Below are 230686 nucleotides of genomic sequence, written 5' to 3'. Positions count from 1 at the left end.
TAAACCATCCACAATAGAAATTGATTCAATATCATATGTAGGCTTTGATACAATAGCAACTACACCTTGTCCATTTACGGTATTATCTACTTTATCAAACACTGGATCTTGTGCGATATATTTAGGTACAGATTGAACAGTATCTAAGTCTAATAAATCTAATATATTTTTATCTTGCGCTTTAGATTCACGTATAACGATTGTTTTTACTGCACCCATAGCTGCAATATCTCGAATAGAGCGAATGCCTTCAACGATGTACTCTCCATTTTTTTGGCGATTTTTACGTTGCCTTAATGAGATAATTCGCTTAATCGTTTTATTATCTTTAGATTGGATAAATTCCATACTAACTCCCACTGTGTTGATTATTCCATAGATTATAAAAGGCCCCTTTTAAGTTGATAAGCTCATTAAAAGATCCTTTTTCTATTATTTTACCATATTCCATATACACTATTTTATTGGCATCTTCTACTGTTGAAAGACGATGAGCAATACTTACGATTGTTTTACTACCTCGAATATTTTCAATACTTGCTTGAATTTGCTTCTCCGTATGACTATCGATATTAGCCGTTGCTTCATCTAGCAATAGAATTGGTGTTTTTTTAATCAAGGTACGGCCAAAAGCCAATAATTGTTTTTGCCCATCAGATAATAAGGAGCCTAAATAACCAACCGGTGTATCATACCCTTCCGGAAGTTGTTCAATCATAGAATCCAAATTAACTTGTTTTACTGCATTGATCATTTCCTCATTAGAAATTGATGTATCAAAAAGTGTTAAGTTATCTCTAATGGAACCCTTAAATAGATAAGCTTGCTGAAAAACATATCCCATTAAATGACGAAGCACAGAACTATCATATTGGGCAATATTTATACCGTTAATATAGATAGCCCCTCTTGTTGGTTTGTAGATTCCCATCAACAATGATAAAAGTGTTGATTTACCACTACCAGAAGGACCTACAATACCTATGAATTCTCCAGCTTTAATAGTGAATGTAAAGTCCTCTAGCGCATAAACGTCGTTATTTTCATAGGAAAACCATACATGCTCGAATTCAATAGTCTCTATATGTTTAAATTCATCAGGAACTTCATTAGCCATCTGACGCTCTTCTTCCTCTAATAAGGGAACTAATCTTTCAGCACCAGCTAATGCGCTTTGTAGAGAGTTATATTTATCTGCAATTTCCTTTAATGGTTGGAAGAATCGGTCCATATATTGTATAAAGGCAAATACTGTACCAGCATCAGCTACGGAGTCTATTAAATTCGTAGTTGTAAAAATAACAATTAGCGCAACAAAGAATAGACCATCTACGAGCGGTCTAAAAATAGAAAATGTGGTAACCTCAAAAAGACCTGCTTCTAAGAAACCTTTATTAACAGTATTATAACGTTCCTCAATTGCTCTTTCGCCACCATAGGATTTTACGATTACAATATAATTTAACAGTTCCTTGATGCTTGCATTAGAAGCAGCTACAGAACGTCTTACCTGACGGAATGCTTTGCGAGAAAACTTTTGAAACACCCAAATAATTCCACCCATTATAGGTAGTAAAATTGTCATGATTATTGCTAAAGGTACATTAATGGCATACATAAATCCTAATATACCAATAATCATTAAACCGCTACTTGCCAAATTCAGAATTACATCTGTATATAATGTACGTAATGACTCTACATCATTAGTAATGCGAGTTACCCAATTCCCAATTGGCAACTTATAAAATTCATCATGTGGTTTATTAAGAATCTTTTGGAATATAATACTACGAATATTATAGATAATTTTTTGACCAAAACTTTTTAAAAAGTAATTCTCTACAAAAATAAATAAAACACTACCAATGATAGTAAGGCCATACATTAGAGCATAATATTCAATAACAGCGATATCATTAGTGGCAAATCCAAGATCGATAACTTGCTTAGTTAAATATGGGCGTAAAAGTAATAGTACTAAATTTCCTGCGAGCGCAACCGTTGCTAAAAATAGAATACCTAAATAAGGCTTAATGTAGCCAGTTATATAGGAGAATAGAGCCCAGTCATTTCTTAGATCACGCTTCTTCATGATGGCCCCCTCCATTCTGCGCTTCATATAAGGTACGGTATAAACCATTGTTACCTAATAATTCTTCATGAGTACCTTCTTCTACGATACGCCCCTCATCAAATACTAGTATTTTATCTGCTTTCTCTACAACCTCTAATCGTTGTGAAATACATAGAATCGTCTGATCTTTTACATTATGTAATGAATTTAATATGGTTGTAACTGTTACTGCATCTAAAGCGGAAAAACAATCATCTAGTAATACATATGGCGCATTTTTATAAAAGCCGCGAGCCATATTGATTCGCTGCTTCTGTCCACCTGATAAATCATGACCTTCTTCAGCAAGCTCATGTAAATCATCGTTTAACAAATCGCCTAAATCTCTATATAAGTCTGCCTTTTGTGCTGCCAACTCTACAGTTTCATGCATGGATAAAGCTTTACCAAATTTAATATTATCAGCAATGGTCGTACTTAATAGGTAAGATTGTGTCGGCACATAAGCAATTGAGTTTCTAAGCTTTGATAAAGAAACAGTAGCTAAATCTTGACTGCCAAAATAAATAGATTTTTCCGGACACTCTTGTAATCCAATAAGCAATTTAAACAATGTACTTTTGCCAGAACCGGGTTTACCAACTAAACCAATAAAAGAACCTTTTGGTATTGTCGTTGTCAACTGAGATAATGCATGCCCTTTAGAGTTTTCATAAGTAAAATCTAAGTATCGAATATGAATATCCTCAAGCGGCAGTACTTCATCGGTATCATCTATTGTTTCTGTAGGCAAATGTAAGAAGTCCATGATACGATCTAAAGAAGCAAGACCTTTTTGTACAATAGAAATAAGGCCACCAAACCCTATTAAAGGTCCCACAATTAACATTATGAATGAATTAATAGTAACAAATTCGCCTATAGTCATTTTGCCTTCTACAGCTAAATGTCCACAAATAAAAATACTAATACTGATACAAATAAAGGGTGCAATTCTTGTCAACGGTGTTAATATTGCATCTAGTAGTGCAACATCCATATTCTTCTTATAATTAAGTTTATTTATTTTTTCAAAAGAATTAGAGATAATGCTTTCACGATTAAAAGCGCGAATAACATCCATCCCTTGAAATAACTCTTGTCCAAACTCTGTTAAATCGCTATAAGTAGCTTGTGCACTACGTTGTTTAATACGTAGCTTTCTGCCTAGTACAAATATAGCCACAATAATTAAGAATACAGGTGTCATAATTTTAAAAGCTAATACAGTATTAATCTTTTGAATTAAAATTATGGAACCCACAATGGAATAGAAAATAATATCCACTATAATCATTACACCTAGACCAAGGGCAACACGTAGCGATGTTACATCGTTAGTCATGAGCGCCATAACCTTACCAGGTCCATTAGCCTCATAGTACGTTGTTTTTACTTGTAATGCTTTACTACACAAAATCTCACGAAAAAGATACTCCATGCGACGAATAGAGCCTAATAGGGTTCTGCGTGAGATAACTTTTAAAATAGTGATAATAATAAATAATAAAATGAAATAAAAAATATAAGTGACTAACCCTTTCTTATTATTGCTCAACGTATCTATAGCATTACCAATAAATTGAGGAACAAATAAAAAAGCCACATCAATTGCCATCAACATAGTTAAGCCAATGGCATAGATCCAGCCTTCACGCCGGAAAAACTGCATAAATAAATCTATTGGTTTCATAGGTCCTCTCTAACATATCCTATTAAGTCTAATCAAAATCATTGCCTATATAATTACTAGTATCATTATATTGTAAATGAATTTAAATCAATACTGTAAAAGCTAAATCAACAAATTTTATTACGTTAACTTTTCTCTTTATAGTATACACATTTTTTATGATACATTAATACACCTATACGTATAACAGTTAGATTAAATATTTTATTACAGTAGTAGTTCTATTTCATCAATATTAATATTAGTTAAATGGCCTCTTTAAATTTTTACAGTAATCAATCGTAACGATCTTTTTAATTAATACTATATCGAATTTTTTAGTTTACTTATGGTAATGTAAATGTTATACTATGCATATAAAGAAATTATATTTTACATAATTAGAATTAAAACTCTTAGGAGGAATACAACATGGAAAAACGTACTGGCGTAGTAACATTTGCAGGTGGCCCTATCACATTAGTTGGCCCAGAAATTAAAGTAGGTCAACAAGCTCCAGACTTCACTGTATTGAGCAATGACTTGCAAGCTAAAACTTTAAAAGACTTCGAAGGTAAAGTAAAAGTTATCTCCGTTGTTCCTTCCCTTGATACAGGTGTTTGTGATGCTCAAACTCGTTGGTTCAACCAAGATGCAACAGCACTTTCCGAAGATGTAGTCGTATTGACAATTTCTATGGACTTACCATTCGCTCAAAAACGTTGGTGTGGTGCTGCAGGCGTAGATAAAGTTATTACTTTGTCTGACCACAAAGATGCTTCCTTCGGTGAAAACTATGGTTTCTTGATTGAAGAGCTTCGTCTTTTAACTCGTGGCGTTGTAGTAATCAACAAAGATAACAAAGTAACTTATGTTGAATATGTACCTGAAGTAACTCAAGCAGTTAACTTCGATGCTGCATTAGAAGCTATTAAAGTTGATATCTAATCTTAAGATTTTTGCTAATAGCTTAATATAAAGGTAAAAAGACCGTACGGTGTACGGTCTTTTTATATGTCCTATAGTAATTTATTATTTTAATTGGAGCATGTATGTGGATTCGTATTTCTCAGCTTATATTAACCATTAAAAATATTGCACTTATTGGTGTTGGCATTGGTTTATGCATTGCTTTAATCAATAGTCTAGTAAATTTTGGTTTTATTGCATGGGCCAATATTCAAGGCTATAGTACTTATTCTTTATTGATTGAAGAGATAATTACCTTCTTTCTTTACTTTGAATTTATTGCACTCATAATTAAGTACTTTAAGAATAATTTCCATTTTCCTCTTGATTTCTTCTTATATATTGGTATTACCGCCATTGTTCGTTTACTAATTATCGATCATGAATCAGCTTTGAACATGTTATTATGGTCTATTTCCATTTTAGTTCTAGTTTGTTGTTTAGTACTAGTAGAAACATTTCTTAATAACAAATCCTAATAGCATAAAAGAGACCCTACATATCAGTAGAGTCTCTTTTATTTTAAAACTTTTACGTTTTAACACTATCAACTAGCATCTTAGAAGATATTTTTAGCGTAGTTAGCGTATTTAGCTTCTAATTCTTCCATTTTATCATTCATTTCGATTTGTAATTGGGATGCTAAATCATATTCACCATCATTAAGTGCATCAATTAAACGAGTGAATAAGGATTTACGATCATCACTATCTTTAGCAAGGTAGAAACGTAAGTCATTAACTTCTGCAAAGCGTTTATCATCTACACTATTTCGGCTGTCAGTATGAATTGCAACCATGCTACGAACTGTATCCAAATTGTTTGGGATTAAGCGGTTGGCCAATACTAGTTTCCAGCGTTTAAGAATGGACGCAATAAAAGAGTCCATTAAATCTCTAGCAAATGCATTGCCTTGAGCCAATGTTTCTACTAATTCAGGATTATTTTGGTAACCCTTTATATTTTCCCATACAGTAGCTGGAGCAACACCAAACATTTGATTACGTTCTTCTTGTGTGAAATCATCAAACACATCTTTTTCAGTACGGTATGCACGATTTGTAGCAAGATAATCAGATGTTTCACCTACTTCTTTGGAAAGCTCTGCTTCCAATTGAGCTTGTGTTTTACCAGATGTAATGGCATATTTCATACCATCAAATGCAGAGATAAAGATCAATGCTAAAGCAGTATATGTATTGGTGTAAGGATTTGGAGAACGCAATTCATAACGTGTCGCCATAGGATTATCGATATCTCGAATTAAACCGCAAAGGATTGTACGGTTACGGCTAGGTTCAGATGGATCAGTACCTAAAGATGTAACAATACATACTGGCGCTTCAAACCCAGGTTTTAAACGGTTTAAAGAATCTGTTGTAGAGCTGATGAATGGATTAATGGCTTCATAGTGTTTTAAAAGTCCCATAATTGCACCAATGCCTAAAGAGCTAGCAGATTCTTTACGCATATCTTCTGGGCTAAATAAGTTAACAACTTTACCAGATTTTAATTTAGCCATAACACCAAAATGAGTATGTTCACCAGAACCAGCTACACCAATTATTGGTTTTGCATTAAATGTTACATCAAGACCATTTTCACGGAATACTTCACGAACAATGATACGAGCTTGTAATTCATTATCTGCTGTTTGTAATGGATTATTTGAGAATTTCCAGTCGATTTCTAATTGTTCTAATACAACTGCTTCATGACCATCTTCATCAAGTTTAGCTTTAACGCCACCTACTTCTTTATGACCCATTTCAGCAACCATACCATATCTATCAAGACGTTCAACAGCTTGTTCTAATGCAGTGCGAACTGTACCATGAGTACGTTGCCAGTATTGTTCTTGTAATTTTTGGGATACGGATAATTCTTTTTTTGTAACTGTTCTAGATGGAGTTTTTACCCAGAATTCTAGTTCTGTTGCAGATGTGAAAATGATATCTACAACTTCATCAGCTTTCACATGCGGCATACCAGGTAAGCCATGTTCTTTAATCAAAGCCAATAATTCAGCACGAACATAGTCGCAGCTGCGTTTTAAAATAGAACGAGAATCTACATAGCGATAGTTATGCATCAAGAATGCAGGAATACGAAGTGTACCAGTTGGTAAGCCTGTAACAGGATCAATATTTTCGTAGTTGTAATCAACAAACCAGTTTACACTTGGATCGCCCCACATATCTACACGAGCATTATTTAATGTAGCAATATTTGTAAGTACTACAGAGGAACCATCTGTTTGAACAGCACGACCTTCAAAGAAAGATTCGTAGTCATCGAAGAATGCTGACATAGGAATCTTTTCATCAGTATCATTACCTGCTAAGTCAATACCTACAAGAGATACGAACTTGATTTCAGGATGTTGTTCTAATAATGCAAGAACGCCTTCTTTCCCATATTGACCCGCCGGAATGTAATATAATAATTCGTTAGTTGTCGACATATTTGTTCCTCCTAAAAGAAAAAGACTCCAACAAATAAATATATAAATCTATATATCTAAAGTGGAGTCTTCGTTGACCAATTATTTTATTGAGTTCATATTATCATATGTTGAAAATATATGTCAATAACTTTCTATAGAATTTCATTATTCTTTTAAAGTTACATCTAACACATCCAATACTATCAACTTTAATCAATAACTGTATATAGAATGGTCGTTGATATTACTATATATTATCCAAGTAATTCTTTAACAATATTATTGACGACCTTACCATCTGCACGCCCTTTTGTTTTTGGCATTACATGTTTCATAACATTGCCCATATTTACATTATCACCACATGCAACAATGGCTTCTTGTACAATTGTACGAATTTCATCTTCTTTCAATTGCTCTGGTAAGTATTTTTGCAATACAGCCATTTCTTCTTTTACATGACTAATTAAGTCCTCACGTCCCGCTTTTTCAAATTCTGTTAAGGAATCTTGACGAGTTTTCATTTCCTTAGCTAAAATGCCAAGAATGCCAGCATCATCTAACTCAATTTTGTCATTGATTTCTGTATTTTTTATGGCACTATTGACCATACGAATTACAGATAACGCTGTTTTACCTTCTTCACGAGCTTTCATAGCTGCTTTCATATCTTCCTTTAATTGATCTTTTAAACTCATATTTCCTCCTTATGTATATAATAAAGAAACCCTAATTCTGGATTTCATAAAGCCATGAAAAGGCAGAATTAGGGTAATCATCTTATGCTCTGAATTTGCGTTTTCTTGCTGCTTCAGATTTTTTCTTTCTTTTTACGCTTGGTTTTTCATAGTGTTCGCGTTTTCTTACTTCAGACAAAACACCCGCTTTTTGGCAGGAGCGTTTGAATCGACGAAGAGCACTTTCAAGCGTTTCGTTTTTACCGACTTTGATTTCAGACATCTATATCCCTCCCTCCAAAAATAATCTCGGGAAGTGCTGATAATTTACATACGCACATATAATATTATATGTATAGGTATAGATGTTGTCAATATTTTCAAGTATATTTTATAGGTTTTTTAATGAGTATTATAAAAAGAATGCATAATACTCAAAATTAGGCTTCTGGCCAGCCCATTTCTTCTCCACCTAAAAGGTGTGCATGCATATGGAATACAGTTTGGCCTGCTTTTTCACCAGTATTAAAAATTAAACGATATCCATCTTTAGAGATACCAAGCTCTTTTGCTACATCACGAACAAATGGCAGTAACCCTTCAACATAATCTGCATTCTTTTCATTAAGATGTGCAATATTAGACACGTGATTTTTAGGTACGATTAATACATGAACTTTTTTTACAGGTTGAATATCATAAAAAGCATAGAATTTATCATTTTCTAACACTTTTTTAGACGGAATTTCACCATTGATAATTTTGCAAAAAATGCAGTCACTCATAATCTAACTCCTTACTCAATAATTAAATAATTATCTTCTAAACCTACAACAGTTCCACCAACGAGATCACCAATTTTACGTGTCCCATCAGACTTAACTTTACCATTTATATATTCATTTGTTAAGCCCATGTAGTATCCATTCTCTTCCTTTTCGATGAGAATCTCACCAGGCTTACCAATGCGAGATTTTGCGTATCTTTCATAACCAGATTGGCTAAGACCATTTAAAAGTGCTACACGAGTCTTCTTAACAGCTTCTGGTACTTGATCCGCCATGGTGGCTGCAGGTGTACCCTCACGAATGGAGTATGGGAAGGCATGAATGTGCGTAAATCCAATTTCACGTACTGTATTCAATGTTTCTTCGAAGTCTTCATCAGTTTCTTGAGGGAAACCAGCAATAATATCAGTTGTAATCGATAAATCTTTAATACGAGAACGTAAACTTGTAATTAAATCTTTATATTCTTGTAATGTATAATGGCGTTTCATCAACTTTAATACATGGTCAGAACCTGCTTGTAACGGTAAATGTAAATGTGGACAAACACGTTTATTCGTAGCCATTAATTCTACTAACTCATCAGAAACCTCTACGGATTCAATGGACCCGAAACGTATGCGGTATAAATTAGGAATCTCTAATAAGGCTTTTACCACATCAGCTAATGTTGGACGACCTGGTAATTCGACACCGTAATTACCCAAATGTATACCAGTTAATACGATTTCATGAAATCCATGATCTACTAAACGTTTTGCCTCTTGTACAATATCATCAACTTTACGAGATTTTAATTTTCCTCGAGTATAAGGAATGATACAAAAGGCGCAATAGTTATTACAACCTTCTTGAATTTTCATGAACGCACGAGCTTTGTCAGATTCATTACCATATAACGGCATCTCCTCGAAGTTAGATTCCTTCATGATATCCCGAACAGCATTAATTTGTCGTTCTGTAGATTCTAATTGCTCTACTAATTCAACAATTTTGGATCGATTATTGGTACCAATAACGAGATTAACACCATCTATAGCGGCAATCGCATCTGGATCAAGCTGAGCATAACAACCAGTTACAATAACATAGGCATCTTCATTTTGACGTTTCGCCTTGCGGATTAATTGACGGGATTTCTTTTCCCCCATATTCGTTACAGAACAGGTATTAATTACATATATATCAGCTTTTTCATCGAAGTCTACCGCTTCGTAATTATTTTGTAAAAATAAACCTTTCATGGCATCTGTATCATATTGGTTTACGCGACACCCTAAGGTTGTAAAAGCAACGGTTTTCATTGCACCTCTCTATTCTTATTTAATTTATAATTCTAATTCATATTGAATCATCGCTAACGATCCAATAGCAGCAGTTTCAGCCCGCAAAATTGTATTTCCCAGCGATACTGATTTTCCACTATATTTTATAATAGCATTGATTTCCTTCTCTTGATAGCCCCCTTCAGGACCTATACAAATTAAAACATCAGTTACAGACTTATCGGAATGCAAAGTTTTAAGTACATCTTTGATAGTCTGCCCTGCTTCATTTTCATAGGCTACCAATTTCAACGCCTCAGATTCAATGTCTAATGCTTGTAAAAGCGTCTCTCCTACTACTAGTGTAGGCAAGTGATTTCGTCCACATTGTTGAGCTGCTTCTAGCATTATTTTTTCCCAACGATTTACTTTTGATTGAAGCTTTTTTTTATCATATTTAGCTACGCAGTTAGCTGTGGGCACAAGATAAATTGTATCCACATTTAACTCCGTCGCCTTTTGTAACACCCATTCTAGCTTTTCACCTTTTAATAATGATTGAACTAGAATAGTACGATACGATGCTAGATTTGCATCTACATATTCAATCAGTTTTGCTTGAGCTTTACCGTCTACTTCTGCTGTAATTTGATATGTACCACAACGATTGTCGCTGCCGGTTACAGTTATAGGCTTCTCCATATTATGGCGAAATACATGTAGTACATGATGGGTCACATCTTTTGGTAATTCTATTATTTCATCTAATGGTGTAGGAATAAAAATCTTTTTCATCGTTTTTCTAGCGCAAACGTATGCCAAGGCCCTGCAACGCGCTCCTCAATAATATGCCAATGAGCCTCAATATATGGCATGATTTCATCATAACGATCATCAATAATGCCACTAATAATCAAAATGCCCCTATCATCCAGTTTCTTACCAATTTGAGGTAATAGTATTTTAAGGGGATCCACTGTTAGATTAGCTAAAATTAATTGGGCAGTACCATTGAAATCACTATCCAAATTACCACAAATGATTTCAGCAGATACATGATTATTCTCACAGTTAATTCTAGCTTGATTTGCAGCATACTCTTCTATATCTATACCAACTAAATTTTTAATACCTAAATGGGCTGCTACTAATAAAAGAATACCTGTGCCAGTACCAATATCCAAACAAGTAACTGTATCAAGATCCATAGATTTACTATAGGATTTTAATAACTCTGCACAAGTCCGTGTCGTCTCATGAGACCCGGTACCAAAGGAAATATCTGAATCAATTTCAATAATAATTTTATTATCTACATTATTGTATTCCTGCCATGCTGGTTTAATGATTAAGTTAGGTAAAATTTCTGTAGGTTCAATATACTGTTGCCAAGAGTTTAACCAAGTTGACTCATCAAGAATATCTGTATCTATTGATATAACCTTGATATTGGCCTCAGTAAGCCGTTTTACTAAATCCGCCTTAATCATATTCATATCGAGTGATATATCAGCATACATAGTTAATTTTATTAAATTAGGCTGATTTTCAACATCTTCTTCTATAATTCCATTGTCTGCATAATCGTCAAAAAGAGTAGTCACCTCATCGGTGGCTACTCTTTCACAGACAATGGATACTTCTATCCATTGCATATATGCTCCTTTATAGGGAATGTGATGGAACAAACCATTCCTTCACATGAGCTGTTCATTTAGTCAAACAGTCCTTGATTTTTTCAAAGAGACTTTTGCTCACTTGTAAGTTATTTACATCTTCATTACTTTCATTTGCAAAGCGTAACAATAGCTCACGTTGAGTGTCTGTCAACTTCTTAGGCGTTTGGACGGTTACCACAATGTGTTGGTCACCCCTTTGGTTAGGGTTACGCAAATATGGTATACCTTTGCCCTTTACGCGGAATGCCGTTCCCGTTTGAGTACCTTCCGGAATCTTTAACTCTACTTTACCATCTAAAGTGTTAACTTGTATAGTCGCACCAAGAGCAGCTTGAGCAAAGCTAATATTTACACGGCTAATAACGTCATTACCATTTCGTTCAAATTCCTTGTGAGGACGAACAAAGATATATACATAGAGATCCCCTTTAGGACCGCCTAAAATACCAGGTTCCCCTTCATTGGCTACACGTAAACGAGATCCGCTATCTACACCAGCTGGAATTTTAATGGAAATCTTCCGTTTAGCCAACATTTCGCCAGTACCACGGCATTTAGAGCAAGGTTTTTCAATGCTTTTACCCGTACCATGACAGCGGGAACAAGTGCGAACGGACTGCATACGTCCAAATGGAGTATTTTGAATAACCGCTTCTTGACCAGAACCATGACAGTTTGGACAAGTATCGACACGAGAGCCTGGTTCACCACCAGTACCATGACAGTGATCACATTCTTCATGACGATGCACTTCAATTTCCATAGATTTACCAAAGGCTGCATCTTCAAAGGAAATATCGATATCTTCACGCAAGTCATTACCTTTTTGAGGGCCTTGTTGTTGGCGTCCACCACCAAACATGCCACCAAAAATGTCGCCAAAGATATCACTAAAGCCTCCAGCTTGACCACCAAAACCGCCAAAGCCACCTTGGAAACCACCGGCACCAGCGCCGCCTCCTTGTTTGAAGGCGTCGTGGCCGAATTGGTCATATTGAGCTTTTTTAGTTTCATCAGACAATACTTCGTAAGCTTCGTTAGCTTCTTTAAACTTTGCTTCCGCTTCCTTTGGATTATCTTTATTTACATCTGGATGGTATTGGCGTGCCTTTTTACGGAAGGCTTTTTTGATTTCATCTTGAGAGGCATTTTTACTAACCCCTAGGATGTCATAATAATCTCGTGCCATTCGTTACCAACCCTTCTTATTTCTTGTCATCATCCACTACTGTGTAATCAGCATCAACAACATTGTCATCAGCTTTTGTTTGTTGTTGACCTTGTTCAGCACCGCCAGCTGCTTGTTGAGCTTGTTGAGCTGCTGCATACATTTGTTCTGCTAATTTATGTAATGGTTGTTCCAAAGCTTCACTATCTTTTTTGATATCTTCGATATTGCCAGCTTCAATAGATTTTTTCAATTTATCTTTCGCTTCTTCTACTTCTTTCATCAAAGCAGCGTCGCCTTTACCTTCAAAGTCTTTCAATGCTTTCTCAGCTTGATATACTAGGGAGTCCGCATTATTTTTAATATCTAATTCTTCTTTTCTAGCTTTATCTTCCGCTGCATGAGCTTCAGCTTCTTTAACCATGCGATCAATTTCTTCTTCTTTCAAGCCGCTAGAAGAAGTAATGGTAATCTTTTGTTCCTTTTGAGTACCTAAATCTTTAGCTTTTACATGTACGATACCATTAGCATCGATGTCAAATGTTACTTCGATTTGAGGAACCCCACGAGGAGCAGCTGGGATACCATCCAAGTTGAAACGACCCAATGTTTTATTATCTGCTGCGAACTCACGTTCACCTTGCAATACATGGATATCTACAGATGGTTGGTTATCTGCGGCAGTGGAGAATACTTGAGATTTAGATGTAGGGATTGTAGTGTTACGATCGATAATACGTGTGAATACGCCACCCATTGTTTCGATACCAAGGGACAATGGCGTTACGTCAAGTAACAATACGTCTTTAACTTCACCTACTAATACGCCACCTTGAATAGCAGCACCAATAGCTACACATTCATCAGGGTTAACGTTTTTAGTTGGTTCTTTATCCAATACTTTTTTGATTGCTTCTTGTACAGCTGGGATACGGCTAGAACCACCAACTAACAATACTTTATCGATATCGGATGCAGATAAGCCAGCATCACTCATAGCTTTACGAGTAGGTTCTATAGTAGCTTGTACCAAATCAGCAGTTAATTCTTCAAATTTAGCACGAGTCAATGTTACATCCAAATGTTTAGGACCAGTAGCATCAGCTGTGATAAATGGCAAGTTGATATTTGTGCTAGCTACGCCAGACAACTCAATTTTTGCTTTTTCAGCAGCTTCTTTTAAACGTTGATCAGCTAATTTATCATTGGATAAATCGATACCAGTTTCTTTTTTGAATTCTTCGATAAGGTAGTTCATAATGCGTTGGTCGAAGTCATCCCCACCAAGGTGGTTATTACCAGATGTTGCCAATACTTCAAATACACCATCACCAAGTTCAAGGATAGATACGTCGAATGTACCACCACCAAGGTCAAATACAAGAACTTTACCATCTTCATCTTTATCTACACCATATGCAAGAGCAGCTGCTGTAGGTTCGTTGATGATACGAAGTACTTCAAGACCTGCAATGGCACCAGCGTCTTTTGTAGCTTGACGTTGAGCATCTGTAAAGTATGCTGGAACAGTAATAACAGCTTGTTTTACAGGTTCGCCCAAGTAAGCTTCTGCATCAGCTTTGATTTTTTGAAGAATCATTGCAGAAATTTCTTGAGGAGTATAAGATTTACCCTCTACAGTTACTTTGTAGTCTGTACCCATGTGACGTTTAATAGAAATGATTGTATTTTCTGGGTTGGATACAGCTTGACGTTTAGCCAATTGACCAACTAAACGTTCTCCATTTTTTGCAAACCCAACAACGGAAGGAGTTGTACGTGCACCTTCTTGATTTGTAATAACCGTAGGTTCGCCGCCTTCCATAACAGCAACACAAGAGTTTGTTGTCCCTAAATCAATACCAATTACCTTTGCCATAATATATACCTCCTAAAACTTTATAATCTATTCAACAACTTTTACCATTGCTGGACGTATACAACGACCATCAACAGTATAGCCAGTTTGCAAAACTTCACACACCGTATCGGATTCATATTCATCTGACGGTACACGCATAATCGCTTGATGGAAATTTGGATCAAATGGTTGACCCACAGCTTCAATAACAGCTAAACCATGTTTAGATAACATAGCCATCAAATTTTGATGAATCATAATGAATCCATCGAGGAATACTTTTGCTTCCCCTTCTGCAGGACTTTGAACGGCCCGTTCAAAGTTATCCAATACAGGAAGAAGGTCCGTTAATACATCCCCTTTTACATATCCAGCAAGTTGCTCTTTTTCTTGGTTAGTACGACGTTTGAAGTTTTCAAAGTCCGCTTGTAACCGTTTATATCGATTATCAAAGTCGGCTTTAAGTTCTTCTAACACTTGAGCAGCATCAGCCACAGCTTCTTCAGTTTTTTCAACAGTTAGTTCCTCTACATTCGTAGTATCCTCTGTTTCCTCCACTGTTTCTTGTTTAATGTCTTGTTCTTCAGCCATTATTTGCCCTTTCTGTTTTGTTCTTTTACCATAGTTTCCATTATATGTTTCATATGGGACAACATGCCGATGATACGTCCGTATTCCATCCGCGTTGGACCAAGAATAGCAAGAGTTCCGATAGGCTGATCTTGATTCGTAAAATCAGCTTGTACCACACTCATTGAATGTAGCGCTTCAGTTTCATTCTCAATACCAATCTTGACCTTAACAGGTGTTGGAGAATCATCTTTTAATAACTGTCCTAATTGATTTTGTTCTTCCACTAAGGAAAGCAAGGGTTGTACCTTCTCAACAGACTTAAACTCTGGTTGATTTAACAACTCTGTGGTACCTACCGAATAGAACAACTTACGTTTATTAATAGCTCGTAATAATGTCTCCGAAAGGATTAATAAAATTCCCTGCGGTCCTTCCATATGGACCAATATAGATCCTAAGGCCTCAGCCGTTACATGACCAATACTTACATTCTGTAGTGCATTGCTAAATTGTATGGCTAGACTTTGTAAAAGCTCTGGTGAAACACTTTCACCAAGGTACATCAACTCATTATCGAGTGCTCCTGTTTCAGTAATAACTACCATAATGGCTTGATGACTATCTAGCGGTAATACATGAATGTATTTGATTAATGCTCTATCATGGGCTGGTGCTAAGAATAAACTCATGCTATGACTTACCTGTGAAAGTAGTTTAGCCATATTTAGAAAGAGTTCACTCGTTGATCCATTGGAACGTTTCCATAACATTTCAATTTTTTCAGCATCCTGTAATGGAACAGGTTGTCGACTCAGCATAGAATCAACATATAAGCGATAGCCCTTAGCTGAAGGAATACGCCCAGCCGATGTATGAGGTTGCTCTAAATAGCCTAATTCCTCTAAATCGGACATTTCGTTCCGCACCGTAGCAGGACTGATGCCAAGATCATAATTTTTAGCAATCGTTCGAGATCCTACAGGTTCTGCGGACTTAACATAGTCTTCAATTATGGCTCGCAAGATGCGCTGTTTTCTTTCATCCATAATGACACCTCTTGTTAGCACTCATTAACTTTGAGTGCTAATCGCATGTATAATATTATCATATTCAAAAAAAATGTCAAGCAGAAAAATCCTTAAAAAGTCAAATAATATCTATTTAGTCAAAAAGACAATTCAATATTTTTAATTAATTGGTCAAAAAATCAAAGTGTAACAATAAGAAAACACTTATACTATCTACGTTTATGTCATATCCTAAAATTTAAATATTAGAATATATTGGTCTAATAAAATTTATATTATTAAAACCTGAAATAGTATAAGTGTTTATATTTGTAATAATTTTATTGTAATTCTATTGTTAATGGACTCTTAGTTAGAATACTTTTTGGGCCCTAACTATTTACAGACTAAAATCATAAATCAATAAGTACTAGAAATATAATAATTTATAGTTCTACACCTTCTAATGGATTACCAAGTCGTTCTAACAATTGTCCCATACGTTCACGAGGTTCCCCATGTTCCGCATACCAATCAATCAAAATGTCTACAGCTTTTTTAGATTGCTCAATAGTTAGTTTTCTTGCTAAAATTTTTCCTGCTTCTGGTCTCATGCCTGTATTACCGCCAACAGCCAACATAAAACCTTGCGATGTACCAATAAAAGCAATATCTTTCACCATCGCATCAGGGCAGTTACGTCCACATCCACTGATGCCAATCTTGCACTTATGAGATGTTTTTCGGCCGTAGTGTTTTCTCTCTACATAATCAGCCAATTCTTTAGTTTCCATTTGTCCATTTTTACAATGGCCTTTACCTACACAGGCAATTAAGGAATTAACACCTCTATGAATAACAGTTGTCACGCCATCAGGCAATTCAGAAATTAGCTGTTCCTTATCATCTTTTTCAATACCTGTAATTTGTATACCTGTTACAACATGGCGAAAGGATCCGCCATATTTTTCAGCAAGTTCTATGCATGCTTTCATTTGATCTAAAGTAAATTCATTATGTAAACCGTGTAATATTACAGATGTCTTCATCGTTCCTCCTCAAATCTAGCATGCTTATTCATCATCATCCTATTTATACTAACATATTAGATTTTGAGAAACTGTGAGAAATTACTCACGAATAAATTGACTAAATACATAGTTTCCATGCTTGGCACCTTCAGCGGTTAAATGATAACTTCCACTTTGATATTCTAATAGATCTTTACTAACTAAATCCTCTAAAGTAGTACCAAATAAATTATGGACAGATACGCCAAATTTATCTTCAAATTTTCGCTCATCAAGGCCCCATTTAGTGCGAAGAGCTAAAAAGCAAAAATCCTCTTGAGCTCGCTCTAAAGTAATCGTCTCCGTATCAATAGTAGGCATAATATATCTGTCAACAGATTGTATATAGGGCATTACATTACGATTATTACTACGGCGTACTCCGTCATAGAAGGAATGAGCACCAGCACCAAAGCCTAAATAATCTATATAGTGCCAATATTTTAAATTATGACGACTATAGGAATTAGCCTTGGCGAAATTTGAAATCTCATATCGTTCAAAGCCTAAATCTTTTAATCCTTCCATCATCGTATCATACATGGATTCATCAATGGTTTCACTAGGAATAGAAATAAGGTTCTTTTGTACTAAATGATATAGATACGTTCCTACCTCAACTTGAAGTCCATACGTTGAAATATGATTAATCGGTAAATCTTTTACAATATCTAAATTATGTTGAATATCCTCTAATGTTTGTCGTGGTAAACCATAAATCAAATCAATATTGATATCGGTAAAGCCCGCCTCTTTAGCATCATAAACGGCTTGTTTTGCCTGTTCCCCGTTGTGACTGCGATGAAGCAATGTAAGCGCCTTATCATCAAATGTTTGAACACCAAAGCTTATACGATTAAATCCTAGTTTAACAAGTTTCGTTAAATACGATAGATCTACTTCCCCAGGATTTGATTCAATAGTCATATGACAATCGTCAGAAATTGTAAAAGTATTTTTGATTTTATCAAGAATCATCTGTAGTTGTTGAATCGATAATTCTGTAGGCGTACCTCCACCAAAATAAATTGTATCAATAGCTTTAGATGTAGACTCTGGATGTTCAAAGACCCATAAATCGATTTCTTGAACTAAAGCATATACATAGGTTTCGTAATAATCTTGTAAATTTTGATAAGCAGGAAAATCACAATACATACATTTCTGTTTACAAAAAGGGATATGGACATACAGCCCCATATCCCTCAGCGTAGACAGATTCAGAATATCAGAATCTGTTTTCATTTTATTAGTCCTCAACCTTGAGAATCGCCATGAATGCTTCTTGCGGGATCTCTACGGAACCGACGGACTTCATGCGTTTCTTACCGGCTTTTTGTTTTTCAAGTAATTTACGCTTACGAGAAATATCACCACCGTAACATTTTGCCAAAACATCCTTACGCCAAGCTTTTACAGTTTCACGAGCCACAATTTTTGTACCTACCGCCGCTTGAATAGGAATTTCAAACATTTGACGAGGAATCAATTCTTTCAATTTCTCAGCTAATGCACGACCACGTGTAGCTGCACGGTCTTTGTGTACAATAATGGATAATGCATCTACAGGATCTCCATTTAAGAGAATATCCATCTTAACCATTGGAGATTGTTTATATCCAATCAATTCGTAGTCAAGAGATGCATATCCCTTTGTAGCGGATTTTAATTTATCAAAGTAATCATAAATGATTTCACTCAATGGCAAGTGATAAACGACAGATACGCGTGTTTCATCCAAATATTCCATAGATTGATATTCACCGCGTTTATCTTGAGATAATTCCATGATAGTACCAACAAAATCTTTAGGTACAATTGTTGTAGCCTTTACATAAGGCTCTTCGATATAGTCAATTTCCGTTGGAGGTGGTAATTTAGCAGGATTATCGACTTCGAGCATTTCCCCATTTGTTTTGTACACTTTGTAATTTACAGATGGAGCCGTCGTAATAAGCGTCAAGTTATATTCACGTTCTAAACGTTCTTGAATTACGTCCATATGCAAAAGACCGAGAAACCCACAACGGAAACCAAAACCCAATGCCAATGATGTTTCTGCTTCATATTCTAAGGCAGCATCATTAAGCTGTAACTTTTCTAATGCATCCCGAAGGTTTTCATAATCTTTAGATTCTGTTGGATAAAGGCCACAGTACACCATAGATACAGCCTTACGATAACCAGGCAATGGTTCTGATGCAGGATTATTAGCTAATGTTACAGTATCGCCTACATGGCAATCTTTTACATTTTTGATGCTAGCTGCAATACAACCTACTGAGCCACATGGTAATTCTTGCACAGGTACAAGATTGGGAGTAAAAATACCGAGTTCTGTAACATCAAAGTCCTTTTTATCATGCATCATGCGAATTGTATCTTTTGCTTTTATAGACCCTTCTTTTACGCGGACATAAGCAATAGCACCTTTATACGCATCAAAACGGCTATCAAAAATCAAGGCTCTTGTTGGCTTATCAGATTTATCTGGTGGTGCAGGAACTTTATTTACAATAGCTTCTAAAATATCAGGAATACCGATACCTGATTTGGCAGAGCATAATACAGCATCAGAAGCGTCTAAACCAATAATATCTTCAATTTCTTGTTTAACGCGATCAGGATCTGCTGACGGCAAATCAATCTTGTTAATAACAGGAATGATTTCAAGATCATGTTCTAAAGCGAGATATACATTTGCCAACGTTTGTGCTTCCACACCTTGTGCAGCATCGACTACGAGTAATGCCCCTTCACAAGCTGCAAGAGAACGAGATACTTCATAGCTGAAATCGACGTGGCCCGGAGTATCGATGAGATTCAAAATATATTCTTCACCGTCTTGAGCTTTATACAAAATACGAACAGATTGCGCTTTAATAGTAATGCCGCGTTCACGTTCAAGGTCCATGGAGTCCAAAACTTGAGCCTCCATTTCACGTTTTTGTAATGTACCAGTATATTCAATTAATCTATCAGCGATGGTTGATTTACCATGGTCGATATGAGCTATAATACAGAAGTTTCGAATCTTTTTCGTTGACATACTATGTAAACAAGTTCAAAGAACTTGTATTCTCCTTTCTAACATACGCGATCGATAACAGCACCTCCCAATAATTGAGTGCCATTATAAAAGGCTACAGACTGACCTGGGGTAATAGCCCGTTGTGGTTCTTCAAAAATAACCTCCATTGTATCGTCATCTAAAATACGTGCTATGCAAGGAGAAGGGTTAGCTGCATAGCGAATTTTTCCTTCTGCCTTCAATTCCTTATGAATTGTATCATCTAAGAAGTTATAGAACTTACAAATCATGCGATTTGTAAAGAGACGTTCGTTAGGACCCACGATGACCTCATTACGATCCCCATTAAATCCAATAACATATAAAGGGTGTTTATATGCAATACCAAGACCTTTACGTTGACCAATCGTATAATTAAATAAGCCGTTGTGCTTACCTAATACCTCACCATCTTCGGTAACGATATTACCAGACTCTGGTTTACCCTTCATTTCTTCGACCACTAGCTTTTGATAGTTCCCATGAGGCAAGAAACAAATATCCACGCTATCTGGTTTTTTAGCGACTGGCAAATCATATTCAGCAGCTAATTTACGTGTTTCAGTCTTACATTGACCACCTAATGGGAACATAAGATGACTCAAAATACGTTGGTTCATATTGTACATAACATAACTTTGATCTTTTGTAGGATCAACACCTTTATGTAACTCATATAGACCTGTTTCTTCATTATAATTTACTTGTGCATAATGACCAGTTACCATATGTGTGGCACCTAATTCAAGAGCACGATTGAGCATCAAGTCAAACTTGATGTTCTTGTTACAAAATACACAAGGATTTGGCGTACGACCATAGGCATATTCTTTTACAAAGTAATCTACTACGTTTTCGTAGAATACATCACGAACATCGATAACATGATGCTCGATACCAAGAAAATCACACATCTTCTTAGCATCAGTTACGGCAAGAGGCACCTCATCATAGGGCGTACCACTCACCCATAACCATAGGGTAATACCAAATACTTTATAGCCTTGTTTTAATAGCATTGCAGCAGTTAAAGAACTGTCTACGCCGCCACTCATAGCTACAGCGATAACTTTTTCCATACTTTCTCCTTTTAATGATCTCTTGATCATAAAACTAATCAGGGTGAAAGCCTGACGTGTAAAACACTAGTTCGGTGTAAAAGTCCGAGTAGTATTGCTATAAAATTATAGCAACTTATATTATAGCCTAGAAATAGGTATATTGAAAAGATTTGAAATAAAAAGAATCCCTTTCACAAAAGAAAGAGATTCTAAATATTATCTATGTTTTAATAGTTCTTCAGCAGCTCCTAAAATACCAAGCATGGAATGTTCAAATACTAGGCCACCCTGCATGAAAATTGTATATGGTGGACGTATAGGACCATCGGCACTGAGTTCAATAGAGGAACCTTGTACAAAGGTACCACCAGCCATGATGATTTTATCTTCGTACCCAGGCATATCCCCAGGAATAGGATGTACGTGAGCATCTACAGGAGAATAGGCTTGCATACCTACACAGAAATGCTCCATTTCTTCCCCATTTTTCAGATTAATGGCTTGAATCAAATCATAGCGATCAGCATTTACCTTAGGGAATACATCATAGCCTAGTAACTCACCTACAGCAGCCGTATATACAGCACCTTTAAGAGCTTGTAATACTACGTGAGGTGCCATAAATAAACCTTGGAAGAACAAGCGATAACCAGGAGCATATGAACCCATATGATCGCCAAGTCCAGGAGCTGTCAATTGATACGCTGCATTCTCTACAAGGTTTTCTCTACCAACAATATAACCACCAGTTGGTGCTAAACCGCCGCCTGCATTTTTAATGAGAGAGCCAGCCATAATATCAGCACCAGCTTCTAATGGTTCTTGCAGCTCTGTAAATTCACCGTAACAATTATCTACGAAACAAATCGTTTTAGAATTTTTAGCTTTTACAGCATCTACAATAATCTTAATATCTGCAATAGATAAAGGTTCACGTGTGCTATAGCCTCGAGACCGTTGAATCACTACTACCCGCGTATTATCGTTAACAGCGTTAGCAATAGCTTCAACATCATAAGTATTATCTTTCAATGGTACCTCAGTATAGGTAAAACCTTTTTCTACTAAAGAACCACGTACTTCACGAGCGGCACCGATAACGGATTGCATCGTATCATAAGGAGCCCCTACGGCATAGATAAACTCTGTCCCTTTAGAGCCATTTCCCATCAAAGAAATTAATGTAGTAGCTAACGCATGTGTACCAGAAACAAAATGAGGACGAACGATAGCCTTTTCACCTTTAAATACATAGGCAAATACTTCATCTAATTTTTCACGCCCTACGTCGTTATATCCATAACCAGTAGTACCAGTGAAATGATAATCAGATACTTGGCATTCCTTAAAGGCTTCTAATACTTTTTTTGTATTGGCCAATGCAATAGGTTCAAATTTCTTAAATTCTGGTTCAGCCATTTCTAGGGCTTTACTGCGTATTTCTTCTAATGTCATGCTAATCCTTCTCTACGGATTAAATCCATAGCTTTATTAAATATAAAATCTTTAGATGTATTGCTATCAATATGTATCCATTCTATATATGGCATACGTTTATACCATGTAATTTGGCGCTTAGCAAAGTGACGTGTATTCTTCTTAATTAAGTCACGACACTCATCTAATGTTATATTGTCATTTATATAGTCTACAACCTCTTTATAGCCAATACCTTTAAAAGCTTGGCAATCTGGATTCACTCCAGATTTTATGAGTTGTTCCACCTCTTCAATCAAACCTGCATCAAACATCATATCAACGCGTAAATTGATGCGTTCATATAATTTATCACGATCTCTCATGAGACCGATAACAGAACCTTTATAGGATACACCATCTTTTGTCTGATTTCGCAACGAATCTACATCACCATGATGCAATATCTCAATAGCTCGATACAAACGATGTTTGTCGCTATATTGTATCTCTATATTATGCTCTTTACCTAATGTGAAAGCATAGTCTCGTAAGCCTTCAATACCTTTTGTACTATAGAGCTCATCGAGTTCTGCTCGCAAATATTCGTCAGGTTTAACATCATTAAAGTTGTAGTTCTCCAATAATGATTGGACATACAGTCCTGTACCACCAGACAGAATAGGAAGAATATTTCTATCTTTTAATCTTGCAATTATTTCTTTAGCTTGATCTTGAAAAATAGATACCGAATATGAATCATTTGGATCCAGTATATCGATGAGATGATGTTTCACCCGATTAAGTTCATCCACCGATGGTTTAGCGGTACCAATATTGAGTTGTTTATAAACCTGATAAGCATCACCAGAAATAACCTCAGCATGCAGATGTTCTGCTAAGTCCAAGGTAAGATCTGTTTTGCCTACCGCAGTAGGTCCAACGATGGTAATTAAGGGATTCACAATAACTCCTTCATATATACTCCATAACCTATACGGCTATATTTTCCCCCTACCCATTGGTGAGGTGGATATTTCTGAAAGACAGAACTAAATGGTCGTTCTTTAATAATAACACCATAAGAGGCAACACGCATAGCTTCCTCCATAATTTTATCATCAATACGACTTTCCACAGTATGTCCACGAAGTGGTTTAAATTGAGGACTATCCTCTACAGGGACCTCAAACATAGGATCAAAATAAATAATATCTATACTTTCATCTGGTAGATTAGGTACATAGTTTTCAAAGGTATCATAACTTACCTCAATACGACGTAATGCGTCCGTCACACTTTTCACATTATGCGAATAATGAGCTAAACCATAAGATGTGGCAAGCCATATAGATAGAGAACCTTCTAGACCTTTTATTTTAGCCTGAGGAAAAGCATAGCTCATGACGATACTGTCACTACCAAGACCAATTGTACAATCAAGAAACGAAAATTCTTCTTTATCAGTTATTTTATTAGTACTTAGTATTGTCTGAACAGCATTAATTAAATGATCTCCTTCTCCACGTTGCAAACGTAGTATACGTAATTGAGCCATGGATAAATGAAAGCTATGTTGCTGATTATCAGGAAAATGAATAGTTAAGCCATTACCAGAAAGAACAGCAATAAAATCACATGGATGAGCATTAAATAATGCTGGTATAGATAATTTTCCTCTTTTTATATAGGCCATATGCATAGAGGAAGCCAAAGCTTTGGCTTCCTCTTGAATGGCCTCATTAGATTTTTGAGCTGTAGTTAATATATTCATATTAAGACCGTAAGAATAATTTACCTAATTCATCAGGTGTAAATTTGATAATCGTAGGACGACCATGAGGACATACATATGGTTTTTCGGTACTAAATAAGTCCTCAATTAAGGTAGTCATTTGATACATATTTAAATTATGACCTGCCTTGATGGCCCCTCTACAAGATGCATAAGCTAACATTTCATGTCGTAATTGGGCCTTAGTAGGCTGTTGATGATCATGTAAGTAAGAGAATATATATTGCAGAATTTCAAATGCTTTTGACTCTACTAAATCTACTGGAGCCCCTACTAATTTTATCTTAGTAGGACCACCTAACTCTACATCAAAGCCAAGATCAAGTAATGTTTCTCGTTCTTCCTCTACTAAATTCATTTCATCATTTGTGGCCTCACTATACTGAGGAACCAAAATAGATTGCATAGGAATCGATTCAGAAGACTTACACAACTTATCATAACGCACACGCTCATGTGCAGCATGTTGATCTATGATATATAGATCATCACCTTTTTTAGCTAATATATAACAAGATGCAACTTGACCCATTGGTAAAAAGCCCGAGTTTTGAATTGTACGTTCTTCTATCTCTTCGTTACGAATATCGTGAGACAAGGATTTAAACTTCTCTACATCTTCCGAAGTATAACTAGTGTATGCAGTAGGAACAGCTTCAAAACTTTCATCTACAAAAGAGGATTGTTCATAAGTAGCCTTAGGTGCAGGTGGTGTATACCCCTTTGTTTTAAGATTTTCCACAAACTGCGAAGTTTCACCGCGCATGACTTCATAGCCTTTTGTACGGCGTCCACCAAAAACCTTATCATAATCTATAGCTGTTGCTATATGTTCAGCTGACTGCATCGAATCGTGTACAACAGTAGGTGCTTGATAAGAATCATAAGTAGTATTACCAGCTAAGAATGTACTATTAGAACTAAAATTCTTAATATCACTATTACTATTACTAGCAATATCATTACCATATTTATCGGATATGTTAGCAACTGTACCAGTCATATAAGATGATGACTCTCGTTCGTATCTCTCATGGAGTGGATTATTTAAAGCATTTAAGATACCGTGATATACGGCTTTAAATATAATCTTATCATCTGAGAATTTAACTTCACTCTTGCGAGGATGTACGTTTATATCAACCATTCTCGCAGGCACAGTAATATTTAGTACCACTAAAGGATGACCATTTTTCGGCAATAGTGCATGGTATGCATTATCGATAGCCTTCATTATGGTTTTATCAGAAATCACGCGATTATTGACGATAATGGTCTGCCATATCCTTGTACTTTTAAGAAGTGTGGGCTTACTCACTACGCCATCGATATAGATAGAATCACTTTCATAAGCAACAGTAAAAATATCATCTTTGGTTTTATATCCATATAGCGCAGCTACAGTATCACTAATATCGCCATTTCCTGGTGTGATAATAGCTACCCGATCATCTATGATAAGCTTAAAAGAAATATGTGGATTACTTAGAGCTAATTTCCCTACAATATCTTGAATTTTAGAGGCTTCTGTACGCTCCGTTTTTAAGAATTTACGACGAGCCGGCGTATTATAAAATAAATCTTTAATTTCGATAGTTGTACCAGGTGCCGCACCATAAGGAATGCAATCGGTAAAAGTGCCGCCATCAACAGTAATACGAGTCCCCAAATCAGAGTCTGCTTTACGAGTAGTCAAAGAGAAATGAGATACAGAGGCAATACTAGCCAAAGCCTCCCCACGGAAGCCTAGGGACGCAATATCAAAGAGGTCCTCTACTTGTTGAATTTTAGAGGTTGCATGACGTAGAATCGCCAAGCGAGCATCTTCCTCCGTCATACCGATACCATTATCAGTAATCCGCATATAGGCCACACCGCCTTCACCAATTTCAACCTCAATATTAGTGGCAGACGCATCAATAGAGTTTTCAATGAGCTCTTTAATAACTGATGCGGGACGTTCAACGACTTCACCGGCAGCTATCTTATTGATTGTCGTTTCATCCAATACGTGAATGGTTGCCATTATTTCCCGCCTCCTTTACGAGCCTCCTCTTGTAGTTCATATAATTTATTTAATGCTTCAATTGGAGTCATGCTCATTACATCGACTTCCAGTAAGCTATCTACTACGGAATGGGTAAATAAATTGCCTAGTGGAGAATCACTAACTTGCTTAACCGCTGGTTTTGCCACATTAGTAAGTTGAGCACCCATAACTCGATTATTTAAGTCACTTGCATCATGACTTTGATCTTCCAAGGATTCTAAAATCACTTCAGCTCGTTTTAATACAGAGTTAGGTAGGCCCGCCAGTCTGGCAACATGGATACCATAACTGCGATCTGCACCACCTTTAATGATACGACGCAAGAAAGCAACATCTTTCCCTTTTTCTTTAACTGCAACGGTATAATTTTTTAATTTACTATAGCTTTCTTCTAAGCAAATCAATTCATGGTAGTGCGTTGCAAATAAAGTCTTGCTATGAATGTGCTTACAAATATGTTCCACTACTGCTTGTGCGATACTCAAACCATCAAAGGTACTCGTACCCCGACCAATTTCATCGAGAATAATTAAACTATTATGAGTAGCATTTTCTAAAATATACGCTACCTCTTTCATTTCTACCATGAACGTGCTTTGACCAGTAGAAATATCGTCACTAGCACCGACACGTGTAAAAATACGATCCACAGGTGAGATAGACGCTTCACAAGCAGGGATAAAGGAACCAATCTGTGCCATAATCATTAGGATAGCCGCTTGACGCATGTAAGTAGATTTACCTGCCATATTAGGGCCTGTAATGAGTAAGAATTCCTCATCATCATGATTTAGAACGATATCATTTGGTACAAATACCTCTCGTTTTAAAAACTTTTCAATAACTGGATGACGACCATCACGAATATTGATTTGACCATTCATCACAATAGTTGGACAAATATAGTTTTCTTCGTATCCAACTAATGCTAATGAGCATAATACATCAAGGTCTGCAAGAGCACGAGCCGTTTCTTGCACATCTTTGATAACGAGTTTAATATCATTACGCAATTGTTGATATAGTTCGTGCTCTAAAGCAATGATTTTATCTTTTGCGCTGAGAATTTTAATTTCAAATTCTTTTAACTCAGGCGTAATATAGCGTTCAGCATTAGCCAAGGTTTGTTTTCGTATGAAATAGTCTGGTACTTGTTCTGATTTACTATGGGATACCTCGAAATAGTAGCCAAACACTTTATTGTAACCAGTCTTAATTTTTGAAAGCCCTGTAGCTTCTTTAATATCCGCTTCCATCTTAGCAAGCCATTGCTCGCTATTAGTCGCTAAAGAACGTAGCTCATCTAAATCAGCATTAAATCCATCTTTAATAACACGACCGTCTTTTAATGTCAACGCTGGTTGCTCTGCAATAGCTCGACATAATAAGTCATAAATATCTTTATGATCTTGCATGCGCTCATTAATAGATGTTAAAGCTAGACTTGAACATGTACCTAATACATTCTTAATATCAGGTAGAACTGCTAATGACTCACGAAGAGCCGTTAAATCTCTGGGAGACACAGATCCAGTTTCAACACGACCAACGATGCGTTCAAAATCGTAAATACAATCTAAAAAGTTACGAATATGAGAACGTTCAGCACCGCGTGTTATAAGTTCTGAAACGGCTGCTTGACGACGTTGTATTTGATTTATATCAGTTAATGGACTTTCAAGCCATTGTTTTAAAAGGCGTGCCCCCATTGGTGTCAACGTACGATCTAGTACATCCAGTAAAGTACCTTTTTGTCCACCATCGCGTAAATTATGTGTAATTTCAAGGTGACGCAAAGAAGATGTATCAAGAATAAGGCGATTACCTACACTTAATTGATGTACATAGTTGATATGAGAAATTTCAGACTTAATTATATCCTCTAAATATAAAAGCATATAACCTAAAGCTTCCCATACATCCTCTTCCATAAGGCCTAAATCACCGAAATGAGTTACAGCTTTTTCAGCTACTTCACGTTGTGTATAGTATGTAGAAAAAGGAGAAAATACGACATTACTAAATTGATTTTCAATAAAATCCTGAATATCTTGCGGTAATATCGTTCCTTCAGGCAATATGATTTCACTTGGTCTATACATGCTGAGTGCATCGTACATATCACTGCGTTTTTCACAATCAGTAATGCGGTGCCAAATAACTTCCCCTGTAGATACATCAGAAAACACAAGAATCCACGTATCTTTTACCATATAAAATAATGATAAAAAGTTATTTGACCTTGCATCGTTACCATTTTCTGTCATCACTGTACCAGGAGTAACAACTTTAATGACATCGCGCTTAACAATGCCTTTAACTGCTTTAGGATCTTCTAGTTGTTCACAGATAGCAACTTTATACCCTTTTTTTACAAGCGTTTCTATGTAGCTTTCAGCCGCATGAAAAGGAACGCCACACATGGGTGTGCGTTCCTCATCTCCTGTAGGACGACCTGTTAAGGTAATATTAAGTTCACGTGATGCGACTAAAGCATCCTCATTAAATAATTCATAAAAATCACCTAATCGAAAGAACAATAATTCTTCAGAGTATCTAGATTTAATATCTAAATACTGCTCCATCATAGGTGTTTGCTTTTTACTCATATTCACCTCATATATTATGAGTCATATCACAAATTCCGCTTATATTCGTATATTCCCATACGGTTATTAAACAAATATATAAACGGGTATAATAATTTATAAACAATAGGTGCTAAGGACAACATGCTTCCTGTAAAATTAATCAGTCCAGTCTGTTTAAGCTTAGGATTCATAACTACAATTTCATGACCGTCCTTAGTTCCCCACTGAAAAGAAACATTCATTTTACTAAGCATATCATGTTGTTTAGTGCGTTTCGCCACATATGGAGAAATCATATCAAGATATAACGTAAACTCTTCAAAAGAATCAGTCAGCAAGCCTAAAAACTGCTTCATTTCATCCAATGTAAGATACATAACTACACCTTCACTAACAAGCAGTAGTTTTCGTCCATTTATCTCAATATTTTTAGTCCACAATTCATCAGTTATAGAACTCACTAAATTATGGACTCGTTCATGAGGCTCAAAAAATTGTGTACGTGCTTCAATCACTCCGGCAAAATCGATATTATACCAATCAATATAACCGTTGTCGACTCGATAAAACATAGTATCTAAACCGGCACCTAATGATACGACGATACAATCTGGATATAGAGATATAAAGTTTCGTATCTCTTCATCGATTACTTTTGCTCGTCCTAAAATTCCATAATAAGACATCTTAACATCTTTAAATTGATCAAAATCATAATCAATATGCTTTAAAATATCCCAGGATTTCTGATCCTTTAATACAGATTGATCTGACTCATAATCTTTCGCTCTTGCATATAGTGTCAATAATGCCGTTTCGCCTACAGCGTTTAAATCAAGTTTCATAGTTACACCTTCTTTGTAAAAATACAAAATGTAAATGGTGTTCATACCTATGAATGTCTTCAATATACAACTTTTATATTATTTTATTATTATAACACATATGATTTCTAATCAGCATCTATGGTAAAAAAGAACATCGCCACCACATGTTTAGCAAACTAATTTTAGATAAAAATTCTAACCTTAGAGTTAACATAATAGTGACGAGTTCTTTTTGATTCTAATAGTTTATTTTACAATACTACCATAACAAACCCATGTTTGAGCTTTATCGATATGAGCTGGTACAGTTTGACCAATTGATAGGGAGTCATCCTTAGGGAATAAAACCATTTTATTACCAGATGTACGACCGAACCACATGTCTTCATCACGAGGACTTGGTCCCTCTACAATAATATCAAATACTTGTCCTTCCATAGGTTTATTTAATTCATAAGAGATTTCATTTTGTACATCCATCAATGTTTGTAAGCGAACGCGCTTAATCTCTTCTGGAATTTGATCATCCATAGTTGCTGCTGGCGTTCCAGATCGCTTAGAGTAGATAAACGTATACGCCATGTCATAGCGCACATCTTTTAATAATTGTAATGTAGCTTGAAAATCTTCCTCAGTTTCTCCTGGGAAACCTACAATAATATCCGTAGTCACAACCACATCTTTTATTTTTTCACGGCAATAAGAAAGTAATTCTTTATAATGCTCTACCGTGTAATGACGATTCATTTTCTTTAAAATACGATTGGAACCAGATTGAATAGGTAAATGTAAATGCGTCACAATATTGGATGACCTACCAAGAGCATCAATCATAGACTTACTCATATCTTGAGGATGACTTGTCATATAGCGAATACGTTCTATACCAGGAATACCATCAAGAGCATCAATTAATGTACCAAAATCTGTACCATCTTTAAAATCTAGGCCATAAGAGTTTACATTTTGCCCCAATAAAGTGATCTCTTTAAATCCTTTAACCCCTAGGTCTGTAACCTCTTTAACAATGGCCTCTACAGGACGGCTAATCTCTCTACCACGTACATGGGGAACAATACAATAGGTGCAAAATTTATTACAGCCATTCATAATAGGTACCCATGCATAAAAAGAGCCATTTGGTTTTGCCTCTAATTCAGGCAATACAGAGTTATCCATATCTACGCTGATTTGATGCGTATGTCCATGTTGTACTTCTTCAATCATCTCGTTAATATGTTGAATATTATGAGTACCCAATACAATATCAATATGAGGAGCTCGTTTAAACATTTCTGCTTGATTTTTTTGAGCCATACATCCTGTGACGGCGATAATCAAGTTTTTATTATTACGTTTTAGTCTTTTTAGCTCACCTATACGCCCATAAACTTTAGTTTCTGCATTTTCACGCACTGCACAAGTATTTAGCAGAATTAAATCTGCAGTTTCAACATTCTCTGTTGGTATATACCCAACAGATTCCAGCTGATGCGATAATCGCTCAGAGTCGGCGGTATTCATTTGACAACCATAGGTGTAAATATAATAAGACTTCATTCTAACTCCTACACTTTAACAATCTTACGTTTTGTTTCAATAATATTCTTAACTTTAATGGACATGCGTTCAATAGACATGCCGGTAATATATTCAATTTCATTGCGAACAGATTTTTGTACCTGTTGCATCAACGGTTTAACAGGATATCCATGTTCAATAACTACAGCCATATCAACAACAAGACCGTTTTGACCTTTGTCGCTTTTTTTAAAAGAAATTATACTGGTCTCATCGACACCAGCTACTTTTTTTAACCCATTTCTAATCAATTTAATAATTACTTCATCGTCAAAAGTGAGTCGACCATAGTAGCTAAAAGCAGGCCGTACAACAGAACGTTCAAATCCTTCAGAACCAATTTGACCTAAGGTATCTTGATCTTGTTTTTTCAAAGTCCTGCGGCGCCACATGGTTTTGATTGGATCAATCAAATACCCCCTAAAGTGTGGCTTTAATTCCATAGTCGGCACAGGAATTATATGTTTACCCTCTTTAAGACGTGCATGTTGTGCCTTTTCAATTTCCTTAGGTGTTGCAACATCTTCTATACGAATATATCGATCAGGTTCTTGTAAGCCTAAAGCTTTAGTAATCTTCTTAACCATATTATCAGAAGTGCCGATAATCATAAGCTTATTAGGTTTAATCTTATCTAATTGTTCTCGTACGGATTTAACTTGTACTTCGTCTTGAAAAATAGCACGACGAACAGCTTTTAAACGACTAGACTCTTTTTTTGCAGAAAAGCCAGCTACAATTTTATTATCATGAATCAAAATACCATCATCGATGATACATTCAATTTTATTTTCATGAGCAACTACGAGGGCACGATGACTTTTACCTGTGCCACTACTACCTACAAAAGCAACGACTTCCATAGCCTACCTCGTCATTTATAACAAACTAATAAATTCTGATACATCCTTACCAGATACTAAGTAATCACCAAATCTATCAGGTTTCTTGCCTACAATACCATGGTAATCAGAACCACCAGTAATAAATAGCTTATGCTTTTTAGCGAATTCTTTATATCGCTCCACATCATCATCATTATGCTTTGAGTGATATACCTCCATACCATCAAAATCATAATTTAACATTTCCAACACATATTCATCACTAGTAACCAATTTAGGATGAGCCATAACAGCAAGTCCTCCAGCTTTATGTATAATATCAATAATATAAGGAACCTCTACTTTTACCTTAGGAACATAGCAAGGACTATCTTTTCGAAGAATACCTTTAAATACATCATTAATATCCTTGGCATAACCACCATCAATTAAAAGTTTACCAATATGTGGGCGACCATAAGCTTTAGTATTAGGAAATTGTTTAATGAGCTCTTCTTTTGTAATATAATATCCTTCATTGTTACAACGACGGATAATTTCATCGATACGTTCTTCACGTTTTCCTTTAAAAAACGTAATAAAATCGATTAAATCTTTATTATTTTCATCAAAACAATATCCTAAAATATGAATTGACTTATCTTTATAATCAGCACTAAATTCACAGCCATTTACGATTTTAATAGAATCATTAGGATCTAACTCTTTTTGAGCAACACGCAATGCTTGAATACCGTCTATTTCATCATGATCGGTTAAAGCCATCATAGATACATTACAGTCTATGGCATGTTGCAATAGATCTTTAGGTGTTTCAACACCATCTGAAAAGATGGAATGCATATGAAAATCTACAAGCATATAGCACCTCCATTCCAAATATTCTATCATTTAATTATGACTTATTTAATCTATTAATTCAAGTTTAGAAAGAAAAATTGCGACCCTAATGAACATTCACTAGAATCGCAATTCTATTATAAGTTTTGAAGCAATTCTGTTACTTTATCAGCTACAGAATCAATAGCACATGGAAGAGCTTCTCCAGACTTGCGGATTTGAATCTCTACTTCGTTATTCTCAAGAGTATTTTTACTTACTGTAATGCGAAGTGGATAACCAATCAAATCAGCATCTTTGAACTTAACACCTGCACGATCTTTACGATCATCTAACAATACATCTACACCAGCATTTTGTAATGCAGTATAAATAGTTTGACTAGTAGACATTAATGCTTCGTCTTTTGCATTAATTGGAACAATAACTGCTTCAAAAGGAGCGATAGAACGTGGCCAAATAATACCATTTTCATCGTGATATTGCTCAATAGCAGCAGCTAGTGTACGAGATACACCGATACCATAGCACCCCATAATCATTGGATTAGGACGACCATTTTGATCTAAGAATGTAGCTTGTAATGCTTCAGAATATTTTGTACCCAATTTAAATACTTGACCTACTTCGATGCCTTTAGCATGTTCTAAAGCACCACCACATTTAGGACACACATCGTCCTTCGTGATCAAACGAATTGGAGCAACAATAATGTCTTCTACATTAAAGTCCCGTTTTGGATTAATATTAACGTAGTGAGCATCTTTTTTATTAGCGCCACCACAAACATTGTAAGTTTCCATAACAGATTCATCAACAACAATAGCAAATTCTTCTGTTTGTTTTAAACCAATAGGACTGATGAAACCAGCTGTTAAACCTACTTTTTCTAATTCTTCAGGGGTAGCCATCTCAGGCTCTACAGAGCCAAGAACGGCATGTTGTACAGCGACTTCATTTACTTCATGGTCACCACGAACAATGGCTAATACCACTTTACCATCAATAGAAAATACTACCGCTTTAATAGTTTTATGTAATGGTAAATTTAACATGTCTGCCACAGCTTCAATAGAACTTGCATTTGGTGTATCCACAACAGATAACTCTTGAAGAACTTCTTCGTCTTGCTTCATGATACCAGGCTTGCCGATTTCAATGTTAGCTGCATAATCACACTTGGTACAATATACGATATCAGCTTCACCAGCTTCGGCAATGGCCATGAACTCATGCGTACCACTACCACCTATTGCACCACTATCAGCCTCTACTGGGCGGAATGTAAGACCACAACGTGTAAAAATACGTGTATATGCATCGTACATAGATTTATAGGATTCATCTAAACCGGCTTCATCTACATCAAAAGAATAAGCATCTTTCATAATGAATTCTCGGCTACGCATCAAGCCATAACGTGGACGACGCTCATCACGGAATTTACTTTGAATTTGATATAAGTTGACTGGTAATTGACGATATGAGTTAATCTCATTTTTAACGAGGGTTGTAATCATCTCTTCATGTGTTGGTCCTAGACAGAATTCATTATCATGACGATCATTGATACGCATCATTTCTGCGCCATATGCGTTCCAACGGCCAGACTCTTTCCAAATTTCTGCAGGCTGTAAAATTGGCATCATAATTTCTTGAGCACTAGCACGATCCATTTCTTCACGTACAATAGCTTCAATCTTTTTGATACTTCTCCAACCCAATGGTAAAAAACTATATAAACCATTTGCAGTTTTACGCATAAAACCAGCGCGAAGCATAAGCTGTTGGCTTACTACATCAGCGTCAGATGGAACCTCACGCAATGTAGGTGCATATAATTTAGTGGCTAACATAAAGACTCCTCATCTAAATTTTCTAAATATTGGTCAATTTCTCTAAACAATGTATCTACTAATTCGGCTTCTGGTACAGTCTTAATAACTTTCCCTTTACGGAAAATAATACCTTGACCATCACCACCAGCAATACCAAAGTCGGCCTCACGCGCTTCCCCTGGACCATTTACAACACACCCCATAACGGCAACCTTAATAGGCGCTTTTATATCTGCTAGACGTTCTTCTACAATACCAGCCATATCAAATAAATTTACTTGGCAACGGCCACATGTAGGACAAGATATCATAGTGGCCCCAAAATTTCTTAATCCTAAACTACTTAAAATACTTCTACCTACTTCAATTTCGTGAATTGGATCTCCAGTTAAGGATACCCGTAATGTATCACCAATGCCATCGAGCAATAATGCACCAATCCCCATAGCAGATTTAATAGTGCCTTGTTTAATAGTACCAGCTTCTGTTACACCTAAATGTAACGGATAAGGAATCTTATCAGATAACTTACGATATGCTTCCACCATTAGAGGTACTTCCGTTGCTTTAATAGATAATTTCATTTGACGATAATCGAGTTTTTCTAAAATTCTTACGTGTTCTAAAGCTGTTTCAACCATACCATCCGCTGTAGGATGTCCTCCATGAGCATCGAGAATATGCTTTGGTAAAGAGCCTGCATTAACACCAATGCGAATTGGGATTTGTTTAGGTTTTGCCTTTTCAATAACGGCTAAAACCTTATCTTCACCACCAATATTTCCTGGATTAATGCGCAATCCATCAACATTATTTTCAATAGCTTCTAAAGCTAATCTATAATCAAAGTGAATATCGGCGATCAAAGGAATTGAAATGCCCGCTCTAACAGCCTTTAAAGCCTTTGCAGATGCCATTGTAGGAACGGCGACACGAACCAGTTCACAACCAGCCTCTGCTAAATGATTAATTTCTGCAATTGCCTTCTCTGTATGTACTGGATCCGTAGTAATCATAGATTGAATACTTACCGGTGCATAATCGCCGATTTTAACTGTACCTACATAGATACCATTTGTTGGTTTACGTACAATCATTGTAATCTCCCATCTGTCTTATAGTAAACGGAAAATATCCTGCGTTGTTACATATAAGAATAATGCTACCATTAAGGCAACCCCAACCATTTGTATATACATAAGAGCTTTAGCAGGTAATCTACGACCTGTTATAGCTTCCGCCAAGATAATAATCAAGTGACCACCATCTAAAACAGGTAATGGTAAAAGATTAATAACCCCTAAGTTAATACTAAGGAATGCAGCAAAACTTAATAGTGGTGCAAATCCTGATTGTGCAATAGTACCTGCCATTTGGGAAATTCCTACTGGACCAGATAATTCGGCTGCTTGTGTGCCACGAATCATATCATAAATCCCACTGACCATAGCAACAATAGTTTGCCCCGTCCGACTAACAGCAAGGCTCAAAGATTCACCAATACTATAAGTTTCACGAGTAAAGCTAGGATAGATGCCAATCTTAGGACTATCTTGTTCCATTTTAGGTATTACTGTAGTCTCTATAGTTTGTCCTTCACGCTCTACAACAACAGTTACACCATGGTTTGCTGTGCCTTGTAAGCTAGGACGAATATCATCCCAAGTACTAATTTTTTTACCATCAATCGTAATAATTCTATCGTTAGCTTCTAAATGAGCCTGTTCTGCAGAACTACCCACAATAATGTTACCAATTACAGGTTCATTTGTATATCTAAGATTTCCTACAGTCACATTTAGGCCAAAGAAAAGTACAATGGCTAATATAAAGTTAAATACAGCCCCTGCAGAAATAACAATAAATTTTTTCCACGCAGGTTTATTATAAAAGGAGCGCTCATTAAGAGGCTCGTCAGGTGTCATACCAGCAATACGATTAAATCCTCCAAGAGGAATTATACGAATAGAATATAAAGTTTCCCCTTTTTGTACTTTAAATATGGCTGGACCAAAACCTATAGCAAATTCATCAACTTGCATACCTGACATCTTAGCTGTAATAAAATGGCCTAATTCATGAATAAACACGATTAAACCAAACACAAATATTGTGGCTAATGCCGTAATCATATATTCTCCTATAACATCAACGATGTTGCCTTTTCACGGGCCCATCTATCGATGGATAATAAATTATCTAATGTAAAATCATCTTCTGGTCCCATAGATTCAAGAACAGAAGTAACGACTTTATAAATATCACCAAAGGCGATTTTATCTTCTAAAAAGGCATATACTGCCGTTTCATTAGCTGCATTAAATACAGCAGGTTTAAATCCACTAGCACGTCCCACCTCATACGCAAGTCGAAGTGCAGGAAAATCGTCATACCGTGGAGGTAAAAACTCCAATTGTAGTGCTTGACTAAAATCAAGATGATTCATACTTAAAACTTCACGTTTTGGATACGTCAAAGCATATTGAATGGGCTCACGCATATCTGGATTCCCCATTTGCGCTAATATCGCACCATCCTTCATACGAATCATAGAATGAACGATACTTTGAGGATGTACTACTACATCAATATGATCAAAATCGAAACCAAATAACCAGTGAGCTTCTATTACCTCTAATCCTTTATTAAATAAGGATGCAGAGTCTATAGTTATTTTATTACCCATATTCCAGGTAGGATGTCGCAAACAATCTGCAGCAGTTGCAGTTTGAATTTTACTAGAATCCCATGTGCGTAAAGGACCACCAGAAGCAGTGACAATTAAAGAATCAACATTGTCACGTTTCTGTCCTTCTAAGCACTGAAATATAGCACTATGTTCACTATCGATAGGTAAGATTTGCACGCCATGTTCTTTAGCTAAAGCCGTAATTAATGGACCTCCAGCAACAAGAGTTTCTTTATTAGCAAGACCTATAGTCTTACCTTGTTTTATAGCTTCCACTGTAGGCTCAATGCCCGCAGCACCTACAATAGCAGTAACAATCATTGTTGCCTCTTGAATTGTAGCTGCTGCAATGAGGGCTTCCTTACCACCTATCAATTTTGTAGGACCTGTATAGCGTGCTTGTAATTCTTTAAAAGCACCTTCATCTACAAGACCCGCCACCAAAGGTTTATATTCTTTAATCTGATGTTCTAAGAGGTCAATATTATGATGTGCCACTAAGGCAACCACCTTGAATTGATCTGGATGTTGAGACACCACATCAAGCGTCTGTGTACCGATTGAGCCAGTACTGCCGATAATACTTAGGTATTTCATAAGTGTACCTCTATGAAATTAGTACGAAAATAGTAATATATATATTAATGTAATAGGAGCCGCAAATAATAAACTATCAAAGCGATCCAATACACCGCCATGACCTGGTAATAATGTACCAGAATCTTTTACATTACATAGTCGTTTAATCTTTGATTCAAACAAATCACCTAATGGTGCTAATATACCGCTAATCATACCTACATGGATTCCCATCCACCAAGGAATGCCAACGATATACGAAAATACTGCACCTGTAAGGATACAGCCGATAAATCCACCAATAAAACCTTCTAGTGTTTTATTAGGACTAATGGATGGTACTATTTTACGTTTACCAAAAGCTCGACCTGAAAAGTATGCAAAGGTATCGCTAGCCCAAGTAGTAAACAATAATAACCAAAGTGTAATAGTGCCCCAGTTATATAGTTCAAAAGGCATTGATAAATTCATGTAAATTGAATCATGACGAATCAAGAGCAATGAAGTCATACCCATACCAATATATAATAAACCAAATACACTAAAGGATACACTAGACATCGAGTACTTAGTTTCACCAAATGTACACAACATATAATTGGCAAATAAACTTAATACTAAAATAGCTATAGCTATAATATACTGATGACATGCAAGAGCAATCATTAGCAATAAAATGCTAATATATCCCCATATAATGGATATCCAAACACGTTTAGCTTTACCAAGTAATACAAACTCACGCCACCCTAATAAAGCTAAAAGTGTAATTAGCACATCATACACTAATCCACCAAATGTAATGGCCCCTAAGGCAATAATAAAACCAATAACAGCGGTAATAACACGTGTTTTTAACATTTTTTATTCCTCATCACATAAGCCACCAAATCGGCGTTCTCGTTTCTGATATGCCGCCACAGCTTCAAGTAAAGTTTCCTTAGTAAAATCTGGCCAATGCAAATCGGTAAACCAAAATTCAGCATACGCTAGTTGCCATAACAAAAAATTACTAATTCTAAAATCACTACTAGGACGAATTAATAAATCTACATCACTAAACTCTTTAGTGAATAATTGAGAACTTACATATTCTTCAGTAATTTTGTCCATTGTAATAACGCCATTCGCAACGGATTTTACAATGTCGCGGATAGTTCTAATTATTTCATCACGCCCACCATAGTTAATCGCTAACTGTAATGTGAGGCCTGTATTATTCTGAGTTAATAATTCTGCATCTTGAATGATTTTTTGTAGGTCTTCTGAAAGCCCTCCAATAAAACCAATAAATCGAATGCGTACATTATGTTCATGCATATACTTAACATTATTATTTAAGTATTCTTTTATGAGAGACATAAGTAAAGAAACTTCCTGTTCAGGACGTTTCCAGTTCTCCGTGGAGAAACCATATACCGTAAGAGCTCTAATTCCGATCTCATCTGCGGCCATAACAATTTCTTTTAACACCTCTGCACCAGCACGATGCCCCATGGAGCGCGGCATGCCTCTGCGTTTAGCCCATCGTCCATTACCATCCATAATAATAGCAACATGTTGTGGAATTATATTACGATCAATGACAGGCGTATCAGAACGTTTACGGTTAAATAATTTCTTTAGCATAGTCTACCTCGATAGAATTTCCGAAGTCGCTGGCAATCATTGGTCTATATAGTAGTATATGTAAGCACTCATCAACCTTTGTAATACGTGCCACATAAAATCCTTTATCTGAAATTTCAAAGAAGCGATTAAAGGATCCACCAATCATTACCTTAAAAGGAATATGGGCAGCCTGCAAACGAGACTTTGCAAGCTGCCATGGTATTCCAATAAGGCTATTAGAATCAAACATTATACTTCTAATACGTCCTTTTCTTTTACTGCTTTTAACTCATCGATTTGCTTAACTTTAGCATCGGTAAGCTTTTGGATTTGATCTAAACCGTCTTTAGCATCATCTTCAGTAATCGTTTTAGCTTTCTCTTCTTTTTTTAATGCTTCATTTACATCGCGACGAATGTTGCGCACTGCAACTTTTGCATCTTCAGCCTTTTTATGAACTACTTTAACGATTTCTTTACGACGTTCCTCAGTTAATTGAGGAATACTTAAACGAATTTGTGCACCATCATTACCAGGGTTCAAACCTAAATCAGATTGTAAAATTGCTTTTTCAATAGCACCAATCATTGTTTTATCCCAAGGTGCAATCACAATCATGCGAGGTTCAGGCACGGAGATATTCGCAACTTGATTAATGGGTGATGGACTTCCATAATAATCAACCATTACTTTATCAAGTAGTGCTACACTAGCACGGCCTGTACGAATAGATGCGAATTCATGTTTTAAAGCCTCAATAGACTTATTCATGCGGTCTTCTGCTTGTTGTAACAATTCTTTAATTTCCATATGAATTATTCTCCTCGAACAATGGTCCCTATCTCTTCACCTTTAGCAGCTTTTGTAATATTACCAGGAATATCCATGCTAAATACAATAATAGGAATATTGTTATCTTTACATAAAGTTGTGGATGTAGCATCCATTACTTTTAATTCTTTTGTGATAATCTCGTTATATGTTAATTCGTCAAATTTAACGGCATTAGGATTTGTCTTAGGGTCAGAATCATATACGCCATCAGCAAATTTCTTTGCCATTAAAATAGCATCGGCTTCAATTTCAGCGGCCCGTAATGCAGCTGTTGTATCTGTAGAGAAGTAAGGTTTACCAAGGCCAGCACCGAAGATGACGATACGTTTTTTTTCTAAATGACGAATAGCACGACGGCGAATATAAGGTTCTGCAATTTCTTGCATTTCGATAGCCGTTTGTACACGTGTATCTACACCAGCTTGTTCTAATGCATCTTGCAATGCTAAGGAGTTCATCACTGTTGCAAGCATCCCCATATAGTCAGCAGTAGCACGATCCATACCTTGATTGCTACCAGCTAAACCTCTCCATAGGTTACCACCACCAACAACAATTGCGATTTCTAAATCAGTGGATTTTGCTAAAGCAGCAATTTCTTTTGCAAATTCTTCGACAACATCAGGATTAATACCAAAACCTTGTTCACCTGCTAATGCTTCACCACTCAACTTTAAAACAATACGTCGAAAGTTTCTTTTTGCCATATTTTTACTCCTCTATTGCAAAATAAGAGAACACTGTACGGTGTTCTCTTATTGTTTATTAATTATTTACCAACAGATGCCATTACTTCTGCTACGAAGTCATCTTGGCGTTTTTCAATGCCTTCACCTAAACCATAGCGAACAAAACGACGTACGTTGATGTTTTCACCGATTTTTGCAATACTTTCATTAATAATGTCTGTAACAGTTTTATCACCATCTTTAATGAATACTTGTTCTAATAGGCAATTTTCTTTATAGAATTTTTCGATACGGCCAGCAACCATTTTTTCTAAAACAGCTTCAGGTTTTGGTTTACGACCAGCTTTAACGTCTTCTTCAGCTTCTACTTTAGCTTGTTCCAATAATACTTGTTTTTCGTGTTCAATAACTTCAGTAGGAACTTCTTCACGGTTCAAGTATGTAGGATTTACAGCCGCAATTTGCATTGCGATATCGCGTGCTAAATTTTGGAAATCATCAGTTTTTGCAACAAAGTCAGTTTCACAGTTAACTTCCACTAAAACACCGATACGACCACCAGCATGAATGTAGGATTGTACTACACCTTCAGCTGCAATACGACCAGCTTTTTTAGCTGCCGCAGCCAAACCTTTTTCACGAAGAAGGTCAACCGCTTTATCGATATTACCGTCAGTTTCAACCAATGCTTTTTTAGCGTCCATCATACCTGCGCCAGTCATGTCGCGCAATTCTTTTACCAAAGCAGCAGTAATTGCCATTATTTTGTTCCTCCTAGTATTAATTAAGGTAAGGATATAGTCCTTACCCCAATTATATATGTTATAGATTTATCTTTCAAATGCTAATACGACAACGATTAAGCTTTACCGTCTCGAACCATTTCAGCAGAGTCAGCTACCATGTTATCTAATGCTTCTTCGAAGGATTCGCCTTGACGACCTTCAAGAACAGCGTCAGCCATTTTACCAGCCAACAATTTAACAGCACGGATAGCGTCGTCATTTGCTGGAATTGGGAAATCAACTTCATCTGGGTCACAGTTAGTGTCAACTGTTGCAACCACTGGAATGCCCAATTTTTTAGCTTCCGCAATAGCAATTTTTTCTTTTTTAGGATCTACTACGAAAAGAGCACCTGGCATTTTAGGCATATCTTTGATACCACCAAGGTATTTTTCCAATTTATCCATTTCATGACGAAGACCGATAACTTCTTTTTTAGGCAATACTTCGAAAGTACCGTCTTCTGCCATAGCTTCCAATTGTTTTAAACGTTTAATACGAGTTTCAATTGTTTTGAAGTTAGTCAACATACCGCCCAACCAACGTTCGTTAACGAAGAACATGTTAGCACGGATAGCTTCTTCTTTAATAGCTTCTTGAGCTTGTTTTTTAGTACCTACGAACAAGATTACTTCGCCTTGGGAAGCAACTTCACGCAAGAAATTGTAAGCTTCTTCTACTTTTTTAACTGTTTTAGACAAATCAATGATATAAATACCATTGCGTTCAGTGAAGATGAATTTCGCCATTTTAGGGTTCCATCTTCTAGTCTGATGACCAAAGTGTACACCAGCCTCTAATAATTGTTTCATTGATACTACTGCCATTGTGGCACCTCCTGTTAATTAACCTCCGCCGCTTCATCCTTCGGGTCACCCAAAATTAGGCACAGTACCGAAGTCCACTGACGTGCATATTTTTCATACCTAATAATTCTAACAAAAAATCATAGCAAAAGCAAGCAAGGAGTGAGGAATTCTTTAAGTATTCCTCACTCCTTATTTTAAATACATTCTCTTTCTTATTGATGTACGATCTTATGTTCAAATTTGAATTATAGAATATTATGAAACTATTTATTCAATTATTGCGAATGGAGTCAATCATACTTGCACGATTTTCTGCTCCAAACACTGCAGAACCAGCAACTAAAACTGTAGCCCCCGCTCTTTTAATCGGTACACAAGTAATATCGTTAATACCACCGTCCACCTCAATGACTGCCGTTGAATTGTCTACTTCTTCTAACAATATCTTAGCTTGTTTAACTTTTTTTATGGCATTCTTAATAAAAGATTGTCCTCCAAATCCTGGATTCACAGACATAATTAAAATCATATCTAAATCTGCAGCTACATCTTCTAGTAGAGATACAGGTGTACTAGGATTCAATGCTACACCAGCCTTCATCCCACACTGCTTGATATGTTGAATCAAACGATGCATATGAGGTACAGTTTCTTGATGAAAAGTAAAATATTCTACACCAATTTTTGCAAATTCTTCTACATAATCACCAGGATTAGTAACCATCAAATGCACATCAAATGGTAATTTTGTATATGGACGAATGGCTTTCACAATGGGAGCACCAAAGGTTAGATTCGGAACAAAGTGTCCATCCATGATGTCGATATGTAATAAATCAGCCCCCGCTGCTTCAATAGATTTTAATTCTTCGCTTAACACCGCAAAATTTGCGGAAAGCATAGATGGTGCAATTTTTATCATATTAAAACCTCTTTCGTTGACTTTCTATATCATTACGTATAGACATATAAGCATCATATCGTCCTTGATGAATATGACCAGCTTCTAGAGCAGCTTTAATCCCACAAATGGGTTCATGTTCATGATAGCAAGGATTAAATTTACAAGTATCAACATATTCACCAAATTCTGGGAATAATGTAGGCAATCTTTCAAGGGAAACATCATTAAATTCAATAGCACTAAATCCAGGTGTATCCATGATAAAAGAATCTGCATCTAAACTATATAAAGAAGCGTGACGAGTAGTATGTTTACCACGTTTAATCTTATCACTTACCTCCCCAGTCTGGAAGGCAAATTTGGGGTCTACCGCATTTAAAAGACTACTTTTACCAACACCAGATGGTCCTGCAAAAGCCGTTACCTTATGTTGAAGCACATGACGCAAATCATCAATGCCTGTCATATTATATGTGGATGTCATCAAAACCTCATAGCCGATTGATTTATAAAGATCAACCATAGCTTTCGTCTCTGAATCCATCAAGTCACATTTATTGATACATAGTACGATAGGTATATCCGCATGTTCAATCATAACGAGCATTTTATTGAGTAATAACTCATTAATATCTGGTTCATGGGCAGCCACAACTAATACAACTTGGTCAATATTAGCTACTGCAGGGCGAACCATCGAATTATGACGTTCATGGATGGATTCAACGAACCCATCCTCCGAAATCGTAACGCGGTCCCCTACAAGTAAACTATAGCGTCCTTGCTTAAGTCTGCCACGAACCTTACATTCATGAATGGTACCTGTATCATCTTGTACATAAAAGTACCCATTCATATTTTTGACAACAATGCCTGTAATCATAGTACCTCTTATAATGCAGTTTCTTGCACTAATGCACCATTGAGGTACACCTCAATACGTACATTACCTACACCAGACACTTTTTTAACAACACGATCTCCAGGTTTATTCGTATCATCATAGATTACGGCAGAACCTTCATCATCTTTTACGACAATTTTAAGTTCTTGATTTTTAGAACCAGCTGGTACAGTAACATCTATAGTACCAGTTGTTTTATTACCACTGTTTCCTTCTTTTTTATCGGATTTCTTTTTATCATCTTTGAACTCAGTCGTAAGATTTAATGTGGAACCTTCGTCAATTTCGTCGCCAGCTTTAATGCTTTGCTCTATAACCACAGATTTTTCTTCCACAGATCCAGATACTTGGTTTACACCTAGTTGAATATTACTCAATGTATCACGAGCATCTTTTAATGTCATACCAACAAGATTAGGTACTTTGACTTTCTTAGCCTTCGCTTTATTTACTACGAGATCAATTGTTGTCCCTTTAGACACTTTAGAATCTCCTGAAGGACTCTGAGCAATAATTACACCATCTTTTTTACCATCTACAGATTGTTGTGTTATTTTCCCCACAACTAAACCTAAATCTTTAAGTCGTTGACGGGCTTGATCGACAGTTAAATCAGTTAAATCTGGCACCGTAATATCGCCTACACCTTTAGAAACTACAAGGTGAATTGTCCGTTGCTCTTTAACCTTTTCTCCAGCCCCAGGTGTTTGAGAAATAACTTGACCAGCTGGCACATCAGGATTCGTAACTTCACTTGTAGACACACGCAAATGTTTATCTTCTAAGATATTTTTTGCTACAGAAACTTGTTTGCCTACCACATTAGGTACATCTACTGTTGTATTACTCCAGAAATTTCCGTAGCTTAAGAAAGCACCTAAAAATGCTACTAAAAAAATGACAGCAGCACCTAGAACGATGTATTTTTGTGGAATCGATGCAATTTTACTTAACATACTCTTCTTTTTACCCTCGTCTTTACGTTCTTCTTGAATAGCACTTAGATCTTCAAGTGCTTCAGGATCAACCGCAGGAATCATTTGTGTAGCAAAATCATATGGTTCATGACGTTGTGTTTTCCCCATTGTAAAACCTTGAGATAACCGCAAATCACTGATCATATCAGAGATAGAATCAAAGCGATCTGCAGGATTTTTAGATAATGCCTTCATAACAACAGCTTCTAAAAGCGGAGGGATTGATGGATTATATCGAGTTGGAGGTTCTACCTTCTCACGAACGTGTTTTAATGCTACTGCAATTGGCGTTTCCCCTTCAAATGGTACACGACCTGTAAGCATTTCATACAATACAACACCCAATGAATAGATATCTGTATTTCCATCTACTGGTTTACCACTAGCTTGCTCTGGTGATAAATAGTGTGCAGAACCCAAAATCGAATTCGTATACATAACTGTGTTAGTTGCATTTATTGCACGAGCAATACCAAAGTCAGTTACTTTAACGCGCCCCGTATTGGTAATAATAACATTATGTGGTTTTATATCACAATGAACAATACCCATTGTATGAGCGTGTTCTAAGCCTTCAGCTATGGCAATAGTAAATTTAACAGCCTCATCTATAGACAATCTTCCATGACGAGTTATATATTTTTTTAAGGTTTCACCATCTACATATTCCATAACAATGTAATGTAAATTTTGGTCAAAACCTACATCATACATATTTACAATATTGGGATGATTTAATTTACCTGCCGCTTGTGCTTCTCGTTTAAATCGAGTCACAAATTCATCATCATTTGCAAAATTAGCATGCAATACTTTTATTGCTACTTGTCTACCTAGTAAGGTATCTTCTCCAAGGTATACATCAGCCATTCCACCAACGCCAATTTTATCAACAATACGGTAGCGGTTATCTAGAAGTATGCCTTTTATATTCATAGTACTCATTATTTCTCCATTTCTAGATTAGATTGTTCCCACCACAATGGTCACATTATCTCCTGCTCCGACTTCATATACAGCTTCCATCAATGATTCAATAACCAACATATCATCATCCGTTGATTGTAATGCAGAGGCAATTACATCATCAGATACATAGCCACTTAATCCATCAGTGCAAAGTAAAATACGATCACCGGGAAGAATAGACTCTACACCACTATCAACCTCTAAGATTTCATCAACACCGACTGCACGGGTTAATAAATTACGTTGAGGGTGATTTAGCATTTCATCCTTTGTAATCTCTCCAGCTGTTAATAATTCTTGTACCATAGAATGATCCGTAGTAATTTGTCGTAAATGACCATCTCTATATACATACAAACGACTATCACCAACACTTGCCCAGTAAAGTTGATTACCATTTATAGCTGTAACTACAGCGGTAGTACCCATACCAGCAAGTCGTTCTTCACAAGCAACGCGATTTACAATACGTTGATTAGCGTGAATGATAGCATCACATAAGTCTTGTTGACCTATCGTTTCAAGGGAGGACAAATATTCTTTTATTTCATCTACAGCATAGGTACTTGCAATTTCACCACCGCTATAACCACCCATGCCATCAGTAACAGCACAAATATGGCCATCAATGAAAAAACGGTCCTCGTTACGCTGGCGTACAAGCCCAATTTTACTTAAACCAACAAAATTATTCATGATTCTCCTTTTTCCGACCATGAGCAGCCTTTAACTGTCCACATGCGGCTTGGATTGCATCGCCCATTTCCTTTCGTACCGTTACTGATACGCCATAGGAACTAACGATGTCTTTAAATGTATTCATATTCGTAATAGATGGTTTATATAATTCAATATGTTCATTGCCATTAACTGGGATCAAGTTAACATGACAATTTGGGAAATCTTTACAGATTTTCCCCAAAGCATGAGCATCATCTATAGATGCATTTACAGAATCTATAAGAATATACTCAAAGGTAACACGACGCTGTGTCGTATTATAATAGTATTTTACCGCATCTAAGACTTCCGTCAATTCATAACGTGCCCCAACGGGCATAATACTACGACGAACTTCATTATTTGTAGCATGTAATGAAAGTGCTAAGGTTATTGGCAAACCTTCATCAGCTAATTTATAAATATTAGGAACCCAACCACAAGTGGAAATCGTCATCTTACGATAACTAATATTACAAATCATAGGATCATGTAGTAGTTGTAATGCTTGTAATACATTATCATAATTTTGTAACGGCTCCCCAGCGCCCATAACGACAACAGAGTGTATTTCCTCTTTAGTAAGAGCCCCAAATATGACAACTTGTCCAATAATCTCAGCGACTGTTAAATCTCTGTATAAGCCACCTTGTGTAGAAGCACAGAATACACATCCCATAGCACACCCCACTTGAGAGGAAACACATACAGAATACCCATAGTGTTGCTCCATCAAAACTGCTTCCACACGACTTTGATCTGACATCTCTACAAGTATTTTGCGAGTCTTTCCATCAGGGGCAATAGACTCTGTAATTAATGTAGGTAAAGAAATAACACAATTATCACCTAGCCATTGACGCAAGTCTTTCGGAAATTGTGTCATGTCTTCAAAATCAAAAATATATCTATGATAGATATAGTCAATTAACTGTTTCGCTCGAAACTTTTGTATATTATGGGTCTTAAAGATAGATTGTAATTCTTCTAAAGACTTACCCAATAATTCTATCATGGTGCTCCATTTCTTATATTATGATAAGCGTTTCATGCGAGCCATAAAGAAACCATCCATATGATCTCGCGGTGGATAGGTTGTAATCATACCATCTATAGCTTGTGGTGCCCCTTTATATGATACAGGATCAATGATAAAGTTCTTATGAATTGCCAAGAATTTATTTAGAACAGCTTCATTTTCACCACTATTCATAGTACATGTGGAATATACTAAATATCCATTAACCTTAACCATTTCAGAAGCTTTTTCTAATATTTCAAGTTGTAACGGCGGCAACTCAATAAGTAAAGACTCTGTTTTACGCCAACGCATGTCTAATTTCTTTTGTAATATACCTAGACCAGAACAAGGAGCATCAACTAAGACGCGATCAAATTGTTCTTTCCAATTATCAGGAAGATAACGACCATCTTGAAGCTTAGTAGAAATAATAGATACACCTAATCGCTCAGCATTTTGATTAATCAGTTCTAATTTATGGTCGTAAATATCACAACTCATAATAGCTCCTGTATTATTCATAAGACTTGCCATATGCATAGACTTGCCACCTGGTGCAGCACAACAGTCTAAGATAAGCTCTCCTGGTTGAGGATCTACCACATGGGCTACTAACATAGATGCTTTATCCATAAAAGTAATATGACCTTCTAAAACAGGTTTAGCTTTTTCTAAATGACCTTGATGTCCATCAATATAAACTACTTCAGGAATATATGTATCCTGTTCTACAATCCAATCTAAATCTTCTAATTCTTTTAAACAATCCTCAATAGATACTTTCACTGTATTTATGCGAGCCGTCAAACGAGGTTGTTCATTAAACCAAGAACAAAGATCTACGGTCTTATCTTTTCCCATTTCTTTTATCCATAAGTTGACAAGCCATAATGGTTGATTGTAGATAAAGGAAATTTCTTCAGCTTCGGACTTAGCTAGTTCACCGATAGAAATGCTATCACTTTCACGTAAAACCGAACGCAAAACAGCATTTACAAAACCAGATAAACCTCTAGTTAGCTTTTTGGCGAGTTTAACAGATTCGTTAACAGCCGCACTTTCAGGAACCTTATCCATATAGATAATTTGATAAATACCAAGTCTAAGGATTTCCACAACCATAGAAGATAGTTTCTTTAAGGGTCGCTTTGCAAAGTGAACAATAATAGCATCCAAGTAATTTTTTCTACGAATGACCCCATACACAAGTTCAGTAAAGAATCTTCGATCTAAATCGGATAGATGATATTTCTGTAAATACTCTTGCAACTTTATATTTGCATAAGCACCATTGCGATTAATTTCACTCAATGCTTTTACAGCGAGCAATCGAATATTTTGTTGTTGATTAGTCTTTACCTCTATCATTACTATTCCTACCAATCAATTGTTCTACTACTGCTCGAACACGTTCAGAATCGACTGTTGTATTACAACATGGCCCATTAGGACGTTCATTTAATACCCCAATAACTGGGATGGGAAATACATCAGCCATTCCACTTGCTAAATCTCGTTCGCAAGCTATTGCTACAATAGCTTTTGGGCGTGCTTCCTTTACCTTCATCCGCGCTAAGGTGCCTCCAGTGACAACTATAAATTGACAACCATAGTCCTTAGCCACTTGCAACAAATTACCAACCTGGCATCGCCCACACTGCTTACAATTATATACATCATGTGTAACCTTATGAACACACGAACTTTCTTGTAAACAGTGAGGAGTTAATAATAATATACGTTCTGGATCTACCGTATACATATCTAGCATTACTAAATGATTGATTAAATCAATCATAGACTGGCGGAGTTGATCCTTAGTAACCCCTCTCACCTTACCAATCGCCAAAGTTAATGGAAATAATCCATAAATAAACTGATTGGCTAATCTTAAAACAATAGGATGTAACCTTATAATACCTGTGCTAGCAACAATTAAAGATAAGCACAAAATCCATATAATAGCAATAAGTATAGATATAACTACACTACTTATAATTGATGCAAATGGATGCAATTGTAAAAGTCCTGGTTCTAATATATACATTAGAAAGGCTAGTACTGCTGTGAGCAAAGCACATGTAATAGTTGATAAAATCAAGTATAACGGATACGTTTCGTACTGCTTATATTGAGTCCCCAAAAACGATACCTTCCTTTATTTGATGACCATTTATAAAATCAATTGCAGAAATGCGTTTTTTATTTTCTGGTTGGACTTCTGTTAATAGAATTATATTTCCATCACCACAAAATACACCTAAACCGGCTATTTTAGATACGATTGTACCAGGCACAGTTGTGGCTGATATAGCAATTGGTACATGTTTACCATGGACATCTATCAAACAGTGAGTCGTATCACTGGGAACCACTTCTCCAGACCATACTTTTAAACGTTTTCCATCGAGATATGTATAACATCCAGGTGCTGGATTAAGTCCTCTAATGAGATTTGCAATTTCATTAGCCGGCTTAGACCAGTCGATCTGCCCCATTTCCTTTGTAATCTTAGTAGTATGTGTAGCCATTGAATCATCTTGTGGTGTAGCCACAATTTCTCCATTAACCCAACGAGTTAATACAGGCACTATAGTTTCACCCCCCAGTACAGCTATACGTTCAAATAACTGTCCTGTCGTTTCACCGGGTAAAATATCTATCTCCACAATGTCAATGATATCACCTGTATCAAGGCCATCATCCATATGCATTATGGTAACACCCGTTTTAGAGTCTCCATTAAGAATTGCATAATGAATTGGCGCAGCGCCTCTATAACTAGGTAAAATAGAGGCATGAACATTAATACAACCATATTGCGGCAATCGAATAAGCCAAGGAGGTAATATTTTACCATACGCAATAACAATCACTACATCTGGTTGTAATGCTTCTAATTCGGCTCTCACTTGTTCATCACGCAAAGTGACTGGTTGATATACAGGCAAGTCATGCTCTAAAGCAGCTACTTTTACAGGGGGCATTTGAACTTGTTTACCACGCCCTTTTTGTTTATCAGGCTGGCAATACACACCGACAATAGAATGACCAGCTTGAATCAAAGCCTCTAAGGTAGGCACAGAAAAGTCTGGTGTCCCCATAAAAACGATGCGTAATTGTTTATTATCAGACAATTTCTTTCTCCTCTGGATGATCAGTAATTAATCGTAAGTTAGTTGCTTTTTCAATAAACAAATGACCTTCCAAGTGATCAATTTCATGTTGGAAAATACGCGCCAAAAAACCTTCAGCTTTTATAGTTACCTTCTTATTATGTGGATCAATACCTTTAACAGTGACTTTATTAAATCGTTCCACATCTCCGAAATATCCTGGCACACTTAAGCATCCTTCAGGTCCAACTTGAGAACCTTCAGCATGAGTGATTTCAGGGTTAATTAGCGCAATAAGACCACTACCAGATTGGTCATCTACAACGATAATACGTTTAGCTACAGCCACTTGAGGTGCTGCAAGACCAACCCCTTCAGTCTTATACATAGTTTCAGCCATATCATCGATAAGGGCTCTAAGTTTTTTATTAACATGTTCTACAGGTTCCGCCACTTGTTTTAAAACGGGATGACCTGCTTTCACAACATCTAATACAGCCATTGATACTCCTACACTACACGGGATCCACGTCAATCAGCAGTCCTTCTTGCGTGAAAATCCATGAGTTATATATATATTCTTTCAAATTCGTTAAATCTGTACCGCGAATCATAATAGCTAAACGATACATATCGCGCACTTTTTTTATAGGCGCTTCATAAGGACCATTAATCAAAATATCCTGATTTCCTTTATAAGACTCCAAGTCATCGACAATACGATTTGCTATAGACTCTAATGTTTTCATATCTTGATGACGCACAACCATATGAATCATTTCGCGAAATGGAGGATATCCTAAAGCTTTACGGTTTTGAATTTCTTCATTGTAAAAGCCTATATAATCATGAGCCTTACTCTTTATTATAGCATAATTTAAAGGATTATATGTTTGTATTACAACGCTACCCGGTTTTTCACCCCTACCGGCACGTCCAGACGTTTGAGTAAGTAAATCAAAAGTTCGTTCTGAAGCTGTATAAACAGGAATATTCAAAACTGAATCGGCTGTTAAAATACCAACAGCTGTTACATCTTTAAAGTCATGACCTTTAGATACCATTTGTGTTCCCAACAAAATATCATATTTATGAGCTCCAAAGTCATGTAAAATATCTTCTGCTAATTGCTTATTTTTTGTCACATCTTGATCAAGACGAGCAATGCGAGCCGATTTAAAGTGACGACGTAACTCTTCCTCTACCTTTTGTGTGCCTGAACCAAAAAACTTAATCCTCTTACTATTACATTTGGGACAAACAGTTGGAATTGGTTCATGATGTTCACAATAATGACAACGCAATTCTTCACCAGCTTGGTGATAAACCATAGCTACATCACAATGAGGACACATAATAGTTTCCCCACAATCCCGGCACATAACAAAAGTATTATAACCACGTCTATTTAACAGAATAATCATTTGATTATGCTCATCTAATGTATGTTGAATTAAGCGACTCATGGCATCAGAAAAAACGGAGTAATTTCCATGAAGAATTTCTTCCTTCATATCTACTATAGTAACCTTCGGCATAGATTGCTCAAAAATGCGATTTGGCAACTCTAGTAAATGATACTCCCCTTGCTTAGCTTTATAGTACGAAGTAACAGATGGTGTAGCAGAACCTAAAATAACGGGACAACCATGTGCCTCAGCACGCCACAATGCCACGTTACGTGCATGATATCGAACCATATCCTCTTGTTTATAAGATGGATCATGTTCTTCATCGACCACAATAAGGCCGATATCCTCAGCTGGCGCAAATACGGCAGAACGAGCGCCAATAATAATGTGACTATCCTTACGGCGCAAACGCTCCCAATTATTGTTCCGTTGTTGTACCGTCAATTTACTATGAAATACTACGACTTCGTCACCAAAAGTTTCTACAAATCGTTTCACAATTTGATCAGTCAATATAATTTCAGGTACTAAAATAATAGCCGTCTTATCCTGACTAATACATCTTGCTGTAGCACGTAAATATAATTGAGTCTTACCACTACCAGTGACACCATGAAGTAAAAAGGTTTTATGTTCATGGCTATTCATTGCATCTTGTATTGGTCCATATACAGCTTGTTGAGCTTCAGTAAGAGGAATATTAACTTCTTCTGTTAAAAGCTCATCAAATGTTGTTTTTGTGGCTTTAAAACGAGCTTCAACGACAATACCTTTAGCTTCACTCACTTGTTTAATGACCATACGAGAATAGCCTTTAGCTAGTAGTAATGCCTTAGATGCTCCGCCCACTTCAAGTAAGTATTTTGCTAATTCTCGTTGCTTCTTTTTTCGTTCACTAAATTGTGCCACCGAAAATTCTGGCATGACTACTAACCATTCTTCCTTTGGTGCCTCGTAAGATTTTAATGTCTTATTCACTGTAAACAATCGCAATGCATCGCCATAAGAGAATAAATAATACTCATTTAGACGGCGGGCCGTATCCATCATTTCCGGTGTAAACCAAGGTTCGCTATCTAATACTTGCACAATATTTCGTAAAGTGAACTCTGGTGGCTCAACTAACTCGTCGTAACCAATAAGAATGCCTTCTTCACGACTATGTCCTAAAGGAATGAGTACGCGCGTACCAGGTAAGACATTACCAAACTTTTCAGGCATTAAATAGCTCAAAGGTTTATGAAGTTGTTTGGCCGGTCTGTTAATTATAACTTGTGCTACGCGCATACATTTTTTCCTTTCGTTTATTATAAAAGGTCTCAGTAGAAATTCTACCAAGACCTTTTGTATTATAAGCCAGCTTCTTCTTTTAGAATTTGTGCTTTATCTGTACGTTCCCAAGGTAAATCCACATCAGTTCTACCAAAGTGACCATACGCTGCAGTTTTGCGATAATGAGGCTTTAACAAATCAAGCATTTCAATGATTCCTGCTGGACGAAGGTCGAAATGTTTTTTAACAAGCTCTTGAATTTTTGTTTCCTCTATGCGACCTGTACCAAAAGTATCAACTAAAATAGATACAGGATGAGCAACCCCAATTGCATAAGCAACTTGCACTTCACATTTATCAGCAAGACCTGCTGCTACAACATTTTTAGCTACATAACGCGCTGCGTATGCTGCAGAACGGTCCACCTTAGATGGATCCTTACCAGAAAATGCACCGCCACCATGACGGGCCATACCACCGTATGTATCTACAATAATTTTACGGCCAGTTAAACCAGCATCTCCATGAGGTCCTCCAATTACGAAACGACCAGTTGGATTGATGAAGTATTTAGTATTTTCATCAACGAATTCAGCAGGCAACGCTGCGTCAATTACATAACGCTTCAAATCGGCTTTAATTTGTTCTTGGGTAACTTCAGGGCTATGTTGCGTAGAAATAACAATTGTATCAATGCGCTTAGGTTTACCATCAACATATTCTACAGTAACTTGAGTCTTACCGTCTGGACGTAAGTAAGTTAAGGTCCCATCCTTACGAACTTCTGTAAGTCGACGAGATAAACGATGTGCCAAGGAAATTGGCAAAGGCATGAGTTCAGGTGTTTCATTAGATGCATAGCCAAACATCATACCTTGGTCACCAGCACCGATTTTATCAAGCACTTCACCATTGCCATCTTTTGATTCAAGTGCTTCATCAACACCCATGGCGATATCCGCAGATTGTTCATCGATGGATACAAGTACACCACAAGTATCACAATCAAAACCAAATTTTGCACGAGTATAACCAATTTCACGAATTGTATCACGTACGATGCGAGGAATATCTACATATGTGTGAGTAGAAATTTCACCTACTACATGAACTAAACCAGTAGTAACTAAAGTTTCACAAGCCACACGAGCAGTTGGATCCTTTTCAATAATCGCATCCAAAACAGCATCAGAAATTTGGTCAGCTATTTTATCTGGATGGCCTTCAGTAACAGATTCAGAAGTAAAAAACATATGTTTTTCAGCCATTTTATCCTCCTAATACGAAAAAAAGTCTCTCATGCACTCATGAGAGACCCTCCCATCTAACGACATTTGTCATAGGAATTAGCACCTTTTCCGCTTGGAATGGTTGCTGTAGCTTCACAGGGCCTATCCCTCCACTACTCTTGATGAGTTACAGAAATATTATAGTGTATTTACAGTGAGAAAGCAAGTCATTATTATACCTCTCTTGCCTCTTTTAAAGCTAAATCATGTTCAACCTTATGAAGGGCACTTTCAAACTGACGATACATATGATGACGGCCCAGAATATCCAAGAAATCAGATTTATACATCTCTCTACGTATATCGTAACTCACATCACTAAGCAAAACTTCTATGCCTCTTTTTTGAAGTTCTTCAATAATACCTCGTAAAATACGTAAACCCGTTAAATCTACAAATGGTACTTTTACAAAACGAATGATTAAATATTTAGGATCTTTATGTATAGAGTTTAACGCTCTATCAAATGCACTTATAGCACCAAAGAATAATGGGCCTTCTACAGTGTATACCATTATTTCTGGATGGATTGTAATCTCATGCCTAATCTGTGCTGATAATTCGGCACTACTTGCTTCATGCACATCAATTGTATTAACCATTTTGCGCATAAACTGCAACACTGCAAGTACTACACCTACATTTACAGCTACTACTAAATCCGTAAAAATAGTCAGGAAAAAGGTAAGCAATAATATTATTTGATCTGGACGAGGTGCGAGAATAAGCATTCGTATAAAACGTGGTACATCACTCATATTGTAGGCTACTACAAATAATATGGCTGCCATAGATGCCAACGGAATATACACTGCATATGGGGCTAAAAATAAAAGAATGGCACCTAATGTAATGGCATGAACAATACCTGCCACCGGAGAATTACCACCTTGACGAATATTTGTAGCAGTTCGCGCAATAGCACCGGTTGATGCAATTCCACCAAACAATGGCGCAAATATATTAGCTAATCCTTGTCCAAATAATTCAGTATTAGATTCATGCTTGGTGCCACTCATACCATCAGCAACAACTGCAGACAATAAGGATTCAATAGCGCCTAGCATGGCAATTGTAAAAGCCGGCCCGATTAAGGATAAGATTTTATCAAAACTCAATTTTGGTACAGAAAATTCTGGCAAACCTTGAGGTATGCCACCAAATGCACTACCAATGGTTAAAACCGTAGGAAATTGGTAGATAGCTTGAATAACCGTAGCAACAATCATAGCTACAATGGGAGCTGGAACTTTATTAATATATGGGATTTTAGGTAAAACTAACAGTAGACTTAAGCTTAAGAGTGCAATCCCCAATGTAGGTAAGTCAGAGTATGGTAAGGACTGAATCATAGCCCATAATTTTTCATGGAAATGAGCCATATAAGGCAACGGTGGAAATCCAAAGAAATATGGCCATTGCCCTACCCAGATCGTAACACCAATACCTGCTGTAAAACCCATAATAACAGGTGTCGGTATAAACCGAATGACTGTCCCTAACTTTGCAACGCTCATTAAAACCAGAATAATCCCTGCCATCATGGTCGCAATTTGTAAACCTTCAAAGCCATAATTGACAACGATACTGCTCAATAGAACGATAAATGCCCCTGTAGGGCCCGCAATCTGAACAGGGGAGCCACCAAACAAGGATACAAATATACCTGCAATGATTGCCGTATAAATGCCCGCTTGCGGTGTAACTCCACTAGCAATAGCAAAGGCCATTGCTAGAGGCAGAGCCACAACCCCTACGACCAATCCGGCGATAATATTATTACTCCATTTTCCCTTTCCTAAGGAGCCCTCTAAATACGCTTTTTGTATAGCAAACATATAACAAAAACACACCCTTCTTAAAAGAACACACACAAGAATTAATTTATGTTAGCTATGTTTGTTTGCTACTAAGTCAATAACTTCTCTAAGGATATGTCGAGCAAGGTCAGATTTTTTCATATTAGGCATTTCTTTAGGCTCTTTATCAGGATATAAAAAATAGCCTTCATTCGTATCTACATTAAAACCTGCATTCGATTTGCTTACATCATTGGCCACAAGCATATCTAGATTTTTTTTAGCCACTTTATCCTGACCATACTTGATTACATGTTCTGTTTCTGCCGCAAAACCAACAAGAATTTGATGACTTTTTTTAGAGCCCAACCCTTGTAGAATATCTGGATTTTTTACAAGTTCTATGGTCATAGACTCCATTTTTTTTATTTTTTGCTCTGCTTTATGAAGGACTCTAAAGTCAGAAACAGCGGCAGCCATAATAACTACATTAACATCATTATAACGAGCTTCAACAGCCTCCTGCATAGATACCGCAGAATCTACAGAAATAAAGTCTACGCCACTTGGTATAGGCAAGGATGTGGGAGCACTTACTAATATCACCTTAGCCCCCATGTGTGCAGCCTGTTCTGCAATGGCATATCCCATCTTACCGCTAGAACGATTTCCAATATACCGAACAGGATCAATACTCTCCTGTGTTCCGCCAGCTGTAACAAGTATAGTAGTACCTTCAAGCTCATTGGTGCTGCACATTTTAGCTTCTAGCCAATCCACAATTGCTTCGGGCTCCGGTAAACGTCCTACACCAGTAATACCACAAGCTAACCAGCCTTCTGCAGGGTCCATAATATGGTACCCCAAAGAACGTAATCCTTCTAAATTGCGTTGAGTAATAGGATTATTATACATTTCTGTATTCATAGCAGGACAAAGGTACTTAGGTGCTTTGGTAGCCATAATTGTTGTAGTTAACATATCATCAGCAATGCCTGCATAAATTTTTCCGATCACATTTGCTGTTGCAGGCACAACTACATATGCATCTGCCCAAGTGGCCAGTGCAATATGTTCTACATCCCACTGATGAACTTGTTCAAACATGTCTAGAGCTACAGGATGTCCACTGATTTCGCCAAATGTTAAAGGTGACGCAATATACGTTGCATTTTGTGTCATTACAACCTTTACTTCAGCCCCTTTTTTACGAAGTCTGCTTACCACTTCAATTGCCTTATACGCTGCAATACCTGCAGATACTGCGACAATGATATGTTTTCCGCGCATGTTCTTCTCCTTTTAAAAATTCCTTGTATCAATGATACAAGGAATTGATTTTTTATTTAATGCCTTCTTTAGTGCGTTTATATGTCACTTCACCTTCAGCAATTTCATAAAATGCCAAAGATACAGGCTTGTCAGTCGCATGTGTAGATTCTGCTAAGCAAGGTTCGCCATCTGTTAATTCGCGAGCGCGTTTAGCCGCTAAAGTCACCAATGTATATTTGCTATCTACTTGGCTTTCCAATTTTTTTAATGGAGGTTTTACCATCATACTATCACTTCTCCTTAGACTCTTGATATTGTTTATAAATATATTGAATTTGCTCTTTATTACGACTAATCTTACAAGACTCAGCTCGCAAGATAGAGGCAACCTTTTCAGAAGCCTCTGCTAAATCATCATTTACGACGATATAGTCATAACGATGAGCTAAGGCCAATTCTGAACAAGCCAATGACAATCGTTTATCAATGACTTCTTTAGCATCTGTGCCACGATTATGTAAACGTTCAGATAACTCAGATAGTGAAGGCGGTACAATGTAAATAAATACAGCATCGCTAAAACGTTCCTTAACCTGCATAGCGCCTTGAATATCGATTTCTAATAGTACACTTTTTCCATCATCTAATAAATCCATTACATGTTGTTTTGGAGTACCATAGTAATTATCATATACCTTAGCATATTCTAAGAATGAGTCTTCACTAAGTAAAGACTCAAATTCCTCTTTAGAGCGGAAGAAATAGTTAATTCCTTCCTTTTCACCCACACGTGGAGCACGGGTTGTCATAGAAACGGAATAAACTAAATTAGGCATTTCTTTACGAATATTCGCACAAATCGTACCCTTACCTGCGCCAGATGGCCCGGATATAACGATTAATAATCCTCTGTCTGACATATGCACTCCTATGATTCCACTGTATCTACATCCACATCATGTTGCACAAGTCGATGTGCTACGGTTTCAGGTTGAATTGCAGATAATACAATTTGACCACTATCCATAACTAATACAGCACGTGTCTTACGACCATATGTGGCATCAATGAGCAATCCCTTGTCTCTAGCATCTTGAACCATCCGCTTTATAGGGGCGGATTCAGGACTAATAATAGCCATAACACGGTTAGCAGATACCATATTACCAAAGCCTATATTCAGTAATTGAATACTCATTCATAGACCTCCTATTACTCTACATTCTGTACTTGTTCTCTAATTTTCTCTAACTCACATTTAAGTTGAACCACAAGCTCAGTAATAATCGAATCCATTGCTTTGGAGCCGATTGTATTTACCTCACGATTCATTTCTTGCAAAATAAAATCGACCTTACGACCGATTGAGTTTGTATCTGCAAGTGTATTTTTTAATTGTACCACATGAGAGGTAAATCGGACAATCTCTTCCGTAATATCCGTCTTATCAGCTAATAGAGCAATCTCTTGTATAAAACGATCCTCACTAATACTCGCTTCTAAAGAAACTAAATATTCCTGAATTTTAGTTTTTATGTGTTCGCGATATGCTTCTACAGCACCAGATTTATTAGTGTCAATTTTAGTAATGATCTTTTCAAGTGTATCGATACGATCTAATAAATCCTGCTTGATATGTTGACCTTCCGCAGTTCGCATTGCTATTAAAGCATCTAATGCTTGAGTCGTTGCTTCTTTTACAATATCTGATAGAACATCTTCTCCAATTGGTGTATCTTGTTGTTGAACCCATTCGGTAGAAATCGAATTTACAGCTTGTAAAGGTACCTTTTTAGAATCATCATAGAATTCTTCTTGTACCAACAACTCTTGTATTTGTTTTCTCAATACACTATTAATAGTAAAAGTTTTAGGTCGCTCCCCTGCATCTAAAATAGAAACTGATACCTCAACCTTACCACGAGTAATACGATCTTGTATCATTCCACGAATAGTACTTTCAAAAGGATTCATTTGTTTTGGACTACGAATAAACAGATCCAAGAAGCGAGCGTTTACGGACTTAATTTCTACCGTACAGGTAATGCCATCTTTGGTTGCTGTGCCAGAACCAAAACCGGTCATACTTTTCATAAATCATCCTCCTTAGTAGTTTTTATTATTGTACCACGAATTACACAATCCGTGTTTAAATACTAAGAATTATATGTACACTATGGTATACTAAACTATACTTCTAAATATATTTGAAAGGAGTACTATGAATTTAGACGGACTTACCATGTCTGTACTCGCTAAAGAATTAAACGAGCGACTACAAACAGGTCAAATACAAAAACTATATCAAATAGATAAAACTACATTATTATTTAAAGTTCGAGCACTTAACGAAGACCAAAACTTAATTATTACCGTAGGTGCCACACCAGCAATGTATCTTAGCCAACCACTTCAAGATCTACCAAAAGAACCAAGCTCACTTTGCATGTTCTTACGAAAGCATATTGAAGGTAGCCGCATCGTAAAGGTGGAACAAATCAATGGTGACCGTATCATGTGTATCCAAACGGATAAACTAGAAATGGACGGTTCTATTACGAGTACATATATTTATATTGAATTAATGGGCAAATATTCCAACTGTATCTTCGTACAAGACGGTATTATTTTAGAATCCTTAATTCACGTCTCCCCTCTCATGAACCGTGAACGTATTATTAGTCCAAAAATACAGTATGATTTACCACCTAATGCTAATCGCGTAAGTTTAATGGACTTTGATAATAATGAAGTAAAAAATCTACTTACTTCCTTTGGTAATGGCTCTGTGCAGCAATCTATTCGAGCTATCTTTAACGGTTTTGGTAAACCTTTATTGGATGAGCTTTTATATATTTCCAAATTAAGTGGTGAAGAAATCATAACTGATTTAGATACTTCTCAACTAGATACACTTGCTAAAGCCTTGTACGACCTCAAGGTAAAACTCGAAAATAGCAAAGGTTTATTTACTTTAGTCAACGATAACAATAAAAAAGCTTACACAAGTATTTTATTACATAACTATAAGGTATTAAAAGAATACAACACTATTTCTGAAGCCTTAGAGGAATCTATTCATAATACAAAGGCAATTTATACAGCTGATAAAGAGTTAGAAAAAATCTTAACAGCAGCCATCAAAAAGGAAGAAGGTCGCCATCAAAAGATCAAAGATGAATTAGAAGATACTAAGAAAATGGAAACCTATAAATTATATGGTGATCTTCTAATGATAAATGCACACCTTCAAGTGCAATATGAGCCTTCTATTGAATTACAAAATCTTCTTTCCGAAGAAAATGAAATGTTAACGATTCCTTTAAAGCCAAACTTAACGATTGTGGAAAATGCACAATGGTATTATAAGCTTTATACAAAACTAAAAAATCGTATGGTTAGTGGCGAGTTCCAACTCAATGCTAGTACTACAAAACTAGCATACTTACAATCTATTCTGTACAGCATCTCTTTAGCCACAACTCGTGAAAGCTTAGAAGAAATACGCAAAGAATGCATGGATGCAGGTATCATAAAAAAATCAAAAAAACCACTATCTTACAAGCTTGGCAAATCTAACTACATTCACTTAACAATTGATGAAGGTGAAATATTCATCGGTCGTAACAATCAACAAAACGAATATTTAACACACCGATTTGCAAAGCCAACTGACATTTGGTTCCATACACAGGATATCCAAGGTTCGCACCTTATTTTAAGACTCAATGTTGAGCCAGACGATATGATTCTATCTAAAGTAGCTCAATATGCAGCCTACTTCAGTAAAGCTCGTGATACTAGTAAGGTCCCGGTAGATTATACATACATTAAAAATATCAAAAAGCCACCTGGATCTCCTTTGGGATTTGTTATTTTTAATACCCATCAAACTATGATTGTGGAGCCGAAAAAGCCAGAAAACTATAGAGAATGATAAAAGCGAAGGTATCCCTTCGCTTTTATTTTTGGTTTATTATTTCGCTCACATTATTTTTTACATATTGATCTGAAAATTGATATTACTTATCTTAAGTTTTCTATGGAATTTAAAATATAAAAAAAGAGGCTAGATATAATATGATATCTAGCCTTTGTTTAAACTATTGGTTTTCTTCTGTACGTTGTTCGGTTTGTTTCAAACTTTCACGATTTTGACGCAAGCTTTCCAATGTTTTCTCCAAGTTGTTTTCAACATATTTAAGAACATCACCAGCATATTGAATGGAGCTAGCTTTCAGCTCATCAGAGGATTGATTTGCTGCATTAATAATTTGATTAGCTTGTTCTTGAGCTTGTTTTACAAGTTCACTTTCAGCTGTCAATTTAGCAATGTAGTCTTTAGCTTGATCGATCAAAGTTTCAGCCTGACGTTGAGCATCAGCTAACACTTTATCTTTATCTGCTACAATACGACGAGATTCTTCAAGTTCCAAAGGTAAGGATTCCTGAATAGAATCAATAATACGCATAATTTCGTCTTCCTCAACCATACGTTTTGTAGTCATAGGAATACGGCTGCTAGATTCAATAAGAACCTCTAAATCTTCTAATAATTTTTCTGTTTTCATACAATTCACCCCTATTTATTATGGACCGTATTAAAGCGTTCTTCAAGTTTTTCCTTAACATCATCCGGAACAAGACCATCTAGCTTACCACCAAATTTAGCTAGTTCACGAATACCCGTGGAGCTGACAAAAGAGTATTTGTTATTTGTCATAATAAATACTGTTTCAATGTCATCATCCAAATATTTTGCAAATAATGCGCGCTGAAATTCATATTCAAAGTCGCTCAATGCACGTAATCCTCGAATAATAATAGTAGCATTCTTGGATTTAACATACTCATTGAGTAAGCCACCTGTACAATCAATTTCAACATTAGGAATATGTTTGACAGAATTTCGAATCATCTCAACCCGTTCTTCCATAGAAAATAAGGAATTTTTATTCGGATTTGAGCTGACAGCAATGATTAATTTATCAACCAATCGGCTGCCCCGTTCAAAAATATCAACATGTCCATTAGTAACTGGGTCAAAACTACCCGGACATACACCTATACGCACAGGTTTAGCTCCTTTCAGCTGTCTTTACAAAATAGGAAACCAACGTATAACCAAATTTCTGTTCTTTTATACATTCCCATGATTCTGGTAAGGTAAAAACCTCATCCTTATGATGTTCTAATAATAAAACACCTTCAGGTTTTAACAAATCATAGTTCACAACCAAATCTATAGTATCTTGTATAAATCCATTTTCATATGGCGGGTCAGAAAATATATAATCGAACTGTCGCCCTACTATATAATTTTTTAATTGTGAAAGTTTCCTCGGAATAATTTCTAACCGATCATCCACACGACAATGTTTAGCATTCTCTAAAATTAGTTTTCCCGTTTTAAAGTCCACTGCTACTGCATGTGCTGCACCACGACTTAAGGCTTCAATTGCTACTGCACCAGTGCCAGAAAATATATCTAGTATATCAGAACCAAATATACCTCTATTTGCTAATACATTAAATACACTTTCACGAACACGATCAAGTGTAGGCCTAGTATCTAATCCTTTAGGTGCTTTTATAGCATGTCCCTTAGCAGTTCCGCCAATAATTCGCATACAACCCTCACAAGATTATACTCATTAATTATAGTATATAAATAACCAAATTAAAAGTATCTTTTATTTATGATACTTCAATTTTAATATCACGCCCCATCAACTCAGCTAATGCTATGGATGGAGATTTTTTTTCGTATAAAACCTCATATAAAGCCTTCGTTATAGGCATTTCAATTTGATGTTTACAAGCCATTGTATAAATAATTTCTGTTGCGAAAAATCCTTCTACAACCATATTAGTATGATTAACAATAAAATCCATAGTCTTACCCTCGGCTAGTTTTTGACCAGCCGCACGGTTACGACCATGTGGGCTCATACAAGTAGCAATCAAATCCCCCATACCAGCAAGACCAGCATAGGTTTCTTTTTGGGCCCCTAAGGCCACCCCAAAGCGAGTCATCTCATGAAGACCACGTGTTAATAGTAAAGCCTTACAATTATCCCCTAAAGCTAAACCATCTGCAATACCAGCTGCAAGGGCAATGATGTTTTTCGTGGCTCCTGCTAGTTCAACACCAATCATATCAGTATTTGCATAAATTCTAAAATTTTGACTACATAATGCCTTTTGCAATGTTGTAGCTACCTCTAGGCTTTCAGTACTCAGCACAGATGCAGCAGGTAAGTTGCGACCAACCTCTTCTGCATGATTAGGTCCAGACAAAACCGCTAAATTACACCCTATGGTAGCAAGAACCTCTTTCATCACAGTCGTCAAAAGTTTGCCACTGGTTCGTTCTACACCTTTTGAACATAGAATATAGGCTTGATTTTTATGAGCATACGGTTTAATAGCCTCTAAACTGGTACGTACATGTACAGAAGGAGTAACCATTAATACCACTTCGGCATTACTAATACAGGCCTCTAAATCAGAACTATATTGTAATTCTTCTGGAAGTTTTACACCTGGTAAATAGTCTTTATTCTCTAAGTCTTTTGCAAGTTTATCTGCAAATTCTGGACGACGACAATATATAGTTGTAGTATTTCCAACTAAAACGGATTTAATAGCAAGGGCCGTCCCCCAACTACCAGAGCCGATAACAACAACATTCATTCTTTAATCCTTTTTAATGCGCTCTATTTTTAACTCGTTTCCAGCAAGTAGACGCTTAATATTATCCCAATGACGTACAATGACAAACAAAGCTGCTAACCCGCCAAAGCCAACAAACCAGAAGGATTCTCCAGTGAAATACATCAGTACTGGTACTAATGCAGCGGCAATGATAGAGCCTAAAGATACAAGTTTAGTGAAATATACGATAACACCCCATACCAAAAAGCAAATCAATGCTACTATTGGTGAAAGAGCAATAAGTACACCTAAACCCGTAGCAACGCCACGACCACCCTTAAACCCAAGGAAAACAGACCAGTTATGTCCCATCATCCCAAGAATACCACCTAAGATCATAAACATAGGCCCATAAGGTGAGAGTAGCACTACTCCTGCTGCCCCTTTTAAAGCATCACATAAAAATACAGGTAAGGCTGCTTTAAGACCGATAACTCGATATGTATTAGTAGCGCCAATATTTTTAGAGCCATATTGTCGTACGTCTGTATTAAAGAAAAGCTTACCTATAATTAATCCACTAGGAATTGATCCGATAAGATATGATAATACAGCATATACAATAATCATAATATCCATTAGTCTTCATCATCCCGTTTCTTGCCACGTAATACTAAACGAATCGGAGTTCCTTCAAAACCAAAGGACTCACGCAATCGATTCTCTAAGAAACGCATATAAGAGAAGTGAATTAGCTCTGGTTCATTTACAAATAAAATAAATGTAGGCGGCTTAACACTAGCTTGCGTCATATAATAGATTTTTGGAATTCTACCATTGCGAGATGGTACAGGATTTACGGTTTGTGCATCTTGTAATAATTGATTTAACGTCCCCGTAGATACACGGCGGTATTGTTGTTCAGATACAAACTTCAACATATCAGCTAAACGGTGAATACGTTGCTTAGTTAAAGCAGAAGCAAACAGGATAGGTGCAAACTGTAAAAAACCTAATTCATCATAAATATCTTCAGTAAATCGCAATGTTGTTTTGTCATCTTTTTCAACAAGATCCCATTTATTCACAACAATGACTACACCTTTACCCGCTTCGTAAGCATAACCTGCAATTTTTTTATCTTGTTCTGTAACACCATCTTGAGCATCTAGTACAAGAACTACAATATCAGCACGATCTACTGATCGCAAAGAGCGGACAATACTATATCGTTCAACGGCTTCTTCGATTTTAGACTTACGACGCATTCCCGCCGTATCAATAAGTACAAATTTTTGGCCCTCATGAGTCCAATACGTATCAATGGAGTCTCGAGTAGTACCTGCTACATCAGATACTATTACACGATCTTGTCCTAATAATGCATTAGTCAAAGAAGATTTACCTACATTTGGACGACCAATAACGGCAACATGAATAGTATCTTCATCATCTACATTAGTGCCAACTGGTGGAAAATGTTTAACAGTATCATCCAGCAAATCACCTAAATTCATAAGATTTTTAGCTGAAATGCCAATGGGGTCCCCCAAACCAAGATTGTAGAATTCATAAATATTCGGCTCTTGATTTACACTATCAATCTTATTAACTACGAGTACAACAGGTTTTCCACTAGCTCTAAGAATATTTGCAACTTCTTCATCAGCAGGTACAATACCTTGTTTACCATCGACGACAAATAAAATTACATCCGCTTCTTCAATAGCTAATTCAGCTTGTAATCGCATCATCTTAGGAATAACATGACTATTTTCAGTAATGAACTCGATACCACCAGTATCGATCATTGTAAACTCACGATTTAACCACTCTGCATCGAAGTAAATACGGTCCCTTGTTACCCCCGGAATATCTTCAACGATAGAGATACGTTTATTAACAATGGCATTAAAAAGTGTAGATTTACCTACATTTGGACGGCCTACAACAGCCACTAATGGTTTTGCCATAGTTTCACCTCATTATCTAATCTAATACATTACTATATTTTATCATATTCTAAGTAAAGTACGCAAAAAGGCTAACCAAGGAAACCTTGGCTAGCCTTTTATTAGACAATGAATTATTCAGCGTCTTCTGCAGTTTCTTTTGATTCCATCAACTCAGTCAAAGCCAAACCCAATTTCTTTTCATCTTTGTTAAGAGAAATGATTTTAACTTCAACTTCTTGACCACGATTCAAGTAATCTTCAACTTTCGCATTACGTTGTTTTGTAATTTGAGAAATGTGAAGTAAACCTTGGATGTCGTCATTAACAGCTACGAATGCACCGTAAGCTACTAAACGAACAACTTTGCCGTTAATAACATCGCCAACATGCAATGTTTCTTCAGCAACGTCCCATGGGCTCTTAGATAAAGCTTTTAAGGACAAGGATAATTTATTGCTTTCAGCGTCGAAGGATTGTAATTTAACTTCGATTTCTTGGCCAACAGAAAGAACATCTTCCACTTTTTTGATTTTTTGCCAAGAAATATCGGAAATGTGAAGTAAACCTTCAATACCGCCGATATCTACGAATGCACCATAAGGCATGATTTTACGAACAATACCTTTATAGTTTTCGCCAACGTTGATATTTTTCAATGCTTCAGCTAATTTAGCTTGACGTTCCACTTCCAATACTGCACGACGGGAAAGAACCAAACGGTTTTTCTTTTCATCGATTTCAAGTACTTTAGCTTCAAATTCTGTACCAACCAAGTTGTCTAAGGATTTCACGAAATGAACATCACCTTGGGACAATGGAATAAAACCACGAAGGGATTTAACTGTTACTACTAAACCTGCTGGGATAGCATCAATACCTTTACATACGATAGCTTCATCTTTTTCTTGTGCTTCGATAACATATTGCCAATCTTCATCTTTAGCCAAGCGAGTCATGGAAAGATAAATAGGATTATCTTCTTTGATGTGATTCATGATAACTGCTTTAATTTCATCACCATTTTTTAACACATCTTTGGCAGATTCTGGTGCTGGATAAGAAATTTCAGTTCTGTTCAAAATGGCTTCAGTTTTGTAGCCAAAAGATACATAAGCTCGTTCATCTTCGACTTGAACTACTGTACCTTCTACAACGTTCCCTTTCTTAAATTCTTCTTGACCTTCGGCTGCTAATAATTCTGCAAAATCTTTCATTGTCTCAATGACCTCCTTAATAATCCAGTCGGGAGTCGATGCTCCTGCTGTTACTCCTACCGTCTGTACTCGGTTAAACCATTCCAGTTGTAATTCAGTAGAAGTTTCAATGTGATACGTTGTACATCCAACGTCACGACAAACCTCTGCCAATCGGTTTGTGTTGCCGCTGTTCTTACCGCCTATCACTATCATAAGATCTACATTACGTGCTAAATCAACGGCAGAATTCTGTCGTTCTTGCGTTGCATTGCATATCGTTTTGAAAACCTTAAGATTCTTAGATTTTTTCTCTAATATGTCTATTATACTGTTAAATTTGAATTGTGAAAAGGTTGTTTGTACAACAACGCCCATTTTTTCCACAACTTGTAGTTTTTGGGCGGATTCTTCATCTTCGATGATTATTCCTTCGTTATTTGCCCATAAATTGATGCTTTTAACCTCAGGATGGTTTTTTTCTCCCAAAATCACCAAAGTCATACCTTCATTTATAACAGACTTTGCATCTTGCTGTGCTTTTTTTACATGTGGACATGTGGCATCCACAACATGTAATCCTTTTTCTTCTGCCTCTTCGTAAATAGCAGGTCCTACACCATGAGAGCGAATAATCATTGTGCCTTCAGCGATATCAGACACTTCTTGAACAGGGCTTACCCCTTTGTCTTCAAGACGACCTACAACTTGAGGATTATGAATAATAGGACCTAATGTATAGCTTTTACCATCGTTATTTGCAGCTTCATTTGCCATTTCAACAGCCCGTTTTACACCATAGCAAAAACCATGGTTTTTAGCCAAAATTATTTCCATAAAGTCTCCTCTATACAATTGTTATGATAAGAATCTATCATTCGTTGGATTTCACTTTTAACACTATCATTTACTTTTTGAATCGCTTCTGGAGTCGCTTTAGCTTTTTCAACTGGAATCGGTTTACCAATAATACAAGCCACTTTATTACGTTCCATATTGTGAGAGCCAATGATAGCAACAGGCACTATGCTAACCGCTGTTCTAAGAGCAATTGATGCTGCACCATCATGAAATTTACCAAGCTTACCACTTTTTTGACGGTTACCTTCTGCAAATATGCCTAAAACCTTATTATCTTTAAGTAGTCCCATGGCATGACGAATAGCAACTTTATCAATAGCACCGCGATTTAACGGAAATGCACCAAGCCATGTACAAAAAAAACGCGAAATAGGATTCACAAATAATTCTTGTTTAGCCATAAAGTGTACATGTCTAGGCAAAGCATAGCCACAGATAGGGGGATCATTATTACTTAAATGATTAGGCACCACGATAACGGGTCCTTCCATTGGAAAATTATCACGACCATATACTTTCAGTCCATACCCTACCTTATAGCGAAGCCAAAAAGCGGTACGCCATAACCAGGTTGAAAATTTATTCATGATTGATTGTCTCCTGCACTAAATTCAATATATATGCCACAGTTTCATCGAAATTCATATCGCTAGAGTCTACAACCACTGCATCTTCAACGCATACAAGTGGAGACTCTTCACGATTTTTATCCATTTCATCACGACTAACAACATTCTTTTTAATTTCGTCTAGTGTTTGCTCGTTTGATGTACCTTGTACTTCTAACCATCTACGTTTTGCACGTGCATCTACAGAAGCGGTTAAATAAATTTTTAGCTCTGCATTAGGTAATACGACAGAACCGATATCACGTCCATCTAATATAACTCCCCCAACGGCGGCCATCTCTTGTTGGCGTTCTACCAAATATTTTCGAACCCCTTTATAAGAAGCTATAGTCGATACATTATCATTAATTTGCTGCTGGCGAATTAATGATGTAACATCTTTCCCTTTAATATAGACCTTGCATGCTGTTGCAGTAGGCTCTAAAGTCAAATTTAAAGAAGGTAATAAAGCTTCTACAGCAGCTTGATCCTTAACATCGATTTGACTATCAAGAACTGCCCATGTAACACCGCGATACATGGAACCTGTATCGATATATAAATACCCTAATTCATTGGCCACTACTTTAGAAATGCTACTTTTACCAGCCCCAGCAGGACCATCAATAGCAATGGCAATTTTTTTAGTGTTCATAATAACCTCTATTCTTCATCACCGTGTACGGCATGCATAGCCGCCACATAGCCTGTGGAAAAGGCAGCTTGTAAATTATAGCCTCCTGTAAAAGCATCTATGTCTAGTACTTCACCAGCACCATATAAACCACCAATCAATTTAGACTCCATAGTTTTAGGATTAAATTCTTTTAATGAAATACCACCTGCTGTTACAATAGCCTCCGCTACAGGTCGTAATTCCTTAACAGTTACTGTCATATGTTGCAATACATGACATAAGCGCAAACGCTCTTCCTTTGTAATTTGATTAATTGGTTTAGCCGGATTTAACTCAGCAAGCTTTATAACAATGGGAATAAGATTTACAGGTAGTAAATCCCTCATCCCATTAGCCAATTGTTTTTTAGAATATAAGTCAAAATCCTTTTGCAAGCGCTTATCCAATACTTCTGCAGTTAAAGCAGGCTTAAGATTAATTTCAATGGTAATTTGAGGATTTTTCTTACGAAGCAACTTACCTACCATGTGACTTAATGATAAAATTGTAGGCCCCGTAAGACCAAAATGAGTAAACATCATTTCCCCAAATTGTTTAGCTTGTACCTTACTTTTAGAAATTACGGATACCTCAACATTACGAAGACTAAGCCCCATAATTTCCTTTACCCACGTTTCGTTTGTAACGATAGGGACTAAGGATGGACGAATATCAGTAATAGTATGTCCCACTTTTTCGGCTAAAACGTAACCATCACCAGTAGAACCTGTCAATGGATAAGATGCACCACCAGTACAAATAATAGCAGCATCACAAGCATATTGTTCCTTATCCGTTGTAACACCAACTACACGATTTTCCTGTACAGTAATCGATGTAACAGGTTCATTTAAATGAACTTGAACATTATACTTTTTTAGGATTTTCATAAAGATATTGCGTACTTCTAATGCAGAATCGGATTCAGGAAACACTCGTCCCCCACGTTCTACTTTAGTTTTTAACCCCCAGCTATGCAATAGGTCCAGAAGATCTTCATTACTAAAGCGTTCATAGGCACCGTACAAGAACTTACCATTACCAGGCGTATTTTTTATAAATTCGGCCATATCTGCACTATTCGTAATATTACAGCGACCTTTACCGGTAATGCCCATTTTCTTGCCAACCATATTCATTTTTTCCAATAAGATGACGCGTGCTCCTTCACGGCCTGCTATAACAGCTGCCATTAGACCTGCCGCACCACCGCCAATGACTATGATTTGCTTCATGCCTTATCTGTCCCCAATGCTTTTAGTGCTTTTACTTCACGAATTGTTAGTTGACGAGAAGCGCCTCGTTTCACACCACCTAAAGTAAGACCAGCATACGCAATACGTTTTAAATTATGAATACGATAGCCAAAGTGTTCAAACATACGACGAACTTGACGATTACGACCTTCATGAATTGTAATTTCTACTTCATGTACACCATTATGATCATCAAAACCTAAATCTACAATTGTTGCAGGTGCAGTTATACCATCTTCAAGCTCTACACCATTTGCAATAATTTGCAAATCATCATCGCGAACACGACCTTTGATACGAACTTCATAAGTCTTTTCCACGCCTTTAGATGGGTGCGTTAGATTTTGTGCCAACTCTCCATCATTCGTAAGCAGTAACAAACCTTCTGTATATAAATCGAGACGACCAATAGGGTAAATTCGTTTCGTTTCATTTTTTATATAATCTAAAACCGTTTCTCGACCTTGAGGGTCAGACACAGATGTAATGACCCCCTTTGGCTTATTTAACAAATAATATACTGGTTTCTCTTGAGCCAATAATTGGCCATTAACCTTAACCTTATCTTTTTGTGGATTAATTTTGACCCCTAATTCGGTTACCTTGCGACCATTGACCTGTACTTTACCTTCTGTAATTAGTTCTTCTGCCTTACGCCGTGATGCAATACCACAACTGGCAATATATTTTTGTAATCGTTCCATGCTACCCTTCTGTTTCCGAAACTTCTTGATGTAAGGCTTCTATCGATTCTACACCAGCACTTCTCAAAAATTCATCAGTCGTGCCATATAGAATCGGTCTACCTACAGTATCCTTATGACCTAATTCAGCTATAAGAGATCGAGTCAATAATTGTTTTATAATTTTATCGCTATTTACACCGCGAACCTCTTCAATTTCAGCCTTTGTAATAGGCTGCTTATATGCGATAACAGCTAATGTTTCCATGGCCGCATTAGATAATTTATCTTCTTTTTTACGAATATGACCAACATAATCAGCACATTCAACAGCGCTGACTAATTCAACACCGGCTCCTGATATACGTAATCGAATACCTCTATTTTGTTCTTTTAGTTCACGTTGTAATTCTTCTATATATTTTTGTGTTTCCTCTGTGGAAAGACCAAACACCTCTTCTAGCATATCTATCGATATAGGCTTTGCTGCTGAAAACAAAACGGCTTCTAAATGCATCGTTGGTAAGCTCATATAGCCCCCTTTCTACACGGCCCCATCCAAGGTAGCAGTGAATATAATATCATCATCTTCATAACGCATTTCCATAACTTGTTGTTTTAATAATTCTAAAACAGCCATAAAGATGGTTACCATACCACTTTTCGTTTCAATTGCTACTAATAACTCCCTAAAATATAGACATTCGCCACGATGTATACGACGAGACAAGGATATAATCATGTCCTCTAAACTATACGTATCCTTTTCAACCTTTACCTCACGAATCGTCTCTTCTTCTGATAACTCTTTAGCTCGTTTTATAGTTTGATAAAAAATTTGATATAACTGTGAAAGTTCCAAATTATATACACTATCTAATCCAAGCACACTCGTTTCTTCAGGACGACTAAATATATTCGCAGATACAGCGGTACGCTCCATTAATAGAGATGTAATATCCTTAATTTTCTTAAATTCTACTAATTTTGCTACCAACTCGTCACGTGGATCCTCTGCTTCATCGGGCTCAGGTTCAGCCTTAGGTAATAACATGCGTGATTTAATCTGTAATAAGGTAGATGCCATAACAAGAAATTCACTACTATAATGAATATCAAAATGGTTCCAATTGTCTAGATATGCCAAGTATTGACTCGTTATTTCAACGATAGGAATATCGGTAATTTCTATTTTATGTTTTTCAATGAGATGCAAGAGCAGATCAAGGGGACCTTCAAAAACGTCCAACTTGTAGTTATAATCTCCCATAAAACCCAATCCTCAGAAAAAATGTTTTTAACTATATAATTATAAAGCATTTATAGTAGTACTTTCAAATAATTGTTTTTTTTACACTCATCTGCTATCTTTATTATTGTAATTATTTTATATTAAAAAAAGATACGTTATTGTGTATTCCTTTTAGAGAGGATTTATTATGTCATCGAGTGTGAGGCAAATTGGGCGAAATCCAATTTTTCGCTTTGGTATTATAGGTATTGTTTTATATATCATCTTATTTTTAATTTATGAGCCCATAACCTTAGGGCTTGATGTAGAGAATATTACGATTTTAGCTGTACCAACAATTGTAGGTACCTTTTTATTTCAATATTTTATGGGGTGTACCGTTTTCCACAGGCCTTTTTTAGGGTATGGCCTAGTCGGAATCTTATGGGCACTTACCTTTCCTCTTTTATTCCATTGGTCCTATGTGAAGCCATTATACTTCTATGAATTTGCTAATGATTTTTTATTTGGCTTATTAATTTTCATGGGATTATCAGGCATTCAGTTTTTACTGAACCAAACAAATCGCTTCCATAAAACAACATCCTTAATCATGGCTATCATTTCCATGATTCTGAGCTTAATACCATTCTTACAGATCGGCTATTACATGACTACTTGGCATTGCTTAACGCCAGCCAGTCTGCTAGCCGTATATATGACCAATCCAGAAGAAGCATTTGGTTTTTTAAAGAATGCAGCTGGTATACCTGGTCTTATAGCAGTGAGTATTGGTCTTATTTTATGGACTTATTTATTGTACTGGTCTAACTTAGGAATGAAAGCAGTAGTAAACTTAAATACTACACGTCCTATGCGGTCAGCTATGCTCATCGCATCCCTTGTAGCTTTTTTAGTATATGTACCATTCTTCTTGTTCCCTCAAACCTGTATTGTGGCGAACTGGATTGCTGCAGGCGATTATGTAAAACAAATGCAACAATATAATGATAATCACCACTTAGTATTTGATTCCTTTAATTTAGACACAAAGGAAACAGCGGTGAACAAAACACCTGGTACTATTATTCTAGTCATTGGCGAATCTAGTTCTCGAGATTATATGAAAGTATATAATCCAAACTTCTCATATGACGATACTCCATGGCAAGGCAATATGCGTTCGGACAATAAAGACTTTGTCTTCTTTGATAATGCCTATTCATCGTACGTACAAACAGTACCAACCTTGGAGCGTGCACTATCTGAACGAAATCAATATGATGATAAACCATTTCTTGATTCAGCCAATATCTTAGATATTGCTAAAAAAGCGGGATACACGACTTCTTGGTTTAGCAATCAAGGTGTATTCGGTGAATATGATACAGCTATTTCATTAATGGCTAAGACTGCAGACACAACAAAATGGGCCCATGAATCTTATGCATTCTCAGATCGATATGATGAAGCTCTATTGCCATTATTAGAAACTGTAGATCCTACCAAAAACAACTTTATCGTTATACATATTATGGGTAGTCATATTTATTACAATGACCGTTACCCTCATGAATTTAGCAAGTGGAAACAAGGTCCGTATCCTGATGGTCAAGAAGCATATGCTAACAGCCAATTATACACAGACTGGTTATTACAACAAATTTACAATTATGGCAAAGACAAATTAAACTTACAAGCCATGGTGTATTTCTCCGATCACGGTGAAAGTTTAGACAAATCGCATAACCCTGATACATTTGATTTTGTTATGACACATATTCCATTCTGGGTATACCTATCTCCACAATATCGCTCAACCTATCCACAGACTGCTGAGGTACTTGCAAAACACGAGCATCAATTCTTTACTAATGATTTGCTATACGATACATTAGTTGGTCTCATGCATGCTCCAAGTCAACGATATGATGCAACACGAGATTTTAGTAATGCTCAATATCGATTTAATCTACATAACTTAACTACATTACTTGGTGAACAACCATTAGCAAATGATCCTGTTAATGCAAACAAGTAGTCTTTAATTAATATTGTAGCCATTATTTTTCTATTATATTGAGTTATTTTACCAGTAAAATAACTTGATATAATCAAAAAGAGATGAGTTAAACTCATCTCTTTTTTTCTGCAAGTAAAAGCTCTATATCATTTTCAGTATAAATTGTTATATTCTTTTCAAGTAGAGCCTCTACAGTACATCCATGGCCATTTTTCATTGTTCTAGTAAAAGTTCCATCATAAATGCGCTTATATCCACAGCTAGGACTTTTCGCCTTCATCAAAGCTTGCTTGCAACCATATTTTAGTGCAATATCAACTGTTAATTGAGCACCTCTTACAAACTCATCGGTAACATCAGCTCCATTAACAGTACATATACGTTCACCCTGCCGCTCCGCAGGATCACGAGGCGTACTAAGTCCCCCTAACACTTCCGGACATACAGGTACTAATTCATAATATTCCTTTAGAGCCTCTATCGTTTCTATATAATTATCTTTGCCATCATATCGACAAGGTACACCAAATAGGCATTCACTAATTAATAACTTAGGTTTCTTATTCATAGATTTATCTATCTCTTATATATTTATACGTAACTTATAGTAATAATTTTCACAAATCGTTTTAATTGTATATAAGAAAAAAAGACTAACCCAAAGTTAGTCTTAATTGGTGCCGAGGACCGGAATCGAACCGGTACGGTTGTTTCCAACCGACGGATTTTAAGTCCGTTGCGTCTGCCTGTTCCGCCACCCCGGCATGGGTAACGATTGTGGAGGCGGCACCCAGAATCGAACTGGGGAATAAAGGTTTTGCAGACCTCTGCCTTACCGCTTGGCTATGCCGCCATATAAAATTGGAGCGGGAAACGAGATTCGAACTCGCGACCCCCGCCTTGGCAAGGCGGTGCTCTACCGCTGAGCTATTCCCGCATATAAATGGTGCCTCAGGACAGAATCGAACTGTCGACACACGGATTTTCAGTCCGTTGCTCTACCAACTGAGCTACCGAGGCATAAATGGCGACCCCGATCAGATTTGAACTGACGATCTTCGCCGTGACAGGGCGACATGTTAACCGCTACACCACGGGGCCGTAACCAAAGTACTTGCTTAGTATATCGGTTATCAGGACTTTTGTCAACACTATACTACAATATTTTTAATAAATTCTTCCTCATTTTTTAATATGGTAGATTCCCTATGTCCTGGCTCAACAATCAAATCCTTGGACAAGGTTAAAAGATATTTCAAACTCTTAATCAAATCAGCTGGATCACTTTTATAATTATCTGTATTTCCCACATTTTGCTTAAATAAGGTATCACCAGTAAATAGATAACCTTCAATTTCTAAACAAACCGATCCCGCACTATGCCCAGGTGTATGATGAACTAATATATCAAAAGGATCTAAATTTAATTGCCCCTCTACTAAATCATTACAGTGTGTATACATTTTTTTCTTATATACACTTGGTCTCCGTCGAATTAACTGTAACAACTCTTGATCTAAAGGATGTAAATAAGCGGGAATATTATAATGTATACACACTTCATCCAAGGCTGACACATGATCACAATGACCATGTGTCAATAAAACTGCTATGGGCTCAGAATCTGCAACCATATCAATAATGTGGTTACAATGAAAGCCCGGATCAATGATTATAGATTTTCCCTCTTTGATAAGCACATAACAATTTGCTTTATAAAGCCCTAGAGGACGTTTTATAACTTCCATATAGTTCCCGCCCTTCTATAGAATACGATATCGTTTAGGAACCTCTTTTTTAATAAAATACCCTTCCCAAAACTGAGGGTGAAGCATAACTAAAATCGTAAATAACTCCAAACGACCTAGTAACATGTCTACAATAGCAATACATTTAGCAGTATCCGGCATAACACTAAAGGAGTCAGTAGGACCAAAGCCACCAAACCCTAGTCCTACATTGCTAAGAAAGGCCGTAACCACTTGCATAGAATCATATGTATTAAGACCAGTACAAGTCATTAGAAAAACAGATACCACATAAATCATTAAATATAAAAATAAAAATTGATGTGTCATCTGGATCCATTTAGTAGGCATCGGTTTGCCATTAATACGTACTACTTGAACCATATCAGGATGAATTGATTTTCGCAGATAAATTATAGAACTCTTAATCAAAATAATAAGTCGTATAATTTTTACACCGCCCGTTGTAGAACCACTACAGCCACCAAAAAATGTACAAATAAATAACATCATCTGTGCTGCAGCAGGCCACAAATCATAATCACTAATAGCAAAACCACTACCAGTTTGAAGCGAAACTAAATTAAAGGCAGCATTTCTAACAATCTCTAAAGGACTAGAATAGCTAGATTGTAATGCTAGAGATATTGATACAATGGCAATACCAATAAACACTACAAGCCAGTACATACGTGTTTCAAAATCATTAATTAAAACGCGAATTCCTTTTTGAAGTGCATTGTAATACACAGAGAAATTGCCACCAGCAAGAAACATAAAGAATATAAATACGAAACAAATATAATTACTTTGTTCATAAATAAAAGCCCCTGCTGATGTCGGTGCAAATCCACCCGTGGCAATAATAGAAAAGGCATAATTTAACGCATCAAAAGGTTCAATACCGCCAGCCCACAGCATAAGAAAGCAAAGAGCAGTAAAGGCAATATACAACTGCCAAAGCTTGGTGGCCATTGATTGAATACGTGGCATTACAACGCCAGGCTTTGGTACAGATGCCTCTGCATTAAAGAAATGTGCTGCATCTGCTCCTAAATTCTTTAAAAATGATAAGATAAGGACGATGATCCCCATCCCTCCAACCCAGTGCATAAGACCACGCCACAATACAAATGTGTTTGGTAACGCATCAACACTATAAATAATAGTTGCACCAGTTGCAGTAATACCCGAAGTGGCTTCAAATAAAGCATCAAAAACATTAGTCAATATGCCACTCCCCAAAAAAGGTAAAGCCCCCAAAATAACCGTGAATATCCAAGTAGAGGATACAACTAAGAACCCATCACGAATACTAAAGCTTTGACTTTCACAACCGTAATAAGATAAAAGCGTCCCCAAAACTAAAGAAAGGCTTGTAGTTATAAGGAATGACCAATATGCAGTTTCAAATACAACACTGTATATAAAAGGGATTAAAGTAAAAACCCCAAATATATAGAGTAGTCGACCCACTAAGGACATAACGATTTGAATTCGCATAGCCCCTCCTTACTAAGTAAGATATTTAAGCAATTTGCTTACCGATTCAGGTAATGTAAAGAGAACGATATGATCACCATCTAAAATTTGAGTATTACCACGAGGTACGATAGCTTCATTTTCCCGTAAAATTACACCTACTAAGGCCTTCCCAGGTAAACGTATATCTTTCAATTGTTTACCTGCCACAGGCGATTCATTGGTAATTTCAATTTCGATAGATTCGGCTTTACCACCTTCAAAGGTGGAAATAGATACAACCCCTTCTCCACTTCGTACAAAGCGCAAAATTTGACTTGCTGTTAATAAACGTGGAGAAAATACAACGTCAATACCTACTTGCTCCATCAGCATAATATATTCTGGCCGTCCCACACGAACAACGGTTTTTGGGATGCCCATATGCTTACCTACGAGTGCTACTAGTAAATTAAGTTTATCGTCATCAGTTAGAGCAATAATTACATCACTATCAGCAATTTCCTCAGCTTCAAGCAAATCAAAATCAGTGCCATCTCCATTGATAACCATAGCTTTATCCACTTGATTTGCCAGGTTCTCACAACGGTCAAAGTCTTTTTCAATAACCTTCACAGAAAAACCAGCTTTTTCTAGTAATACAGTTAAGTTCCGACCTAAGAGACCTGCCCCAATAATGACAGCCCGTTTATAGAATGTATTATAATTATGGAACCAAAGGTTCTCCACTTCAGAAACGGACTCTTTCAAACCTAGGAAAAATACACTATCATCAGCCTGTAATCGACTTTCACCATGAGGAATAATCATTTCACCATAGCGTAAAATACCAACTAACAGAACACCTTCAGGAAAGCGAATCTCTTTTAATGGCTGTCCTAATAGAGGAAATTCATTATTCAATTTGAATTCCATAAGGCGCACAGCACCCTGTCCGAACTCCTCAACATCTATAGCTGATGGTGTTTCTAAAATTCGTAATAACTCTTGAGCTGTAACCATTTCAGGATTGATGAAGAGATCAACACCTAATTGAGCTCGTATCTCCTCATCCATATGTTCCGCCACACTATTATCGCGAACGCGTGCAATAGTCGTAGGAACACCTTTTATTTTTGCTACCGAACAGGATAGCATATTAACCTCATCTGAATCAGTAACAGCAATAAACATACCAACATCAGACATATCGATTTCATTCAATAATTGAACATCACTGCCATTCCCTAGAACTAGACTAACATCTAACGTATTTTCAAGATTATGAATGCGTTCTGGAGAACGGTCGATGACATATACATCATGATCATCTTGAATAAGTCGTTGTGCTAATGAATAACCAACCTTACCAGCACCTACAATGACTATTTTCATTGACTTTATTCCTCATCTTGGGACTCATTATTAGCAGGCGGTGTCCACTGCCGACCTATGTCGGTAAGTAATGTCCACCCCTCCTCTTGAACAATCTTTTTCTCTTTCATTAAATGCCCCAAAGCACGTTTGAAGGCAGATTTGCTAATGTTAAATTTATCTTTAATCAACATAGCAGAAGATTCATCACTATAAGGCATCTTACCCCCACGATTTAACAGGTACCCCATGATAATATCTCCATCTGAAACAAGAGCCTTTTCCTTTGTAGGACGCATAGAGACATTAACGCGACCATCATCACGTTTGAAAGTAATACGGCCTTCAATCATTTCCCCTACTTTTAACTTTCTCGTCATTTCGGAACGATGCAAAAAGGCAATCCAACGCTCAGGGGTAATAAAAAAAGCCCCCTCACTAGTTAAATTATAGATTGCCCCCTTTACAAGTTGTCCTACCATAGCTTCTGTTGCAGCTTTAGAAGCACGACGCATTTCATCATCTACATCCATGGATACCGCCAAACGACCGGATTTATCAGTATATAGACGAACCCATACTTTTTCACCTACCTGAGGTCTACCACGCATCTCCGCATGAGGCATAAAGATACCACGTTCTGTACCTACCTCAACAAAACAACCAAAATTTGTAGTATTGATAACCTCAACATAACCAATTTGGCCAACCTTCATGGCTGGTAGACGCATAGAGGCAGTTAAACGACCTTTTGGATCTCGATATAAAAAAACCTCGACTTCATCTCCGATAGCCACAGGAGCAATTTGTTGATCTTTATGAAGCAATATATCATCATTAGTATTGCCAGTTTGACCATCTAAAAAAGCACCTTGATCACTAGTACGCAACACTTTTAATGTGGCAATTGTATTTTCCAACAATTCTGTAGCCATATTATACTCCTTCAAATGGAACTCGACCAGCATCATTCCACAATTCTTCTAGACTGTAGAATTCACGCAATTCATCACCACCAAAGACATGACAAATTATATCGCCAAAATCCAATAAGATCCATTCACCTTCACGATAACCTTCTCTATGCTGTACTGTTATGCCTAATTCGGCTGCTTTATCTTCCATTTCATCAGCAATACTTTGAGATTGTTTACTATTATTTGCACTAACAATTAAGAAATAGTCGCCTAACATAGAAATTCCTTCTAAATCAAGAATTTCAATATCTCTCCCCTTTTTATCAAATGCAGCTTGTGCAAGCTCTAATACGATTTGTTTAATATCTTCTTTCTTTTTCATTATTTAGCCTCTTATCTTATCGCTTACTACCGCTCTCCTCACCAGGTTCTGTTGGCTTTGTAATAGTGCCACCATTATGTTCTGATTCAGGTGCAACCTTCGACGTACTATTAGTTGGTGCAGATATAAATTGTGTCATTTCATTAGCTGGCAAATTACCCATTGTTATCCCTACTAAACGTTGAGCTTCCGTAGGGTTTACCTTCCAATAAGTCGTTTCACCTATAAGCTCTTTTTCTCCAGGAAGAATATAGAAGTGAATTTCTTCCTTATTAATTTTGCTCGCATTGTATACCAACTTAATAGCATCTAAAGTAGAAATATTACTATCATAATGATCCCAAATACGCCAAATATGCCATGCATTTGTTAAGAAAAATGCATTATGTTCTTGTTCCACCCACAATTTTAGGAATCTTTCTTGTCGTTGCACACGAGTAAAGGTATCGTGTTTAGGATCTGAATATCGTAAATACGCTAAGGCATTATTACTATCTAAAGTTTGGTAACCACGTCGCAAATCAATATCTATATTGCCTTCTGCATCAATATGTTCCATCGGTTGTTCTACATAAATTTGCTGATTTCCTAACACATCATTAGTTTTCTTGAAGGCAGTTTGATTGACTACTACATAGTACGGGATTGAAATATGGAACATATCCTCAATTACAGCTTTAGTAAGTTCAATGCCTCCTTTTTCATAAATACTATTTAACATAGTCGCATCGGTTTGATCACGATTATCGATTTTACTATTACTTGGAATGCCGATAACGTCCATCGTTTTTTGATCAAGGTTTACAGATAATAGGAATAGACTATCACCTTGACTAGGATTATTGTCATCAGTACCGATAACCAAAATATATAAAGGTTTATCTAAGCCTTTTTGCTCTACTGATACAGTATTTGCGTCCTGTTTATTTCCACTATCTGTCACGGCTTCAGTAGCTTCAGTAGTTCCTACAATTGCTCTATATGCATAAGATACACCACTATATATGCCATACCCTATCCCACCGAGCAAAGTGAAAACTACAACAATAGCCAAAATAACTCTAGGCCACTTCACAGATGACTTTTGTTGACGTCTTTTTCTACGTCGGCGAGCTCTTGCACGTTCACGTTCATCCATATAAAAACTCCATTATTTACAAGATTTTAATACATCATTACGACCAAGAATGGTCAAAGGATAAATTGAAAGATGTTGCTCAATAAGGTGGTTAATAGTATTGTCAAAACCAAGCAATACAGCCTTATTTAGATCTTTTTTAGCCACATTTCGAAGTTCATCAACACCTGGAAAATCACGATTGGGTTCAATATAATCTGCTAAGAATATAACTTTATCTAATTTAGACATTCCCACCTTACCAGTTGTATGAACACGAATAGCTTCTAAAATCTCTGAATCGGTTATAGAGAACTCAAGTTTAGCTCGAATCATACCTGCTAATCCATGTAAAAGATTACCATTGGCTAATAATTCTTCATCAGCTTTGTAATTATTCTCCTTCACCAAATCTTGCATCTCTTTCAAAGGCATTTCTTTAGCACAATCATGTAGCAATGCCGCTAATCGTGCTTTTTCTACTTCAACATTATAAAGTTTAGCCAACTGAGTTGCGGATTCAACAACACCTAGAGTATGCTTAAAACGTTTTTTCCCCATCCATTGGCTTACCCTATGCTGTATTTCATCAAACGATAACATCATTTATTCCTTCCCATATATATGGTTTTCTTCTATATAATCCACTACACATTTAGGCAACATATAACGAACTGTCTTTCCAGACCGTAAGCGCTCTCGTAAATACGTAGCAGACAATTTCATTTCAGGCACTTCCATAACATGTATTTTTTCACGTGCTTTAGATCCTAACTCATCCAAAGTAGAATCAATAGCACTTGATCCATCTGGCCTAGTAGCTCCAATAAAATGAACCTCATCTATAAGTTCATCTATAAATTTCCAAGTCGGTAATGCACGAATAGTATCAGTCCCTGCAATAAAGTAAAATTCAACAGTAGAACCATATAGTTTTTTAAAATATTGAATCGTATCAACGGTATACGAAGGGCCTTCTCGGCGCATCTCTACATCAGAAATTTCAAAATTTGGATTATCCGAAACTGCGGCCGCCGTCATAGCATATCGATGATGACTATCAATCACATCATGTTGCTTATGTGGTGGAATACGAGCAGGTACAAAGATAACCTTTTCTAAATTAAAGCTTTCACAAGCCACCTCTGCAATCATTAGATGACCTAAATGAATGGGATTAAATGTTCCACCAATTATACCTATGCGACGTTTATCTACCATAATGTGGTCACTCCCTTAATGACAATGACACAAATAATGATGAATATGAGCAATGCTTTTATATAGGATATCCATTCATATCGACCCTTTGGTGTTTGAATGTATCTATAATATGCTCTTATAAAATAATATAGTTTCTTCACGTCCGTACTTGGCCTTCTCCAAATACAAAATATTTATAAGATGTCAGAGCTTGTAACCCCATAGGGCCTCGAGCATGGAGTTTTTGTGTACTAATGCCAATCTCAGCACCAAAGCCAAACTCAAAGCCATCTGTAAAACGTGTAGATGCATTATGATACACAGTAGAGCAATCTACTAAATTCATAAACACATTAGCACGCATAGGTTCATCTGTGATAATAGCCTCAGAGTGATGTGTAGTATACCGATTCACATGATCAATAGCTTCTTCAAGATTTTCAACGATACGCACATTTAAGTCCATATCATTGTATTCTGTGCTGAAAGACTCTTCTGTTAAAGGAATTGTATTCTCCATATATTGAGCTACAGCCTCATCACCATGAATACGAACACCATATTCTAGTAGTGCTATATTAAGGCGTGGTAAAAACTCTCTAGCCACAGCTTGATGAACTAGTAAGGTTTCCATAGAGTTACATACAGATGGACGTTGAACTTTAGCATTGACTGCAATTTCTAGAGCCATCTCTAAATCAGCAAATTCATCAACAAAGGTATGACATACACCGCTGCCAGTTTCAATAACAGGGATACTACTATCTTCTACAACACGGCGAATAAGTCCAGCACCCCCACGTGGAATGATTACATCAATATATTCCCGTTGTTGTAAAAGTACTCCAACCAGATCTCGATCAAGCACCTCAACTAGTTGAATAGAGTCACCATTAATACCTAACGACTCTAAGGTATTCCGCATGATAGACACGATGATTTGATTCGTGTGAAATGCCTCCTTACCACCTCGTAAAATTGTAGCATTTGCTGTCTTTAAACAAAGAACACCTGCATCTATGGTTACATTAGGACGGGCTTCAAAGATAATACCAATTACACCAAAAGGTACGGATCGCTTTTCAATAATCAAACCATTAGGACGAGTGATTGTTTCTATAATGGAACCTACAGGACTTTCAAGAGCAGCCACTTGACGCACCCCTTCTGCCATTTGAGCAATGCGACTAGGTGTCAAAGTCAATCGATCTATCATAGTTCGAGGTAAATTATAGTCAACAGATTTTTCTAGGTCTAACTCATTAGCCGCCATAATTTCATCTGTTTGTGCTTCTACAGCATCAGCAATTGCTAACAATGCAGAATCTAAAGTTTCTTGATCGAGTTGGGCTAATTCAAAAGATGCCGTTTTAGCTCTCTGGCCCATATCTTTACAAATTTTTTCATACTGGTTCATAGGATTTCCTCAGTGTAATAAAACTAGATTATTACGATGTACAGCCTCATCATAGGTCGTATTAATACCCAGAATTTCGGCTATATCATTTGTATTGTGACCTTTAATCGCCTTCATATCATCAATACTATAATTAATAAGTCCACGACCAATTTCCTTATGATCATGATAAATGGAAATTGTATCACCAGGTCCAAAAGTCCCCTCTACTTCAATAATACCAGCGGGCAGAATGCTAGCACCCTTATCTAAAACAGCGCGAGCACATCCGTCATCAATCGTAATGGAGCCTTTTAATCGTTTACCAAAAGCTAACCAATGATGTTTACCAGATAAACTTGCATCATGGGCTTCAAAGAGTGTCCCAATTTGTTCACCCTTACATACACGACGAACAGAATCCTCTACTTCACCTGAGGTGATAACCATTGGTACACCAGAATTTGTTGCCATATGAGCAGCTTTAATTTTTGTATACATACCACCCGTTCCCATATTAGAACCAGCACCACCTGCAATAGCATAGGTTTCATCGTTAATTTCAGAAACAGTTTCTATCAAAGTAGCATCTGGATTAGTGGCTGGGTTAGCTGTATATAAGCCTTCAATATCTGACAAAATGATAAGTAAATCTGCATCTACAATACCTGCAACAGTAGCAGATAATGTATCGTTATCACCGATTTTAAATTCTTCGATAGCAACCACGTCATTTTCATTAATAATAGGAATAACGTTAAGTTGCAATAAAGTATGTAATGTATTACGCAAGTTAAGATAACTATGTCGTCCAGTACTATCCTCTTTCGTTAAAAGAATTTGCCCTACGGTTCGACCATATTCTCGAAACATGCGCTCGTACATATGAATGAGAATACCTTGACCTACTGCAGCAGCTGCTTGTTTTAATACGAGATCTCTAGGCTTTTCTTTAAAGCCTAAAGGGGCAAGACCTGCACCAGTAGCACCAGAGGAAACAAGAATAATCTCTTTACCTTGGTTAGCCAAATCTGATAATTGGCGCACTAATCTTTCAATACGCTCCAAATTTAAATGTCCGTTAGTGTAACAAAGCGTACTGCTACCAACTTTGACTACAATTCGTTTTGCATTAACGATGGCGCTGCGCATAGACTAACCTCCTAAGGTTGAAATTCTTAACTACGATGTATACAAATTTTTATGATCTACTAGATATAAAATTATTTTGGCAAAATGATTTTAGGTTCTTTTTTAGCTTTATATAAAACACCATTAAAACCAATCACTTGAACTAATTCAGCGCCAAGCATATCTGCTAAGTCTTGAAAAATTGTCTTATCTTCAGGACTATTATTATGTAATTTAACCTTAATAAGCTCACGTGCTGTAATCGCTGCACGAGCACTATCTATAACGCTATCCTCTAAACCATTTTTACCAATTTGGACAACCGGTGGTATTGTAGCCGCCAATGAACGTAAATACCGTTTTTGTTTTCCTGTCATTATTACTCCTACTCTTGGAAAGTAAAGCGCTGATCGCCGATTACAACTTCATCACCGTCTTTACAGCCTTTTTCCTTCAATTTTGCATCAAGCTCCATAAAGCGCCAAATGCGTTGGAATCTACGAAGAGATTGATCATCGTCAAGATTTGTCATAGCTACTAATCGTTCAATACGTTTACCAGTAATGTAGAAAGCAGCATCATCACCACGAGTAATGACAAATTCTACATCTTGTTTTGCTTCGTATACAACTGTGTCATCATTTGCTTCAGGCTCTGGTTCGTAGTTTTCTACATAGTAGTAAGCTCGTTCCATAAGCTCTGACAAACCTTCACCACTTAAGGCGTTAATGAGAAATACTTCATAGCCTTTATCTTCAAAATATTTTTTTGTTTCGGGAATCGTCGTGTCATCAAAGACCATATCGATCTTATTGAGAGCTATAATTTGTTTCTTATTAGCCAATTTTTCAGAGTATTTACGTAACTCTTCATTAATCGCATCAAAGTCGACCTTAGGGTCTCGGCCTTCCATACCAGATACATCTAGAACATGAATTAAAATATTCGTACGTTCAACATGACGTAGAAAATTGTGACCTAGACCTACACCTTCACTAGCCCCTTCAATAAGACCCGGAATATCAGCCAAAACAAAGCTACGATCTCCAGAAATTGTAACTACCCCGAGTACTGGTGTTAGTGTAGTAAAGTGATACGCTGCCACCTCTGGTTGAGCTTTAGATACTTTTCGCAAAATACTAGATTTACCAACAGATGGATAACCTAATAAACCTACATCAGCTAATACTTTAAGCTCTAATTGTAACCAGAATTCTTCACCAGGTTCACCCTTTTCTGCAAAGGTTGGTGCACGGTTAGCACTAGTTTGGAATCGAGCATTACCACGACCGCCACGACCACCTTTGGCAATAACAAAGGTATCGCCATCGTTGACAAGGTCGCAAAAGATTTTTCCTGTTTCCTCATCTTTAATTACTGTACCCAATGGAACTGGAATGATAAGAGGATCGGAACCTCGACCGTGCTTATTAGAGCTTTCACCATTACCGCCAGCTGGTGCCTTAAACTGACGTTTATATCTAAAGTCTACAAGCGTATTAATATTCTTGTCAGCTTTAAAAACAACATCCGCACCTTTACCACCATCACCACCACTAGGGCCGCCATTTGGCACGTATTTTTCTCGACGGAAGCTGGACATACCATCCCCACCGTCACCAGCTTTAACAAAGACGCGCGCTCTATCTATAAACATAATTTAACTCCTATGCATTATTGCTGTAATAGCTCTAATGCTTTTTTAATTTGAATATCATCTAATGTACTAGATGGATGTACACCTTTTGGTAAATCGATTTCTACATCAGGTTTAATACCTGTTCCATCAATAACACGATCACTTGGCGTGTGGTACTTAGCAATAGTTACTTTAATTCCTTCATCATCTAAACTAGGGAAAATAGTTTGAACGGTACCTTTACCATATGTATTAGTACCTACGATAGTGCCTAATTTACGATCTTGAACAGCCCCTGCTATGATTTCTGATGCACTAGCAGAGCCCTTATTAACTAAAACAACCAATGGCATAGCTACATCAGGTCCATCTGACTTATAAGTATCCTTTTTACCTGATCGATTTTGTACTGTTACGAGTGTACCTGGAGGCATAATATAGTTAGATATCTTTTCAGTAGTAGATAATAAACCGCCTGGATTATCTCGTAGGTCCAAGACAAGGGCCTTCATACCTTGAGATTGAAGCTCTTTATATTGAGTGGCAAAATCTTCTGCGGTATTTTCTGCAAACTGACTAATACGAATATATCCAACTGTGCTAGTAAGCATTTTACTTTTAACAGTAGGCAAAACTATGGATTCACGAGTGATATCAAAATGCAACTTTTCACCATTACGTTCAATATCTAAAGATACGGTAGTACCAGCTTCGCCACGAATACGAGAAGATGCTTCCTCTACCGGAATTTCAGTAGTGGATTGTCCATCGATAGCAATAATGTGGTCTCCAGGTTTAATTCCAGCTTTAAAAGCTGGTTGGTCTTCCATTACGCTAACTGCATATAGACCTTTATCATCAGTACCAAGAACCATACCAACACCAGCATATGTTGCAGATGTTTGCATTTTCATGGATTTATATTCTTCTGCATTTAAATAAACACTATGTGGTTCTCCCAAAGAGTCAATTAACCCCTTTAGCATACCATCATAAAGGGTAGTTTTAGCCATAGGTGTCATAAAAACTTGACTCGCAGTATAATAGGCTATAAATAATCTTGGTAGCCCCCAGAATGAACCGGAAAGATACCAAAATGTAAGCCACATAATAACAATGCCAGAGCCTATATATTTCAATAGACTCCATAACACTGTACGTGTATCAAATTTCATATTATAAATATCCCATAGGATCCACAGGATCCCCACTTATACGAACTTCAAAATGTACATGTGGCCCTGTACTATTACCTGTGCTACCAGCATAGGCAATAACCTGACCCTTACCTACGTCTTGCCCTTCAGAGACAGCAAGTTCAGAATTATGTCCATAAAGAGTAGACATGCCATTACCATGATCGATAACTACGGCATAACCATAGCCACCCATCCAACCCGACCAAGCAACAGTACCACCATCTGCAGCATGAACAGGTGTACCTTCATCAACACCAATATCAATGCCAGAATGATAAATTGTAGTGCCCCAAATCGGATGTGTACGATAGCCATATGGAGAGGTAATTTCACCACTTACAGGCCAGCCAAGTTGACCAGACCCTTGTACCCAAGAGTAAGTTGGTGAAGATTGTTGAGCCGCTGCTGCAGCACGAGCAGCGGCACGCTCTGCTTGACGTGCTTTCAATAACGCTGTAATCTGTGCAGAAGATGCATTTAATTCTTCTACTGCTTGCATTGCTGTAGCACGATCATTTTGAGCCTTTTGAAGAACTACCTCACGTTCTTTCTTCTTTTGCTCTATTTCAGCTCGTTTTGCCGCAGCTGCTTTTTCAAGCTCAACTAGTTTTGCGCGAGACTGTTCTAGTGCTTGCTTTCGAGCCGCTATTTCAGCGCGCTCTTTTTTGATTTCCTCAATTAATTTAATATCAGAATCAATAATTCGTTTTAAAATTTCTAAACGATTAGCAAAGTCTGTAAAATCTTTAGATCCAATAACTACATCTAAGTAACTTAAACGACCGTTAATATAAATATCACGTACACGCTTATAAAATACGGCTTCTCGCCCTTCTAGTCGCTTTTGTGCTTCAGCAAGTAATTTTTCATTCACTGTAATATCATTTTCAACAGCTATACGTTGTTGTTGAATAGAATCCAATTGTTGCTGAGCCTGACGTAATTGTTCTTCGATTTGACGTAACTGTTCGGATACACTGACTATTACAGTTTCAGCATCTGCCTTTTTAGCATTTTGTTGATTAACTTGTTGTTGAATTGAATCAAGTTGATTTGTTAAATCTTCGTCCTCTGCAACGATGTATAATGGTGTTCCCAATACCACTATACCAGTCAAAATTGCCGCTACGAAGCGAGATTTAAATATACTATTATTCATAAACATTACACCTTCATGTATTGTTTCAAAGAAATAGTACTACCAATAGCACCTACTACTATGCCGCCACCTAAGATATAAAGGGCTACATCATAGAAGAATGGGAACATTGGTACTAAAGGGAAGAATGCTAATGATTCAGAAACTTCCATTGTGATGAAGTGATAAAATTCACCAACGCAAAGAACGGCAATGATAGCACCAATTAAGCCTAACAACATGCCTTCAATCAAAAATGGCCAACGAATAAATCCATTAGTAGCACCTACATATTTCATGATTGCAATTTCTTTACGACGTGCGAATACAGTCAACCGAATTGTATTTGAAATGATGAATAGTGTTGCAGCTGCTAGGAAAGCAATCAATACAATCCCACCAATACGAATTACTTGCGTAATGCGGAAAAGCTCTTCTACAATATCTTGACCATAATGTGTACTTTCTACGCCTTGGAATGTCGTAGCTAATTTTGCAGTTGCTTTTACATCGCTAGGATTATCAAAGGTTAACACATACGAGTTAGGCAACGGATTTACATCACCTAAAGCATTCACCAATTGTTGCTGATCACCAAGGCGTTCTTTGAACTCCTTCATAGCTTGCTCTTTATTAACAAATTCTAAATGCTTTAAGTTAGGTATAGCCTTAATTTGCTTTCCTACTGCCATAATTTGATCAGTTGTTAAGCCATCCTTTAAGTAAATACTTAATTGTACTTGATTTTCTAGACTGGATGCCATGTTATTCAAATTAATGACACCACAAAGGAATACACCGAGCATAAATAAGGATAAAGCCACTGTAGAAATGGACGCTAATGTCATAAGTCCATTACGTTTCATAGACTTCAGTGCTTCTTTAAAATAGTATTTTATCGTTCTAGGCTTCATTAATTTCTGCACCTCTCATATTATCACTTTGAACACGGCCGTCTTTTAAACGAATAACGCGTTTATTCAAGTATGAAACAAGATCCATATTATGGGTAACCATAATAACGGTAGTGCCGAAATTGTTAATATGCTTAAACAATTCAACAATATCCTTACTAGTATCAGGATCAAGGTTACCAGTAGGTTCATCAGCAATTAATACTGTTGGGCGATTAACAATTGCACGCGCAATAGCAACACGTTGTTGTTCGCCGCCAGAAAGATCCTCTGGTAAGTCATTAGCCTTCTCAGATAAACCAACAAGGTCTAATACATGACTCACCTTTTCTTTAATGATTTTTGGTTTTTCTTCAATAACTTCAAGAGCAAAAGCAATATTCTCTGCTACCGTTTTATTAGGCAATAATCGGAAGTCTTGGAATACAACGCCAAGCTTTCTCCGCAATTTAGGAATTTTACTGCGCTTCATACGCGTAACATCAAAGTCATCAACAATAACAGTACCAGCATCTGGCACTACCTCATGCGTTAATAACTTAAATAATGTTGATTTCCCTGCACCACTGTGACCACAAACGAGAACAAATTCACCATCGTTAATGGTTAAACACACATCGTCTAATGCAACAGAACCATTATCATAGACTTTACTAACATTCTTAAATTCAATCATGGGATCCCCTTTGATTATTTACGAGCGATTACACGTTTTACGGCTTCTACAATATCATTGGCAGTTAAGCCATACTTTGCCATTAGTTCTTTTGGTGTTCCACTCTCCCCAAATGTATCTTGGACACCAACGAATTCCATAGGTACAGGCTTATTAGATACTACTACTTCAGATACAGCAGAACCGAGGCCACCAATAATATTATGTTCTTCAGCTGTAACGATAGCACCAGTTTCCGTAGCGGCTTTTATAATTGCTTCAGCATCAATAGGTTTAATAGATGCCATATTAATAACACGTGCAGATATATTAGATTCAGATAAAGTTTTAGATGCCTCTACAGCAGGTCCAACTAATGCACCACAAGCAATAATTGTAGCATCAAAACCATCTACCAAAATAGTAGATTTACCTGGCACAAATGAGTAGCCTTCTGTTGTTACATCATCTACACCAGCACGCCCCAAACGAACGTATACTGGGCCGTTATAAGATGCAGCCCATTCGATAACAGCCTCTGTTTCACGCTCATCAGCAGGTACCACTACAGTCATATTTGGCAATGTACGCATACAGGAAATATCCTCTAAACTTTGGTGCGTTGCACCATCCTCACCAACAGTAATGCCCGCATGTGTAGCACATACTTTCACGTTTAATTTAGGATAGCATACAGCATTGCGAATTTGTTCAAATGCACGTCCTGTAGCAAACATGGAGAAAGATGATACAAATGGTATCTTACCTGCCGCTGCAAGTCCAGCACCAACAGAAATCAAGTTTTGCTCTGCAATACCTACGTTAAAGAAACGTTCTGGGCACACAGCTTTAAATGTGTCTGTTTTAGTAGATTTGGATAAATCCGCATCTAGTACGATAATATTAGTATTCTCTTTACCAATGCGAGCTAGCGCATTACCATATGCTTCACGTGTTGCTTTACCCATTATTGCACCCCCATAATTTCATTAACAAAGGCTACACCTTGCTCTTCACTTGGTGCTTTACCATGCCAGCCTGCTTGACCTTCCATCTCTTCAACGCCTTTACCCTTTACAGTATGCATGATAATACATGTTGGGCCTTCTGTGAAAGCTTTCGCAGCTTCAATAGCATTATGAAGCTCATCAAGGTCATGACCATTAACTTCAATAACATTCCAATTAAAAGCTTTGAACTTTTCTGGAATTGGTAATGGAGAAAGAACTTTAGTAATGTCACCATCAATTTGAAGACCGTTAAAATCGACAAAAGCTGTCAAATTATTCAGTTTATAAAAGCCAGCAAACATTGCAGCTTCCCACACTTGACCTTCTTCCAGCTCACCATCACCAAGAATAGAGTATACACGGTAATCTGCATTATCAATTTTGCCTGCCAATGCCATACCACAAGCCGCAGAAATGCCTTGTCCTAAAGAACCTGTAGACATATCTACACCTGGTGTGTGTTTCATATCAGGGTGGCCTTGTAACATATGATTAATTTTACGTAAGTTCAAGAGTTCTTCTTTAGGGAAATAACCTTTTTCAGCCAATGTAGCGTATAGTGCAGGCGCTGCATGACCTTTAGAAAGGACAAAACGATCTCTATTAGGAGCTTTTGGATTTGCTGGATCTACATTCATCTCAACATAGTACAACAAGGCCATCACATCGGCGATGGATAATGAACCACCTGGGTGACCGGATTTCGCTGCCGTTACAGACTGTACAATACCAACGCGAATAGCTTTTGCCTTCTCTTGAACTAATTGTTTAACATCTTGTGTTAATGTAGCCATAGAGACCTCACTTTCTGGATAAAATCCAATATATTAATAATCTTTAAGTAATGAAATAGCAATTTCTGCATTGCGTTGGGAATCTACACGCAATGATTCAATGCGATCATAAGATGCTTGATACTCCTCACGAGAATTCAACAATTTATGACACCATTGATATAAGGCTTCTTCACGCAAATGAGTCATTGTGCCAATAGGCTCTTGACCAATCATATGTAAAAAGCTTGTAATTTTAGGATCATAGGAAATACCAATAACTGGTTTTCCCATTAAAGAACTAAAAACTAAAGCGTGAAGACGTATACCAATCATGAGGTCCACATTTCCAGATAATGACACTTGTTGCTCTGTAGAGAACGGACCTTCTAGCACAATAGCGCCATTCGGCATATAGCTGGCAATGATCTTAGCCTCTTTTGTATCCTCAGGATGTGACATAGGAATAAAGATAATTTCCACATTATCTTGTTCTTGTAATCTGCTCAATACATTAGCTAAGGATTCTCTATACTCTGTATCCTCTTTCCAACTACGAACCGCCACACCAATTCGTTTACGTTGTTCATCTGCTTCAGATATTTTAGATATATACCCTTTCAGAATATGAGAGCCAATTGAAAGATCTGCTGGTTGCATGGCCAATACCGCATCTGCAGTAACTTCTACATCTTCAATTCCCAAAGAAACTAGTTCATCCTTTGAAATAGAATCTCTAACTGTAATAGTATCTACAAAACGCAATACAAATCCAACGGCACGACGTGTTGATGAACGATTTAAAGGACCAATACCTTGGGAGTATAGCATTACTTTTTTCCCAAGCAACTTTGCTAACGCCATAATACTTAAGTAATAGTAAGTATTGCGAATACTAGTAGCATCTTGTAATAAACTACCACCACCACTAATAACAAGATCCGAATGAGCAATTGCTTTTAAGATACCCAATGCAGAAAATGTACCTACAGCATTAATATTATGCTTTTTACTAGTCTCTTTAGGATTACCAGAAATTACAGTAATATGTGCATCAGCCTCTTCTTTACGAATAGCATCGATAATAGCACAAAGCATGGCCTCATCACCAGCATTACCAAAGCCATAATAACCAGAGATAACAATATTACTCATGGTCAACCTCCCTAGCTTGGAACCATTGTGTTACGTACATCATAAACCGTACTGCGATGATAAGAAGCACTCCAAAAAGGGCGCCAATTAACAAACCATCATAACCACGCATGATGGACATGAATACTGGCGTTCTAAGATGACAGAAGGTTTCAACCATCGAAGCAATGCCAATAACACCAGCTAGAGTTAACAAGAAATGAATTACTGTAGGCCACTTACGCATGAACGCAAAGGTAGCTAGCATTAAAGCAGGATGACCAATAATGAACTCTTTTTCACGCGGTCTCGCATACATTGTATTTTCAAGAAAACGACGTAGCATAAGTTCAAAGCCTGGTACAGGAACACCTGCAGTGTGTCCACTACGGCCAACAAATACCCATACTGCACCACCAAGTGCTGCTATTATAAAGAATACATATAATTTAACATCCATAGTTAAGAATTCCACTACAAATGTTTTCGCTTCTTCTTTGGAATTAATCATGCGGTCGTTCCACAATGGGAATCGTTGAAGGTACGCAATAATAACTAAAATAATTGGCAGAACAAAGGTCAACTTAACACCTCTAAAGAGAGCAAACTCCATAAAGAATTTCGTATTGCCCAATAAAGATGCGATATACATTCCGCCAATAGCAGCAAATAATGCAGCAATTACAAGATATAATAAGGCAAGAATAGTAGACTTAATGGCACCTAATGGACGTGCACCATCATAACGGCGCCACTCTTCCATCAAGCGTATCATAGCACCTACAGGAGCCATAATAGCACTAGATAGAGCCCATATTTGAGTAATTAAGGTACCACTTGTAAGAATAAATACAACAATGGATGCCAAAGAAATGCCAAAAAAGGCCACAAGTTGCGTATGCTTAGACATTGGTAACATCATTTGTAGAACATATACAAAAAGTGCTATAGCCCCGATCATTGTAATAACTACTAATAATGGATTTGGTGTATAAGCAGGATAAATATCCGCTGGACCAAATTCATAACCTTTTACAGCCAATTTCTCTGTAGCTATGTTAATATAGTTGATTGTAGTCTGTAATACAGTTTCATTATTTATACCTGTTTCATACATCGGAAACAAGTTAAAACGAATATTTCGCTCTATATCACTAATGTAAAAGCGTTGTGCCGCTTCTTCAGGGGTAATTTTCTTTAACTCCTCTTTAGCGATAGTATACACACGACCTACACTATAATTATTTTTGGCCGCCATTTCCAAGAAACCTTGTTGTGGCTCATACTGCAACTGATTTACAGCTTCGATACCAACTAGTGGAATATGGTTTTTATTTAGTAATGCTAATGTTTCATCCGTTAAATTAGGTGCACCTAGAGCTTCTTTACCAGCAAAAATCATCCCTGTTACATGAGGAATGCCTTCAAGTCGTTTAAATACATATTGAATATCTTCAGATGTTACGTTTCTATAGTTTGTTGGACGAACGATAACATTGAAACCACGATCTGCAACCTCTTGTGCTTGCAACTTTGAAATACCAAGATTCATCTTTGCATAGCTATCTGCTGTTGCACCATACAATTCAAGAACAGGACCAATACTTGTATTAAGCTCTTTCACCTTGTCCTTGCCAATACGGTGGTATAAATCCTCTCGAATTTCTTTATAATAACCTTCTTTACCTGAAATTAATGCCACATAAGTCGCCCCAGGTTTAATCGAAGCGCCATTAACACGAACAGAGTCCATCTCTTCAGAGCTTAATACTTTAACTTGGCCCGCATCTTTTGCTTTTTCTAACGTGCGATCATAAATAGCAAAAGCAGTCACACCAGCATTACGTAATGCATCAAAAGCTTCTTGTTGACTACGCTTTTCAAAGGCGCTGGCTCGTAAAACTGCATCATAGTCTACAATATTTTCAATATGATTTTGAGATTTTTCAATCTGATGGCGTTCAAATACTAAGTATAAGGAAGATAAAAGACCTATAATAATACAAAGTATAAGAATCCATGAGTACTTACTTTTTTGTGCGTTCCGATAATTCACGACAAATCCTTTCTAGTTGAGTACAGGTTTAACTTTAATGAGAATTTCACCATTATCAACAGTTAAACTTTCTGCTTTTACAGGAATTGGAAAATTGTTAAAGTCATAAATTTGAGTACTTTCTAACACATTAGATGTCATACCAGGAATTGTAGCACCATTTATGGTGAACTTTTTAGGTGAAAACAATAATGTGTTGCCCTTTAACTCTAAATTCCCATCTAATTTAACATCCCCTTTAAACACCATGCCTACATTCATTTTACCGGTTAGGCTGATATTATCTTTACTAATGTCAACTTGTACGTCTTGAATATCACTACCTGCTTCATTACTTAAGAAAGTCGCTAAATCAGCTTTATTAATAGTCCCATCAATACTAGCATTCCCAACACTAACGATATCAATTTGTTGACTAGCTAATAAAGAAATTGGATTAACAAGAATTTGTTTAGCATCAAATCGGAAGCTAGCAAAATTCAATTTACCCAGTTTAATATTCTCCAAAGTGCCATAAACACGATCCACCTCACCATATAAAATTTTGAAAGCAGGTTGAGCCTCAACATTTACTGTTTGAGCCGTTGGTTTCAATGTTTCATTTAATTGACTTTCAATACGAGAGCCAATAAAAGATGGTAATAAAAATTGGGATGCCACTACAAGAGCAATAATTAGCACTAATAGGAATAGTAAAAACTTTTTCATAGTATCTCCTAAATTGTTAAGTTAGCCTCTTTTTTTAAGAAACCTTCGATAAATGGGTCTAAGTTGCCATCCATAACAGCTTGAACATTACCAGTTTCTACACTAGTACGATGATCCTTAACAAGATTATATGGATGGAATACATAGGAACGAATTTGACTCCCCCACTCAATTGCTTGGTAGGTACCTCCAATCTGTTCTTTAAGTTCAGCTTGCTTTTCAAGCTCTAACTCAAATAGTTTCGCCCGTAACAAACGTAAAGCTTGTTCTCTATTCTGCATTTGAGAACGTTGTGTTTGGCATTGTACTACAATACCTGTTGGCTTATGTGTCATACGAACAGCAGAATCGGTTTTATTAATATGCTGACCACCAGCGCCACTAGCACGATATGTATCAACTTGAACGTCTTTCATATCAATATTAATTTCTACAGTATCATCGATTTCAGGCATTACATCGACAGCAGCAAATGATGTGTGACGTCGAGCCGCGGCATCAAATGGTGAAATACGAACGAGACGATGCACACCTTTCTCAGACTTCAAGTAACCAAAAGCATTTTCACCTTTAACAAGGAATGTAGCAGATTTTATCCCTGCTTCATCACCAGGTTGTTCATCCATTAACTCGATGGAGAAGCCAGATTTTTCAGCCCAGCGCAAGTACATGCGAATCAACATAGAACACCAATCTTGTGCCTCCGTCCCACCAGCACCAGAATGAAATGTTAAAATAGCATTATTTGCATCATATTCACCACTTAACAATAAAAGTACTTCTTGCTTCTCCAAGGTTTCTTCTATTTGCTTAACATATTCCTTGATTTCACTCTCCATGGAGAGGTCATCTTCATCTATAGCTATTTCAAGCATCACATTAGCATCTTCAATATCACTAACAAGTTGCTTATAGCTTTCTACAGCATTTTTTAGTTGTGTGGCCTCTTGAGAAATCTCACGAGCTTTATCTGGATTATCCCAAAATGTCGGATCACTCATCTGTACATCAAGTGTAAATATTCGGTCTTTCTTCTGAGCGATGTTAAAGTGAATCCCTCATCCCATAAATGCGTTCTTCTAGATTAGAAATAATCGGTTTTAAATCTTCTAACAATTTATGTTCACCACCTTTAGTTAATTAGCCTATTACATCAATAAACTATTACCTTAACAAAATAGAAAAATGGCCGTTGCCCAGTGGAAATCCCTTTGAGCAACGTGCCATTCACAAATCTTAATCTATGTTTTGTGGCTCCAACACATCTTCATGATGGGATTGTGCACCTTCTAAGTGATCAACTGGTTCTTCGATTTCTTGAATCAATTGTGCACGAATTTTGTATAATGCCATGATTGTATCATCTTGAATAGCTGCAATCATGTTTTGGAACATATCAAAAGCTTCAAACTTATATTCTACCAACGGATTCTTTTGACCATATGCACGAAGGCCAATACCTTCTCGTAACATATCCATATTATCCAAATGTTCCATCCATTTATTATCAACAACGCGCAACATAATCGCCTTTTCAAGTTGACTAAACATAGCCTCTCCAAGCATATCAACGCGATCTTGATACTCTTCATGAGCAATTTCTAATAAGCGTTCTAATAAGTCTTGACGACTATATTCTTCCATATCTTGAGAAGACATAATCTCTTCTGTTAAGAAATATTGACTTAAATGTTTATAGAGACCTTCATAATCCCATTCTTCTGGATAGAGCTTTTCATCAGCATAAGCATCTACAGATTCGGTAACAAGCTTGTCAATCATTTCATTAATTGTTTCACGCAAGGATTCGTTACGTAAAATACGGCGTCGTTGTTCGTATAATACTTCACGTTGTTGATTCATAACATCATCATACTCAAGTACATATTTACGAATATTATAGTTATGATCCTCTACTTTCTTTTGAGCACGTTCAATAGATTTAGTAATCAAAGAATGCTCGATAGGTTCATCCTCTTCCATACCAAGTTTATCCATGATACCTGTAATATTGTCAGCACCAAAGATACGCATTAAGTCATCTTCTAATGATAAGAAGAATTGAGAAGAACCAGGATCCCCTTGACGACCAGCACGTCCGCGTAATTGATTATCAATACGTCGGCTTTCATGGCGTTCTGTCCCCAAAATGGCTAACCCACCTAGTTCTGGCACACCTTCTCCAAGAGTAATATCAGTACCACGGCCAGCCATATTAGTAGCGATTGTTACCATTCCCATTTGGCCAGCAGCTGCAACGATTTCTGCTTCTTGTTCATGATGTTTAGCATTCAATACTTTATGAGGTACACCTGCACGCAACAACATATCTGAAAGTTCTTCAGACTGTGTAATAGATGTAGTACCAATCAAAATAGGTTGCCCTATTTGGTGGCGTTCTACTGCATTACGTACTACGGCACGATATTTAGCAGCTTTAGTTTTAAAAATCTGATCTGGCAAATCCATCCGGATTAAAGGCTTATTCGGTGGAATTGGTATAACCTCTAATCCATAAATATCGATAAATTCTTTTTCTTCTGTTTTAGCAGTACCTGTCATACCTGCTAATTTATCATACATACGGAAATAGTTCTGGAATGTGACAGATGCTAAAGTTTGGCTTTCGCGTTCAACTTTCAAACCTTCTTTAGCCTCAATAGCCTGATGCAAACCATCAGAATAACGGCGTCCAAACATCAAACGGCCCGTAAACTCATCGACGATAACAACTTCACCATCTTTAACCACATAATCAGTATCACGATGCATCATAGCATAAGCACGCAAAGAAGCACCAAGCAAATGATTCAACTCGATATTTTCTGCATCATATAGGTTTTCAACGCCAAGCATTTTTTCAACCTTTGCGATGCCAGAATCTGTAGGGGCAATAGTTTTTTGTTTTTCATCGATAACATAGTCTTCATCTTTTATAAGGTGAGGAACAATTTTAGCCAATTTATAATAATTATCAGTGGAACGTTGACCAGGACCTGAGATAATTAATGGTGTTCTTGCTTCATCAATAAGAATGGAGTCTACTTCATCCACAATGGCATAATTCAATGGTCGTTGTACCATTTGAACAACATCGGTTACCATGTTATCGCGTAAATAGTCAAAACCAAACTCATTATTTGTACCATATGTAATATCACACGCATAGGCTTCTTTACGTTGATTAAAGTCAAGATTAGCCACAATAAGGCCCGTGGAAAGTCCTAAGAAATTATATAAACGTCCCATTTGCTCGCTATCACGAGTCGCCAAATAATCATTTACTGTTACAACGTGTACACCCTTACCGGTCAATGCATTCAAATATACGGGCAATGTAGCTACTAATGTTTTACCTTCACCAGTACGCATCTCCGCGATATTACCATTATGCAGGCAAATGCCCCCCATTAACTGTACATCGAAATGACGCATGCCTAAAACGCGTTTAGATGCTTCACGAACTACAGCAAATGCTTCTGGCAATAGGTCGTCTAACGTTTCCCCTTTTTGCAAACGACGTTTAAACTCATCAGTTTTTGCCACTAAGTTAGCATCACTTAATTTAATATAATTAGGTTCAATTTCATTAATATGATCTGCAATAGCACGCATTTTTTTAATTTCTTTTGCGTTATTATTGCCTAATAGCCTTTGTAAAAAGCTTAACAAACAAATCACTCCTCTACGGGACATCTTACATTATTTTATCTAACTTATTATAACGAAAAAGCCTTGAATAGTCAAAGAATTCAAGGCATTTCAAGATTATTTATAATATTATTTTGGCAAAAAAGGTGGATGACTATTTTAAGTCATCCACCTTAATATAATAATCGGCTGATTTAAAGTAGAAAGGAGTTAGGATTAAGTTCAGCCGACATTATATATTATTGAAGTTCTGGCTCGATCAAACCATAGAAACCATCATGTCTACGATATACAACGTTCATCGATTCAGTTTCAGCATTGAAGAACATAAAGAAATCATGACCAATAAGATTCATTTGTAAAATCGCTTCCTCAACATCCATAGGACGCACAACAAAATGTTTGCGTTTTACAACTTCAATAGTTTCTTCTTCCACAGGAGTTGCCAAAGTTTCAGGATGGAAAGCTTCTTGTTTTTTGAAACGTTTAGCCAAACGAGTTTTATATTTATGGATTTGGCGAACAATTTTATCTACTACTAAATCAATAGCTGCATACATATCATCGTTAGTTTCCACACCACGAAGAACGATTTTATCAACAAAGCATGTAAGTTCAATTGTAGATTTATCTTTTACAACGGATAAAACCGCTTGTGCATTTAACTCATCATCGAAGTAACGAGTCAATTTACTCAATCTTTTTTCGATATATGCTCTTAAGGCATCTGTTACTTCAATGTTTTTTCCTCTAATTGCTACTTTCATAAGTCAACACCCTTTCTAAAAATCATCCACGAGATGCGAGTGTGTGGTATTATATAACCTTATCTCTCGTGTTATATTTAGTATTTCTACATCCAACTGTAAAACTCCTTCTTTTTTATCTAAAAATCTTATATTTTTTGTAGAATTATGTATAAAATGTATATAGAAAATCAAAAACCCTGATAGTATATACTATCAGGGTCCAATTATATATTGTTTTTATAATTTTTTTGGTATGTAGTTACGCTTTAACAACGTTAGCGGCTTGAGGTCCACGGTTTCCATCAACAATCTCAAATTCTACATTTTGACCTTCAGTCAAAGATTTGAAACCTTCGTCTTGGATTGCAGAGTAGTGTACAAATACATCGCTACCGTCTTCACGTTCAATAAAACCATAACCTTTTTCTGCGCTGAACCATTTTACTTTACCTAACATGGTAACATCCTCCTAAAAATATATATATTGTCTTGCTGTCTTGCTCTATATGTGTATCATAACACAGCATGTATAAAATATCAAACAACAATATTTACATTTTTAATGAATATACAAACACTAGAAATAAGAATATCATTTGCTGTAAATCTCAACAATCCCTATATCTATACATGTTATAAATAATTATATACACCCTATAAATTAATTGTATATTTTTATAATCAAAAATATGTGAATTAAAAATTATTATTTTAAAAAATGACTGTATAAATTATTGTTATATCACAAATATTTATAGCAATAATCGTGTTTTTCAGATTAATCTACCCTGTAAATCTTTATACAAACTCTTTATAATTAATAAATTCAGTCTAAAAGTTATCAAATATATTAATAGATATTAAGCTATACATATATAATAAAAATTAATATAAATAGATAGGTTAAATTTAATGTAAAAAAACAGGAAGCAATTTCTAATTCTAGAATTTGCTTCCTATAATTATATTATTTAATCTAACAAAATTTTATCTAAGAATGATTTTGTTCTTTCATTGGTAGGTGCATCAAATACGCGTTCAGGTGTATTATCTTCTAAAATCAAGCCACCATCAACAAATAACACTCTATCCGCTACCTTTTTCGCAAAGCCCATTTCATGAGTAACGATGACCATCGTCATACCTTCCTCAGCTAAAGACTTCATAACATCTAGCACTTCACTAACCATTTCAGGATCAAGAGCTGAAGTAGGTTCATCAAAAAGCATTACTTTTGGTTTCATAGCTAAAGCACGAGCAATAGCAACACGCTGCTTTTGACCGCCTGACAAAGAATCAGGGTATGCATTGGCTTTATCCGCCAAGCCTACTCGATCAAGTAAAGCTATACCTATCTTCTTAGCCTCTTCCATAGATGTTTTACGAACCTTAGTTTGAGCTAAGGTAAGGTTTTCCATAACCGTCATATGCGGGAACAAATTAAAGTTTTGGAATACCATTCCTACTTCAGCACGAACGTCATTTAACTTTTTCTTATCAGAAAGATCCATGCCATCTACGATAACCTTACCAGATGTAGGTTCTTCTAAATAGTTCATAGTGCGCAGTACCGTACTTTTACCAGAACCAGAAGGGCCGATGATTACAACTACTTGACCTTGTTCAATATGTAAATTAATACCTTTTAGTACTTCATTTTTACCAAAAGATTTATGTACATTTTCTAATTTAATCATTTAATGCTATATTTCCTTTCAAGATATCCAACTAATTGTGAGATAGTCACTGTCATAATAAGGTAAATCACAGCAACCGTACCCCAGATTTCAAAGGATGCATAGGTTTTAGCAATGATTAATTGACCACGACGTGTCAACTCCTCGAAACCGATAACAGAAACTAAAGAGGAATCTTTCAACATGGCAATAAATTCGTTCCCTAAAGGAGGAATAATTGCTTTAAAAGCTTGAGGCATAATGATGTAACGCATGGTTTGTCCCCAAGTTAAACCAAGAGAACGGCCGGCCTCCATTTGACCTTTATCAATAGATTGAATACCTGCACGAAAAATTTCAGATACATAAGCACCAGAGTTAATACTACATGCGGTAACAGCCGCAATATATGGATCAATCCGTTGACCTGTAATCATAGGCAAGGCAAAATAGATTAGGAAAATTTGCACCAGTAATGGTGTACCACGAATGATATCTACATAACATTTTGCAAGCAATCTAACTAATCTAAATTTAGATAAATTTGCTAAAGATACTAAAAGACCGATAAAAAAGCCACAACCTACAGACATGGCTGTAATTTCTACAGTCACTAAAGCACCTTGTAACAAAAGCGGTAAATTATCCGCAATTAACCCCCAATTAAAACTCATAATCTCTCCTATTATTTAAATTCTAAAACTACTGGCATATCAGCAGGTGCATCTACATTAAACCATTTTTTATATAATGTATTAAATTCACCATCAGCCTTCATATCAGCAATTGCTTTATTGATTTCTTCTTGCAATGCTTTGTTATCCTTATTAATTGCTAAGCCCAAATATTCTTTAGTATTTGGATATGCCATAAATTTAATATGTTGGTCAGGATGCTTAGTACTGTAATATTGAGCTACAGGTAAATCGATTACAGTTGCATCTACTCCACCATTTTGTAATTCTAACAAAGCTTCATTACTATGGTCAAATTCTTTTACAGTAGTACCTTCAATTTTATGAGCTAAATCTGCACCAGTAGTACCTAATTGGGCTGCAATTTTTTTACCCTTTAAATCATCAAGAGAATTCACAGCCGTTCCATCTTTATATACTACTGCTAAGGCATTTTCATAATAAGGAGAAGAAAATAATACTTTTTCACTTCTCGCTTTTGTAATAGTCATACCAGATGCAGCAACATCAATATCATGTGTGTTCAAAGCTGGAATCAAAGCATCAAAAGCTACATTTTTTAGCTCTACATCTTTATTAATACGCTTACCGATCGCACGAATCAATTCAATATCAAAACCTGTATAATCTTGAGTTTTTTCATCTTTAAACTCAAATGGAACAAATGTAGCATTAGTGCCAACGACAAGTTTATTAGATGTAGGTTGATTAGAGGAACCACATCCACCAACTAAAGAAGCCGCCATCACTAACATACAACCGCCAAGAATTATTTTTTTTACTTTGCTATTTAACATATTATCAACCTCATTATTTTAACTTACTACTACTTTATAATAGTATATAGATTAAGTATAATTATGTCAATAATTTTGTATATAATTTTAGATGCAATCGCAAAATCTCTATATTTATATTTTAATTTTATACATTGTTTGTATAAATATTACATTCATGTATAAAAACTTTCCCATAGTTAGTGGTTTTCTATAGATTTTATAATATACAACTGTATAAAAAAAGCACATGAGAAAAGCCTCATGTGCCCCTATACGGCTGACCTGGTCTTTGCCCCCACACTCGCCTGCTGGAAGGTTCGCTCATAAGTCCAAGACTCCCCACTACTACCTCTCTCGATTTTATCGGCAGGACTTACACCTAAGCCGCACCATGCTCACAACCCTTTGGGCTGCTTATGTGGATCGTTTTGCCTGCGACTAGCCTCGACTTTCAACCACAGACCCGTATAGACGTATTATAAAGAATAACAGTATTCATGTCTAGTTTTACTATTATTTTAAAAAATTTTGATTATATAGTTAAGTAGCCAAACATAATTTTTTTACCAAACATACTATCGCATAATTCTTAGAACAATGAGAATAAATTTTGCAACCCCTATTTGTTGATGTATAGAAAATTGGAATAGAAAACCTAAAATATTCTTCATAATATTTTAATATTTCTAAAATCACATTTTTTAAGTACCATATCTAGTGGATTCTTAAATTGTCAATTAGTTTTTGTATGCCAAATATGAATACAACATATTTGTAAGAACATACGTATCATACACAAAAAATTATTTATGGTGTATAATTTGTATACTGTTAAATTAGAACGGCCTAAAGTTGTACGATATGAACATAAGTACGAGGGGTTGTACCATATGTTCAGTTTGTTAGTTAGAGGGGTTTATTATGTTTATGTTATCATTGATGCAACCATCAGGTTTGTATGAACTGGAGAAAGACAGTTTAGAAGCCATAAGCGCACAACTTTTACAGATGATACAAATGAAAAGCTATCATCTCTATACACATTCTATCCAGGTTTCAAACTATGCTGTTAGCATCGCAGCTAAAATGGGTTTACCATTAAATGAAATTGAACAGATTCGTCACGCAGCTTTACTTCATGACGTGGGTCTATTAATGGTTCCTAATGCATTAATCCAAAAATCTCCATATCTTAATAAGCAAGAAATGTCTAAGTATAAACAACATGCGGCAAGTGGTGCCAATATGATTGAAAACTATCCTTGCTGCCAACAAATTTTACCTTATATTCGTTACCATCATGAAAAATGGGATGGTTCTGGTTATCCCAAACATTTACGTGGTGCCAATATTCCGTTAGGAGCTCGAATTATTGCTGTAGCAGATTACTATGATACAACAGTTAATCCTTCTACTGAATTTTGGGCAAAAACAAAAGCTAAAGCAAAAGAAGAACTCTTTAGTGCATCTGGCTCACTCTTTGATCCTGATGTAGTTAAAGCATTTATTGATGTGCTTGGCTAATATGAAATCAAATATTATATTCCTACATTTAGTAATAAAGATTAGAAACTACCACTAGCCAGCGTAAGGGCATCAATGCGTAGCGCTTTATGCTTTTGTAAGACTTTTGCTACAGCTTCAATTGTGGCACCTGTAGTATATATATCATCAACAATTAATATATTCGTATTGGTAAAATCAATATCCTTATAATCAGCACATATAACAAAGGCATCATCAATATTTTGATGCCTTTCTTTATTTGTTAATCCCCACATATCTCGAGAAGTATCAAACTTGTATATACAATCTAACCATTTAAAGTTTTTTCTATCTATTCCCCATAAAGAATGAGCCCATTCAAGAAAGAATAAATCTACTTGATTATATCCTCTCTTAGCTTTTTTCTTTTCGCTAGATGGTACAGGAACAATATAATCATACATAATTTTACAATTACTATTCACAATATTAGACTCATTATATTTCATGTAAAAGTTGTACGATACTAAAAAAGGAGCGGCCCCTTTGGACTGCTCCTTTTTTTCATTAAATTTTACATCGTAAATCATAGACTTTAGACCACCACGATATTCGGCCAACACACATACATCATCTACATAGTGTAAAAATTTATGTGGTACATGACGAATATGTAATAAATCTATAAAACAAGCTTTACACCAATCCCCTTGTGTTGCCACAGGTGCACCACAGTGAGGGCATACAGGTGGAAATAGGAAATCCCAAAGACTCATTACGAATCACATCTCCCTTGTAGTCGTTCTTTAAACAATGTGTAACGTTCATCGGCATTAACAGTACGCACAGCACGTTCAACTGCGCTCGTAGTACCAACGATGATTACTTTACGCTTTGCCCGTGTAACAGCAGTATACAACAAATTACGTTGTAACATACCACCATAACGTGGAACAAATGGAATAATAACTACACCATACTCACTACCTTGACTCTTATGAACTGTAATAGCATAAGCAGGCATAATCATATGTGCTTCATCGATAGGTAGACGGACCTCTTTATGGATAAATCGGATACAAATATCGGTCCGCGTAATAGCATAGATAACGCCAATTTCGCCATTAAACACTTCTAACTCATAATCATTGAGAATTTGAATAACCTTATCCCCAACGCGATACGTAATGCCATTGACACGAACTTCTCCCTTATAGCTATCTGGAGGGTTTACGGCTTGTTGTACATATTGTGATATCAATGTACTACCTGCTTCACCACGGCGCATAGGAGAAATAATTTGAATATCTAATTCATCCTCTATCGTCTCTTGTTCACGTTTATATACATCAATGATGGCTTTCATCATCATGTCATAAGATTTAACAGGAATAAAAGAAAACTCTTCGCTCACACCTTCCAGGTTAGGCATTTCACCACGGTTAATTGCGTAAGCACTTTCAACGATAGTATTACCAGAGCTTTGACGATAAATCTGATTAAGTCGTGTATAGGGCACACAATCACTATCTAATAAATCTTTTAATACGAACCCAGCACCTATAGGTGGTAATTGATCTACGTCACCCACAATAATGACATGGGCTTCCTTTGGAATAGCAGCCATCAAAGAATAGAATAAACGCACATTAAGCATAGATGCTTCATCGATGATAATGACATCTATATCTAGAGGATCATCTTCATTCTTTGTAAAGTCATAGGAGTCACTACCTTGAACAGGTACCAATAGACGATGAATTGTAGTAGCTTCAAACTCAGTGGCCTCGGTCAGACGCTTTGCAGCACGTCCCGTAGGAGCACAAAGTATAATGCGCCCCAATCCACCGAGTTGGAAACCTTTTACTAGTGCCTTGATGATAGTTGTTTTACCTGTACCAGGACCACCAGTTATAAGAGAAAACTTTTCAAAAAATGAGAGCTGTATAGCTTCTTTTTGAGCATCACCAAAGATAATGTAGTTGTCTCGTTCAAACTTTTCAATAAAACTAGAAATATCTAATGCTATTGGATCAGCTTCTAATAGAAACTCACGAGTATAGTGGACACCTTCCACTTCAGAAACATACATCTCTGGCGGATAGATATATAAGATATCTTCATAATACGTACTATACAGTGCACCTTGTTCCAGCAGGCTTTCAATAAAGTTCGCAATATCATCTACATCAGTTTGTAATAAATCGTCAAGTCGACCGATAAGTTGGTCTACTGGTAAACATGTATGACCTTGATTATCTAGACTACGTAGAATCCATTCTAAACCAGCCTCTAAACGGCGTGTATCACTACCATTAATACCAAGATGCTCTGCTAGTGTATCGGCCGTACCAAAAAGCATATCCGGTGCTACACGTAATAATGTATAAGGATTATCCTCTATAACTGCGACAGACTGCACACCATAATAGGTATATACAATACGACTCCATTTCGATGAAATGTGATGACTTTCAAAAAAATGATTTAAATCAGATAAAATACCTTCGCCAAGTAAGGTATTGAATAGCTCATCCTTAACACTCTTTCGGAGACCTGGAACATCTTTAATCTCTTCTGGACGTTCTTCCCGTAAAATTTCTAAAATACGAATACCGAAATATTCTAGTACCTTCTCTACGGATTTTTCACCAAAACCTTTTATTCCTAGATTCAACAAATAAGTCTTGGCAGCACCCATATTATCAGGTTTTAACTTTTCAACACTGCTCGCATCAAATTGGCGGCCGTACTTTTCATGTTCTACATAGCGGCCCCGTACTTCGATGTCTTCCCCTTCTTTAGGAGACTCAAATTTGCCAGTACAAGTAATGTATTCCTCATTATAATCTTTTAACAAAAACACGCAATATGTACGTTGTGTATTCTCATATATAGTTCGGTATACAAATCCTCGTATGGCGTCCATTATTTCTCCGTATTCGGCAAAGCTTCAATAATTTCTTGCACTGCATCGGTAATACTGCCTTCGTTACCAATTTTAATATGTGCTACTTCTTCATATAAAGGATAACGTTCTTCATATACATTAAAAATATATTCGATACTTTCTTTTACAAGCGGACGAATCTCTAGATCCAAATCATCTAAAATATGATTTACATCGCGGTTAACAAATACAACAAGACCATTATTGCGCATCAATTTAACAGTTTTATCATAGGTAACAGTGCCGCCACCTGTAGCAATGACAGATGGTTTATTGTGAATTAATTCTTTGATTGTACTATATTCATATTCACTGAAAGCATCTTTACCATCGTAAATATAAATATTTTGAACGGATTTACCTACCTTGTCTTGAATCGTTTGGTCTAGATCGAAAAAGTCGCGGCCTAACTCTTTTGCTAGAACCTTACCAACAGTAGTTTTACCTGCGCCAGGCATACCAATGAGAAAAATATGCTTATGCATATGCTCCTTTAAGAACTCATTACTCATAGAAACGACGGTTTTTATATAATTTTCAACATAAGGTGCTAAAACTTTATCTTTACAATTTTGAGTATGTAAAGCAATGATACTTTCATCCCGTTCTTCATCAATAAGTGGTAAGTGATGTTCATCCTTATATTTACCAATTTCTTTAATCAGTGTGAGTCGCTTCTCAAACTCCGTAACTAATACAGAATCAATACTATCTATCTGTTTTCGAGCTTCTTTAATATCCATGAGAACCCCCTTTTATGCATTAGCCAAAATAGCTAGAGCCTGTTCTTCATCTACCTTCATTTGATCGATAAGATCTTGTAAATTATTAAATTTAACTTCCCCTCTAATATAAGAAATGAACTGTACAATTACTTCTTTTCCATATATATCTTGGTCAAAGTTAAAAACGTGTACTTCACATCTATGGTACTGATTTCTAAAGGTTGGATTATCTCCAATATTGCCTACCCCATCATACCAAATACCATCAATACATACACGATTAGCATAGACTCCGTCTGGAGGTGTAGCCATTTCATTAGGAAGTAATAGATTTAATGTAGGAAATCCTAATGTGCGTCCCCGTTGATCACCTTTAATCACAGTTCCTTTAAACTGGAATGGCCTACCTAGCCAATGATTTGCATCCTCCAAATGCCCTTCATGAATAGCTTTTCTAATTTCTGTACTAGAAATAGGTGTACTACTACCATCACAAGGTAATAAAGGCTGTACAAGAACTCGTATATTCTTATCCGCTACCACTTGTTTCATATATTCTGGATTACCAAGCCCCTTTGCACCAAATGTAAAGTTCTCACCGATTACAATAGCTTCCACATTCATATCATTGCAGAGTTCATGTAAGAATTCATCTGCAGTCATTTTTAATAATGCTTCAGTCATAGGTAACCGCAAAATATAGTCAACTTTGAGTTCTTCTAGCACAGTATCCATAATCTCTTCTTGAATCACTCGTTTAGGTACTCGTTCTGGATGTAATATAGTCAATGGATGATGCTCGAAGGTAATGATGATACTAACCCCATCGACTGATATAGCCTCTTCAACAGCCTTATGTATAACTCGTTGATGACCTCGATGAATGCCATCAAAGGTACCAAGGGCATATACTTTTGTATCTTTGATTTGACGTAGTTCATCAAACGAATGTAGTTGCTTCATACTTATCCTTCAATAAAAATATTTTTTTCCACTTTTAATGTGTGGTTGTTTCGTTTCATAATACCAATAAAACCATTCGGTCCATAAGCTCTATAGAGCTGACCTATTTCTGTGAAAGCAAATTCTTTACCAATCGGTAACTGCTTGCCTTCTATCATCATTCTTAATTGTACACTATTTACAGTTACTTTTGAAAGATGAGAAACAGCCGTATCTGTTGGCAACAACAGACTTTCACCATGTAGCATCAATTCTTCGGCCATCTTAGCAGAGCCGATATCAAAAGGGCCTACTTGAGTACGTGCCAAAGAAGTCATAGCGCCAGGAATACCTAAAGCAATACAAATATCGCGTAATAACGAGCGAATATAAGTCCCCCCTGAGCATGTCACACGAACCGTGAAAAAAGGGAATCCATAAGCAATGAGCTCAATATTTTTAATATGAATTTGACGTAATGGTAGCTCTACAGGAATACCTTTACGAGCATATTCATAAGCTCGAATACCATTTACTTTAATGGCAGAATACTTAGACGGCCTTTGGTCCTGAACGCCAGCAAATTTTCTCAAAATACTAACCAATTCTTCAAAGCCTGGTTTAACCATCGTTGTCGAGATTTCTGTAGATTGAATAGCTCGATTCAATACAATACCATCTCGCAATAGCATATCATTATCTGGCAATACAGGTTGTCCTGAGCTATCTTCAGTATCTGTAAAAGTACCCAATTTACATTCTGCTACATAGGTTTTATCAAATTCATCCGTGTATTCTATAAGGCGCGTAGCCTTACCAAGAAACACAGGCAATACACCATAAGCCATAGGATCCAATGTACCGCTATGACCAATGCGCTTTTCCTTTAGAATACGACGACAAATAGCAACGGCATCATGGCTTGTAATGCCAGGTGGTTTTAAAAATGGTAATATCCCATCCATTATTAAATTACCTCAATGAGAGCTTGTTTTGCCTCTTCTAATGGTAGATTAATAGTGCAACCTGCAGCACGAATATGACCACCACCACCAAAATGGCTTGCTACAACGTTCACATCAATACCTTTGGAACGTAAACTTACACGTGTTATATCATCAGCTTCTGCTTTTAATAAAATTGCCACGTCTACAGTATCAACATTTCTAATAATATCTACAAAACCATCTGTATCATCGCCAAGAATAGTCATAGCCTCACGATTCAACTCGATGGTAGCAATCGTATCATTCTTGTAAAACTCGATAGTTTGCATAACTTGTTTTGTTAATTCTAAACGACTGGCAGATACGGCTTCTATGGTTTCAGAAATAACATTTGGTCTAGCCCCTGCAGCTACACATTTGGCAGCCATCTCAAGAGTATTTGCTGTAGTATTGCTAAATTTAAAGAAACCACAATCTGTAGCAATCGCCATATATAATGCAGTCCCCATAGATTCAGTGATAGGCCAATTCCATTTTGTACATAAGTCGGTAACAATTTCACCAGTAGCAGCAAAGTCAGGCTTTAAATATAGATGGTCCGCGAATTCTGTATTAGAAATATGGTGATCTATATTAAAAATAGGTGCACTCCAAAGTGCACCTACTTTGCCAATTCGCTCATACGTGCTAGCATCCAAAACCATAAGCATATCAATATCAACTGGATTAGTTTCAAAATACGCTACATCATGAATGTGGTCCGTATATCGTAAGAATGTGTACTTCTCAGGAACTACATCATCCACTACCATATATACAGTTTTACCTTGTCCTACAAGGGCTTCGTAAAAGGCTACCATGGACCCAATAGCATCACCATCAGGTCTAATATGGACGGTTAGCATAATAGAATTAGCTTCACACAGAGCCATATGTAATTGATTAATAGTAATCTTACTCATGTTCTGTATCCTTTTTGTTAATTTATTTCTTCATCCTTTTTGATTTCATTCAAAAGGGATTCAATATGCATGCTATAGTCTAAAGACGTATCCTTATCAAAGGTGATGGAAGGAATATGGCGTAATTTAAGTACTTTACCAAGCTCTGTACGAATATGACCTGCTGCATGCTTTAATGCGATAAGGGTATCTTCTTTTTCCTTATCGGAACCAAACAAGGAGACATAAATCGTAGCTTCACGTAAATCACCTGTTACATGAACATCGGTAATAGTAGTGAAGCCGATACGCGGATCTTTCAATCCGCGCATCAACATTTGACTTACCTCTTGTTTGATAAATTCTTGTAATTTTCTGACACGAACATCACTCATATAAACCTCCTATAATTGAGGTGCAATTTCTTCCATCAAGTAAGCTTCAATAACGTCGCCTTCCTTGATGTCTCGGTATCCTTCTAAGGAGATACCACATTCAAAGGATGTTTTAACTTCCTTAACTTCATCTTTAAATCGACGTAAAGAATCAACCTTACCTTCAAATACAACGATGCCGTCACGAATTAAACGAACTTCAGAGTCGTTAGTAATACGACCTTCTGTTACATAAGAGCCAGCTACAATAGCCTTTGGTGTGGAAATAACCTGACGCACTTCTGCACGACCTACGACAACCTCTTTAAATTGAGGCGCCAACATACCGCGCATAGCAGATTCAACGTCATTGATAGCATCATAAATTACACGATATGTACGCAAGTCAACCTTTTCTTGTTCCGCTGCACGTCGAACATTAGCATCAGGGCGTACATTAAAGCCCATTACAATCGCATTAGATGCAGATGCCAACATGATATCCGATTCATTAATGGCACCTACTGCAGCATGAACAATAACAATACGAACCTCAGGGTTTTTGATGCCTTCTAAAGATTGACGCAATGCTTCTACAGAACCTTGAACATCGGCTTTGATGATAATATTAAGATCCTTCAACTCGCCTTGTTGAATTTGGTTGAAAATATCATCTAATGTAACTTTATGTGTAGCTTGCAATTCTTGAACCCGTTGCTTAGCAATACGTTTTTCAGCAATTGCACGTGCTTCGTTGTCATCCATACCATTTATAATTTCACCGGCTTGTGGAACTTCGGAGAAGCCCAAAATTTCTACCGGCATAGACGGACGAGCAACTTTTACTTTTTCACCGCGCTCATTTGTCATGGCACGTACTTTACCGTATGCAGTACCAGCAAGTACTGTATCACCTACACGAAGAGAACCTTTTTGTACCAAGACAGTACATACAGCACCACGACCTTTATCAAGTTGAGCCTCGATAACTACGCCATATGCCTTACGGTTAGGGTTCGCTTTCAATTCCATAACCTCTGCTACAAGCAAAATATTTTCAAGTAAGTCATCAATACCTTGTTTTTGTTTAGCAGATACAGGAACCATGATGACATCGCCGCCCCATTCTTCTGGTAAAAGACCATGTTCAGACAATTGTTGTTTAACATGGTCTGGGTTAGCACCTGGTTTATCCATTTTGTTGATGGCTACAATAATAGGTACATCTGCAGACTTCGCATGATTAATGGCCTCGATAGTTTGTGGCATTACTCCATCGTCAGCAGCTACTACGAGAACTGCGATATCTGTAGATTTTGCACCACGTAAACGCATAGCAGTAAACGCTTCATGACCAGGTGTGTCAAGGAATGTGATTTTATTATCCTTGTAGCGAACTTGGTACGCACCGATATGTTGAGTGATACCACCAGCTTCGCCAGCTGTTACATTAGTTTGACGAATTACGTCCAACAAAGATGTTTTACCATGGTCAACGTGACCCATAATAGTTACTACAGGAGGACGTGGTTTTAACGTTTCTGGTGCATCTTCAATTTCGATAACATCTGTAGGATCTTCTTCTGGTTCTACTTCAGTTACAGTTACACCGAACTCTTCAGCTACAATAGTAGCTGTATCTACATCAACCTCTTGGTTAATGCTGGCCATAACACCTAAAAGCATCAATTTCTTGATGATTTCAGATACTTCACGACCCATTTTTTCAGCTAATTCTTTAACAGTTAAAGGACCGCTCAATTCAATTTCTGTAGCAATTGCTGCTTCAGCTTTACGTTCAGCTTCTGCTTTTTGCTGTAAGTACTGCTCGTTACGATGTTTTACGCGATTCTTCTTTTTTTGCATAGATGTAGATAACAAGGATTGAGGGCGGTTATTGCCACCTTTTTTATTTTTCTTGTTACGGCGATCATTATTAGAATTGCGGTTATCGTTATTGCGGTTGTCGTTATTACGATTATCGTTGTTGCGATTATCATTATTACGCGCATCATTAGAACGAACGTTATTACGGTTATCATTATTGCGGGTATTATTAGGGCGATTGTTAGCGCGGTCTCCACCATGTTGGTTACCATCGGATTTGCGTGTAGGCTCAGAGATTTGTACATGACGTACATTGCCTTTTTTATGGTCCTTTTGTTTAGATTGATCGTCTTGTTTTTGACCAGATTGTTTATGTTTATCTTTTTTCTGTTCGTTAGAACGATTTGGATGTTGTTTATGTGACGCAACTTCTTGTTTATGAGCTGCAGGAGCAGACTTTTGTTCTACCTTTTTTTCTATTTTTTGTGCTACTTTAGGAGCTTCAGATTTTTTACCTAATTGTTTTTTTACAATTTCATAACCTGAATCATCTACAGAATTAACTGCTTTCGTAACATTGATATTATTTTGTTGCAAGATAGAAATGACCTGCTTACTTTCTACGCCGAACTCTTTGGCGATTTCATGAACGCGCTTTTTGGACATCTACATACCCCCTTATTATCGATCAATCTCTTTAAGTAATGCCTTTGCAAATCCATCATCTAGTACGGCAACTACTACCCTAACTTCCTTACCAATGGCCGTTCCTAAAGCCTCTTTATTGGCAATACTGTGAAGTGGAATGTGATGGGTTTCTGCTAATTGAGTATATTTCTTTTCATTATTGGCTGCACAGTCACCAGCGAGAAGTACCAATTTCGGTTCCTTTCTCTTTATAGCTTTTTCTACGATAAAATCACCAGAAATAACTTTTCCTGCTCGTTGTGCTAAGCCTAAGAGATTCAAAATTTTATCTTCATTCATGTATATCAGTGATTACTCATTCTCTTGTAAATCACGTTGTAATGCTTCGTATATCTCTTTAGATACACTATGTTTTAATGATCGTTCTAATCGTTTTGCCTTATAAGCCTGCTCAAAACACGACATAGACTCACATAAATAAGCTCCACGTCCTGGTGCTTTACCGCTGCGATCAATAGTGATATTGCCGTCTGGACTCAAGGCTACGCGAATCAACTCTCGTTTTGCCTTAGGTTCACCACATCCTACGCAAGTACGCATAGGTTGGGATTTTGGTTTCATGACTATTCACCATCCTCAGCATTGCCAAAACCTGTGAAAGGTTCTTCAGCAGCTTGAGTTTCGCTTTTAATATCAATTTTCCAGTTAGTCAACTTAGCAGCTAAACGAGCATTTTGACCAGCCTTACCAATAGCTAAAGATAATTGATAATCAGGTACGACTACATAAGAAGCTTTTTCTTCTTCGCTTACATCTACCGATACAACCTTCGCAGGGCTTAAGGAGTTAGCAATATAAATTGCTGGATCTTCATCCCATTTAACAATGTCTATTTTTTCATCGTGTAATTCATCAACAATATGTTGTACACGTTGCCCTTTAGGACCTACGCAAGCACCTACAGGATCAATATTTTCATCACGACTATATACGGCGATTTTAGAACGCATCCCCGGTTCACGAGCTACAGACTTAAGCTCTACTACGCCTTCAAAGATTTCTGGAACCTCTAATTCAAATAGACGTTTTAATAGACCTGGATGTGTACGAGAAATCATAATTTGAGGGCCTTTCGTAGTTTTCTTAACCTCTACGATATAGCATTTAATACGATCCCCTTCACGGTATGTTTCAGTAGCAATTTGCTCTGTTGGAGGTAAAATTGCTTCTGTTTTACCAAGGTCGATAAACACATTTTTACCTTCGACACGTGTAATAACACCAGTGATGATATCACCTTCACGACTGTAGTATTCCTCATATACTACACTGCGCTCAGCCTCTTTCAAACGTTGAATAAGCATTTGTTTTGCAGTATGGGCAGCACTACGACCAAAGTTAGCAGGAGTTACATCGACTTCTACTACATCACCAATCTCAAAACGCTTATCTTTTTTGCGAGCATCCAACAAGCTAATTTCTGTTTCAGGCAATTCAACAGTTTCCACAACTTGTTTTTTGGCCATTACTTTATAAACACCTGTTTCGCGGTCAATCACAACGTACGCATCTGGATTAGATGTTGGTTCTTTGCGATATGCTTGCAGTAATGCAGCCTCTAAGGATTCAAAAATAACCTCAGGAGCAAAACCTTTTTGTTTTGTAAGCACCATTACCGCTTGAATTAATTCTTGACTCACTCGTATGCCTCCATATATTAAAAATCAAGATGTAATCGAATTTGTGCAATAGCAGAACGTTCAAATGTTATGCTTTCACCATTAATAGTAAAGTCGATAGATGTGTCCGTAAAACCTTGTAATGCACCAGTAAATTGTTTACTGCCATTAACAGGCTTAAACAACTGAATATCTACATCACGGCCATTATACCGAACTAAATCCTTATCTTTCTTTAGAACTCGATCAAGGCCAGGAGAAGATACCTCCAATAAATAATTTTCCGTAATTGGATCCTTTTCGTCGAGGACAGCACTTAATTTTTCGCTCACCAACTGACAGTCATCCAAATCTACACCACCTGGTTTATCAAGGTAGACACGTAAATACCAATCCCGTTCACGTACATAGTCTACATCGACGAGTTCCATATCGGTGCCGGCTATAATACCTTCAACTACAGAGGATACAAACTCCTCCACTGCTTCTCTTTTCATAGCCATCGCCTCCTTACTTACTACATCTTGTATATATCTCTTGATTCTAAATACTCTAAAATTGAGCTAATCATAAATGAAAGAGTGGACATAAGCCCACTCTTTTAAAAGATTATATAAAAGTCATATATAGTATATCACATTTGCTGTGTATATACAAATTCTACGCTTTTGAATGGGTATTAAAGAAACCAATCCCACATAAGTCATTCTATAAAAACAAAAAATGACAAAAAATAGCATAGTTAAATCTATCCAAACTTTAATCAATGCGCTCATTCAAGCCTTTTAGTATAGCACCTAAATGCTCACGCAATAGCACTGCTAAATCATCTAGATTTTTTGCATCTAAATGATGGTCGATTTCTGGATAGCTTTTATAGCGAAGTTCCGCAAAGTATTCATCACGCAATTCATTATAATACAAAAGTAATCCTGTACATTCATCCATCTTGCGGTATTCGCCGATGATAAAAGACCCATTAATCATGCGAATCGCATGGGCTGGATCAATATCGCGTACAAAACCTTCTAACTCCTCAGGCATAACTTGTGAAAAGTCCCATTCAGGAATCCCTCGGCGACGATAAGTAAAAGTAAAATTATTAGCAGGTTCTATTAACATATTGGTTAACCCTTTTACACATCGTTCTTGTAGCCCAGTCCAAAAAGACTCTAAATCGGCTCGCACAAAAGAAATGTCCACAAAGGAAAATAGTGGCATTTCTATATGTACTGTATAGTCCTCTACCTCTTTATCATATAAGGCAGACCAATGCCACCCCAATTCATTTTGATAGTGGAAAATAGGCACCTTTAATACGTCTTCACCAGCACTAATACGATTAGCTAATATTGTATAGTCACTTTCAGTAGATGTAACTAACGTAAAGCCGTCAACAGTTTGAGGTAACCAAGAATAGTCTAAGGCTTTACAAGCTTCAATAATTGTTTCCATATAACGCCTCATATCTTTCTTGATACTGTAAGACCGCCTTTACATAGCTACGGGTCTCAGGGAACGGAATCGTATCGACCATTCCATTCCAGTTATTTTCACGAAGCCACGATTCCACATGACCACGACCAGCATTGTAAGCAGCTAATGCTAACACCTGATCACCATTAAATTCCTTTAACAAGTGACCTAAATACCATGTACCTAACTCAATATTTATAGTAGGCTCTTTAAGTTGACGATCTGTATAGTTACCATGCCCCACTTGCTGTGCCACCCAACGAGCCGTATCTGGCATGAGTTGCATCAATCCAAGAGCCCCCGTTTCAGACTCCGCTGTGTTTTTATACTTGCTTTCTGCTAAGATAACACTAGCTACCAAAGATGGAGGTACCTGCTCTTTCTCAGCTGCAGCTATAACTTCCTCTTTATAGTTAAAGGGATACGCAATCTGACGCGCCAAATGGTCATCTAGATATGTAAAATAAAACCATCCTAGTACGACACAAGATAGTGCTGTTGCCGTTGCACGTTTCATATATCCCCCTTTCTATATAGAAACTATACATAGTCACCAAGATATAAAATATAACAAAATACTAGGTTAATATTATACGAAGTTTTATGGGCTTATTATACCATTTAATAGTAATTTTTATATACCAATTTTGACACATAAAATGACTATCATTGAGGTTCTTATAAAACTGATTCGATGCGCTCATCCCAAATGTTATCTAATTGTTCCCTTAAATTTAAAGGTGTACCATTATTGTCAATAATTACATCCGCGTAAGACCGTTTATCCTCAAGACACATTTGACTATTAATACGAGCCAATGCCTCCTCCTCAGTCAATCCATTGCGGCTCATTAAGCGCTCAATTTGAGTCGACTCATTCACATATACGAGCCACACCTCGTCCATCATGGTATACCATTCTCCCTCGATAAGTAAAGGGATATCATATAGTAAAACTGGTGTATGTAGCTCCTCATAATGAGCTGTAAGTTCCATAATTCGATTTTGAATATGCTCCTTTAAACAACCATTCAATTGTTGGCGCTTTTTTGCATTATGAAAGACAATAGCTCCTAATGCTTCTCGGTTTAATGTCCCATCATCGCGCAATACATCGGTTCCAAATGCATCTACAACTGCTTCTAAACCCTTTGTACCAGGCTCAACAACTTCACGAGCCACAATATCAGCATCGATATATGGTATACCTTTATCCTTAAAATATGTAAGAACTGTACTTTTGCCCGATGCGATGCCACCAGTTAAGCCAATTTTAAACATATATACCTTCTATTAATTATAAATACATATTACTTTACTAATGCCCAGTTTTCTGCATGGTGTACGTCTACAATAAGAGGCACTTGTAACTCTACAACAGACTGCATTGTACTACGTAGTAACTCTTCTATAGCTTCTAATTCAGAGTTCACCACTTCAAGTACTAGTTCGTCATGCACTTGTAATAAGAGTCGAGACGTAAAGTTTTGTTCTTCTAACTTTTGCTCCACTTGATTCATAGCTAACTTAATGATGTCTGCGGCGGTACCTTGAATTGGCGTATTCATTGCGGTCCGCTCAGCAAAGGAACGACGGTTAAAGTTACGACTATTGATATCAGGTAACTCACGTTGACGACCAAACATAGTGCGAACTTTGCCAGTTTCATGAGCCTCTTGAACCATTCGATCCATATACTCTTTAACCTTAGGATAACGGCTAAAATAAAGATCAATATAGTTTTTAGCTTCACCCCGTGTAATACCAAGGTCACGAGATAAACCAAAGTCAGAAATACCGTAGATAATACCGAAGTTAATAGCCTTCGCATGGGAACGTTCTTCGCTAGTTACCTCATCTTGAGATTTACCAAGCACCTCTGCCGCAGTAAAGCGGTGAATATCCTTACCTTCCACAAAAGCTTTAATCAACGCTTCATCGCCAGACAAATGAGCTAAGATACGCAACTCAATTTGAGAGTAATCAGCACTCACCAATGTATCATATCCAGCACCTGGATAGAATAAAGCGCGAATTTCACGGCCTTTTTCGGTACGAACCGGAATATTTTGCAAGTTCGGATCAGATGAGCTCAAACGACCTGTAGCCGTAACCATTTGATTGAAAGTTGTATGAATACGATGTGTCTTATCATTAATAAGAACTGCCAAACCTTCGCAATAGGTAGATACCAATTTAGCAACAGAACGGTATGCCAAGATTTTTTCAACAATCGGACTTTCGTGACGAAGCATATCCAATACTTCCGCATCTGTAGAATAGCCAGTCTTAGTTTTCTTGATGATTGGCAAGTTCAACTTTTCAAACAAGATTACACCCAATTGTTTAGGTGAATTAATATTAAACGTTTCTCCTGCTAGTTCATAAATCTCTTCTTGTACTTGAGTTAGCTCCTCTTTAAAGCGAGCCGTTGTTTCCGCCAACTTCTCTGTATCGATATAGATACCATTTTTCTCCATCACAACTAAGGTATGAATCAAAGGTAACTCAATTGTCTCATATAAAGACCATAACTCTTCACGGCGCGCAGACTCACAAGCAACTTCATTCATAGCGAGTAATGCTTTCACCATGGACACGCATTCTACGTCTACACTACCGTTAGCAATGCTAGGTACAGAAAAGCGCTCAGTTAGGTATAAATAACCATAATTAGTACGCGTAGGATCTAATAAATACGCAATGAGCGACATATCGTGAACACGAGCAGTTTTATCAGCATTAAATAAGGAAATTTCAGCTGGCACATCTGCACCAAAGGCTTCAATAATCTCCTTGGTCTGAGTTGTAACGATGGCTTTGGCACCTTGTAATACAGCTAAAACAGCTTTAGTATCATCTGTTTTTACAATAGTATCTCCATTAGATAGATAAGCATTCGTTACCGTTCTAAATGGAGTTTTACCATCTAATATAACATGTACTGCTACCGTTTTATCTTTATAAAAATCAGCGGTTAATGATTTAGCATCCGCTAAATCATTTAAAGAAATCTCTTCTTGTGGTGCAAATAAAGAACCTGGATCACCAAGAGCTACTTCCTCACACCCCATTACTTGTGCAATGCGAGGTGTTAATTTAGTAAAACCTAAAGTTTCAAATAACGGTTGTACTTCAGAGGCATGAAAGTTTTGTACAAAATCTTCTACTTTATAAGATAACTCCATGTCTGTTTTTATTGTAGCCAACTCACGAGACAAGAAGGCTAACTCTTTATTCTCTACAAGGCGCTCTTTTAATTTCTTACCAGAAATATCTTCAATATGATCATATACAGATTCAAGATTGCCGTATTCGGTAATTAATTTAAGCGCTGTTTTCTCACCTACGCCTGGTACACCTGGAATATTATCGGAAGAGTCACCCATAAGAGCCTTCATTTCGATAACCTTATCAGGACCATAGCCATAAAGTTCTTCCATATTATCTAGAGTAACCTCTAACATATCAGAAATACCTTTTTTAGTTAAGAACACATGGCTATGTTCTGTTACAAGCTGTAAATTATCGCGGTCTCCTGTAATAATTTGAACAGCCATATCAGGGGCTCCAAACTTCTTGCTTAAAGATCCGAGAATATCATCCCCTTCAAAACCTTCTTCTTCGATGACACAAATGCCTAATGCTTTTAATACATCTTGAATTAAACTAAACTGCGGACGTAAATCCTCAGGTGCATCTGGACGATTTCCTTTATACTCGCTATACATTTCTGTTCGGAATGTTTGACGCCCTTTATCAAAAGCTACGGCAATATAGTCAGGATTAATCTCTTCATACAATTTAATGAGCATTGTTAAGAAACCATATACTGCATTCGTTGGCGTTCCCAGAGCGGATTTCAACGGTGGTAATGCAAAAAATGCACGAAATAACAAACTGCTGCCATCTATAATCATTAATTTTTTCATAAGACACCTCACTTAATTCTATTCTTCATTATAACATAAGGACCCTTTTAACTTTCATAAATAAAAATTAATATATTGTTACACTAGAAAATGAGTAAGTAATTTGATTTTAAAACCACATATATACTTTTGTTAATAAACAGTAGAAAATGTTTTACAAATCATGTCATTAAGGAAAATATTGGGCTGAAAAGTCCTTGCGTATCAATATTTGGTATGATATAATCATTCAGGTATAAGAAACGATTTTTAAGGAGGTGACTCAATTGCCAAATATTAAATCCAGTATTAGAAGCGTAAAAACGGATGCTGAACGTCGTGCGAAAAATGCCGCTGTAAAATCTCAAATTCGTACAGCAGCTCGTAAAACCGTTGAAGCTGTTCAAGCAGGCGCAGTAGAAGAAGCAAAACAAGCACTTGTTCATGCTACTAGCGTAATTGATAAAGCAGCCTCCAAAGGTGTACTTCATAAAAACACTGCAGCTCGCAAAAAATCTAACCTTGCAGCTAAAGTAAACGCTTTATAATTTTAAAAGCAAGCAAGACAGTCTCTCGGTTATCCGTTGAGACTGTTTTTTTATGCCTTTTTTCTATTTAGTCATAAAAAAATTTTTCGTTTGTTATACAGTTATATTTTATTACGCCCTATGGGCAGATTAGAGGACTATTACTATGAGAACACTATTATTAATGCGTGGTGCTCCTGCTAGTGGTAAGTCTCAGTGGATTCGTGACAACAATCTTGAGGCTTACACCCTTGAAGCCGATCATTTCCGTATGCTTTTACGTAGCCCTTCCCTTGGTGAGAACGGCTGGTATATTTCACAAGAGGATAATGGTCCAACATGGAAGCTCCTACTAGATTGTTTAGAAAAACGAATGAGCAATGGCGACTTTGTTGTCTTAGATGCTACTCACACTACCTCTAAAGCTATTAATGCTTACAAAGAATTGCTTAACAAATATAAATATACTGTATATTACTATGAACCTAATACATCCTTAGAGGATTGCTTGGCCCGTAATGCGGCACGCACCGATTACAAACGTGTGCCAGAGCAAGTTATTCATTATATGTACAAAACGATTAAAACAAGCACATTACCAAACTTTTGCAAAAGAATTAACTCTATTGATGAAATTAACAATTACTTCACGGCTAATCTAACAAATAAATATAATCGAGTACGTATTATCGGTGATATTCACGGTTGCTACACCGCATTACAACAAGCTATTACACCATGGGATGAAAAGACATTATACATCTTCTGCGGTGACTATTTAGAACGCGGTATTGAAAACAAAGAAATGATGTACGAAATGATGCGTCTCAGCACATTACCTAATACAATTATGTTAGAAGGTAATCACGAGCGACATATTGCAAACTTTGCATTCCATACAAATTTAGATCGTTCCAAACGCTTTATGAAAGATGTGGTAGCACCTATCGTAAAAGATATGACGAAAAAAGAAGTAGAATCACTCCAACGAGAACTACGACTCTTTTATAAATCACTTCGTCAATGTTATCCATTCAGCTTCCATGGCAAAAAATATTTAGTTTCCCATGGTGGCCTCTCCTATGTGCCTAATATGACCTTCATAGCCACCTCAACATTTATTAATGGTTTTGGAGCTTACGAAACAAATATCGCTAATATTTACGATACTAATTACGAACAAGGCATGTGTCAGGACTTCATTCAAATTCACGGTCATCGTGGTGTTCCAGATGGAAAGTACTCCTTCTGTTTGGAAGGAGAAGTAGAATTTGGTGGAGAACTAAAATACATCGATATCACTGCAAATACTTTCACAAAAAATGGAATAAAAAACGATGTATATGATAAAGATTATATGCGCCATGAATTCCAAAATATGACACAACACATCATCTTCACACAAAATGAAGATATTAATATTATTGGCAATTCAAAATTAGTAAAAGTAAAACAGTGTTTCCCTAACCTATATTCCTTGAACTTTACCTCTCGTGTATTCCATAAGCGATTATGGAATGAAAGTACAGTACACGCTCGTGGATTATTTGTGGATCGAATTACAGGAGATGTGAAATTACGTAGTTATAATAAATTCTTTAATCTTGGTGAACGCCCAGAAACAGAGTTAGATAATCTAGCTAATACTCTTTCTTTCCCAGTTGAAATTAGAACTAAAGAAAATGGTTACCTTGCTATTCTTGGCGTTATCAACGAAGAATTAGTATTTGCCTCTAAATCTACAACAGAGGGTATACATGTGGATTTATTTAAAAAACTATTCCATAGATTACCTGAAAATCTACAAGCAAAAATCAAAGATTTATTAGCACGTAATAACTGCTCCATGATATTTGAAGTCATCAGTCAAGAGGATACTCATATCATTAAATACGACCAAGACCATCTCTATGTGCTTGATATGATTCAAAATACTCTAGACGTAAATGGTAAGCATATAGATGTCCCATTCTCTAGAGAAAAATTAGCTGAACTATATACAATTTTACAAAAATATGACACTGACTTGATTTCCATTGTTAAAACAGTTCAACAAATTTCTACCATGGATGAGCTCCAAGACATTATAAATGAGGAACTAAATTCATGCCATGAATCTGAAGGCTTTGTATTAGTCGATAGCAATGGTTTTATGACTAAATTCAAAGGGCCTTATTATAATATGTGGAAACACAGACGAAATCGCATTCTAGAACCGTATCAAAAATTTGGTAAAATTCCATATGAAAACTGTAAAAATGAAGATGACACTAAATTTGCAAACTTCCTTGGTTCATTAGATTATGATGTAGTATGTAAATCTACCATACTTGATATTAAAGATATGATGGAAAGTCAAGGCTTGTTATAGTTAAATAAACTCATCCTGTTTTAAGGATAAAAGCAAAAGGGACTATAACCAAATAGTCCCTTACTACTAAAAACAGCTATTAGTTGATTATATATAATCAACTAATAGCTATTTTTTCTGTATTTTTTTAAGGAAAAATGGCCCAAAGTACACATTCCATTGGTATATGATTTAGTAGGTATGAAAAAGAACAAAATAAATGAATTTAATTATAACAAATTATCCATACAATTTTTTGATAACAGTATTATAAGATTATATTCAATTATATATAAGAAATAGTTTCTATACAAAGCTACACTTTCAAAGAATTAAGAAATGAAGAACCAATCCCCCATTGTTTCAATCCAAAGTTTTGTAATACTGTTTCGCCTATATCCGCAAAACTATGTCTATCACCCAAAGCTACGGAATGACTCATACTTGAACTATAAGCTAGCAAAGGCACCATTTCTCTCGTATGATCTGTACCTTTCCAAGTCGGATCATTCCCATGATCTGCAGTGATGAGAAGTAAATCATCATCTTTAAGCAAGTCCAACAAACCGCCTAATTGGTAATCAAAGTCTTCAATAGCACGCTTATACCCTTCTACATTGCGCCGATGACCGTACAGACTATCAAATTCAACAAGGTTGACCATCATGAACCCCCGTGTAAAGCTTTGGCCCAACAGATAAGGAACTACGTTCATACCATGCGCGTTAGACTTTGTCGGATATGATGCATCCCAGCCAACATGAGCATAAATATCGCCGATTTTGCCCACTGCCACTGTTGGAATGTTTGCGTCTTGTAACTCTTGTTGCACCATTTTCTTTTCAGGCATACGACTGTAATCATGACGATTTGAGGTGCGTACAAAATGACCTGGTGTACCAACAAAAGGTCGAGCTATAATACGCCCCACATAATAATCACCGACACATACTTTATCGCGTGTAATTTGACACATGCGATACAAATCTTCTAAGGGAATGATATCCTCATGCGCTGCAATTTGAAAAACCGAATCCGCCGATGTATATACGATTGGCTTACCAGTTCTTATATGTTCTTCTCCGAGGCGTTCAATAATTTCCGTTCCAGAGGCTACCTCATTACCAAGAAATCCATAACCCGTTTCTTTTATGAAAGCATCCATCAGTTCCTTCGGAAATCCATCATAAAATGTCGGAAATGGCACCGTTACAGGATGCCCCATCATCTCCCAATGACCACTTGTCGTATCTTTGCCAGTACTCGTTTCAGCCATACGACCATAAGCGCCAATAACAGGCTCATCAAACGCTGATATATCAGCAATATTAGCTAAACCTAGAGATTTTAAATTTGGACAGCGAATAGGTCCTGCTACCGCTTCGATATGTCCTAATGTATTCGAACCTTCATCGCCAAATTTAATCGCATCGGCTGCATGCCCTACACCGACACTATCCATTACTAGTAGAATAATTCGATTATACATATGTACTCCTAAATCTATATGAGATTAGTTACTCATATAATGTAAAAATACTTTATAACATATTACAGTTAAAATCATCAATATGAATTAATAAAATACATATTATATTGAGAGATAATATTTCTAAAAATTACTTAAGATATGGCATAGCAAGCATGAGGGCCGCCAAAGATTTGCTATCCTTAATAGCCTCATTCTTGATAGCTTCCAATAGTTCTGTCAATGTGTAGTATTCTAGCTCCACATATTCATCAGGATCCCAATTGGTTTCCCCCATGGTAAGGTCCTTCGCAAGATATAAATGTAATACTTCATTGCAGAAACCAGGACTCGTAGCAATTGTACCTAACGAAATCCATTGAGCTGCACGATAGCCGGTTTCCTCAGCAAGCTCCCGTTTAGCACAAACAATCGGTTCTTCATTTGGATCTAATTTTCCTGCTGGTACCTCCAGTAGCGTCTGTTGCAAAGCATATCTAAATTGACGTTCCATAACAATCTTATTATCCTCTGTTACTGCCACAATCGCTGTAGCACCCGGATGATGCACAACCTCACGCCATGCATCCTTTCCGTTCACATCGGCTATATCATAGGTAACTTGAATCAACTTACCGTTAAATTTCATTTCACTGGATTTCTGAATTTCCTTACTAATTGCCATATATACCTCTAATCTTTTATTTTATGTAAAAACCCGAGCATCCTTATACGTTGTAAAATTTCCTCTAAGTACACTTTATTAGGAACAATAAAATCAATATTATCCCGCGTATGACGCTGAACTGTAATATTGTCATCCATAATAGCAAGAATCTTTTCTTTTGTTGTAGGCTCCACCATTTGCTTTATTACAAAGAGAAATCCATTATCTATATCTTGTTGTACTTTATTGTACATGTCGCCTATACCAATATAGGAGCTGCCTTCTTTTTCTACTATAGTAGAAATAAAATCTATAAAACGTTGAGGTATATACACCTTATTATCTTCGAAAGCAACTCTTTCATATGGTTCGGCATACATATCGAGATTATCTACAATAATCAAATATAGTAAACGAGAATAAACTCTGTCCATTTCGATAGTATAACCAGGCAACTTTCTATGTATATGATCAACTATATCCTGAACAGTAAATATATCCCCTCGATCCATAACCTCTTTAATAGCAATATGGATACTATCCGTCATATTAGAAGGAATACCAGTATTGACAACGCTGCAATAATATAATTTTGATAATACATCTATACTAACTCGTTCATTACGAACAATCTTTTTACTATGTTTATTTTTCGTTAACAGGGACATTCTAAACTGCGTATCATAAATGTAATCATAATATTGCTCTTTTGCAATATAATCATCATTTGCCAGTTGAGCTATATTATCGTGAATATCCTCCGGTAACCAACTTATGAAAGATCGTGAAAGAAATACATCCCCTATATAGGCACAACCTTGGTCATTGGCACGTTTTATAAATTCATGTACATATACGGGATCATTAAAAGGCTCTAAATATTCATGAGCCACATAATAATCGTTAGAGCTCAACACATTTTGGATGTTATCAATTTTATAGCTCGCTTTTTGACTTATCCGATTATCTAATCCCATTGTATCTGCTACGAGCTTCAATATATTCTTCGTATATAAAGTCCGCTCCATCAACGGTAGTTCTAACTCTTTTTGCTCTGCATATTGCATGATTTCCCGATACTGCTCTAATCGTTTCCATCCAGGATACGTATTATATGATACATAAGCTACACCATTGTCGGACAAATTCTTATTACAAATAGATAGAATTTTATCTTTTACCACATCCGGAACCCAGGACCAAATACCATGTACAATAATATAGTCAAAGGTACCGAATGAATCATCAATATCTAGAATATCCTTCTCAAGCAAATGTATATTAGATAGTCCCATCGACGCAATCAGTTCATTTCCCATCTTAATCTGGGAAGACGATAAATCAATACCCGTAAAAGACGCTTCAGGATAATATAAAGCTTGAGAAATAATATTTCCCCCAAAAGAACATCCAAGCTCAAGGACACGCGCCTTTTTTAAAGATACAGGATTTAGTCCAAATAACAAAGCTCGCGCTGCTAATGTGTTTAACGAGGTCGCCCCAAAAGGTTGAGAAATATATACTACATCTTCATAACTCTTTTTAAGAACCTTATTCTCATCCAATACGTGCATGGTATTTTGTGTAGTCTCAATGTCATTACCCATAACTGATGTACCTACATTCTTTTTTTGTTTTGACTCCTGTTTCATAAAGCCTCCCGAATTGTTCTACTAACTATAATAAATATTATATAGTATTATTGATAATAATTACAGCTGAGGAGAGAAATAAACACACAAAAACCGCCCAACAAAGTTGAGCGGTTTTTACTAGTTTATACAAAACCATATATTATTTACATAGTCCCAGTGCTTCCAATGCCACCAGTTCTTACACCAGTAGCATCATCATCATTTGTAATAAGGTATTTAGAGAATATACCTTGAGCAACGCGTTCGCCTTTTTCAAGGGTAACTGGTTCTTTGCCAAAATTATAGAGGGCAATCATAATATGACCTTCGTTGTCCTCATTGTTGTAGTAATCACTATCAATGATACCTGTGCTATTCACAAGTGCTAAATGGCGTTTAATAGCCATGCTAGATCGGATGTGAATGGCAAGGTATTCGTCGTACGCCATGAAAGCTTTAATACCTGTCGGAACGAGCACTACTTGGCCTGGTTCTAATGTAACAGCTTCAGCACATTCAATATCATAACCTGCGCTTTCAGTTGTTTTACGTGTTGGTAAGTTGATATCTTGTTCTTCAAAAGCAGAAACTACTTCAAAGCCACGAATATCCATGTAACACCTCTTATTTTAAACAATCTTTACGGGACAAGTTTACACGGCCCTGTTTATCTATTTCGATAACTTTTACCATGATTTCATCCCCTACACTTACTACGTCTTCTACATTTTCAACACGTTCTTTCGCAAGTTTAGAAATATGTACAAGACCTTCCTTACCTGGTAATACCTCTACAAATGCGCCAAAAGCCATTAGACGAGTTACTTTACCAAGGTATACTTCCCCTACTTCAACCTCTTTAGTAAGGTTTGTGATAATTTCTTGAGCTTTTGCAGCACCTTCTTGTTCTACAGAAGCGATAAATACTGTACCATCATCTTCGATGTCAATTTTAGCGCCTGTTTCTTCGATAATACTGCGAATTACTTTACCGCCAGAACCGATTACGTCACGAATCTTATCGGGATCAATTTTCATTGTAATAATACGTGGAGCGTATTGGGACATTTGTTGACGTGGTTCAGCAATTGTATCAAGCATGATGCCCATGATATGCATACGGCCTTTGTGAGCTTGTTCTAATGCTTCTTGAAGGATTTCTCGTGATAATCCGGAAATCTTGATATCCATTTGAATTGCTGTTACGCCTTTAGCTGTACCAGCAACTTTAAAGTCCATATCTCCAAGAGCATCTTCCATGCCTTGAATATCTGTTAAAATTGTATAGTGTTCCCCTTGAGTTACAAGACCCATAGCGATACCAGCTACAGGTGCTTTAATAGGTACACCAGCATCCATCAAAGATAATGTAGAACCACATACGGAAGCCATGGAGCTAGAACCATTAGATTCCAATACTTCAGATACTAAACGCAAAGCATATGGGAAATCCTCTTCACTTGGAATCACAGGTACCAATGCGCGTTCAGCCAACGCACCATGACCAATTTCACGACGCCCAGGGCCACGGGAAGAACGAGTTTCCCCTACGGAGAAGGATGGGAAATTATAATGATGGATATAACGTTTTTCAGTTTCAACACCAAGACCATCGATGGTTTGTTTTTCAGATAAAGGCGCCACTGTTGTGACATTCAACACTTGAGTTTGACCACGTGTAAACAAGCCAGAGCCATGTGTACGAGGTAATACGCCTGTACGGCAAGAGATTGGACGAACTTCATCAAGTTGGCGACCATCTGGACGGATTTTTTCAACAGTAATCATATGACGCACAATTTCTTTTGTCATTGCATCAAATGCTTTATTTACATCAGCCAAGTTATCTGGGTAGATTTCTTCAAAGTGAGCTAATACATCTGCACGTACTTCATTTTCTTGTGCATCACGTTGTTGTTTATCTGCACAACGAACTGCAGCATCAAGTTTATCATGACCATAGGCACGAACTGCATCACTAATTTCAGCAGGAACATCTTTACATTCAAATACGCGTTTTTCCTTACCTACTTTTGCAGTCATATCTTCTTGGAATGCTACGATTTTTTTGATTTCTTCGTGAGCTGCCATGATAACTTCAAGAATGATATCTTCCGGTACTTCTTCAGCGCCACCTTCAACCATGAGAATAGCATCTTTAGTACCAGCTACAACGATATTAAGATCTGTTTCTTCTAATTGTGATTTCGTTGGATTTACAACAAACTCACCATTGATACGTCCCATACGAACGCCTGCAATAGGGCCATTCCAAGGAATATCAGAAATAGACAATGCCGCAGAAGCGCCAATCATACCACAAATGGCTGGATCACAATCTTGGTCCACAGACATAACTGTTGCTACTACGTGTACTTCGTTACGTACACCTTTATTAAATAATGGACGAATAGGACGGTCAATCAAACGGCTATTCAAGATTGCAGACTCAGGCGGACGCGCTTCACGTTTAATGAACCCCCCTGGTAAACGACCAACCGCATACATTTTTTCTTCATAGTCTACTGTAAGTGGGAAGAAGTCGATATCCTTCGCCTCTTTAGAGCCTGTAGCAGTAACCAGTACACGAGTATCGCCATAGCCAACCATTACAGCACCGCCAGCTTGTTTTGCAAGTTCCCCAGTCTCAATCGTAAGCATACGACCAGCTAGGTCCATTTGGAATTGTTCCATTCCTATTCCTCCTAAAAATCTTCTTATATGTATACCTTCTAATTATATATCAATTAAAGCTAAATAGCCAATTCAAAATAAAAAAGCCGTCCTTTAGGACGGCTAATTTTATTATTTACGAAGACCAAGGCGTTCGATAAGGGAACGGTAACGTTCGATATCTTTACGACGAAGGTAGTCAAGCATGTTACGGCGTTGACCAACCAATTTCAACAAACCACGACGGGAATGATGGTCTTTTTTGTGCTCTTTCAAGTGTTCAGTTAAGTATTGAATGCGACTTGTTAAAATCGCAACTTGTACTTCTGGAGAACCAGTGTCACCTTCATGAGTAGCGTATTCTTTAATTACTGCTAATTTAGCTTCTGTAGTTAACATTAATGTTACCTCCTAAAATATAATAATCCCGATAAGCTTAAGTAACCGTTGGAGAATCGAATACTTCGCTTACGATATGTCTTACGACCTAATTTAGTATACAGTATCTGCCCTATCTTGTAAAGCAAAAATACAGTAATTGAACAAAAGCTGGATTACAACTTTGTTCTATTATTTAGCTCCTAACACCATGCGGTCGCTCAGTGCATTTTCACCAGCTACCTCGAACTTTTGAAGTAAGTCCGCAACAGTTAATTGTTTCTTTTCTTCTCCTTTTACATCATAGATGATTCGACCAGCGTCCATCATGATGAGGCGATTACCAAATCGCAATGCATCACGCATATTATGGGTAATCATAAGAGTTGTTAGATTATGTTCTGCAACGAGTTTATCTGTCAGTTGCAATACATTTTCTGCAGTTTTAGGGTCAAGTGCTGCCGTATGCTCATCTAGCAATAAGAGTTCTGGACGAAGCATGGTAGCCATTAACAATGTAATAGATTGACGTTGACCACCAGATAGTAAGCCCATACGAGCAGATAAACGATCTTCAAGGCCTAAGCCTAATAATGCAAGACGTTCCTTGAAAAATGCTTGTTCACTATCTTTGAAAGCCCATTTAAGACCTAATCTTTTACCACGACGCATAGCAAGAATCAAGTTTTCCTCGATTTGCATATTACCAGCAGTACCAACCATAGGGTCTTGGAATACACGACCAATGTATTTAGCACGTTTGTATTCTGGCATTTTTGTCACATCAATCTCATTAATTGTAATGGATCCTTCATCTACTGGAAATACACCAGCAATGGAGTTTAACAAAGTACTTTTACCAGCACCATTACCACCAATGACAGTACAAAAATCACCCTCTTCTAGACGAAGATTAATGCCTTGTAATGCAGTCTTTTCATTAATTGTGCCCTTAAAGAAGGTTTTTACCATATTTTTTACTTCTAACATAGTGTCCTCCTTAACGAGCCAACCATTTTGCTTTCAATGTAGGTAAGGAAAGCGCGATGGCAACAAGAATTGCAGTGAATAATTTCAAATCGTTTGGTGGCATACCCATGTAGAGAACTGCAGCAATAACGATACGATATACAATAGAACCAAGTACTACGGCGATGAGACTGCGTACGAAGGATTTCGTACCAAACACTACTTCACCGATGATTACAGAAGCCAAACCAATAACGATGGTACCAATCCCCATGCCTACATCAGCAAAGCCTTGGAATTGACCAATGAGAGCCCCAGACATACCAACAAAACCATTGGAAATCAAAAGCCCAAGAACGATCATATTATCAGTATTTACGCCTTGAGCGCGAATCATTTGAGGGTTAACACCTGTAGCACGCAAGGCTGTACCAATTTCGGTACCGAAGAACCAAAATAAGAGCAAACATACAACTACAGCTACTATAATACCTACGATGGCTGCAGACCACATATTCGGCGTATGGAAAAATCCACCAAGAATCGTATAAATTGTATCCATTCGAAGCAAAGATACATTAGCCTTGCCCATGATGTGAAGGTTCACAGAGTACAATGCAATCATTGTTAAAATACCAGCCAATAATGCAGGAATTTTTAATTTTGTATGAATCCAGCCTGTTACTGCACCGGCTATCATACCACCTACACCAGCAAGTAAAATAGAAAGGATTGGATTCATACCACTTGTAATTAAAATAGCGGAAATAGCCGCCCCCATTGGGAACGTACCTTCCACAGTTAAGTCAGCTACATCTAATACACGGAAGGTGATGAATACACCGACCGCTAACAAAGACCATAAAAGGCCTGTGGTTATGGTGCCTACCACTAAATCTAACATTAAATTCTCCTCTATTGTTTCATATCTTTACGAAGAGCTTCAGGTATCGTAATACCTAATTTTTTAGCACGTTCTTCGTTAACAGTTAACTTAATCTCTTTTTGTGTCTCAATAGCTAAGTCTGAAATTTTTGCTTCTCCTGCAAGAACTTTAGCAGCCATTAAACCTGTTTGATAACCCAATTGATAGTAATCAACAGAATAAGTTGCTACACCACCAGTCATTGTCATACCTTCATCGGCAGCAAATACTGGAATTTTAGCAGCATCTGTAATTTGTGCTAAGTTAGCCATAGCAGATGCCAAAACATTATCTGTTGGCGTATAGATAGCTTGTACATCTTGGTTCACAAGATTTGTAGCGGCTTGTTGGATATCATTTACATTGGAAACAGTTGCCTCTACAACAGTAATACCTTTTGTAGCAGCATAGGCTTTCATTTTTTCAACTTGTAATTGGGAGTTGATTTCAGAGGATGTATAAATGGCACCAATACGCTTTACATTCGGTACTAATGCTATGATAAGATCAACCTCTTTTTCAACAGGTGTCATATCAGATGTACCAGATACATTACCACCAGGGTGTTCGTTAGATTGAACGAGTTTAGCTGTCACGTAATCTGTAATAGCTGTACCCATGATTGGCATGTCATGAGAAGCATTTGCCATCGTCTGAGCCGCAGGCGTTGCAATAGCTAATACTAAATCTTTTTTATCAGATACGAAACGTTGTGCAATACTATTTAGATTAGATTGATCGGCCTGTGCATTTTGTTGGTCAATTTTAATGTTTTGACCATCCTTATATCCTTTAGCTGCTAAACCATCTACGAAACCTTTATTAGCAGCATCAAGAGATGGATGTTCTACTAATTGAATAACACCAATTTTCTTTTGGTCATTAGTTGCGGTATTGGAACCACAACCTGCTACCATTGCCATAACAGCAATGGCACTAAGTGCCACTGCAATACTTTTTTTCCAGTTCATGTATAACTCCTTACCAGATATGTATTAAATCATAGTCGCCTTGTTCATCAAATCCTCTGGTAAGGTGATGCCCAATTTTTCTAATTTATCTTTTCCCACAACTAATTTAAATTCTTTCTGCATTTCGATAGGCATATCTTCAACTTTAGCTTCACCAGTTAAAATTTTAGCTGCCATTAAGCCGGTTTGGTACCCGAGTTTGTAGTAATCTACAGACAAGGACATAACTGCCCCACCTTTTACGTGGTTATCTTCACCGCCAAACACAGGAATTTTTGCTGGATCGGTAATAGCTACAAGATTGCTCATCGCTGAAGCTACCACATTATCTGTTGGCACATAAACTGCATCCACACGTTGAGATACTAGATTTTGTGCCGCTTGTTGAATATCGTTTACATTGGAAACTGTAACTTCTTCAACTTTAATGCCTTTTGTAGCTGCATAAGCTTTCATCTTCTCCACTTGAATTTGAGAATTTACTTCGCTAGAGCTATAAATAGTGCCAATTGTTTTCGCATTCGGCATTACTTGTAAAATCAAATCTACTTGTTGCTCTACTGGATTCATGTCGGATGTACCAGACACATTACCACCAGGCTTTTGATTAGATTTAACAAGTTTAGCTGCCTCGTAATCAGTAATAGCTGTACCTAAGATTGGAATATCATGAGTTGCATTCGCCATGGATTGGGCCGCTGGCGTAGCAATTGCTAAAATCAAGTTTTTCCGATCGGATACGAAACGTTGTGCAATACTATTCAAATTAGATTGATCTGCTTGTGCATTTTGTTGATCAAAAGTAATCTTTTCTGCCAAACCTTTTTCTTTTAGCGCATCAACAAAACCTTTATTTGCCGCATCTAATGCAGGATGTTCTACCAGTTGTACAACACCAACTTTGTATTCACCATTCGATGTAGTTCCATTTGAGCCACAGCCTGTAAACGCCAACAATGCTGTCGCTGTAAGCGCCAAAGCAATACCTTTTTTCAAGTTCATGGGGATTTCCTTCCTATCTGCAAAGATTATAATACTTTTATTATAAACAAATTTATCTACTACATCAATGTAGCAGGTTAAAGTATTTTACATTTGTCCATTTATAGAACACATTAAGATACGAAATCCTTTTACTTTTCAAGAGACGCTAACATGTCTTCTGTTAAATCATTAGCTGCTAAAATATAGTCCTTAAGAGTCCCTTTATCGAGAGCTACCTTCATAACAGGCACTTCAAATGGGTCCAAGATGACGCACATTAGAATTTCACCCGTTACATAGTAACCAACCACTGCTTCCCCTTCTTCAGGATCTAAGGTTTCACGTTTTACAGTAACACAGTATGGTCTCATAGCCTGCGCTGCTGCTTTTGCTACCTCTTCACGATTAGCAATATATTCTTCAACCTTCGTTTCAGGGATGTCAAAGATATCTACCTTTACAGTCTTGACCTCTGTAGCCTCTCCTTTCGCAGACTCTATAGCTGCGCCTAATTCTGTTTGCTTCATATACACCTCACATAGAATGGACTTTCACCATTGGTGAAAGCCCCATTATCTTAGATTGATTCATCAGCTGCATTTAAGAACGCCACATAACATTGTTTAGCCTCGTAAATATCAGCCTTAGATGTAACCTCCCAAGGAGCATGCATGCTAAGTACGGCTACACCACAGTCGATGACATTCATACCATAAAGAGCCATGATGTACGCGATGGTGCCACCACCACCTAAATCAACCTTACCGAGCTCTGCTGTTTGGTATGTTACATTGTTAGATTCCATGACACGACGAATAAAGCCCATATACTCAGCATTAGCATCATTAGAACCAGCTTTACCACGAGAGCCTGTAAATTTATTAAATACTACACCCATACCAAGGTAAGAAGCATTTTTCTTTTCATACGCCGATGCATAAAGTGGATCGTAGCCTGCACTTACATCGGAGGACAACATACGGGATTTCTCCAACGTACGACGTACACTTACAGAATTAGGTTTACCCATAAGTGTTAAAATTTCAGCCACTGCATTTTCAAAGAAACGTGATTGCATACCTGTAGCACCTACAGAACCAATTTCCTCTTTATCTACAAGTAAGCAACAAGTAGTACGCTTTACATTATCCACCTCAAGCATTGCTACCAAGGATGTGTAAGCGCACACGCGATCATCTTGGCCATACGCCATTATCATGGAACGGTCAAAGCCCATATCACGTGCTTTACCAGCTGGTACAATTTCTAATTCTGCAGACAGTAAGTCACGTTCTATAAACCCATACTCTTTTTCAAGCAGGCTATTAATAAATTTAGTAACCCCTTCTTTTTCTTCGTCTTTAACTGGACGACTACCGATTAGTAAATCAAGAGCTTCCCCTTCAATTACCTTAGCTGCATTCTTTTGCATTTGTTCTTGACCCAAATGAGGTAACAAGTCAGTAATGCAGAATACAGGATCGTTTTCCTTATCACCAATATTAATGTTGATACGTGTACCATCTGTTTTTACCACAACGCCATGAATAGCAAGAGGCATAGCTACCCAATGATATTTTTTAATACCTCCATAGTAATGAGTATCCCAAAATACTAAATTACTATCCTCATATTGTGGATTTTGCTTTACATCGATGCGTGGAGAATCAATATGAGCACCTAAAATATTCATACCCAATTCAATATCATCAGTACCAATATTAAATAAAGCAATAGATTTATCCATATGTGTGTAATAAATCTTATCACCAGCTTTGATTGACGTATTGCTTTTAATAATATCATTTAGATTTACGTAGCCCTTTGCTTCTGCAAATTCTACAGCTTGTACAACACATTCGCGTTCTGTTTTACCATTATCTAAAAATTGACGATATGTATCACTCAAAGCATATACTTTTTTCATAGTGGCATCATCATAATTATGCCATGCATATTTACGTTCCATAATCTATCCTTTCTAAAAGTTCATATTCAAATATATACTACAAATCAGAAAATGAACTTGAATTTACATAACTATTTTTGGTGGATTTTTTCATGTTCCGCCTTACGATACTCTAAATATTTTCGCTCTTTTTCGCGATTGATTTCAGACTTCTGAGTGTATAGAGAACGAATTTCGTCCGTACAATGAGTTAATACCTTAGTAACGTAGAATTTACTACTGCCGGACTTAATCGTATACTTTCCAACTTTAAGTTGCACCGCAAAATCGCCATGTTTAGGACATACTCCGATAGCTAGGTGCTTATCCCCTTGTAATCGTTCAGGTCTTGTCATTTCTAAACGAGTTTGACAGTACGGACAGAAGGACATACGTACTCTTCTATCATGAACGATACGTTTTTTCTCAGAGAAATTTTCATACATAAAAAAGGTGAGAATTGGAGGATATAGAAAAGGATTACTACTTTCCTTGCGAATTAGATCATAATGCAAAATTCCTTGTGCGATATCTAAAGTCTGACAAATGTGAGCTGTAAAAACAGCATCATGCAAGGCATTGTGAGCAGATAAGTGCTCCGTCGATATATTGAGATCCTCCATAGCATGTGCCACAGAATACTGCTGATTTGTTCCATATCGTTGATAAGAATAAATCATTTGCGCGTCAACCCATTGATCATAAGATAATGCTTTCATCTTATGGAGCATAAGGTTCTCTCGTAGGATGAGAATATCGTCTGATCCCCAAGAAAGCAGCATATATTCATCACCACACCATTTTTGAAAGTACTGCATAGCCGTCTTGAATGGCACACCATGATTGAGCTCATGGGTGGTTATCCCTGTCAACTCACGCACATGTTTATGCATCCGTGGCAGATATTGAGGTTTGATGAACATCGTAAAATGATCTATAATGTCCATCTTTTCATTCAGTTTTACCGCTCCGATTTGAATGATTTCCCCTGTCAACGGCATTTTTGTGCGCTTCATAAAGCTAATGTCATTGCTATAGGGTTGATTCCATTCTAAATCAAATACAATATAGTTCATATGTTTATTTCGATTCTAAAAGCAATGTTTCCGCTGCTTTAATAACCTGTTCTTCAGAAATTACAGATAAACCTTTATAATTTCCTTCTTTAATAATTTTTTTCATGCTTTTACCAATCTCATAAGAATCCATCGTTTCTAAAACGATAGCATGAGCTTGATAAGGTCCATAAAAGAATGGATTTGATGGACCATACAGTGCCACAATTGGCACACCTTGACTGATTCCTACATGCATTGGTCCAGAATCATTAGTAATTAACAGATTACAACGGCTCATAGCCGCTGCCAAAGGGCCTAACTGGAATTTTCCGGTAGCCACAATAGGCTTTGTTTCCATTTGTTCTACTACGGGCTGCACCATTTCAAGGTCCATAGGTCCGCCAAAGAAAACCGTCTTATAACCTAAATGACCAAAGTAATCTGCTACATGAGCAAATCGTTCAGCTGGCCAACGTTTCTCAGGAACGGCGCTACCGATATTAAAACCAATGAGTATATCAGTATCAGTTAATCCATGTGTAGCGTAAAACTCTTGAGCCTGACGACGCCATTCTTCACAGGTTTCAATATGTAAACCAGAGTTAGAAGTATCTGTTACACCTAATTGCTCTAGAACATTAATGTACATGTCCGCAGCATGACGAGTTTTACGATCTAACCGCGTATACTTTGTCATGAATGGTCTAAATAGAAAATGGCTCATACCAGTTGTGATAGGTGCATGAATTTTCCATGCTAAATAGGAAGTACGCTCATTAGGATGTAAATTAATGACAATGTCAGGTTTTCCCTTAGCATTTATTTCACGAGCAACTTCATTAAGACCTGAAATGCTATTATGGCGACCTTTTTTATCTACAACGATAAGTTCATCAATATTTGGATTATATTGCATTACTTGTTGTAATTTTTCATCTATTACATACGTAATATGACTATGAGGAGCCGCTTTACGAAGCACTTCTAAAAATGGAGTCGTTAATATGACATCCCCTAAATGCATTAAAAAGGTTACCACAATGCGCTTATAATCTAGTTCCATTATAGTTCCTTTCCAAGTACTTGTTCATACACTGACCATACTGCGTCTACAGGAATTTGTGCCATACAGTCTGGATCATCTACTAGTGGTTGCTCAGGTGTAGCCTTAGAAGTAGGTGAAATAATGAGATGTACATGACTGCCCTCATAAGGACCTGTACGCTTAGGTGATGTTGTGCCAAACATGGCAATCAAAGGACGCTTCAAGGCATTTGCAATATGCAATGGTCCTGTATCGGCACTAATAAAGATTTGACAGTGACGTATCAATTCAATGAGTTCAGGCATTGTTGTAGATCCAACTAAATTGATGAGATTATCATTCTTTACGTAGTTCTCAATAAAAATACCCTTCTCTGCATCATCTGGAGCACCAGCAATAACAACTTTTTTACCAGATTCACATAAGCGGATACATAGCTCGCCAAAGTTAAGAAGTGGCCACTCCTTAACAATCCAACGAGCACCTGGTACAACTACTACATATTCATCTTCTACACCATGAGATTGTAACTTATGCTTAACGGACTTCTCCGCCTCCACATAAGCAGGCATAGGAAACTCTACGCCTTCTACATCGCCTCCAAGAGCACGTACGGTATCGAGGTATCGTTCGATAACATGATCGTATTTATGTTCACCAACAAGTGCTTTATTAACTAAATTACTGCCTTCACGAAGCTCCCAGTAGCCATATTTTTCAGGCGCACCAGATAATAATGATACAATGGCGCTCTTTGCAATACATTGAAGGTCTAAAGTCATATCAAAATGACGGCTATGTAAATCCTTACGTAACTGCCATAGATAAGCAGGCTTTTTAAGTTGTTTTTTATCGATAATGATTACATCATCTACCCATGGTTTACCAGGTAGGAGACTCTCAAATTGTTCATGAATAGCCCATGTAATATGCGCATCAGGCCAATTTTTACGCACTGCATACAAGGTAGGCAATGCATGAATCACATCACCTAAAGAACTCATCTTAATGATGAGTATATTCTTGTAATCTTTCATATAGCCTCCCAAAATACAACACAACAACTAAAAAGCCTCATAACACCGTTGAATCTGATTTAATCTAAAGTAAACGTAAAATAAATAATGGACTAAATAATAGTCTTAATAAAATCCAACAAATTTGTACCTGTAAATAGATAGCCTTTTACGCCAGCCGCTTCTGCTGCATCAACATCGCGCTGACTATCGCCAATAAGGAAACTACTTTTAGGGTCTACATCATAATCCTTAATAGCTTGATTAATCATACCAGGCTTTGGCTTTCTACATTCACAATCGACAGCATAAAGAGGTACAGAGCCTTCTTTATGGTGAGGGCAATAATAAAAATGTAAAATTGGTGCCCCACTACGATCAAGTTCATGAGCCATGTGATCATGTAAAATCTGAACATCAGATTCCTTATAATAACCTCTAGCTACACCACTTTGATTTGTCACTACAATGAGACCATAGCCCTTGCTATACGCATAAGCTAATGCTTCTTTAGCTCCATCCACCCATTCTAAATCGCTGATTTTATATAAATAGCTAACATCTTTATTAATAACACCATCGCGATCTAAAAATAATACCTTGCGCATTAACGTAAATACCCTTCGTTATTATCGAGTAGTTCACAATATTCTTTAACAGCATCTTCCATTTTATGGAACCCTTTATCATAACCAGCAGCCAACAATTTAGTAGTATCAGCCTCTGTAAAGCTTTGATATTTGCCTTTTAATACCTCTGGGAATGGAATGTATTCAATTTTGCCTTTACCGTTGTAGTCGATAACAGCTTGCATAAATTGGTTAAAGCTATGAGCATTACCTGTACCACAGTTAAAAGTACCAGAAATTTCAGGGTGTTCCCAGAAATAGAAGTTTACATTAACTACGTCTTTAACATAAATAAAGTCACGTGTTTGACCACCATCTTCGTAGCCATCTGTACCTTCAAATAGATTGATAATACCAGTTTCTTTATTTTTGTAGAACATTTGGCGAACTAAGGAAGCCATTTTATCTTTATGAGCTTCATTAGGACCATATACATTAAAGTAACGTAAGCCAACAACTTGCGCTGTATACTCACCTTCATATTTACGCACATAACGGTCGAACAACAATTTAGAGTACGCATATGGATTGAGGGCTTCTTCGGCTTCTGGTTTTTCTACGAAACCATTAGTACCATTGCCATAAGTAGATGCAGAGGATGCATAGATGAATGGAATACGACGGTCTTGGCAATAATGGAATAGATTTTTAGAACCTTCATAGTTGTTCTTCATCATATATTTGCCGTTATATTCCATTGTGTCAGCACAAGCACCTTCATGGAATACTACTTCAATAGGACCTACATCAAATGTACCATCAGCAATAGCACAATCAAAATCTTCACAATCAATATAATCTAAGAATTCTAGATTTTGAATATTTCGGATTTTACGACCATCTGTAAGGTCATCAACGATGAGAATATCTGTACGACCACGATCATTTAATGCTTTCACAATATTACTGCCAATAAAACCAGCACCGCCTGTTACGATAATCATAATTTACCCTCCTTAGCCATAGTAGCTATTTCCCCTACAATATCTGATGTAGAATAACCTTCTTTAAATGAAAGCACCTCTACATGATCTACCGACTCACGTCCAATAATGTCTTCTATTTTATAATCGCCGCCCTTAACAAGCGTATTAGGACGTAAATAAGCTAATAGTTCAGCTGGTGTATCCTCTTCGAATAACACCACACCATCGATACAACGCAATGCACTTAATAATGCTGCTCTATCCTCTTCACGTACGATGGGACGCGTTTCCCCTTTTAGGCGTCTAACAGAAGCATCGGAATTTAATCCAATAATTAAATGATCCCCTAACTGAGCCGCCTCTTGTAAATACGTAATATGTCCGCGATGAAGAATATCAAAACAACCATTAGTAAACACAACAGTTTCACCTTTGTTTTGCCATTGTGCAATAAGTTGCTTCATCTCTTCTTTTGTATATAAAGGTTTAGATTGAACACTATGCTTATAAGAATGCCATAAATCCAATAGTTCAGATCGGTGGATTGGATATGTGCCCACCTTAGATACGACAATGCCAGCAGCACCATTTGCGATATGTAATGCCAAACGCATAGATAGACCGCTAGCAAGACATGTCATCATCATAGATACAACCGTATCGCCTGCACCACTTACATCGAATACCTCTTGTTGTGTAGCCGGATTATGCCATGTGCGTCCATCCTTTGCAATAACAGTAATCCCTTTTGCTGACCGTGTAGCTACAATATATTCTAAATCAACATTAGCCAGTACTGACTTAGCTGCCTCTACGATGGTGGCATCATCGTTGGCTAACTTATGACCTACACATTCACCTAGTTCTTTTACATTCGGTGTAATGCAGGTTGCACCATTATATTTAGACCAGTCTGAACCTTTAGGATCAACAATGGTTTGTACGCCATACTCCTTAGCTAAACTAAAGATTTTTTTAAGCAATGTTGGTGTACAAACGCCTTTGCCATAGTCAGATACAACAATACCATCGATACCAGCCTTACAAAGATTTTCTAGCCAAGCAGACAGACGTTTCTCTTCCTCACTTGTTAAATCTGTAATCGTTTCAAAATCAAGGCGCATCATCTGTTGTCGATCCCCTAAAATACGCATTTTAGTAATGGTAGAACGATTATCACTCGTTAATAAACCTGTTGTATCAATTTTGTCGGCATCAAGTAAATGTTGCAATAGGCGACCATGGTCATCATTACCAGCAAGTGCACCGAGGTATACCTTACAATCTAAATTAGACAAGTTAGATGCAACGTTTCCAGCGCCACCAAGAACCTCTTTCATTTTTGACACTCGGTTAACAGGAACCGGTGCTTCTGGAGAAATACGACTTACATCACCAAAAACATAACGATCTACCATCACATCGCCAACAACGGCAATCTTCAAGTTTGGCAGTTGCTTTGTTAAAAACTGATTAATGGTAGTATTTATCATAGTCCACCTATTCCTTACCACAATATACATGCATAACGACTTACATAAAATACTTGGCATCAAACATGTATCTATTTATAAATAAGACCGTAACGGTTAGTAATCTTCTTCAATAATCTCACACATGATATGTCCAGCCAATATATGCATTTCTTGAATACGAGCTGTCACATTACTTGGAATAGCCAACGTAATGTCGCATAATTCAGCTAGTTTCCCACCGCCTTCACCGGTGAAAGCAATGGTATGCATACCAATAGAACGAGCCATTTCTGCAGCTTTCACAACATTCTTGGAGTTCCCAGATGTAGAAATACCGATGAGAACATCACCTGTACGGCCTAAGCCCTCTACTTGACGTGCAAAAACAGATTCAAAATCATAGTCATTCGCAATAGCTGTTAATGCAGATGTATCAGTAGACAATGCAATACCCGCTAAAGAGCGTCGTTCCTTTTTAAAGCGACAAATCAATTCTGCTGCTAAATGTTGAGAATCCGCAGCAGAACCGCCATTACCACAGAACAAAATTTTATTGCCATTCTCTAAAGCCGCCTTACAGCGATATGCAATCTCTTGAATGGTATCCATATGCTCCATTGTCTTGCCAAAGACTTCCAAATGCTCCGTAAAACGATCTGCAATGATTGGATTTAAATCAGTCATTATAAAATCTCCTTTAACAGTCTATCTGCATTTTTCCAGAATAATTTTTCACATTGTTCCACAGATAAACCAGCTTCTTTAAATGCATCGTATAATCGATACATTTCAGAAATGTCTTTAATTTCTGTATCCGGCTTAATACCATCAAAATCGGTTCCTAATGCAACTACATCCTCCCCGCCTTTATTGATGAGATATAAGCCATGCTTTACGATATCTTCAATTCGACTTATCGGTGATGTGCCTAAAAAAGATTGGGCAAAGTTAAGGCCTATAACACCACCCTTATTAGCAATAAGCTTAATCAAATTATCTGGTAGATTTCTAGTATGGGCTGTAACTTCACGTGCATTGGAGTGTGATGCTACAAATGGTACATCTAAAATATCTTCTAGTTGCTCAGTACCAGCATCATTTAGATGAGAACAATCAACGATTATCCCTAAATCTTGCATAGCCTCTACAAATTCAACGCCTTTTGATGTTAATTTTTTATGCTGCTCACCACAATGTGGCTCACCCAGTCCATTTGGGTAATTCCAGGTAAGCGTAATAAGTCGAACCCCATCTTGATAAGCTTGTTTAAGTTTATCTAAATCACCACCTAGTACGCCGCCCTCTTCAATAGACATGAGAGCTCCAATCTTACCAGTCTCATATACAGACTCTACATCTTGATAAGAGAGCACATGTTGTATGTGCTCTCCATAGTGATGAATTTGTGATGTACATAAATTACGCATCGCTTCATAACGACCATAAGGGTCATTTGTATCACCAAGATTGATAAATAATGCAAAATCCTGCACCTTGCTGTGAGCCTTTTGTAATTTTTCTATATCGACTTTCAAAGTATTACGATACAAATCTCCATTACTAGGATAATCTATTAACTTCATTATCGTATCGCAGTGTAAATCTATCATAAAGCCTCACATATACTATTAGTAATTAACCACGTTTTGGTTTTTTAGCATCTAGTTTTTTTAATGCTTTCAGTTCTTCCATAAAGCTATCAATATTATCAAACTTACGATATACGCTAGCAAAGCGAACGTATGCAACTTGGTCGATATCTTTTAATTGTTGCAATACAAGTTCACCTATACGATCAGTAGTTACTTCTTGGTTGATTTCATTACGAATATCGCGCTCTACATCATTCACTACTTGTTCCATCACAGACATTGGTACGGTACGTTTATCACAAGAGCGCAATAGACCATTTAATAATTTACCGCGATCAAATAATTCACGACGTCCGTTTTTCTTTAATACCATAAGTGGTACTTCTTCTATAATTTCATAGGTAGTAAAGCGACGGCCACAATTGATACATTCACGGCGACGGCGAATACTATTACCTTCATCAGTCGTTCTAGAGTCTGTTACCTTCGTGTCTGTGTGTTGGCAATAAGGACATCTCATCTGTTACTACTCCTTTTTCTAATCAGTCAGTAATCATGAAAAAGGCACAATACGCCTATTTTCTTATACCTTATATAGTACCATATTTAGTAGGAAAAGTACAAAAAGAACCATATAATGCTACTTAATAGTACTGACTTGTCTAAATCTTTTTCATTTGGTATGCTATTAATAAATGAACGACTTAGTTTAATCCTCCCAAGCCATGGTGGCTGGTTTTTTGGATTATTACTAAGTCGTTCTTTGTTTATACATAGTACCATATTTAGTAGGAAAAGTACCAAAAGAACCCCTTATAAACCTATGAATTACAATCTTTTTAAGAAGATTATAATCAAAAGTGTTATAAGGGGTTCTTTAGTATGCACTTACGTGCTAAATCGTATTAAATTAACGTTTAGGAGCATCTTCAACGCGAAGTAAGCAGTCGCCAGATTCGATGCGGCTACCTTCACGAACTAGGATTTCTTCTACGATACCATCAATAGGAGCAGTAATTGTAGTTTCCATCTTCATCGCTTCTGTAACGATCAATGGCTCACCTTTAGCTACAGATTGACCATTTTTAACGAGAATCTTAACAACGGAACCAGACAATGTAGCACCAATTTCACCAGGGTTAGATTCATCCGCTTTACGACGAACAACGCCAGTAGTCTTAGCATGTTTATCATGAACTTTAATACCACGAGGTTGACCATTGAACTCGAACAATACGATACGGTTACCATCTTCATCTGGTTCAGATAAGCCGTTCATTTTGATGATCAATGTTTTACCTTTTTCGATAGTTACTTGAATTTCTTCGCCCCGTTTCATACCGAAGAAGAATGTTGGAGTATCAAGTACAGATACATTACCAAAGTCTTTTACAAATTTATTGTAATCTTGGTAAACCTTAGGGTACAAGCAGTATGCACTGATATCTTCATCAGTTGTTTGAGCACCCATTTCACTCAATTCATTGCGAACATGTTCAAAGTCTGTTGGAGGCAATACTGCACCTGGACGAACTGTGATTGGTTTTGCACCTTTCAAGATAATTTTTTGTAACTCTTCAGGGAATCCTTGGTATGGAGTGCCAAGACGCCCTTCAAAGAATTCAACTACGGATTGAGGGAAGTCTAATACATCGCCCTTTTCGTAAATATCTTTTTCAGTCAAATTATTTTGTACCATGTACAATGTCATATCGCCTACAACTTTAGAGGAAGGCGTTACTTTGATGATATCACCAAACATCATATTTACTTGGTGGTACATTTTCTTAATATCAGCCCAACGATCACCAAGGCCTACCATCTTAGCTTGTTGTTGCAAGTTGGAATATTGACCACCTGGCATTTCATGTTGATATACTTCAGTGTTAGGATATGCTTCTGCTTTATCTACACCTTTGTAGTAAGGACGAATGCTGCCAAAGTAATGCGACATTTCTTCCATGTAATCAATGTTCATTTCAGGTTGACGGTCATGTCCACTCAATGCATAGTACATGGAGTTCATGCTAGGTTGAGATGTACCATTAGCAAATGCAGAGTATGCTAAGTCGATAACGTCTACACCAGCATCTACAGCGCGACCATAGGAATAGATAGCATTGCCAGAACCTTCATGTGTATGTAAATGAATCGGTACAGTAACAGCATCTTTTAAAGCAGATACAAGATTATAAGCAGCTTGAGGTTTCAATAAACCAGCCATATCTTTGATAGCAATAATATTAGCACCCGCTTTTTCAAGCTCTTTAGCCATATTTACATAGTAGTCTAAATTGTATTTAGGACGGTTGCTATCAAGAATATCGCCTGTATAGCACAATGCTACTTCAGCAATTTTGTTTTGTGCACGAACTTCATCAATAGCTACATGCATATTATCAAGGCTATTTAAGCTATCGAATACACGGAATACATCAATACCATTAGCAGCAGCACGTTGAATAAATTGACGAACTACATTATCTGGATAAGATGTGTAACCTACAGCATTAGCGCCACGAATAAGCATTTGAAGTAATGTATTAGGCACTTCGCGACGGAACATACGTAAGCGTTCCCATGGATCTTCATGTAAGAAACGATAGGATACGTCGAATGTAGCACCGCCCCAACATTCCAAGGAGAATAAGTTAGGAACACCTTTTGCAGCACGACCAGCTACGCGTGCCATATCAATGGTACGTAAACGTGTAGCAAATAAGGATTGGTGAGCATCACGCCATGTTGTATCTGTAAAGAATACTTGTTTTTGATCAGATAACCATTTACTGAAGCCTTCTGGTCCTAATTCATCAAATTTTTGTTTTGTACCAGATGCTGGAGATACATCTAAATCAGATGGCATTTGAATTGGTTCAAAATCAGGTACCACTTGAGGTCCTGCACCAGAGTAGCCATTGATTGTTACGTCAGCAATGTAACGCAATAATTTAGTACCACGATCGCGGTCTGGTTTTAATTCAAACAATTCTGGATGGTCTTCAATGAAGTTAACAGTGTAGTTACCGCTTTGGAATTCAGGATTTTCAAGAACGTTAATCAAGAAGTGAATATTAGTTTTAACGCCACGAATACGGAATTCTTTTAAACAACGAAGCATTTTACGAATAGTTTCTTCGTTGTTAGGACCGAATGCAGTCGCTTTTACAAGCAAGGAATCATAGTAAGGTGTTACTACGGCACCTGTGAAAGCATTACCAGAGTCTAAGCGGATACCAAAGCCACCGGAGCTACGATATGCCAAGATTTTACCTGTATCAGGCATGAAGTTATTTTTAGGATTTTCTGTAGTGATACGACATTGGATTGCAGTACCTTTACAAGGAACTTCATCTTGTGCTGGAATGCCTACTTCTGGGCTATGTAAGTCATAACCTTCAGCAATACGGATTTGAGAATGAACGATATCAATATCTGTAATCATTTCTGTTACAGTATGTTCTACTTGGATACGAGGGTTAACTTCGATGAAATAGAAGGAGCCATCAGCAGTTACCAAGAATTCTACAGTACCAGCATTAACGTAGCCAACATTTTTCATGATTTTTACGGCTGCATCACATACGGCTTTACGAGTTTCCAATGGCAATGCAAAAGCTGGAGCCATTTCAACAACCTTTTGGTGACGACGTTGTACAGAGCAATCACGTTCATGTAAATGAACTACATTACCATGTTCATCACCTAAGATTTGTACTTCAATATGTTTAGGTTCAACAATAAGTTTTTCTACATATACATCATCATCGCCAAAGGCAGCTTTCGCTTCAGATTTAGCGCGATCATATGCATCACGAAGTTCTTCTTTACGATGAACCTCACGCATACCACGGCCGCCGCCGCCATTTACGGCTTTAATCATCAATGGGAAACCATGAGTATTTGCAAATTCTTCTAATTGTTCAAAATCACGCAATGCCCCATCAGAACCTGGAATCATTGGGATATCTGCCAATTTAGCTTGTGCACGAGCATTAACCTTATCGCCGAACATATTTAAATGTTCTACATGAGGTCCGATAAAGATGATACCTTCTTCACCACAACGACGAGCGAACTCTTCGTTTTCAGACAAGAAACCATAACCTGGATGGATAGCATCAATATCATGTTCTTTTGCAATACGGATAATATCTTCAATATCAAGATATGCTTCAACTGGTTTTTTACCTTCCCCTACAAGATAGGCTTCGTCAGCTTGGTTACGGTGCAAGGATAATGTATCCTCTTTGGAGTAAATGGCTACAGTTTTAATACCCATTTCATTACATGCACGGAACACGCGGATTGCGATCTCACCACGGTTGGCAACCAATACGGATTTAATTTTTCTCATGTATTGCCTCCTACTAGCTTCCACTAATGTGAACTATCAGCTTTCAATTTTATTAATATATGAATATTTCCTATACTTATAGTCAAAATAATATATTTGGATAGCTCATCATTTTTTATGATGAGTATTATATTCATAATTATATATAACTATTATACAATATTTTCCACATATTTAAAGGATTATATTAATTACGAAATCATAAAATACATTATTTGCTGTACATGACAAAAACTCATATGTCTTTTATCGATGTACATCGAACTAATTCTATATTCTACGTTATTAATCACCTAAGAAATGATTCATTAATCGATTGAGTTGTTCTTGATCATTTGCACCCATTAATTCCCGTGCAGAATGCATCGCTAATAATGGTAAGCCCACATCCATTGTTCTCATCGGTAACATAGCAGATGAAATAGACCCAACTGTAGATCCACCAGGTATATCAGAACGATTTACATAAATTTGGTAATTCACCTTAGATTCGTCACACAAGCCTTTAACGATTGCAATGGCCCGTGCATCGCCAGCATAGGATTGACTACATGCTATTTTAAGAGCCACCCCTTTATTAAGTGTAGGAATATTAGTGATATCATTTTTTTCAGGATAGTTTGGATGTAAACCATGTGCTACATCAGAGGAAATCATAAATCCTTTTGAAATGAAACTATCCATCTCTTGATTAGAATATCCTAATGCATCATATACTCGTTTAATAAGGTTTGGTAAAAGCATACCTGCTCCGCCCTGTTTAGTACGACTCCCTACTTCTTCATTATCAAAAAGAATAGCACAACGTACACCATCAGCATTAGACTTACGAGCCTGAATAATCCCTGATAGTACACCAAAGCAAGATGTTAAATTATCTAGACGAGGCGCACTTATAAAATCACCTTCAGTCCCTAATACACAGCCTTGTTCTGTTGGGTATAATGTCATTTCATAAGACAAAATTTCAGATGGATCACAGTTTACTTCATCAGCCAAGAACGTAGTCCACTCATCGTATTGAATATTAGACTCTGGGAATAGGCTTGGATTTTTGAGATCATTTAAAGATTTACTAGAATTCTCCTTTTCCTTACGATCCATCATTAATATAGGAAGCATTTCCTTTTGGCGATTCAATTTAACACCATCATTAACGGAACGGTTCATATGTATAGCTAAGTTTGGAACGATTGCAATAGGACGTTTTGTATCAACTAATACAGAGTCTACATCAAAGGCATTCTCCCCTTTTAATACCACAGTACCAGCAGCCCCTAAAGGACGATCAAGCCATGTATTTTCAATGAGGCCACCATACATTTCCACATTTAACTTGGTATAACCTTTTACTGATGTAATAGGATTTGGTTTAACCCGAATTGCAGGAAAGTCCGTATGCGCTGAAGCAATACGTAATGTGTGTTCTGGTTTCTTTCCTATATGGAAGGCAAACAAAGTAGTACCAAACACATTAACTACATAAGAACCAGAGTCTAATTGCCACTCATCATCTAAATTAAGTTCTGTGAAACCTGAATCCAATAACATTTGTAAACTTGTATCTACTGTATGATACGGAGATGTACAAGCACCAATATATTTCAATAACTGTTCATTATCAAATCTCATAGATTCCTCCTATGTAAAATAATGATGCTATTCGTATATTCACCATGAATAGTTCATTTACGTATAATATTACAACATATACATTAATAATATATTAACTACTCTTATTTTATCACAAAAAAGCCGCCCCAAAGGGGACGGCTTTTCGTATATTTTGTAACCACACTATAATCAAACTATGACATATATAGTTTTTAATGTATTACAAGTATATAAAATTCTGGATATCTTGTCTTACCACATACCGATTGCTTTCATCCATACGGAACCAAGGCCCATAAAGATAATTAAGTTGATTACGGATGCGAAGAAACCTAGTTTTCACCATGTATTTTGAGGAACATAACCAGTATTGAAGATTACAGGAGATGGACCTGCAGCATAGTGAGTCAAAGACATACACAAGTTAGATGTGAATGCAATCATCAACAATGTCAACATTGGTGGTGCACCTGCAGAGATAGCAATTGCAGAAAATGCTACGAACATTGCAGAAATATGTGCAGTTAAAGATGCGAATACATAGTGGGAATATGTATTAATAAGTACAGCTATAACGAAGGCAATAATCCAAGATCCTTCTGGAATATAACCGCCTACAAGTACTGTTGCCCATTTAATGAAGCCCAATTTGGACAAGAAACCGGCAAAGCCCATTAATGTACCCATCCAAACTAATGTATCCCAAGCACCTTTTTCACTTTTAACATCGTCCCATACAAGAACACTTGTAGCAAGCAAAATAGAAATACCTAAGAATGCAACAGTTGTAGCATCAAGTTTTGTAAATTGAGATGTAGCCCACAATACTAAAGCTAAAACGAATACGCCTAGCATAACCCATTCTTGGAAAGACATTTTACCAAGGCCTCTTAATTCTTCACGAATCATTTGTTGCGCTTCGCGAGCATCTCTAATTTCAGGTGGATATACTTTGTAAATGAAGTACGGCATAATAAGCAATGCAACGATACCAGGCACGATGGCAGCCATAGCCCAATCACCCCAAGTAATGCCAATACCAAAAGATTGAAGTGCTAAAGCAGCAACCAAGGTATTACCAGCCATGGATGTTTGGAACATAGCAGATGTAATCGTATTTACTTGGTAAATGGATTGCATCAAGAAGGAACCAATTTTACGAGGTCCATCTTGAGGTTCAGAACCGAAAGCTTTTGCCAAGCTTGTAGTAATTGGCATGATAACACCACCTACACGAGCTGTATTAGATGGAGTTGCTGGAGCCAAAATTAAATCAGATAATGCTAATGCATAAGCCAAACGTAAGGAGCTACTACCAAAAGCAGCAATCAAATTATACGCAATACGTTTCCCCAAACCAGTTTTAATAAAGCCACGAGAGAATAAGAACGCACCTACAATTAGCCAAATAGCAGAGTTAGCAAAACCAGAGATAGCTTCACCGATTTTCAAAGTACCAGTCAAAGCTGCTATAGTAATAACAACGATGGATACGCCACCAATCGGTAATGGCTGAGTAATAAAGCCTACGATAGTAGCCACAAAGATGGCGAATAAATGCCAAGATTGAGGTGTTAAACCCTCTGGCGTCGGAATAAACCATAGGCCTATACCAAAGACCGCTGGAATAATCCAGTTTAATAGTTTTTTCATACACATACCTCCTACATAGGAAAAACTAAAATATATTTATATCCTCTTATCATAAATATAATATATTTCAAGATAAAAAGATGTGAAAAAAAGCTGTGCATCCCGAGGTATGCACAGCTTTCATTATCATATAAATCCTATTCAGGTAGAGATACGTTCTCTAAATTTGTTTTCTCAATAGCTTCAATGTCACCTTTATCGCAAAGATTTGCAATAGTTGGATCAATTGGCAAACGATTCAACAATAATAGACCGTATTTTTGAAGGATTTCTTCAATGTGGCTTTCACCAAAGATTTGGTAATCCTTACCGTTATCTGGGCAATGGAAGTAAGAGTAGTTTTCCACTACACCAATAATAGGCACTTGCATTAAATCAGCCATTTTAACTGCTTTTTCAACAATCATGGATACCAAGTCTTGAGGAGATGTAACAATGATGATACCATCCAATTTCAAGGATTGGTAAACTGTAATCGCTACGTCACCTGTTCCTGGTGGCATATCAACGAATAAATAATCGATGTCTTTCCAAATAACATCACTATAGAATTGTTTTACAACATTGCCTAAAATAGGACCACGCCATAAAACAGGATCTGTATCGTTTTCCAAAAGGAGATTAACAGACATAACGTCAATACCACCTTTGGATTTTACCGGATACATACCAATTTCGTCAGCATATGCTTTTTCCTTGATGCCGAATATTTTAGGAATGGAAGGACCGGTAATATCCGCATCGAGGATACCTACTTTGTAACCTTTACGCGCCATAGTAATGGCCATCAAGCTTGTAACGGAGGATTTACCTACGCCACCTTTACCAGATACTACGCCGATTACATGTTTAACAGAACTAAGCTCGTGTAATGGAGCTGTAAAATCTTGAGGTTGTTGAGGAGCGCCGCCACCGCAACCAGAAGATTGAGATGGGCATCCGCCACAATCACTGCTGCTACCGCAACCCATAGTAAACACCTACTTTCTTTGAGGAACTACCTCACATCTATATGTAAAACTTTTTTTCTATATGGTAGATACAATGTATCTACTGTTACATTGTATCATGTCATATCAAACTTTATCAATATATTACTCACCACAGAATTCTTTAGTTAAAGCTCCAAGAATTTCCATGCCCTTTGTAATTTCTTCTACTGTTGGTACAGTATAGCTCAAACGGAATGCATGTCCTTCCCCTGCTCCATCAGCCGCAAAGGCGCCACACTTAATAATCCCTATATTTCTGTCCATACATGCTTCGAAGAATTCATCACAATTTACATCGTCGGGCATCGTCATCCATGCGAACATACCACCAGTAGGCTGTGTTAACTTAACCTTAGAGCTTGCATACTTGTTAAAAGCATTTAACAAGGCATCACATTTTGTTTTATAAACTTTACGTACATTTTCTAAATGTGCATCGTAATCGATTGAATCCAATACGTTAGCTACAACCTTTTGTGTAACTAGTGGCATTTGTCCTGCTGTATTATTTTTTAATGCTTGAATAGCTTCTATTACCTTCGCTGGGCCAAATAGGAAACCTACGCGCAAACCTGCAGACAAAGTCTTCGAATATGAACCTGCATAGAGAACACGATTTTCTGTATCAAAGGATTTAAATGTTGGAATATACTCACCAGCAAAGCGAATCTCACCGTATGGATCATCTTCATAGATAAACAAATCATATTTAGAGGCAATAGCGTAAATTTCTTTACGGCGTTCCAACGGCATCGTAATACCTGTTGGATTTTGGAAGTTAGGAATGAGATAAATATATTTACCTTTACCAGATTGAGCAGCTTTTTCTAATTCACTAGGAATCATGCCATACTCATCAGTCTGAATACCTAATGCTTTACCACCCATATTGCGTACAGAATTGATAGCACTAGTAAAAGTAAATTCATCCATGTATACTTCATCGCCAGGTTCCAATACGGTAATTGGTACAAGGCCTAATAGCTGCCCAGCACCATTGGAGATTATAAGACCTTGTCCTTCTGGATTCATCTTATGTGTTTTTACAAGACGCTCTAATGTCAATTCTGCTAAACGTGCATCCCCTTGCATTGGTCCATATTGTAAAAGACTCATGGGATTAGAGTGAACCACTTCATCAAAAGCCTTTTCAATAACCTCAACAGGAATGGCTTCTGGTGCAGGATTGCCAATACCAAAGCTAATAAAACCTTCTACCCCTACACCACGTTCAAATACTTCACGAATAAAATTAGGACCTTTTAAGGTCACCCGTTCAGGAAGAGAAAAGCTCATACTATCGCCTCTTTCATATATACTAAATTGAATAACATTATAATTAATTAGAGATTGTTAAGCATTAGGATCGTGCTCTTGTTCAGTATTTTTCTTATTGATGTAGTTCTTATATACTTTCCAAAGAATGAAGTATACAATACCTGCAACAACTACGATGATTCCTAATCGCCCCATATTCTCTTGGAAATTTACGATATCTGTACCGATAGCTACTTCAAGAGCTGTAGATGGGAATTTCCCGATTAAATTCGCTAAGATATAGTCTCTCGGTTTGATTTTACTAATGGCACCAAGTGCTGTGATAACACCAGATGGAAAGTATGGTAAGGATCTGGCAAATAACATGACCACAAAACCATTTTTACCGGAAAAATCATCTACTTTCATCAATACTGTACTTTTAGCAATAAGCTTATCCGCCGTATCACGCAAGAAGTAACGCATAATGTAAAAGCTAATAACTACGCCAATTGTTTCTGCAAGCCAAGAAATAATGATGCCTGGCCACATACCAAACACTAAACCGTTTGCGGTAGAGATAAATATGGACGGTAAGAAACCAACAGCATTAACAAAAATATCGAGAAGCATACTAACGACCATAGCCATAGGACCAAAGCCTTGAATATACTCTGCTATCTCATCCATAGATCCACTCGTCGCTAAATGCCACATGGTAGGATAGAATGTAGGATCTACTATATTGATGGCAATTAATAGAATGACAAAACCAATGCCTGCTATTAACTGTACCCAACCTTCACCAGAAGGCTTTAATTTTTTTGTACTCATATATACCTCGTTTTATAAAAAACTAGTTCTATTATATCACGGATTCTATAGAACTGTTATATGTAAGAACTTAAACATTCTATTTATCTAATTACTACCAGTTAAAAATAATTACTTTTAACTGGTAGTATCTATAAAATATGTATAATAGCATTAGCATAAAAATTATCGAAAGATGTATAATACTATTATAACGAGAATATTCTTAATGAAAGAAGGTATATTATGGTATCAGCAGGTCAAACAGCTACGGCGACTGTAACAGTTACAGAATCTAATATTGCTAAAACAATGAAATCCGGTTCTTTAGAGGTCTTTGCCACACCAGCTATGTGTGCATTAATGGAAGAAGCAGCACAAGCAGCAGTACAACCATATTTAGAAGATGGCGAAGGCACTGTAGGTATCGCTCTATCCATTACTCACGAGGCGCCTACTCCACTTGGTGCAACAGTAACTGCTAAAGCTACAGTTAGTGCTGTAGAAGGACGTAAAATAACCTTTGATATTGAAGCATCTGACGGCGTTGGTATCATTGGTCGAGGAACTCATGAACGATTTGTTATTAATAACGAAAAATTCATGGCTAAAGTTACAAGTCGTGCAAAATCTAACTAATAACTAGTTTTACTAATAGTCTATAACTAATTGTACAATAGCCTAAGTGCGAATTTAACATAACAAAATAATACAAAATGGCATCTATCCAACGATAGATGCCATTTCTATTTACGTGTTAAATTATATAATCTACTAGATTAATCTATTAAAAGATTAGCAAATTTTAACTACCCAGCCTTCAGGAGCTTCAATTTCACCATGTTGAATGCCAAGTAATGTGTCATATAATTTTTTAGTGATAGGCCCCATATCATCCATACCAGCTGGTACATTAATAGTACCTTCTGGAGTATCGATTTGACCTACTGGAGAAATAACAGCTGCTGTACCACAAAGACCAATTTCAGCAAAGTCTTTTAATTCATCTTTATGAACAGGGCGATTTTCTACAGTCATACCAAGGTAGTGTTCTGCTACATACATCAAAGAACGACGTGTAATGGATGGCAAAATACTATCGGATTTAGGTGTAACTAATTGACCATCTTTAGTGATGAAGATAAAGTTCGCACCACCAGTTTCTTCTACATATGTACGAGTAGCCGCATCAAGGTACATGTTTTCTGCATAACCTTTTTCATGTGCATCAGTAATAGCATACAAACTCATAGCATAATTCAAACCAGCTTTAATATGGCCAGTACCATGAGGAGCTGCACGATCAAAATCAGTGATACGAATTTTGATTGGTTTAGCGCCACCTTTGAAGTAAGGGCCTACTGGTGTAGTAAATACACGGAATTGATATTCATCCGCAGGTTTTACACCGATAACGGAGTTTGTACCCATCATGTATGGACGAATATAAAGACTTGCACCATGACCATAAGGAGGAACAAAGTCTTTGTTTGCTTTTACAACTTCTTTTACAGCTTCAAGGAAACGACCTTCAGGTAATGTAGGCATTACAAGGCGTTCACAAGATTGATTCAAACGAACTGCATTCAAATCTGGACGGAAGCATACGATGTGACCATCTTTAGTGTAGTATGCTTTCAAACCTTCAAAGACAGTTTGAGCGTATTGGAATACACCAGCACATTCATTAAGAACAACGTTAGCATCAGTAATTAATCCGCCTTCATCCCATTTACCATCTTTATATGTAGTTAAATAACGGTAGTCGGTTTCTACATAACCAAAACCGAGATTATCCCAATCGATATTCTTGCTCATAACAATAACCTCCATGCTTATTAATATACTTATAATCTTAACACTATGAGCAAGTTATTTCAACATATTCTATAGAGAACAGAACTTAGACATGTAATAAGTTAAGTATACGTAAGTACAAAATATAGAATACCACTTATTTTGATGCCTTATAAATCATATGGATCATCATATCTATAACGATTGGTATCATAAATAATCTCTATGTCTTTATCTATAATAAATTTAGTTCGTTTCAAATCATAAGGTACGTCATAACGCGTATGATATGAAATAGATTCTACACGACCAGTACGAACCGCATTATCGGATCCAAACGGAACTTTTACAATATCCCCTTCATTTATATCATTTCTATCAGTACGATAATAAAATTCCTGGTTTATCTTAAAAATATATACTGAACAATACGTATAAATCCTTTTATCAGATATATGATTTGATTGTAAAAACTCTTGTAAAGATTTATCTCTTGTATGAGCATGTATAAAATTAATTAGATTTTTATACCAAGTGGGCACATACTGATCTGTTAGATTCCCTATAAACAATGTATCCTCTTTATGCACCCATTTAATACGTACTGTTACTATACCACCACGAGCAGGGTCTCTATCAAGGTCATGGCTTTCACTAAGACTAAAGGAATCTAGACTATATAGCGTTTCGCCAATGTGAAAGTCAATATCTTGCTTCAATTGATGAATCATTTGATTATCTACATACTCGCTATGACTATGGCTAGAGTGACCAAATTGCTTACTATTACAATCAATGGAAATAGACGGCTCATTCCAATTAAAATTCAATGTATTTACGTCACCATATTCTTGGTACATATTTTTTTGCACTTCAATATGAATCTCTTGAATTCTATCTTTTTCTCGATTTCCATCAAATAAAAGTAATGTAGACATACCTAGAATTTGTCTGTATAGTATAGACATGGCCCTCAGGGTATTATCAAAAGGAAATTCATATATAAATTCCTGATCCTCAGTGTTGATGAGCTGCACTTGGACAGCACACTCATCCTCATCATATAGGTCAATATCATCGGAAAATCTACGCCCCATAAGCTCTAATAGATATTGTTTTTTAGATTCGTCAATTGAGTACTCCTTAGTAGTTAAGGATTCTATTTTCCCCTCTACAGGTTTCGAAATATGCCCCCATTTAATGCCATAGGCAACACTAATGGCTTCCTTGATAGAAATATGTTGTATCTCTTCAATATAGTAATCTTTACGATTTAATTTCACTTCCTTTGGAACGCCATCTGGTAAATCACCATACCAGCTACCCGTACTTATAATGTCACAAGATGCTACGGTACCTATAAATTTATCTGTCACATTTCTATGCATATACATAGGGACTCCTCCTTTTATTACTTTGTTTAAGTATAATAAACAGGATGTGACAAAAATGCCTCTATATAATTATTTCGTCAAAAATATTCTTTACATACCGATTTATATTATAATTAACTTACAATATATGTATCTTATCTCTTAAGGAGGTATCTCTCATGAAAGAATCTACTAACCGTACCCTAATTACTAATCCCAAAAACATTATCTGTATCGGTTTAAACTATGCAGACCATATAGAGGAAACTAGTCTTGCTACACATGATTTTCCAGAAATCTTTATGAAAACATCTAATGCATTAGCGTCACATCAAGATATAGTTCCCATTCAAGATAAAAAACTTCATTATGATTACGAAGGAGAACTAGTTATCGTCATTGGTAAGGCTGGTAAAAATATATCTCGTGAACAGGCCAGAGACCATATATTAGGCTATACCATTGGAAATGATGTTTCAGCTCGTAGCTTGCAGTTTAGAGGATCCCAATGGATTCTAGGTAAATCCTTAGACAACTTTGCCCCTATTGGTCCTACTATTGTTGCGCCTAATGATTTTGACTTTGAAAGTGCCACTATTACGACAACAGTCAATGGTGAAATACGTCAACAAGCAAAACTAGAACAAATGATTTTTAAACCTTATGACATTATTGCCTTTTTATCATCCTATATGACACTCCAGGAAGGTGACATCATATTTACAGGTACACCTAGTGGTGTAGTATTAGGTAAAAATGAAAGCAAATACTCTTGGTTAAAACCAGGGGATACAGTTACTGTTTCCATAAGCGGTATCGGAACCTTAGAAAATAAATTTATTTAACATAGGTACTTTATTAAAGTATTATATTTGTTCCTATTATATTTGTCCGTATTCTGATTATTACGATATCTATTTACATAATCATATCTAGTTACATTACAACTAAATATAAATAAATAAAAAAGAGATTACCTATATGTATATATGACTATACATAGAAGTAATCTCTTTTATTATTATCTATATTTTATATTTACTATTACTTTATTTATACCTCATTTATGCTTCGCCTCTAGGTCTAGCATATATTGTTTTCGTTCAATGCCCCCTGCATACCCCGTCAATTTACCATTGCTGCCGATAACACGATGGCATGGAATAATAATAGAAATAGGATTATGACCTACCGCACCTCCTACTGCTTGGGCAGACATCCTATATTTTCCTTGCTGTTTTGCAATCTCTTTACCTATATCTCCATATGTTGTAGTTTTACCATAAGGTATAGTTTGTAATATAGACCATACAGACTTACGGAACTCTGTCCCCTCTAACTGAATCGGTGGTGTAATAAAAGGCTTTTTACCATTAAAGTATTGATCTAGCCACATAATAGTTACTTCAAATGGACCTGTTAGTTGCTCTATATACTCCGCATCATCATAACTTGGTGCATAATCTTCATCGATAAAAAACAAATCTGTTAAGTATGATAATGTACCAAGCATAATCATAGTTCCTAATGGGCTTTCATAGGTGTATTTATAATTCATAGTACATTAACTCCTTCTAAAACTAACCAATCATACATACCATTTTGTATGTCATTATTAAATGATACAGTATTTTTATGAATTTCAAAAGGAGTATATTATTTATCCCAATAATTCGTTGTAGATGTCATAATCTATATCCTTAAATACATTAAATACCACTTGTATTTTACTATTTGTTTCTTTTAAATATGTTCGTACCGTATCTATGGCAATCTGTGCTGCTTCTTCATTAGGGAATCTAAATTCACCAGTAGAAATACAACAGAATGCAATGGAGCGTAAGTTATAAGCATTAGCTAACTTTAAACAGGATTGATAGCAAGAAGCTAATTCAATTCTTTCCTTATCTGTTACACTTTCATAAATAATAGGACCTACCGTATGAAGTACATGCTTTGCGGGCAAATTATACCCATAGGTCATACGAGCCACACCCGTTTTTTCAGGCATCTCCATATACTCAGTCATTCTAGCACATTCCATGCGAAGCTCTATACCAGCAAAGGTATGGATTTCATTATCGATACACTTATGATTTGGAGCAAAACATCCGAGCAATTTATTATTGGCTGCATTTACAATAGCGTCTACAGATAATCGAGTAATATCTCCTTGCCACAAATAAATCTGAGGCTCTCGCTCTTCCATATCATTAATGGTTACGATTCCCTTTTCATGGGCCAATATATTTAAATATTCAGACTCTATCTTCATCCATTCAAGAGGCATTCCACCAGCAGGACGAATATTACATAAAGATCTAAAGAGAGTAAATTGCTCTTCTTCAATCACAGGGATCTCTATATGTTCGTTATGCTTCTCTTTGTATTCTGCTACTAAGCCTTCAACCAAATAGCGTAACCGTTCTTGCTGTGTCATATGTAACTCCTTTTTGTATAGACTATACGTTCACCTAATATATAACAAAAAACTGCTAGCACATTTTTATATGCTAGCAGTAACTTTACTGTGATTATATTATACTATATTATATTCAGTTTTAAGGTCTTACAAATGCTTGACCCCCATGGTTGACGAGGACATCCCCATCTAAAACCTTTGTGGTAACATTTTGTAGGCTACCTTGGATTTGGCTCATCATGAAACGATAGCCTGGACTATTTACATGTTTAGTGAGAGCTGCTTGATCGCTATAGATTTGAATAACATACCAATGATTTTTTGCATTTCTTTCGCGAAGCACATAACCGGCCTTATAACCCTCATCATCACGTACGGCCCGTTCAATATCGAGTTGGTATTGACGTTGTACTGTATCGATATCATTGCTATTAACAGTAAACTCTGTCAAAGTCACTACTGCTTTACCATCATTGACAATAGATAAAGGATCTTTCTTCTCAAACAATAGTACAGACTGTAAGTCATACATTTTACGATTTGTTAATTTAGAACCTACTTCATTAACAAAGGCTTGATAATGATCGGATTTGCGATGTGTTTCAATGGCCGCCAAATCTTTATAAATCTCTACTACATAAGACTCAGATGGATTGCCTTTTACATGCGCTACATTCATAGATAATGTATTAGGTTCTTTCTCCATAGATGCTGTTAGATTAGCTACACCTACATTATTATATATACCTTGTAACTCTGCTGGAACTTCGAATCGATACATATTAACACTAGGTGCTGTATCTACAGATTGATCTCGTTCCATAACAAGTGCCGCAAAGGATGTACTAACACCTAATATAGCAATAGCAGATGTAATTATCATACGTTTTAATAATGTTCTATTCATAGACGTTCTTAAATGCTCCTAAGTACTTCAAGATTACAATGTAATATATTCTACTATTGTACCATGTTCTTCAATAAGTTTAACTAAGTCTTTTCCCTGTAGCCATACGGTAGCATCATTTTGATTTGGATGTATACCGATTAGATTATCTTTATAATCCGCATCAATATAGTAATGAACTTTCCGTGCTTCATCGTGAAGTAAACAGAATGGAGATACGTGACCTGGTTTAATCTTCAAAATATCCCATAGCTCTTCTTCGGAACCAAAGGAAATCTTTTTAAGCTTATGATCCTTACGGAACTGTTTTAGATCCACACGCTTAGATCCACGAACGGTAATCAAATAATAATGTTCCCGTTTATGGTCTCGAATGAATAAATTCTTTGCATCCCACTCAGGATATGGCAACTCTACATTAGGCTTATCATCCATACTAAATAACGGTGCGTGATCCGTAATTTCGAAATCGATATGATGGTCACGTAGGCAATCATATACGCCTTGTTTATCTAACATGTAATACCTCTAATATAATTTGGTGAAAGTAAACATCATAGTAAAAGTAACTATACATGTTAATTATACACCAATCTTATTCTGAGACTGTATAGGTCCCATCAAATACAAATAATTCAGGATGTTCATGTACAAATACATCTTCAAATATGCCTTCATATTCATAGACTACATCGTCTTTTCCATCTAGAAAATCAAATACCTCATCGTCCCATTCTTTTAAAATGGTCCATCGTTCTTCTCTATTAAATGGAACAGAACCGCCAAAGTAATCGATTACGGATTGTAAATTATCTGCTAGTATATCCATCTTGAAGAGGCGTAAGCCCGTAAGAGCATCTTCCCATACAATACCTGTAGAGTTATAGAAGAACTGATGATGCCCACCATTATTAACCTCAGCGAAATACCAGCATATAGCGTTAAGATATCTCTGCTCTACGGTGAAGCCTTTTGCAGATTCTAAATAGTTATCATAGGAAACATAAATATTGATAGTCCAATAGGCAGGCTCATTTATTGTCCACATATCATCTGTAGCTAAAATTTCTTCTACAGTAATTGTTCGTTGACGAGGTACACCTTCTCTTTTCTTCTTTTTCTCTGCTATATACTTGCTATAGTTTAAGCATAAATCAGGATAGTCAACTTCACATTTTTCAAAATCCATTTGTAAACGGCACATATCCATAACTTCAAAGCAGTATTCCTTTATATCATTGCGACCTTCTTTAGTAGCTAATTGTACACCATTATCTACTAAAGCTAACATCTGTTGCATGTTCTCTGATGTATAAGCCTCATGATTAGTAGAAGCAATAGAGCCATGGGAGTAAGCACAGCGATAATACCACGCTGCATCTCTATATTCTGTATCGATGGTCTTAAATACTTTAATAGCTTCTTCTGGTTTATCGTTATTGTTATAGGCTCTACCAAGCTCGCCTAATAAAGGTACAGATAAGTTATCGATACCAACCTCCGTCAATACATCGATAATAATTTCCGCTTGACCGATATCATTAAGATCTTTAATAGTTTGTAACTGTTCAGCATCAGACAAAGATAAAAATTGCTCAACACTCATAGACATACAATACACTTCCCCTCATATCATTAATATGTATATGAACTCATCTTATCATAATAATAACAAACAACACAAAATAATAATCACAAAACAATAACTGACTAATTTTAAAATAATAGTTTATAACAAAACAGCTATTTACTAGCTACCAAGCCATACGACAAATACAGGAGTACCTTCATCATCATCAGAAACATCGTCGGCATCGTCAGCATCGAATTCATGGTCATCATAGGCTAGATTTTCAAAGAATACATGATCACCGAGTTCTTTATTGGCCATTAAGTTATGTAGCTTGAAAAGAAGCTCTTCAGTAGTAAAGTACTGGCCATTATCTGCTTTTAGGCGAGCATAGATTTCAACTTGCCACATACCATCTTCTTTATCGTATTCTTCTAATTCATCGTCTTCGTACAAGTATTCATTAGAGTGAAGCTGACTTTTACTTTCAATCCATGCTTCATAGCTTACAAGAATTTCAGGCTCTACTAATGGCGGTAAATTATCACGATTAACATTATGCTCTTCTAAGCATTCATAAAACGCCTTAAGAAACTCTTCTCTAGTATAAGTAGTTTTATTGAAAACCCAAGGAATTCCCTTAAACTCATGATAGTAACCTTCATATATTTTATTACCATCTTTATCAGTACCGAGATATTCAATCTGCTCAGTATTCTCATCCTTGTTAAACAGTTTTTTTATGGCATCAAAAATCATAGGATAATCCTCCTTGTCATCCTTTGAACTAATAGAGGTTAATAGTACTCTACTACTTCACAACACCAAACTAACTATGTATCTAAAGTAGCTGTTTTGCCATTTTTATGGCAATATATCAGCCATCAATAGCAAAGTAATTTAAATCTTCAAACTCATCGTCCCAAAATTCAAAGCAAAATATATGCGTATAATCAAAGGTTTGTTCACAATAGGTTACAGTACCTAGCTCTGGATCAATTTGAGGGATACCGATCCGTTCTTTCACATCATCTATAGTAATAGATTCATCATACATTTCTCGAATGTCTTCAAGCATAAAAGCAGCAATCTTATCAATATTTTTATGGTAATTTTTGGCAAGAACTTTTACAGTATCTAAATAATCACCTGATGGTTTCTCATCCCAACAGAATTCTAAACCTTCATAAAGAAGTCTATAATCACAATATCTCTCATTATATACGAGTTCATTTTCACTCATAGGCATCCTCTCTCTCATCACAATGCTTTGATTTCAAAATTACTAAAATACTTTCTCAATATTTTACACGAAGACTATATAAAATAACGTAGCCCAAAGCACAGAAGTATATACTTTCTAAGTATATAGTAAAAGCCCCTCGCATAAGCGAAGGGCTAATCTATTATATATCTATTAGTTAGCTACCACAGCATGTATAGAATACAGGTATACCATCTTCGTTATCTATAAGCCCGTAACCTTCACATTCATGGCCTTCGTATTCAATACCTTCAAAGAATACGTGATCACCTAGTTCTTTATTAGCCATTAGATTATGCAATTTAAAGAGCAACTCTTCTCTTGTAAAATATTTACCATTATCAGCTACAAGATGAGCCATGATTTCTACTTGCCACATACCATCTTCTTTATCCTCTTCAAATAGTTCTTCATCGGTTACACGTTCATTATCAAAAAGTTGGTCTGTACTTTCAATCCAAGCTTCATAGGTTACTAGAATTTCCGGTTCTTCTAATCTATCGTCGTCTGCTTCATCATCTACATATTTCTCTACTTCTTTATTGTATTCTTTAGAAAACTCTTCTCTGCTATATGTTTGCTTATTAAATACCCAATGTACTACATCATATGTAGGATACTCATCTTCTTCGCATTCATTAATATCTCCAGTAACTTTACCTTCCGTAGTAACTTTATCTTCTATAGTATCTTTGCTATTTTTCTTATCAAAGACATTCTTAATAGTTTCATATACCAAAGGATAATCCACCTTGTACTCTTTTGGCTTAATTTTAAATAGGTGATATTTTACCACTTCACAGCACCAGACAAGCTGTTTATCTAAATGGGCTTCTTTCGTCATTTTTATGCCTGTTTCTATTAATTGTAATGCCTTCTGTACATGTTCAGATTCATAGCTTTTACCATACCCTAGCATCCCATGAGCATAGCCACAACGATAATACCAAGACCAATCGCGATGTGCCTCATCGATACGTTCAAATAAATCAATAGCCTCTGCTGCGCGGCCAGTATTGTTATACATACGTCCTAAGGCGCTTAACAATGTAGGCGACAAATTATCAATGCCTATATTAGTTAATAACTCCATCGCACGCTTGAAATCGATACCCTCTTGTTCATTAAGGAGCTTAACCTTTTCCACATCACTTAATTCTTGAAACTCTTCATCCGTAATGTCTTCTATACTGAAATATAAGTTCTTAATAAAGTCACCAAAGTTATCTGCTAACAGAGTAATTGAGTAATCACATTCTTGGTCTACACGAACTACCTTAGGTTCACCGATTGGACCGCACTCACGATAATCGAGGAAAATCATGTCGTGTCCGCCGGAAATTGTATCGGCTACAACGATACCGATAGGGGGATATTTTACTTTTGAAATCCAAAATTCATTACCCATCTCACCTAAAAGAGAGTATTTTTTATCTCTATCGATGCCATATATTCCTGTTATATATACACAATCGTCATCATCGTTAATAAAACAATTCTTATTTACTACACCACCATTATGGTTTTTAAGTAGCTCTATATATGCTGTAGGCAATATATAGCCTAGTTCAGCTTCAGCATTCTTAATATCCTCATCGGTAACATCTCTACCTATATAGGACTCAAATGCATAATCGGTGTCTTTCCAAAATCCAGTCCAATTAAAATCTTTTAGATTACTCATAATACTCTCTCCTAGCCAAATAGATATAATCTAACCACATTTTATGTCATCAATAGAATATTTTTTTATTAAAGCTTTCACCTCACGCCGTATCAAAATAGTATCTATAATATAGGAAAAAATGATATAAGGACATACATTTATAATCCCGATAGGGGCCAATATAAGGGCTGCCCACAATAAATTCAGTGAATACGCATACCACTTAAAATCAATGGTATTTAAAAATGGTATAACATAGTCAATAACTCTTAGTTCCCATTGCATTAGCGGATTTAATTCTTCACTTGTTCCTAATAGCCAAACGAAACTTACAGCAAAGATCAATGCATATAATATGCCAACTGGAATCAATATCTTCGCTCTCTTTTTTAACAGATCACGGCAAATCTCATCTTCTTCCTCTAGTGTTACATCGTATACCATATTACATTCAATCTGAATCCGTCTAAATCGATAGCGAATATACTTATACAAAAGGTTATTCGGTGTATATAGCATAATAAGCTCCACAGTATCCTTTACAGGCTTTCTATCTCAGGTCTTAAATCTAACACGATTTCCCAATCATCTAATGATGGCACCTTATGATGAGCAATAAAATCTTCTATTATTTGTAATACCTCTTGATGGCCCAGCTCATTCTTACCATATATGATGGCGCCTCGGTCACCATCATTAGTTACACTAAGCTCTATATGTAATAAATCGGTATCTTGATCACTACAAACCTGTACAAAGTTATATAGTTTATTATCTATGGCGATTGGCTTTGATGGAGAAATAACTACAAAGTCTTGCTCTTGGTCCTCAATAGCATACAGATTTTGTTCAACTTCATTCAGTGTAATACATTCATATTTATAGGTACCTACATCAATGGACCAATCCGTATATGTTTTCTCAAATGTATCTGTCATATGTATTGCCTCTCCTTTACGATATACCCTAAAACAAGGTTTCTAATTGACCTGCCATATCGGACATAAACTCATCAAATTTACAAAGCTCTCGTAGTTCTTGATGTTCTACATCATAACAAGAAATCTTTTTAGTTTTAGGGTCCCATACAATTTGCCACTCGTTATACTCGCCCAGTTCTTTAGATAAACGCAATAGATTACGACGACCTAATTTAAATGGAATCGTATCAATAAGTGGGAAGAACTCTATAGATATAAAATCGGAGTCTGGCAATTCAAAGTAAAGTTGTTCGCCCGCTAAAAAATTCACTAATGCTTTTGGTAATTTAAATGGCTTTAACTGATCCATTTTATTTTGTATATCATGAAACTCAGCAGGCTCTAAGGATTTAAAATACTCTGCCATTTCCATATCGCCTTTTTCAATAGCAATGCTATAGGCGCGCATACCATCCTTTTCCGTGATGGTCACGTCAGCGCCATGTTCTACCAAGTATTTACACATCTTTAAATCTACATACCGTGCTGCTACGCACAATGGCGTTGGCTTAAAGGGATATACAGAATCAGGCTTATTGTAGTTAATATCTACACCATTATGAATAAAGAAATCTAGAACCTCATAATTTCTATCTGTAATGGCATTTCTGAAAGCTTTACCGCCATACTTCTGTACCGTATGGCCTAAGTCATGAATAATCTGTAAATGATTATATTTCTTGCCATATAAGGCAGCTCGAAAGGCATCTACTTTTACACGGTTCAAGGCGTGAAAATTAGCACCATGAGTCACAACATAGTCGATAATCTCTTTATTACCATACCGTACAGCTAATAAGAAACTTGGATTTTCTTCATCATTAAGATTAGCGCCATTCTCCACTAACCATTGAATACTTGGCAAGCAACACATAACAAGAGCTAATTCTAAAGGTGTATGCTCACTATACTCACCAATTTCTATAGGTATATTAATATCCCAACCATTGGCTAATGCATTTTCTAAAGCGCTAATATTTCCTGTTACAATATCTGTTACGATATGAGGCACAGATTCAAATGTACCTAAATCTTTTAACTGTATCATGTCACTCTCCCATGAACTATATATTTAAAATGATTATCACTAATTACATTATATTACATTTATAAGTATGAGTGTATAGTAAAAGCCCTTCGTATAAGCGAAGGGCTTAATTATTATTTTTCTATTTCAATTCCATGAAGATATGCAAATTTAATCATAGCAGAGCCATAAAACTCACTTTTATCTAATGAAATATTTTCTTTTGGCATGTCTTTCAACTGATTATAAAAGTCAATATACATACTTCTTAACTCAGAATTTTTGATTATTTTATTAAAATATTGTTGAGCTTTATCTTTTCCACCATAATGATAAATATAATATGGTAGATTATAATCGTTTATATCTCCCTCTATAAGTTTTTCAATATTACGTTCTGTATCTTCAAAACCTGCAAATAGCGGTATTATATATTCCTCACATAACTTGCTAACTTCATCTACAGTATATTGATAGCTAGCACCTGCTAATTGATACCAATGCCATTCCGTTCTATTTAACAAACGACCTAATTCTCCGCCATATACAAACCCGTTATGAATATTAGCTTTTTTCATAGATTTAGAATAAATGGCAATATGTGGAACAAACTCTACGCTATCTGCATAGTTATTTCTATTAGCTTGAAAGTAGATTTCAAAGATGAGGTCTTTATTCTTAGAGGTTTTCTTTAACTTCTGACCTTTACTAACTACCTTAAAATCAAGAAATTTACTTGCTATCTCCTGCCAAGCTTTTTCACATAACTCTCTAGGTTTCAAAATTGTAAAAGTCCTCCTAAATAGTACTGTATTTCTTTTAAAGATTACTTTCAATAACTATAACAGATGTATATTAAAGTATTTCCTTTTCCCAAGCAATACATGAGTTTAAAACTCTAATGCATCTTTACTAAAGTTTATAAGATCAACTTCAATATTATGAATTATTTTAATCCAATCATCTTGTTTAATCCAATTATCAAAGCATACGTCAACGCTATCTCTTTCAGTATTATCTGATGCATCTATAATAGGATATACTTGATTAAAATAAGAAACTAAAACATCAAAATCTGGACTATAAACTCGTAATGGCTTCCTATAACAATGCCAATCCTTCCAATTTGGTGAGGAATTAGAGGTATCAGTAACTTTTAGAGGATTAAAATCTAAGCGTATATGCTCACCTAACGGTGCATTAAGCCTTAACTCCATATACTCTTGTTTTTTATAATCCATTGGTTTTAGCCAGGCCATATATAGTTAACTCCATAAACTTATAATACAAGGTATTATTTTATTTCTTTATTCCTAGTGTGCAAATCCATTATATCGTGCGTTATCATGAGAGTTAATACTGGATTCCTCTACGCTCTCAATACCTATAAAATATTATATCAATCTTTCTCTTCCCTATATCTAGCATAATTTTATCGGTAAAAAAATAGGGTTATTTTTTTACATGATACACCATATCCCCGCTATTCCAAATATACATAATGACAGATACTGGAGGTTTTTCATCAATCCAAAGCCAACCTGTATATGTAGTTGTATTGGCAAAATATCCTTCCGTAATTATTTCAAATTCTGAGTCTACATACTCATTCATAAAATCACGTAAACAAATGGACTTTCCATTAAATCGACCTTCACCTAAGGTTTTGTTAAATATTAGTACCTTACATAAGTCCACATCACAGTCTTTAAAAGATATTTCACCAGAAAATGCTCTTTCTTCACCATCTACCAATTGATATAATTCGTCAACTGTTAACGTCAATGTTCTATTATGAATTCTGATTCTACTTACTTTACTACCATAAAGACTAAAAAGGATGTTACTCTTTCTATCATGTATAAAATCCATAATATTCCTCACATAATTAGAGCTAAAACTGTAATCCATGGCCAGTGCTAATGCTTACTGCGTCGCTTCGCTTCTAGAAATCAAAGCCAGCGCCTAAACGTTGATTAAGTGAACACCAAGTATATCAAGTAGTTGCGTTTGTATGTGGGAATATATCCACATACTTTTTAACGATAGCATAAGGTTATCGTTAAAAGGTATTACCTCGACAAACTGAGAGTTGTTATTTAGTTTATAATCGTATTGTTTTATTAGCTATATCTTCTACAAACCTCTTATCGTGTTCCACAAATATAAGTGTAGGTTTTGCTTCTTTTATAATTTCCTCAATCTGTATCCTTGATATTACATCTATATAATTTAATGGTTCGTCCCAAACAAATATATGAGCCGGCTTTGATAAACTTACAGCAATTAAAACTTTCTTTTTTTGTCCATCGCTATAGTTCTTCATATCCATTTCAAACAATTCTCTTGCAAAATCTAATTTCCTAAGAATTGTTTTGCACAATGTTTCATCAACACCTTGCTTATGAATATACTCATTTAGGTGGCCTGTTAAATTTGATGTATCTTGGGGAATATATGATATTTTTAAATTACTTGCTAATTTTACATCACCTACGTACTCGTGATTTAAACCTAATAAAATTTTAATTAAGGTTGATTTTCCGCTACCATTACCCCCATATATAGCCACTATATCTCCCTGCTTTATATCAAAATTTACATCGCTTAATATCTGTCTTTCTCCATAATATAATGATAAATTTCTAACCAATATTAGAGAATTTTTGTGGTGATGTAATGGATGCAATAATAGACTTTCCTTTGTTTCAATATCTTTTAGTAAATTTTGTTTTTTTTCTATTGCCTTATTTTGTCTATTCTCTAAATTCTTAGATTTTTTCATCATCTTGGCTGACTGATGACCTATATGTCCCTTATCCGGCTTTACACCTGATACTTTTACACCGTTTTTGGTATTTTCAATTTTATAAGACCAGTTTTTACTTTGTCTTGCAGCTTCTTTTAATCGTTTAATATCTTTTCTTAATTTTTCGTTTTCACTAATTTCAAATTGATCTTTCATCAATTTGTTTTCATGCCATGATGTAAAATTTCCTGATTGAACATCAATAGAGTTTCTGTTAATCGAAATAACATGATTGATACAGCCATCTAAAAAGTCTCTATCATGAGATATAAGTAAAAAACCTTTTTTATTTTTCAGATATTCACTTACAATTTTTCTCCCGTCCATATCTAAATGGTTTGTTGGTTCATCTATAAGTAAAAAACCATCTTCTCTTGTAAATAAAATAGCTAAAAGAATTTTTGTTTGTTCTCCTAAAGAAAGCGTTTCAAATCCCCTGTAAACAAGGTTCTCATCTACATTTAGCAAATTAAGTTCTCTAAATAATCTCCATTCTTCCTCATCCGATATTAGTTCTTTATATAACTCAATTCCTAATTTTGAAGTATCACTTAAATTGGGTGGGAATTTAATAAAATCAACATCCTGACTTATTTTACCTTGATAAGTTTCTTGATTTAAAAGTAACTTAAATAGAGTTGATTTACCTATTCCATTTCTTCCTATCAATCCTATTTTCCAGTTTGTATCAAATGAAAATGATACATTTTCAAATACAGGGTTTACATAACCATAATATGAGAAATTGAGGTTTTCAATTTTAATTGTAGACATAAAAATCCCCCCTTAAATTCAAATTTGATTATTTCTTTAGTTTTGGTACAGGTAAATCATCATACATTGAATTAAATAAGCCATTTAAAAATTCTTTGTTGTCAACATCATCAACCAATAGCATTTCCTTTGCTCCATCATATGGTAACTCATACTTTGCATTTGGCATATATGCTATTGCGGATTTAACAGGTTTCACTAAGAACCTATCATCATAAATTCCACCAACAATTTTTCCGCGATAATAAACAATGTATTCTCCCATCATTGATCTATATGTTATTTCTTCCAACTCTGATAGTTGTTCTAAAATAAAATCTAAATATTCTTTACTTGAAGCCATAACCTGTGCCTCCAAAAAATTTTAATTCGTCTACACTATTTTAATAATTATATTAGATCTATATGTTGGGACTTCAGTTTACAGTAGCACGCAGCCAATCATTCTTCACTTCGCTCTAATTCTTGGACATCCCTGCCCAGTGCTAATGCTCACTGCGTCACGTTATTCCTAGTAAGCAAAGCCACCGCTTCGACATGAGCGGTCATTGGGAACATGTCTACTGGTTGTACTTCTTGTAGTTCATAGCCGTAGTGTGTGAGAATTTCAATGTCTCGAGCCATGGTGGCTGGGTTACAGGATACGTAGACAATGCGTTTTGGTTCCATGCTAGCTGCAGAGGTTAGTACTTCTTCTTTACAGCCTGCTCGAATTGGATCGAATACGATGACGTCTGGTCGTACGCCAGCGTTGTAGAGTTTTGGCATTTCTACGGCCGCATCAGCGACGATGAATTCAGTATTGTCATAGCCATTATTTCGGGCATTTTCACGAGCATTGATAATGGCTGGCTCTACGATCTCAATGCCGATAACATGTTTCGCTTTATGAGCCAAAAACAGTGAAATGGTACCCGTACCACAATACGCATCGATAACGGTTTCATCACCTTTAAGGCCTGCATACTCAAGAGCTTGGTCGTAAAGTACTGTAGTTTGTTCTGGATTAACTTGGAAGAATGAATGTGGGGACAATGTAAACTGTAAGTCCTTAATATGGTCTGTAATCGTCCCATCACCATAGAGGATATTATTTTTAGGTCCTAATATAACATTAGTTCGCTTACTATTTACGTTATGAACAATAGTTTCTACTTGAGAAATTCGTTCTGTTAATTTTTCTACCCACTTTTCTCGGTGTGGTAAGTAGTCTGTAGCAGTTACAAGGATAATCATCCATCCAGATTGTCCAATGCGACCGATTACATGGCGTAGTATACCTTTGCCTGTATGTTCATCATACGGTTCAATGTCAAACTCTTTAGCGATTTGGTAACACGCTTGAGCGATGATATTATTCCCTTCATCTTGAATAGGACAGTTTGTACCTTGCACGATATCGTGAGATCCCATCGCATAGAATCCCATTTGAATATCGCCTTTAGTGCCGCCTACAGGCATTTGCATCTTATTGCGATATGCCCATGGTTCTTTAGGTCCTAATGTAGGCTTAACAAGGTCTGGATTTTGATGACCAATGCGTTCAATAACGTCCTTTACCTTTTGTGTTTTTAGTGAAAGCTGTCCTTCATAGGTAATATGTTGCAGTTGGCAGCCTCCACAGAATCCATAAAGATCACAACTTGCATCGATACGATTGGGAGCCATCGTAACAATTTCTAAGAGGCGCCCTGTAGCATAGGTTTTTTTAACCATATCAATGGCTACTTTCACAGTTTCTTCAGGTAAGGCAAAAGGCACAAAGACAGTAAAGTCATCTACACGACCTACCCCTTCACCGCTACTACCAATACCGTGAATTGTAACGAGCACTTCATCACCTACTTTAACAGGTGCATTGAGTATAGCTTGTTGCTTTTTGGATACTGTACCACTAGTGTTCTGGCCTTGATTAGAACGAGCCCCTCTTCTATTCTGTTGTTTCGATTTATGTTTACGAGATGTACGACCTGTACCGTTCATTACGCGTCTCTTTTCTTCCAAATTTTAATCATACCTGTCACAATAAGAACGAAGAATACAGTGCCGAATTTAACGAGTAATTCTTCACCTTGAATATATGGCATAAGAAGTGGATCTTCCACAATCATTTCGCCTGCAACCCAGCCAAGGAGTGCACCACCAGCCCAAAGAATAGCAGGGAATTTATTAATAATTCGAGCAAATAATGTAGAGCAAAATACGATAATTGGAACAGTAATTAACATACCTGCAATAACAAGCTCTAAATGACCTCTAGCGGCCCCTACTACACCGATGACATTATCAATACTCATCATAGCGTCAGCTACAATAATCGTCCAAATGGCACCCATTAATGAATTCTTAGCTTCGATATGTGCATCTTCATCGCCACCTTTTAATAATTGAATGGCAATCCATACAAGTACAAGTCCACCACCTAAGTGAATAAGAGGAACTAAAGTAAGCGCCTCTACTAAAAGAGTAGCAAATAGGAGACGCATTACAATGGCACCTACTGTACCCCAGATAACAGCTTTCTTTTGTAGTTCTGGAGCTAGCTTACCTGCTGCCATACCAATTACTACAGCATTATCGCCAGCTAATAAAATATCAATCAAAATTATTTTACCAATGGTTACCCACGTGGCAACTTCTAAAAATTCCATTCTGTACGTACCTCAATTCAGTCTACTAATTCAATAACTATCCCTTAACTATACCATAATTTTTCTATTTTCTCACCTAAAAAGAGAGGTATGAGTTTACATAAAAAAATCTCTCCTCCTATGATTAGGAGAAGAGATATATTCTATTATTTCTTGAGCTTTTTAGCTACCAAAGATGCCCCTACTACGAGTATTACTGCAGCAATTTTGATGAATAGTGCATATGGTTCAACACTATGAGCAATCAATGTATCCTCTACTGCCATACCAGCACCTACCCAGCCAAGGATACCGCCGCCAACGTATAGGATAATTGGGAAGCGTTCGATGACTTTCACAAATAAAGTACTGCCATAAATGATGATTGGTACAGTTATGAGCATACCAATAGCTACCATTGTCATATGACCACCTGCAGCACCAACTACACCGATAACATTATCGATACCCATGATACCGTCAGCAATAACAATAGTTGTAATGGCTGCGCGTAAATTATCCTTAGCTTCGATATTATGCTCACTTTCATCATCAGCAACGAGCTTGTAGCCGATCCATAAGAGGAGAATACCACCTACTAAACGAAGTGCAGGAATATTGTTCAATGCCTCTACAAATAGGAATGCCATAACAAGGCGTAAAATAATAGCGCCGGCTGTGCCCCAGAAGATGGCTTTCTTCTGTAAATGTGCTGGCAAGTTACGAGCTGCCATACCAATTACAATGGCATTGTCGCCAGCAAGTAAGATGTCGATAACGATGATCTGAAGCATCGCTAATAAACCTTGTACAGATAAGATGTCCAATGTATCCTCCTTAGAATATAACTGTAGTATATATATTATAATCGATATAGTTCAGTAGTGTAAAATTCAATTTGTAAAATATATATTCATTTTTAGCATACTCCATTCATATTAATATGAGAAGCATAACACTACAAATGGAAGTTCTAGGATATAAAAAATCATTAATTATAGATTCATAATAGACTAATCAATACTATATATTTAATTCCCAAATCTCAAGGAATTTATCTATTAAATTAGGCTACTTTATGATATCGTATAATATATCATTAATAAGGGAGGTAAGTATGTATCAAACATATTCTATATTACAAAAGTTATGGTTGTTCATTAAGCTATTTACTCCTATGTGTATAACGCAATTTTCCCTTATAGGTGGTACATTTATAGCCATCTTTTTAACGGGACAATATAGTACAATAGATTTAGCTGGGGTTGCTACGGGGTATAATTTATGGCTCCTCTTCTATATCTTTGCACAAGGAACATTGTTAGGTATCACACCAATTATTTCTCAGCTATTGGGAGCTAAGAAAACTGATAATATTGCAACAATCTTTTATCAAGGTCTTTATATCGGTACAGGCCTAGCATGTATCATTTTAATAATTGGTCTCTTAGGCTTACGTCCTCTTCTGACAGCATTAAATCTGGAACCTGCTGCAGCTGAGGTATGTATTAGTTACCTGAAAGCATTTGCCATAGGTCTATTCCCACTACTTTGGGTTAATACATTGCGCAATACCGTCGACAGTCATGGATTAACACATTATTCTATGGCCATCGTATTTACTAGCTTTATTGTGAACGTATTTTTGAACTACGCACTCATCTTTGGGCATTTCGGATTTCCAGAGATCGGTGGTGTCGGTGCTGGCTATGGTATAGCCGGTGCTTGTTGGACTAACTTTATTCTCTTTAGCTTAGTATTACTATTACATCCAAAGCTAAAGGGATATCGTATCTTTAAAGACTTCAGTAAACCAAGTTTTCACTACATTCGCGAACAGCTACATATAGGTATTCCTATTGGCTTTTCCATATTCTTAGAAGCTAGTATTTTTAGTATTGCTGGACTCTTGATGGTTCACTTTGGATCCGCCGTCGTAGCTGCTCATCAATCTGTTATTTCCTTTACAAATGTATTCTACTGTTTACCTCTTAGTATCGCTATGGCCTCTACTATTGCAGTTGCTTATGAACTTGGGGCAGGTCGTAAACAAGAGGCTATCCAGTACTCTTATATTTCTCGCATCTTAGCCATTGTATTGGCTATCATGATTTGTACATTTACGTTTACTAATATGGATGCTATTGCAAATCTCTTTACAAATGATGATGAAGTATACAAGCTTATCTACAGTTTCCTTGGATACGGTGTATTCTTCTCTGCTATCGATGCCATCGGAACCCCTTTACAAGGTATATTGAGAGCCTATAAAGATGTAAAAGTAGTTCTTTATATCTCCCTCATATCCTATTGGGGCGTATGCTTCCCAACCGCCTATATTCTCGCTAATAATCCTAATTACGGACCATTTGGCGTATGGATTGGGTTACTCGCTAGCGTACTAGTAGCAGGTGTATTGTTCACTTGGCGTACTTGGTACATCCAGCGTCAACCAAAATAAATAACATACTTATACAGTAAAAAAGCATCTCAAATAAGATGCTCTTTTTTATTTCAACATATCTTGTTTTTCTACCTTAGACATGCGGAAGAAATTATATAGTGTTTCTGCCGTCTTATAGTTCATAGATTCCACCTTTGAAAGCTCATCAATAGATGCCTCTTTCATGGCTTCTAAACTATTGAAATGAGCCCATAATGCCTTTCGGCGCTTAGGCCCAATACCTTCAATGTGATCTAGAATAGATTCTAAATTACGTTTTCCACGAAGCTTACGATGGTATGTAATGGCAAAGCGATGGGCTTCATCACGTATTTGTTGAAGCAATTGAAGCTCTGGTGTGTGATGGCTTAAGATGATGCTTTCAGATTGTCCTTCTACAAAGACCTCTTCAATACGCTTAGCTAAAGAAATAACAGGTACATCGGTAACACCTACACTGCGAATCAACGGCAATGCTGCATTGAGCTGACCTTTACCACCATCGATAATAATGAGGTCTGGCATAGGCCAATCTGTTTCATTACCATAGCGTCGTTCCATAATTTCAGCCATAGACTTAAAGTCATCAGGTTTACCTTGCGTAGTTTTCAATTTAAAACGACGATACTCCTTCTTCGCAGGCTTACCGCCTTCAAAGACAACCATAGACGCCACCGTTTCGGCCCCTTGTGTATGGGAAATATCGAAACATTCCATACGCTCTGGTAATCGCGGCAAGTCTAGGACTTCAGCTAATTTTTTAACAGCCCCACCGGTCTTATCAATTTGGTGTTGCCACTGACGACGACGCTCTTCTAGGAAGGTTTCTGCATTCTCATGAGCCATTTTAATCATGTCCATCTTATAACCACGCTGTGGCACAGATACGTCTACATTCTGACCTTTAAGCTGTGTAAACCATTCCTTTAACAAGTCTCTATCGGTGCTATCCATAGGTAATAATAATTCCTTTGGAATGAAGTTTGTATCTCCATAGTATTGCTTGATAAAGTCCGTCATGATAGTTTCTTGACTATCTCCATCATGTTGTACAAAGTAGTTCTCACGGCCTAATAGTCGGCCACCACGGATGAATAATAACTGTACACAAGCCATCGAGGTATCCACTGCAATACCTAACACGTCTAAGTCGCCACGCTGTGTAACCATGCGCTGTTTTTCTTGGATTTTTTCTATACTAGTTAGCTGATCTCGATAGCGTGCTGCATCTTCAAAGCGTAAGTCTTCTGCAGCAAGCTCCATCTTCTCTTTAATTTCCTTCAGCAAAGGGATAGGCTTACCTTCAAAGAGTTCTATGATTTCATCGATATACTTTCCATAATCCGATACGGAAATCTTGTTAAAGCACGGTGCTTCACAGTAATGCATATGGTACTGTAAACACGGTCTCTCTACCTTCATAGATTTACAGGTACGCAAAGGATAATACTGACGAATCAATTTTAGTACTACATGAACTGATGTTACATCTGTAAAAGGGCCAAAGTACTTGGCCCCATCGCGTTCTAGTCGACGCGTCATATATACACGTGGGTAATCCTCTTGTACTGAGATTTTAACGTACGGATACGTTTTATCATCACGAAGCCTAATATTGTATTTAGGCTCGTGCTCCTTAATAAGCGTATTCTCTAAAATAAGCGCTTCCATCTCCGTCTTTGTTTGGATAATCTCCACATCGACGGCTCGCTTCATCATGGCCGCAACCTTCGGCGCTCGGTTCGCATCATTACGCACATAGGAACGTACGCGGTTGCGCAAGTTAATGGCTTTACCTACATAGATGATACGGTTATATTGATCGCGCCATAAATACACACCTGGTGTGGTCGGCAAATGACTGACCTTCTCTAGTAATTCTTCAGATGGCATATGTCCTCCTTTCCTCGTAGATTTTTAAGCTTTGTATGCACTATTATTTCTTCTTTTGAGCTGCTTTCATAAATTTCTTAGTCTGTTCTAATACAGGACCTAAGAATTTACCGGTATAGCTTTCTTTCACCTTAATGATTTCCTCAGGTGTACCTGTAGCTACGATAGTACCACCGCGATTACCGCCTTCAGGACCAAGGTCTATGATGTGGTCTGCCATCTTAATCACATCTAAATTATGCTCGATAACCACAACAGTATCGCCACCATCAACGAGTTTTTGTAATACATCTAAGAGCTTACGAATATCTTCAGCATGTAAACCTGTAGTAGGTTCATCTAGGATGTACAATGTTTTGCCTGTACTGCGACGAGCCAATTCAGTAGCTAATTTAACGCGTTGAGCCTCACCACCAGATAATGTAGTAGCCGCCTGACCTAAACGGATATACCCAAGGCCCACCTCTTGGAGGATAAGCATCTTACGGTTAATCTTAGGTATGGCACTAAAGAATTCTACCGCATCATCTACGGTCATATCTAATACATCAGCAATGGATTTGCCTTTATACTTAACCTCCAAGGTTTCACGGTTATAACGCGCCCCTTTGCAGACTTCACAAGGCACATATACATCAGGCAAGAAGTGCATTTCAATCTTGATGATACCGTCACCACGACAAGCCTCACAGCGACCACCTTTTACGTTAAAGCTAAAACGACCTTGTTTATAGCCACGCATTTTGGCCTCAGGCGTTTGACTATATAATTCGCGAATCGCATCAAATACACCTGTGTATGTAGCTGGATTGGAACGAGGTGTACGACCGATAGGACTTTGATCAATATTGATGATCTTATCGATGTGTTCTAAACCACGAATCTCTTTATGGGTCCCTACCTTATGGAAGGACCGGTACAACTGATTAGCTAAACCTTTATAAAGAATTTCATTGATTAAGGTAGACTTACCAGAACCACTGACACCGGTAACTACATTAAATAGGCCGATAGGGAATTTTACATTTACATTTTGTAAATTATTTTCCTTCGCACCGCGAATTTCAATGCAGTTCTTACCTGGTTTACGGCGTTCTTCCGGAAGAGCGATAAATTTACGACCACTCAAATACTGACCCGTAATAGAGTCTTTTACCTTCATAACTTCGTCAACAGAACCAGCGGCAATAATTTGACCGCCATGCTCACCTGCACCTGGACCAATGTCCACGAGATAGTCAGCCGCACGCATCGTATCTTCGTCGTGTTCTACAACGAGCAAGGTATTACCTAAGTCCCGCAATCCTTTTAAGGTATCGATGAGTCGATCATTATCTCGTTGATGTAGACCTATGGACGGTTCGTCTAGGATGTACAATACACCTACCAAACCAGAGCCGATTTGCGTAGCTAGACGAATACGCTGTGCTTCACCACCAGATAATGTGCCTGCACTACGGTTCATTGTTAGGTAATCGAGACCTACATTATTAAGGAAACCTAGACGAGCATTGATTTCCTTTAAAATTTGAGCACCAATCACTTGTTCACGTTCAGTTAACTGTAGATTACCAAAGAAATCGAGTGCTTCTTTAATAGTTAACTGCGTTACTTCGTTGATATTCTTATCCCCTACAGTAATAGCTAATACTTCAGGTTTAAGACGAGCCCCATGACATGTAGTACACGGCTTAATAGACATAAACTTTTCAAATTCTTCACGCATAGAGTCTGTAGAGGCTTCACTATGACGGCGCTTAACCATCGGTAAAATACCTTCGTACTCAGTAAAGAATTCCTTTACTTCACCACGCATATTTTCATAGGTGAAATTTACCTTATCCGTCGTACCGTACATCACCTTTTTCTGTAATGCTTTCGGCAATTCATCATAGGTGGAGTCTAAGGAATATCCATTAGCTTTTAATAGACCTTCTACTTGACGCATAAACCAAGCATTAGGATTGGAGCTCAAGGCTTGCACGCAACCATCGGCAAAGCTAATAGATCCATCTGGAATAACGCGCTCCTCATCAACCTCCATAGTAGAACCAATCCCTAAACAAGATGGGCACGCACCAAACGGACTATTAAAAGAGAACATACGCGGTTCAATTTTAGGTAATGAAATATGACAATCTGGGCACGCAAAATGTTGGCTATACATGTGTTCAGGTCCGTCTACCTCTTGAATCACAACGATGCCTTCTGCCCATTTTGAAGCGGTCTCCATAGAGTCAGCCAACCGAGATTCAATGCCTTCTTTTACAACGAGACGGTCCACAACGATATCGATGGAATGCTTCTTATTTTTCTCTAATACAATTTCTTCGTCCAAGGTACGCACTACACCGTCTACTCGAGCACGAACAAAGCCTTCTTTGCGAAGTTGTTCAAACACCGATTTATGTTCCCCTTTTTTACCTTGAATCATAGGGGCCAGCACTAAAACCTTTGTACCTTCGGCAAAGCTCATTACATCGTCGGTCATTTGTTGTATTGTTTGCTGGGTAATAGGCTTACCACACTCTGGACAGTGTGCATGACCTACGCGTGCAAATAAGAGACGTAAATAGTCGTAAATCTCCGTTACGGTACCAACCGTAGAACGAGGGTTGCGACTCGTCGTCTTTTGGTCGATAGAAATGGCTGGAGACAAACCTTCAATATAATCGACATCGGGTTTATCCATTTGTCCCAAAAATTGACGTGCATACGCAGACAGGGACTCAACATAACGTCGTTGCCCTTCTGCGTAAATCGTATCAAATGCTAGGGATGATTTACCAGAACCACTGAGTCCAGTCAAGACGATAAACTGATCACGTGGCAAGGATATATCAATATTTTTTAGGTTATGCTGACGCGCACCTTTTACAATCAATTGATCTTTCATTATCTTTCCTATTTAAAGAGATGATACCAAACGGCATCATCTCTCCGATTACTAACATGAAATAATATATGTATATTATCGCACATATAGTCTATATAATCTATGTGTTTTCTTACAATCTTTTAAAATTGCTCCTAAGATTTACTTTTTGGACTCGTCCGCTTTCTAGATTTGGTAGAAGCAGGCTTCTTCAACTTGCTATCTCCTGCACTATGCATATCGGACCATTGTTGACGTAATACGCCCAATTGATCATGTAATTTAGCAGCGGTTTCAAATTCAAGCTGCTTGGCGGCGGCCTTCATTTGACGATCTAGCTCTTCAATCTTATTGTATAATTCTTCCGGTGTTATATCTGCCACTTTAGGTGCTGATATATCTTGAACATATGATTCGTGTCCATGGTCCATGCTCTCTGAGGATTTTTTTTGTTTTCCTTTTTTCGGTGAAAGTCCCTTTCCATCGGTTACCATATCTTCTTCGATTTTCGTTAATTCGATTAGCTCTTTTACATCTTTAGATACAGATTTAGGCGTAATATTATGTTCAATATTATAAGCCTCTTGCACGGCACGACGACGGTCGGTTTCATCGATAGCCCGTTGCATAGAACCTGTTACACGATCTGCGTACATGATAACGTGACCATTCACATTACGAGCCGCACGACCTATAGTTTGAATCATAGCCGTATCAGAACGCAAGAAACCTTCTTTATCCGCATCTAAGATAGCAACCAAAGAAACCTCTGGCATATCGAGACCTTCACGAAGCAAGTTAATACCTACCAGTACATCAAATACACCAGCCCGCAAATCTCGAATGATTTCAGCTCGCTCAATAGTAACAATATCGGAATGAAGGTAACGAACTCGTACGCCCATTTCCTTCAAGAATTCTGTTAAATCCTCAGCCATTTTCTTCGTTAAAGTCGTAACGAGAACACGCTCATTCTTGGCAGCTCGCTTGTGAATTTCTCCAAGCAAGTCATCCATTTGCCCCTTAATAGGACGAATTTCTATAGATGGATCTAATAGGCCCGTAGGACGAATGATTTGCTCTGCAATATTTGTTTCTACTTCCATTTCGTATGGGCCAGGTGTAGCCGATACGTATACAATTTGATTGATACGCTCTACAAATTCATCGAATTGAAGAGGTCTATTATCTAATGCAGAAGGAAGACGGAAACCGTATTCGATAAGAGATTCTTTACGGGCACGGTCACCATTATACATAGCACGAATTTGAGGCATCGTCACATGCGATTCGTCCACCATGATGAGGAAATCATCTGGGAAATAATCAATCAATGTAAACGGTGCTTCCCCAGCCTTACGTTCAGACATATGACGGGAATAGTTTTCGATGCCCGAGCAATAGCCCATTTCTTGCATCATTTCTATATCGTAACGGGTACGCTGTTCTAAGCGCTGAGCCTCCAATAGACGGTCAGCAGCTTTTAACTTCGCCAACTGCTCATCTAATTCGGCTTCAATACGCTCTACAGCAATATTCATCTTCTCTTTCGTCGTTACATAGTGAGATGCTGGATAGACAGCAACGTGTTTTCTTTCCGCAATAACTTCACCCGTCAAGGAATCTACCTCTACGAGGCGGTCGATTTCATCACCAAAGAGCTCCACCCGAATAGCTCTTTCACTATAAGCGGCAGGGAAAATATCAATCGTATCCCCTTGTACACGGAAAGTGCCGCGAATAAAGTTCATATCATTTCTCGTATATTGAATATCTACAAGTTTAGATAAGATTTCATCGCGCGACTTCGTTTGACCTAAGCGCAAGGACAATACAAGATCAGAATAGTCCTCAGGGTCACCTAAGCCATAAATACAGCTAACAGAGGCAACGATAATGACATCGCGGCGCTCAAAAAGGCTCATCGTAGCACTATGTCGCAGTTTATCGATTTCATCATTAATAGACGCATCCTTCTCGATATATGTATCACTAGAAGGAATATAGGCCTCCGGTTGATAAAAATCGTAGTAAGATACAAAGTATTCTACCGCATTATTTGGAAAGAAACTTTTAAATTCACTACATAATTGAGCCGCCAAGGTTTTATTATGAGCAATGATCAAGGTCGGCTTTTGAACTGCCTCAATAACCTTGGCCATTGTAAAGGTCTTACCAGTACCAGTGGCACCGAGCAAAACTTGGGCCCATTCACCGCGTTCAATGCCTTCTGTTAAAGATTGAATCGCAGTAGGTTGGTCCCCTGTAGGCGCAAAGGGCGCCTCCACTTTAAATGGTTGGCCCCCCTCGTAATTATATGTACTATGCTTCATTACTGTTCATCCTGATGTTTACGGATGGCTTTCATTTCTTCATCCGTCAAACGACGACCTGCATTTTCCGCTTGATTCAATGTATCCTCACCTTCTAAGACTTCGATGAGCATAGCAATAGAAAAACGATCTAATGTAGGTGTGGTCTTTTGGATTTCATCAGCCATCATCCAATCTGATTCAGTATAGTTATTAATACGATCTGTAATTTCTTCCCAGTTTGAAAGTAGCAATCGCGTAATGGGGCGATATAGTTCAATACCAAAGTACTCGATTAAGCTAACAATCTTATTCATATTTTCTAGGCTAACATTACATTCATTTTTTTTATTTTCAGATTCTACATATTCAAGTAAGAATTCCCGGTTATATTTATTTGTCACCTTGAATCATTCCTTTATTAAATAATGCATTAGCAAATTCTTTTGCATTAAATGGACGCAAGTCATCCATACCTTCGCCAACGCCAATCCAGCGTACTGGTACGCCTAGTTCCTCTTTAATAGAGATAACTACACCACCTTTAGCTGTACCATCTAATTTAGTTACTACAATACCATTTACTGGCACGGCTTGACCAAATAATTTAGCTTGGCTTACTGCATTTTGACCCGTAGTACCATCTAATACGAGCAATGTTTGATGTGGCGCACCTTCTACGTGGTTATTCGCTACGCGTCCCATCTTTTTAAGCTCTTCCATAAGGTTAACCTTAGTATGTAGACGACCAGCCGTATCTACGATAACGAGGTCTGCATTACGAGCTTTCGCAGCTTCCATTGCATCATATACAACGGCAGCAGGATCTGCGCCCTCTTTATGTTTAACAATCGGCACACCAACGCGATCAGCCCAAATGGATAATTGGTCAGCTGCAGCAGCACGGAATGTATCACCTGCTGCAATGATAACCTTTTTACCTTCTTTAGTATAATAATTAGCCAATTTAGCGATTGTCGTTGTTTTACCGACACCATTTACACCAACTACGAGGATAACCTCAGGATGATGCAAAGTAATTTCATCTTCTTGATCGATGAGCATTTCCGTGATGCGGTCTTCCATGAACGGCATTACATCGCCTGTATGATTGATGATACCTTCTGTTACACCACGACGAATTTCTTTCATCAAGTATTCTGTCGTCTTAGGGCCTAGATCACTAGTAAGCATAACTGCTTCTAAATCATCTAAAAAATCATCATCGATTTGCGCATAACCAATAACGATGCTTTCTACATTTTTTACAAAAGACTTACGAGTTTTTTCTAAACCGTCTTTAATTCTATCAAAGAATCCAAATGCCATTATGCTAGATCCTCCTTCACATCTTCAAATGCTACTGTTAATAATCGCGATACACCGCGTTCCACCATTGTTACCCCTTGAAGTACTTCGGCAGCTTCCATCGTCTTTTTACGGTGAGATACAACGATAAATTGTGTTTCTTTATTTACTCGATTTAAGTAGGAACTAAATCGTTCAACATTGGCTTCGTCAAGCGCCGCGTCAACTTCGTCAAGCACGCAGAACGGAGCTGGACGATAATCGAGGAATGAGAACAATAAAGCGATAACCGTAAGAGCACGTTCACCACCCGATAAAAGTGTCAATTGTTGACGCTTTTTCCCTGGTGGTTGAATATAGAAATCGATACCACCCGTCAAAATATTATCTGGATCAGTCAGTACAATTTGCGCAGTACCACCGCCAAACAATTGGCTGAATACCTCTTGGAATCTACGGCCTACCACATCCAATACATCGTATAGCTGTGTACTCATAGCCTTATCCATTTCGGCAATAACCGCCTGTAATTGCGTCTTTGCCGTATCTAAATCAGCTAATTGTGTGGTTAAGAAATCATATCGTTCTTTAGTCTCTTCATATTCCTCAACGGCATTTGGATTGACTGGACCCAATTCGGCAATTTCGGCCATCAACCGAGCTTGCTCATCCTTCCAATCATTAACGGAACCTTCAATGCGAAGGGCTTGAGCATCTTCCAATGTAAAGCCTAGCTCTTGTAATTCTTCTATAAAGCGCTCACAATCCATGCGATGACGTGTAATTTTACCTTCCATATCAACAAGACGACCTTGCACCACTTTATAGCGTTGATTCAATCGGTCTTGCTCACTGAGGATAGATTCCATTTCCTCGCGCCCCGTAGATGTTTTATCATAGGCTTCATCACGAAGAGCACGTAATCGTTCAACCTCAGCCGTAGCAGAGGCCAACTCTTGTTCTGCAACTTCCTGAGCCTTAGGTATTTCCTCTTCATAGCGTTGTGTAGTACTAACTAACAAATTACGAAGTGGTGTTAAGCGCTCTATAATACTAGAAATAGACTGATTACGCTGTTCACGTTGTGTTTCCCGTTCCTGAATGGTATGTCGCAAGGTATCACAAGTAAGGCGAACTTCTGTAAAAGCTTCATACGCCTCTTGTTGCACCTTTTGCAACACAGTCAATCGATCCATCAACGCCCCTTGATTACCATCCACACCATGATTCTCTTGCAAGGAAGCTAATGCTGTTTCTTGATCTTTCAAGTTAGCAGTTGTAGTAGCCAAATCAATATCAATTTGTACTAAACGTTGCTCTTCTTCTGAAAGAACACGTTTCTTACGATCTATCTGATGTTGTATATTTTGTACCTTTGTTTCACTAGCCACATAGAGTAAGTTCGTATGTTGATAGATTTCATCAAGGCTAGCTCGTTCTTTTTCAGCCTCTTCAACCCGTTTTTCTAGATTTTCTAAGCTAGCTGTTAAGGAACGGATTTGTTCTTCAATTTGTACAAGCTCTTGTTCAAGACTAGCTGCTTCTTCCTTACGGCTCAATACAGAGGCGCGCTTACGCTTCGTAGCACCACCGGTTAAAGAACCACCCGGTTGGAACTGTTCACCCGTAAGGGTTACAATACGCAATTGTTGATTGTATTTTTTCTGTAATCCAATAGCATCATCCATGGAGGATACTACTAAGGTACGGCCCAATAAATACTGGAAAATATGAGCGTACTTATTATCAAAGGAGATACAATCAACAGCAGTGCCTAATACACAGCTTTCATTTAGAGCCGGTGTATCATAAGGTTTTCCTTTTACAGAATCCATAGGCAAGAAGGTTACGCGACCACCTTGGATAGATTTCAAGTAATTTACACCCTCAGCCGCTGCACGAGCCGTAGTAGTTACAACGTGGTTAACACTGCCGCCTAATGCCGTTTCAATAGCCGTAGTATATTTGTCCTCTACCGTAAAGAGATCACCAACAGCGCCTGTGATTTGTTCGCGCCAAGAACCTTTACCATTTAAGATATTCTTTGTACCTTCTAAATAACCTTCATGTTGTTCTTCCCATTGGGCTAATAGTTCGATACGACCTTTAACACGTTGCTCTTGGGTACGTAATTTTTGTAATTCTTTACGTTCCTCACGAGCTTGTATAGCTGCTTCTTTACCACCATCAACGAGGGCTTGTCGTTGTGCAGAAATAGCATTAAACTTTTGGCCTAGCGCTTCAAATTCAGAACGAGCGACTTGAAGTTCACTATCTACCTGTGCTATCTCAGATTCTAGAATAGCACATTGATTTTTGCTTTCTACCTTGCGAGCTTCTAAGCTTCGAATACTAGCCTTAGCCGTTTCAATAGCACTCACAACTTCTAATTGACGTTGCTCAAAAGCCTCTCGATTGGATTGCAAGGATTGAAACTTAGCTTGTTCTGACCTTACATCTTCAACAGCCTTTTTGTAGGTCGCTTCTAATTCTTCTAAATTAGACTCTTTCTCTACTAATTGAGCACTTTCATCTTGAATCAATTGATTTAAGATGCGCAATTGTTGCTCCTCGCCCTTTTGCGTAGCCTCTAGCTCGCTAATGCGCATAGACGTTTCATCTAATTCACGGCGCGCTGTTTTTAGTTGCTCTTCTAAGAGACGTAAGTGACCAGATAAGCGTTCTTCATCACGTTGCTTTTCAGTATACTGAGCCTCCCACAACTTAAGCTGTTCCTGCTCTTTTGACGAAGACGATTGCAATTCGTGACGACGAGCCTCTAATTTAGACAATTCAGTTTGAAGCTCAATTTCTTCATCTTTAAAGGCAATATTATCATTTTCAAAACGCGTTAAAAGACGATCAGAGGTTTTATAATTGTGAAAGCCTAATGCCCCATCATAATCGCGCTTTGTGCGGCTTAAGGTCATATACTTTTTAGTCTTTTCCGCTTTTTCAGACAAAGGTCCTAATTGCTCTTCAATGGTAGCCATTACGTCGCGTACGCGCTCCATATTACGGTCTGTACTAGCAATACGACGTAAAGCATCTTCTTTATTGATTTTAAAGCGAGAAATACCAGCTACATCTTCAAAGATAAGACGACGTTCTTCAGGTTTAGAATTTAAAATAGCGTCAATTCGGTTTTGACCAATGATGGCCATAGAATCTCTACCAAGACCGGTATCTGCTAGTAAAAGATGTATGTCCTTTAAACGACAAGATCGCTTATTGATAAGAAACTCACTTTCACCAGTGCGGTATATACGGCGTGTAATGGCTACCTCAGCCATATCTATATCTAATTGTTGGTCACTATTGTCAAACACAAGTGTAACCTCAGCAGCGCTCATAGGTTTGCGCTTTTCCGTACCAGAGAAAATAATATCCTCTGCTTTTTGTCCGCGCAAATTACGCACATTGGATTCCCCTAAAACCCATTTCATTGCATCCGTAATATTACTTTTACCACTTCCGTTAGGACCAATAACGGCAGTCATTCCTAGTGAGAATTTTACAATCGTTTTATCCGCAAACGATTTAAAGCCCTTTAATTCCAACCGAAGTAATTGCATGACTGCCTCCTTTCTACCAACAACCCTAAATAATCATATCTTTTATTATAACACATATTGCAGGCCATCAATACAGCAACGAACGGTATTTCTCGTGCGTTCTTCACACCATTCAAATGCATACTGCGGATACTGAATCTGAAAGTATTTAACGTTTCGATTATTAAGGCCTCGCACCTTAGATGTTAAGCATCTCGGATAAGAAATAACAATATTATGCTTTACAGGAATACCATTAGTCCTAATATAATTTGTTCTATCATTATTAGTGTTATCTATACATCCACTATTATCAACATTAACTCTACTTAATTTTAAGCTTCCATAAGTAGCATCTTCAATTAAACTAAAACAATCATTACTTATTAAGTACTTAAACTGAGATACATGCTCATCAATACAACGTTCAATTCGCTGCTTATACTGTTCGTTCACAACCAGCTCCCCCATAGCGGGCTCATATGGCCCCGCTACTAAGCTATTCCTGGAATCTAATTCTTCTGTACTTTGTAAACCCGTGCGAATGACTTCAATGCCATGCTGTTCAAACCAATCTTTTAAAAATGAACAATACTGTATAGCTAGCTCAGTACTTAGTGGTTTATATTCTCCAGCTCTATACTGTTCGGCTAGCTCTGTATTTTCTATAACTAGTACGGGATAGATACGTACAAAATCAGGTCGTAATGCGGCTACTGCAATGGCCGTTTCTATTATGGTTTGCCAAGTCTCTCCTTTTAGTCCCGGTAAAAGTTGAACCCCAACGGTCATATCACGATGTTTTAATCGTGTAACAGCCTCTACTACCTCTTGTGCCGTGTGCCCCCTCTTAGCATCGACTAAAATACCATCATTCATAGACTGCACACCAAGTTCTACAGTTTTTACTCCATAAGACTGTAATAATGTAATCGCTTCATCTCCTACAGCATCGGGCCTTGTAGAACAGCGTATGCCATCAATGAGGCCATGTTGAAGCATTTCATAGGCAGGCATTAATAATTTATGTTGTAAATCTTTAATAATAGCCGTAAATGATCCACCATAAAAGGCAACCTCCCAAAACTTTTCATTCCGCTTTGTTCCTACATAGTCTTTGATTGTTTGTTGTATATATTCTGGAGTTAGGTGACTAATACCAGATTGGCCTGTAATACGAGATTGATTACAAAATGTACACACATAGGGACAACCTACGTGAGGTATAAAAAAGGGAATCATACCAAATGGTTTCATAGACACCTCCTCTTCTTATGTAAAAATTATTATTCATCTATTATTATATAGATCATTATTCATCTACCATTATATAGATTATTACTCACATACTATTATACAAAAAAAAAGCGCCATTCGGCGCTTTTCTATTTATCAGCCATCAACTTTTCTAAAGTCAATTGAGCCGCATGTTGTTCTGCAATTTTTTTACTTTTACCAGAGCCGGCCTCGTAAGTAACACCATTAATTTCAACCTCCATATGGAAGGTTTTAGCATGATCGGGACCACTTTCACTGAGCAAATGATAGACAATATGTTTATCCCCATCACGTTGCACATATTCTTGTAATAATGTCTTATAATCTTTGCCCCGCTTACCTTCTAAGGCTTGCATGATATAGGTAGTTAAATGCTTTAAAACAAAGGCCATAGCCGTTTGATAATCTGTAGAAATATAAATGGCACCGATGAGAGACTCAAAGGTATCCGCTAATATAGAGTTTCTATCGTTACCACCGGAAGCGCGTTCTCCATGACCGAGCAATAAATATTGTCCTAGTTGCAAAGAACGACTCACAGATGCTAAAGAATCCTCACACACTGTAGCGGCCTTAATTTTCGTTAAATTACCTTCAGCCATATCTGGATATGTCTTAAATAGGTATTCCCCAATAATAAGATCCAAAACAGCATCGCCTAAAAACTCTAATCGCTGATTGTGATGAATATGCTTTGATTTATGTTCATTCGCATAAGAAGTATGTGTAAAAGCACAATCTATAATGGATATATCTGACACAGGTATGTCTAAACGAGCAACAAGCTCATGAAGAGATTCTTCACGAGCTTGTGTTATCTTACTCTTATGCGTTTCGATAGTAACCATTAAGCTTCATAACGGCGAATGCAAAGTGTACCGTTATGACCACCAAAACCGAAAGAGTTAGAAAGTGCACATTTTACTTGAAGTTCACGTGCGCCTTCACGAACATAGTCCAGATCCAAACCTTCATCAGGATTGTCACAGTTGATTGTAGGGTGAACTTTACCAGTTTCAATCGCCATTGCCATTACGATAGTTTCAATAGCACCAGCAGCCCCCAATAAGTGACCTGTCATGGATTTAGTAGAGTTAACAGCGATATTTTTAGCGTGATCGCCGAACAATTCTTTAATAGCCAATGTTTCATTTTGGTCATTAAGGCCAGTAGATGTACCATGAGCATTGATGTAGTTAACGTCTTTAGGATCAATACCTGCATCTTTAATTGCTAATTCCATACATTTACGAGCTTGAACACCACCTGGAGCTGGTGCAGTGATATGGTAAGCATCACCATTGCTACCATAGCCCACAACTTCAGCATAGATATGCGCACCGCGTGCTTTTGCGTGTTCTAATTCTTCAAGAACTACGATACCAGCACCTTCACCCATTACGAAACCATCACGGTCACGGTCAAATGGACGGGACGCCTTTGTTGGCTCATCATTGCGTGTAGACATAGCTTTCATAGCCGCAAAACCAGCTACAGCAGCCGGAGATACCGCAGCCTCAGTACCACCAGCAAACATCACATCAGCATCTCCACGTTGGATGATACGGAATGCATCGCCAATCGCATTTGTACCAGAAGTACAAGCAGTTACGTCTGTAATAACTGGACCTTTAAGACCAAGGCGAATAGATACGCGTGCAGATGTCATATTTGCAATCATCATAGGTACTGCAAATGGACTTACACGGCCAGGACCTTTTTCGAATAATGTTTCATACACCTCATGGATAGAGTCAATGCCGCCTATACCTGTACCAACTACAGTACCACAGCGATCTAAATCTGCTTTATCTAAATCAAGATCAGCATCTTCACAAGCAAGAACAGCTGCACCGATAGCAAATTCTACAGAACGGTCCATACGACGAGCTTCTTTCTTGTCTACCCCATAGTTTGTAATATCAAAGTCTTTTACTTCACCCGCAATGCGTGTTGCATAGTCAGATGCGTCAAAGCGTGTAATCGGCCCAATACCAGATTGACCTGCCAATAACGCATTGTAGAAGTTCTCTTTACCGATACCTACAGGAGTCACTGCCCCTAAGCCAGTAATTACTACACGTTTTTCCAATTATTCCACCTCTTATAGCTATACAGCCCTTTAAATTAATCAATCTCTGCTACTTGCTGTTTTAATTGAGCAAAGATATCTTTAACTGGCATAATCCTATCGACTTTTCTCATATTATTGCCAGAGAACACCAACCCCGTTTCCACATCACCTTGTTGTGCGCGAGAAAGAGCACGGATAATGCAGAATTTATGGGAACAATGTTTTAAACAGTTATCACACACCGTTGGAGGCGCTACAGTACCATCTAAAACAGATTCAGCAAATTTGTTTTTTATTGCTTGACCAGGCAAACCAACAGGACTTTGAATCAATACTATATCCTCAGGGTTTGTAGCTCGTACATACATTTTTTTCAATTCATCAGATGCATTACATTCATCAGAAGCAGCAAAACGGCTACCCATTTGAACACCACTAGCGCCGATTTTTAACATTTCAACGATATCATGGCCATCTAGAACACCACCAGCAGCAATTACTGGAATGTTTTTTACCGCTGCTACAACTTCGGGAACGATTTCTCGAGCGGAACGATCCGTCCCCAAGTGTCCACCAGCTTCACAGCCTTCTACGATTACAGCTGCAGCACCTAAACCTTCAGAAATGCGAGCTAATTTTGCGGACGAAACAATTGGTACAATAGGAGTACCAGACTCTTTGCCCATTGCGAACATATCTCTTGAAAAACCAGCACCTGCTACTACAAGATCAATGCCTTCTTCGATGGCAGTCTTTACTAAGCCAGCAAATTGAGTTGCTGCTACCATCGCATTTATACCAATAATACCCGTAGGTGATAATTTTCTAGCTAATTGTATTTCGTATCGTAATTCATCGAAAGGCAAGCCCGATGCCGCAATAAGGCCGATACCACCTTCATTTGCAACGGCTGCTGCCAAGCGAGCTGTAGACAATCTAATCGCCATACCACCTTGAATAATAGGTACTTTGGCCACTAGATTCCCAATGCGAAGTTCAGGGAGCTTCACTATCAAATCCTCCTGTAAATAAAACCGGTTGGGAGGCCACTCGGCCTCCCGTTCGGTTGAATTGTTAGCTTTACAGCTTATTTAGCAGAATCAATATATTCTACTGTATCCTTAACGGTTTTAATTTTTTCTGCAACGTCGTCAGGGATTTCAACATTGAATTCTTCTTCAAATGCCATGATCAATTCAACGATATCTAAGGAGTCAGCGCCTAAGTCGTCGATGAATGTAGAATCAATGGTAACTTCAGCTTCATCAACGCCTAATTGTTCCACAACGATTGCTTTAACTTTATCGAAAGTGTTCATTAGTGGTTCACCTCCTTTCAAAGTGTATTTATATATAGTCTAATTTTACAACTACATTACCATGCCACCATCAACATTGATGACTTGACCCGTAATATAATTAGCAAAATCGCTAGCAAGGAATGTTGCTACTGTTGCTACTTCTTCGGCATCAGCCATACGGCCCAACGGAATTTGAGTAACCATAGCTTCTTTAACTTTTTCTGGTAATACATCAGTCATATCTGTATTGATAAAGCCTGGTGCAATAGCATTAACTGTAATACCACGGCTAGCCAATTCTTTAGCACAGGATTTAGTAAAACCAATTACGCCCGCTTTAGAAGCAGCATAGTTAGTTTGACCAGCATTACCTATAACACCAACAACAGATGTCATGTTAATAATATGACCAGAACGTTGTTTCATCATGATTTTAGATACTGCTTTAGTTACCAAGTAAACACCTTTTAGGTTGATATCGATAACAGCATCAAAATCTTCGTCTTTCATTCGCATTAACAAACCGTCACGCGTAATCCCCGCATTATTCACGAGAATATCAATGTGACCAAATTCTTTATGAGCTTCTTCCACCATGGAAGCAACTTCATCTACATTGGCTACATTGGCTTTAATTTTAATGGCTTTGCGGCCTAACGCTTGTACAGCTTCAACAGTTTCTTGCGCTGCACCTTCGCTACCGCTATAATTTACTACAACATCAGCACCAGATTGTGCTAGATTGATAGCTACAGCGCGACCAATGCCACGGGATGCGCCAGTTACAATGGCTACTTTACCCTCTAAATGCATTTTATCGAACCCCCTTCAAAAATTCAAGCGTTTTCTCTAAGGATGCAATGTCTTCAACATTGGCTAATTCCATATCTTTGTTAATCTTTTTAGTAAAACCTGTAAGTACTTTCCCAGGTCCCACTTCAACAAAGCGAGTAACACCAAAGTTTACCATTTCAGCTACACAATCTTCCCATAAAACAGGGTTAGCGGCTTGAGTAACTAAGGACTCTTTAATGTCATTGGCATTAGTCAAAATCTTACCAGTAACATTTGCAACTACAGGAATTTGTGCATCACTCACTTGGATCTTATCCAATTCTTCCTTTAACCGAAGAGCTGCTGGTTCCATCAAACGGCTGTGGAATGGAGCACTCACAGGAAGCATTACTGCACGTTTCGCTCCTGCTTCTTTCATTTTTTCAGCTGCTGTTTCCACCGCTGCAGTTTCACCGGCAATAACGATTTGTCCAGGGCAATTGAAGTTAACTGCTTGTACAGAACCTACAGAAGCATTTACTTCTTCACAAATTTCTACAACTTGCTCACGAGGTAATGCCAAAATTGCCGCCATAGCGCCTTTACCCAATGGCACAGCTTCTTGCATATATTCACCGCGTTTATGAACTACATATACTGCGTCTTTAAAGTTCAATACACCAGCTGCTACTAGAGCACTATACTCACCAAGACTATGCCCGCCTACGATATCAGGCGTAAAGCCTTGTTCTTTTAGGATTTCATAACAAGCTACGGATGCAGTCAAAATAGCTGGTTGTGTATTTGCTGTTTTAACGAGCTCTGTATCAGGACCTTCGAAGCATAATTTACTGATGGAGTAACCAAGTGCTTCGTCAGCCTCTTCAAAACGTTGTTTTACAATAGGATACGCATTATACAAATCTTGTAACATGCCTACTTTTTGAGAACCTTGACCAGGAAAAACAAATGCCGTTTTCATTAGGGGCCTCCTTATTTACTAAGATCTTGAAGATTCTTAATCACTGTTTCAGCTTCAGTCATGATATCTTTAATGATAGTTTCACATGGTTTAACATCTGTTAACATACCAGAAATTTGACCGATCATTACAGAACCTTCTTTTACATTACCCTCAATAGCAGCTAAACGAAGTGTGCCAGCGCCTAATGCTTCCAATTCCTCTTTAGAACCACCACTAAATTCAAGGGATTTATATTTATGAGCTAACGCATTATCTATAATACGTACAGGATGACCTGTTGTTAAGCCAGTCATAACTGTAGCACGATCTTTTGCTTTCAATACAGCATTTTTATAATTTTCATGGGCAATACATTCTTCGGATAATACGAATCGTGTCCCCATTTGTACCGCTTTAGCACCTAATGCAAATGCCGCAGCCATACCACGACCATCTGCAATACCTCCGGCAGCAATAACTGGTACATCTACAGCATCAACTACTTGAGGAATTAATGCCATAGTTGTAATATCACCTACGTGACCACCAGACTCTGTACCTTCAGCAATAATTGCATCAATACCACCACGTAATAAGCGCTTTGCTAGTAATACTGATGCAACTACAGGAATAACTTTTGTACCAATTTCTTTCAAAGCGGGAACATAAACACCAGGATTACCTGCACCTGTAGTGATAACAGGAACACGTTCTTCCACGACTACTTCCATAACCTCTTTTACAAATGGAGACATGAGCATAATATTACAGCCAAAAGGCTTGCTAGTGCGCTCTTTTAATTTATGGATTTCATTACGGAAAATATCAGGAGGCATATGACCAGCACCAATAATCCCAAGGCCACCAGCTTCAGAAACGGCTGCCGCTAATTCTGCAGTACCGAGCCAAGCCATACCACCTTGAAAGATTGGATACTCAATCTGCAATAAATCACAAATGTCAGTCTTAATCATCTTGATGTGTCCTCCTTAATACCATTTCAAGACCAGGCTTGCCCATGTTAGGCCTGCACCAAATCCTGCAAACGCAACATTATCACCGCGTTTGAAACGTCCCTCGCGATTAGCTTCATCAAGTGCAATCGCTACAGACGCGGCAGATGTATTACCATACTTATGTAAATTAACAAAAACTTTTTCCATTGGCAGATGTAAACGTTTGGCTGCCGAATCAATAATACGAATATTCGCTTGATGAGGAATGAAGTAATCTAATTCGTTTAACTCCATACCAGCGCGTTCTAAGGATTTTAAAACCGTACGCCCCATCGTTTTAACGGCAAATTTATATACTTCAGGGCCATCCATATGAATAAATGTTAAGCCCTCTTCTACGCGTTGATCATTTGCCACCACAGCAGTGCCACCTGCAGGAATGCAAAGCGCTGGTCCGCCAGTACCATCGGCGCCCATGTCAATACCTTTAATGCCATAGCCTTCAGGTACTTCAGATACTACTGCAGCCCCAGCACCATCACCAAAGAGGATACATGTACCACGATCATTCCAGTTTACTCGACGGGAAAGAATTTCCGCCCCCACGACGAGTACTTTTTTATAAATACCAGAACTAATATAACTAGCGGCAGTAATCAATCCATATACAAACCCAGAGCATGCCGCTTGTAAATCATAGGCTGCAGCGTTTTTAGCGCCTAAGTTCGCTTGCAATACACAAGCTGCCGAAGGAATAATCATATCTGGTGTTAAGGTAGCAAAGATAATCATGTCGATTTCCTCTGCAGTGACATTAGCCATTTGCATAGCTTTTTTTGCTGCCTCGGTCGCCATATAGGATGTATTCATGCCTTCCGGTGCAATGCGTCGTTCTTCTATACCCGTACGCTCTCTAATCCATTGATCATTGGTATCAACCATTTTTTCAAGATCAAAGTTTGTTACTACATTGTCAGGAAGGAAGCTCCCAGTACCAATGATTCCTACAGGTTTATTCATCATAGTCATACTTTAAGGCTCCTTCAATATCCATCGTTTCTCTTATGTGTTGAATAATTTTACGCTCTACTAAATCACTAGCAATTTCAATAGCAGTTTTTATTTCTTTTGCTTTAGAACTACCATGAGCAATCATGAATACCCCATTAACTCCCAAGAGCGGAGCACCACCATTTTCTGTGTGATCCAAACGTTTTGCCATCTTTTTCAAAGCTGGCTTTACAAGCATAGCTCCTATCTTGGCGAAAATACTTCCTGCCATGATACTATCCTTTACTAATTGCGTAAGACCTGTTACTAAACCTTCCGCAAATTTAAGTACCACATTGCCTACGAAGCCATCACATACGACAACATCAACGGCACCTTTAGGAATATCACGACCTTCAATATTTCCTTTAAAATTGATAGTCTTCATACCCTCCAAAATCGGATATGTCGCCAATACGACATCGTTCCCCTTTGTGGCCTCTTCACCAATATTTAACAATCCTACAGTAGGATTTTCTTTTCCTAATAAAAGCTTAGCGTATTCAGACCCCATTAAAGCACCTTGTACAAGATGTTTAGGTTTACTATTAGAATTTGCACCAGAGTCTAACATAACTGTTATACCACTTACCGTTGGCATTGGAGTTGCAATGACAGGGCGATCAATGCCCTTAATGCGACCGAGACCAAACAAAGCCGCTGCAACAGCAGCTCCCGTACTCCCCGGAGCAATTACAGCATCACAACGATTATCGCGAACCAACGAAGTAGCGACCACAACAGATGCATCTTTTTTCTTGCGCAATGCTTGACCTGGATGTTCATCCATGCCGATTACCTGGCTAGCATGATGTACAGAAATACGTGGATTCTTAGCTTCATTATTAGCTTCTAATATATCAAAAATTTGCTGCTCATCGCCGACGAGCACCACTTCAATGTGTTGATTTGCTCGTACGGCTTCAATGGATCCAAGTACAGTCTCCATTGGAGCAAAGTCGCCACCCATGGCGTCTATTGCAATTTTCATAATTTACACCCTATTCTCTACGGATTCCATAATAAATTTTGCGCGAAACACTTCTTTTATTTTATCTCTTATTATAACCCAAATAAAGAACTTATTACCTCGGCGACGAACAATTTCTGCTTTCGCTACCAAATTAGTACCAGATCCTACCGGGTTCTTATATTTTATATTTCCAACTTCCGCAGAGCAAACAGTCGTCCCCATAACCACTTTTGCAAGGGAATTTGCTTGAGCATATAAATACTGCGGTTCTACATATCCAAATTGATCTTCCATATCAGCCGTAGTACGCAACATAGATAATGCTTGGTGCCCCTCGGTGACATCAATCAATTCGCCAACCACTTCATATGATACATGTTCTGCCATTTCATGTGATTGACCTGTAGCCATAACACGAATGCGTTCACGCAATTCAGGAATACCCAATTCTAGTCGATCGAGACGAATTGTTGGCACACTTACACCAAAGTGTGTTGCCAATTCTTCATCAGTAAGAAATGGCGTAATATTCAGTTTTTCTTGTAACTGCTTCTGGCGCTCTTGCTTCTTTAACCGACTCATGGGACCACCTTTTATGACCTAGTATTAATATTACATCCTAAGTATATACAATAATTCCCTTATTGGCAAGACTTTTCATACATATAGTAAGATTTTTTCATAGCATATACAAAATATAGTTGTTTTTTTATATTTTAGTATTATTGTTTATAAAAAATAAAAATGTGTCACCATCTTATAGAATAATCTTACTATAAAATAGTGACACTTGCTATTGATAACGAAACATATAAAAATATGAGTGTATATTTTGAAAGCATATAAAAAAGACGCCTACAAAGTAGGCGTCTCTCTCTGCTCACATATTAAGCATTAGCTACTACTTGTTCACCTTTATAGTGACCACATGTAGGGCAAACACGATGAGGCATCTTAGGTTCGTGGCATTGTGGACATGCTACATAACCAGGAGCTTCTAATTTCCAATTAGCACGACGACGATCGCGACGGCATTTAGACAATCTACGTTTAGGTACTGCCATTATCTGCACCTCCTTAGTACAATCATTAGGATAATCTATCATCTTTCTCATCAAGCAAAGCACGTAACTCTGCAAATCGAGGATCCACCACAAAGGATTCACAAGAACAAGGTGAAACATTTAAATTTGCTCCGCAATGAACGCACAATCCTTTGCAATCATCCTGACATAACACTTGAGAGGGCTCATTGATGATTAATGTATCCCTAATTAGTTCAGTTAAGTCAATTTCTTCTCCATCAAAAGAATTCACATCATCTGCAGCATCTCGACAATCACTAAAGATTTCCTGAAAGAAATCTTTTCGATAATGTTCTGTGGTATTTAAACAACGGGAACAATCATAATCGCCTTTAGACTGAATCGAACCTTGAACGATGTAATTTTGACCATCAAACCAAAACTCACCACTAATGGTTATATCATGACGGCTCCAAGGAAAAGCAGTTACGTCACCAAGCTCAGAGGCTGATATCGTATAGCTATAAGGAAATTTCTTTCCTATATGTTCTTTTGCTTGCTCTACTTGCAGTTTCATAATCTTACCTCGACTCATAATATTATAAACATGACATGGTGCTTTGTCAAATAAAAAAGACTATCTCAAGTGGACTCAAGATAGCCTTTTGGTAAGTCAATTACATTTTTTCGAATTGGTCTTTACCAACACCGCAAATTGGGCAAACATAATCAGCTGGTTGATCTTCGAATTTTACGCCTTCAACAGCTTCGTCATAAACCCAACCACATACTACGCATACATATTTTTCCATGTGTATTTCCTCCTTCACTTGAAAATTATTGTTTAATGTTTATCTTTAATTAATTCAGATACTCTATCTGTAATGTAGTATATCAAAGACATCGAAACTTTTCAATACTCATTTTCTTATTTTCTCATTTTTTATAATATTTAATAATCATAGATACTATGCGGTTTTCTACTACTTAACTCATTTGAAATATATTATCATTTAGTTTTTTTATCTTTAGACTACTGCTGAATATTTTATTTTAATCCAATAATTGGAAATTAATTTTGAAAGCATATTGTTTAAATAAATAACTATAATAACCTTATCTAAGGTGTACATAATTACTATATTATACTATTATATAGAGAAGAGATTATGTGACTACATATAATCTCCAAATAATATTACGCTTAATCTCTTTAGTATATAAGTATATACTGATGAATATTCTTGACTTTATTAATACTCTAATTTTATATAAGAAAATAAAATCATTCTTATATAAAATTCTCCTATAAAGGTATAATAAAGTTTCAGTAAATCTAATTGTTATCATAGGAGGCTTTATGAGAACAGCGTTAACACAACTTTTACAAATCGAATACCCTATCATCCAAGGTGCTATGGCTTGGGTATCTGAACACAAACTAGTTGCTGCCGTAGCTAATGCAGGTGCTACAGGTGTAATTGCTCTTGGTGGTCGTGATGCAGAATGGACGCGCAACGAGATTCGTGCCTGTAAAGACTTAACGGATAAGCCTTTCGGAGTCAATCTCATGTTAATGGCTCCCAATAAAGACGAATTAGTGGATATTATCATTGAAGAAAAGCCTGCATTTGTAACACTTGGAGCAGGCAATCCTGTACCATATATTAAACCATTGCAAGATGCAGGCATTAAAGTTATCCCTGTTGTCCCATCTCTAAAACTTGCTAAACGCATTGAAGAAGCTGGTGCTGATGCAATTATTATTGAGGGTATGGAAGCTGGTGGACATATTGGTAGCCAAACAACCATGTCCTTGATGGAAAATATTTTACCTGAAATTTCCATTCCTGTTGTTGTAGCAGGCGCTATCGTAGATGGTCGTGGTATTGCAGCAGCATTGTTGATGGGTGCTGAGGGTGTACAAATGGGTTCCCGTTTTTTGTTAGCTGAAGAATGCCAAGCCCACATAAATATGAAAGAAGCAATTATCAAAGCCACAGATACAGACTCTGTTGTAACGGGTCTCCTCTCCGGTCACGGTGGAGTACGTAGCTTGAAAAACGAATTCACTACACGTTACTTAGCTGCCGAAACAGATGGTGTTACTACCCCTGAAGAACGCACCAAAATGTCCCAAGGCACTAACAAACGTGCTGCTATCGATGGTGATGTTGTAAATGGTGCTGTACAAGTTGGACAAGGTTTAAACCGACTTACTACTATTGAACCTGCTCACACTATAGTACAAACAGTAATGAACGAAGCTATCATGTCTATTCGTAAAGCACAACGTCTTATTGAAATCGTATAGTTAATAAATTAGGAGTTCCTTATGTTACCATTTCACGGAAAATACCCCAAATTAGATCCCAAAAGTTGTGTTATGCCTGGTGCAGAACTTGCAGGTGATGTTGAACTAAAAGAATATGCTTCGATTTGGCAAAACTGCGCACTTCGCGGTGATGTAAATAAAATTGTAGTAGGTCGCTATTCCAATGTACAGGATAACTCTGTATTACACGTTGATGACGACAGGGCTTGCATTCTTGGAGATTATGTAACAATTGGCCATGGTGCAATAGTACACGCTAGTACCATTGAAGATAATGTATTAGTTGGAATGGGCGCTATTGTATTGAGCGGTTGTCATATTGGCTCTGGCTCTATTATTGCTGCTGGTGCAGTCATAAAGGAGAACACTGTAATCCCACCTAATTCTTTAGTTGTTGGAATCCCAGCTCGCATAGCTCGTACAGATGAAACGCAAATCGAACGTATTCACAATCAAGCACTAAAATATAAACACTTGTGGACTGTAGAATATGGCATGCTTCCTGATGCGGGTGGCGAGGAATACGATAAAAACGCCAAAATCGTATAATTACATATACATTAAAAGCGGATAGTTGATTAACTCAACTATCCGCTTCTTTTCTATATATTATATTTAACTTTTATTAACTGTTATTTATTGCTACTTAGCGCTATTTAATTTTGATTGAATAATTTGCTCTACCATAAGGGCTGTCCCCATTGTTAAAGCTATAGGAAACAACATCTCTACAGAGAAACGAGATAATTCAAGCATAAATACACAAGATGTCATAGGCATTTTTTGTGCAAGGCCTAAGAATACTACGGCCCCCACAAAAGCAGACATTCCCAAAGATACTGGCGCTATAGCAATAGCCCATACGGTACCAAATACGATCCCCAAAGTACTACCTAACATCATAGATGGTGTAATACGACCACCATATGCACCAGCGGCCAAAGCAAGTAAAACAGCTACCCATTTGGATCCAAATAAACCCAATGCATATGTCCATGTGATATCGTTCGTAAAAGTCAACTCATTGCCTGCTTTACCATTTCCAAGAATTTCAGGAAAATACATAGCTAAAACACCAATTAGTGTAAATGCTACGATAGAAATGGGAATCATTACAGGACTACTACGATGAATGGCGGGTAGCTTACTTTGTGTAATATTAAATAAAACAACACCAATTGCAATAATAGCGCCTAAAACGATAGAAAACTCTACATAATGACTCCCCAAACTGGGTTGTGCCATTGTATATTGTATAACATCTCCTACACCAGCTTGTCGCGTCACAAATGTAGCCAAACCACAACATAAGAGGGCTGCACTCATAGCCCGTATATTCCAAGTAAGAAGCAAAGTTTCTAATGTGAAAATTGCCGCAGATAATGGTGAATTATAAACTGCAGCTAAACCAGCGCCTGCAGCACATGCAATTAATAATTGACGGTCTTCTTGTTTTATATCAAAATGTTTAACTAAAAAGGTAGTAATACCAGCGCTAGCCTCACGTGGTGCAACTTCTCGACCTAATGGAGAACCAATACCTACCGTAATTATTTGCAGTGTTGCATGTAAAACAGTAGTAATTGGATTCATATCCATTTTACCAGAAACTGCCGTTTTTATATCCACAACGCCTTTACCATATCTGTGAATCAAAACCCAACCTACGCCACCTATCGCGCCACAGACGATTAAGGGTATTAATCGTTCTATCGGTGATACTCGGGCCACAGCTGCACCAAAGCTCAGATGATCAGCAGAGGAGTAATTATATACGAAATGTTGAATTCCATGTAATAAATGCGTATAGGAAGCCCCTACTAGCCCCGCTATAAAGCCAACTATAATAATGAGTCCTATAAATCGTTTATCATATATCATATTTACTCCATCGCTAATACAATTTCCCCAGCCGCTAATGTCTTTTTAACATCAATGATACGCTGATTTGAGGAACCTCTGAAGCGCAAAGCAGGGTCCTTAAGTTCATCTACAAAGCGGCCATCTACGAGAATGTCGATTTCTTGTAATAAAGCACTTCGCAACTCATCTTCTAAGATATCATCTATTTCATAGCCGGAATAGGCCCAAATCTTCTTTTCTGGCGCCGCTGCTCGAACAGCTCTCACCACCGGTAATAAGCCTTGTACATTTTGAAATGGCTCCCCACCTAATAATGTTAAACCTGAACATGTAGGATTCTTCACATAGGAAACCACTAAATCTGTCTCAGCTTGCGTCCATACCTTACCAGCATTAAAATCTTGGTATTCTTCATTAAAACAATTATAACAACAATGTGTACAACCTGTTACAAATATAGATGTACGAATCCCTTCTCCATTGGCAATATCATATTGTCTTATTTGCCCATATCTCATCATAACCTCCATAGTAGTGCCTATCAACTTTGATCAACACTATATAGATATATTTCAATTTCTCATATATACAGTAAAAGCTGTGCCTTAGGCACAGCTTTTACCATTTAAAACTATCGTATTTAGAACTCTAAAATCGTATCTATTAACATACCCACATCATTAGATGTCTATGATAATTATATTAATCTATATAACAGTTTATCTTAATATGCTTAATATACAGGATAATTATTAAAACTATACCTCTAATAATCTTAAATGTGCATTACACGATCTTTAATTTCCTTTGTGCGCCCTTCATTCCAGAAGTTTTCACCAAGGTATCCACAAGTACGACGGATAACAGTTAATTTATCGCGATTTGTATTATGGCAACGAGGGCATTCCCACTCGTTATGTTCATTTACCTTAATTTCTCCATCAAAGCCACATTCGTGACAATAGTCAGACTTGGTATTAAATTCAGCATAAGAAATATGATCATAAATATATTGAATCATAGTCAAAACAGCTGGAATATTATTAGTCATATTAGGAATTTCTGCATAGGAAATACAGCCACCTGTAGATTTCTTTTGGAACTCAGATTCAAAGGAGAACTTGTCAAATACATTAATCTCTTCTCGTACGCTTACATGATAACTATTAGTATAATAACCCTTATCCGTAATGTCCTCAATAATACCAAAACGAGCGCGATCCAAAGAAGAGAATCGATGGGTTAAACTTTCAGCAGGTGTACCATATAATGCAAAGCCCATGTTATGTTTAACTCGCCATTCATCAACAGCTGCATTTAAGCGATCCATAATCTTCATCGCAAAAACGCGACCTTTCTCGCCTGTATTCGATTCACCGGTAATTAAGCGAGTTGCTTCATAAATACCAATATATCCCAAGGAAATAGTCGCATAACCGCCAGTCAAGAATTTGGCAATTTTCTCGCCTTTTTTAAGTCTTGCAATAGCACCGTGTTGCCAATGGATTGGTGACACATCACTCACTACGTCCTTAAGTAATTCATAACGAAGCATTAGCGCTTTTTCTGCCAACTCAAGTCGTTTATCTAAAATTTCAAAATATCGTTCTTCACTACCACGGGCTAGAATGCCAATTTGAGGTAAGTTTAAACTTACTACACCAATGTTAAAACGTCCATCAAACTTGTATTCACCATTTTCATCCTTCCAAGGAGATAAGAAGGATCGACAGCCCATAGGACTAAAGACATTACCTGAGTAGTTTTCCTTCATTTTTTTTGCAGAAATATAGTCAGGGTACATGCGCTTAGCCGTACATTGTGCTGCCAATTCAGTTAAGTAATAGTATGGACTATCCGGTGTTACATTATGCTCATCAAGAACATAAATCAACTTAGGAAAGGCTGGTGTAATGTATACATCGGCTTCGTTTTTTACACCTTTAATACGTTGGCGCAAAATTTCTTCTGTAATAAGAGCCGCTTCCTTCGCGTATTCATAGTCTGGTTGGAAATACATAAATAATGTAACAAATGGAGATTGCCCGTTTGTAGTCATCAATGTATTGATTTGGTATTGAATAGTTTGGATACCATCTTTAACCTCTTTACGCGTACGTTTCCACGCTATTTCACGAGCCTTTTCCATATTAGGCTCCATGCCGTAAATCTCAACTTGCTCTTCAATAACATTATTGAGGATTTTTTCATAAGATTTACGTACAAATGGTGCCAAAATACGGTCAATACCATTAATACTTTGACCACCATATTGACCAGATGCTACTTGTGCAATGATTTGTGTTGTTACAGTACAAGCAACTTGGAAAGACTTAGGTGTATCGATTTTCTTACCATTGATTACTGTGCCATTTGTAAGCATATCTTCCAAATTAATCAAGCAACAGTTAAACATAGGTTGAATAATATAATCCATATCATGGAAGTGGATAGCTCCACTATCATGGGCTTCCAAAATATCGGTAGGAATCAATTTACGACGAGCAATATCCTTAGATACTTCACCAGCAATTAAATCCCGTTGGGTAGATACAATAGCAGCATCCTTATTAGAATTTTCATCAAGAACACTGATATTACTACGATCTAATAAACCAATTACATCATCATCAGTTGTATTTTGACGGCGTTTAAAAGCTTGAACAGCTTTGTAACCTTCATAGGCACGTGCCGTTGCAGGATTATGATACTCAATCAACTTATAATACACTTGATCTTCAATAGCATAAATTGTCATGTCTTTTTGAAGCTTAGTAGCATATTCCTCAATTTCATTTGCAATACGCTGTGCCAAGCCCTCTTCGTACAACCCAGTACTACTATGTTCAGCTTTTTCAATAGCCAAAGCAATCTTGTTTTTGTCGAATGGTACCTTCGTGCCATCACGCTTAATGACCTGCAACATATTGGCAACCTCCCCATCTTGTTACTGCCAAAATATATGTTAAGAAGTATAAAAAGTATGTCTAATCACACTTTTTATAAATTTATATGTAAAAATGTAAAGAATTATTAGAAAACCCCTCTATTTTTACTGCCCTCTCAGTATACTATATATGGTGGTTGTTTTCAACCCTAAATACAATATAAAGTAAAAATAGGTCCCTCTATCTATGCCAATATGACATGGATAAAAGAACCTATATAAATTATAATGCAAAGCCAAATAGACGAGTTAAGAAATTACCCTTTTTCCCCACCCAACTAGATGGGACAGAAGGATAAAATGTGCGATTAGCTAAGAGGTCGCGTTCATTAAGATGGATATTTGGCAACAAATCTTTTTTATACGTATTGTCTAATTCAGAAATTGCTTCCACATAACCTTGGTACGCCTCAACATCACAGCCATCGCTGTAACCAGTACCAAAGAAATGAATTAAACCATTTCGATATAATTCAATGGCCCTATCATAGTTAGCGTTACCATGATCAAAAGATGCCATATTACATTGAATCAAAATACCTCTATCAACCCATGTTAGTAATTGTTCAGGTTTAGTAAATAATTGTCCATAAGTTTCTACTTCACTAATAATAGGTACAAGCCCCATATCTAGTAGACTTAATAACCACGCATTAATATGATGCACTTTGCTATTTTGTGGAAGAGCAACTAATATAAAATGGCTATCTCCCAACGTATATTGATTGCGATGAGAAGCTATATATGCAACCATTTCATCACAAAGCATTACGCGAGCTCCACTGTGAATAGTTATATCTACTTGTTGCTCCTTAACCATAACTTTTACTTCATTAACTAAAGAGTTTATAGCATTCCATGTGTTCAGATCCATAGATACTGTTACATCAGGCGTACTAAAAATATCTGTAATACCTTGTTCAGACAAGGACTTAATCATTTTTACTGATTCTGCCATTGTTTGAGGCCCTTGTGGGCCTAACACAGCTGGCAAAATGCAACCATGTAAATCAACCACGCGACTCATAATCTTTCCCTTCTACTTTCGATTCTCTTTTCAAAAATCGACCTCTTCTATAAAGTTCATGTTCTTCTCATTTAAGTTTATAATTCATTTTATATTCACGATTATAACAAGGGACCAGTCGCTTGTATAGTGGTTTTTCTATAAAAATAAATAAATTATTATATGTTCATTTAATACAATTTTTATATATTCATTTATTCTTCATAAAATATAACCCATAATCTCTACAATTATGAGTCATATTTTACACATTATTATATTAATAATTATTTAATTTTTAAATGTACTTTTATCTTTTATCATGACTAATATAATAAGTTAATTTCACTACCGATATACCGATGATTATACCAACTGTATCAATCAGTACATCAGACAGTTGAGAGCTGCGTCCTAGAGAAAATAATTGTATAAATTCATCTAGACTAGCTATTACTATACCCACTCCTATTGTTTTTACTACTGTGCCATATTCAATATAGCGGCGTAGAACTACATATAAAACACCACCAAGGATTGTGAACTCTGTAAGGTGGGCTAATTTTCGAATAATCCTATTTAAGGCCCATATATTTCCGTAAAAGCCTAATTTATTAGCTATAGGGGCAATCCACTTTGCAAAAATAAGACTAAACCCATCAGAGGTTCCTCCATTTTGCAAGGAATTATCCCATATAAAAAACACAATTAGACATAACACAATATATAGTATCCAACGTTTCATACTACTCTCCTAAACGCCACAATACATATAGCTGTATTAATCTCTATCAAAAATATCTCTTGTATAAACTTTATCTTTTACACCTTCTAAGCTACTATCCCAGCGATTAGCTACAATGACATCACTAACACGCTTAAAATCTTCAAAATTACGTATAACTGGCGAATTAAAGAAATCTTCTGCATCTAGTGTAGGTTCATATACTACCACAGCAATCCCTTTCGCCTTAATACGTTTCATAACACCTTGAATGGCTGATGCTCTAAAATTATCAGAGTTCATCTTCATGGTCAAGCGATAGATACCAACAATTTTCGGATTTTTAGCAATAATAGTATCTGCAACATGATCTTTACGTGTTCTATTCGCATCAACAATGGCAGAAATTAAATTTTGTGGTACATCATTATAGTTAGCTAATAATTGCTTTGTATCTTTTGGCAAGCAATAACCACCATAACCAAAGGAAGGATTATTATAAAAATCTCCAATACGAGGATCTAAACAAACCCCCTTGATGATTTGACTTGTGCTAAGGCCACGTACTTCAGCATAGGAGTCTAACTCATTGAAATACGCTACACGTAATGCTAAATACGTATTAGCAAACAATTTAATTGCTTCCGCTTCCGTAGAATCAGTATATAATTGTGGAATATTTTCTTTAATAGCACCTTCCGCTAATAATTGTCCAAAACGACGTGCTCTGTCAGAATCCTCGCCCACAACAATACGGGATGGATGTAAATTATCGTATAAGGCTTTACCTTCCCGCAAGAATTCTGGCGAAAAAATTAAATTCTCCGTATTAAATTCTTTACGCATTTGTACCGTATAGCCTACCGGTACAGTTGATTTAATAATCATTACTGCATCAGGATTAATCTCTAGCACAGTTTTAATGACTTGTTCAACAGAAGATGTATCGAAAAAGTTTTTTTGAGGATCATAATTTGTAGGTGTCGAAATGATAACATAATCTGCACTGTTAAAAGCTTCTACTGGGTCAAGTGTAGCTTTGAAGTTTAACTCCTTAGTAGCTAAATACTCTTGCAATTCAGCATCTACAATAGGTGTCTCTTTGCGATTTAACATATCTACTTTTTCTGGGATGATATCGAGGGCCACCACTTCATTGTGTTGAGCTAACAACACACCATTGGAAAGGCCTACATAGCCTGTACCAGCAATTGCAATTTTCATTTATTTGCTCTCCATCATATAGAAATCTTTATACCATATGGCAAAACGCTTTAACCCTTCTCGTAAGGTTGTATTAGGTTTAAAGCCAAAATCTGCTTCTAACGCACTTGTATCAGCATATGTAACAGGCACATCCCCTGGTTGCATGGGTACTAATTCTTTATGCTCCTCAAAATTATAATCTTCTGACAATACGCCAGCAGAAACCAATTCCTCTGAAAGAATGCGCACAAAATCAAGTAAATTTTCTGGGTTGCTATTGCCGATATTATAAATAGCGTACGGTGGAACCGGCAAGCCATCCGCACCATTGCGACGCTCTGGTGCAGTGGACATAACCTTAGAAACGCCTTCTACGATATCATCGATATAGGTGAAATCACGCTTACAATTGCCGTAGTTAAAAATTTTAATTGTCCCACCATTACGTAATGTATTTGTAAAACCAAAGTATGCCATATCTGGACGACCTGCAGGGCCGTATACAGTGAAGAAACGAAGCCCTGTGCTAGGGATGTTATATAATTTAGCATACGAATAAGCCAATAACTCATTTGACTTTTTTGTAGCTGCATAAAGAGATACAGGATTATCTACTTTATCATCTGTAGAGTATGGGATTTGTTTATTTGCACCATATACAGAAGAAGATGATGCATACACTAAATGCTCTACACCTCTTTCACCATCGTCATAAGAATGACGACAAGCTTCTAGAATATTATAAAATCCAATAATATTAGACTCGATATAGGCGTCGGGGTTAGTAATAGAGTAACGAACCCCTGCTTGAGCTGCTAGATTCACTACAACTCGTGGTTTATAGATAGCAAAAATTTCATCAACAAAGGACTTATCTGCAATATTCCCTTTTTTAAAAATCCATATATTCTTATTATCTTTGCTAAGTTCATCAATCTGTTGCAATCGATACTCTTTCAATGCTACATCATAGTAATCATTAACAGAATCTATGCCAATAATTTGAGTCCCTTCTGCTTCAGATAGTAAGGACATAACTAGATTAGCCCCCACAAATCCAGCGGCACCCGTTACAAGGATTACCGTGTTGTTTAAATCTACATTTTTTGAAAGCATATGTACTCCTTTCATAGTTCTGTTAATTATGTCGTTTTACTTTACTTAAGACTTTTTTATAGCCAGAAGCAATAATTATGCGCTCAGATGGAATGACGTATAAAATAGCCACATATAATACAACACATAAAAGCATACAGACGACGGTCCACCATACTGCATCATAGAGATGTAAAATACTATAGGCAATTAACCCAACTATAGATGCTGTAATGAGATATACACTGATATTAGATATTATGCGAAATGCACTCATATTGACAAATAAAGCCAGTAGCAACATAGAAGCTGCTAGCATTTCCATTCTTACTAACGATCGAGCATATACAAAGGTACTGAAATCATATTGAATACAAATATAAATAACTGGTATTAAAACTACTAGATGTAATATTTGAGTCCAAAATGATAGATTAGGCATCCCTTTTGCACGAAATATTTCGGAAATCAAATTAGCTGTTACAGTCATAATAGCCGAACTCAATGCCCAGGAACCTAATACAATGCCCGCTAACGTCCATTGTGGCCCTAGTAAAAGCTGAACAACAAAGTCTTGAAATACAAATAAGCCTACACCTAAAGGTACCAAAAATAGAGCCATATAGCGTTGGAATGTAAAGAATGTATTCGAAAAGGCCTGTTGATTATTTTGCACACGACTTAAAGCCGCGAATAATACAGGAGCCAAAGATGCTGTAGCCATAGCCATTACAGTCGTAACAATAGCCATTGGCATCTTATATATCCCCAAATAATAAGCATCTAAAAAACGGCTAATAATGAATGTATCCACCCAAGCAGTGAGCCATATAGAAAATGCTTCAGCTAAAGACCATGCACTATAGTTAAACATATTCATAAAGACGCGACTACTAAAAAACAGATGAATTTGATTCTTCCGACTCTTTAATAATGCCAACGCCGTAAATAGCTGAGCCCCTAGCATACCAGCAATTAAAGACCAATAATCGTGCCCCATAAGTGCCATTGGTATAGATATCAATATAGGTGTAAGAATTGTTATGAGCCTAATATTTAAAAGAAACTTAAAATTAAAATCCCTTCGATACAATGCCATTTGGACACTACTAAAAGCAGATAAAGGAATCATAGCGCCCATCACGGCTAAAGGTATCCCTAAGCCATCATTACCTACTAATACGGCCAATTCATCACGACCGATTATGATAGCGCTCCATAAAACTAGAGAAAACACTAGGTTGGCAATAAATGCCACATCTGTAGCCTCTTGCTTATCTTGGGCACTTTCAAACTCATGCTGAACAAGAAATTTTTGAAAACCCGCATCAGCAAGCATTTCCGCAAAAGATATAACCATCATAATCGTCGCCAATATGCCGAATGCGGTCGGTGCTAACATATGGGCCAATATTATATTTGTCAGTGGTGTAATAAGCTTTGCCAAAACCTCTGTAATAACAGACCATTTAGCAGCAGCTACGATTTTAGTATCCATTATTTCTTATTGATATTCTTAATGCCTCTCAAGAATAGTTCATGATGAGCTTCACATTCCAAATAATTTTGTATTGCTAAATAACTCGTTTTGCCCAAAATAAGTTCTACCAATTTTCGGCCCAATAAAGCATTAATAGCGCGTACAATAAATGATCTACCTAAAAACTCACGCAAATAACGTTTTACATGTGTATCAGCAAAGACCTTATAAGCTTGAGTCACAAAGTGAGGGTCTTTAATTTCTTCACTACGTTTTCTATAAGCCTCTAATGTTTCTGTAGCTTCAACTTCTGTGGCTAATCGTGTACCATTATCGGTTCTACGAATAGGCAATTCAGACACCACAAAATCATCCTTAGTTACGTCTACAGTAACTAGTATTGAATCTTTAATAAATTCTTGATGGTTTACAAAAAAATCGGAATTAAAGATAAAGTTGCCTTGTCCATAAATGATAGTGCCTCCCTGGTAATCTTCACGAGCCCCTACACAATGATTATGTTGACAGATAACGAGATTCGCTCCACTATCGACAAATTTACGGCAATATCTCTGTAGCATAGGAGATGGATAGCGATAGAATTCCTTGCCGCCGTGATATAGAACGATGACATAGTCGCATTGTGCCTTTAAAACTTTCACTTCGTCAAAGCTTTCTAGCACATCAAAAGGATTAGCCCCCATTGTATGACAAGTAGCCATAGTAAACTCATTCTCTGTACAAAGATAGAATCCAATACGTATATCATCTTTTTCAAAGATAAATGGCTTCTTAGCCTCTTTCAAATTAGCTCCAGCTCCAGCATGAGCAATCTTATGCTGCTTCAACAAATTTAATGTTGTCGTCAACCCTTCCACCCCTTGATCTAAGGAGTGGTTATTAGCCAGTGTTAAAAATAACGGCTCTAACACCTTATATCCATTAATTGTTTTTGTAGGCGCAATTAAATTATTACCAAATTTTACGATGGGTGTCTCTATATCAGTAAGAGGAACCTCTAAATTGAAAACATTTAAATCCGATTGCTTCAAAATTTCATAAAGCTCTTTTCCTACAAAAGCTTCTCCATTACCGTTTTCAAATAATGTTTTATTAATATCCGTAGGAACTAAATCAGCCCCGATGTACATTCTCAAGATGTAACCACTCTCCTAATTCATAATCCTTTGACATAGGACGAAATCTTTCAAATCCAGCACCAGGAAAAAATGTTAATTCTCCAATAAATAGATGCCCTTTAGTTTCATAAAAATCAACACGCAAAAATGGACACCCTTTGCTAAGCTCCATCGCAACCTGTTGCATTTCACCATATGCGTCTGGCTTTGGAAACTCTGTAGGTAACGGTGGATAATGTCCAAAATGAATTCCCATAGGATTCCAATCGATATCATAGAAGTTCATACGCGTTCCTGTTTTAGAAAAACGATTAGAACATACTACTGTTAACTTTGGTTCACCATGAAAGCAATACATCTTATAATCTAATATGTCATTGCTACCTAATTCCGACAAATATTCCTCTCCGATAATACGTCGAGGAACATTCTTATAAGGCCACTCTCTAGCAATACGTGAATAATCCCGTTTTAAGAATGTTCTTAATTTAGCTTTTGCTGCTTCCCAATCAAGTGTTGATTTATCTTTACAAATAACGATGCCTCCACTATCATGTGTACATTTCAAAACGAATTGATTAGGCAACCTATCAAGGTCAATATCATCTACAGAGTTCCATACGGAAATCGTAGGTATTATATACTGATTACCTACACGTTGAGCAATAAGATGTTTAGCTTCATGTTTATCAACCATCACTGTTTGTATTGGGTCTCTAAAATTAACCTTAAGCCATTGTAACTTTTCGCTGAAAGTTTTTGGATTTTCTAAATCTAAAGGGTATCCCATATACTTAGGAAATACCTTCTTCAAAAAGTCTTCATCAGACAAAGAGTCATAATAACCCGATTTAATTAATACTCTCGTTCGATAGTAAGGTTTTGTTAAAAAGGACATACCGACCCTAAACAGTTTGCTGAACTTCATGTTTACGTCCTTTCCGAAGAATTTGTACCTCTAAATAAAACAACATCATATAAAAATAGGTACTCTTACTTTCATAAGAAACCATACCCATATCCATAACAATCTGTGAAAGGAATAGAATGAGTACCATTATATATTCATTACTATGTATATCACGATAGCGAATTAAATTATAAGCCACATAGAGATACATTGAATAATAGGCTAGTAAACCAATGACACCCGTGCCAGCTAATAATTCAATATAATTGTTATGCAAGTAGTAATTATCTTTGCCATATACGAAAAAAGTATATACAGATGGATTATTGATACCTACACCAGTTATGGGAGATTGATAAAATAAGTCCCATCCAATATCTACCAAAGCTAATCGAATAATAGTGGATGAGTCCCCCCCTGTGCCTGTAAAGGCTTCTACCATGTTAGACATTCGGTCTAATACTTCAGAGAACATCGGCAATTGCAAGACCGCAATACCTATAATGGTAAGACCTAATAAGGAACCAATAACTTTTACAATAGAATTGACCGCATTAGCACTACGAAAACTTTTAAAGATAAAGAGTAATACTGTACCAACACCGACAAAAACTAAGGCCTTACGACTACCTGTAGCCGCTAAAATACCAAGTGTTGGTAATGCAATAATATGCCACCAACGAGGACGATCATATAGCATATAATACAAGGTCATAACAATAGCATTGGCCCCCAATAGCCCTACTGTATTCGCATTCAATGCATCATTAGCAATACGCGCTGAGGATGATAAAACAGTAATAAAATAATCTAAACCGTAGAAATAAACAGTATAGAAACAAACTATATAGCCTGTCCACATACCAATCTTTAATAATGTATCCACCGATTTCTTATCTTGATAACACATGTATAAAATGATGAGCATAAAGAATATCTTGACCATATCAAAACTTCGGCTCATAGCTACGGAAACATCTGTGGCATTAATCGCACTTAGATAACAAGCACCAATAAAAATCAACATATAAGCATGCATCCAATTAAACCGCAGTTTTATAACACCCTGTTCTCGTATAAGATAAAAAATGATGAGACCAAATAAGCATACAAATAATACATACGCACCATAGTTCGCTTCGCCAAGGGCAAAGGAAATGGTCAATGACAACACTAAAAAGATTAGAGTTATGAACCATATCATGCGATCAGCAAGAGCCGTAATATTTAACTTCAATGGTTCTCCTCCTTACAACTCATAAAACTTCTAACCAACGTTTTGCGATTTTCCATAATGGAAATTCATCGCGTACTTTGATGGCATTCTGTGAAAGTTTAGCCGCTAGTGCAGGATCCTTTAATACACTGCGCATGGCTTCATACATAGCCTGCGTATCACCTACAGGTACGAGAATGCCATTCTCTCCACTTTTAATTACCATGCGAGCACCGCCTACAGGACAATCTGTGACTACTACAGGTAAGCCCATACCCAATGCTTCTAGCATGGAATTTGAAATACCTTCAAAATCAGAGGATGATACAAACATAGAACAAGGGGCTACCTTTTCTAAAATATTACTAGCAAAGCCAGGCAATAAAATGCGATTTTCTAAATTAAGAGACTTAATTTGAGCTCGTAATTCATCCTCTAATACACCTTGACCATAAATGACGAGTTTATATTCTGGAAACTCATCTGCCAACATACTGAAGGCATTAATCATCATAGGCAAGTTCTTTTGCGGATGCAAACGACAAGCTGTAACGATTGTCTTTTCTCGTTCCCCTTCTATTGGTGGTGGCAATTTACCATTAATAGGATTTGGTATGATGACACCACAATTTTGCACAGATTTTGGGAAATAAGAACGAGCATCTTCCGTTTGAAATACTAATGCATCTGCAAATCTAAAGGCAAAGTTGCGCAGTGCTTGTTGATGCCAACCAATAGGAACTTTACGTGGATTATTGCGCTCAGAAAACACAATGCGATTTTTTATAAACCAAGAGCTAATCGCTAAGATAAAACTAGATGCAGACAAGAAAGATAAGCATGTCGCATTCGGTCTAGTCTTTAAGATTTTGATTAGTTCTTTTATTTCTTGCATAAAACGAATGACTTTATTAGAGCTTGTAGTATGAATTTCAATTTGTTCAATACTTTCCTCTAACGCATATTCATTACCATATCGATTAGGGCTTGTTTGGATAACCGTAATATGATGACCATCATGTACCCACTGACGAGCCAACTCTGTTAAGATTCGTTCAGCCCCATCGTTACCAAGGGAGATGGTGACAATTATTATTTCCTTTTTCATAAGCCTTCCTCTTGGATATATTCTGCCAGTCTTACATAGGCTTGTGCCATTGATACCTTAGGTTTCCAACCTAAAGACTTTAACTTCTTAGAACTTAAGAACATGTGTACTGTCGGTGCATAGCCGAACCCTTGTACATCTTCTGGAATATCAAAGATGACTTTACTCTTATTATTGCTCACATGAGTGGCCACTAATTGAGCAATGCTTGCAATAGAACGAGTCTCTTCATCATGACATACATTATAGGCTTCGCCAGCTTCGCCCGCCTTCATAAGGGCTAAAATACCAGCTAATGCATCGGTAATGTAGCAATAGTTCGACATAGAATCGCCTTTTGTGTGAAGAACAATATTTTCATGTTTAAGAGCACTCTTGGTAAACTGCATGAATACACGGTTATCTGATACCGGAACACCTGGGCCAAAGGTTTGAGCTAGTCTAGCTATTACAGCAGGAACGCCATACTCCACAGCATAAGACTTGCAATAACATTCACAAAGTCTCTTGCTTTCGGAGTAGGAGCTACGAACATTTAGATGATCCAAATAGCCTAATCGTTCCTCTGTCATAACTTGGCCAGATTCATAAGGTACACCATATTGCTCCATACTGGATAAGTAAACTAGTTTCTTTACCTTTTGACGGCGACCTAATTCAAGCATGGCCTCCGTACCATAAATAGAGGTACGGATAGTTTCTACTGGATGTTCTACAAAAAACTTAGACTGTGTCGGTGCGGCACCATGCAAAATATAATCACATGGCACATCAATAGATTCTAATGAGCCATCTACTAGGGTTAACGACTTATTGTCTAAATACTCACCGAGAATATTTTTTGCCTTTTCATGGCTTCGCACATGACCAATCACTTTTAAATCCAGGTCATGAGTCTCATTGGCAAGTATAAGTAATTTTATAAACATCGATCCAATAAGCCCCGTTGCACCTGTTATAAGAATGCGTTGATGACGGAGGAAATGAAAGTAATTTTTTTCCTGTACTAAAGCCGTTAACTCACGTTGAATAACGGAATTACTCATCTTTTAATCCTCCTAGCTCACGATTTTTAATAATCCCTGTGAACATATAATAATCAGATGGAGTTGTAATCTTTATATTTTCAGTTTCCCCTAACACAGGATATAGAGTATATCCATAGTGCATCATCATCGATGCGGAATCAATAAAGTCATGAATGCCCTCATCTTTTGCACGATTATGAACTGATATAATATCATCTAATCTAAAACTCTGAGGAGCTTTAGCCATAAGACATTCATTACGATTTAAAATATGCTTAATAGAACCATTTTGGGTAACCATAACTGTTTCTATAGCTGGAGTAACAGTTATGGCAGAACCCTTTGATTCAACAGATTCTATGTTTCTCTCTATAGTAGAATTATCTACAAGTGGACGAACTCCATCATGAATCAATACAGTCACCGCATCATCAGGAAATAAACGCTTAGCCTCTACGAGTCCATTATATTGGGATTCCAAAGCACTTTCACCACCAGGCACAATGGATAATACCTTTTGTAACCCCGCCTTTTCTATGAGTTGTTTAGTATGATCAATCCATTCTGCTTTACAGGCAAGAACAATCCCATCAATAGTCTCCGTTTGTTCAAATACATCTAAGGTTTGAATCAAAATCGGTCTACCGTTCCATTCTAAAAATTGTTTTGGCGTCTTACTGTTTTTCATACGAGCACCTACGCCACCCGCAAAGATTACTGCTATTCGTTTCATAGGCCCTCCTTATGGTTGAGCTTCTTTCTTGGCATAATGTATGCCTTTATACTCCTTGTAAGGTGTGTGTAAATCAGCAAATACTGCATCATGTTTTGCTACACGTTGCTCTACAGGTGGTAATTGCATATAGTCGCCCCAAATAAGGCGCAAATATCTCTCATACCCTTTCATAACAGGTATTTGATGACCTTCAAAGTCTTTATATATAACAGAGGCAAAGTCCTCTCTAGGATGACGTAGCTTCATACCTTTTAAGCTGCCGATTAACTCCGTACATTCATCACTGGTATCAAAGTCGTATTGAGTCATTCTCTTTTCTGCAAATCGCCAAATATGATAGCGTATAGACTGACTGGAAAAGATTTTATAAATATACCCAGCTAAAGCGCGATATGTAGGCCCTTTGTTATCTGGTAAACGCTGTGCATTAAAGAGTGCAAACGTCATGGCCCACACCAACTGCAATAAACGACTAATTTTGCCAGGTGCACAGCCATCAATAGGCATAATTTCAAGTGCTAAACCATGACAAACATCTTCATGCATACTATGACGATTGATAAAGGTCGTATTATTATCTCTTATAGATGCACCTGCATCATGATAGATGTGATTGCGATCAGTACGACAATACGTAAATCGTTCAGTGTCAGCATATTCCGGCCATAATTCAGCTAGCTTTTCATAATCTGGACGAGGCATAAATAAATCTAAATCATCATCCCAAGGGATAAAGCCATTATGCCGTATAGCCCCAATGAGACCACCGCCGCAAAGATAAAAGCGCAAATTATGTTTATCACAGAACTCTTTAAAGTACAGCAACATATTCAGCTCTTTTTCTTGTATTTCCTTTGTCATAGATGTACTCATAGAGACCTCTTTCAACGTAATACAGCTAATACTGTATCAATCATCGTTTTTATATCTTGTAAAAAAGAAAACTCCTTAATACTCTTTAAATTCCAAGCCATCTTGCCCGGTAAAACCTCATTTATATAGACTTCATCAATATTTTGAGCATTTTGTAAAAGTTGATCTTCATCCTTATAAGTAATACTGGCATTACTGGTAACCCCAGCTGGTAATAATAAGGTAGCTTTCATTTCATCTGTATAAGCAGACACGTAACGTGGAACCTCAGGTCTTGTACCAACAAAACTCATATCGCCTAAAAGGATATTGATAAGCTGAGGCAATTCATCGAGGCGACAGCTGCGAAGCATATTTCCGACCTTAGTAACCCTCATATCATTTTGCGACGTCACTTGTGCTCCTAAAGATTCTGCATTTTTTACCATAGTACGGAACTTGTAGATGCCAAAGGTACGACCGTACTGTGTCACTCGAGTTTGACGGAAAAAAACCTCTCCCGCACTATCTCGTTTAATCATGACGGCTAGTATCAAAAATACAGGACTTAATGTAATAAGCAGTCCCGCTGCCATTACGCGGTCAAAAATGCTTTTACAAAGAAGGCTTGTACGTCTTTGATTTAATATTTCAAAATAAGGACGAACCGCTTCACACTGTAGCTCTTGTGGTAGATCATGAAAGTTTTTTACTAGCATTCGGTAATAATCCTTTTAAACTGTTCAATGATATATTGCACTTCTTCATCTGTAAGGAGCGTATGAAGTGGCAATGTAATTTCATTCTTAAATTGGTCATAAGCATTTGGATAGTCATCGATTGTAAAGCCTAAGTTTTTGTAAGCCGTATGCATTGGAATTGGCTTATAGTGAACATTCGTTGCAATGCCAGCCTCAGCCATAGCTTCTATAACCTTATTCCGATATTCCGCATCACGGACATCTAAACGAACTAAATACAAGTGACCACTACTCTCATGCTCATCTGTATAATGGTTCAACAATGTAACAGGTAAATCCTTAAATGCTGTATCATAAGCTTCGATAATTTCTTTACGACGTGCCAAAAGTTTTGGGTATCTTTCAAATTGAGCTAGCCCAATAGCCGCCATGATATCCGTCATATTACATTTATAATAGGTACCTTTAATATCATATTCCCAAGCACCTGCTTTTGTTTTTGCAAGAGCATCCTTATCTTGACCATGCAAAGATAGCAATTGGAATTGCTTGTAAATAGTTTCATCATCAATACCATCTATATGACGCCATGTAGCACAACCACCTTCAGCAGTAGTAAAATTTTTTACTGCATGGAAGGAAAAGCTACTAAAGTCTGCAACATTACCTGTTCGTACCCCTTTATATGAAGCCCCAAAGGAATGAGCACAATCAGCCACAATAGGAATATGCCCTAATGCTTTTTGAATATCACTAGATGGTGTAAAGAGAGATTTCTTTTCCTCTACAATGGAACGCAAGCGATCATAATCACAAGGCACCCCCGCAATATCTACAGGGATGATTGCTTTTGTTTTTGGTGTAATAGCGCGAGCGACTGCATCGTAATCCATTTCATAAGCATCTTTCTGTGTATCAACGAGTACTAAGGTAGCACCTACATGAACTACAGGACTCGCACTAGCTGTATAAGAATAAGCACTAGTTATGACTTCGTCTCCAGGTCCAATACCCAATACACGAAGAGACATTTCAAGCGCTGCCGTAGCAGAGTTTAAACAAACGGATTTAGGTGTACCTAACTGATGAGCTATCTTTTTTTCTAATTCTTTAGTACGAGGACCCGTCGTAATCCACCCACTTTTTAAGGCTTCAACGACTTCATTGATTTCTAACTCTGTAATATCTGGAGGAGAAAAATTAATTCTCATATAAATCACCTCAATACTTTCTGTACCATATTGATACGTTTGATTTATCACATAGAAGACTGATTAAAACAGTTATATTAAGCATCAATTACGATAGATCCTAAAAGAGAAATACCTACTTGTGAAAGCCGGTTCTTAGCTTCAATCAAATCTTTTGGACTAGCTACTTCATTTTTAACAACTAACACAACACCATCTGATTTTTCTGCCAATACAACCGCATCTGTAACAGACAATACGGGTGGTGTATCTATGATAACCACATCATATTCATCACGTACATACTCAAAAATCGCAGGTAATTTGCTAGAATCTACAATATCAGATGGATATTCAACAACTTCACCCGCCGTAAGAACATCCAAATGAGGCACTACATTACGATGAATCGTCAAATCTTCATCCATCACCACCGCATTTGTAAGGCCCTTATTTTGTACATTAAAGGCTATATGTTGTGTTGGATTACGTAAATTACCATCTACTAGAAGAACTTTATTATTATTTTTAGATAAAGCTAATGCAGTATTAGCAGCCACCTCAGAAGTGCCTTCACCACTAGTGGCTGCAGTAATACAAATTAGCTTACACTTATGTTGGTTACATACATATTGAAGATTGCTACGCAATGTACGGTATGCTTCCACAAGTGGTGTATCACCACGTTCATTAGAAATTAGTCTAATCATATTAACCTCTCACTTTGCGCAACAATGCTACGAAACGATTAGTAGGCTCTTCGTATTCTACTTCTTTATGATTTGGAATCACGCCCAAGTTTTGAATGCCAAGGATGTCATTAATCTCTTGTACAGATTGGACTTTGCGATTACCGAAGAATTGGACCAATGTATAGAGACAACCAAAGAGGACCCCTAAAATGGCAGCGCCTAATAAAATAAGTACTTTACGCGGCGCAATTGCTTTTTCTGGTAATGTTGGAGCATCCACAATTTGAACTTCATTTGGTACCATAACCTCTGCTACCTTCGCTTCTTCTAAGCGAGTGGATAGCATTTGATAGATATCTTGTGCCACATCTACATCACGTTTTGCTTGGATATAACCGCGTTCTTTTTCAGGTAATCCCTTTATAGCTTCTTCGTTTGCTTTATCTAACTCAGCTAATGTAGATTGTTTACCTTGAGCTACAGCTAACGCAGCTTCATTTTTGAACTTATCCGCTAGCAATCCTTGTTGTGCAGAGTTGCTTGAAGGTGCTTGTTGAGAGGCAATGGCGTTGATTTCAGCATTTAGACCACTTTTAGCTTCTTCAATTTGTTGATTAATTTCTTTCATCGCAGGATGTTCATCAGTATATTTACCAATATAAGAAGCTTTACGAGATTCTAAATCTGCTAACTGACCCTTGTAGGCTTGAACCGTAGCACTATCAGCGATGCTTTTACCTGCAGAACCTAATTGCTCATTGATACTGCCAAGTGCAGCTTGTGCCGTTTCTAAATCGAGTTGATTTTGAGCCTTCTCACGATCAATTAGAGTAACCTTATCAGTTAAGCCTTTCATCTGATCAGCTGTAGAGTACACCTTATTATCTACTTGGAATTGTTGCAATTTATTTTCTGCTTGCTCTAATTCAGATTTTGCAGTAACAACGCGTTTTTGTAAGAATTCACGAGTAGTTCGTTGTTCAACATGAGAAATTTCGGCAAGACGTTTCAAGAAGGTATCAATAAGTAATTGATTAGCTTCTTGTGCTTGCTCAGGGCTCTTACCAGTTACGCTTACTTGTAATAACTCGGTTTCTTTATACGGTTTAGTTTCAATGCGAGTTTTAACAAAATCTTCATATGTTGGCGCATTACCAGTACCTTCAGGATCTTCTATAGCAGTAATTACTGGCTCTACTACATTACGACTTTTTAAAATTTCTGCATCTGTGTTCATCAATTGACGAGACATAGAATCAGAATAGGCATTAGCACTAGATAATACAGAATTGCTCAAACCTTGAGCTTGTTTAATGCGCAACATCGATGTAGATTGATATGTAGATGGTGCAAGAAAGGCATACGCACCACCTAAAACCATACATGCTACCGTAATATTAATAATTTTACTGCGCTTTTTAATGAGGACTCTGCCTACCTCTTTTAAATCAATAATTTGTTCCACCCATATACCCCTTTCTGTAAAAGTATACAAACAACAGGGTCTCTCCCACTTAGAATATTAACTGTACCTAACCCTCTCAATAAAGGCACAATGTATCAAAATTAAAATAGTCTTATACATATATCGGGTAATAAATGTATCATCCACGACCTATACATTATGATTTGGATCGTATGTAGGAATGATATCCTGCAATACATTAATCACATCTATATCGGTTTTACATGTATCAAAGCGCTCTATTTCACGACTCAGCCATTCTTGATCAACATCTTCTAGAGCTGCTTCAAAAATTTTCTTATGCGTAGTAGTATTCGTACCTTCTCCGGCAGTTAATAGTTCTTCATATAACTTTTCACCTGGACGTAAGCCAGTAAATTCAATACGAATATCCTTATTAGGCTCAAAGCCAGAAAGGCGAATCATATTCTTAGCCAAATCGACAATTTTAACCGGTTCACCCATATCCAAAAGGAACACTTCTCCTCCATTCCCCATGGCACCAGCTTGAAGTACTAATTGACTGGCTTCAGGAATAGTCATGAAATAACGTGTCATTTCTGGATCTGTAACGGTTACAGGACCACCTGCTTCAATTTGTTTACGGAATAAAGGAATAACCGAACCACGGCTACCAAGTACATTACCAAAACGAACTGTTATAAACTTAGTATCATATGTGTGATTCATACCAAGTACAACTTTTTCAGCAACCCGTTTTGTAGCGCCCATAACGCTAGTTGGATTCACCGCTTTATCCGTGGAAATCATAACAAATCGATCTACCCCATGAGCTCCGGCTACATCCGCAACATTACGAGTACCATAAATATTATTTAATACCGCAGCAATTGGCTGGATTTCCATAAGAGGCACATGTTTGTGAGCTGCCGCATGAAATACTACATCAGGATTATAGTTTTTGAAAATTTGTTCTAATTGATTCTTATCGCGAATATCTGCAATGATTGGAACCAAGGTATCTTGGGGCGCAATATTGCGCAATTCTTGATGAATAAGATAAATACTATTTTCACCATGACCTAGAAGCAATAGCTTTTTAGGCTTTACACGTAAAACTTGACGACAAATTTCAGAACCAATAGAGCCCCCTGCACCAGTAACTAAAACCACTTTATCCTTAAGATATGTTTCAACCTTGGACGTGTCGAGCTGAATCTCATCACGCTCCAACAAGTCCTCGATTGAAACAGGATGTAAATGAGATACAAGAACTTCATCATCAAGTAATTGATACATCCCCGGTAAAATATTGATTTTACATTTTAAGGGAGAACAGATTTCCATGATTTCTTGAATAATATCTCGCTTCACGGAAGGCATGGCAATAATAATTTCTTCTACCTTATATTTAGCAACTAATGCTGGAATATCTTCACGATTACCGAGAATTCTAAAACCATTCATAAGACGATTATGTTTAAACATGTCATCATCAACATAACCAATCACTCGACGAGAACGCTTATGATATCGTTCAATTTCACGAGCTATAGTTGCACCTGCATCACCGGCGCCTATGATCAATGTATTCACTTGGCCACTTTCACCATCATCCCCACTGCTATAGTGAAGTGCCACATAATGAAGCAACATACGTCCCATACCTACAGCACCTGTAGTGAGGAACCATGTAATAAAATAGACAGAACGTGGTAATGACTTACCAAATACAAACATAGAGGAATAGAATAAAGCCGTACCAATTGTAGTCGCTACAAATACTGCTAATACCTCTCGCATCCCTGCATAGCGCCAAATACGTGTATATAAATGCATTATCAAGAACATCAACATATACGAAATAAGTAATAACGGAAGTGCATCCACCATTTGATTAATATATTGAGGTTCTATGTGTCCATCAAATCGAATAAAAAGACTGATAAAAGCAACGATTACAATCGTCACAATATCGGTAATAAACAATATGGATGGTAATAAATATGAACGCAAAAAAACGCCCCCTTATATGATAGATATCGCCTTATCTTTAATCCTTACCTATTCGTGATACCATATAAGCCCCTGTTAAGATTGGAGCAATATCACGAGCAAAGTTGATACGACTATTCTTAGTTAAGTAAAGAATATCACCTTCACGCATGATGTAGTTTTCAGACATATCTCCAGTTTGTAAAATACGATTCAAATTGATAGGAATCGGTTTCTCTGGATTATCTTGATGAATCAAGTAAATTTTCTTCTTTGCTGTATCCCAGTTAAAACTACCTGCAGCCCCAATCGCATCAATAACTGTACTAGATTTAGTCAACGTATAGGCGCCAGGCTTATTAATTTCACCAAATACATATACGCGAACACCGCCCAATTTCGATACATTTACTGTGATATCAGGATTAATGATATAACGAGACAAACCTTGCTGTAATTCAGCTGTAAATTCATCTACAGTTAAGCCATCTGCTTTTACAGCACCAACCATAGGAAACGATACATATCCATCTGGTCTGACGGTATACACAATGTCATTACCATTACGCGTACCAAGCTCTGCCTGCTGAACCACTTGAATATTCAGTTCATCGCCTTGACGCAGACGATATTCTTTATCAGAGCTAATTACAGATGCACTATTTTCCAATGGTGCATGGCCTTCCATTTGTACATTCTTAGCATTATAAGGCTGATTAGTATTTATATTAACTGGTGCAGCCATAGCCATTGTTGTAGTATATAAGAATGTAGCCATCATCATATACTGTTTCTTCTTCATACTTACCTCTTTTTTATTCAACTTATTTAATTCATCACTTAATTATTGATGTATCTTATATCTAAAAAATCAGTCATGCTATTTTATCATTTTTTTAAATATACTTCTACAAATCTAGTATCTTCCAGGCGAACTTCATAAAATCTTCAACAACAATTCCCTAAAAATATAGTATTTTCAATATATGTTCATTAATAATTATTTGCTTTTTTCATTCCTAATTCACTAGATTTATTATTGATTTTCTTAAAAATAATAAAAATTTTATAAACTCACTTCATTATCAGCTCACATAGTGCTCCTATTTATATCAGAATTAGTGATAAAAAATAAGGTGTATATACTAGAAATCTAGTATATACACCTTATTCAAAGTTTCTGACACTAATGATCGCTTTATATAATTACTTATTCAACACGACCGCCTAAATAAGCTTCCATAACACGAGGATTATGGCGAACTTCATCAGCAGATCCAGATAATACCATTTTACCAGTCTCCAAAACATACGCATAATCAGCAATCTTCAATGCTTGACGTACATTTTGTTCTACTAAAAGAACTGTTGTTCCATCGGCACTAATTTCTTTAATGGTTTCAAAGATCTCATTTACTACTAAAGGCGCAAGGCCCATAGATGGTTCATCTAGTAATAACAACTTTGGACGAGCCATAAGTGCACGACCAATAGCTAACATTTGCTGTTGACCACCAGATAAAGTACCACCCAATTGATAGCTTCGTTCGTCAAGAATAGGGAATCGTTTAAATACCTTTTTAATATCTGCTTCGATTTCTTTATCTTTACGTGTATAAGCACCCATTTCAAGATTCTCATAAACACTCATATCTTGTAGTATTTGACGTCCTTCAGGAACTAATGAGATACCATTTTGTACAACTTGATGAGTTTGACGACCTGTAATATCTTGACCTTCAAAAATCACTCGACCAGATGTGGGTTTTACAAGTCCCATAATAGTCTTCATCGTAGTAGTCTTACCGGCACCATTAGCACCAATAAGAGATACAATCGAACCTTGTGGAACCTCTAGGCTTATATCTTTTAAGGCTGTAATATGTCCATAACCAGCCACAATATTTTCTAGTTTTAACATATTACACCTCTTCTTTTCCTAAGTATGCTTCAATTACAGCTTCATTATTTTGAATTTCTTGAGGTGTACCTTCGGCAATTTTCTTGCCAAAGTTAAGTACTACCAAACGATCGCAGATATTCATCATTAATTCCATGGCATGTTCAATAACCACAACAGTAATACCTAGGTCACGAATCTTGCCAATCAATTGACGCAGAACTTCAGTTTCACTATCATTCATACCTGCTGCCGGTTCATCAAGCAAGATTAACTGAGGGTGTGTCGCTAAGGCACGAGCGATTTCAAGACGACGTTGCTTACCATACGGTAATGATGTGGCAACCTCTTCTGCATCTGCTTCAAGACCTACAAGCTTTAAGAACTCATAAGCAATACCACGACAACGCTCTTCTTCAATGCGTTGACGTTTTGTTTTCAAAAAACTAGATAAGAAGCCAGAGCCAGTACGACAATGCATACCGGTTAAAACAGTTTCAAGAGCTGTCATATTGCCAAAGAGACGAATATTTTGGAATGTACGAGCAATACCCATTTCAACAGTTCTATGAGGCTTAATCCCTACAGCAGACATACCATCAAAAACAATTTCGCCCGAACTTACTGGGAATACACCTGTAATCAAGTTGAACAGTGTCGTCTTACCAGCACCATTTGGACCAATAACACCAAATACTTCACCTTGTTTAACGCCAAAAGATACTCCTGTGAGGGCTGCAACGCCACCAAAGCTTTTACTTACGTCATTTAATTCTAATAGCATTCAGTTCCCTCCTATCCTTGTTTTTCTTCTTGTTGTTTGCGTTTATATGCTTCAAAACGTTCTGTCAACACTTGTGATTCAGGAATATATGGAGCCTTTTTAAAGCCTAATTTGCGACTAATTTTGTCTACCATCGATTCTGTCAGAATACCATCTGGGCGAACTGCCATCAAAATAACGAGTAATGCACCGTAGATGATGTCCCGATAATCGGATAAGAAGCGCAATACTTCTGGCAATAATGTAAGAATAAAGGAACCTAATACTGAGCCCCATACTACATTAGAACCACCAAATACAGGGAATAATAAGATTTGAACTACCTTATGGTAGCTAAAGTCTGTAGGATTTATAAAGTTTGTAATATGCGCATACAAACCACCGCCAATACCAGCGATGAAAGCACCAATGATAAAGGCCATCATCTTATAGTATACAACGTTAATCCCCATCAATTCTGCTGCATGATCATCAGCCTTAATCGCTGCAAAGGCACGGCCCACACGACTATTATTGATTCGTACACAAAAGGCAATAATCAATACTAAAATAGCTAACAAAATAATGATAGCCATTAGATTGCCCCATGCAACAGCATCAATGCCCATTAAACCATCGATATCAAGTTCATAGGCTAAGTTTGTTAATTCTTGAGGAATGGATGGAATACCAGAAAGGCCTAATGCACCATTAGTAATATCCAAATTCAAGAAAATAACACGCACAACTTCGCCAAAACCAAGAGTAGCAATGGCAAGATATAATCCGCGAAGACGTGTTGTTGGTAAACCGATAATAACGGCTACAAGGCTAGCAACTAAACCACCAATGATAATGCCTAAAACGATAGGCAAATCAGCTTTCAAAGAAAGGATAGCGCCTACATATGCACCAACGCTCATAAAGCCAGCAGCCCCTAAAGAAAGCTGACCACTTGCAAGTGTGAAATAAATTGAAATACCCATGATGGCATTGATGATGAAAAACATCACGATCTGTAGATAATACGGGTTCAATAAATCCAT

At 37.0% G+C, this 230686-nt stretch carries 217 protein-coding genes, 5 tRNA genes, 1 pseudogene and 1 riboswitch (2 of these 224 cut by a window edge); of the genes and pseudogenes, 12 read left to right on the top strand and 211 right to left on the bottom strand.

What is annotated here, in order from left to right; translation table 11 throughout:
• The 3 genes in view from ACGHIY_RS04445 to ACGHIY_RS04435 are tightly spaced (at most 1 nt apart) and all read right to left on the bottom strand, a layout consistent with a single transcriptional unit that may run on beyond the window.
• Positions 1 to 348 carry the start of an RNA methyltransferase gene (locus tag ACGHIY_RS04445; RefSeq protein ID WP_349234007.1) on the bottom strand. It extends 447 nt beyond the left edge of the window, so only the first 348 of its 795 coding nucleotides appear in the window; its start codon is at positions 346 to 348; its stop codon lies off the left edge, out of view.
• A 1-nt stretch (position 349) separates the two neighbouring features.
• On the bottom strand, positions 350 to 2095 hold the full coding sequence (locus tag ACGHIY_RS04440) for an ABC transporter ATP-binding protein (protein WP_390525750.1): 1746 nt from the start codon (positions 2093 to 2095) through the stop codon (positions 350 to 352).
• Positions 2082 to 3809: an ABC transporter ATP-binding protein gene (locus ACGHIY_RS04435; protein ID WP_390525749.1), complete on the bottom strand. Its 1728-nt coding sequence runs from the start codon at positions 3807 to 3809 to the stop codon at positions 2082 to 2084. The genes ACGHIY_RS04440 and ACGHIY_RS04435 overlap by 14 nt, the downstream gene beginning before the upstream one ends.
• Before the next feature lie 411 nt (positions 3810 to 4220).
• Here ACGHIY_RS04435 and tpx point away from each other — a divergent pair, with 411 nt between their 5' ends.
• A complete protein-coding gene (tpx, locus tag ACGHIY_RS04430) occupies positions 4221 to 4736 on the top strand; it encodes a thiol peroxidase (protein WP_311573651.1) in 516 nt (171 codons plus the stop codon).
• Positions 4737 to 4840: 104 nt separating this feature from the next.
• On the top strand, positions 4841 to 5236 hold the full coding sequence (locus ACGHIY_RS04425) for a phosphate-starvation-inducible protein PsiE (RefSeq protein WP_311573649.1): 396 nt from the start codon (positions 4841 to 4843) through the stop codon (positions 5234 to 5236).
• A gap of 80 nt (positions 5237 to 5316) precedes the next feature.
• On the opposite strand, the gene ACGHIY_RS04420 is transcribed toward ACGHIY_RS04425, so the two are convergent.
• From ACGHIY_RS04420 to ACGHIY_RS04165, 52 genes are all read right to left on the bottom strand, one after another.
• Positions 5317 to 7221: a glutamine synthetase gene (locus tag ACGHIY_RS04420; RefSeq protein ID WP_311573648.1), complete on the bottom strand. Its 1905-nt coding sequence runs from the start codon at positions 7219 to 7221 to the stop codon at positions 5317 to 5319.
• 236 nt (positions 7222 to 7457) lie between these two features.
• Positions 7458 to 7901 carry a GatB/YqeY domain-containing protein gene (locus tag ACGHIY_RS04415; RefSeq protein ID WP_311573646.1) on the bottom strand — a complete coding sequence of 148 codons (444 nt, stop codon included), beginning with the start codon at positions 7899 to 7901 and terminating at the stop codon, positions 7458 to 7460.
• A gap of 82 nt (positions 7902 to 7983) precedes the next feature.
• The gene (gene rpsU / locus ACGHIY_RS04410; protein WP_004695751.1) at positions 7984 to 8163 is read right to left on the bottom strand and encodes a 30S ribosomal protein S21; all 180 of its coding nucleotides are present in this window, start codon (positions 8161 to 8163) and stop codon (positions 7984 to 7986) included.
• Between the two features lie 157 nt (positions 8164 to 8320).
• Positions 8321 to 8665, bottom strand: coding sequence for a histidine triad nucleotide-binding protein (locus tag ACGHIY_RS04405; RefSeq protein ID WP_004695748.1), 345 nt, complete (start codon positions 8663 to 8665; stop codon positions 8321 to 8323).
• A gap of 11 nt (positions 8666 to 8676) precedes the next feature.
• On the bottom strand, positions 8677 to 9972 hold the full coding sequence (gene mtaB / locus ACGHIY_RS04400) for a tRNA (N(6)-L-threonylcarbamoyladenosine(37)-C(2))-methylthiotransferase MtaB (RefSeq protein WP_004695745.1): 1296 nt from the start codon (positions 9970 to 9972) through the stop codon (positions 8677 to 8679).
• Positions 9973 to 9996: 24 nt separating this feature from the next.
• Positions 9997 to 10728 carry an RsmE family RNA methyltransferase gene (locus ACGHIY_RS04395; RefSeq protein ID WP_311573644.1) on the bottom strand — a complete coding sequence of 244 codons (732 nt, stop codon included), beginning with the start codon at positions 10726 to 10728 and terminating at the stop codon, positions 9997 to 9999.
• Positions 10725 to 11588, bottom strand: coding sequence for a 50S ribosomal protein L11 methyltransferase (locus ACGHIY_RS04390; RefSeq protein ID WP_008713878.1), 864 nt, complete (start codon positions 11586 to 11588; stop codon positions 10725 to 10727). Before ACGHIY_RS04390 ends, ACGHIY_RS04395 begins: the two co-directional genes overlap by 4 nt.
• Before the next feature lie 55 nt (positions 11589 to 11643).
• Positions 11644 to 12801 carry a molecular chaperone DnaJ gene (dnaJ, locus tag ACGHIY_RS04385; protein ID WP_390525748.1) on the bottom strand — a complete coding sequence of 386 codons (1158 nt, stop codon included), beginning with the start codon at positions 12799 to 12801 and terminating at the stop codon, positions 11644 to 11646.
• A gap of 16 nt (positions 12802 to 12817) precedes the next feature.
• On the bottom strand, positions 12818 to 14659 hold the full coding sequence (gene dnaK / locus ACGHIY_RS04380) for a molecular chaperone DnaK (protein ID WP_390525747.1): 1842 nt from the start codon (positions 14657 to 14659) through the stop codon (positions 12818 to 12820).
• A 27-nt stretch (positions 14660 to 14686) separates the two neighbouring features.
• Positions 14687 to 15232 carry a nucleotide exchange factor GrpE gene (gene grpE, locus ACGHIY_RS04375; RefSeq protein WP_021148128.1) on the bottom strand — a complete coding sequence of 182 codons (546 nt, stop codon included), beginning with the start codon at positions 15230 to 15232 and terminating at the stop codon, positions 14687 to 14689.
• Complete coding sequence (gene hrcA, locus ACGHIY_RS04370; RefSeq protein ID WP_077708392.1) at positions 15232 to 16260, bottom strand: heat-inducible transcriptional repressor HrcA; 1029 nt, start codon at positions 16258 to 16260, stop codon at positions 15232 to 15234. The genes grpE and hrcA overlap by 1 nt, the downstream gene beginning before the upstream one ends.
• Positions 16261 to 16667: 407 nt before the next feature.
• Complete coding sequence (locus ACGHIY_RS04365) at positions 16668 to 17270, bottom strand: nitrite and sulphite reductase 4Fe-4S domain protein (RefSeq protein WP_004697060.1); 603 nt, start codon at positions 17268 to 17270, stop codon at positions 16668 to 16670.
• 81 nt (positions 17271 to 17351) lie between these two features.
• The gene (gene hemW, locus ACGHIY_RS04360) at positions 17352 to 18536 is read right to left on the bottom strand and encodes a radical SAM family heme chaperone HemW (RefSeq protein ID WP_287531158.1); all 1185 of its coding nucleotides are present in this window, start codon (positions 18534 to 18536) and stop codon (positions 17352 to 17354) included.
• 4 nt (positions 18537 to 18540) lie between these two features.
• Positions 18541 to 20340 carry a translation elongation factor 4 gene (lepA, locus tag ACGHIY_RS04355; protein WP_021148125.1) on the bottom strand — a complete coding sequence of 600 codons (1800 nt, stop codon included), beginning with the start codon at positions 20338 to 20340 and terminating at the stop codon, positions 18541 to 18543.
• 38 nt (positions 20341 to 20378) lie between these two features.
• Positions 20379 to 21440, bottom strand: coding sequence for a tRNA 2-thiouridine(34) synthase MnmA (mnmA, locus tag ACGHIY_RS04350; RefSeq protein ID WP_390525746.1), 1062 nt, complete (start codon positions 21438 to 21440; stop codon positions 20379 to 20381).
• 198 nt (positions 21441 to 21638) lie between these two features.
• Positions 21639 to 22877, bottom strand: coding sequence for an aminotransferase class I/II-fold pyridoxal phosphate-dependent enzyme (locus tag ACGHIY_RS04345; RefSeq protein ID WP_390525745.1), 1239 nt, complete (start codon positions 22875 to 22877; stop codon positions 21639 to 21641).
• Positions 22874 to 23803: a tRNA (adenosine(37)-N6)-dimethylallyltransferase MiaA gene (gene miaA, locus ACGHIY_RS04340; protein ID WP_004695723.1), complete on the bottom strand. Its 930-nt coding sequence runs from the start codon at positions 23801 to 23803 to the stop codon at positions 22874 to 22876. Before miaA ends, ACGHIY_RS04345 begins: the two co-directional genes overlap by 4 nt.
• Positions 23800 to 24612, bottom strand: a complete 813-nt coding sequence (locus ACGHIY_RS04335) for a class I SAM-dependent methyltransferase (RefSeq protein ID WP_390525744.1) — start codon at positions 24610 to 24612, stop codon at positions 23800 to 23802. Before ACGHIY_RS04335 ends, miaA begins: the two co-directional genes overlap by 4 nt.
• 1 nt (position 24613) lies before the next feature.
• Positions 24614 to 26659 carry a DNA mismatch repair endonuclease MutL gene (mutL, locus tag ACGHIY_RS04330; protein ID WP_390525743.1) on the bottom strand — a complete coding sequence of 682 codons (2046 nt, stop codon included), beginning with the start codon at positions 26657 to 26659 and terminating at the stop codon, positions 24614 to 24616.
• Positions 26659 to 29292 carry a DNA mismatch repair protein MutS gene (gene mutS, locus ACGHIY_RS04325; RefSeq protein ID WP_390525742.1) on the bottom strand — a complete coding sequence of 878 codons (2634 nt, stop codon included), beginning with the start codon at positions 29290 to 29292 and terminating at the stop codon, positions 26659 to 26661. Before mutS ends, mutL begins: the two co-directional genes overlap by 1 nt.
• Positions 29293 to 29318: 26 nt before the next feature.
• On the bottom strand, positions 29319 to 30119 hold the full coding sequence (locus ACGHIY_RS04320) for a class I SAM-dependent methyltransferase (RefSeq protein ID WP_004697379.1): 801 nt from the start codon (positions 30117 to 30119) through the stop codon (positions 29319 to 29321).
• 228 nt (positions 30120 to 30347) lie between these two features.
• Positions 30348 to 31661 carry a tRNA (N6-isopentenyl adenosine(37)-C2)-methylthiotransferase MiaB gene (gene miaB, locus ACGHIY_RS04315; protein ID WP_004697437.1) on the bottom strand — a complete coding sequence of 438 codons (1314 nt, stop codon included), beginning with the start codon at positions 31659 to 31661 and terminating at the stop codon, positions 30348 to 30350.
• Between the two features lie 8 nt (positions 31662 to 31669).
• The gene (locus ACGHIY_RS04310) at positions 31670 to 32545 is read right to left on the bottom strand and encodes an Asp23/Gls24 family envelope stress response protein (protein ID WP_004695710.1); all 876 of its coding nucleotides are present in this window, start codon (positions 32543 to 32545) and stop codon (positions 31670 to 31672) included.
• A 15-nt stretch (positions 32546 to 32560) separates the two neighbouring features.
• Positions 32561 to 33388 (bottom strand): PHP domain-containing protein, encoded by an 828-nt coding sequence (locus ACGHIY_RS04305; protein ID WP_278451621.1) that lies wholly within the window; start codon positions 33386 to 33388, stop codon positions 32561 to 32563.
• A 116-nt stretch (positions 33389 to 33504) separates the two neighbouring features.
• Complete coding sequence (locus ACGHIY_RS04300) at positions 33505 to 35223, bottom strand: proline--tRNA ligase (protein ID WP_278451620.1); 1719 nt, start codon at positions 35221 to 35223, stop codon at positions 33505 to 33507.
• A complete protein-coding gene (ispG, locus tag ACGHIY_RS04295) occupies positions 35217 to 36302 on the bottom strand; it encodes a flavodoxin-dependent (E)-4-hydroxy-3-methylbut-2-enyl-diphosphate synthase (RefSeq protein ID WP_024061700.1) in 1086 nt (361 codons plus the stop codon). Before ispG ends, ACGHIY_RS04300 begins: the two co-directional genes overlap by 7 nt.
• A gap of 18 nt (positions 36303 to 36320) precedes the next feature.
• A complete protein-coding gene (rseP, locus tag ACGHIY_RS04290; protein WP_390525741.1) occupies positions 36321 to 37337 on the bottom strand; it encodes an RIP metalloprotease RseP in 1017 nt (338 codons plus the stop codon).
• 8 nt (positions 37338 to 37345) lie between these two features.
• Positions 37346 to 38491: a 1-deoxy-D-xylulose-5-phosphate reductoisomerase gene (locus ACGHIY_RS04285; RefSeq protein ID WP_008713852.1), complete on the bottom strand. Its 1146-nt coding sequence runs from the start codon at positions 38489 to 38491 to the stop codon at positions 37346 to 37348.
• Between the two features lie 18 nt (positions 38492 to 38509).
• Entirely contained in the window at positions 38510 to 39334 is an 825-nt protein-coding gene (locus ACGHIY_RS04280; RefSeq protein WP_120054749.1) for a phosphatidate cytidylyltransferase, read from the bottom strand.
• 3 nt (positions 39335 to 39337) lie between these two features.
• Positions 39338 to 40102: an isoprenyl transferase gene (locus ACGHIY_RS04275; protein ID WP_278451619.1), complete on the bottom strand. Its 765-nt coding sequence runs from the start codon at positions 40100 to 40102 to the stop codon at positions 39338 to 39340.
• A complete protein-coding gene (locus ACGHIY_RS04270; RefSeq protein WP_004697100.1) occupies positions 40083 to 40334 on the bottom strand; it encodes a hypothetical protein in 252 nt (83 codons plus the stop codon). The genes ACGHIY_RS04275 and ACGHIY_RS04270 overlap by 20 nt, the downstream gene beginning before the upstream one ends.
• The gene (gene frr, locus ACGHIY_RS04265; RefSeq protein ID WP_004695693.1) at positions 40334 to 40894 is read right to left on the bottom strand and encodes a ribosome recycling factor; all 561 of its coding nucleotides are present in this window, start codon (positions 40892 to 40894) and stop codon (positions 40334 to 40336) included. The genes ACGHIY_RS04270 and frr overlap by 1 nt, the downstream gene beginning before the upstream one ends.
• 5 nt (positions 40895 to 40899) lie before the next feature.
• Positions 40900 to 41625, bottom strand: a complete 726-nt coding sequence (gene pyrH, locus ACGHIY_RS04260; RefSeq protein WP_004697414.1) for a UMP kinase — start codon at positions 41623 to 41625, stop codon at positions 40900 to 40902.
• Between the two features lie 62 nt (positions 41626 to 41687).
• Complete coding sequence (gene tsf, locus ACGHIY_RS04255; protein WP_004695689.1) at positions 41688 to 42368, bottom strand: translation elongation factor Ts; 681 nt, start codon at positions 42366 to 42368, stop codon at positions 41688 to 41690.
• Positions 42369 to 42466: 98 nt separating this feature from the next.
• Positions 42467 to 43219 (bottom strand): 30S ribosomal protein S2, encoded by a 753-nt coding sequence (gene rpsB / locus ACGHIY_RS04250; protein WP_004695687.1) that lies wholly within the window; start codon positions 43217 to 43219, stop codon positions 42467 to 42469.
• A gap of 253 nt (positions 43220 to 43472) precedes the next feature.
• The gene (gene rpe / locus ACGHIY_RS04245) at positions 43473 to 44123 is read right to left on the bottom strand and encodes a ribulose-phosphate 3-epimerase (RefSeq protein ID WP_004695686.1); all 651 of its coding nucleotides are present in this window, start codon (positions 44121 to 44123) and stop codon (positions 43473 to 43475) included.
• A gap of 1 nt (position 44124) precedes the next feature.
• A complete protein-coding gene (gene rsgA / locus ACGHIY_RS04240) occupies positions 44125 to 44988 on the bottom strand; it encodes a ribosome small subunit-dependent GTPase A (protein WP_004696976.1) in 864 nt (287 codons plus the stop codon).
• 8 nt (positions 44989 to 44996) lie between these two features.
• Positions 44997 to 46922, bottom strand: coding sequence for a Stk1 family PASTA domain-containing Ser/Thr kinase (gene pknB / locus ACGHIY_RS04235; protein ID WP_390525767.1), 1926 nt, complete (start codon positions 46920 to 46922; stop codon positions 44997 to 44999).
• Positions 46923 to 46949: 27 nt separating this feature from the next.
• Positions 46950 to 47651 carry a Stp1/IreP family PP2C-type Ser/Thr phosphatase gene (locus ACGHIY_RS04230; RefSeq protein ID WP_004697417.1) on the bottom strand — a complete coding sequence of 234 codons (702 nt, stop codon included), beginning with the start codon at positions 47649 to 47651 and terminating at the stop codon, positions 46950 to 46952.
• Entirely contained in the window at positions 47644 to 48690 is a 1047-nt protein-coding gene (gene rlmN, locus ACGHIY_RS04225; protein WP_004695677.1) for a 23S rRNA (adenine(2503)-C(2))-methyltransferase RlmN, read from the bottom strand. The genes ACGHIY_RS04230 and rlmN overlap by 8 nt, the downstream gene beginning before the upstream one ends.
• A gap of 18 nt (positions 48691 to 48708) precedes the next feature.
• Entirely contained in the window at positions 48709 to 50064 is a 1356-nt protein-coding gene (rsmB, locus tag ACGHIY_RS04220; protein WP_004695675.1) for a 16S rRNA (cytosine(967)-C(5))-methyltransferase RsmB, read from the bottom strand.
• Positions 50045 to 50839 (bottom strand): DUF116 domain-containing protein, encoded by a 795-nt coding sequence (locus tag ACGHIY_RS04215; RefSeq protein ID WP_004695673.1) that lies wholly within the window; start codon positions 50837 to 50839, stop codon positions 50045 to 50047. Before ACGHIY_RS04215 ends, rsmB begins: the two co-directional genes overlap by 20 nt.
• Positions 50823 to 51833, bottom strand: a complete 1011-nt coding sequence (gene fmt / locus ACGHIY_RS04210; protein WP_004695671.1) for a methionyl-tRNA formyltransferase — start codon at positions 51831 to 51833, stop codon at positions 50823 to 50825. The genes ACGHIY_RS04215 and fmt overlap by 17 nt, the downstream gene beginning before the upstream one ends.
• A complete protein-coding gene (def, locus tag ACGHIY_RS04205) occupies positions 51826 to 52314 on the bottom strand; it encodes a peptide deformylase (RefSeq protein ID WP_004695669.1) in 489 nt (162 codons plus the stop codon). Before def ends, fmt begins: the two co-directional genes overlap by 8 nt.
• 13 nt (positions 52315 to 52327) lie before the next feature.
• Positions 52328 to 54511, bottom strand: coding sequence for a primosomal protein N' (gene priA, locus ACGHIY_RS04200; protein ID WP_390525740.1), 2184 nt, complete (start codon positions 54509 to 54511; stop codon positions 52328 to 52330).
• A 62-nt stretch (positions 54512 to 54573) separates the two neighbouring features.
• Positions 54574 to 55764, bottom strand: a complete 1191-nt coding sequence (gene metK, locus ACGHIY_RS04195) for a methionine adenosyltransferase (protein ID WP_004695665.1) — start codon at positions 55762 to 55764, stop codon at positions 54574 to 54576.
• Between the two features lie 49 nt (positions 55765 to 55813).
• A riboswitch (SAM riboswitch) is annotated at positions 55814 to 55914 on the bottom strand.
• Positions 55915 to 55958: 44 nt separating this feature from the next.
• The gene (locus ACGHIY_RS04190; protein WP_390525739.1) at positions 55959 to 57623 is read right to left on the bottom strand and encodes a SulP family inorganic anion transporter; all 1665 of its coding nucleotides are present in this window, start codon (positions 57621 to 57623) and stop codon (positions 55959 to 55961) included.
• 51 nt (positions 57624 to 57674) lie between these two features.
• Positions 57675 to 58874 carry a bifunctional phosphopantothenoylcysteine decarboxylase/phosphopantothenate--cysteine ligase CoaBC gene (coaBC, locus tag ACGHIY_RS04185; RefSeq protein WP_390525738.1) on the bottom strand — a complete coding sequence of 400 codons (1200 nt, stop codon included), beginning with the start codon at positions 58872 to 58874 and terminating at the stop codon, positions 57675 to 57677.
• A 52-nt stretch (positions 58875 to 58926) separates the two neighbouring features.
• Positions 58927 to 59142 carry a DNA-directed RNA polymerase subunit omega gene (gene rpoZ / locus ACGHIY_RS04180; protein ID WP_004695660.1) on the bottom strand — a complete coding sequence of 72 codons (216 nt, stop codon included), beginning with the start codon at positions 59140 to 59142 and terminating at the stop codon, positions 58927 to 58929.
• A gap of 4 nt (positions 59143 to 59146) precedes the next feature.
• A complete protein-coding gene (gene gmk / locus ACGHIY_RS04175; protein ID WP_390525737.1) occupies positions 59147 to 59776 on the bottom strand; it encodes a guanylate kinase in 630 nt (209 codons plus the stop codon).
• 8 nt (positions 59777 to 59784) lie between these two features.
• The gene (gene remA / locus ACGHIY_RS04170; protein WP_004695657.1) at positions 59785 to 60054 is read right to left on the bottom strand and encodes an extracellular matrix/biofilm regulator RemA; all 270 of its coding nucleotides are present in this window, start codon (positions 60052 to 60054) and stop codon (positions 59785 to 59787) included.
• A gap of 14 nt (positions 60055 to 60068) precedes the next feature.
• On the bottom strand, positions 60069 to 60950 hold the full coding sequence (locus ACGHIY_RS04165; protein ID WP_390525736.1) for a YicC/YloC family endoribonuclease: 882 nt from the start codon (positions 60948 to 60950) through the stop codon (positions 60069 to 60071).
• A gap of 127 nt (positions 60951 to 61077) precedes the next feature.
• On the opposite strand from ACGHIY_RS04165, the gene ACGHIY_RS04160 reads away from it, so the two are divergent.
• On the top strand, positions 61078 to 62793 hold the full coding sequence (locus tag ACGHIY_RS04160; RefSeq protein WP_390525735.1) for an NFACT family protein: 1716 nt from the start codon (positions 61078 to 61080) through the stop codon (positions 62791 to 62793).
• Positions 62794 to 62959: 166 nt separating this feature from the next.
• Here the strand turns inward: ACGHIY_RS04160 and ACGHIY_RS04155 are convergent, their stop codons facing one another.
• From ACGHIY_RS04155 to ACGHIY_RS04095, 13 genes are all read right to left on the bottom strand, one after another.
• Positions 62960 to 63427, bottom strand: coding sequence for a hypothetical protein (locus tag ACGHIY_RS04155; RefSeq protein ID WP_004693228.1), 468 nt, complete (start codon positions 63425 to 63427; stop codon positions 62960 to 62962).
• 11 nt (positions 63428 to 63438) lie between these two features.
• Positions 63439 to 63930 (bottom strand): pantetheine-phosphate adenylyltransferase, encoded by a 492-nt coding sequence (gene coaD / locus ACGHIY_RS04150; RefSeq protein ID WP_004693226.1) that lies wholly within the window; start codon positions 63928 to 63930, stop codon positions 63439 to 63441.
• Positions 63931 to 63934: 4 nt separating this feature from the next.
• Positions 63935 to 64486, bottom strand: coding sequence for a 16S rRNA (guanine(966)-N(2))-methyltransferase RsmD (rsmD, locus tag ACGHIY_RS04145; RefSeq protein WP_008713828.1), 552 nt, complete (start codon positions 64484 to 64486; stop codon positions 63935 to 63937).
• A 67-nt stretch (positions 64487 to 64553) separates the two neighbouring features.
• Complete coding sequence (locus ACGHIY_RS04140; RefSeq protein WP_390525734.1) at positions 64554 to 65552, bottom strand: NAD(P)H-dependent glycerol-3-phosphate dehydrogenase; 999 nt, start codon at positions 65550 to 65552, stop codon at positions 64554 to 64556.
• 3 nt (positions 65553 to 65555) lie between these two features.
• The gene (gene plsY / locus ACGHIY_RS04135) at positions 65556 to 66152 is read right to left on the bottom strand and encodes a glycerol-3-phosphate 1-O-acyltransferase PlsY (protein ID WP_278466635.1); all 597 of its coding nucleotides are present in this window, start codon (positions 66150 to 66152) and stop codon (positions 65556 to 65558) included.
• Positions 66152 to 67486, bottom strand: a complete 1335-nt coding sequence (gene der / locus ACGHIY_RS04130; protein WP_004697047.1) for a ribosome biogenesis GTPase Der — start codon at positions 67484 to 67486, stop codon at positions 66152 to 66154. The genes plsY and der overlap by 1 nt, the downstream gene beginning before the upstream one ends.
• 113 nt (positions 67487 to 67599) lie before the next feature.
• Entirely contained in the window at positions 67600 to 69498 is a 1899-nt protein-coding gene (locus tag ACGHIY_RS04125) for a bifunctional 4-hydroxy-3-methylbut-2-enyl diphosphate reductase/30S ribosomal protein S1 (protein ID WP_316138604.1), read from the bottom strand.
• A complete protein-coding gene (locus ACGHIY_RS04120; protein WP_004697382.1) occupies positions 69489 to 70109 on the bottom strand; it encodes a 1-acyl-sn-glycerol-3-phosphate acyltransferase in 621 nt (206 codons plus the stop codon). Before ACGHIY_RS04120 ends, ACGHIY_RS04125 begins: the two co-directional genes overlap by 10 nt.
• Complete coding sequence (gene cmk / locus ACGHIY_RS04115) at positions 70102 to 70785, bottom strand: (d)CMP kinase (RefSeq protein WP_105086519.1); 684 nt, start codon at positions 70783 to 70785, stop codon at positions 70102 to 70104. Before cmk ends, ACGHIY_RS04120 begins: the two co-directional genes overlap by 8 nt.
• Before the next feature lie 8 nt (positions 70786 to 70793).
• Positions 70794 to 72041 (bottom strand): NAD(P)/FAD-dependent oxidoreductase, encoded by a 1248-nt coding sequence (locus tag ACGHIY_RS04110; protein WP_278466638.1) that lies wholly within the window; start codon positions 72039 to 72041, stop codon positions 70794 to 70796.
• On the bottom strand, positions 72038 to 72766 hold the full coding sequence (locus ACGHIY_RS04105) for a pseudouridine synthase (RefSeq protein WP_004697430.1): 729 nt from the start codon (positions 72764 to 72766) through the stop codon (positions 72038 to 72040). Before ACGHIY_RS04105 ends, ACGHIY_RS04110 begins: the two co-directional genes overlap by 4 nt.
• Before the next feature lies 1 nt (position 72767).
• The gene (gene scpB / locus ACGHIY_RS04100) at positions 72768 to 73277 is read right to left on the bottom strand and encodes an SMC-Scp complex subunit ScpB (protein WP_008600807.1); all 510 of its coding nucleotides are present in this window, start codon (positions 73275 to 73277) and stop codon (positions 72768 to 72770) included.
• A 12-nt stretch (positions 73278 to 73289) separates the two neighbouring features.
• Positions 73290 to 74015, bottom strand: coding sequence for a ScpA family protein (locus ACGHIY_RS04095; RefSeq protein WP_008600805.1), 726 nt, complete (start codon positions 74013 to 74015; stop codon positions 73290 to 73292).
• Between the two features lie 169 nt (positions 74016 to 74184).
• Here ACGHIY_RS04095 and ACGHIY_RS04090 point away from each other — a divergent pair, with 169 nt between their 5' ends.
• The gene (locus ACGHIY_RS04090) at positions 74185 to 76017 is read left to right on the top strand and encodes a phosphoethanolamine transferase (protein WP_278466640.1); all 1833 of its coding nucleotides are present in this window, start codon (positions 74185 to 74187) and stop codon (positions 76015 to 76017) included.
• Positions 76018 to 76111: 94 nt separating this feature from the next.
• Here the strand turns inward: ACGHIY_RS04090 and ACGHIY_RS04085 are convergent, their stop codons facing one another.
• From ACGHIY_RS04085 to ACGHIY_RS03920, 34 genes are all read right to left on the bottom strand, one after another.
• Positions 76112 to 76567, bottom strand: coding sequence for a DUF523 domain-containing protein (locus ACGHIY_RS04085; RefSeq protein WP_004693200.1), 456 nt, complete (start codon positions 76565 to 76567; stop codon positions 76112 to 76114).
• 107 nt (positions 76568 to 76674) lie between these two features.
• A tRNA-Leu gene (locus ACGHIY_RS04080) sits at positions 76675 to 76763 on the bottom strand.
• A gap of 14 nt (positions 76764 to 76777) precedes the next feature.
• Positions 76778 to 76852 (bottom strand) — tRNA-Cys (locus ACGHIY_RS04075).
• Between the two features lie 9 nt (positions 76853 to 76861).
• Positions 76862 to 76936: transfer RNA gene (locus ACGHIY_RS04070), tRNA-Gly, on the bottom strand.
• A gap of 7 nt (positions 76937 to 76943) precedes the next feature.
• Positions 76944 to 77019 (bottom strand) — tRNA-Phe (locus tag ACGHIY_RS04065).
• 5 nt (positions 77020 to 77024) lie between these two features.
• Positions 77025 to 77100, bottom strand: a tRNA-Asp gene (locus tag ACGHIY_RS04060).
• 50 nt (positions 77101 to 77150) lie between these two features.
• Positions 77151 to 77747, bottom strand: a complete 597-nt coding sequence (locus ACGHIY_RS04055; RefSeq protein WP_060918837.1) for an MBL fold metallo-hydrolase — start codon at positions 77745 to 77747, stop codon at positions 77151 to 77153.
• Positions 77748 to 77762: 15 nt separating this feature from the next.
• Entirely contained in the window at positions 77763 to 79250 is a 1488-nt protein-coding gene (locus ACGHIY_RS04050) for a TrkH family potassium uptake protein (RefSeq protein WP_314932952.1), read from the bottom strand.
• 12 nt (positions 79251 to 79262) lie between these two features.
• On the bottom strand, positions 79263 to 80603 hold the full coding sequence (trkA, locus tag ACGHIY_RS04045) for a Trk system potassium transporter TrkA (protein WP_008713810.1): 1341 nt from the start codon (positions 80601 to 80603) through the stop codon (positions 79263 to 79265).
• 5 nt (positions 80604 to 80608) lie between these two features.
• Complete coding sequence (locus tag ACGHIY_RS04040) at positions 80609 to 81517, bottom strand: S1 RNA-binding domain-containing protein (RefSeq protein WP_024061794.1); 909 nt, start codon at positions 81515 to 81517, stop codon at positions 80609 to 80611.
• A gap of 1 nt (position 81518) precedes the next feature.
• The gene (gene rsfS / locus ACGHIY_RS04035; protein ID WP_021148083.1) at positions 81519 to 81881 is read right to left on the bottom strand and encodes a ribosome silencing factor; all 363 of its coding nucleotides are present in this window, start codon (positions 81879 to 81881) and stop codon (positions 81519 to 81521) included.
• Between the two features lie 16 nt (positions 81882 to 81897).
• Positions 81898 to 83019, bottom strand: a complete 1122-nt coding sequence (locus ACGHIY_RS04030) for an LCP family protein (protein ID WP_008713808.1) — start codon at positions 83017 to 83019, stop codon at positions 81898 to 81900.
• A gap of 12 nt (positions 83020 to 83031) precedes the next feature.
• Complete coding sequence (gene yqeK / locus ACGHIY_RS04025) at positions 83032 to 83601, bottom strand: bis(5'-nucleosyl)-tetraphosphatase (symmetrical) YqeK (RefSeq protein WP_390525766.1); 570 nt, start codon at positions 83599 to 83601, stop codon at positions 83032 to 83034.
• A gap of 3 nt (positions 83602 to 83604) precedes the next feature.
• Entirely contained in the window at positions 83605 to 84219 is a 615-nt protein-coding gene (nadD, locus tag ACGHIY_RS04020) for a nicotinate-nucleotide adenylyltransferase (protein WP_060918833.1), read from the bottom strand.
• Positions 84220 to 84358: 139 nt separating this feature from the next.
• The gene (locus tag ACGHIY_RS04015; protein ID WP_060918832.1) at positions 84359 to 85618 is read right to left on the bottom strand and encodes a glutamate-5-semialdehyde dehydrogenase; all 1260 of its coding nucleotides are present in this window, start codon (positions 85616 to 85618) and stop codon (positions 84359 to 84361) included.
• A 9-nt stretch (positions 85619 to 85627) separates the two neighbouring features.
• Complete coding sequence (proB, locus tag ACGHIY_RS04010; RefSeq protein ID WP_004693178.1) at positions 85628 to 86749, bottom strand: glutamate 5-kinase; 1122 nt, start codon at positions 86747 to 86749, stop codon at positions 85628 to 85630.
• Positions 86750 to 86820: 71 nt separating this feature from the next.
• The gene (gene yhbY / locus ACGHIY_RS04005; protein ID WP_004693176.1) at positions 86821 to 87105 is read right to left on the bottom strand and encodes a ribosome assembly RNA-binding protein YhbY; all 285 of its coding nucleotides are present in this window, start codon (positions 87103 to 87105) and stop codon (positions 86821 to 86823) included.
• Positions 87106 to 87113: 8 nt separating this feature from the next.
• Positions 87114 to 88385: a GTPase ObgE gene (obgE, locus tag ACGHIY_RS04000; protein ID WP_278466652.1), complete on the bottom strand. Its 1272-nt coding sequence runs from the start codon at positions 88383 to 88385 to the stop codon at positions 87114 to 87116.
• Between the two features lie 17 nt (positions 88386 to 88402).
• Positions 88403 to 89542, bottom strand: coding sequence for a S41 family peptidase (locus ACGHIY_RS03995; RefSeq protein WP_008600791.1), 1140 nt, complete (start codon positions 89540 to 89542; stop codon positions 88403 to 88405).
• 1 nt (position 89543) lies between these two features.
• Positions 89544 to 90725 carry a murein hydrolase activator EnvC gene (locus tag ACGHIY_RS03990; RefSeq protein ID WP_004693169.1) on the bottom strand — a complete coding sequence of 394 codons (1182 nt, stop codon included), beginning with the start codon at positions 90723 to 90725 and terminating at the stop codon, positions 89544 to 89546.
• Between the two features lie 5 nt (positions 90726 to 90730).
• The gene (gene ftsX / locus ACGHIY_RS03985) at positions 90731 to 91618 is read right to left on the bottom strand and encodes a permease-like cell division protein FtsX (RefSeq protein ID WP_004693167.1); all 888 of its coding nucleotides are present in this window, start codon (positions 91616 to 91618) and stop codon (positions 90731 to 90733) included.
• Positions 91608 to 92294 carry a cell division ATP-binding protein FtsE gene (gene ftsE, locus ACGHIY_RS03980; protein WP_004693165.1) on the bottom strand — a complete coding sequence of 229 codons (687 nt, stop codon included), beginning with the start codon at positions 92292 to 92294 and terminating at the stop codon, positions 91608 to 91610. Before ftsE ends, ftsX begins: the two co-directional genes overlap by 11 nt.
• 14 nt (positions 92295 to 92308) lie before the next feature.
• Entirely contained in the window at positions 92309 to 93241 is a 933-nt protein-coding gene (locus ACGHIY_RS03975; RefSeq protein ID WP_390525733.1) for a transketolase family protein, read from the bottom strand.
• Positions 93241 to 94077, bottom strand: coding sequence for a transketolase (locus tag ACGHIY_RS03970; protein ID WP_390525732.1), 837 nt, complete (start codon positions 94075 to 94077; stop codon positions 93241 to 93243). The genes ACGHIY_RS03975 and ACGHIY_RS03970 overlap by 1 nt, the downstream gene beginning before the upstream one ends.
• 33 nt (positions 94078 to 94110) lie before the next feature.
• Positions 94111 to 95211, bottom strand: a complete 1101-nt coding sequence (csaB, locus tag ACGHIY_RS03965) for a polysaccharide pyruvyl transferase CsaB (protein WP_004693157.1) — start codon at positions 95209 to 95211, stop codon at positions 94111 to 94113.
• Positions 95204 to 97246 (bottom strand): DUF5693 family protein, encoded by a 2043-nt coding sequence (locus ACGHIY_RS03960; protein WP_390525731.1) that lies wholly within the window; start codon positions 97244 to 97246, stop codon positions 95204 to 95206. The genes csaB and ACGHIY_RS03960 overlap by 8 nt, the downstream gene beginning before the upstream one ends.
• Before the next feature lie 12 nt (positions 97247 to 97258).
• Positions 97259 to 97954: an LmeA family phospholipid-binding protein gene (locus tag ACGHIY_RS03955; protein WP_119562912.1), complete on the bottom strand. Its 696-nt coding sequence runs from the start codon at positions 97952 to 97954 to the stop codon at positions 97259 to 97261.
• An 8-nt stretch (positions 97955 to 97962) separates the two neighbouring features.
• Positions 97963 to 99070, bottom strand: a protein-coding gene (gene prfB, locus ACGHIY_RS03950; protein WP_390525730.1) for a peptide chain release factor 2 whose coding sequence is annotated in 2 segments (ribosomal slippage) — positions 97963 to 99012 and positions 99014 to 99070 — 1107 coding nt in all. Because the reading frame shifts where the segments join, the coding sequence is not laid out codon by codon here.
• 120 nt (positions 99071 to 99190) lie between these two features.
• Positions 99191 to 101626: a preprotein translocase subunit SecA gene (gene secA / locus ACGHIY_RS03945; RefSeq protein WP_390525729.1), complete on the bottom strand. Its 2436-nt coding sequence runs from the start codon at positions 101624 to 101626 to the stop codon at positions 99191 to 99193.
• A 218-nt stretch (positions 101627 to 101844) separates the two neighbouring features.
• Positions 101845 to 102372, bottom strand: coding sequence for a ribosome hibernation-promoting factor, HPF/YfiA family (gene hpf, locus ACGHIY_RS03940; RefSeq protein WP_004693058.1), 528 nt, complete (start codon positions 102370 to 102372; stop codon positions 101845 to 101847).
• A 241-nt stretch (positions 102373 to 102613) separates the two neighbouring features.
• Entirely contained in the window at positions 102614 to 102811 is a 198-nt protein-coding gene (locus tag ACGHIY_RS03935; RefSeq protein WP_004693056.1) for a cold shock domain-containing protein, read from the bottom strand.
• A 514-nt stretch (positions 102812 to 103325) separates the two neighbouring features.
• Positions 103326 to 104051 (bottom strand): amino acid ABC transporter ATP-binding protein, encoded by a 726-nt coding sequence (locus ACGHIY_RS03930; protein WP_316591761.1) that lies wholly within the window; start codon positions 104049 to 104051, stop codon positions 103326 to 103328.
• Complete coding sequence (locus tag ACGHIY_RS03925; RefSeq protein WP_004693053.1) at positions 104048 to 104704, bottom strand: amino acid ABC transporter permease; 657 nt, start codon at positions 104702 to 104704, stop codon at positions 104048 to 104050. Before ACGHIY_RS03925 ends, ACGHIY_RS03930 begins: the two co-directional genes overlap by 4 nt.
• A gap of 11 nt (positions 104705 to 104715) precedes the next feature.
• Positions 104716 to 105522, bottom strand: coding sequence for a basic amino acid ABC transporter substrate-binding protein (locus ACGHIY_RS03920; RefSeq protein ID WP_024061785.1), 807 nt, complete (start codon positions 105520 to 105522; stop codon positions 104716 to 104718).
• Positions 105523 to 106425: 903 nt separating this feature from the next.
• Here ACGHIY_RS03920 and ACGHIY_RS03915 point away from each other — a divergent pair.
• The gene (locus tag ACGHIY_RS03915; protein ID WP_004693025.1) at positions 106426 to 107028 is read left to right on the top strand and encodes an HD-GYP domain-containing protein; all 603 of its coding nucleotides are present in this window, start codon (positions 106426 to 106428) and stop codon (positions 107026 to 107028) included.
• A gap of 41 nt (positions 107029 to 107069) precedes the next feature.
• Here the strand turns inward: ACGHIY_RS03915 and ACGHIY_RS03910 are convergent, their stop codons facing one another.
• The 16 genes from ACGHIY_RS03910 to polA all read right to left on the bottom strand — a co-directional run bounded on the left by ACGHIY_RS03910 (position 107070) and on the right by polA (position 123430).
• Positions 107070 to 107765 carry a ComF family protein gene (locus tag ACGHIY_RS03910; protein WP_390525728.1) on the bottom strand — a complete coding sequence of 232 codons (696 nt, stop codon included), beginning with the start codon at positions 107763 to 107765 and terminating at the stop codon, positions 107070 to 107072.
• Positions 107765 to 109918 (bottom strand): ATP-dependent RecD-like DNA helicase, encoded by a 2154-nt coding sequence (locus tag ACGHIY_RS03905; protein ID WP_390525727.1) that lies wholly within the window; start codon positions 109916 to 109918, stop codon positions 107765 to 107767. Before ACGHIY_RS03905 ends, ACGHIY_RS03910 begins: the two co-directional genes overlap by 1 nt.
• Positions 109918 to 110682, bottom strand: coding sequence for a shikimate kinase (locus ACGHIY_RS03900; protein ID WP_004693019.1), 765 nt, complete (start codon positions 110680 to 110682; stop codon positions 109918 to 109920). The genes ACGHIY_RS03905 and ACGHIY_RS03900 overlap by 1 nt, the downstream gene beginning before the upstream one ends.
• Positions 110683 to 110694: 12 nt before the next feature.
• A complete protein-coding gene (locus ACGHIY_RS03895) occupies positions 110695 to 111627 on the bottom strand; it encodes a bifunctional riboflavin kinase/FAD synthetase (RefSeq protein ID WP_004693017.1) in 933 nt (310 codons plus the stop codon).
• 2 nt (positions 111628 to 111629) lie between these two features.
• Positions 111630 to 112571, bottom strand: coding sequence for a tRNA pseudouridine(55) synthase TruB (locus tag ACGHIY_RS03890; RefSeq protein ID WP_004693015.1), 942 nt, complete (start codon positions 112569 to 112571; stop codon positions 111630 to 111632).
• Between the two features lie 2 nt (positions 112572 to 112573).
• On the bottom strand, positions 112574 to 113515 hold the full coding sequence (locus ACGHIY_RS03885; protein WP_004693013.1) for a bifunctional oligoribonuclease/PAP phosphatase NrnA: 942 nt from the start codon (positions 113513 to 113515) through the stop codon (positions 112574 to 112576).
• Positions 113516 to 113532: 17 nt separating this feature from the next.
• Entirely contained in the window at positions 113533 to 113889 is a 357-nt protein-coding gene (gene rbfA, locus ACGHIY_RS03880; protein ID WP_004693011.1) for a 30S ribosome-binding factor RbfA, read from the bottom strand.
• Between the two features lie 9 nt (positions 113890 to 113898).
• The gene (gene infB / locus ACGHIY_RS03875) at positions 113899 to 116361 is read right to left on the bottom strand and encodes a translation initiation factor IF-2 (RefSeq protein WP_004693008.1); all 2463 of its coding nucleotides are present in this window, start codon (positions 116359 to 116361) and stop codon (positions 113899 to 113901) included.
• Positions 116362 to 116376: 15 nt separating this feature from the next.
• Entirely contained in the window at positions 116377 to 116682 is a 306-nt protein-coding gene (locus ACGHIY_RS03870) for a ribosomal L7Ae/L30e/S12e/Gadd45 family protein (protein ID WP_004693007.1), read from the bottom strand.
• 12 nt (positions 116683 to 116694) lie between these two features.
• Positions 116695 to 116964, bottom strand: coding sequence for an RNase P modulator RnpM (rnpM, locus tag ACGHIY_RS03865; protein ID WP_004693005.1), 270 nt, complete (start codon positions 116962 to 116964; stop codon positions 116695 to 116697).
• A 2-nt stretch (positions 116965 to 116966) separates the two neighbouring features.
• Positions 116967 to 118043 carry a transcription termination factor NusA gene (gene nusA, locus ACGHIY_RS03860; protein WP_004693004.1) on the bottom strand — a complete coding sequence of 359 codons (1077 nt, stop codon included), beginning with the start codon at positions 118041 to 118043 and terminating at the stop codon, positions 116967 to 116969.
• A 17-nt stretch (positions 118044 to 118060) separates the two neighbouring features.
• Positions 118061 to 118519: a ribosome maturation factor RimP gene (gene rimP / locus ACGHIY_RS03855; RefSeq protein WP_004693003.1), complete on the bottom strand. Its 459-nt coding sequence runs from the start codon at positions 118517 to 118519 to the stop codon at positions 118061 to 118063.
• 262 nt (positions 118520 to 118781) lie between these two features.
• On the bottom strand, positions 118782 to 119477 hold the full coding sequence (locus ACGHIY_RS03850) for a hypothetical protein (RefSeq protein WP_390525726.1): 696 nt from the start codon (positions 119475 to 119477) through the stop codon (positions 118782 to 118784).
• The gene (locus ACGHIY_RS03845) at positions 119461 to 120015 is read right to left on the bottom strand and encodes a lytic transglycosylase domain-containing protein (protein ID WP_004693001.1); all 555 of its coding nucleotides are present in this window, start codon (positions 120013 to 120015) and stop codon (positions 119461 to 119463) included. Before ACGHIY_RS03845 ends, ACGHIY_RS03850 begins: the two co-directional genes overlap by 17 nt.
• A 161-nt stretch (positions 120016 to 120176) precedes the next feature.
• Positions 120177 to 120779 (bottom strand): dephospho-CoA kinase, encoded by a 603-nt coding sequence (coaE, locus tag ACGHIY_RS03840; RefSeq protein ID WP_004693000.1) that lies wholly within the window; start codon positions 120777 to 120779, stop codon positions 120177 to 120179.
• A 29-nt stretch (positions 120780 to 120808) separates the two neighbouring features.
• Entirely contained in the window at positions 120809 to 123430 is a 2622-nt protein-coding gene (gene polA, locus ACGHIY_RS03835; protein ID WP_004692999.1) for a DNA polymerase I, read from the bottom strand.
• Between the two features lie 266 nt (positions 123431 to 123696).
• Between polA and rpsT the strand changes: the two genes are divergently transcribed.
• Together rpsT and ACGHIY_RS03825 are read left to right on the top strand one after the other, a co-directional pair.
• On the top strand, positions 123697 to 123957 hold the full coding sequence (rpsT, locus tag ACGHIY_RS03830) for a 30S ribosomal protein S20 (protein ID WP_004692998.1): 261 nt from the start codon (positions 123697 to 123699) through the stop codon (positions 123955 to 123957).
• A gap of 145 nt (positions 123958 to 124102) precedes the next feature.
• Positions 124103 to 126307: an RNA ligase gene (locus tag ACGHIY_RS03825; RefSeq protein WP_008713789.1), complete on the top strand. Its 2205-nt coding sequence runs from the start codon at positions 124103 to 124105 to the stop codon at positions 126305 to 126307.
• Positions 126308 to 126602: 295 nt separating this feature from the next.
• Here ACGHIY_RS03825 and ACGHIY_RS03820 read toward each other — a convergent pair whose 3' ends face one another.
• The 27 genes and pseudogenes from ACGHIY_RS03820 to ACGHIY_RS03690 form a co-directional block, all read right to left on the bottom strand.
• Positions 126603 to 127775 carry a phosphopentomutase gene (locus tag ACGHIY_RS03820; RefSeq protein WP_390525725.1) on the bottom strand — a complete coding sequence of 391 codons (1173 nt, stop codon included), beginning with the start codon at positions 127773 to 127775 and terminating at the stop codon, positions 126603 to 126605.
• A gap of 130 nt (positions 127776 to 127905) precedes the next feature.
• Positions 127906 to 128439: an NUDIX hydrolase gene (locus ACGHIY_RS03815; protein WP_004692995.1), complete on the bottom strand. Its 534-nt coding sequence runs from the start codon at positions 128437 to 128439 to the stop codon at positions 127906 to 127908.
• An 8-nt stretch (positions 128440 to 128447) separates the two neighbouring features.
• Complete coding sequence (locus ACGHIY_RS03810; protein WP_004692994.1) at positions 128448 to 130073, bottom strand: class I SAM-dependent methyltransferase; 1626 nt, start codon at positions 130071 to 130073, stop codon at positions 128448 to 128450.
• 146 nt (positions 130074 to 130219) lie between these two features.
• Positions 130220 to 130669, bottom strand: coding sequence for a dUTP diphosphatase (gene dut / locus ACGHIY_RS03805; protein WP_004692993.1), 450 nt, complete (start codon positions 130667 to 130669; stop codon positions 130220 to 130222).
• Between the two features lie 10 nt (positions 130670 to 130679).
• Positions 130680 to 132749, bottom strand: coding sequence for a polyribonucleotide nucleotidyltransferase (locus ACGHIY_RS03800; protein WP_024061768.1), 2070 nt, complete (start codon positions 132747 to 132749; stop codon positions 130680 to 130682).
• 111 nt (positions 132750 to 132860) lie between these two features.
• Positions 132861 to 133127, bottom strand: coding sequence for a 30S ribosomal protein S15 (gene rpsO / locus ACGHIY_RS03795; protein ID WP_004692991.1), 267 nt, complete (start codon positions 133125 to 133127; stop codon positions 132861 to 132863).
• A 171-nt stretch (positions 133128 to 133298) separates the two neighbouring features.
• Positions 133299 to 134096, bottom strand: coding sequence for an ABC transporter ATP-binding protein (locus ACGHIY_RS03790; protein WP_119562894.1), 798 nt, complete (start codon positions 134094 to 134096; stop codon positions 133299 to 133301).
• A gap of 10 nt (positions 134097 to 134106) precedes the next feature.
• Positions 134107 to 134979, bottom strand: a complete 873-nt coding sequence (locus tag ACGHIY_RS03785) for an ABC transporter permease (RefSeq protein WP_004697183.1) — start codon at positions 134977 to 134979, stop codon at positions 134107 to 134109.
• Positions 134980 to 134990: 11 nt separating this feature from the next.
• Entirely contained in the window at positions 134991 to 135971 is a 981-nt protein-coding gene (locus ACGHIY_RS03780; protein WP_004692988.1) for an ABC transporter substrate-binding protein, read from the bottom strand.
• Between the two features lie 24 nt (positions 135972 to 135995).
• A complete protein-coding gene (locus tag ACGHIY_RS03775; protein ID WP_004692987.1) occupies positions 135996 to 136973 on the bottom strand; it encodes an ABC transporter substrate-binding protein in 978 nt (325 codons plus the stop codon).
• A gap of 131 nt (positions 136974 to 137104) precedes the next feature.
• Complete coding sequence (locus ACGHIY_RS03770; protein ID WP_155086255.1) at positions 137105 to 137482, bottom strand: hypothetical protein; 378 nt, start codon at positions 137480 to 137482, stop codon at positions 137105 to 137107.
• Between the two features lie 50 nt (positions 137483 to 137532).
• Positions 137533 to 138924 carry an aminopeptidase gene (locus tag ACGHIY_RS03765; protein ID WP_155086256.1) on the bottom strand — a complete coding sequence of 464 codons (1392 nt, stop codon included), beginning with the start codon at positions 138922 to 138924 and terminating at the stop codon, positions 137533 to 137535.
• Between the two features lie 71 nt (positions 138925 to 138995).
• Positions 138996 to 139979, bottom strand: a complete 984-nt coding sequence (locus ACGHIY_RS03760) for a 3'-5' exonuclease (protein ID WP_287541347.1) — start codon at positions 139977 to 139979, stop codon at positions 138996 to 138998.
• Between the two features lie 4 nt (positions 139980 to 139983).
• A complete protein-coding gene (locus ACGHIY_RS03755) occupies positions 139984 to 141024 on the bottom strand; it encodes a glycosyltransferase family 9 protein (RefSeq protein ID WP_302682590.1) in 1041 nt (346 codons plus the stop codon).
• Positions 141024 to 142043, bottom strand: a complete 1020-nt coding sequence (locus tag ACGHIY_RS03750; protein WP_390525724.1) for a glycosyltransferase family 9 protein — start codon at positions 142041 to 142043, stop codon at positions 141024 to 141026. Before ACGHIY_RS03750 ends, ACGHIY_RS03755 begins: the two co-directional genes overlap by 1 nt.
• A 92-nt stretch (positions 142044 to 142135) precedes the next feature.
• Positions 142136 to 142630, bottom strand: a complete 495-nt coding sequence (locus ACGHIY_RS03745) for a D-glycero-alpha-D-manno-heptose-1,7-bisphosphate 7-phosphatase (protein ID WP_390525723.1) — start codon at positions 142628 to 142630, stop codon at positions 142136 to 142138.
• On the bottom strand, positions 142630 to 143595 hold the full coding sequence (gene rfaD / locus ACGHIY_RS03740) for an ADP-glyceromanno-heptose 6-epimerase (RefSeq protein WP_105085490.1): 966 nt from the start codon (positions 143593 to 143595) through the stop codon (positions 142630 to 142632). Before rfaD ends, ACGHIY_RS03745 begins: the two co-directional genes overlap by 1 nt.
• A complete protein-coding gene (rfaE1, locus tag ACGHIY_RS03735) occupies positions 143592 to 145070 on the bottom strand; it encodes a D-glycero-beta-D-manno-heptose-7-phosphate kinase (protein WP_390525722.1) in 1479 nt (492 codons plus the stop codon). The genes rfaD and rfaE1 overlap by 4 nt, the downstream gene beginning before the upstream one ends.
• 96 nt (positions 145071 to 145166) lie before the next feature.
• Entirely contained in the window at positions 145167 to 145736 is a 570-nt protein-coding gene (gene gmhA, locus ACGHIY_RS03730; protein ID WP_295215667.1) for a D-sedoheptulose 7-phosphate isomerase, read from the bottom strand.
• Complete coding sequence (locus ACGHIY_RS03725) at positions 145736 to 146662, bottom strand: dipeptidase (RefSeq protein WP_287533626.1); 927 nt, start codon at positions 146660 to 146662, stop codon at positions 145736 to 145738. The genes gmhA and ACGHIY_RS03725 overlap by 1 nt, the downstream gene beginning before the upstream one ends.
• Positions 146663 to 146687: 25 nt before the next feature.
• Positions 146688 to 147164, bottom strand: a complete 477-nt coding sequence (nrdR, locus tag ACGHIY_RS03720) for a transcriptional regulator NrdR (protein WP_119209008.1) — start codon at positions 147162 to 147164, stop codon at positions 146688 to 146690.
• A gap of 390 nt (positions 147165 to 147554) precedes the next feature.
• Positions 147555 to 151001 (bottom strand): pyruvate carboxylase, encoded by a 3447-nt coding sequence (locus ACGHIY_RS03715; RefSeq protein WP_390525721.1) that lies wholly within the window; start codon positions 150999 to 151001, stop codon positions 147555 to 147557.
• 285 nt (positions 151002 to 151286) lie between these two features.
• Positions 151287 to 152633 carry a M18 family aminopeptidase gene (locus tag ACGHIY_RS03710; protein WP_390525720.1) on the bottom strand — a complete coding sequence of 449 codons (1347 nt, stop codon included), beginning with the start codon at positions 152631 to 152633 and terminating at the stop codon, positions 151287 to 151289.
• 234 nt (positions 152634 to 152867) lie between these two features.
• Positions 152868 to 154268, bottom strand: a pseudogene (locus ACGHIY_RS03705) (anion permease).
• Positions 154269 to 154405: 137 nt separating this feature from the next.
• A complete protein-coding gene (locus ACGHIY_RS03700) occupies positions 154406 to 155239 on the bottom strand; it encodes an Mrp/NBP35 family ATP-binding protein (RefSeq protein ID WP_060924709.1) in 834 nt (277 codons plus the stop codon).
• Between the two features lie 123 nt (positions 155240 to 155362).
• Positions 155363 to 156556: a PLP-dependent aminotransferase family protein gene (locus ACGHIY_RS03695; protein ID WP_390525719.1), complete on the bottom strand. Its 1194-nt coding sequence runs from the start codon at positions 156554 to 156556 to the stop codon at positions 155363 to 155365.
• 57 nt (positions 156557 to 156613) lie between these two features.
• Entirely contained in the window at positions 156614 to 157351 is a 738-nt protein-coding gene (locus ACGHIY_RS03690; RefSeq protein ID WP_316582008.1) for a TVP38/TMEM64 family protein, read from the bottom strand.
• 225 nt (positions 157352 to 157576) lie between these two features.
• On the opposite strand from ACGHIY_RS03690, the gene ACGHIY_RS03685 reads away from it, so the two are divergent.
• Entirely contained in the window at positions 157577 to 157969 is a 393-nt protein-coding gene (locus ACGHIY_RS03685) for a thioesterase family protein (protein ID WP_005386914.1), read from the top strand.
• A gap of 156 nt (positions 157970 to 158125) precedes the next feature.
• Here ACGHIY_RS03685 and ACGHIY_RS03680 read toward each other — a convergent pair whose 3' ends face one another.
• The gene (locus tag ACGHIY_RS03680) at positions 158126 to 159148 is read right to left on the bottom strand and encodes a branched-chain amino acid aminotransferase (protein WP_316582007.1); all 1023 of its coding nucleotides are present in this window, start codon (positions 159146 to 159148) and stop codon (positions 158126 to 158128) included.
• 149 nt (positions 159149 to 159297) lie between these two features.
• A complete protein-coding gene (locus ACGHIY_RS03675) occupies positions 159298 to 160521 on the bottom strand; it encodes a hypothetical protein (RefSeq protein ID WP_390525718.1) in 1224 nt (407 codons plus the stop codon).
• 158 nt (positions 160522 to 160679) lie between these two features.
• Here ACGHIY_RS03675 and ACGHIY_RS03670 point away from each other — a divergent pair, with 158 nt between their 5' ends.
• The gene (locus ACGHIY_RS03670) at positions 160680 to 161345 is read left to right on the top strand and encodes a fumarylacetoacetate hydrolase family protein (RefSeq protein ID WP_390525717.1); all 666 of its coding nucleotides are present in this window, start codon (positions 160680 to 160682) and stop codon (positions 161343 to 161345) included.
• Positions 161346 to 161560: 215 nt separating this feature from the next.
• Here the strand turns inward: ACGHIY_RS03670 and ACGHIY_RS03665 are convergent, their stop codons facing one another.
• The 19 genes from ACGHIY_RS03665 to ACGHIY_RS03575 form a co-directional block, all read right to left on the bottom strand.
• Positions 161561 to 162058, bottom strand: a complete 498-nt coding sequence (locus tag ACGHIY_RS03665) for a methylated-DNA--[protein]-cysteine S-methyltransferase (RefSeq protein ID WP_390525716.1) — start codon at positions 162056 to 162058, stop codon at positions 161561 to 161563.
• A gap of 102 nt (positions 162059 to 162160) precedes the next feature.
• Positions 162161 to 162940, bottom strand: a complete 780-nt coding sequence (locus tag ACGHIY_RS03660; RefSeq protein WP_390525715.1) for a protein-ADP-ribose hydrolase — start codon at positions 162938 to 162940, stop codon at positions 162161 to 162163.
• A gap of 121 nt (positions 162941 to 163061) precedes the next feature.
• Positions 163062 to 163829, bottom strand: a complete 768-nt coding sequence (locus ACGHIY_RS03655) for a putative quinol monooxygenase (RefSeq protein ID WP_390525714.1) — start codon at positions 163827 to 163829, stop codon at positions 163062 to 163064.
• A gap of 33 nt (positions 163830 to 163862) precedes the next feature.
• On the bottom strand, positions 163863 to 164348 hold the full coding sequence (locus ACGHIY_RS03650; RefSeq protein ID WP_390525713.1) for a prolyl-tRNA synthetase associated domain-containing protein: 486 nt from the start codon (positions 164346 to 164348) through the stop codon (positions 163863 to 163865).
• Positions 164349 to 164424: 76 nt separating this feature from the next.
• Positions 164425 to 165441 carry a DMP19 family protein gene (locus ACGHIY_RS03645; RefSeq protein WP_390525712.1) on the bottom strand — a complete coding sequence of 339 codons (1017 nt, stop codon included), beginning with the start codon at positions 165439 to 165441 and terminating at the stop codon, positions 164425 to 164427.
• A gap of 138 nt (positions 165442 to 165579) precedes the next feature.
• On the bottom strand, positions 165580 to 166158 hold the full coding sequence (locus tag ACGHIY_RS03640; protein WP_227283051.1) for a hypothetical protein: 579 nt from the start codon (positions 166156 to 166158) through the stop codon (positions 165580 to 165582).
• A 118-nt stretch (positions 166159 to 166276) separates the two neighbouring features.
• Positions 166277 to 166642: a hypothetical protein gene (locus ACGHIY_RS03635; RefSeq protein WP_195186011.1), complete on the bottom strand. Its 366-nt coding sequence runs from the start codon at positions 166640 to 166642 to the stop codon at positions 166277 to 166279.
• A 178-nt stretch (positions 166643 to 166820) separates the two neighbouring features.
• The gene (locus ACGHIY_RS03630) at positions 166821 to 168347 is read right to left on the bottom strand and encodes an SMI1/KNR4 family protein (RefSeq protein WP_295198886.1); all 1527 of its coding nucleotides are present in this window, start codon (positions 168345 to 168347) and stop codon (positions 166821 to 166823) included.
• A 30-nt stretch (positions 168348 to 168377) separates the two neighbouring features.
• The gene (locus ACGHIY_RS03625) at positions 168378 to 168848 is read right to left on the bottom strand and encodes a glycosyl transferase family 4 (protein WP_390525711.1); all 471 of its coding nucleotides are present in this window, start codon (positions 168846 to 168848) and stop codon (positions 168378 to 168380) included.
• A 20-nt stretch (positions 168849 to 168868) separates the two neighbouring features.
• On the bottom strand, positions 168869 to 169267 hold the full coding sequence (locus ACGHIY_RS03620) for a bacteriocin (protein ID WP_273297879.1): 399 nt from the start codon (positions 169265 to 169267) through the stop codon (positions 168869 to 168871).
• Positions 169268 to 169295: 28 nt separating this feature from the next.
• A complete protein-coding gene (locus ACGHIY_RS03615; protein ID WP_005386941.1) occupies positions 169296 to 170357 on the bottom strand; it encodes an ankyrin repeat domain-containing protein in 1062 nt (353 codons plus the stop codon).
• A 113-nt stretch (positions 170358 to 170470) separates the two neighbouring features.
• Complete coding sequence (locus ACGHIY_RS03610) at positions 170471 to 171118, bottom strand: DUF4304 domain-containing protein (protein ID WP_390525710.1); 648 nt, start codon at positions 171116 to 171118, stop codon at positions 170471 to 170473.
• A 108-nt stretch (positions 171119 to 171226) separates the two neighbouring features.
• Positions 171227 to 171595 (bottom strand): BdrN protein, encoded by a 369-nt coding sequence (locus tag ACGHIY_RS03605; protein ID WP_227283058.1) that lies wholly within the window; start codon positions 171593 to 171595, stop codon positions 171227 to 171229.
• A gap of 193 nt (positions 171596 to 171788) precedes the next feature.
• Entirely contained in the window at positions 171789 to 172208 is a 420-nt protein-coding gene (locus tag ACGHIY_RS03600) for a hypothetical protein (RefSeq protein WP_227283059.1), read from the bottom strand.
• A gap of 232 nt (positions 172209 to 172440) precedes the next feature.
• Complete coding sequence (locus tag ACGHIY_RS03595) at positions 172441 to 173919, bottom strand: Lsa family ABC-F type ribosomal protection protein (RefSeq protein WP_024066715.1); 1479 nt, start codon at positions 173917 to 173919, stop codon at positions 172441 to 172443.
• A gap of 28 nt (positions 173920 to 173947) precedes the next feature.
• On the bottom strand, positions 173948 to 174262 hold the full coding sequence (locus ACGHIY_RS03590) for a TfoX/Sxy family protein (RefSeq protein WP_024066714.1): 315 nt from the start codon (positions 174260 to 174262) through the stop codon (positions 173948 to 173950).
• Positions 174263 to 174411: 149 nt separating this feature from the next.
• A complete protein-coding gene (rlmD, locus tag ACGHIY_RS03585) occupies positions 174412 to 175902 on the bottom strand; it encodes a 23S rRNA (uracil(1939)-C(5))-methyltransferase RlmD (RefSeq protein WP_024066713.1) in 1491 nt (496 codons plus the stop codon).
• Positions 175902 to 176570 carry a TerC family protein gene (locus ACGHIY_RS03580; RefSeq protein ID WP_155086946.1) on the bottom strand — a complete coding sequence of 223 codons (669 nt, stop codon included), beginning with the start codon at positions 176568 to 176570 and terminating at the stop codon, positions 175902 to 175904. The genes rlmD and ACGHIY_RS03580 overlap by 1 nt, the downstream gene beginning before the upstream one ends.
• 146 nt (positions 176571 to 176716) lie before the next feature.
• Positions 176717 to 177376, bottom strand: a complete 660-nt coding sequence (locus tag ACGHIY_RS03575; protein WP_024066711.1) for a TerC family protein — start codon at positions 177374 to 177376, stop codon at positions 176717 to 176719.
• A 290-nt stretch (positions 177377 to 177666) separates the two neighbouring features.
• Here ACGHIY_RS03575 and ACGHIY_RS03570 point away from each other — a divergent pair, with 290 nt between their 5' ends.
• Entirely contained in the window at positions 177667 to 179010 is a 1344-nt protein-coding gene (locus ACGHIY_RS03570) for an MATE family efflux transporter (protein ID WP_390525709.1), read from the top strand.
• A gap of 48 nt (positions 179011 to 179058) precedes the next feature.
• Here the strand turns inward: ACGHIY_RS03570 and uvrC are convergent, their stop codons facing one another.
• The 20 genes from uvrC to ACGHIY_RS03470 form a co-directional block, all read right to left on the bottom strand.
• Complete coding sequence (gene uvrC, locus ACGHIY_RS03565) at positions 179059 to 180885, bottom strand: excinuclease ABC subunit UvrC (RefSeq protein WP_129822917.1); 1827 nt, start codon at positions 180883 to 180885, stop codon at positions 179059 to 179061.
• A gap of 43 nt (positions 180886 to 180928) precedes the next feature.
• Positions 180929 to 183781, bottom strand: a complete 2853-nt coding sequence (uvrA, locus tag ACGHIY_RS03560; RefSeq protein ID WP_390525708.1) for an excinuclease ABC subunit UvrA — start codon at positions 183779 to 183781, stop codon at positions 180929 to 180931.
• Positions 183782 to 183915: 134 nt separating this feature from the next.
• Complete coding sequence (gene uvrB, locus ACGHIY_RS03555) at positions 183916 to 186093, bottom strand: excinuclease ABC subunit UvrB (RefSeq protein ID WP_390525707.1); 2178 nt, start codon at positions 186091 to 186093, stop codon at positions 183916 to 183918.
• Positions 186093 to 186476: a hypothetical protein gene (locus ACGHIY_RS03550; protein ID WP_004693457.1), complete on the bottom strand. Its 384-nt coding sequence runs from the start codon at positions 186474 to 186476 to the stop codon at positions 186093 to 186095. Before ACGHIY_RS03550 ends, uvrB begins: the two co-directional genes overlap by 1 nt.
• Positions 186466 to 187401 carry a signal recognition particle-docking protein FtsY gene (gene ftsY, locus ACGHIY_RS03545; RefSeq protein WP_004693455.1) on the bottom strand — a complete coding sequence of 312 codons (936 nt, stop codon included), beginning with the start codon at positions 187399 to 187401 and terminating at the stop codon, positions 186466 to 186468. The genes ACGHIY_RS03550 and ftsY overlap by 11 nt, the downstream gene beginning before the upstream one ends.
• Positions 187401 to 190955, bottom strand: coding sequence for a chromosome segregation protein SMC (smc, locus tag ACGHIY_RS03540; protein WP_390525706.1), 3555 nt, complete (start codon positions 190953 to 190955; stop codon positions 187401 to 187403). Before smc ends, ftsY begins: the two co-directional genes overlap by 1 nt.
• Before the next feature lie 45 nt (positions 190956 to 191000).
• A complete protein-coding gene (locus ACGHIY_RS03535) occupies positions 191001 to 192191 on the bottom strand; it encodes an elongator complex protein 3 (RefSeq protein WP_287552279.1) in 1191 nt (396 codons plus the stop codon).
• A 128-nt stretch (positions 192192 to 192319) separates the two neighbouring features.
• On the bottom strand, positions 192320 to 193060 hold the full coding sequence (gene rnc, locus ACGHIY_RS03530; protein ID WP_004693448.1) for a ribonuclease III: 741 nt from the start codon (positions 193058 to 193060) through the stop codon (positions 192320 to 192322).
• Positions 193060 to 194304 (bottom strand): beta-ketoacyl-ACP synthase II, encoded by a 1245-nt coding sequence (fabF, locus tag ACGHIY_RS03525; protein WP_004693446.1) that lies wholly within the window; start codon positions 194302 to 194304, stop codon positions 193060 to 193062. Before fabF ends, rnc begins: the two co-directional genes overlap by 1 nt.
• Before the next feature lie 35 nt (positions 194305 to 194339).
• A complete protein-coding gene (locus tag ACGHIY_RS03520) occupies positions 194340 to 195296 on the bottom strand; it encodes a nitronate monooxygenase family protein (protein ID WP_004693443.1) in 957 nt (318 codons plus the stop codon).
• Between the two features lie 77 nt (positions 195297 to 195373).
• Complete coding sequence (locus ACGHIY_RS03515; protein ID WP_004693441.1) at positions 195374 to 195604, bottom strand: acyl carrier protein; 231 nt, start codon at positions 195602 to 195604, stop codon at positions 195374 to 195376.
• A 51-nt stretch (positions 195605 to 195655) separates the two neighbouring features.
• The gene (gene fabG / locus ACGHIY_RS03510) at positions 195656 to 196399 is read right to left on the bottom strand and encodes a 3-oxoacyl-[acyl-carrier-protein] reductase (RefSeq protein ID WP_287525351.1); all 744 of its coding nucleotides are present in this window, start codon (positions 196397 to 196399) and stop codon (positions 195656 to 195658) included.
• 1 nt (position 196400) lies between these two features.
• Positions 196401 to 197342 (bottom strand): ACP S-malonyltransferase, encoded by a 942-nt coding sequence (gene fabD / locus ACGHIY_RS03505; protein ID WP_004693437.1) that lies wholly within the window; start codon positions 197340 to 197342, stop codon positions 196401 to 196403.
• 11 nt (positions 197343 to 197353) lie between these two features.
• A complete protein-coding gene (gene fabK / locus ACGHIY_RS03500) occupies positions 197354 to 198298 on the bottom strand; it encodes an enoyl-[acyl-carrier-protein] reductase FabK (RefSeq protein WP_316055155.1) in 945 nt (314 codons plus the stop codon).
• Between the two features lie 15 nt (positions 198299 to 198313).
• A complete protein-coding gene (locus ACGHIY_RS03495; protein WP_012864189.1) occupies positions 198314 to 199309 on the bottom strand; it encodes a beta-ketoacyl-ACP synthase III in 996 nt (331 codons plus the stop codon).
• On the bottom strand, positions 199293 to 200321 hold the full coding sequence (plsX, locus tag ACGHIY_RS03490) for a phosphate acyltransferase PlsX (RefSeq protein WP_004693432.1): 1029 nt from the start codon (positions 200319 to 200321) through the stop codon (positions 199293 to 199295). The genes ACGHIY_RS03495 and plsX overlap by 17 nt, the downstream gene beginning before the upstream one ends.
• Before the next feature lie 3 nt (positions 200322 to 200324).
• A complete protein-coding gene (fapR, locus tag ACGHIY_RS03485) occupies positions 200325 to 200885 on the bottom strand; it encodes a transcription factor FapR (protein WP_004693429.1) in 561 nt (186 codons plus the stop codon).
• 305 nt (positions 200886 to 201190) lie between these two features.
• Positions 201191 to 201367: a 50S ribosomal protein L32 gene (rpmF, locus tag ACGHIY_RS03480; RefSeq protein WP_004693428.1), complete on the bottom strand. Its 177-nt coding sequence runs from the start codon at positions 201365 to 201367 to the stop codon at positions 201191 to 201193.
• 25 nt (positions 201368 to 201392) lie between these two features.
• Positions 201393 to 201905: a DUF177 domain-containing protein gene (locus ACGHIY_RS03475; protein ID WP_004697400.1), complete on the bottom strand. Its 513-nt coding sequence runs from the start codon at positions 201903 to 201905 to the stop codon at positions 201393 to 201395.
• 100 nt (positions 201906 to 202005) lie between these two features.
• Positions 202006 to 202140 (bottom strand): rubredoxin, encoded by a 135-nt coding sequence (locus ACGHIY_RS03470; protein ID WP_004693422.1) that lies wholly within the window; start codon positions 202138 to 202140, stop codon positions 202006 to 202008.
• Between the two features lie 548 nt (positions 202141 to 202688).
• On the opposite strand from ACGHIY_RS03470, the gene ACGHIY_RS03465 reads away from it, so the two are divergent.
• Positions 202689 to 203642, top strand: coding sequence for a nitronate monooxygenase (locus tag ACGHIY_RS03465; protein WP_004697213.1), 954 nt, complete (start codon positions 202689 to 202691; stop codon positions 203640 to 203642).
• 21 nt (positions 203643 to 203663) lie between these two features.
• Positions 203664 to 204212: a gamma carbonic anhydrase family protein gene (locus ACGHIY_RS03460; RefSeq protein ID WP_004693416.1), complete on the top strand. Its 549-nt coding sequence runs from the start codon at positions 203664 to 203666 to the stop codon at positions 204210 to 204212.
• Between the two features lie 93 nt (positions 204213 to 204305).
• Here the strand turns inward: ACGHIY_RS03460 and ACGHIY_RS03455 are convergent, their stop codons facing one another.
• Positions 204306 to 205544 carry a chloride channel protein gene (locus ACGHIY_RS03455; RefSeq protein ID WP_004697215.1) on the bottom strand — a complete coding sequence of 413 codons (1239 nt, stop codon included), beginning with the start codon at positions 205542 to 205544 and terminating at the stop codon, positions 204306 to 204308.
• A 2-nt stretch (positions 205545 to 205546) separates the two neighbouring features.
• Positions 205547 to 206044, bottom strand: coding sequence for an anaerobic ribonucleoside-triphosphate reductase activating protein (gene nrdG / locus ACGHIY_RS03450; RefSeq protein ID WP_004697282.1), 498 nt, complete (start codon positions 206042 to 206044; stop codon positions 205547 to 205549).
• Positions 206045 to 206301: 257 nt separating this feature from the next.
• Positions 206302 to 208452: an anaerobic ribonucleoside-triphosphate reductase gene (nrdD, locus tag ACGHIY_RS03445; RefSeq protein ID WP_004693410.1), complete on the bottom strand. Its 2151-nt coding sequence runs from the start codon at positions 208450 to 208452 to the stop codon at positions 206302 to 206304.
• Between the two features lie 244 nt (positions 208453 to 208696).
• Positions 208697 to 209500: a tyrosine-protein phosphatase gene (locus ACGHIY_RS03440; protein ID WP_278604752.1), complete on the bottom strand. Its 804-nt coding sequence runs from the start codon at positions 209498 to 209500 to the stop codon at positions 208697 to 208699.
• Between the two features lie 289 nt (positions 209501 to 209789).
• On the bottom strand, positions 209790 to 210224 hold the full coding sequence (locus tag ACGHIY_RS03435; protein WP_004693407.1) for a VanZ family protein: 435 nt from the start codon (positions 210222 to 210224) through the stop codon (positions 209790 to 209792).
• A gap of 36 nt (positions 210225 to 210260) precedes the next feature.
• Complete coding sequence (locus ACGHIY_RS03430; protein ID WP_004696963.1) at positions 210261 to 211427, bottom strand: nucleotide sugar dehydrogenase; 1167 nt, start codon at positions 211425 to 211427, stop codon at positions 210261 to 210263.
• Entirely contained in the window at positions 211428 to 212525 is a 1098-nt protein-coding gene (locus tag ACGHIY_RS03425; protein ID WP_077708320.1) for an NAD-dependent epimerase/dehydratase family protein, read from the bottom strand.
• 22 nt (positions 212526 to 212547) lie between these two features.
• On the bottom strand, positions 212548 to 214002 hold the full coding sequence (locus tag ACGHIY_RS03420) for a lipopolysaccharide biosynthesis protein (RefSeq protein ID WP_278604751.1): 1455 nt from the start codon (positions 214000 to 214002) through the stop codon (positions 212548 to 212550).
• Positions 214002 to 215135: a CapA family protein gene (locus ACGHIY_RS03415; RefSeq protein ID WP_278604754.1), complete on the bottom strand. Its 1134-nt coding sequence runs from the start codon at positions 215133 to 215135 to the stop codon at positions 214002 to 214004. The genes ACGHIY_RS03420 and ACGHIY_RS03415 overlap by 1 nt, the downstream gene beginning before the upstream one ends.
• Positions 215119 to 216051 carry an ATP-grasp fold amidoligase family protein gene (locus ACGHIY_RS03410; protein WP_278604750.1) on the bottom strand — a complete coding sequence of 311 codons (933 nt, stop codon included), beginning with the start codon at positions 216049 to 216051 and terminating at the stop codon, positions 215119 to 215121. The genes ACGHIY_RS03415 and ACGHIY_RS03410 overlap by 17 nt, the downstream gene beginning before the upstream one ends.
• The gene (locus ACGHIY_RS03405) at positions 216029 to 217270 is read right to left on the bottom strand and encodes an O-antigen ligase (RefSeq protein ID WP_278604749.1); all 1242 of its coding nucleotides are present in this window, start codon (positions 217268 to 217270) and stop codon (positions 216029 to 216031) included. The genes ACGHIY_RS03410 and ACGHIY_RS03405 overlap by 23 nt, the downstream gene beginning before the upstream one ends.
• Positions 217271 to 217289: 19 nt before the next feature.
• Positions 217290 to 218357 (bottom strand): glycosyltransferase, encoded by a 1068-nt coding sequence (locus tag ACGHIY_RS03400; protein ID WP_008713679.1) that lies wholly within the window; start codon positions 218355 to 218357, stop codon positions 217290 to 217292.
• A complete protein-coding gene (locus ACGHIY_RS03395) occupies positions 218354 to 219403 on the bottom strand; it encodes an NAD-dependent epimerase/dehydratase family protein (RefSeq protein WP_390525704.1) in 1050 nt (349 codons plus the stop codon). The genes ACGHIY_RS03400 and ACGHIY_RS03395 overlap by 4 nt, the downstream gene beginning before the upstream one ends.
• Positions 219396 to 220118, bottom strand: a complete 723-nt coding sequence (locus ACGHIY_RS03390) for a 2-C-methyl-D-erythritol 4-phosphate cytidylyltransferase (RefSeq protein WP_008713674.1) — start codon at positions 220116 to 220118, stop codon at positions 219396 to 219398. The genes ACGHIY_RS03395 and ACGHIY_RS03390 overlap by 8 nt, the downstream gene beginning before the upstream one ends.
• 9 nt (positions 220119 to 220127) lie before the next feature.
• Entirely contained in the window at positions 220128 to 220994 is an 867-nt protein-coding gene (locus ACGHIY_RS03385) for a phosphorylcholine transferase LicD (RefSeq protein ID WP_008713672.1), read from the bottom strand.
• An 11-nt stretch (positions 220995 to 221005) separates the two neighbouring features.
• Complete coding sequence (locus ACGHIY_RS03380; RefSeq protein WP_215675298.1) at positions 221006 to 221692, bottom strand: sugar transferase; 687 nt, start codon at positions 221690 to 221692, stop codon at positions 221006 to 221008.
• Entirely contained in the window at positions 221686 to 222885 is a 1200-nt protein-coding gene (locus ACGHIY_RS03375) for a DegT/DnrJ/EryC1/StrS family aminotransferase (protein WP_390525703.1), read from the bottom strand. Before ACGHIY_RS03375 ends, ACGHIY_RS03380 begins: the two co-directional genes overlap by 7 nt.
• Before the next feature lie 77 nt (positions 222886 to 222962).
• Positions 222963 to 223574, bottom strand: coding sequence for a CpsD/CapB family tyrosine-protein kinase (locus ACGHIY_RS03370; protein ID WP_215675294.1), 612 nt, complete (start codon positions 223572 to 223574; stop codon positions 222963 to 222965).
• Between the two features lies 1 nt (position 223575).
• Positions 223576 to 225021, bottom strand: coding sequence for a GumC family protein (locus ACGHIY_RS03365; RefSeq protein WP_390525702.1), 1446 nt, complete (start codon positions 225019 to 225021; stop codon positions 223576 to 223578).
• Positions 225022 to 225171: 150 nt separating this feature from the next.
• Positions 225172 to 226998 carry a nucleoside-diphosphate sugar epimerase/dehydratase gene (locus ACGHIY_RS03360; RefSeq protein ID WP_004693378.1) on the bottom strand — a complete coding sequence of 609 codons (1827 nt, stop codon included), beginning with the start codon at positions 226996 to 226998 and terminating at the stop codon, positions 225172 to 225174.
• Between the two features lie 37 nt (positions 226999 to 227035).
• Positions 227036 to 227779 (bottom strand): polysaccharide biosynthesis/export family protein, encoded by a 744-nt coding sequence (locus ACGHIY_RS03355; RefSeq protein WP_004697402.1) that lies wholly within the window; start codon positions 227777 to 227779, stop codon positions 227036 to 227038.
• A gap of 408 nt (positions 227780 to 228187) precedes the next feature.
• A complete protein-coding gene (locus tag ACGHIY_RS03350; protein ID WP_004693374.1) occupies positions 228188 to 228898 on the bottom strand; it encodes an ABC transporter ATP-binding protein in 711 nt (236 codons plus the stop codon).
• A gap of 1 nt (position 228899) precedes the next feature.
• Complete coding sequence (locus tag ACGHIY_RS03345) at positions 228900 to 229661, bottom strand: ABC transporter ATP-binding protein (protein ID WP_004697257.1); 762 nt, start codon at positions 229659 to 229661, stop codon at positions 228900 to 228902.
• An 11-nt stretch (positions 229662 to 229672) separates the two neighbouring features.
• Entirely contained in the window at positions 229673 to 230686 is a 1014-nt protein-coding gene (locus ACGHIY_RS03340; protein WP_024061205.1) for a branched-chain amino acid ABC transporter permease, read from the bottom strand.
• Position 230686, bottom strand: a 1-nt sliver of a protein-coding gene (locus ACGHIY_RS03335) for a branched-chain amino acid ABC transporter permease (RefSeq protein WP_012864168.1). Its footprint extends 881 nt past the window's final position; a 1-nt sliver of its 882-nt coding sequence is all that appears in the window; its start codon lies beyond the right edge, outside the window; its stop codon straddles the right edge of the window (only 1 of its three bases is visible, at position 230686). Before ACGHIY_RS03335 ends, ACGHIY_RS03340 begins: the two co-directional genes overlap by 1 nt.

Origin of the sequence: Veillonella parvula, from assembly GCF_042850485.1 — a bacterium.
GTDB classification, from domain to species: Bacteria; Bacillota; Negativicutes; order Veillonellales; family Veillonellaceae; genus Veillonella; species Veillonella parvula_Q.
This window is presented reverse-complemented; position numbering and strand designations above follow the sequence as displayed.

Coding starts and splice junctions, on each gene's coding strand:
- ACGHIY_RS04050 (WP_314932952.1), bottom strand. CDS start 79,250: ATGCGAATTCAAATCGTTATGTCCTTAGTGGGTCGACTACTCTATATA.
- ACGHIY_RS04390 (WP_008713878.1), bottom strand. CDS start 11,588: ATGCAATGGATAGAAGTATCCATTGTCTGTGAAAGAGTAGCCACCGAT.
- ACGHIY_RS03660 (WP_390525715.1), bottom strand. CDS start 162,940: ATGACACAGCAAGAACGGTTACGCTATTTGGTTGAAGGCTTAGTAGCA.
- ACGHIY_RS04415 (WP_311573646.1), bottom strand. CDS start 7,901: ATGAGTTTAAAAGATCAATTAAAGGAAGATATGAAAGCAGCTATGAAA.
- gmk (WP_390525737.1), bottom strand. CDS start 59,776: ATGTCAGACAGAGGATTATTAATCGTTATATCCGGGCCATCTGGCGCA.
- yqeK (WP_390525766.1), bottom strand. CDS start 83,601: ATGTTATCGTTTGATGAAATACAGCATAGGGTAAGCCAATGGATGGGG.
- ACGHIY_RS03870 (WP_004693007.1), bottom strand. CDS start 116,682: ATGAATGAAGATAAAATTTTGAATCTCTTAGGCTTAGCACAACGAGCA.
- ACGHIY_RS03895 (WP_004693017.1), bottom strand. CDS start 111,627: ATGAAGCAACTACATTCGTTTGATGAACTACGTCAAATCAAAGATACA.
- ACGHIY_RS03745 (WP_390525723.1), bottom strand. CDS start 142,630: ATGCGCAAGGTATTATTTTTAGATCGCGATGGTGTTATTAATAAAGAT.
- mutL (WP_390525743.1), bottom strand. CDS start 26,659: ATGGCAACCATTCACGTATTGGATGAAACGACAATCAATAAGATAGCT.
- ACGHIY_RS03640 (WP_227283051.1), bottom strand. CDS start 166,158: ATGATTTTTGATGCCATAAAAAAACTGTTTAACAAGGATGAGAATACT.
- rpsB (WP_004695687.1), bottom strand. CDS start 43,219: ATGGCAGTAGTATCAATGAAACAATTATTAGAGGCTGGTGTACACTTT.
- ACGHIY_RS03925 (WP_004693053.1), bottom strand. CDS start 104,704: ATGAGTTTTAATTGGGGGTTAATTGCGGATAATTTACCGCTTTTGTTA.
- ACGHIY_RS04335 (WP_390525744.1), bottom strand. CDS start 24,612: ATGAATATATTAACTACAGCTCAAAAATCTAATGAGGCCATTCAAGAG.
- rfaD (WP_105085490.1), bottom strand. CDS start 143,595: ATGATTATCGTAACAGGCGGTGCTGGTTTTATTGGCAGTAATATTGTG.
- ACGHIY_RS03350 (WP_004693374.1), bottom strand. CDS start 228,898: ATGTTAAAACTAGAAAATATTGTGGCTGGTTATGGACATATTACAGCC.
- plsX (WP_004693432.1), bottom strand. CDS start 200,321: ATGAAAATTGCAATAGACGCCATGGGTGGCGACTTTGCTCCAATGGAG.
- rsfS (WP_021148083.1), bottom strand. CDS start 81,881: ATGAAAAAGAAAGAAGATATTAAACAAATCGTATTAGAGCTTGCACAA.
- ACGHIY_RS03420 (WP_278604751.1), bottom strand. CDS start 214,002: ATGGATACTAAAATCGTAGCTGCTGCTAAATGGTCTGTTATTACAGAG.
- ACGHIY_RS04055 (WP_060918837.1), bottom strand. CDS start 77,747: ATGGAAGTTATAAAACGTCCTCTAGGGCTTTATAAAGCAAATTGTTAT.
- ACGHIY_RS03820 (WP_390525725.1), bottom strand. CDS start 127,775: ATGTATAATCGAATTATTCTACTAGTAATGGATAGTGTCGGTGTAGGG.
- ACGHIY_RS03670 (WP_390525717.1), top strand. CDS start 160,680: ATGAAAGAATCTACTAACCGTACCCTAATTACTAATCCCAAAAACATT.
- hrcA (WP_077708392.1), bottom strand. CDS start 16,260: ATGGATGAAAGAAAACAGCGCATCTTGCGAGCCATAATTGAAGACTAT.
- ACGHIY_RS03715 (WP_390525721.1), bottom strand. CDS start 151,001: ATGAGAAAAATTAAATCCGTATTGGTTGCCAACCGTGGTGAGATCGCA.
- ACGHIY_RS04280 (WP_120054749.1), bottom strand. CDS start 39,334: ATGTTAAAAACACGTGTTATTACCGCTGTTATTGGTTTTATTATTGCC.
- ACGHIY_RS03710 (WP_390525720.1), bottom strand. CDS start 152,633: ATGAGATTTGATAATGAACAGTTATTGAAATATATTGGTGCTTGTACA.
- ACGHIY_RS03665 (WP_390525716.1), bottom strand. CDS start 162,058: ATGAATTATAAATACACCTATGAAAGCCCATTAGGAACTATGATTATG.
- ACGHIY_RS03465 (WP_004697213.1), top strand. CDS start 202,689: ATGAGAACAGCGTTAACACAACTTTTACAAATCGAATACCCTATCATC.
- ACGHIY_RS03765 (WP_155086256.1), bottom strand. CDS start 138,924: ATGGAACGTAAATATGCATGGCATAATTATGATGATGCCACTATGAAA.
- ACGHIY_RS03460 (WP_004693416.1), top strand. CDS start 203,664: ATGTTACCATTTCACGGAAAATACCCCAAATTAGATCCCAAAAGTTGT.
- ACGHIY_RS03425 (WP_077708320.1), bottom strand. CDS start 212,525: ATGCTTTCAAAAAATGTAGATTTAAACAACACGGTAATCCTTGTAACG.
- ACGHIY_RS03345 (WP_004697257.1), bottom strand. CDS start 229,661: ATGCTATTAGAATTAAATGACGTAAGTAAAAGCTTTGGTGGCGTTGCA.
- rpe (WP_004695686.1), bottom strand. CDS start 44,123: ATGATAAAAATTGCACCATCTATGCTTTCCGCAAATTTTGCGGTGTTA.
- ACGHIY_RS03675 (WP_390525718.1), bottom strand. CDS start 160,521: ATGTATATGCATAGAAATGTGACAGATAAATTTATAGGTACCGTAGCA.
- ACGHIY_RS04275 (WP_278451619.1), bottom strand. CDS start 40,102: ATGCTAAAGAAATTATTTAACCGTAAACGTTCTGATACGCCTGTCATT.
- dnaJ (WP_390525748.1), bottom strand. CDS start 12,801: ATGGCACGAGATTATTATGACATCCTAGGGGTTAGTAAAAATGCCTCT.
- mutS (WP_390525742.1), bottom strand. CDS start 29,292: ATGAGTAAAAAGCAAACACCTATGATGGAGCAGTATTTAGATATTAAA.
- ACGHIY_RS04155 (WP_004693228.1), bottom strand. CDS start 63,427: ATGAAAACAGAAAAATTATTAGAAGATTTAGAGGTTCTTATTGAATCT.
- ACGHIY_RS03920 (WP_024061785.1), bottom strand. CDS start 105,522: ATGTTAAATAGCAAAGTAAAAAAAATAATTCTTGGCGGTTGTATGTTA.
- ACGHIY_RS03845 (WP_004693001.1), bottom strand. CDS start 120,015: ATGAAACGTGCAACGGCAACAGCACTATCTTGTGTCGTACTAGGATGG.
- ACGHIY_RS03955 (WP_119562912.1), bottom strand. CDS start 97,954: ATGAAAAAGTTTTTACTATTCCTATTAGTGCTAATTATTGCTCTTGTA.
- ACGHIY_RS03785 (WP_004697183.1), bottom strand. CDS start 134,979: ATGTTAGATTTAGTGGTAGGCACCATAACCACAGGCCTTTTATGGTCT.
- nadD (WP_060918833.1), bottom strand. CDS start 84,219: ATGGTAGATAAACGTCGCATAGGTATAATTGGTGGAACATTTAATCCC.
- hpf (WP_004693058.1), bottom strand. CDS start 102,372: ATGAAAGTAGCAATTAGAGGAAAAAACATTGAAGTAACAGATGCCTTA.
- rpmF (WP_004693428.1), bottom strand. CDS start 201,367: ATGGCAGTACCTAAACGTAGATTGTCTAAATGCCGTCGCGATCGTCGT.
- rlmD (WP_024066713.1), bottom strand. CDS start 175,902: ATGAACGGTACAGGTCGTACATCTCGTAAACATAAATCGAAACAACAG.
- remA (WP_004695657.1), bottom strand. CDS start 60,054: ATGAGTATTCAATTACTGAATATAGGCTTTGGTAATATGGTATCTGCT.
- ACGHIY_RS03905 (WP_390525727.1), bottom strand. CDS start 109,918: ATGGACGCCATACGAGGATTTGTATACCGAACTATATATGAGAATACA.
- ACGHIY_RS04160 (WP_390525735.1), top strand. CDS start 61,078: ATGAATTTAGACGGACTTACCATGTCTGTACTCGCTAAAGAATTAAAC.
- ACGHIY_RS03475 (WP_004697400.1), bottom strand. CDS start 201,905: ATGAAACTGCAAGTAGAGCAAGCAAAAGAACATATAGGAAAGAAATTT.
- ACGHIY_RS03340 (WP_024061205.1), bottom strand. CDS start 230,686: ATGGATTTATTGAACCCGTATTATCTACAGATCGTGATGTTTTTCATC.
- ACGHIY_RS03455 (WP_004697215.1), bottom strand. CDS start 205,544: ATGATATATGATAAACGATTTATAGGACTCATTATTATAGTTGGCTTT.
- ACGHIY_RS03650 (WP_390525713.1), bottom strand. CDS start 164,348: ATGTTAGATAAACAAGGCGTATATGATTGCCTACGTGACCATCATATC.
- rbfA (WP_004693011.1), bottom strand. CDS start 113,889: ATGAGTGATGTTCGTGTCAGAAAATTACAAGAATTTATCAAACAAGAG.
- ACGHIY_RS03415 (WP_278604754.1), bottom strand. CDS start 215,135: ATGTACATCGGGGCTGATTTAGTTCCTACGGATATTAATAAAACATTA.
- ACGHIY_RS03685 (WP_005386914.1), top strand. CDS start 157,577: ATGGTATCAGCAGGTCAAACAGCTACGGCGACTGTAACAGTTACAGAA.
- ACGHIY_RS04365 (WP_004697060.1), bottom strand. CDS start 17,270: ATGAAGACATCTGTAATATTACACGGTTTACATAATGAATTTACTTTA.
- fabK (WP_316055155.1), bottom strand. CDS start 198,298: ATGATTAAGACTGACATTTGTGATTTATTGCAGATTGAGTATCCAATC.
- ACGHIY_RS04120 (WP_004697382.1), bottom strand. CDS start 70,109: ATGAATAAATTTTCAACCTGGTTATGGCGTACCGCTTTTTGGCTTCGC.
- ACGHIY_RS03755 (WP_302682590.1), bottom strand. CDS start 141,024: ATGGAACTAGATTATAAGCGCATTGTGGTAACCTTTTTAATGCATTTA.
- ACGHIY_RS03390 (WP_008713674.1), bottom strand. CDS start 220,118: ATGAAACGAATAGCAGTAATCTTTGCGGGTGGCGTAGGTGCTCGTATG.
- grpE (WP_021148128.1), bottom strand. CDS start 15,232: ATGGCTGAAGAACAAGACATTAAACAAGAAACAGTGGAGGAAACAGAG.
- ACGHIY_RS03630 (WP_295198886.1), bottom strand. CDS start 168,347: ATGAGTAATCTAAAAGATTTTAATTGGACTGGATTTTGGAAAGACACC.
- ACGHIY_RS04030 (WP_008713808.1), bottom strand. CDS start 83,019: ATGGATGAACGTGAACGTGCAAGAGCTCGCCGACGTAGAAAAAGACGT.
- ACGHIY_RS04345 (WP_390525745.1), bottom strand. CDS start 22,877: ATGACATTAGAAGAAATACGCAGTAAAGCCCTAGAAATGGCTGAACCA.
- metK (WP_004695665.1), bottom strand. CDS start 55,764: ATGGCTGAAAAACATATGTTTTTTACTTCTGAATCTGTTACTGAAGGC.
- ACGHIY_RS03625 (WP_390525711.1), bottom strand. CDS start 168,848: ATGCTATATACACCGAATAACCTTTTGTATAAGTATATTCGCTATCGA.
- ACGHIY_RS03430 (WP_004696963.1), bottom strand. CDS start 211,427: ATGAAAATTGCAATTGCTGGTACAGGCTATGTAGGCCTTTCCAATGGT.
- ACGHIY_RS04310 (WP_004695710.1), bottom strand. CDS start 32,545: ATGGAAGTCGTTGCTTTTGTAGGTAGTAGTGGCACAGGTAAAAGTCAT.
- nrdG (WP_004697282.1), bottom strand. CDS start 206,044: ATGAGATATGGGCAAATAAGACAATATGATATTGCCAATGGAGAAGGG.
- uvrC (WP_129822917.1), bottom strand. CDS start 180,885: ATGCCATCTGAAGAATTACTAGAGAAGGTCAGTCATTTGCCGACCACA.
- ACGHIY_RS03655 (WP_390525714.1), bottom strand. CDS start 163,829: ATGAATAGAACATTATTAAAACGTATGATAATTACATCTGCTATTGCT.
- dnaK (WP_390525747.1), bottom strand. CDS start 14,659: ATGGCAAAGGTAATTGGTATTGATTTAGGGACAACAAACTCTTGTGTT.
- ACGHIY_RS04040 (WP_024061794.1), bottom strand. CDS start 81,517: ATGGCTACAGAATTGTTGGAAAATACAATTGCCACATTAAAAGTGTTG.
- ACGHIY_RS03930 (WP_316591761.1), bottom strand. CDS start 104,051: ATGATTAAATTAGAAAATGTACATAAATCTTTTGGTAAAAATGAAGTA.
- ACGHIY_RS04440 (WP_390525750.1), bottom strand. CDS start 2,095: ATGAAGAAGCGTGATCTAAGAAATGACTGGGCTCTATTCTCCTATATA.
- nrdD (WP_004693410.1), bottom strand. CDS start 208,452: ATGTTGCAGGTCATTAAGCGTGATGGCACGAAGGTACCATTCGACAAA.
- ACGHIY_RS03410 (WP_278604750.1), bottom strand. CDS start 216,051: ATGAAGTTCAGCAAACTGTTTAGGGTCGGTATGTCCTTTTTAACAAAA.
- mtaB (WP_004695745.1), bottom strand. CDS start 9,972: ATGAAAACCGTTGCTTTTACAACCTTAGGGTGTCGCGTAAACCAATAT.
- ACGHIY_RS03385 (WP_008713672.1), bottom strand. CDS start 220,994: ATGAGTACATCTATGACAAAGGAAATACAAGAAAAAGAGCTGAATATG.
- ACGHIY_RS03850 (WP_390525726.1), bottom strand. CDS start 119,477: ATGGAAACAATTATTGAAGCTTGTAAAGCCTTAGACTATTCTTGGTTA.
- rimP (WP_004693003.1), bottom strand. CDS start 118,519: ATGAAAAGAGAAGCAGTGGAGGAGTTTGTATCCTCTGTAGTTGAAGGT.
- gmhA (WP_295215667.1), bottom strand. CDS start 145,736: ATGACTGATTTAAATCCAATCATTGCAGATCGTTTTACGGAGCATTTG.
- ACGHIY_RS03495 (WP_012864189.1), bottom strand. CDS start 199,309: ATGACTATGATGAATAAACCTGTAGGAATCATTGGTACTGGGAGCTTC.
- ACGHIY_RS03890 (WP_004693015.1), bottom strand. CDS start 112,571: ATGGATGGGATATTACCATTTTTAAAACCACCTGGCATTACAAGCCAT.
- ftsE (WP_004693165.1), bottom strand. CDS start 92,294: ATGATTGAATTTAAGAATGTTAGTAAAGTCTATGATAATGGTTCTGTT.
- ACGHIY_RS03580 (WP_155086946.1), bottom strand. CDS start 176,570: ATGGAATTTTTAGAAGTTGCCACGTGGGTAACCATTGGTAAAATAATT.
- rnc (WP_004693448.1), bottom strand. CDS start 193,060: ATGGTTACTATCGAAACGCATAAGAGTAAGATAACACAAGCTCGTGAA.
- fabG (WP_287525351.1), bottom strand. CDS start 196,399: ATGCATTTAGAGGGTAAAGTAGCCATTGTAACTGGCGCATCCCGTGGC.
- ACGHIY_RS03990 (WP_004693169.1), bottom strand. CDS start 90,725: ATGAATAATAGTATATTTAAATCTCGCTTCGTAGCGGCAATTTTGACT.
- uvrA (WP_390525708.1), bottom strand. CDS start 183,781: ATGAAAGATCAATTGATTGTAAAAGGTGCGCGTCAGCATAACCTAAAA.
- ACGHIY_RS03760 (WP_287541347.1), bottom strand. CDS start 139,979: ATGAACTATATTGTATTTGATTTAGAATGGAATCAACCCTATAGCAAT.
- smc (WP_390525706.1), bottom strand. CDS start 190,955: ATGCAATTACTTCGGTTGGAATTAAAGGGCTTTAAATCGTTTGCGGAT.
- rsmB (WP_004695675.1), bottom strand. CDS start 50,064: ATGATAGAGGTAAAGACTAATCAACAACAAAATATTCGATTGCTCGCT.
- ACGHIY_RS04165 (WP_390525736.1), bottom strand. CDS start 60,950: ATGAAAAGTATGACCGGTTTTGGTTCTGGCACAGCAACCAAAGATGGC.
- ACGHIY_RS04320 (WP_004697379.1), bottom strand. CDS start 30,119: ATGAAACTTGATTTAAACGCTGTAGGCGAAACGGCATTATTGACACTA.
- csaB (WP_004693157.1), bottom strand. CDS start 95,211: ATGAGTAATATTGTTATCTCTGGTTATTATGGCTTTGGTAATGCTGGT.
- coaE (WP_004693000.1), bottom strand. CDS start 120,779: ATGTTTAAAATTGGCTTAACTGGTGGCATCGCATCGGGCAAAAGTACA.
- ACGHIY_RS03790 (WP_119562894.1), bottom strand. CDS start 134,096: ATGTTAGAAGTAAAAAATATGGTAAAAACCTTCTTTAAGGGCACAATT.
- ACGHIY_RS03645 (WP_390525712.1), bottom strand. CDS start 165,441: ATGTCTATGAGTGTTGAGCAATTTTTATCTTTGTCTGATGCTGAACAG.
- ACGHIY_RS03775 (WP_004692987.1), bottom strand. CDS start 136,973: ATGAACTTGAAAAAAGGTATTGCTTTGGCGCTTACAGCGACAGCATTG.
- ACGHIY_RS03435 (WP_004693407.1), bottom strand. CDS start 210,224: ATGAAACGTTGGATACTATATATTGTGTTATGTCTAATTGTGTTTTTT.
- ACGHIY_RS04230 (WP_004697417.1), bottom strand. CDS start 47,651: ATGAATAATTTTGTTGGTTTAAGTAAAATTGGGCTTGTACGCCAGCGT.
- ACGHIY_RS04420 (WP_311573648.1), bottom strand. CDS start 7,221: ATGTCGACAACTAACGAATTATTATATTACATTCCGGCGGGTCAATAT.
- ACGHIY_RS03375 (WP_390525703.1), bottom strand. CDS start 222,885: ATGAGAATTAATTTTTCTCCTCCAGATATTACAGAGTTAGAAATCAAT.
- ACGHIY_RS03700 (WP_060924709.1), bottom strand. CDS start 155,239: ATGGGTTGCGGTAGCAGCAGTGATTGTGGCGGATGCCCATCTCAATCT.
- ACGHIY_RS04105 (WP_004697430.1), bottom strand. CDS start 72,766: ATGGAACGATTACAAAAATATATTGCCAGTTGTGGTATTGCATCACGG.
- ACGHIY_RS04110 (WP_278466638.1), bottom strand. CDS start 72,041: ATGAAGCAAATCATAGTCATTGGCGGTGGTGCGGCAGGTCTAATGGCA.
- ACGHIY_RS03695 (WP_390525719.1), bottom strand. CDS start 156,556: ATGAGCTTTTCTCTTCCTGAACGGGTGACCTTAAAAGGTCCTAATTTT.
- ACGHIY_RS03995 (WP_008600791.1), bottom strand. CDS start 89,542: ATGAAATTTGATACACGTACAGTGTTATGGAGTCTATTGAAATATATA.
- rseP (WP_390525741.1), bottom strand. CDS start 37,337: ATGATTACGGCATTAGCCACAATATTTGTGTTTGGTTTAATCGTGTTT.
- ACGHIY_RS03750 (WP_390525724.1), bottom strand. CDS start 142,043: ATGAAAGATTACAAGAATATACTCATCATTAAGATGAGTTCTTTAGGT.
- ACGHIY_RS03470 (WP_004693422.1), bottom strand. CDS start 202,140: ATGGAAAAATATGTATGCGTAGTATGTGGTTGGGTTTATGACGAAGCT.
- obgE (WP_278466652.1), bottom strand. CDS start 88,385: ATGTTTATAGATAGAGCGCGCGTCTTTGTTAAAGCTGGTGACGGTGGG.
- yhbY (WP_004693176.1), bottom strand. CDS start 87,105: ATGACAGGAAAACAAAAACGGTATTTACGTTCATTGGCGGCTACAATA.
- ftsY (WP_004693455.1), bottom strand. CDS start 187,401: ATGGCATTTGGATTCTTTGATAGAATTAAAGACGGTTTAGAAAAAACT.
- ACGHIY_RS03605 (WP_227283058.1), bottom strand. CDS start 171,595: ATGGCCTGGCTAAAACCAATGGATTATAAAAAACAAGAGTATATGGAG.
- priA (WP_390525740.1), bottom strand. CDS start 54,511: ATGCGCGTAGCACAAGTTATAATTAACAGACCGGCCAAACAACTTCAT.
- ACGHIY_RS03370 (WP_215675294.1), bottom strand. CDS start 223,574: ATGATTAGACTAATTTCTAATGAACGTGGTGATACACCACTTGTGGAA.
- ACGHIY_RS03910 (WP_390525728.1), bottom strand. CDS start 107,765: ATGAGTCTTTGGGATTTCCTATTTCCACCTGTATGCCCTCACTGTGGT.
- fapR (WP_004693429.1), bottom strand. CDS start 200,885: ATGAGTCGGTTAAAGAAGCAAGAGCGCCAGAAGCAGTTACAAGAAAAA.
- ACGHIY_RS03815 (WP_004692995.1), bottom strand. CDS start 128,439: ATGGCAATTAGTAAGGAAATTCAGAAATCCAGTGAAATGAAATTTAAC.
- miaB (WP_004697437.1), bottom strand. CDS start 31,661: ATGAAGTCTTATTATATTTACACCTATGGTTGTCAAATGAATACCGCC.
- coaBC (WP_390525738.1), bottom strand. CDS start 58,874: ATGCGCGGAAAACATATCATTGTCGCAGTATCTGCAGGTATTGCAGCG.
- tpx (WP_311573651.1), top strand. CDS start 4,221: ATGGAAAAACGTACTGGCGTAGTAACATTTGCAGGTGGCCCTATCACA.
- pyrH (WP_004697414.1), bottom strand. CDS start 41,625: ATGGCAAAAAGAAACTTTCGACGTATTGTTTTAAAGTTGAGTGGTGAA.
- rsmD (WP_008713828.1), bottom strand. CDS start 64,486: ATGCGAATTATTGGCGGAACTGCTAAGGGACATGCTATAAAAGCACCT.
- rpsO (WP_004692991.1), bottom strand. CDS start 133,127: ATGTTAACTACAGAAGCTAAATTAGCAGTAATTAAAGAATACGCTACT.
- ACGHIY_RS04300 (WP_278451620.1), bottom strand. CDS start 35,223: ATGTTAGCCACTAAATTATATGCACCTACATTGCGTGAGGTTCCATCT.
- ACGHIY_RS04435 (WP_390525749.1), bottom strand. CDS start 3,809: ATGAAACCAATAGATTTATTTATGCAGTTTTTCCGGCGTGAAGGCTGG.
- ACGHIY_RS03380 (WP_215675298.1), bottom strand. CDS start 221,692: ATGCTAGTAAAAAACTTTCATGATCTACCACAAGAGCTACAGTGTGAA.
- ACGHIY_RS03935 (WP_004693056.1), bottom strand. CDS start 102,811: ATGTTAGGTAAAGTAAAATGGTTCAGCGCAGAAAAAGGTTATGGTTTT.
- ACGHIY_RS03400 (WP_008713679.1), bottom strand. CDS start 218,357: ATGAAAAAGGAAATAATAATTGTCACCATCTCCCTTGGTAACGATGGG.
- scpB (WP_008600807.1), bottom strand. CDS start 73,277: ATGAGCTTACCAACGATGCATTTAGAAGCCGTTTTGTTTTCAGCAGCA.
- ACGHIY_RS03885 (WP_004693013.1), bottom strand. CDS start 113,515: ATGAGTAAGATTACTATTAATCAATTACATATGGCTCTGTGTGAAGCT.
- ACGHIY_RS03800 (WP_024061768.1), bottom strand. CDS start 132,749: ATGGAACAATTCCAAATGGACCTAGCTGGTCGTATGCTTACGATTGAG.
- polA (WP_004692999.1), bottom strand. CDS start 123,430: ATGAAAAAATTAATGATTATAGATGGCAGCAGTTTGTTATTTCGTGCA.
- ACGHIY_RS03725 (WP_287533626.1), bottom strand. CDS start 146,662: ATGATAGATTTACACTGCGATACGATAATGAAGTTAATAGATTATCCT.
- ACGHIY_RS04085 (WP_004693200.1), bottom strand. CDS start 76,567: ATGAATAAGAAACCTAAGTTATTAATTAGTGAATGCCTATTTGGTGTA.
- ACGHIY_RS03635 (WP_195186011.1), bottom strand. CDS start 166,642: ATGAGTGAAAATGAACTCGTATATAATGAGAGATATTGTGATTATAGA.
- mnmA (WP_390525746.1), bottom strand. CDS start 21,440: ATGGAAAAAGTTATCGCTGTAGCTATGAGTGGCGGCGTAGACAGTTCT.
- dut (WP_004692993.1), bottom strand. CDS start 130,669: ATGGATATTCGTGGCTTTGAAGTAGTTTCTGCTTTTGAAGAACAAGAT.
- ACGHIY_RS03770 (WP_155086255.1), bottom strand. CDS start 137,482: ATGAAGCAAACAGAATTAGGCGCAGCTATAGAGTCTGCGAAAGGAGAG.
- ACGHIY_RS03825 (WP_008713789.1), top strand. CDS start 124,103: ATGAGAACACTATTATTAATGCGTGGTGCTCCTGCTAGTGGTAAGTCT.
- ACGHIY_RS04015 (WP_060918832.1), bottom strand. CDS start 85,618: ATGAACCAGTATGAAAAAATTTGTAAAGATATGGGCCAGAGAGCTAAA.
- def (WP_004695669.1), bottom strand. CDS start 52,314: ATGGCTGTATTAGATGTTGTGAAAGCAGGTCATCCCGTTTTAAAACAA.
- ACGHIY_RS03600 (WP_227283059.1), bottom strand. CDS start 172,208: ATGGATTTTATACATGATAGAAAGAGTAACATCCTTTTTAGTCTTTAT.
- lepA (WP_021148125.1), bottom strand. CDS start 20,340: ATGTCAACGAAAAAGATTCGAAACTTCTGTATTATAGCTCATATCGAC.
- ACGHIY_RS03615 (WP_005386941.1), bottom strand. CDS start 170,357: ATGATACAGTTAAAAGATTTAGGTACATTTGAATCTGTGCCTCATATC.
- rpoZ (WP_004695660.1), bottom strand. CDS start 59,142: ATGATGGTAAAACCTCCATTAAAAAAATTGGAAAGCCAAGTAGATAGC.
- ispG (WP_024061700.1), bottom strand. CDS start 36,302: ATGATTGTACGTAAACCAACAAATGGTATCTATGTAGGTACAGTTAAA.
- ACGHIY_RS03680 (WP_316582007.1), bottom strand. CDS start 159,148: ATGAGCAAGAATATCGATTGGGATAATCTCGGTTTTGGTTATGTAGAA.
- infB (WP_004693008.1), bottom strand. CDS start 116,361: ATGTCCAAAAAGCGCGTTCATGAAATCGCCAAAGAGTTCGGCGTAGAA.
- ACGHIY_RS03900 (WP_004693019.1), bottom strand. CDS start 110,682: ATGGATATTAAAGAAGCTCGAAAACAGATAGATAGTATTGATTCTGTA.
- ACGHIY_RS04425 (WP_311573649.1), top strand. CDS start 4,841: ATGTGGATTCGTATTTCTCAGCTTATATTAACCATTAAAAATATTGCA.
- ACGHIY_RS04285 (WP_008713852.1), bottom strand. CDS start 38,491: ATGAAATACCTAAGTATTATCGGCAGTACTGGCTCAATCGGTACACAG.
- ACGHIY_RS03595 (WP_024066715.1), bottom strand. CDS start 173,919: ATGTCTACAATTAAAATTGAAAACCTCAATTTCTCATATTATGGTTAT.
- ACGHIY_RS03395 (WP_390525704.1), bottom strand. CDS start 219,403: ATGAGTAATTCCGTTATTCAACGTGAGTTAACGGCTTTAGTACAGGAA.
- ACGHIY_RS03515 (WP_004693441.1), bottom strand. CDS start 195,604: ATGAACACTTTCGATAAAGTTAAAGCAATCGTTGTGGAACAATTAGGC.
- ACGHIY_RS03915 (WP_004693025.1), top strand. CDS start 106,426: ATGTTTATGTTATCATTGATGCAACCATCAGGTTTGTATGAACTGGAG.
- ACGHIY_RS03975 (WP_390525733.1), bottom strand. CDS start 93,241: ATGGGTAAAGCAACACGTGAAGCATATGGTAATGCGCTAGCTCGCATT.
- ACGHIY_RS03970 (WP_390525732.1), bottom strand. CDS start 94,077: ATGGCTACATTAACACAAGATGTTAAACAATTAGTTCAAGAGAAGGCA.
- rlmN (WP_004695677.1), bottom strand. CDS start 48,690: ATGATAGAATTATTGGGTAAGTCTTTAGAAGAATTACAATCTATCTTT.
- ACGHIY_RS04270 (WP_004697100.1), bottom strand. CDS start 40,334: ATGTTTGATTCTAATAGCCTTATTGGAATACCATGGCAGCTTGCAAAG.
- pknB (WP_390525767.1), bottom strand. CDS start 46,922: ATGAATATAAAAGGCATACTTCTAGATAACCGCTACCGTATTGTTGAT.
- ACGHIY_RS03440 (WP_278604752.1), bottom strand. CDS start 209,500: ATGAGTCGCGTGGTTGATTTACATGGTTGCATTTTGCCAGCTGTGTTA.
- uvrB (WP_390525707.1), bottom strand. CDS start 186,093: ATGAAGCATAGTACATATAATTACGAGGGGGGCCAACCATTTAAAGTG.
- ACGHIY_RS03590 (WP_024066714.1), bottom strand. CDS start 174,262: ATGGCTTCAAGTAAAGAATATTTAGATTTTATTTTAGAACAACTATCA.
- nrdR (WP_119209008.1), bottom strand. CDS start 147,164: ATGAGATGTCCTTATTGCCAACACACAGACACGAAGGTAACAGACTCT.
- ACGHIY_RS03570 (WP_390525709.1), top strand. CDS start 177,667: ATGTATCAAACATATTCTATATTACAAAAGTTATGGTTGTTCATTAAG.
- ACGHIY_RS03690 (WP_316582008.1), bottom strand. CDS start 157,351: ATGAGTACAAAAAAATTAAAGCCTTCTGGTGAAGGTTGGGTACAGTTA.
- trkA (WP_008713810.1), bottom strand. CDS start 80,603: ATGAAAATAGTCATTGTAGGTGCTGGTAAGGTTGGTTATTCATTAGCA.
- ACGHIY_RS04305 (WP_278451621.1), bottom strand. CDS start 33,388: ATGCTTGTAGATTTTCATATGCATTCCATCTTTTCAGATGGTGTTGAA.
- fabD (WP_004693437.1), bottom strand. CDS start 197,342: ATGAAAACGGCATTTGTTTTTCCTGGTCAAGGTTCTCAAAAAGTAGGC.
- tsf (WP_004695689.1), bottom strand. CDS start 42,368: ATGGCAATTACTGCTGCTTTGGTAAAAGAATTGCGCGACATGACTGGC.
- rsgA (WP_004696976.1), bottom strand. CDS start 44,988: ATGATTACAGGCATTGTTGTCAAAAATATGAATGGGTACTTTTATGTA.
- ACGHIY_RS04140 (WP_390525734.1), bottom strand. CDS start 65,552: ATGAATGTTGTTGTTATCGGCTCTGGTAGTTGGGGGACGGCCCTTGCT.
- plsY (WP_278466635.1), bottom strand. CDS start 66,152: ATGGATATTATGATTATTGTATATGCTGTATTATCATATCTTATCGGA.
- hemW (WP_287531158.1), bottom strand. CDS start 18,536: ATGAAAACAGATTCTGATATTCTGAATCTGTCTACGCTGAGGGATATG.
- proB (WP_004693178.1), bottom strand. CDS start 86,749: ATGCGCAGCGCCATCGTTAATGCAAAACGAATTGTAGTCAAAGTTGGT.
- ACGHIY_RS04405 (WP_004695748.1), bottom strand. CDS start 8,665: ATGAGTGACTGCATTTTTTGCAAAATTATCAATGGTGAAATTCCGTCT.
- frr (WP_004695693.1), bottom strand. CDS start 40,894: ATGGAAATTAAAGAATTGTTACAACAAGCAGAAGACCGCATGAATAAG.
- ACGHIY_RS04190 (WP_390525739.1), bottom strand. CDS start 57,623: ATGTTTGCTATACAAAAAGCGTATTTAGAGGGCTCCTTAGGAAAGGGA.
- ACGHIY_RS03620 (WP_273297879.1), bottom strand. CDS start 169,267: ATGACAGATACATTTGAGAAAACATATACGGATTGGTCCATTGATGTA.
- rfaE1 (WP_390525722.1), bottom strand. CDS start 145,070: ATGATAAATACTACCATTAATCAGTTTTTAACAAAGCAACTGCCAAAC.
- der (WP_004697047.1), bottom strand. CDS start 67,486: ATGGCAAAACCATTAGTGGCTGTTGTAGGCCGTCCAAATGTAGGTAAA.
- ACGHIY_RS03355 (WP_004697402.1), bottom strand. CDS start 227,779: ATGAAGAAGAAACAGTATATGATGATGGCTACATTCTTATATACTACA.
- ACGHIY_RS04095 (WP_008600805.1), bottom strand. CDS start 74,015: ATGGGAGATTATAACTACAAGTTGGACGTTTTTGAAGGTCCCCTTGAT.
- rnpM (WP_004693005.1), bottom strand. CDS start 116,964: ATGAAACCAAAATCCCAACCTATGCGTACTTGCGTAGGATGTGGTGAA.
- ACGHIY_RS03810 (WP_004692994.1), bottom strand. CDS start 130,073: ATGAAACAGGAGTCAAAACAAAAAAAGAATGTAGGTACATCAGTTATG.
- ACGHIY_RS04090 (WP_278466640.1), top strand. CDS start 74,185: ATGTCATCGAGTGTGAGGCAAATTGGGCGAAATCCAATTTTTCGCTTT.
- ACGHIY_RS04125 (WP_316138604.1), bottom strand. CDS start 69,498: ATGGAAATAATTTTGGCTAAAAACCATGGTTTTTGCTATGGTGTAAAA.
- rpsU (WP_004695751.1), bottom strand. CDS start 8,163: ATGTCTGAAATCAAAGTCGGTAAAAACGAAACGCTTGAAAGTGCTCTT.
- cmk (WP_105086519.1), bottom strand. CDS start 70,785: ATGAACACTAAAAAAATTGCCATTGCTATTGATGGTCCTGCTGGGGCT.
- ACGHIY_RS03535 (WP_287552279.1), bottom strand. CDS start 192,191: ATGAAACCATTTGGTATGATTCCCTTTTTTATACCTCACGTAGGTTGT.
- ftsX (WP_004693167.1), bottom strand. CDS start 91,618: ATGAAGCCTAGAACGATAAAATACTATTTTAAAGAAGCACTGAAGTCT.
- ACGHIY_RS03780 (WP_004692988.1), bottom strand. CDS start 135,971: ATGAACTGGAAAAAAAGTATTGCAGTGGCACTTAGTGCCATTGCTGTT.
- ACGHIY_RS04395 (WP_311573644.1), bottom strand. CDS start 10,728: ATGAAAAAGATTTTTATTCCTACACCATTAGATGAAATAATAGAATTA.